Raw genomic sequence first — 230,686 nt, 5'->3', positions numbered from 1 at the left:
TAAAGCCAGTATTATCTATTGTTGATTCGCTCATTTTATTTCCTATTAAATTGAAAAAAAATGAGCGTCGTTTTGGTTACCAAGCCTGATTGAGAAGTATCCCAATGCAACGCTCCTTGGTAAGTTTGATATTATACAAAAAAATAATTAAAAAAGAAACTATTTTAGCAAATCTGCTCTATCAGTTTTCTCCCAGCTAATTGAGTCTTCAGTTCTGCCAAAATGACCATAGCTAGCAGTTTGTTGATATATAGGGCGCTTTAAATCCAACATTGCGATTAAGCCTTTAGGTCTTAGATCAAAGTGCTTTCTAATCAATGCCACTATTTCATGGTGAGGAATTTTTCCAGTTCCAAAAGTATCAACACTAATACTCGTTGGCTCTGCAACGCCAATTGCATAAGAAACTTGAATTTCACATCTTTCAGCAAGTCCAGCTGCCACAATATTTTTTGCAACATATCGAGTTGCGTAAGCTGCACTTCTATCAACTTTTGATGGATCTTTTCCAGAAAAAGCACCACCACCATGTCTAGCCATACCGCCGTAAGTATCTACAATAATTTTTCTTCCGGTAAGTCCAGCATCTCCAACAGGACCACCAATTACGAAGTTACCAGTTGGATTAATATGGTACTGAGTATCATTTGTTAGCCATTTTTCTGGCAAGATTGGCTTAATAATTTCTTCAAGTATCGTTTCTCTAAGCTCTTCTAATGAGATGTCACCGTCATGCTGCGTTGAAAGAACCACCGCATCAATTCCTACAATTTGATTACCTTCATAAATACAAGAAACTTGGGATTTTGCATCAGGGCGAAGCCAAGGTATGGAGCCATTTAGCATTAGCTCTGCTTGTTGTTTAACAAGTTGATGAGAAAGCATAATAGGTGCTGGCATTAATTCATCTGTTGAATTTTCAGCATAACCAAACATGAGCCCTTGATCACCAGCACCTTGCTCGTGATTTTCACTTTCTGTAACGCCCACAGAAATGTCTTGTGACTGTCTGCCTAAAAGGTTAGTTACTGAACAAGTGTTCCCATTAAAGCCATATTCTTCTTTGTCATAACCAATACCAAGAATAGTTTTTCGAGCCACTTCTTCATAATCAATTTGGGCGTTAGTAGTTATTTCTCCTGCCAAGACAACTTGATTATCTTTAACTAAAGTTTCAACAGCAACTCTTGAATTGATGTCTTGTATTAGTGCGGCGTCGAGAATAGCGTCAGAGATTTGATCACAAACTTTATCAGGGTGACCAGCAGAAACAGATTCAGAGGTAAATATCATAGTGTATTCCTATAAAAAATAAAAAAACCATTAAAGTGGGTTTCTCAGGAAAACACCAACTTTAGCTTATTTTAGTCATCTTAGTGACAACGCTAGCAATCGTAACAAATCAGCGTATGAGAATTATATAATCTTTTATGATCAAATGCAAAGATTATTCCAGGCTCACTCTCAAAGCCAATGCACTTATAAATGGAGCAGTTATAAGACTAATAATAAGAATTGAACCTAAAAAATAGAGCTGACCATTAATTGAAAGATTGAACTGGGATTGAGAGACTGCGCTCGTTGCAAAAATTAAAATAGGTATATAAAGAGGGAGTATTAGTAAAGATAATAACATCCCAGAATTTTTTATACTAACAACTAATGAAGCGCCTATGGATCCAATTAGGCTTAAACAAGGGGTGGCTATAAACAGCGTTAACATTAAAATATAGATGCTATTAGAATCTAAAAATAGGGCCATACCAAGTAACGGTGAAAGTAATATGATTGGGAGCCCACTAAGTATCCAATGCGCAGTAGTTTTAGCAAGGAGAATTAAGGGAAGTGGGTGATGAGAAATAACTATTTGCTCAAGAACGCCATTATCATAGTCGGAGTGAAACAAGGAGTTAAGTGATAAAAGTACTGAAAGCATTGTAATAACCCAAATAATACCAGGCGCTATATTCATTAATGTTTCAGAATCTGGGCTTATAGCAATTGGAAATAATGAAATAGAAATAACAAAAAACATTAGAGGATTAAGAAAGCTAGATGGATTTCTAAATGCCATTTTTAAATCTCTTGTTAGAGTTGTTAAAAAGATATTCAAAGAGAAATCTCCTTAAGGCTTTTAATATTGCAATCTTGATGGGTTGTTAATATACATAGACCACCATTTGCACAATGCTTTTCAATTTGATTTTCAATTATCTTGATTCCCTCTGAGTCTAGTGCGGTGAAAGGCTCATCAAGAAGCCAAACTTTCGACTGACTAATAAAAAGAAGTGATAATGCAACCCTCCTTTTCTGGCCTGCAGAAAGGTTTCCAGCAGACTCATGTTCATAATTTTCTAATCCAACTTCTTTTAAAGCGTCATGAAAATTTGGCGATAAAATTTCTGTATTTAGATTGGTTAAATATTCTAGATTTTCGATGCAGCTAAGCTCTGAGCTTAAAGCAGCATAGTGACCAAGATATAGAGTTTCTATTTGATATGTCTCGTTATTTGATTGATTTTGGTCGAATTCAATGTAGCCAAGCTCTGGAGTATTAAGTCCAGCAATTATCTTTAGAAGTGAGGTTTTTCCTGATCCATTTTGACCAGAGATTCTAAGGACTTCACCAGAATTTAATTCAAAAGATAAGTTTTCAAAGAGAAGGTTATAGCCTCTTTGGCAACTTAAGTTATTGACCGATAGCTTTGACATATCATTATTTTAGTTGATAAGCTCAATAAAGGCGATAGATTCGAAGGAGCTTAGGACTTAATTTAAAGACACATTCTTTTATTAATTAGAGTTTAATAATTCCTCTAAGCCACTCTTATCAATTTCAGATAACAGATTACCTGAAAATATAAGTCTTAAGCGGTATCTAATTTCTATCTCACCATCAATTGTTGAGTGATTAATGTAGTCCCATTGATATTGATGAAAAGGGTCAATAATGCTTGGCGAGCCAATCAAATTCATAACAGACTCCTTTGACATCCCTAATTGAAGCTGATTAACTTCTTTAATATCTAAAATTACTCCTTGCAGAATTGTTGGTTTATATACATCAATTGAGGGCATCTTAGGTTTAGCCCAGCTAGGCAGTGATAGCTTAGGCATTTTTGGTAAATCTGGCATAGTAAACTTTGGCAGTTTAGGAAGTTCAGGCGCCTTAGGAAGAGAATTAGAACACCCAGTCAAGATAAGACAGCCAAGTAGAATAAAAGTTAATCTGTTCATCATTAGTTAAAACATATAAAATATAAATAAGATTTTACCTTAAGGATTTTTAAATGGATGCAGAAGATTTAAAAAGTGCTGGTCTTAAAGTTACTCTTCCCAGGCTAAAGATTTTAGAAGTTTTGGAGAAATCACCAAACCATCATTTGAGTGCTGAGGACATCTATAGAGTTCTGATTGAACAAAATGAAGAGGTTGGTGTTGCAACAATTTACCGCGTTTTATCTCAATTTGAAGAATCTGGAATTGTTCAGAAATTAAATTTTGAAAATAACCAGGCTGTCTATGAGTTATGCGGCTTAGAACATCACGACCATCTAGTGTGTGTGAAGTGCAGTAAGATTATCGAATTTCAAGATGATGTTATTGAACAACATCAGCTTCAAATTGCAAAAAAACATGGCTTTGAGTTGACTGATCATTCACTATACCTTTATGGCTTATGCAAGGACTGTCATTAAGTTTTTTAGGGCTTTATAAATTATGGATGATTTTATTTATAGGGCGCTAATTGCGGCAATTGGCGTATCAATAATCGCAGGCTCTCTAGGTTGTTTTGTTATTTGGAAGCGCCTTTCATATTTTTCGGACTCTATTTCACATAGTGCGCTTTTAGGAGTTGCTCTTGGACTTGCAACTGGACTGGGTATTAATTTTGGTTTGGTTATTGTTGGGGGACTATTTGCAACTCTGATTGTTTTTTTGCAGCAAAAAGACTTCTGGTCGAGCGATGCTGTGCTAGGTATCTTCTCTCATATTTCTCTGTCGCTAGGTATTGTCGTTCTAGGCTTTATTGGGGATCAAAATATAGATTATTTTTCTTATCTTTTTGGAGATATATTATCCATAACCTCTAAAGATATCTATTGGATATTTTCTGTTATGGTTGTTGTTATTTTTCTATTATTTATTAATTGGAAAAAACTGTTATTACTCACACTTAATGAAGAATTAGCCAAAGCTGAAGGCGTTAATAAAACCTTTTATGAGCTGCTTTTTATGTTTTTAATAGCACTGGCTGTGTCTGTTTCAGTACAAATTGTAGGCGTTTTGTTGATTACCTCTTTACTAATTATTCCGCCTGCAATAGCTCGAGTTTTTTCAAACTCACCTATAGCAATGATTTTTAGCTCAATGATCATATCAATTGTTTCTGTTTTATTAGGGCTTTACACTTCAATTACATTTGATTTAGCAACTGGTCCTGCCATAGTTATTACTTTAGGAGTTTTCTTTTTTATTGCCCAATTCCTTCCAAATAGAGGCAGTTAAAGGGATTCATTAAGTGCGGTCAATTGGTTGGTTTGTTGCTCAATTACTAGTGGGTCTATAATTGCCTCTAATTCACCCTCCATTACTTCGCTTAATTTGTAGAGTGTTAAATTAATCCGATGGTCAGTAACCCTTCCTTGGGGGTAATTGTAAGTTCTGATTCTTTGAGAGCGGTCACCACTTCCAACAAGTTCTTTTCTTTGAGAGGCCTGTTCCTTCTGTTGTTCTTGTTGTTGAGCATCCAAAATTCTGGATGCTAGAACTGATAAAGCTTGAGCTTTATTTTTATGCTGAGAGCGGCCATCTTGGCATTCTACAACTGTTCCAGTAGGAATATGAGTTACGCGAACTGCAGAGTCAGTTTTGTTGACATGCTGACCTCCAGCTCCTGAAGCTCTAAAGGTATCAACCCTTACATCATTCATATTGATATTAACTTCTTCAATGCTAGAAACTTCTGGCATTACAGCAACGGTGCAAGCAGATGTATGAACTCTTCCTTGAGACTCAGTTTCAGGAACCCTTTGAACGCGATGAGCGCCGGATTCAAATTTAAGTTTTGAGTAAACGTTGGTGCCACTTATTCGTGCAATAATTTCTTTGAAGCCACCATGCTCTCCTAAATTAGAGCTTAATATTTCTAGTTGCCATTTAGATTTTTCTACATATCGAGTGTACATTCTATAAAGATCACCTGAAAAAATACTTGCCTCATCTCCACCTGTTCCTGCTCGAATTTCAATAATAATATTACGTGAGTCGTTCGGATCTTTTGGAAGAAGTGATTTCTTAAGATCTAATTCTATTTGCTCTAAAATCTTTCGACCTGAAACAATTTCCTCCTCAGCCATTTCTTTAATGTCTTGGTCATCTTCCTGGAGAAGAACTTCTGCAGCATCAATATCAGCAGTGACTGATAAATATTCAATGTACTTGTCATTTATTGGGCTTAATTGAGAGTGCTCTATGGAAAGCTCTCTAAATTTATTTTGATCAGAGGCAATAGACTGATCTGAGAGCAATGCGTTGATTTCTTCAAGGCGCATGGATAATTGCTCTAATTTAGTAAGGATTGATTGATTCATTAGTTGTCGATCTTAGAAGGATTTGTTTTATCTTTTTCGACTATTTCATGAGAGTCAGTTTTAAGACTGCTAGGATTTTTTAAATTCTCTAAAGTTTTATGTAGTAATTTATTAGTAAGTTTGTCAGCAAGCTCCTCTACCACTAGGTCGGGATTTGAGCCTGATTTAAGTTTTCTTAAGGCAGTTTGTAATAGCTCATCTTTAAGTAAATTTGCTTGCCTTCTATGATTTTTAATTATCTCTTCATTAGGAATATTCTTTGCCCATTCAATAAAATCAATACTTTTTGCATTAATTATCTTCTTAGCAATAACTTTTTCTTTTAGTCTTTCTTCTAAATTGCTATTAGCAATTTGCTGTAAATCATCCACACTATATAGAAATACATCTTCTAGTTGATTCGCCTCTGGTTCAATATCTCTAGGAATGGCTAAATCAATAAGTAGCATTGGTTTATGTTTTCTTTGATGAAGAACTGTTTCAATTAAGCCTTTTCCAATAATTGGAATAGGCGCTGCTGTTGAGGAGATAACTATATCCGCCCTATGAAGATTTTCAGATAGGCTTTTTAATGAAATCGCCTCGGCATCATGCTTAATTGCAATTGGCTGGGCATTTTCTATAGTTCTATTTGCAAAAATCATTTTTCTTACACCTCTTTTACTAAGGTGCTGAGCACTTAGCTCAATCATCTCTCCAGCGCCTATAAGCAAAACAGTTTGACTTGATAGGTTTGTAAATATTTTTTCACTTAGCTTGACAGCGCAATAAGCAACTGAGACTGGTGAAGAACCTATATTTGTGTCAGTACGAACTTTTTTTGCGATTTTAAAGACATGTTGAAATAATTTTTCTAAAATTTTATCTAAAGCGCTTTCATTCTTAGAGAGCTGATAAGCATCTTTTAGTTGGCCAAAAATTTGAGGCTCACCTAAAACTAAAGATTCTAGTCCACAAGCAACATTACATATATGTTGTACGGCTTCATTTTCTTCATAATAAGAAACATACTCAATTAAAGAGTGATGATCAATACCGTGACTGGATGCTAAAAATTTTATTAAAACATCTCGAATATTCTTTGAGTCATGTGAGACATAAATTTCTGACCTGTTGCAGGTAGAAAAGATAACGCAGCCTTTAATTTCTTTGAGTGAAAGTAGAGAGGAAATAGCGGGCGCAAGCTCACCATGAGCAAAGGCTACTTTTTCCCTAATTGCTACTGGGGCTATCTGATGGTTTACACTCAGTATTGCAATATTCGACATTTAAAAAAACGAAAATAATTTAATCCATTAATTATACATTGTCTATTCAATTTCATCAAAAGATAAAGCAGTTTAAGATAAAGGGATAGTTTTGTATAATTAATAAATATAACTACCTATTGGTCTAAAATAAAGACCATAAATTTAAAATAAAATGATTAAAGATGATTGAAGAGGACAGTCTAGTTGGTGGAGAAAATCAAAATAATGAGGATCTAAAAGTTACCTCAGTTAGGCCAAATTCATTTGCAGATTATATTGGCCAAGAAGATGTCAAATCACAAATGTCTTTATTTATTCAGGCAGCAAAGTCACGTTCTGATGTTCTTGATCATTGCCTAATTTATGGGCCTCCAGGATTAGGTAAGACAACTCTTGCCAATGTTATTGCCAATCAAATGGGTGCAGGAATTAAACAAACGTCTGGCCCTGTTTTGGAGCGCTCTGGTGATTTGGCTGCAATACTTACTAAACTTGAACCATTCGACATTCTTTTTATAGATGAAATTCACAGGCTCAACCCAGTTGTTGAAGAAATTCTTTATCCCGCATTAGAGGATTTTAAACTCGATATTTTAGTAGGAGAGGGCGTTGCTGCTCATTCAGTCCAGCTAGAACTGCCTCCATTTACTCTAATTGGTGCAACTACCAGGGCAGGAATGCTTACTTCACCTCTGAGAGATAGGTTTGGAATAGTGCATCGTTTGACTTTTTATAATGTTAAAGAATTGCAAGAGATAGTAGAAAGGTCCGCTTCAATTTTAAATATTGAAATCGAAGGCCAAGGCTCCTTAGAAATTGCTAAGCGCTCAAGAGGAACTCCTAGAATAGCTAATCGCCTTTTAAGAAGAGTCCGTGATTTTGCAGATGTTAAAACAAATGGTGTAATAAATATACAAATTGCAAAAGAAGCTCTTGAAACGTTAAAAGTTGATGAGGCAGGCCTTGAACAGCTCGATCGAGATTACCTTAGCCTCATTATTACTAAGTTTTCAGCGGGACCGGTAGGACTTGATACTTTAGCTACTGCACTTGGTGAAGAACGATCAACCTTAGAGGATATGATAGAGCCTTACCTTCTTCAGCAGGGTTTTATAATGAGAACACCGCGAGGCAGGATTGCAACAGACCTTGCTTTCTCTCATATAGGAGAGGTTCGCCTTAGCCATACTCAAGACTTGTATGGTAAATGAGTAGTTTAACTGTAAGAGTCTATTATGAAGACACAGATGCTGGCGGCGTTGTTTATTATGCTAATTATTTAAAGTATATTGAAAGGGGTAGAACTGAACATCTTCGTGAACTTGGTTTTGAACTAGCCACTATTGCAGAAGAAATTGGGCTAGTCTTTGTTGTGAAGTCTGTGAAGGCAGATTATCTATTACCTGCTTTTCTTGATGACACTATTGAGGTTCAAACTAGTATTGAATTAGTTAAACATGCGAGCTTAATTTTTGCTCATAAAATAACGAATATAGAGAAAAATACGGTATTATTTAAGGCTGAAGTAAAGGTAGTTTCTGTATTAAAAAATAATTTAAAGCCTTGCGCTTTTCCGCAAGAAATCATGGAGAAACTAAATGGAAGAAAATAGCTTATCAATTGTTGGCTTAATATTTAGCGCTGGACTTGTTGTTCAGTTAGTTATGATTATATTGGTCTTGATGTCAATTTACTCTTGGACTGTAATTATGTCTAAGAAAAAGATTTTGATGGATGCATCCAATGATGTTGAAAATTTTCACCAAGAATTTGAAAGAGAAAGTGAGCTATCTGTTCTGTATAAAAATTTGCCTCCTTTAGCCTCTGACTGGACTGCAATGGAAGATATTTTTGGCTCTGGCTACAAAGAGTTTACTCATAGCAAGTCCACGTCTAGTCAATTACGAATTATGAATTCTGAAAGAGCTTATAGATCAATGAATACTTCTGCGAGTAATGAGATCGATCGGCTTGATTCTAGCCTTTCTATTCTTGCGATGATTGCATCATCGAGCCCTTATATTGGTCTTTTTGGCACAGTTTGGGGAATCATGCATTCATTTATTGGTCTTGCATCAGTTAAGCAGGCAACGATAGCAATTGTTGCTCCTGGTATTGCGGAAGCTCTTATTGCAACTGCTTTTGGACTTTTTGCGGCAATACCCGCTACTATTGCTTACAACAGATTAGTTTCGCATGTTGAGGAAATTGGTAATAAGTACACCGCATTTGTGGAAGAGATTTTTGTAATCCTACAGAGACAAAAATGATAGAACTGCCTAGGCGCTCAAGACCTGATATCCATGCAGATATCAATATCGTTCCGTATATTGATGTAATGCTAGTGCTTTTAGTTATCTTTATGATGACTACCCCAATTATTGAGCAAGGTGTTGAGGTTGACTTGCCAAGTGCTCCTGCTGGAGTTGTTGATTACCAAGACCAGCAGCCTTCAATTATTTCAGTTGATGTAGATGGAAACTACTTTATAAATCCAATGACCAGTCCTGGAATGGACGCGATTGAAGATCTTGAACCAGTTTCATTAAATGTGGCTATAAATCAAGTGCTTGCTCGAAAAGAGATTTATCCAGATATGCAAGTTTTTGTTAGGGGTGATAAAAAAGTAGCTTACGAAAAAGTTATTGAAATTATTGCTGTATTAAAACAGTATGGCAAGATTGATAAGGTTGGCTTTATGACCGAAAACCCAAATTAGTTGAATTCTAATTATGAACTTTTTTAAAAAAATTACTCAGTTTTTTAGTAACTTAATACCTAAAAAAGCAGAAGTAGACTCAGAAGAAAAAGATAAAGAAAGGTCTTTAGATTTGCAAGAAGCTAAAACCTCTGGGTTCAAAAATTTTATTATTAAGGCTTTAAGTGTTCTTTTTAAGTACCTAAAAAAATTCGTCTTATTTATATTAGGCCTCATCAATACAATGATGCAGCCAATGGTTAAGATATCTAAAAAACATCCAATCGCTTTTTGGGCCGCAGTAATCCTACATGCATCTCTTCTATTTGGTTTACTGTATGCAAATGTTGAGCGCTGGAGTCCTCCAGAGCAAAGCTCAAGTATCTTGCCTTCTGCGCCAGTTCAAGCAGTTATGATTGATATGGAGATAATTGAAGCAGAGCAAGAGCGCTTAAAAGACGTAGAGAAGCAAAAGCAACAAAAGATTAAAAGCGAAGAAAAGAGATCAGAAACTGCTCAAAAAGATCAGAAAGTTGCAGAGCAGGAGGCTTTAAAGGCAAAAGCTAAAAAAATTATGGCAGAACTTCAGCGTAAATCGGAAGAGGCCAAGACTAAAGAGGCTGAAATTCAAGCGAGCAAAGCTAATGAAATAATTGCTGATGCTGAAATAAAGACAAAAATTGAAGAAGCTAAGGCTAATGAAATAATTGCTGATGCTAAAACAAAGACAAAAATTGAACAGGACAAGGCGAAAAAAGCTGAAGTGAAACGTATAGCTGAAGAAGCAAAGACTAAAGAGGCTGAGATTCTTGTTGAGGCTGCGGCTAAAAAAATTGAGCTTGCTGAGGCAAAACGAAAGCAAGAAGAAGTTAAAACAAAACTTGCAGAAATAAAACGAAAAGCTGAAGAGGCTAAAACCCAAGAGGCAGAAATATTAGCAAAAGAGGCAACTGCATTAGTAAAAGAGGCTGAAGCAAAAACTAAAGCTGAAGAACTTAAAGCAAAAGAGGCTGTATTATTAGCCCAAGAAACAGCTAGGGACGCTGAAATACTTGCAAAAGAAGTTGATAAGCAAGTTAAGAAGGCAGAAGCAAAACGTATAGCTGAAGAGCTGAAATTAAAATTAGCAGAAGCAAAGCGTATCGCATTAGAAATTAAAATTAAAGCAGCTGAGGTTAAGCAAAGCACTATTGAAGCCAAAACTAAAGATGCTGAATTACTCGTTAAAGAGGCGTCCAAACAGTTAGAAGAAGATCAGCAGAATAAAGATCTATTGGAGTTAGAAATAGCAGCCCTTAAAGAGGCTGAAGCTGAAATTCAATATAGACAGCTCCTTGCTAAAGAAGTTCAAGATGAGCAAGATACAGCAAGATCATTAATCATTGAGGATCAACTTAATACTCTTCAGAATGCTTATATAAATAATATAGCGGCCAGAGTTAAAACCTTTTGGAGATACCAGTCAGCTGAAGATGATTGGACAGCTGAAGTTTATGTTGTTCAAGATAGAGATGGAAATGTTAAGGCGGTAGATGTTAAAAATGCTAATGTTGGTAATAGTTCTCTTGGAAAGTCATTCAAGGACTCAATTGAAAGAGCTGTAAATAAAGCCTCACCACTTCCTGGGGCTCCTGATGAAGCTGTATTTGACAAAGAGCTTTACTTTATATTTAGTGTAAATTAACCTAAATATTACCTATGAAAACACATGATTTTTTATTGGAATTAGGAACTGAAGAACTGCCTCCAAAGCTTTTATTGAAGCTTTCAGAATCCCTTAAGAACAATATTGCTGATGAACTTAAAAAGATTAATATTTCTTCATCTAGTATCGTGTCTTTCGCTACCCCAAGGCGTTTAGCTGTATCTATTACAGAGCTACAAAGCAAACAAAAAGACCAAGTTATAGAAAAAAAAGGCCCTTCAACAGAATCTCCAGAAATGGCGATTAATGGCTTTGCAAAATCTTGTGGAGTTGATTTAAGTCAGCTTGAAAAAAAGCAATTAGGCGGCAAAGAATACTACTTTTACTCAAAAGAAGAGGCTGGTCAAATTATTAGTAGTCTCTTACCAAGAATCATAGAAAGCTCAATTAAAAATATTCCAATTACAAGAGCAATGAAATGGGGCAGTGCAGACCATTCTTTTGTTAGGCCCGTCCACTGGCTTGTTGTAATGCTTGATAAAGAGATTGTTCCAGCACAAATAATGGGACTTGAAAGTGGAAGGGTTACGAGGGGTTTAAGATTTCAAAAAGATCTTACTATTGAACTTTCACACGCGAGTGAATATGAGTTGGTTATGTCAAAAAGTGCTCAAATCATTGTTGATTTTAAAAAGCGTAAAGAGATTATCCGTGAGCAGGTTTTATTAGTAGCAAAGCAAAATAATGCTGAAGTAGTTATAGATGAATCTTTGCTGGATGAAGTTTGTGCGCTAGTTGAGTACCCTAGAGCTTTTGCTGGAAAGTTTGATGAAAAATTCCTATCTGTTCCTCATGAAGCTCTGATATCGGCAATGAAGTCACACCAAAAATACTTTCATTTAGTAGACAGTAAGGGTGGTTTGTTACCATTATTTATTTCTGTCGCAAACATTGAATCGAGTAATTTAAAAGTAGTTATTGAGGGCAATGAGAGGGTTATTCATCCTAGGCTATCAGATTCTGAGTTTTTTTGGAATCAAGATAAGGCTGTCAGGCTTGATCAGAGAATAGATGGGCTGGATAATGTTTTGTTTATGAAGTCTCTTGGCTCCATGGCTCAAAAAGCGAAACGGATAGAGCGCCTAAGTTCTTATATTGCTGAGTTGGTTGGATTTGATACTAAAGAATCTTCTCGTGCTGGTCTTTTATGCAAATCTGATCTTTTAAGTGAAATGGTTGGTGAATTTGCTGATTTACAAGGAATTATGGGTGGCTATTATGCCCTTAATGATGGAGAGTCAAAGGCTGTTTCAATAGCTATTAGGGAGCACTATCTACCTCGATTTTCAGGTGATACATTGCCCTCTACAAGTGAAGGTCTTGTAGTTGCAATCGCGGATAAGCTAGATACTATTACTGGTATTTATGGAATTGGACAGGCTCCAACAGGCTCTAAAGACCCCTATGCACTTAGAAGGCTAGCTCTTGGATTGCTACGAATACTGCTTGAGGCCAAAATAGAATTAAACCTTAAGTCATTAATTAAATTCTCTCTAGATTTACACTTAAAGGGAGTAGATAGAGGTACCTCTGACTCAATCTATAAATTTATGATGGAGCGGCTAAAAGCCTACTACAAAGATGCTAATATTGATAGCAACGTTTATGAAGCTGTTTTGGCAGTTAGTCCAGACTCGCCGTTTGATTTTCATTTGAGAGTTGAAGCGCTTAATGAGTTTACTCAAAGTGCTGACGCCAAGAGCTTGATTGAGTCAAATAAAAGAATTGCAAATATTCTTAAAGATTCAACCGAACATCTTAATGACCTTAATTCAAAGGCGTTAATTGAAGACTCGGAAAAAAATCTTTATAAAGCTACAGAGTTACTATCTAAACAATTATCAGATAAGAAAGATTACAAGACGACCATGCGCTCGTTGCTTGAATTAAAAGAGGCGATCGATATATTCTTTGATAATGTTATGGTTAATACAGAGGATGTAAAAGTACGTGAGGCTCGACTTGCTCTGATTAGTCGAGTTAGAGGTCTGTTTTTATCTGTTGCTGATATTTCTCACCTCTCATCATAACTAAATGAAAGCTTTGCTTCAGAGAGTAAGCTCTTCAAAGGTTGAAGTTGAAGGAAAAGTAGTGGGTCAAATTAGTAAAGGTCTGCTAGTTTTTATTGGTATTGAGAAGCAAGACGACATGATGTCTTCAGATAAGATGGTAAAAAAAATACTCTCATATCGAGTTTTTCCAGATCCAGATGAGAAGATGAATTTAAGTATTCGTGATATAAATGGAGAGCTTTTAATCGTATCTCAATTTACTCTTGCAGCAGACACTAAGGATGGAACAAGGGCAAGTTTTTCAACAGCAATGCTTCCAACTGAAGCAGAAAAACTATACAATAATTTTCTTGAAAAAACTCAATCTATGGGCACCATTATTGAAAGTGGTATTTTTGGAGTGGACATGCAGGTTTCACTTGTTAATGATGGACCAGTAACCTTTCTTTTAGAAACTTAAGTAATTTATGCTTTTATCTGTCTTCAATATATTTTCCAATATTTATTATGAGTAGTACTAATAAAATTTATGGTATCAAGAACTGTGATACCGTCAAAAAAGCTCTTAAGTATTTATCTGCTAATGATATAGCTTATGAATTTATAGACTTTAGAGTCGATCCAATTTCAAAAAATGAGTTTCAAAAAATGATTGAAAAAGTTGGATTGGAGATTCTTATAAATAAACGCTCAACCACCTATCGAACATTAACTGAAAGTGACAAAGATAATATTGATTATGAGTTAATTTTGAAATATCCAACTTTAATTAAGAGGCCAGTTATGATCAGAGATGACAAAATAATGGTGGGCTTTAGTGAGCAGAAATATTTAGATTTTTTTAGCTAGGTTTGCTTTTGATCTTCAAGCTCTTTTCTTACTTCATCCATGTCAATTGATTTAGCTTTTTCTAATAAGTCTTCTAAGTCTTTCCCAGACATAGAACCTGGCTGTGAAAAAATTCCAATTCCATCTCTAAAAATCATTAAAGTTGGGATTGATCTAATTTGAAATTGAGCGCCAAGTTCTTGTTCATCTTCAGTGTTGACTTTAGCAAAGGTCACTCCATCAACCTTCTCAGAGATTTCTTTAAAGGTTGGAGCAAACTGAATACATGGACCACACCAAGGAGCCCAGAAATCAATAATAACAATTTCATTATTGTTAATAGTCTCATCTAAATTTGCTTGTGAAAGCTCAATTACTGACATAAATTTTCCTTTTAAAATTTTTTAAAAAGCATTATAACTTTTTTACTAAAATACTGGTTAGTTTTTACATAGCTGATAAAATATCCCAATGAAAATACTTGGTATAGATCCTGGCTCTAGAATTACTGGTTTTGGTTTAATTGAGGCAAATAAACTAAAATTTACTTATCTTAATAGTGGTTGTATTAGAACTCAGGGTGATTTAAATGAGCGAATTATTACGATATATGAGGGCGTTAAAGAGGTTATTGCTAAGCATGAAATTGATATAGTCGTCATTGAAAGGGTATTCATGAGGCCTGATAGGCCAAATCCTGATGCTGCAATTAAGCTTGGACATGCTCGCGGTGCTATTATTTCTGCTACTGGGGGCCAAGGTATTCCAATTGTAGATTACACAGCTAATCAAATTAAAAAGGCAGTTGTTGGAAGAGGTCACGCATCGAAAGAGCAGGTTTCTTTTATGGTGCAGCAGCTCCTCAAATTAAATAAAGCCCCACAAGAAGATGCTGGAGACGCTCTAGCAGGAGCAATTTGTCATGCTTACCATGCCCTGTAAAAATTAACTAAAGTAAACCTTTACTTCACCAAATCCTGGAAGTTTTTTTATAATTTCGCTGAGATTAAAATTGATCGTACTAATTTCATTATTATCTAAATAATCAACCGAAAGATAAAAGTCCACTAGTATTTCACCCTCTAGGTAGTGCAGTTGAGTTCTTTCAATTTCATAAGAGCAATTCTCAAGTTTGAGCGACTGACTAATAATCTTTAATGCTTGAGCTCTCTCTGGAAGGTCCTTATAAGGCGCATCTTCTTTTTCTTCATCATTTTCAGGATCAATGTGAACAGTTACGTCATCAAGCTCCTCTATACATTCTTTTGCAACTCTCTCAACGCTAACACTTATTATATGACCCTCACTAACGGATAAAAATGGATTGACCTGGACATGAACGTCAGCCGATTTTTTATGACCAACTTTTCTGGTTCTTAAGGTATGAACGCTATTTACTCCTTTAATATCAGCAAGTGCTTTATGAAGATTTTTTATGTCTTCTGGGTCAATTGAAGTATCTACTAATTCTTTAGTCGCCTCAAATCCAAGTTGCCAGCCAATATAAATAATCATTAAGCCAACTATAATTGCAGCAACGCTATCTAGGAAAAAGTAACCATTGGCAGCACCTATAATTCCAATAACAACGACTATAGAGGAAAATGCATCAGTTCTATGATGCCAAGCATTTGCTTTAAGTAAGTCAGACTTAATATTTTTAGCAACTTTAACTGTATACCAATACAAAGCTTCTTTACTAAGAATTGATAATGCAGCAGCCGCAATTAACCAGTTTTCATGCTTTAGAGGAGTGGCATTGCTGAAACGACCAAATCCATCAAAAATAATAATAGTACCAACTATTGCTAAAAAGATACTTAATCCTAAAGTTGCAACCGTTTCAAATCTTTCATGTCCATATGGATGGTCGGCATCTGGCGCTTCTCCAGAAAGTTTTGCGGCATACCATGTAACCCAGTCTGTGAGGAGATCTGAGAAAGAATGAATTCCATCTGCAATAAGAGCTCCTGATTGACCTATGATTCCGAGAGAAACTTTTATAATAGAAAGTAAAAAATCAATAATTGCTCCTATAACGGTAGCTTTTTGACTTTCTTTAGTGCGATTTATAGAGTGCATTGCTAACTTAATAGTTCAAGTATGTAACGACCTATTTTAAGTTAAATGCCTTTATTTTTTATTGAAATCATTTAATTTAAATATTTTTTTTAAATATAGCTTGCAATTGTTAATGATAATGAGTATCATTATCATTTAATAAATAATTAAGCAAAGGTTCGAAATTGATTACTAATAAATTCAGCTTCCTAATGCAATCTCCTAAGATCGTACGCTGCTCTATATTGGTAATTGTTTCAACAGCTTCAAAATAGCCCTCCGAACTATGATGAAGCAAATATCAAAGGAGTTTTAACTAAGTGATAAATTGATTACATTCATATTTTTTTACTTCCTTTAAATGTGTATGTCTGTGATTAATTGGCCCTATGTCTTCCTCCTTGCATAGGGCTTTTTTTAATAGAATATAAAAATAAAAATAAAAATGAAATATTGGTATAGATACAAACTCTTTATTTTAAAAAAAACTAATCGACTAGATTTTATATCGATGAGGAGATTAGGTATTCCAAAAAAAATTATTGGAAAAGTGATTTTAGATGAGGTTAAAAATGACCTTAGACTTAAGGGAGATATCTCCAAATATCACTACAAATATAACTAATTAAATGTAATAAATTATATTTGCATCAACTACAGAATTAAAAAAAACATTAGCCATTACCATAAGGACAAAACTATGAGCGTTTTAGTTACACAGCAAGCACCAGACTTTATATCCACAGCAGTTCTTGCAGATGGGCAAATTGTAGAGGATTTTCAACTATCAAGTTTTAAAGGTAAAAAAATTGTATTGTTCTTTTATCCCTTAGATTTTACTTTTGTATGCCCGACAGAGATTCTTGCACATCACCATAGAGTTGCTGCTTTCGATAAGCTTGATACTCAGTTAATTGGAGTTTCTATTGACTCAAGACATACTCATAATGCTTGGCGAAATACTAAAATAAATGATGGTGGTATTGGATTTATTGATTTTCCATTAGTTTCTGATATGGATCATAAAATTATGGAAAAGTATGGCATTGTCCACCCAGAGGGAACAGCTTTAAGGGCATCTTTTTTAATTGATGAGAATTTTGTTGTTCGTCATCAAGTTGTTAATGATCATCCTCTAGGTAGAAATGTGGATGAAATGCTAAGAATGGTTGATGCACTTGATTTTCATACTGAAAATGGAGAGGTATGCCCTGCAGGATGGAATAAGGGTGATGAAGGAATGAAGGAATCAGCTGAAAGCGTTGAAGAGTATTTATCAAAAAATTCTGCCAACCTTTAATTTGATAAAAATATAATATTTAAAATTAGCCTTTTTCTACAATAATATTAAAATTTGGAAGTGCTTTAATAAGATGTTTTCCATAAAACTTTGTTACTAGCCTATTATCAAAAATAGTAATTTTACCCGAATCTGTTTCAGTTCTTATGAGCCTCCCACAAGCTTGTATTAATCTTAATGAAGCGTCTGGTAGAGAAATTTCCATAAATGAATTTCGATTTAACGACTCAAGATATGATTGAGTCGTTTTTTCAATTGGCGATGTTGGAACGCTAAATCTTAACTTAGCAATAATTACGTGGTTTAAATTATCACCTTTAAGGTCAACGCCTTCAGCAAAGCTATCAAGACCAAAGATTATACTGCCTAAACCATTTTTTCTATTTTCAATATGTCTTTCTAGAATATTTTTCTTGCTATATTCGCCTTGAATAAATAGATCACAATCTAATGATTTTTCTATTAAGTCGGCTACACTCTGCATTTGATTGTTTGATGCAAAAAGCACGAGTGTGGCTGCTGATGTATCAATACGTTTTTTTAACTCTAGCGCAATTTCTTGAGTATGATCAAAAGACTGTGTTGGGCTTGCTTTAATTTTAGCGATTATAAAGTCAACTGACTCATGATTAAACGGAGATGCCAGGCGAAGATACTGATTTTCTAAAAACTTTAATCCAAGTTGTTGATTTAATCTATCAAAGCTTCCTAGAGCAGTCAATGTAGCTGATGTAAAAACAACTCCTGCTGCTTTAGACCATATTAATTTGTCTAAATAGCTAGAGACATCAATTTTTGCAGTGTTTAGTTGATAGTTATTTTTTTTATTAGCAAGCTTTGATTGACTTATCCAGTTACTTGTTGGAGCTTGTTCATTATTTAGGTTCTGATTAAATGTATTTAAAAGCGATAAGATTGAAGATAGATTTTGATTATTTTGACCAATTATATTATTTAAGTTATCAGTTATAGCCTGGTCAATATTATTACTTTTATAGTGCTCTTCCCAAATATCTTTATGTTCTGAAAAATCTTTATACGCTGAATTAAATAAGATTAATATTTGTTTGGTTAAATTCAGTATTTCACTAGGCACACCAGTTATGGGAAATAGATGAATATCATCTTGGTATTCAAGATTTGAGATGACTTCAGTTAGATCACTTATAGCTTCGTCAGTCTTTTCAATATAACTAGCAGGGGATGTAATTTTTATAATTTTTATAATTTGATCTATGGCGCCCTGATACTGACGGATAGATGTTTTCATAAACTCAGTACTGCCACCCAGTGAAAAATGAGAAAGTGCTTTTTGAGATAGATGATGAGCCTCATCAAAAACAAAAATACAATCTTCAACTTCAGGAAGAACATTATTACCATTTATAATATCGGCCAAAACTAGATCATGATTTGCAATAATTACGTCAGCATGTGAAGCTTTTTTTCTAGCTTTAAAGAAAGCGCAATCATTATAAAATTCACAATTTTTAGAGTTGCATGTAAATCGATTGCAGGCAATTTTTTGCCATAATTTATTTTCAGGTGGGTTCTCAAGGTCATCAATTTCCCCACTCCACCTTGTGGCAGTATAGCTTTCAGTCATTTCACTTAAAACATCTAAGTCATTTTTACTTGGCTTTTCATCCCAAAGAAGAGCATCATCTATAAGAGAAGGAGAGCTTGAATTGTCTTCTGTCAGGTTAATTAAGTTTCGAATACAAACATATCTTGACCTTCCTTTAGCTAAAGCATATTCAAAATCAACTGAAGAATATTTCTCTGCCTCAACAATATCTTTATTTAGAATTTGTTCTTGAAGTGCTACATTTGCAGAAGCTATAACTAGCTTCTTTTTTGACTCTTTTGCAATTGGTAAGCAGCTCACTAGGTAAGCCATAGTTTTCCCAGTTCCAGTTGGAGCTTCAACACATATGATTGGGTTTGAATTGGCATACTCACCTGCCAATGTTTTTGAAATCTCAGCAATCATTTTATTTTGAGATGAGCGGTTACTAAAATTTGGTAATTGTTTTTTCGCATCTTCAAAGGAAGAGCGTATTTGCTGTTTAAGTTTTGTTGTAAGCATTAAGTGGTTTAAGAGTTTCTATCTATTGAAAGCTCACATAATAGTTGAAGTGCAGAGCGGTATTCGGAGTTAGGAATAACTTCCAGAAACTTCAGTGCTTTAGTGGATTCATTTTTTGCTACTTTGCGGCTATATTCAAATGCATTAACACTAAGAAGAATATTTACAATATTATCTATGTTTGAAGAGTCAGCATTGGTTATGGCATTGGAAAGAGTTGCTTTTTCAGCCCCTTTCGTATTTTCAAGGGCATAAATCATTGGAAGTGTAACTTTTCCTTCAGACAAGTCATCGCCAACTTCTTTTCCAATAACAGAAGAATTTGATTCATAATCAAGGGTGTCATCTATAATCTGAAAGGCATTACCTAAATGCTTTCCAAAGCTACCAAGCCCATTAATTACGTTTTTATTGGATTCAGCTAATATTCCAGCTATTTGGCATGCAGCCTTAAAGAGACACGCTGTTTTTCTTTCAATTACTTCAAAATATTCTGTCTGAGAAACGTTAGCATTTTTAATGCTTAATAATTGAAGCACCTCTCCTTCTGAAATTTGATTGGTTGCTTTAGATAGGATTTTCATTATTTCCATCGAGTTGGGTTCAACCATAATTTCAAATGCCCTTGAGTATAAAAAGTCACCAACTAGAACACTTGGGGCATTACCCCATAATTCGTTTGCAGTTTCATGGCCTCGACGGATGGATGAGCTATCTACAACATCATCATGCAGAAGAGTTGCAGTATGAATGAGTTCAATTACAACTGCCATTGAGTGATGATAATCACCTTTATAGTTAGTTGCTCTGGCGCATAATAATAGAAGAAGTGGCCTAATTCGCTTTCCACCTGAGTTAATAATGTACTGGCTCATTTGACTAATGAGGTCAACATTTGAATCTAGTCGATTAACTAGAATTTCATCCATCATCACTAGGTCACTCTTCATAAGAGCATGAATTTCACTAAAATTTTGCATAAAGATTTATTTTAACTGACTTGCTAATAAATAAACTTCTTTAGATCTTGGACGAGATGCTTTTGGTTTGATGACAGAAACTTTTTTAAAAATATTTCTAGCATTTTTAACATAAACATCAAAACCATCACCCTGAAAGACTTTGACAATAAAGTTGCCATTTTTTGACAAGGTTTTAACGGCCATATCTAGTGCTAGTTCAGCTAAATACATCGACTTAGGCTGATCAACAGATAGTTGGCCGCTCATGTTTGGTGCCATATCAGACAAAACAGTATCAACCTTTTTGCCATTAGTCATTAATATCAAATCATCATATACGGACTGCTCTGTAAAGTCTCCTTGAAGAAAACTAACTCCGCTTATTTCTTCAATTGGCAAAATATCGCTCGCAATTACCTGCCCAGATTTACCAGTAAACTTTACTGCAACTTGTGACCACCCTCCAGGTGCAGCGCCTAAATCTAAAACTTTATCGCCACTTTTAATAAGTTGACCCTTTTCAATAATTTCAAGTAGCTTATAGACTGCTCTGCATCGATAGCCTTCTTTTTGTGCTTTTTTTACGTATTCATCGCTTAAATGTTCCTGCATCCAGCGACGAGAGCTTCCTTTTTTTGCCACAGCTTCAAAAATAAATAGAATATTAGATGCATTTTATAAGAGAAGAGTATCCAGCAATATTAAATTGATTTTTGATTTAGCTTGGGCATTGTTAGGTTTTTACGGGATAATACGACATCGATTTTCTATGAGTACATTATTAAATGGCAAACAATTTAAGAAATATAGCAATTATCGCTCACGTTGACCACGGAAAGACTACGTTAGTAGATAAATTACTTTCTCAATCGCAAACATTTGATGATCGTTTTAAGGCGACTGACAGGATGATGGATTCTAACGATCTTGAAAAAGAAAGAGGAATCACGATTAGCTCAAAAAATACAGCTATTAAATGGGGTGATTATAGAATTAATATTGTTGATACCCCAGGCCACGCTGACTTTGGTGGTGAGGTTGAAAGAGTGCTTTCTATGGTCGATAGTGTATTGCTTTTAGTTGATGCTAGTGATGGCCCAATGCCTCAAACTCGTTTTGTTACAAAGAAAGCTTTTGAGCAGGGCCTTAACCCAATTGTAGTGATTAACAAGATTGATCGTGATAGCTCTAGACCTGACTGGGTAATTGATCAGGTTTTTGAGCTATTTGATCAGTTAGGCGCTACTGAAGAGCAGTTAGATTTTCCAGTTATATATGCCTCAGCACTCGGTGGCTATGCATCTGAAGATGATACTGCTAGAGAGGGTAATATGACCCCAATGTTTGAATTAATTGTTGAAAAAGCACCCGCTCCTAAGGTGGATATTGATGGTCCATTTCAAATGCAGATAACGTCATTAGACTACTCTTCATTTGTAGGGGCAATTGGAATTGGAAGAATTGAAAGAGGTGTTGCTAAGAAAAATTCGCAGAACGTCTTAATTTCACCTGATGGAACTGAGCGTAAAGTTAAAATTGTTCAGCTCTTAGGTTTTAATGGTCTAGAGAGGCATGATGTTAGCTCAGCTAATGCTGGCGATATAGTTGGGGTAGTTGGTATTGAAAATATATCAATTTCAGATACGATTTGTGATGTAACTAAAGTTGAGGCATTACCTCCTTTAAGTGTTGATGAGCCTACAGTTAGTATGGCATTCAGAGTTAACGATTCTCCATTTGCAGGACTAGATGGAAAATATATTACATCCAGAAATATAAGAGAAAGGCTTGATAAAGAGCTTATTTATAATGTAGCTTTAAGAGTTGAAAATACTACAGATTCTTCTGAGTTTGTGGTTTCAGGTAGGGGTGAGTTACACCTTTCAATTTTGATTGAAACGATGCGAAGAGAGGGCTTTGAACTATCGGTAGGAAGGCCTCAAGTTATTCTTAGAGAAATTGACGGCGTTACCTGTGAACCTTTTGAAGATTTAACGGTGGATGTTGAATCTGTTCATCAGGGTTCGGTGATGGAAAAATTAGGCGAAAGAAAGGCGGAGCTATCAAATATGACTCCAGATGGAAAAGGGCGAGTAAAGCTTGATTTTATAATTCCAGCTAGAGGTTTAATTGGATTTCGAACTGAGTTTTTAACGGCAACAACTGGAACTGGGCTTATGTACTCAACATTTGACTCTTATAAGCCTCAAAAGGATGGAAAGATTGGCCAAAGAACGAATGGATCTTTAATTTCAATGAATCAAGGTAAATCTGTTGCTTATGCGATATTTAATTTGCAGAAAAGTGGTAAGTTTTTTGTGGGCCATGGAGAGGATATTTATGAAGGAATGGTCGTAGGAATTAATACAAGGGATAAAGATCTTGTAATTAATGTTATGAAAGGGAAGCAGTTAACTAACGTAAGAGCATCAGGTACTGATGAGGCAGTTGCATTAACGCCAAAAATTACTTTAGATTTAGAGCAAGCACTGGAGTTTATCGATGACGACGAGTTAGTGGAAGTTACTCCTCATAACATCAGAATTCGTAAAAGACTGCTTACTGAAAACCTGAGAAAAAGGTCAAAGAGTTCATAAACTCTTCACTGTTTCTTCATTGTTCGCCTATATAATCATTCGATTTGAGCTATATTAAAAGTAAATTATGGATTCTTTTTTAAATTTTTTAGTTAGGCAAAAAAAGTTTGCCTTAGTTTTTTCCCTTGCCTTTATAGCGATTGGTACGCTAGCTGTTGTTGGAATGCAAAGAGATCAGTTTCCTGCAGTTGATTTTGAAATTCTTAGTGTTACGACCGCTTATCCTGGAGCGTCTCCTGAAGACGTTGAAAAAGCAGTTACAAATGTAATCGAAAAAGAATTATCAAGCGTTGGTGGTATTAAAGAAATATCCTCAACCTCTCGTGAAGGGCTCTCATCTATTATTGTTACCTTAGAGGCAGACTTAAAGGATGTTCAGACAGTAAAAAATGATGTACGAAATGCTGTAAATCAAGTCAAAAGTTTTCCTGAAGAGGTAACAGATCTGCCTCAGGTGGTTGATTTTAATGTTTCTGAATTCCCAATTATTACTATCAACATTGACGGCTCCTTGATAGGTTATGACCAATCAAGACAAATTACAGATGATTTAGAAACAGCTCTTCTTAAAGTCAAAGGTGTCTCTGCGATCGACAAAAGTGGCTATCTAGATAGTGAAATCCAAATTAAAGTTAACCCAGACAAGCTTGATAAATATAACATGTCAATTAATGAAGTTATCTCTGCAATTTCTTCTAGAAATGCTCGTTTTACGGTTGGAGATAATAATCAACAAGACTTAGAAAAAAATATTGTCATATTGTCTGAATTTGAAAGTGTTGATGACATTAAAAACGTTGTTATTAAATCTAGCTTTGATGGACCTGTTATAAGGCTTATTGATATTGCTGAAGTTTTTAGAGGTGAAGAAGAAGAAAAATCTATAACTCGAGTAAATGGAACTAAGGGCTTTATTCTTGAGATTAAAAAAACTAGTCAAGCAGATATTATTAGAACTGCAAAAAGAGTTAAAGAGCGAGTATCAGAGCTGCAAGAATATTATCCAGATGAGATTAACATTTTTTTTACTGATGACTCTTCATTGGCAGTTGCAAACAGAATTGATATAATTCTTAAAAATGGCTATATTGGTCTCGCACTAGTTCTTGTTGTGTTAGGCGTCTTCCTTTCCATAAAAACTGCCTTTTGGGTTGCTGTTAGTATTCCAGTAACTTTGTTAGGAACTGTCGCCTTTATGGGACTAACAGGTAATACAATAAACTTAATATCTCTTTCTGGTTTCATCATTGTGCTGGGAATTGTGGTGGATGATAGTATTGTTATTGCTGAAAGTATTCATCACTATAAGGCAAAGGGTGGAGATCTCTATAAAAATGTTGTTACTGGTCTAAAGCGGGTTATTCTTCCTGTTATAACGACCATAATATCGACCATGCTTGTGATGTCATCATTCTTTTTAATGTCTGGAACTTTAGGAAAGTTTATTTATGTGCTTCCAGTAGTTGTAATATTTGCCTTAGGAATTTCTTTTTTAGAGATTACCTTTGCGCTTCCAGCTCACCTTGCAACTCAAAAAGTGGAAAAACAAAAGACTTGGTTTATCCCATTTGAGAACCTCTACAACAGGATGATGCACCATGCTTTAAGATGGCGTTATTTAATTGTTCCACTATTTATTGCTTTACTAATATATTCGGCAATTTTTGCTGTCAAAAATATTCCATTTAATTTATTTCCTTCAAGAGGTGCAACGGTAATCTTTTCAAACATTGAAACTCCTAATGGAAGCTCTGCTGCCTATACTGAAAATATTGTTATACAGGTTGAAAATATAATTGCTAATGAGATAGGAGACGACCTTGACTCTTTCACAAGCAAGATTGGAAGTTATTTTACAAATATCGCAAACATTAAAATTACTCTTACTCCAACAAGTGATAGAGAAAGAACTGCAGAAGACATGGCAGATAAGCTTGAAGCACTAGTGGCAGATATTGAGGGTGCTGACAAAATTGATATAACCTTAATAGCTCCTGGACCTCCAAGAGGCTCTGATATTGAGGTTACGCTTGTTTCTGAAAATGATGCTCAGAGAAGTTTAGCTGCCAATAGATTCGAAGAAATTCTCAGCTCTATTGAAGGCGTTGATGATATAGATCGTAATGATGAGATTGGTAAACCTAGAATCGAAACAGTACTTGATTTTGATGAGATGGCTCGTCTAGGTGTTGATTATCAGTCAGTTTATAGGCATCTTAGAACAGCATTTTCAGGCTCTTATGTGACTGATATTACTATTGCTGGAAACGAGGAGGATGTAAGAGTCTATATAGGAGAAAATGATTACACTGAGAATTTCATTAAGAATACTTCTGTCAAAAATCGTCAAGGCAAGCTAATACCAATGAGTCAATTCTCTACGCTTCGTGAAATTGAGGGAGAGCCTGATTACAATCATTTTGATGGTGATAGGTCCATTAAGCTTTCAGCAAGTATTGATGAGCGGGTAACAAATAAAACCAAAACTTTGAAAACCTCATTAGAGGAATTAAATCTTGCGATTGATTTTCCTCAAGTATCGATCATTACGGGTGGTGGAGCGCAAGAGCAAATTGACTCATTACGAGATTTTCTTTACGCTTTTGTTGTAGCAATTGTTGGTATTTTTCTTATCCTTGCTATACTATTTAACTCATACTCTCAACCCCTTCTTGTTCTAGCAAGCTTTCCATTTGCGCTAATTGGGGTTGTTTGGGCATTTCATTTCCATGGTTATTCCTTAAGTTTCTTCGCTCTAACAGGCGCTCTAGGTTTGATGGGAGTTATTGTTAACGACTCCTTAGTTATGGTTAGCCACTTAAATTATATTAAGCATAAAAGTGCCAAACTAGAAGACAAAATTGTTTGGATTGCAAAAGGCTCAAGGGATCGTTTAAGAGCGGTAGTTTTGACTACTCTAACAACAATGGCAGGAGTATTGCCACTTGCGTATGGGGTTGGCGGCAAAGACGAGTTTTTACAACCAATGGTTCTCGCACTCGGCTATGGACTAATGTTTGGAACACTTCTAACTTTAGTTCTTCTACCTTGCATGTATCTGATGAACTACGATTTTATTAATATGCTTGGTAGAGTTAAAACAAAGTTTTCTAGAAAGAAAGTAGTCGTCTAATTACTTGTTTTGAAGTGCTAAGCGAATAAGCTGCTCAGTAGAAAGGTTTTGGTCAGAAATTTTTGAAACCATTTTATTGGCTTCTTTCGTTTTAAAACCTAGAGATTGAAGCGCCTCAATGGCTTGAATACTATTCGGATTTCCACTCTGTTTAAATTCATGGGCGCTGCCACCAGGACTTCCAACTAGTTCAAGCTTACTCAGCCTATCTTGAAGTTCTACAATTAGTTTAAGGGCAGTTTTCTTTCCAATCCCTGGAGTTTTTGCTAAAAGCTCTGCGTCCTCATTTGAAATACATTCAATAAGAGCATTTACAGAAAGGTGTGACAAAATTGCAAGAGCAACTTTAGGGCCAACACCATTAACCCTTATTAACTCTCTAAAAATACTTTTTTCATCCTTAGTAATAAATCCAAATAACGTGTGTGCATCTTCTTTAATGCTTAAATGAGTGAATAATAATGTATCTTCTGAGGTTTTATCAAGCTGATAAAACGTGGACATAGGGCACAGTATTTCATAGCCAATACCACCAACTTCTAGAAGTACTTCGGGTGGATTCTTGCTAATAATTTTACCTTTTAGATGACCAATCATAACCAGGGGTGCTTTTTAAAGTGTTCTGTTTCAAATAAACGTATTTGATCTTCATATTGCAATGTTAAACCAATATCATCAAGCCCATTGATGAGTCTGCGTTTTCTTTCGGGGTCAACATTAAATTCAAAAGAATGAGTATCTGTCGTTACACTTTGGTCATGAAGATCGATGACTATGTTTCCGGTATATTCAAACAGACCATCCACAATTTCGCTACTTAAAACAACTGGAAGAATGCCATTTTTAAAGCAGTTGTTATAGAAAATATCAGCAAAGCTAGGTGCAATAATTACTCTAAATCCAAAGTCTTCTAATGCCCATGGAGCATGCTCTCGAGAGGAGCCACAACCAAAGTTTCTTCTGGTCAGTAGAATTTGAGCTTTTGAATATTTAGGATTATTTAATACAAAGTCAGGATTGATTGGTCGTTTTGAATTATCCATCCCAGGCTCACCATGATCTAAATAACGCCATTCATCAAATAAGTTAGGGCCAAATCCACTTTTTTTAATAGACTTTAAGAACTGTTTTGGAATGATTGCGTCAGTATCAATATTTGCCCGATCTAAAGGCGTAGCAATAGAACTTAAAGAGGTGAATTTTTTCATGTCTCTACCCCTGAAAAATGTCCTGCAATAGCACTCGCTGCAGCAATTGCTGGGCTTACAAGATGAGTAAAGGATCCCTGCCCTTGTCTGCCTTCAAAGTTTCTATTTGATGTGCTCGCACACCTCTCTCCAACTTCTAATTTATCTGCATTCATTGCAAGGCACATTGAGCATCCTGGCTCTCTCCACTCAAAACCTGCATCTTTAAAAATTTTATCAAGTCCTTCATCTTCAGCTTGCTTTTTCACAAGTCCAGAGCCTGGAACTACAAGAGCAAGCTTTATGTTATGAGCAATTTTTTTACCCTTTGCAACAGAAGCTGCTATTCTTAAATCTTCAATTCTTGAGTTAGTGCAAGAGCCAATAAATACTTTATCTATTGCTACCGAACTCATTGAGGTATTAGGTTTTAAATGAATGTACTTTAAAGCATTGCGAATACTTTCAGCTTTAACTTCATCTTTCTCTAATTTTGGATCAGGTGTCGAGCCATTAATATCAACGACCATCTCTGGAGATGTCCCCCAAGTGACTTGAGGCTTAATAAGACTTGCATCAATTAAGATTGATTCATCAAAGTTCGAATCAGCATCACTATGAAGGGTCTTCCAATATTTTACGGCTGCGTCCCAATTCTCACCTACCGGTGAAAAAGGCCTACCTTTAACATAGTTAATAGTTTTATCATCAACTGCTACAATACCAACCTTTGCCCCCGCCTCTATCGACATATTACAAAGCGTCATTCGACCTTCTATGCTCATATCTCGAATTGTTGAGCCACAAAATTCAATTGCAAATCCAGTTCCACCTGCCGTACCAATTTTTCCAATCACATACAATGCGACATCTTTAGCACTTACATCATTTGCTAATTGGCCTTTAACTTCAATCTTCATGTTTTTAGCTTTGTTCTGCCATAAGCAGCCAGTTGCAAGTACATGCTCAACTTCAGAAGTTCCAATTCCAAAGGCCAGTGCTCCAAGAGCGCCATGAGTTGTTGTATGTGAATCGCCACAAACGATACTCATTCCAGGAAGTGTTGCTCCCTGTTCAGGCCCAATAACGTGAACAATCCCTTGTCGGATATCATTCATTTGAATTTCATTTATTTCAAATGTTTCACAGTTCTTGTCTAGCGTTTCAACCTGAAGCCTTGAGATTGGATCGGTTATGCTACTAACCCCACTTGATCTTTCTGTAGTTGGAACGTTATGATCAGGAACCGCAAGGTTAGATTTGTTGCGCCAAATCTTTCTACCAGCTAAAGTAAGTCCTTCAAATGCTTGTGGAGAAGTGACTTCATGAATAAGCTGACGATCTATATAAATAAGCGATGCTCCATCCTGGTCATGGACCATATGAGTGCTCATTAATTTATCGTAAAGAGTTTGAGACATTATTAGTTAGTAATACTTGATAAAATGACTATTTTACATTTCTAAGTTAGCCTCAATTATAGAAATATATAACAAGTGATTATATTTCTAGGTGACTCTGAGGTGTTAATTTTAAAGTTTAAAGGTTAAATTTATGTGCGGTATTTGTGGCCAATTACGATTTGATGGGGAGATTGTTTCTACAAAATCTCTAGATGATATGATGAGTAAACTTGCCAAAAGAGGGCCTGATTCAAAAGGAAAGTGGTTTGAAGGAAAGGTTGGGTTTGGGCATCAGCGCTTAAGTATTATTGACTTGTCGAATTTAGGGTCTCAACCAATGGTAGATGATCTTCTTAAATTAACATTAGTATTTAACGGAACGATATACAACTATAAGGCACTTCGAGCTCTATTAATAGGCAAAGGGTATGATTTTTTCTCAAACTCTGATACAGAAGTAATAATAAAGGCATATCATTTTTGGGGCGAAGATTGCGTGAAACATCTTGATGGAATGTTTGCTTTTGCTATTTGGGATCAATCTTCTCAGCAACTTTTTGTTGCAAGAGATAGGATGGGCATTAAACCTCTATACTTTAATATCACTCCTAAAGCATTTACTTTTGCATCAAATTCACAGGCTTTACTTACTCAAGAACTTGATAAAAGTATTAATCCTGTTGCTTTGCATCAACAGTTATCTCTTCATGGGGTTGTGCCAGCTCCAAATACAATTATTAATGGAATTCAGAAATTAAAGCCAGGTACTTTTTTTACGTTAAGTCCTAATGGTAAATTACGCGAAAAAACATATTGGCATCCAAGCGCAAAAAGGCTTGAGGAAAATATTTCAGATCAGGACTATATTGAAAGAACGCATGAGCTATTAACTGCAGCAGTTATGAAGAGGATGTCTGCATCTGACGTGTCAATAGGAGTTTTACTTTCGGGAGGATTAGACTCATCGCTTATTGTTGCTCTTTTAAAGGAAGCAGGCCATGAAGATATTCGCACTTTTTCAATAGGATTTGAAGACATCGATGATGAAGTTGGAAGTGAGTTTGAGTATTCAGATCAAATTGTCTCAAAATTTGAAACTCAGCATAAAAAATATCAAGTGAGTAATAAAGAAGTACTTCCACGATTATCAGAAGCAGTTATGAATATGTCTGAGCCAATGGTTGGCCAAGATGCCGTAGCTTTTTATTTGCTCTCTGAGCAAGTTTCAAAGCATACTAAAGTTGTCTTATCTGGACAAGGGGCTGATGAAGCGTTCGCTGGGTATTTTTGGTATCCAAGAATGGCGAATGAACAAGGTAATGAAGTAGAACGTTTCTCAAAGCATTATGTTGATAGGCCGCATGATGAGTTTTTACAAACAGTATCATCGATATATCAAGGTGAGAATCATACTCATAATTGGTTAAACAAGGAGTTTTTAAAGCCAGGCGCTGATTCTTTTATTGATAAAGTATTTCGCACTGATATGACAAGATTAATTGTTGATGACCCAGTTAAACGAGTCGACAATATGACTATGGCATGGGGCCTTGAGGCTAGAGTGCCATTTATGGATACTGACCTAGTTGAATGGGCGCTAAGCATACCACCTTCATTAAAAATGAGGGATGAGGGAAAGTACCCTCTTAAAGAGATTTCAAGAGGACTCCTGCCAAATTCTGTAATAGATCGGAAAAAAGGTTATTTTCCAATGCCAGCTCTAAAGTATATTCAGGGTGATTTTTTGGAATTTATGTCTGATATACTTTTGTCCAGTGCTTGTCGTAATAGAGGTATTTTTAATCAACAATATATTGATAAAGTGATTAATTCTCCTAAAGACTATATGACAGCTTTGAATGGATCAAGACTGTGGCACTTAGCTTTGCTTGAGTATTGGCTTCAACTTAATGTAGATAACTAGTCCATGGAAAAAATTGTAATTTATACAGATGGTGGTTGCCGAGGAAATCCTGGAATTGGTGGATGGGGCGCATGGTTGAGATACAAAGATCATGACAAGAAATTAAAAGGCTCAGAGTTAAATACTACAAACAATAAGATGGAGCTAACAGCATCAATTAAAGCACTACAAGCGCTTAAATCAAGTGATATTACTGTTGATTTATATACAGATTCCAAGTACGTTATACAGGGCATAAATGATTGGATTGAAGGCTGGAAGGCAAAAGGATGGAAGACTGCTAATAAGAAGCCGGTTAAAAATGTAGAGCTCTGGAAGCAATTAGACGTCCTAAATAAGGAATTTTCTGTAAATTGGCACTGGGTTAAAGGCCATAGTGACGATCCAGGTAATGACATGGCGGATCTGTTGGCAAATCAAGCCATGGATGAAATTAGTTAGTTTCTAGTAATTCAGGGTGCTCGAGATAATCTAATTCATTTCGACTAAAATTTGATAAAAGCCTTGCTTCAATATTAAATGGCCCACGCAAGTTAGACCCAATGTGTTTTTTTATTAACAAATCAAAAGTCTTAATTGGGTCAAGATCTCTTTTATGACATAGGTATTGATACCAATAGTTCCCAATTTTTACGTGCCCAATTTCATCTTTAAAAATAATATCTAAAATTTCAACCATCTTATGAAGGTTTGCATCTTTAAATTTTTTTCTAATTCTTGGGGTTACATCTAAACCTCTCGCTTCTAAAACTCTAGGAACCAAAGCCATCCTCGATAAAACATCATAATCTGTGTCAACTGTCATTTGCCACAAGCCGTTATGAGCATCAAAATCACCATAACTATATCCAATAGACCCAAGGTAATTTTTGAGAAGTGAGAAGTGCGTTGTCTCCTCGCTGGCCACTTGAATCCAGTCTGCATAATACTGATGGGGCATTTCTTGAAATCTATAGATTGCATCTAAGGCTAAATTTATTGAATTAAATTCAATATGACAAATCGCATGGATATTTTTTATCATGCCTAAATCTGAGCGATCTCTTTTTGGGGTTCCTTTGAAGTCAACTAAGCTTGGTTTCAAAGGCCTCCCTGGGGAAGGAATTTTAATGACCTTGACTTTTAATTCATTGATATCAAGTGGAATATGGTATTTTTTTAAATCATTAATTAGTAAAATTTTTCTCTCTACATCGTTGCAAATTAGGGCTTCATAAGCAAGTTTAAAGAGTGACATAAGATCCTGAGGGTATATCCTTTAAGTCCCACTTATCAATTCTTGTTCTAATTAGCCTGAGCGTTGGAAATCCTACGCTTGCAGTCATTCTGCGTACTTGACGATTTCTTCCTTCGCTAATTGAAATTTCAATCCAAGAAGTTGGAATATTTTTCCTTACTCTTATTGGAGGTGTTCTTGCCCAAAGCCAGTTAGGTTCTTCAATTATTTTGACGGCTGCAGGCTTAGTATTTCCATCCTTAAGTTTAATGCCTTTCTCTAGGGCAGAAGCTGCAGTAGAACTTAGCTCTCCTTCTACTTGCACGACATAGGTTTTGGTTTTATTATATTTTGGGTTGGATATTAAGTTTTGTAACTTGCCATCATCTGTAAGAATCACCAGTCCCTCTGAGTCTTTATCAAGCCTACCAGCTGGATAGACATTCGGTATGTCGACGAAGTCTGATAATGTATTATTATCACCACTGAACTGGCAGATAACTCCAAACGGTTTATTCAAAGCAATAAGTTTAGCCATAAATATATTTTGCTCTTGCAACAAATGAATCTAATTGAGAATTGGCTATATTTTTAAAAACAGGCGACAAAGCCATATCAATTAGCATTGATTTAAATTTAAATTGAAGATCTAAATGAATTTTTGCGGCATTTTCACCAAGTGGCTCAAAGCGCCATTCACCTGAAAGCTCATCAAATGGACCATCAACTAGCTCCATCGCAATTGATTGATAGGGTGTCATAGTGTTTAGTGTCGAAAACGTTTGTTTAATGCCGCCTTTATTAATCTCGACTGACGCAGTGATTTGGTCGTCAGATTGATTTAAAATAGAGGAGGAATCACACCAGTTTAAAAATTGAGAGTAGTCATCAATATTGTTAACTAACTCAAACATTTGTTGGGGTGTATATGGAACAATTGCGCTTTTTGAAATACGATGCATGGCAAAAAATAAAAAAGATAATTCAAATACTATTGCTTTAAATAAAAAAGCAAGGCATGACTATTTTATCGAACAAAGCCTTGAAGCAGGTTTAAGTTTGCTTGGCTGGGAAGTTAAAAGCCTTAGAGATAGCAAAGTTCAAATTACTGAAAGCTATGTGATTTACAAAAATAATGAGCTGTTCCTTTTTGGTGCTCATATATCTCCACTAAATTCAGCTTCCAGTCATGTTGAATGTGATCCAACAAGAACTCGAAAATTACTATTAAACAGACTTGAAATTAATAGACTTCGAGAAAAAATTACTCAAAAAGGAGCTACAGTTGTTCCATTAAAACTCTATTGGGCAAGAGGTAGGGTCAAGTTAGAAATTGGTGTAGCTAAAGGAAAAAAAGGCCATGATAAGCGTCAGGATATTAAAGAAAGAGACTGGAAAATGGATAAAGCAAGAGCGCTTAAAGAAGGGAATCGCTAGAATAAAATATTTTTTTTACATTATTTTTCAAATAACTTTATTTTGATAGTACAATAACTTCTAGATACAGCGTTGGAGGCAGATGGTTTCTTTTGATTCTTTCCTCCTGAAATAGGTTTAAAGTTACCTCTTTCGCTTTGTCTTTTTTTATAACAAACTTTTATTGGAGAGAATTAAAATGAATAAATCAGAATTAATTGATGCAATTGCTTCAGGTGCTAATTTATCTAAAGCTGATGCTGCAAGAGCCCTAAACGCAACAACTGGTGCTATTACTTCAGCAATGGCAAGTGGTGATGGAGTTCAGCTTACTGGCTTTGGTAGCTTTGTAGTTAGAGCCCGTGCTGCTCGCAGTGGTCGTAATCCTCAAACAGGCGCTACGATTCAAATTAAAGCTTCAAATGTAGCTGCATTCAAAGCTGGTAAGGCATTGAAAGACGCATGTAACTAGTAATTAAATTAGTTATCTAAAAAAGGCGCCCTTGGGCGCCTTTTTTTATTTAAAAAAACATTATGCAAAAATTGTATTTTAAAGTTGGATATACACTTACTGGACTGATTTTATTTATCGCTCTAGTTTATATGGGTATTGGATACTTTATATATTCAACACTTGCAAAAGCTGATCCTGGGTGTTCTGTGGATTGTGAAAATACGCCTGGTAGCTATCAAGATAATTCAAAAGAAAGTGATTTTCCTTTTGAAAAATATATCGTTGATTATTGGGAGTCTCATCAATATTCTGCTGGTGATGAAGATATCCAAATCGACGCATGGTGGATTCCTATAGATAGGAATGGGCCAGGTGAAGCTCCTGTTGTTATCCTAGTGCATGGCTTAAGGTCAAGTAAGTATGACTCTGATATATTATTAGTTGCAGCTATATTAAATCAAGCTGGCTTCAATACACTTTTGTTTGATCAGCGAGATCATGGCATGTCTACTATTGAGGATGGAAAAATTAGCATTGGAACTAAAGAATACCGTGATGTTATTGCAAGTGTAGATTGGCTAGTAAATACTCAATCTATTAACCCTAAAAGTATTGGAATCTATGGATTATCGATGGGTGCAGGAACTGCTGCAATTGCTTTTGGATTAGATAATAGGATTCAAGCTGCTATTTTAGATTCTGGATTCTCCAATCTTTACACTATAGTTGAAGAGGAGCTTCAAAGAGAAGGGTATCCACCATGGCTTGCTAAGGGGGCAATTTGGTCAGCATTTATATTTGGTAATGAAACATTACTTGAGCCTTCGCCAAAGCTTGCTTTTAAAAATCATGACGACCGTCCAATATTTGCAATACATGGAACTTCTGATACAAGAGTTTTGCCTCATAATACGTCTGATATGGAAAGTCTGGCTACAAAATATGGGGCAAACTTAACAATCTGGTTGGCTGAAAATGCTATACATTCTGGAGTTAAATTTATGTACTTGGGAGACTTTTCTAATAGAGTAGTAGAATTTTTTGGAAGTAGTCTTGAGGGCATACTCAAAGATAATAAAGAGTAATTTTTAATATTATAAATCCAATAACTTAGACTCGTAATATGTATTTTTGAATCCAATTGGTTGATATACTATTTTGAAGACTTTTAATTAGTACCCTGAAATGACAAAATTTACTCCCTTCTGGTGGGACGGCCAGCCACAATTCAAAAATACTGAAGCACTTCCATTGAATGCAGATATTGTCATTATTGGCGCTGGTTATACAGGATTAAGCGCAGCTTTAACATTGTCAAAATTTGGCAAAAATGTTATTGTTCTAGATTCAGAGATGATTGGATTTGGAGCAAGTACTAGGAATGGTGGAATGCTAGGTTCTGGTCATAAGGTTTCAACAGACCAGGCAAAGAAAAAATATGGCGAAGTTATTGCAGCAGAAATTCATAAAGAAGCTAATGCTTCACTAGCATTTACATCTAACTTGATTGAAGAAAATAATATTGATTGTGAGTTTAATGTTTGTGGAAGATTAAGAACTTCATGGCTTCCTATAGATCAAGTTAGTATGGCAGATAACTTACAAAAATTAAAAGCTATTGATGACTTTAATTCTAAAATGATTGGTCCTGATATGATGTCTAAGTCAATAAAAACAGAGTTATATTTTGGAGGTCAGTTTTATCAAGATCATGGCTCAGTTCAGCCGCGTAAATTTCATTATGGCTTATTAAAGCTTGCATTAGAAGCAGGGGCAATGGTCTTTGGCAATAGGCATGTAGTTAAAGTTAATAAATTAAAAAAAAATGGATTTGATGTTTTAACTTCAAATTCAAAAATTCACTGTAAGCAAGTTCTTATGGCCACTAATGGATATACAAGGCCAAGTCTTTCTAAGTATTTAGCAAGGCGCGTATTACCAGTACCAAGTTTTGTAATAACAACAGTGGATATTGGTAAAGATAAAGTTCAGACTCTTTTGCCTGGCGGTCATTGCATGGTTGAAACCCGAAAGCGCTATTGTTACTATAGGCCAACTCCTTGCGGAACAAGAATAATGCTAGGAACGCGTGCAGCTATGCATTCGATTTCTGCTGAAGATGCATTACCAACTCTGCGTAAAATGCTTATAGAAATTTTTCCTTCTTTAGAAGGTGTTGAAATTAGTCATTGTTGGACTGGATTTACAGGCTTTACTTTCAGTCAATTACCAAATCTTAGTGTTAATAAAGGGGTTTATTCTGCACTAGGCTACTGTGGAAATGGAGTTGCAATGGCGCCATACTTGGGTCATATGGCTGCATTGAAAATGTTAAATCCTGATCAAAAAGTAACTGTTTTTGAAGAAACACCTCTGCAAACTAGACCTTACTATTATGGAAAGCCGTGGTTTCTTCCAATTGCGAGCGCTTATTTTAGGGCTTTTGATTTATTAGATTACCATCGTCGAACAAAATTAATTAAGAAGATTTAACCTAATAAAGAAGTTTTTTAATTGATAAGCATATCTTCTTTTTTTATCTCTGAGCATAAGAAATATACAACTGCATGGTAAAATACCGGCTTTTTAATTAACTGGGAATTGTCCATGGAACAAACTTTATCAATAATTAAGCCAGATGCTGTGGCTAAAAACGTAATTGGTCAAATTTACTCTCGTTTTGAAGATGCTGGTTTTAAAATTGTTGCATCAAAAATGATTCACTTAGATGAAGCAATGGCAGGTGGATTTTATGCTGTTCATCAAGACAGACCTTTTTATAAAGATCTTGTAAGCTTTATGACATCTGGGCCAGTTATGGTTCAAGTTCTTGAAGGCGAAAATGCAGTTGCAAAGCATCGTGAAATTATGGGTGCGACTAATCCAAAAGAAGCAGATACTGGGACTATTAGAGCAGATTTTGCAGAGTCTTTAGACGAAAATGCTGTCCACGGTTCAGACTCTCAAGAAAACGCTGCAATAGAAATTGCATATTTTTTTGGTGATGATGGTGTTTGTCCAAGAACTAGATAAATAACTTAAAAAGAGACTTAGTAATGTTAGAAAAACAAAACTTGTTAGGACTTACTCAAGTTAAGCTTAAGAAGTTTTTTTCTGATTTAAACGAAAAACCATTTCGTACAAAACAAATTATGCAGTGGATCTACCACCAAGGTGCTTTAGACTTTGGTGATATGCATAACTTCTCAAAAGACTTAAGACAAAAACTTCAGGCAATTGCTTCTATTGAATTGCCTGAAGTAACCTCCATCAATAACTCAAAAGATGGGGTTATTAAGTGGGTAATCAAGTTGGGTGAAGAAAATCATATTGAAACAGTTTATATACCTCAAAAAGATAGAGGAACACTTTGTATATCTTCTCAAGTTGGCTGTTCATTGGCTTGTACTTTTTGCTCGACAGGCTATCAAGGATTTAATCGTAACCTTCAAAACCATGAAATTATTGCACAGGTATTAATTGCTCAAAACCATTTAAAGGACAAAAATAAGAGAATTTCTAATGTAGTTTTTATGGGAATGGGCGAGCCATTACTTAATGAATCCCCTGTTTATGATGCATGTGACATCCTTTTGGATGACTGGGCATTTGGACTTTCTAGGAGACGGGTTACTGTTTCTTCATCAGGGATTGTTCCGGCACTAAAGAGAATGTCAGACACAGTTCCGGTAAGTTTGGCCATCTCATTGCACGCTCCTAATGATGAATTAAGAGATATACTTGTCCCAATTAATAAAAAATATCCTATTAAAGAGCTAATGAAGGCTTGTCATTACTACTTGAATGCAGGAACTCAAGAGCGACATGTAATGTTCGAGTACGTTATGCTTAAGGGTGTTAATGATTCTATTGAGCAAGCTCAGGAGCTCTCAAAACTAATAAATTTTTGGTTTCAGGGTGAGTCAGCTAAGGTCAACCTAATACCTTTCAACCCTTTCCCTGAAACGAAATATACAACTTCAAATGACATTGCTATTGATAAATTTCAAGATATCTTGTATCGCTCAGGAATTCGAACTACTACGAGAAGAACGCGAGGTGATGATGTTGATGCAGCATGTGGCCAACTAGCTGGAAAAGTTGTAGATAAGAGTAGAAGAAGTGCTGGACGGGATTAATTATTATCCTAAAAAGAAAAAACCTTTAAAGAGGAGGCTGCTTTGGCTTTCTTTGTTTTTTTTAATTTTTGGTGCTATATGGTATTATTTTCAGGGAGAAGATAGAACTGAAAGTAAATCAAATTCAATCATAATTAGTCAGCCAAGTCTTGATGATGTGAGTGAGAATATAGTTGTTGAAAATAGTAATAATTTAAGTTCTCCAAAAGAAATTAAGGAAGTAACTGAAAATCTTGATGAAGTAATAAGCACTTATGAAGCAAGCACACAAAATTAAAAGAAGGGTTTCTAAGAAAATTTTTGTCGGCAATGTTGCCATTGGCGGAGATGCTCCAATTACTGTGCAGAGTATGACTAATACTGATACATGTGATGTCGACTCAACAGTTTCACAAATCTTATCTCTTGAAAAAGCTGGAGCTGATCTTGTTAGAGTTTCAATTCCGACTATGGACGCAGCTGAAGCGTTTAAAAAAATAAAGACACGTGTTAATATCCCTCTAATTACTGATATTCATTTTGATTATAAAATTGCTTTAAAAGTTGCAGGATATGGTGCGGACTGTTTACGAATTAATCCTGGGAATATTGGTAAAGAGGATCGAATAAAGGAGGTTGTTGCCGCTGCAAAAGATAATGGGATTCCAATTCGTATTGGTGTTAATGCTGGATCCCTTGAAAAAGATTTACAAAAAAAATACACTGAGCCGACTCCAGAGGCGATGGTTGAATCTGCATTTAGACATATTGATATTTTAGATAGACTAAACTTTGATAACTTTAAGGTTTCACTTAAAGCTTCTGAGGTTTTTATGACTATATTTGCTTATCGTCAATTAGCTTCTCAAATTGATAATCCGCTGCACCTAGGTATTACAGAAGCTGGATCTTTTCGCTCTGGAACTGTTAAATCTTCAATTGGAATGGGCTTGCTTTTAAGCGAAGGTATTGGTGATACTATTAGAGTCTCTCTTGCATCAGATCCTGTGGATGAGATAAAAGTTGGTTTTGATATTTTAAAGTCACTTCATTTAAGAAAGAAGGGCGTTAATTTGATTGCATGCCCATCATGCTCAAGACAAAAATTTGACGTAATTTCGGTTGTTAATGAACTTGAAGCCCGATTAGAAGATATCACTGAGCCAATTGATGTTGCTGTAATTGGTTGCGTTGTTAATGGACCAGGTGAGGCGAAGGAGGTCAGTGTTGGCCTTACTGGTGGCTCTCCAAATCTACTGTATATAGACGGAAAAACTCACAGTAAGGTTGAGAATGAATCACTAGTTGACACTTTAGAAGCCAGCATTAGAAGGCGCATTCCTATTTCAAACGTTTAACTCTTTTCAGTGCTTTGTACCTGTATATTGAAATAATTGAAAAATACCCTAATGTTGATGCCACAATTGAGGTAATTATGCCTCCAACCCATAGAGCTAGTGTCGCCGACCAAAAGTTATTCATCAAATAGCCAAATGAAAATTCAAACTCAGGATCGATTTCAACTCCAATAATGGAGGCACCTAATTTATAAGTAAAGTAGAAAATTGGCACAATAGTAAGTGGGTTATTTACCCAAACAACAAGTAATGAAAGCAAAATATTCGCAGAAAAAGCAACCGCAAGGATTCCAGCTAGTAGCATATGAACTGGTATTGGAAGAAATGCGCAAAAAAGACCAACAGCAAATCCTTTAGCGATAGATCTCTTATTCCATTTCCATAGCTCCGGATCAGTTAGGTATTTATTAAGCCATCCTAAATTAACATTTTCACGTTTTGGACTATATTTTTTTAGCGTTGCCTTCATTAATTTTTTGCCACATTAATGATGTTTTCTTCATGCAATCCATAAAGCAAATAAAGCTCGTCTTGAGATCCATGTTCGGTTACTAAGTCAGGCACGCCAAGGATATGGAGCGGCGTTTTAATGTTTATCGATTGAAGTAATTCATTAATGGCACTTCCAGCGCCACCGCTTGCAGTATTGTCTTCAATTGAGATTAGTTTTTTATAACTGTTGGCAGTATCGATAATTAAATTTTCATCTAGCGGCTTAACAAAACGCATGTCAATAACTGTTGCATTAATCTTTTCAGATGCGCTAAGAGCTGGTTCAAGCATATTACCAAATGCAAAAATAGCAATATCTTTACCAGTCCTGACGATTTTTCCTTTTCCAATTTCTAGTGATTGATCTGTTACAAACTCTTCAATAGCTGACTTACCTCTTGGAAACCTTACACATACTGGCCCATCAAACTCAAGAGAAAAATTAAGGGCCTTGTACATTTCAATTGAGGAGCTTGGCGCCATAATAACAATATTTGGAATACACCTCAAAAAGCTTAAGTCAAAAATACCGGCATGCGTTGCGCCATCGGCCCCAACAAGTCCAGCACGATCAATAGCAAAAATAACATTTAAATTTTGTAACGCGATATCATGAATAAACTGGTCATAACCACGCTGTAAGAATGTTGAATAGATTGCCACAACTGGCTTTAATCCTTTAGTTGCCATTCCTCCAGCTAGCGTGACAGCATGTTGCTCTGCAATTGCGACATCAATAAAGCGTTCAGGAAAGTTTTTTTCAAAATTCACCATGCCAGATCCTTCAGACATTGCCGGAGTTATTCCAATTACTCTTTCATCATTCTTGGCTCTATTACATAGCCACTCGCCAAAAACTTTACTGTAGCTTGGAAAGTTGTTTGATGAACTTGATGGTGGAGAAATTCCATGAAACTTTAATGGATTTTGCTCTGCAGCCTCTAGTCCATGACCTTTTTTAGTAATGATATGGAGAATTCGAGGGTTTTCGATATTTTTTAAATTTTGTAAAGCTTTAATTAATACGGGGATATCATGGCCATCAATTGGTCCAAAATACTCTATCCCAAGCTCTTCAAATAACGTTCCTGGAAGAAACATTCCTTTTAGATGCTCTTCTGAGCGTTTAGCAAATTTTTGGACACGTGGTAATCTTTCCAAAAATTCAAGAGACTTTGACTTCATAGTTGAGTATATTTTTCCAGAAATAAGTCTAGTTAGATATTTACTCAAAGCCCCAACGTTCTGAGAAATCGACATGTCATTGTCATTAAGAATGATTAGCAGATTGGCATCAGTATCACCTGCATGATTCATGGCCTCAAATGACATGCCCCCACTTAATGCTCCATCTCCAATAACTGCTATTGAAGTGTCAGATTTTTGTTGTAATTTGTTAGCAATTGCAATACCAAGTGCTGCACTTATTGAGGTCGATGAATGACCAGCGCCAAAAGCATCATGTTCACTTTCACTTCTTTTCGTAAAGCCAGATAAGCCATCTTTTTGACGCAGAGTTGACATCAAATCTCTTCTACCAGTTAGGATCTTGTGAGTATATGCTTGATGACCAACATCCCAAACAAAGGTATCGTTTGGAGTGTCAAACACATAATGCATTGCAAGGGTTAATTCAATAGTTCCAAGATTTGAGCTTAGATGCCCGCCAGTTTGTTCAATACTCTCTATTAAGAATAATTTAATCTCCAAAGCAAGATCATTTAATTCTTCAATGTTTAGTTTTTTTATGTCACTTGGCTTATGAATATTATTTAGCATTATTGAGTTAAACTGATTTATCGATGCTCATCGAGCAAAAGAAAAATATTATACACTTGTCAGTATTAAGAATAGTGGAGCCCTAATGTAGTTTTAATCTTTATTTAAAAGGTTAAATAGTAAAAAAATAATACAACTGGCTAGTAAAATTAACATACTACTTTTTCATTTGTGAAATATGCTCACTATTTGCGCTTTATATAAGTTTACTCGTCTAGATGATTTTGAAGAAATTCAAGACCCTCTTAAAATATTTTTAGAATCACTCAATATTAGGGGCACTTTATTATTAGCTAAAGAGGGAGTCAATGGAACGATTGCTGGTGATAATGAAAGCATTATGAAATCCCTTGATTACCTTCAAAAAGATGAGAGACTAGTTGGCCTTGAGTATAAATTTTCTTATAGCGAGAAACCTCCATTTAAAAGACTTAAGGTTAAGTTAAAAAAAGAAATAGTGACGCTAGGGGTGTCAGATATTGATCCTATATTTTCTTCTGGTACTTATGTTAAGCCAGCTGATTGGAATGAGCTTGTTAATGACCCTGACGTTGTTTTAATTGATACTCGAAATAATTATGAATTTGAAATAGGAAGTTTCAAGGGCTCTATTAATCCGAATACTGAGACTTTTCGAGAGTTCCCAGACTATACTAAAAATAATTTAGAAAAATATCGCGATAAAAAAATTGCCATGTTTTGTACTGGTGGTATACGCTGTGAAAAATCTACAGCTTATTTAAAATCAAAAGGCTTTGAAAATGTTTTTCATCTTCAGGGTGGAATTTTAAAATATCTTGAAGAAATTAAAGAAGATGAAAGTTTATGGGAAGGTGAATGCTTTGTTTTTGATGATAGGGTTGCTGTTAAACATAATCTTGAGCTTGGAAAATATGATCAGTGCCATGCCTGTAGATTTCCAATTACTGATGAAGATAAAGAGCATCCTCATTATGAAAAAGGAGCCTCTTGCCCAAGGTGTTATGGAACAAAAAACTCGTCACAAGTAAGTCGCTACCGTGAAAGAGAAAAACAGGTGCAGCTTGCAAAGAGTCGCGGAGAGTCACACATAGGTGATGATGCTAAAAAAGTAATAGCAAAAAAACAAAAAATACAATTAAATTAATGCTAATATTAGCATTACATCGATTTTTTATAGTTCTATATAATTATCACTTCTAAGTAAGGTTGACAAATGTTTGAGCGCAAAGACATTGCTAAATTAAAAAAAGATATAGTTCTTGATGTAGAGCTATTTGATTCAAATCTAAAACTGCATACTCGATGGGGTACTTTTAGCCCTCGAGCCCTAGATGATGGTACTAAGCTTTTGATGAAGCACTTTAGTGCTGATATTGATGATGTTTGTTTAGATTTAGGGTGTGGTTATGGCCCTATTGGCCTAGCGCTGGCAAAACACTGTACTATGGGTGAAGTCCATATGGTTGATAAAGACTTTGTTGCAGTGGATCTTGCAAACTATAATGCAAAACTTAATAACATTGTTAATGCAAAAGCGTACCTCTCAGATGCTTTTTTGCAAATCCCTAACGACATCAAATTTAATCAAATTGTTTCAAATATTCCTGCTAAAGTTGGACGTGAGCAGCTATCAATAATTCTTTATGATGCTTTGGACGCTCTAAAACCTGATGGCGTAATTACTGTCGTTACAATCAATGGGCTAAAAGACTTTATAAAAAATAACTTTAAATCGGTTTTTGGTAATTATAAAAAAATTAAACAAGGTCAAAAGTATGTAATCTCTCAGGCAATTAAGCAATAATTGTTTTTACAAATCTTTGTAGTCTTGTAAATACTATACTAAAATAGTAAAAAAAATTGGGAGTATTAAATTGGACGTATTAGAAAAAATTCAAAAACAAGTTGATAGTGCAGCGATAGTTATTTACATGAAAGGAACGCCTCAGTTTCCTCAGTGTGGTTTCTCAGCTCGCGCATCTCAAACGTTAGCTTCAACGGGCGTTGAATTTGCATTTGTTAACATCTTTGAAGACCAGGAGGTTTTTCAAAGCCTTCCTGACTTTGCTGACTGGCCAACATTTCCCCAAATCTATTTCAATTCTGAATTAGTTGGTGGTGGTGATATTATTCTTGAAATGGCAGAGCAAGATACATTGAAAGAGGCTATGGAAGAGGCTGTAGAAAAGTATAACGGCTAAAAAAATAATTAGCTATAAGGCTCTTAACCTGTAGCCATTTTCTTTAAGCCAATGCTTAGCTTCTTTATAGTTAGGCATAATCTCTTCAACTGCGCTCCAAAAATTTGCTGAATGGTTTTTATGAATGGTGTGAACTAATTCATGAATAATGACATAGTCAATTACTTTTAATGGCGCCATAATGAGAAGAAAATTTAGGTTGATATTGTTTCTGGAAGAGCAAGATCCCCAGAGCGTTCTCTGCTCTTTAATCCTCACTTGATTGACCTGTAAATTATGTTTTTCGGCAAAATAAAATAGTCGTGGAACTGCAACTTCTTTAAACTTATTTTTGTACCAAGTTTTTAAAGATTTATTGGTTTTTTCCTTATTTTGCAGATCAGCTAAAAATTCTTTGCCATTAAAAGAAATCTTTTTAGCGTTATTATCAGTTTTTAATGGAAAAAGTGCTCCAAGATATAGAAGCATATTTTTATCTTTTCCTGCCTCTTCCACGCGGGCCTTCATTGCTGATTGATTTCTTGTAATCCAATTCTCTTTTTCATTAATAAAATTTTGAATTTTTTGATCAGATATTCGATTTGGTGCGCGCACTATTAATTCAGCACTTTCATTAATAGAAATGCTTAAAGTTTTTCTATTGCTTCTAATAACTTGGTCAGGCAGCATAGAGGTAATTATTATTCATATCTATCAATCAACCCACTTTCTGGCATTTTCAAACATCCTCATCCATGGCGACCTTTCTTGCCAATCATCAGGATGCCATGAGTTTTGAATTGATCTAAAAACTCTTTCAGGGTGGGGCATCATAATTGTAATTCTTCCTGAGTCATCACACATACTTGCAATACTGTCTTCTGATCCATTTGGGTTGTGTGGATAAGTTTGGGTTTTATTGCCTGAGTAATCGACGTATTGCATAGCAATATTACTTTTACTTTGCTGAGTGGTAAATTTTGCCCTTCCTTCTCCATGGGCAATTGCTATTGGCATAATAGAGCCCTCCATTCCATTAAAAAGTATGGAGTTAGTTTGTTCAATTTTAACACTTGTAAAGCGAGCTTCAAATTGCTCTGAAGTGTTTTTTTCAAATGAAGGCCAATTCTGAGAGCCAGGAATAATTTCTTTTAAATTTGAAACCATTTGGCAGCCATTACAAACACCAAGAGTAAAGCTATCAGTTCTTGAAAAATATTCTGAAAATTCATCTTTTGCCTTACTATTTAGAAGGATAGAGTTTGCCCAGCCTCTACCTGCACCTAGAACATCACCATATGAAAAACCGCCACATGCTGCTAGACCTTGAAAATGTTTCAATGATTTATTTCCAGAAAGAACTTCACTCATGTGGACATCATAAGCATCAAAGCCAGCCTGCGTAAAAGCAGCAGCCATCTCAACATGGCCATTGATACCTTGCTCCCTTAAAATAGCAATTTTTGGCTTTATTCCGATATTTATATAAGGTGCACTTATAGATTCATTAATATCATAAGTCGTTTTAACTTTTAAACCATCAGATGTTTCTAGTAGCTCCTTATTTTCTGACTCTGAGCATATTGGATTATCTCGAAGCTTAGAAATTTCAAAAGAGGTTGATGACCACTCTTTATGAAGATTCTTTCTCTGTTCGCGAAATGCTAACCTCTTTTCTTGGTAGATTAAAATTTCATCAGTATTATTTACCTTAGCAATAGGCCTTATGAATTTTTTAAGGCCAATGTCTTCAAGTTCTTTGAGAACTATAGATTTATTTATAATTGGGATTTGAATAATACAGCCCAACTCCTCATTAAAGAGTTCATTTATAGTATTAGTGCCAATGATCTCCATACCACAATGAGATGCAAATGCCATTTCAAATAAAGTTGTAATAACACCTCCATCAGAGCGATCATGATAAGCGCTAATTAACTTTTCTTTATTGAACTTATTTATTAATGAAAAGAACTTAGCAAATAAAATTGGATCATCAAGATCTGGAGAAGTTTTTCCAACTTGGTTGTAAACTTGTGCTAAACAAGACCCTCCCATTCTATTTCTTCCTAGTCCTAGATCAATTAAAAAGAGCTCTGAATCAATTTTGGTATCAAGTAAGGGTGTGATTTGTAGTCTTGCATCAGGTATTTTTGAGAATGCACTAATTATTAAGGATAGAGGCGCTGTAACTGATTTTTCATCTCCATTTTCATTCCATGTGCTTTTCATAGACATTGAATCTTTGCCAACGGGTATTGTTAGTCCTAATTTGGGACAAAGCTCGATACCAATTGCTTTAACAGCCTCATAAAGCTTTGCATCTTCTCCTGGAAATCCACTTGCGCACATCCAGTTAGCCGAGAGATTGATGTGAGTTATGTCTTCAATATAGGCGCTGAGTAGGTTAGTCAATGCTTCTCCAATACTCATTCTTGCCGCTGCCGCTGCATTAATGAGGGACAAAGGCGTTTTTTCACCAATTGACATGGCTTCACCTTGGTATCCAGAATAGTCTGCTAATGAAATAGCACAATCTGCAACAGGTACTTGCCATGGTCCAATCATTTGATCTCTGGCAATGAGCCCAGTAACTGAGCGATCAGCAATAGTTATTAGGAAATTTTTGCTTGCAACTGTAGGAAGTTTTAAAAGGCGATTAATAGCTTCATTAAGCTTTATTGTGCTGTAATTAATTTCCTTCTCATTATTTGGAAGTGATGATACATCTTTGAGAGTTTTTGGAGTTGATCCAAAGAGTAAAGACATTTCAAGGTCAATTGGTTTATTCTTAAAATGAGAGTCTTCAAGAGTTAAATGCTGATTATCGGTTGCATTTCCTAAGACAGCAAAAGGTGCTCTTTCTTTGATACATATTTGACGAAACAAATCAACGCTCTCTTCTTTAATCGCAAGAACATATCTTTCTTGAGACTCATTGCACCATATCTCAAGTGGAGACATTTTTGTTTCGTCATTTGGTATTGATCTTAGTTGAAGATTAGCACCTTTTTGAGAGTCATTGACTAGTTCAGGGATTCCATTTGAAAGCCCACCTGCACCAATGTCATGGATTGAAACAATTGGATTTTTGTTACCTAAATGAATGCAAGAATTAATAACTTCTTGGGCACGTCTTTGCATCTCTGGGTTTGCTCTTTGAACTGAAGCAAAGTCAAGCTCTTGGCTCTGATCTCCACTACCCACACTTGATGCAGCGCCACCACCTAAGCCAATTAACATAGCAGGACCACCAAGAACTATGAGAACATCTCCTTCAGAAATTAAGCCTTTTTCGACATGGTCTTCTCTTATATTTCCAAGGCCGCCAGCGAGCATAATTGGTTTGTGATAGCCTCTAATTTCATTATTTTCAGTTTTTTGCTCATATGTCCTAAAATATCCACAAGTATTTGGCCTGCCAAATTCATTATTAAATGAAGCAGCGCCAAGAGGCCCATCAATCATAATTTCAAGAGCAGATGCAATTTGACTTGGCTTACCATAATCTTTTTCCCAGGGGTTGATTGAATTTGGTATTTTTAAGTTTGAAACTGAAAATCCACTAAGACCTACTTTTGGTTTTGATCCTCTTCCCGTTGCGCCTTCATCCCTAATTTCTCCTCCCGATCCGGTTGCAGCTCCAGGTTCAGGAGCAATTGCCGTAGGGTGGTTGTGAGTTTCTACTTTAATTAACACCGCTTTTTCTGCAATTGATGTTGTATAAACACCTTCATGGTTGGGCTCAAAAAAACTTGATTTATAGCCACTCATAACAGCTGAATTATCACTATAGACTGATAGAAGTCCTTTTGGACTTTTATGATAAGTATTCTTAATCATGTCAAATAGTGAGATTGCTTGTTTTTCTGAATCGATGGTCCAGTCTGCATTAAAAATTTTATGTCTACAATGCTCTGAATTAGCTTGAGCAAACATCATTAACTCAATGTCTCTGGGATTTCTTCTTAGTTTATAAAAGTTATCGTACAAATAATTCATTTCACCATCGCTAAGGGCAAGGCCTAATTCAACATTTGCACTAATGATTGCAGATTTTCCATCTTTAAGGATGTCTATACTTTTGTATGAATTTGGCTTTAATTCGTCAAATAATAAGCTTGAATCATCAATATTTTTAAGATGAGATTCAGTCATCCTATCCATTACAAAGTTAAGAATATCCTCTAATTCTTCAGATTTAATTTTTTGGCTAAAATGATAAATAATTCCTCGTTCAATTCTTTTGATTTCATTAAGGCTACAAAGCTGACAAATATCAGTTGCCTTTGAAGACCATGGTGATATGGTTCCAATCCGAGGAATTATTATAATTTTTTGAAGTGAGTTCGAAGCGTCTAACTGAGCAGAATAATTTAATAGTTTATCAAGAATTAATTGACTTTTATTGCTAAGCTTAGAGCCTGTTTCAATAAAATGAATATATTCCGAAGATAATAGTTTTATATGTGGAAAAGCGGAATTTATTTTTTCATTGAGATCCCTGACTTTAAAATTTCGAAGTGCTTGAATTCCCGAATGAAATGAAATCATAGTTCAGACATTAATTCGTCTGAAATTTCAGCGTTATGATAGACCTCCTGGGTGTCATCAAGGTCTTCAAGCCAGTCTATGAGTTTAATAAATTTCTCAGCATCCTCCATATTAAGCTCAATACGGCTTGCTGGCTCCATAGTAATTTGAGAGTGATCAGGAGTTAAGTTACTCGCAATGAGTGCATCTTTAACAGGAAAAAAACTATCTGGACTAGTTACTACGTCAATAGAGCCATCATCATTGACAATAATATCTTCAGCTCCAGATTCTAAAGCAACCTCCATGATTTCATCCTCATCTCCTGAGGCAAAGCTTATAAAACCTTGTTTTGTGAACATATATGCGACTGACCCATCTGTTCCTAAATTTCCTCCATGCTTTGAAAAAGCATGTCTAACATCTGAGACAGTGCGATTTTTATTATCAGTGAGGCAATCGACCATGATGGCAGTTCCTCCTAATCCATAGCCCTCATAACGTATTTCTTCATAATTATCACCCTCTAAATCACCTGAGCCTCTCTTTACAGCATTTTCTATCGTGTCACGCTTCATATTTGCTGCTAGAGACTTATCAATAATAGCGCGTAGAGAAGGATTATTTTCTAGAACACCACCACCTTTTTTTGCCGCAATAACAATCTCTTTAATTAGCTTAGTGAATACTTTTCCACGCTTAGCATCCTGCGCTCCTTTCCTGTGCTGAATGTTGTGCCATTTACTATGTCCTGCCATATCTGTTTAATTTCTCCAAAAAATTACTTAGTAAATTCTAGTAAGCGATGAATTGAGTGTTGTGCTTTTTCTATGATTTGAGTACTAATTTTAATTTCATTTTTACCTGTAATTAAAGTATCAAGGCATTTTTCAAGTGTATTCATTGCCATCCAATTGCAATGAGCACATGATTCGCAGTCTGCACTTTCGCCCATAGTTGGAGCTTCAATAAATTTTTTATTTGGCGCTATTTCCTTCATTTTATGAAAAATACCATTATCAGTAGCAACGATAAACATATTTTCAGGCCTTGAAGCTGCAGCATTAATTAGTTGGGTTGTAGAACCAACAACATCTGCAAGTGCGATAACATCCTTTGGCGATTCAGGATGAACCAGAACTCCAGCCTCTGGATGGAGCTGCATTAACCTTTTAAGGCCTTCAGCTTTAAACTCTTCGTGGACAATACATGCCCCATCCCACATGAGCATTTCAATTCCAGTTTTGGACTGCACATAATGTCCTAGGTGTTTATCTGGAGCCCATAGAACTTTTTTTCCTTCACTATGAAGTTTCTCAACAACTTTAAGTGCACTTCCCGAAGTGACAACCCAGTCAGCTCGAGCTTTAACCTCAGCTGAAGTGTTTGCATAAACAACAACAACATGATCAGGGTTCTGGTCACAAAATTCTGAAAATTCATTAATTGGGCACGATAAGTCAAGAGAGCATGTGGCTTGGTCATCTAGAACAAGCACTCTTTTTTCGGGAGATAATATTTTGGCAGTTTCACCCATAAATTTAACACCAGCTACGATAATTGTCTCAGCATCACTATTTTGTCCAAATCTAGCCATTTCTAGAGAGTCTGAAACTATGCCGCCTGATTCTTCAGCTAATATTTGTAAGTCTGAGCTGACATAATAATGAGCAACAAGTGTTGCATTATTTTGCTTTAAGGCTTCCTTAATTAAATTTTCTATCGGTCGATCAATTACTATATCTTGCATTTTTAAGACTTAGCTGGAAGGCTAACTTTAATATTTAATTCTTTAAGTTGAGATTTAGAAACACTTGAAGGGGCATCAGTTAAAAGACATGCCGCAGTTTGAGTTTTAGGAAAAGCTATCACGTCTCTTATAGAGTCTGTCTTACTAAGAGTCATAACTAATCTGTCAAGACCAAAAGCAATTCCGCCATGAGGAGGGCAGCCATAATCTAGTGCATCGAGTAGAAATCCAAACTTTTCTCTTGCTTCTTCATCCTCTATTCCAAGAAGTTTTAAGACAGTTTTTTGCATCTCACTTTTATGAATTCGAATTGAGCCGCCACCTACTTCAGAGCCGTTAATTACTAAATCATATGCACGTGAAAGTGACTTCTCAGGACTCTCTAAAAGTGTTTTTTTATCAACGCTAGGAGCTGTAAATGGATGATGAATTGCATTTAGTGATCCATCATCTGATACATCAAACATTGGAAAGTCAATCACCCAGATTGGAGCCCACTCTTTATCGAAAAGATTTAAATCCTTTGCTAGCTTTTCTCTAAGGCTTCCAAGGGCTTCATTTACAATTTTGGATTTATCTGCACCAAAGAAGATAATGTCTCCTCTCTTAGCCTCTGTTAAATCAATAACTTGTTGCGTTACATAATCACCAAGAAATTTAATAATTGGTGAGGAAGGCCCATCATCATTTATCTTTATGTAAGCCAATCCTTTTGCGCCATAAATGCTGACAAATTTTGTATAGTCGTCAATTTGCTTACGACTAATTGTTGCTCCTCCTGGAACTTTGAGGGCTGCTACTCTGCCTTTTTCACTATTAGCTGGACCAGAAAAGACTTTAAATTCAACATCTTTCATGATTTCATTAACATCAACTAATTTTAGAGGGATCCTTAAGTCAGGTCTATCAACACCATAAAGACTAATAGCATCGTCGTAAGTAATAGTTGGAAATTTTTTTGGCAAATCAATACTCCCTACTTCTTTAAATAGGCCCCTTACCATTTCTTCCATTAGTGATGTTATTTCCTCTTCATTCATAAAAGAAGTTTCAACATCCAGCTGCGTAAACTCTGGCTGACGGTCAGCTCTTAAGTCTTCATCTCTGAAGCATTTAACTATCTGATAATACCTTTCAAAGCCTGACATCATTAGAAGCTGTTTAAAGAGCTGAGGGGATTGAGGTAATGCAAAAAAACTACCTTCATGAGTTCTTGATGGAACAAGATAATCCCTAGCACCTTCTGGAGTTGCTTTTGTTAAAAAAGGGGTTTCAATGTCTAAGAAATCATTCTTATCCATAAAATCTCGCATGAAATGTGTGACTTTAGATCTTAGCCTTAATCTTTGCTGCATTTCATCTCTTCGAAGATCCAAATAGCGATATTTAAGTTTAACTTCTTCAGAAGTTTCCATCGAGTCAAGCTGAAATGGAATAGGCTTAGATGCATTTAAAATTTCAATTTTATCTGCAAGCACCTCAATTTCACCAGTTGGAATCTTTTTATTGATCATTTCACTATCTCTTGCAATAACCTTTCCAGTGACTTTAATAACAAACTCATTACGAATTGTTTCAGCCAGCTTAAATGTATCTGCAGTTTCAGGATTGATCACTATTTGTGCAAGTCCCTTCTTATCTCTTAAGTCTAAAAAAATAACGCCACCATGATCACGCCTTCTATTGACCCAGCCGCAGAGAATAACCTCTTCATTGAGATTAGTTTTATTCAGTTCACCACAGAAGTTTGATCTCATTTATTTTCCTTAATTTTTAAAGTTTCTGGCGTTACTACGCCAGCAGATATAACTAGTTTAAAAGCCTCTTCAACAGACATTTTTAATTCTATTGCGTCTTTTTTTGGGATTATTACAAAAAATCCTGAAGTTGGATTAGGCGTTGTCGGCACAAATAGATTAATAACATCCTCTCCAATAATTTCCTCAATCTCTCCTTTGTAATCTCCAGATTGAAATGCAACTACCCAAATGCCCTTACTAGGATATTGGATTAAAAACGCTTTTCTAAAGCTTTCACTTGATGTGTTTAGTACTGTTGAAGATATTTTTTTAAGCGCATTATAAATATTCCTAAAGCCTGGAATTTTGTTAAGAGCTCTTTCCCATAAATCTAGAAGTTTCCGACCTAAAATATTTGTGACTAAGGCTCCCGTTATAAGAAGAATTAGGACAACAAAAACAAAGCCTGAGCCAGGAATAGAGGTATCTAAGTTAAGAAGAGCTTCTGGTAAGAATCTTTCAGGGACAAGGTTATTAACAACCTCTAAAAAGAATTTGATAACTAAAACAGTTAATGCTAGCGGTATCCAAAATAAAAGTCCGGATATTAGATAGTTTGTTAAGCGCTTCACAGGCCCAATAAGTAAGTCAAAAAAAAGGATATTTTAACACAAGCTTAATTAACAGTTTGAGCCTAGAAGTCTTAATCTAGTTAAGTTATGAATTTTTTTCTTCTTCTCGCAGCGTTAAAATCTCATACCCATTTTCAGTAACTAATATTGTATGCTCCCATTGAGCCGAGAGAGAGCGATCTTTGGTTGTCACCGTCCATCCATCAAGTCTTGAGGTAATAACTTCAAAGCCACCGAGATTAATCATAGGCTCAATAGTAAAAGTCATCCCAGGTTCCAATATAGGACTTCGATCAATTTTCCCATCATTGTAGTGAATAACCTGAGGAAGTTCATGAAATACCTCACCAATACCATGGCCACAGTAATCCTTAACAACAGAGCAGTTTTTACTGAGCGCATAAGCCCCAATTACTCTCCCAATTTCGCCTAAATGAATTCCAGGCTTAACTTGTTTAATTCCAAGCATCATGCAATCTTGAGCTACTTGGCAAATCTTTGTTGCTTTTATGCTAGGCTTGCCAACAATAAACATTTTAGATGTGTCACCATGAAATCCATCTCTAATGACTGTCACATCAATATTGATTATGTCGCCTTTTTTTAGTTTCTTATTGCCCGGTATCCCGTGGCAAACAACACTGTTGACAGAAGTACAAATAGATTTAGGAAAGCCGTTATAGTTAAGTGGGGCTGGGATACAGTCTAGGTCATTGACTATGAAGTTATGACAAATTTGATCAAGCTCTTCAGTAGTTACGCCAGCCTTTACATGCTCACCAATCATCTCTAATACACTGGACGCAAGCTTCCCAGCAACGCGCATTTTATTAATTTGCTGAGGGCTTTTTATAGATATTGACATTTAAACCTTATTAAGATGTTTTAGCTCTTTTTTCTAACGCTTTTATTCTATCTTCTAAAGGGGGGTGAGAAGACCAAAGCTCGCGCCATCCAGTTTTAGGTTTTTCACCAATACCAAAAGCAGCCAGCTGCTCAGGAAGTGCTTCAGGTTCTTTTTGACCAAGACGCTTCAAGGCGTTTATCATATTTTGATGGCCCGCAAGATCAGCACCTCCTGTGTCAGCAACATACTCTCTTTTTCTAGAAAAATACATAACAATTACACTCGCTAAAATAGAGAGTACTATTTGTGCAAAAATTGTAGTAACAAAGTAACCAATACCATGACCTCGTTGGTTTTTTAGAATAACTCTGTCTACAACATGACCAATGACCCTTGAAAAGAAAATAACAAACGTATTAACTACTCCTTGGATCAGCGTAAGGGTAACCATGTCACCATTAGCAACATGACTCATTTCATGACCAACAACAGCCTCAATTTCGCCTTGACTCATACTGTCAAGTAGTCCTTGAGAAACTGCAATAAGGGCTTTATTTTTACTTGCTCCCGTTGCAAATGCATTCATTTGAGGGGAAGGGAAGATGGCAACTTCAGGCATCTTAATACCAACAATTTTAGACTGTTTTTTAACTGTATCTAGAAGCCACTTTTCTACATTATTAGAAGGGCTATCAATAACTATCGCTCCAGTCATTCTTTTGGCCATCCATTTGGAAATTGCCAATGAAATAAAGGCGCCTCCAAATCCAAAAATTCCAGAAAAAATAACTAAAGCATTTAAATTAAGATCACTTCCATTTTGAGCTAGCAGGCTTTCAACACCAAGTATTCTAAGAGTGATGCTTAATATTACCATGATGGCAATATTCGTTAACAAAAAGAGAAATATTCTTTGCATTGTTTAATCCTTAGATTATTAAGTTTTAAGGGTTATATTATAGAAAGAAAACCTTAAGATTAATGAGATATTCTTAAGGTTTATTTTAACGCCAAGAATTTTAAACTAAATTTGATAAAGAGAGGATTATCTGCCTGGCCAGAGCATTCGAGTTTCTGTCATGGTGCAGCCAGTTTCACCTTGCGAAGTTAGAATTATTTGATAGGTATTATCTTTAGGAGTAATAATAGTGAAGTCACCATCAGCATAGCTAGAAGTCTGTAGGTCTGGATCTACCTCAAGTTTAAGCTGAGATATTTCACTACAAGTTTGATTATTTACAGATGTAACTAAAACTGTTGAAATATAGCAATATTCTTCATCAGGAGTAAGGGTTGCTGAAAAGGTTGAAGAGCCATTATTATATTGTTGTGAAGATATATGAAGTGATGGAAGTAAAGCAGTACTCTCAGGGTGCGCAAATGTAATATTTAAACCATTTAAGTTATAAGATTTTTCAATTTGACCTAAGTATGTTGAGCAAGTTTCGTTAATCCCACGCTCAATTGCATCATTAGTCAGGTTTAATGCATAAGAGTTAATTGAAAATAATAGAAAACCTGCTAATATGACTTTATATGTATATTTTCCCATAAGATTTTTTTTTTATTTAAGTTGACAATATACCCTTTCTTGAATTGATAGAGTTTATTTATAGATTTCAAAAAAAAACATAGAATTTGATTAAACAATCAATTTAAAGTACTTTATAATGAAATTTCAATTAATTTGGGAGTTCTAAAAATGAAGTTAAGATTCTTATTTATTGCTATGATGGCATTATTAGTTAGTGGTTGTATGGACACTATGATGGCTGTTCCAGCAGCAGCAGTTAGCGGTGTAGGTTCAGTTATAGGCGGAATATGGAGCGCTGTAACAAGTATTTTTTAAAAAAACTGCACTATACTAAAATTTCCCACAAGTTAGCATGCGCTGATTTAGTGGGATTTTTTTTAATTAAAGCTTAATCTTCCTGATTGATTTCATTTAATCTTATTCCTAGGTTTTAGAGCTAGTTACAAATGTTAGAGCCTCTTTTTTGTTATTAGCCTCAATTGAACAATCAAAAATATAACCTTTTTTCTGTAAATTTGTTGCAGTCCACTCATTGCCTTTGAAGCCAGGAGAGGCAAATATAACAATTTGTATAATTAATAAGATCCATTGCAAGTTATTAGCATTTGAAATATCAATAAAATCAACAAGTCCATATATCTGAGCATCAATACTAGCTAAAACAAGAATGAAAAATATATAAGTTATGAATAGTGCCCATAACCCTCTAAATAAAGGCCAAATAGGATTAAAAGGGGCGAGCCAAGCAAAGCCAGATTTAACAGCTTCAAAGCCTTTTTCAGGATGCTTAAATACTTTGTAAGAACTCATAGCTTTATATTAATTTATATCATTTACAACTTAGTATACCCATTTGAAAAGTTGGATTAATGTCGGATGTTAAAATCTAACTAGTAAATATACACAGACATCAGTCATTAAAATTTAGGCTCTTGAACTTCATGGTTTAGCTTAAGTGAGTTTGTAGCTTTTGCCTCACGGTGGCTTATGTATATTGTTGACATGAATATTATAGAGCCACCAATCCAAGTCCAGGTACCAGGGATTTCTGAAAAAATCATCCATCCAAAAAGAGCCATAATTGGCAGTTTTATAAATTCAATTGACTCTAAGCTGGTAATTTCGGCCATTGTGTAGGATTTAGTCCATGAAAAATGCGCGAGCGTGCCTACAATTGCAATTCCCCAAAGGTAAAGCCAGGTTTCAAAACTTGGCCACTGCCAAACTGTAATGGCTGGAATAAAAGTAATTGGAATAAGAATTATTACCATCCAGGTAACAATTGCTTGAGGACTGTCAGTAAGAGTAAGTTTTTTTACAATTAATGCATTAACTGAGTGAGCTAATGCCGCAATAATTGCAAGCATTATTCCAAATGAAAGACTATTGACACCAGGCTGAACAATTATGAGCATTCCAATAATACCAATAATGATTGCAGCAATTCTTCGAGCCTTAATTATTTCACCTAAAAAAATAGTGGCGCCGATTGTTATAAATATTGGTTTTGAGAAGCTAATTGCTGTCGCTTGAGCAAGTGGGATGAGGGTTAAGCAGGTAAATCCAGCGAGCATTCCAATAGCACCAAAAAAACCTCTCATAAAAAATAACTTAGTATTATTCATTTTTATTGCAGCTAGGCCAGTAGATGTTAATAATGGCAGCATTACAATAAAAGCTAATAGGTTTCGGAAAAAAACAACTTCAAGAATATGTAAATTTTCTGATGCTTTTCTAATAAAAATAACCATTATTGAAAAAAACACTATAGATAAGATGTTTAAAATTATTGCTTTAGTTTGAAAGCTTTGCAATTTAAAAAATCGAATTATCCAAAGGTCATTAAGTAGTTTTTTTATCAATTTAATGTGATTCCTTATTTATTAAATATTAGGCTAAAAACCTAATAAAAGAGGAGCAATATCCTTAGTTTTAATCTAGGTTGAAGTAATTAAAAACTTATTATAGTGTTTATACATTCAGTTAATTGTTATTCTCTACAGTTTACAATAGTGATCATAAATAGATCTATTACACGCTATTTTAGGCTTATTAAAATGAATCCAAATGAAACATAAACTATACAATATCAAAGGTAAGAGGTGCTCTAAGTTAGGCGAATTAGAAGCTGCAATTAGTTTCTATGAGAAAGCGATCTCTATAAAGCAAGAGTATGTTGATGCGCATTACAATCTTGGCTCTGCAAATCATAAACTTGGTCGGTTAGATGCAGCAGTAACGAGTTATAAAAAAGTTGTGGCTATAAGTCCTGACTATGCTTCAACACATAATAATAAAATTCTTACTGTAATATATTTTTTTTCTAAGCAGCTTATTCCAGATGCAATTGATGTCCTTGAAGAGCTAATAAAAGACAGCCCTAATGATGCGTTATTGTTTAATATGACTGGAGGTTGTTATGCTAGTCAGGGAAAAACTGATCTAGCAATTAAGTTCTATGAAAAGGCGCTTGATTTAAAACCAGACTATGCTATTCCTCAACACATGCTTAATTCATTGCAAGGCAATACAAGTAAGAGGCCTCCAAAAGAATATGTTAAAAACTTATTTGATGATTATGCAGAAAGATTTGACGAATCTTTATTAAACCAACTTCAATATAAGCTGCCACTTCTTATTAAAGAAATAATCCTAAAGATTGACCCTGCAAGAACTAAATTCGATAAAGTAATTGATTTGGGATGTGGAACGGGTTTATCAGGAGCAGATTTGCAAGGCATTAGCAATTATCTTACTGGAATTGATATCTCAGAAAACATGATATCCAAGGCAAAAGAGCTAGGTGTTTATGATAGTTTAATTGCTGGAGACATTGTTGAGAAACTTGACTTATCAAAAGAAAAATATGACTTATTTATTGCCCTTGATGTATTCATATATATCGGTGAGATAACATCAATCTTTAACGCAGTGAAAAAGTGTTCTAATAAAAATTCTTTTTTTATCTTTTCAATTGAAACTCATCAAGGTGAAGACTATTCCCTTTTAAAAAGTTCACGTTATGCTCACTCAGATAGTTATATTTTAGAAGTTGCTTCTTATGGGTTTGAGCTGGTTGATTCTCAAAATGTGAAATTAAGGAAAGAAGGAAGTAACTGGATTGATGGAAAGATTTATATCCTGAAAGTCTCTTAAAACATGGAGTGAGGTTACTCAATCCAAGATTAATGATAGTGTTTTTAAATTTAACCAAAGTTCAATTTTGTTTGTGAACTGAGGTAGATTTATTAATAAATTAAATTAATATAATAATTTAATTTAATATAGTTCATAATGACCTTATTATTTGCAAATTATTCGGTTTAAATTAAATGCTATTTCATCCTCAAAAAGATTTATTTCATAATGATGCTCATCAAGCGATAAGAGCTCTATTTATTGAAAAAAGAAAAAGATTAGAAATGACTGCAGAAGCTCTTGCAACAAAGATGAAGTGCAAAACTTCATTTATTATTGAAATTGAATCTGGTTCTGGACCGATAGCTTTTTCAGATATAGAGCTTTTCTGTGATTCTTTAGCTATTTCATTAACCGAGATGGAATCTATATTTAAACCAAGTTCTTTTTTTCGTTAAAAAAACACTCAAGGGCACACAAAAGGACTTTTTGACTTCTTTTTTAGTTGAATATTAGGCTGAAACCCTAATAGGAAGTGGGGCGAGAAACGGGGCTCGAACCCGCGACAACCGGAATCACAATCCGGGGCTCTACCAACTGAGCTATTCCCGCCATAATATTTAAAAAGTGGTGCGCCCAATACGATTCGAACGTATGACCTACGGCTTAGAAGGCCGTTGCTCTATCCAGCTGAGCTATGGGCGCAATAACTTTGCTTTAATAAAGTCTAGGCTTGCACTTTAATTATAAATTTTGGTCGGAGTGAGAGGATTCGAACCTCTGACCACCTGGTCCCAAACCAGATACGCTACCAGACTGCGCCACACTCCGAAGGTGAGTAATTATACTGTGATAGGATTGTTAGTCAATGCCTATTTTGAGCCATATTTAATCTATTTTATTTGCACTATTTACTTGCTATTTAAAGTAGTTATCGTGAAGGTCAGTTTCCTTTTTATTTGCATAGATAACTTTGATATTGTCTTTATTGGCAATATTATTTTTGATAATTGCTGGATCACTTATCTGGGATTCAATGTTTGAGCTTTCTTGAAACAATATTGATTGCCCACCAGTCATCGCAAGATAGACTTGAGCGAGAATTTGTGCATCTAGTAAAGCTCCATGCCTTGTTCTAGCACTTGTATCAACTCCGAAACGTCTACATAATGCATCTAGATTGTGCATAGTGCCTGGACGCTGCTCTTTAGATAGTTCTAGGGTATCTATGACTTGACAAATATCTTCTATCTTTTTGTCAATACCATTTATTTTTAATTCATTATTTAAAAATCCTAGATCAAATGGCGCGTTATGAATAATTAAAGTTGCCCCTTTAATAAAAGATAGTAAGTCATTAGAAATTTTATCAAATTGCGGTTTATTTATTAAGAATTTATCTGTAATGCCATGGATATTGACTGAGTCCCCAACTGGCTTATTAGGTTGAACATATTTGTGAAATTCAGTGTTTGTTATTTCTCTATTTAATATTTGTACTGCTCCAACTTCAATAATGCGATGCCCCTCCTCTGGCCGAATTCCAGTTGTCTCAGTATCAAGTACAATAAGTCTTTCCATGTTAGGCATATTAAAGTAAAATTGCTTTATTTTATCATCTGACCAAAATAGGTTAACTAAGATTATGGCAAGAGTAACAGTAGAGGAATGTTTAGATAAGGTAGAGAATAGATTTGAATTAGTTTTAGTTGCTGCAAAGCGAGCGCACCAGTTAAACTCTGGCGGGTTTAGATCGACTTTAGAAGTTGGTAAAGATAAGCCTACAGTAGTGGCTCTTAGAGAAATTGAAGCTGGTTTGATTGATGCCTCAATTTTGACTGAAGAGTATGCAATGGAAGAAGAGCTTAATGCTCATGATAGACTTGCTCAAGAAGTCAAGGCAAACGAAGTTGCAGCAGAGCTTTCAGATGTTAAGTTAGACTCAGAAGCTGAATCTGATGATCTAGCAGTTAAAGAGGTTGATGAATAAATAAGACTTCTAAGAGTTAATAAAAAATGACGCACTGCGTCATTTTTTTTTGCCCAATTCAATATATTTAACTATTTTTATAATCATTGACTTTGGTAACATGTTTTTAACAAATTGAACATTGAGGAAATTAAATGCAATATCCTATTATGCAAAGCAATAGAAAGCCATTAATCAATGCTGAGAGTTATCAGTCTATGTATGATTATTCTATTTCAAATCCAGATAAGTTTTGGGCTGAACAGGCTGAAAAATTTATTGACTGGGAAAAGAAATGGGATAGAGTTTCAGAAGTTGATTTTTCTAAGGGCAAGATTGCTTGGTTCGAGGGTGCAACTTTGAATGTTTCATATAACTGTTTAGATCGTCATCTGCCTGAACGTGCTGATCAGGTTGCAATTATTTGGGAGGGAGATGATCCTAATTCAAGTGAATCAATAACCTATAAAGAGCTTCATGAAAAAGTGTGTAAATTTGCCAATGGAATGAAGGATTTAGGTGTTGTAAAAGGGGATCGTATTTGTTTGTATATGCCTATGATCGTTGAAGCTACAGTTGCCATGCTTGCATGTGCAAGGCTTGGTGCGATTCATTCAGTAGTTTTTGGAGGATTTTCACCAGATGCTTTGAGAGATCGAATTCTTGATAGTGAGTGCAAGCTAGTAATTACTTCTGATGAGGGGGTTCGTGGTGGTAAATCAATTCCTTTAAAAGCTAATGTTGATATTGCAACGAAAGAGTGTGGCTGTGTTGAGCATGTTGTTGTTGTAAAGAGAACAGATGGACAAGTTACTTGGGGCGATAGAGATGTTTGGTATCACGAGCTAGTCGAAAATGCTTCACCAGAATTTCCTTGCGAGATGTTTGACGCTGAAACCCCTTTATTCATTCTTTATACTTCTGGCTCAACTGGAAAACCAAAGGGCGTTCTTCATACTTCAGGAGGATATTTGTTATATGCTGCAATGACTCATAAATATACTTTTGATTATCAAGAGGGAGATATTTACTGGTGTACTGCTGATGTTGGATGGGTTACTGGCCACTCATATATAGTCTATGGGCCGCTGGCTAATGGAGCAACTTCTTTAATGTTTGAGGGCGTTCCTAATTACCCAGATGCCTCAAGATTTTGGCAGGTGATTGATAAACATAAAGTAAATATTTTCTACACAGCACCAACTGCTATTAGGGCTCTGATGGGTGCTGGAAATGAGCATGTTAAAAAAACCTCTAGGGCTAGTTTAAAAATTTTAGGAACTGTTGGGGAGCCAATTAATCCTGAAGCTTGGGAATGGTATTACAGTATTGTTGGTGAGGAGAGATGTCCAGTTGTGGATACTTGGTGGCAAACAGAAACTGGTGGTCATATGATTACACCTATGCCGTTTGCAACAGCTTTAAAACCAGGCTCTGCAACTATGCCATTTTTTGGCGTAGAGCCACAAGTTCTTAGTGAGAGTGGAGAGCTTTTAGAGGGCGAGGCTTCAGGTGTACTTGTTATAGCAAGATCTTGGCCAGGTCAAATGAGGACTTTATATAACAACCATGAGCGATTTATGGAGGCTTACTTTACGACTTACCCGGGTAAATATTTTGCAGGAGATGGAGTAAAGCGAGACGCTGATGGTTATTATTGGATTACTGGAAGAGTCGATGATGTTTTAAATATATCTGGGCACCGACTAGGTACAGCTGAAATTGAATCTGCCTTAGTTCTTCATAGCGATGTAAGTGAGTCTGCAGTTGTTGGTATGCCCCATGATATAAAAGGCCAAGGCATTTATGCTTATGTTTCTTTAATGACTGGCGTTATAGGTACTGAGGAGCTTAAAAAAGATCTAGTAGCTTTAGTTAGAAAAGAAATAGGCCCAATCGCAACGGTAGATAAAATTCAATTTGCACAGGGTCTTCCAAAAACAAGATCAGGAAAAATTATGAGACGTATCCTGAGGAAAATTGCAGAAGATGACTATGCAGAACTTGGAGATACATCAACATTATCTGAACCTGGCGTTGTGGATGACTTGATTAAAAATAGAGTTTAATAGAAATTTTCTGCCAATTTATTAATCAATAAATAATGAATGCATTCCTGTACATTATTGTTCTCCTTGCATGGGGCTCATCTTGGTTTGGTATAAGTTTTCAGTTGGACTATGATGTGGCTCCTCAAGTTTCAATAGTATGGCGTTTTCTTCTCGCATCGTTAATGCTTTTTATCTGGTGCTTTGCTCGAGGGCTTAAACTTTCTTTTCCATGGAGGGAACACATAAACTGGCTTTTGCTAGGGTTTTTTCTATTTTGTATTAATTATATATGCGCCTACTTTGGCACTATTTATTTGGTATCAGGGCTGGTTTGCCTTATCTTCTCAACACTTACTTTGTTTACCGTGCTTAATGGTTTTGTTTTTTTCAAAAAGCCCGTTAGATTGCCCATATTATTTGGAGCAATAGTTGGTATTGCAGGGTTATCAATTATATTTTCAAATGAGATAAGTAGCGCTGAGTGGTCATTAGATTCAGGAATTATAAAGGGCTTTCTTTGGATGCTGCTGGCAACTTTTTTTGCATCAATAGGTATGCTTCTTTCTGGGCAAATGCAAGCTAAAAAAATCCCCGTAATTCAAAGTAATGCTTTCAGTATGTTATATGGATCGCTTATCCTTGTTACTTATATATCTTTTAGTGATCTTAGTTTTAGTTTTGATACCAGCTATAACTATGTTGTTTCTCTAATATATCTATCACTAGTAGCTTCAGTTATTGGATTTGGTGTCTATCTTAAACTTGTAGGAAATATTGGCGCTGATAAAGCTTCATACGTTAATATTTTTACTCCAACGATTGCTTTGCTTCTATCAACTTTATTTGAAGATTATGTTTGGAGCTGGACGGGATTAATTGGAGTTATATTAATAATTTTTGGAAATATAATAGTTCTTTATGCCAAGCCTAGAAGTATTTAGGGTAAATTTATTTAAATTTTTGGATTTGATAATCATATCTCACATAATGGAATGAATGATGGATGTAAAAACCGCTTTAGCTGAAAGAAAATCAACAAGAGCATTTTTAGATAAAGATGTTTCTATCAGTGTTATTAATGAAATTATTAATCAAGCAAAAACAGCTCCTTCTGGAGTAAATACCCAGCCATGGCAGGTTGCTGTTGTAACTGGAGAAAGTAAGGATGGCTTATGTAGTAAGCTTGAGAAAGCTTTTCGAGATGGTAAGAAAGGGGCTATGGATTATAAATACTATCCAGTTGAATGGTTGGGTGAGTTTAAGCAAAGACGAAAAGAGTGCGGTTTATTAATGTATTCAACATTAGGTATTAAGAGAGAGGATGAGCAAAGACAGATTGATCAATGGGCGTTAAATTATCAAGCATTCAACGCGCCTGTTATCCTACTTTTTTTTATCGATAAGTCAATGGAGAAGGGCTCTTATATGGATTATGGTATGTTTATCCAGTCTATTATGCTTTCAGCGGTCGAGCATGGATTAGCAACTTGTCCGCAAGCAGCTCTTGGGGAGTATCCTGAGATTGTTAGAGAGGAGTTTCCACACTATAAAGATAAAATTGTTCTTTGCGGAATGGCGCTTGGCTATGAAGATAAAACTCAGGTAATTAACAGCTATAGAACACCTCGTGAAGATCTATCTCAAATAGCTAAATATTACTCTTAAAAATATAAATTAATTTCTTAGTTAGCTCGAAGATTGGCTTCCGCAATTTCAAGATCAAATTTAATTAGTTCAATATCCAGCTCGGCATCTGATAATGCTTTTTCTACCTCTTTTAAAGTTTTTTCATTTTCTAAAAGCTTAGCGTTACTCTTTTTAAGTAATGAATCACTAAGATTGAATGCATTTTGAATTTTAATTAACTCTTCTTCAAGAACCTGGATTTGACTGGCAGAAAGGTTGAGTTTTTGAGAGGTGAATTTGAGTTCGTCAAGTGCAAGTATAAGTTGATCATTAAGTTCTTCTAGTTGCTGCTGTAGGCCTAATTTATCTGATTTGTATTCTTCAATCTCGTCATTATTATTGATAGTAATAATTTCTGGCTTTACTGGCTCTATATTGAACTGTGAATAGTTATAACCAATAAAAAATATTGCAATGATCGAAAGCAAGTAAAAGGCTATTTTTTGGTTCATTTGTATCTTCTATTTCATTAAGCTTGAGAATCTATAAAGTTTTTATAATAAATAGTGATTACTAATCTTGCATCCATTTAGCCGCATCTTTGGCATAGTAGGTTAGAACAGCATCTGCTCCGGCTCTTTTAAAGCACAAAAGCGTTTCAAGTACTGTTGATTTCTCGTCAATCCATTTATTTTGACTAGCCGCTTTAAGCATTGCATACTCGCCACTAACATGATAAGCGAAAGTTGGTACGCCAAAGGTCTGTTTTACTTTAGAGACTATATCAAGATAAGGTAAGCCTGGCTTAATCATAACCATGTCAGCACCTTCTGAAATATCAAGCTCTACCTCACGAATTGCTTCATCAGAATTTCCAGGATCCATCTGGAAAGTTTTTTTATCAGACTTACCTAAGCTTTTTGATGAGCCTACAGCATCTCTAAATGGACCATAAAAAGAAGAGGCATATTTGGCAGAGTACGCAAGTATATTTGTATGAATATGACCTTGCTCTTCTAATGCATAACGAATTGCTCCAATTCTGCCATCCATCATGTCAGAAGGGGCAACAATATCTGCTCCAGCTTGAGCATGGGACAACGCTTGTTTAACTAAAATATTAACAGTTTCATCATTAAGAACGTATCCATTACTATCAATAACCCCATCTAGGCCATGACTCGTAAAAGGATCTAGCGCCACATCTGTAATAACTGCAAGATCTGGAAAGTTTCTTTTAAGTGCCCTGACTGCCTTTTGAATAAGTCCATCAGGGTTATAAGATTCTTCAGCTTCGAGCGTCTTTTTATCAGGAGAAATTACTGGAAACAAAGCAATCGCTTGAATTTTTAAATCAACAATTTCCTTGACCTCAATTAATAATTGATCAATACTAAGTCGTTCAATTCCAGGCATTGAATCAATTTTTTCTTTTTTCTTTTCACCCTCAATAATGAATAAAGGATATATGAGATCGCTTACACTTAGAGAGTTCTCGCGAATTAATGAACGATTAAATTCGTGTTTCCTCATTCTTCTTGGTCGATGAGTTAAAATGGACATTTTCTTTTCTCAAGTTACATTAACCAAATTATACAATAATGAAGCAATCATCCGAAACACTTACTAGTCTATCAAGTATTAACGAGGCATTTATTAAGCCTTTTCCTAACTCAACCAAGGTTTATGTCAAGGGTTCACGTGACGATATTAGAGTCCCAATGAGGCAAATCAAACTCACCGATACCATTGGTGATCTTGCAGAAAAAAATGATCCAGTTCACGTTTATGATACTTCTGGACCTTATACAGACCCTAGTAAAACGATCAGTTATCGAGAGGGGCTTGAGTCACTCCGTTCGAAATGGATAGAAGAGCGTGATGACACCGAGATTCTTGATGGTGTTAGCTCGAAATTTGCAAACGAGAGACTTGGCAATAAAAAACTTGATGAGCTTCGATTTGAACATTTAAAAGCCCCAAGAAAGGCAAAGAAAGGCAAAAATGTTACTCAGATGCACTATGCTAGGAAAGGCATTATTACCCCAGAAATGGAATATATTGCTATTCGAGAAAATTGTCTTTGGCAGGAGTATAAAGATCAAGTTGGGCAACACAAAGGCGAAAGCTTTGGGGCTGCAACTCCTAAAATAATTACCCCTGAATTTGTAAGAGATGAGGTTGCTAGGGGCCGTGCAATTATTCCTAATAATATTAATCATCCAGAAACGGAGCCCATGATTGTTGGTAGAAACTTTCTAGTTAAGATTAATGGAAACATTGGTAATTCAGCTCTAGGCTCTTCAATTGATGAAGAGGTAGGAAAGATGGTTTGGGGAGTTCGATGGGGCTCTGATACTATTATGGATCTTTCTACTGGAAAAAATATTCATGAAACTCGCGAGTGGATTATTCGCAATTCCCCTGTTCCTGTTGGAACTGTTCCTATCTATCAGGCTCTTGAAAAAGTGAAAGGAGTTGCTGAAGACTTAACTTGGGAAGTGTTTAGAGATACCTTAATTGAGCAAGCAGAGCAAGGGGTTGACTACTTTACTATCCATGCTGGCGTGCGTCTTAAGTATGTCCCTCTAACTATGAATAGAGTTACGGGGATTGTATCAAGAGGTGGATCAATTATGGCGAAGTGGTGTCTTGCGCATCATACTGAGAGTTTTCTTTATACGCATTTTGAAGATATCTGTGAAATCATGAAGGCATATGACGTGACCTTTTCTTTAGGCGATGGCCTAAGGCCTGGCTCGATTGCAGATGCTAATGATGCTGCCCAGTTTGGTGAGCTTGAGACCTTAGGTGAATTAACAAAAATAGCTTGGAAGCATGATGTTCAAACTTTTATTGAGGGTCCTGGTCATGTGCCAATGCATATGATTAAAGACAATATGGAAAAGCAGTTGGAAGAGTGCGGAGAAGCGCCTTTCTACACACTTGGCCCACTCACAACTGATATAGCTCCTGGCTATGATCATATTACTTCAGCTATTGGAGCTGCTCAAATTGGCTGGTATGGCTGTGCAATGCTTTGTTATGTAACTCCTAAAGAGCACTTAGGGCTACCAAATCAGGATGATGTTAAAACAGGAATTATTACTTATAAAATTGCAGCGCATGCTGCTGATTTAGCCAAGGGGCATCCTGGGGCTCAAATCAGAGATAATGCTCTTTCAAAAGCTCGTTTTGAATTTAGGTGGGAAGATCAGTTTAATCTTGGTTTAGATCCTGATACTGCTCGAAGTTTTCATGATGAAACCCTTCCAAAACAAGCTGCAAAAACTGCGCACTTTTGTTCGATGTGTGGACCTAAGTTTTGTTCTATGAAGATTTCTCAAGACATTAAAGGTTTAGATGCCAAAGAAGTTAAAAAAATTCAGGAAATTCAAATCGAAATGGATAAAAAGTCTGAAGAATTCTTAGATAATGATAGTGAAATCTACTTAAAAGAGGGTGCTTAAGAGTCTTCTTTAAGTATCTTTAATATACGGTGCAATTGCTTTAAATATTTTAGTCGTTGCGCCGCGATTATTTTCAAAAGTAGTTTTAGCACTTTCTCCAATTAGTTTTCTCTTTTCATCATCTAAAAGCAGTTCAGAAATAGTTTTCATTAACTCTTCAGCGTTACTTACTTGTATAGCAGATCCATCATCTAAAAGCCTCTTCGAGATTTCTTCAAAGTTAAATACGCTTGGACCAAAAATAATAGGTTTTGAAAGTGATGCAGCTTCAAGCATATTTTGACCACCATTATTTGTCAGGCTTCCACCAATAAATGCTATGTCACTTATGTTTAAATAAGACATCATTTCACCCATACTATCTCCAATTAGTATGTCTGTATCTTGCTCACAATGACCAGCTAATGATCTTCTTTTAACATTAAGACCGGTTTCATTAACCATATTAAAAACTTCATTAAATCTTTCTGGGTGCCTTGGTACCATTAAAAGAAGTGCATTGAATTTGCTTTTAAGGGCGAGATAGCTTTTGATTATTTGTAACTCTTCACCTTTTCTTGTGCTGGCAAAAACAACAATTCTTCGATCTCCAGTTATATTTTTTAATGTTTGAATAGTTTTTGAATTACTAGGTTCGTTGGAATCAAACTTTAAGCTTCCGGTAGTAATAATATTATTATTAGCACCAAGTGAGATGAAGCGTTTTGATGAGCTTTCATTCTGAGAACATATTATGCTCAAGCTATTTAGAGTCGAACTAACTAACTTAGGGGAGAATTTGTTATATTTTTTAAAAGACTTTTTTGATAATCTTGCATTAACAAGCATTACTGGAATATTTTTATGTTTAAGTTTAGTAATTAAATTTGGCCATATTTCTGTTTCTAAAAGAATACAAGCAACAGGCTTGATTTTTTTTAGGAATGAACTAACTATAAAAGGGATATCAAAAGGAAAAAAACAATGAATGACTTGGCTTTTATAGTGCTTTTCAACAGCCTCAGATCCTGTAATGGTTGTGGTTGAGATAACAATTTTATGAAGAGGAAATTTAATAAATATCTTGTTAATTAGAGGTTTGGCTGCATTAAACTCTCCAACAGATACGCAATGTAACCATATAACCTTGCCTGAAATTTTAGGCACAAAACCTAATTGATTTTTTAGTTTACGGATCCAATTAGAGTTTTTAGCATCTCTTAATAGGGTCCTTAAAAGAGCAAATGGCAAACTTAGAATAATTAAAACTGTATATATAAATCTATTCATTTGACTATTTCATTATATTTTTTTAATTGAGCTTTTATTTTCATAAATAACACTAAGCCAAAGTCTATGATTAAATAATTCAAATGGAATACTTTTGCTTATCTTGAAGAGGGCTTTAGATAAGAAAAAAGGTATAATAATTGACTGATATTATAGCTTTATCACCTAACTTCTATTGCATCTATTTTGTTTTAGATTGATTCATTTTTTGGTGCAAGCTATTAATTAAATTATTAATCGTATAAATTATGAGATTTGTTGACTCTGCAAGTGTGATGGTTGAAGCTGGTAAAGGTGGCAGAGGTTGCCTCAGCTTTCGCCGTGAAAAATATATTCCAGATGGCGGTCCAGATGGCGGTGATGGCGGTGATGGTGGTAGTATTTTTTTCCGTGGTCAAGAGGGACTTAATACATTAAGCGAATTTCGTTATAACCGGTTATATAGAGCTAAAAATGGCCTACCTGGAGAAGGAAGTGATCGAAGAGGAAAGTCAGCTATTGATATGTATGTTGAAGTACCACTTGGAACTAAAATAATTGACCTCTCAACGGATGAAGTAATCGGCGAAATTACACTTCATAAGCAAGATCTTTTGGTTGCAAAAGGTGGCTTTCATGGGTTAGGTAATGCTCGTTTTAAATCTTCAATTAATCGTGCACCAAGGCAAACTTCACCAGGAACGCCTGGAGAGGTGAGAGAGATTGGATTAGAACTTAATGTAATGGCAGATGTTGGACTTTTGGGTATGCCAAATGCTGGAAAATCGAGCTTAATCAGGCAAATTTCTGGAGCACGACCAAAGGTAGCTGATTATCCTTTTACAACTCTCCACCCAAATCTTGGAGTTGTAAAGGCTGGAAATAATCACTTTGTTATGGCTGATATACCTGGTTTACTTGAAAAAGCAAGCGAAGGTGTAGGTCTTGGGTTTGAATTTCTAAAGCATCTTTCAAGAGCAAAAGCGCTTCTTCACGTGATTGACATCTTGCCAGCGGATGGCTCGGATCCTGCCAGTAACTACTTAACTATTGAGGCTGAGTTAAAAAAATTCGATGACGAGCTTTTTGAAAAACCAAGGTTATTAGCTATTAATAAAATTGACCTTATTCAAGAAGATAAAAGAGATAAGATAATTAAAGATTTTCTTAAAAAAGTCAAATATAAAGGTAATGCGTTTAACATATCTGCTTTAAATGGTATGGGCTGCAAGTCCTTAGTTTTTGGTTTGTATGACCTTATTGAAGAGAAAGATGAAGAAGAATAAATGCTGGGTCGTAAAGATTGGATCTGCCCTCTTAACTAATAATGGAAAAGGGATTGATAAAGACCTAATCTCTGAATGGGTTGAGCAAATTGTTGAACTGCAATCTCATAACATTGATGTTGTTTTGGTTTCTAGTGGCTCAATTGTTGAAGGTATGAAACGACTTGGCTGGAAAGACAAACCAACTGATATTCATAAACTTCAGGCAGCTGCTGCTGTTGGTCAAATGGGGTTAGTCCAGGCTTATGAATATCTATTTGCAAAACATAAAGTACAGACAGCTCAGGTGCTCTTGACTCAAGATAACCTAATTAATACCAAACATTTTGAAAATATCTCTGCAACTCTAGAGAATTTGCTTGAGTTTGGCGCAGTGCCAGTAATCAATGAAAACGATACAGTTGCAACCGAAGAAATAAAATTTGGTGATAATGATACTTTGGCGGCCCTTGTAGCAAATCTTTTAAATGCCGAAAGATTAATTATATTGACAGATCAGCATGGTGTTTTCGATGATGATCCTCGAGTAAATAAGAATGCCAGCTTAATAAAAGAGATTCATTTTGATGATGAAAAATTAGAGCGAGTTGCTGGAAAAACTGGTGGTATTTTAGGTTCTGGAGGAATGTATTCAAAAGTTATGGCTGCAAAGCAAGCCGCAAAATCTAAAACATTTTCTAATATAGCTTGGGGAAGAGAAGAGAGCGTTTTGACAAGAATATACCAAGGAGAAAATATAGGGACACTAATTCATTGTTAGCTTATATCGGCTTAGGTTCAAATTTAAAGGATCCAAAAGTTCAAATAAAAAGAGCCCTTGATTCTCTGAATGATAATAATAAGACTGAACTTATTAATGCATCAAGTTTTTATGAGTCCAAGCCTCTTTTAGATATTCCTGGTCCAAACTATATCAATGCAGTATGTAAGATTGAAACAAAACTGAGTGCTATTAATTTATTAAATCTTTGCCAAGAAATTGAAGATAATCAGCAAAGAGTAAGAGAGTTAAAATGGGGATCAAGAACGATTGATTTAGATATACTTCTTTATGGAGAGCAGGTTATTTCAAACAAACGGTTGTCTATACCCCATCCAGAAGCAATACATAGGGCCTTTGTTTTAGTGCCTTTATTTGAAATAGAGCCTAAAATAAAAGTTCCTTTATTAGGGCCAATAGTAAGTCTACTCGATAGAATTAATAAGTTGGATGTGAAAAAACTATGAAACATTCTGAGTTAAGTGTATTCAAAGACAATGGTCAAAAAATTACATGCCTAACAGCATACGATGCTTCCATGGCTAAGCTTATTGATAGTGCAGGCGTTGATATTATTTTAATTGGTGACTCTCTTGGAATGGTTATTCAGGGCTCTGAAAATACGCGCTCAGTTTCTATGAATGACATGCTTTACCATTCTGCAATTGTTGCAAAAGCTTGTAATCAATCTTTAGTTATTGCAGATATGCCTTTTCATAGTTATGATAATCCTAAAACTGCCTTAGTCAACGCAAAAGAATTGATTGATAGTGGTGCACATATGGTCAAGTTAGAGGGTGGAGTTGAAAATACAGATGTCATTAATGCCCTAGTTTCCAATAATATTAGAGTCTGTGGCCATCTCGGCCTTCAGCCACAATTAGTTGTTGACTCAAGCGGGTATAAAGTTCAAGGTCGAGATGAGGCTGATGCTAAATCAATTCTAGATAATGCAAAGTTGCTCGAATCTATAGGCGTAAGTATTTTAGTGCTTGAGTGTATTCCAAGTAATTTAGCAAAGTTGATAACTAAAAAGCTAAAAATACCTACAATTGGAATTGGAGCTGGAAGGGATTGCGACGGCCAAGTTTTGGTTAGTTATGATATGTTAGGCATAACACTTGGTAGGCAGCCAAGATTTGTTCGTAATTTTTTAAGCTCAGAAAGCAGTATCTCTTCAGCGATTAAAGCCTTTGTTTCGGAGGTAAAAGAAGGAAGTTTTCCTAATAAAAGTGAGAGTTATTAATGAAAATTTTTGAAAGGTCAGGTGATCTTCAGGTTTTTTTAGATACCCACAGAAGTAGTAATAAAAAAGTTGCCCTAGTCCCAACCATGGGAGGTCTTCATGATGGACACTTGAGGCTTGTAGAAAAAGCCCAATCTTTGGCAGATACTGTTGTTGTAAGTGTTTTTGTCAATCCTACCCAGTTTGCTAAAGATGAAGATTTTGACTCATATCCCAAGACTTTTTCTGATGACAAGCTTCTTTTAGAGGGTCAGAGTGTAGACGCCTTATTTATTCCCTCAAAAAAAGAAATATATCCAAATGGAGTCTTGTCAAATTATGATGTGGGTGAAATGGGAGGACTGCTCTGCGGCGCTTCTAGACCAGCACATTTCAATGGAGTGGCGCAAGTCGTAAATTGCTTATTTGATATTGTAAATCCTGATTATTCGGTTTTTGGCGAAAAAGATTATCAACAGCTCTTAATTATTAAATCTCTTGTTGAAAATAATAATTTAAACGTGATGATAGATTCAGTTTCTACTCAAAGAGAGATTGATGGCCTGGCAATGAGCACAAGAAATAAATATCTGGGTAATAAGGACCGACATAAGGCGCCCCTTTTTTATCAGCAACTTAGTAATGCAAAAATGGCTATAGAGCAGGGAGATTCTGTTGAATTCGTTATGGAAAAAACTCTATCTGAGTTAAGAGTTAACTTTGAAGTAGAATATCTTGAAATTCTAAATGCGAATAACCTTACACAAATCGCGACTAACACTTCAGAAATTATTATAATATCCGCTATAAGGTTAGGCGAAACTCGACTAATCGATAATATTGTCTTTAGGAGGCCAAATGTTTAGTATTACTGAAGAAGCAGAAATTTATGTTGCAGACCTTTTTGAGCAGCAAGATGAAAAAGATCTTGGCTTAAAAGTTGACGTTGAAAAAGCCGGCACTCCGGTTGCAACGGTAACATTTAACTTCTGTATCAAGAGCGATCTCCCTGATACTTATAATGAATTTCCTTTTGTGGGTTTTAGTGCTTTTATTGATGAATCTAATAATCAATTTTTAAGTGATTCTCATGTTGCGTTGAAGTTAGATGGCACTAATAAAAAACTTACTATCACTGCTCCTAATGCCAAAGGTGAAGCGCCTAAAGATGATGCTCCTCTTGAGGAAAAGGTCCTGTTTACTATCGTGACTGAAGTAAATCCAAGCTTAGCATCACATGGAGGCTTTGTTGACCTTGTCGAAATCACTAAGAAAAAAGAAGTGATTTTGAATTTTGGAGGGGGCTGTCAAGGATGTAGTTCAGTAAACATGACTCTTAAAGATGGGGTTGAAAAACAACTTAAGGGCTTATATCCAGAAATATCTGCTGTTCTTGATGCAACGGATCACTCCCATAAAGAAAATGCATATATGTAATTCTTGAATGGAAGATATAACTGTTTTCTCGCATTTAGATTGTATAGCAAAAGATAATGGTAAAAACCATCCTGAGAGAAAAGAACGCTTAGAAGTAATACTTGATTCAATTAAAGGTATTAGTCAACTTAATATATCTTTTAAAGACTCTCCATTGGCAGACTTAAAAACTATAAATCTTGTTCACCCCCAATCTTATATTGACGACTTGCTTTCAATGATTCCAATCTCTGGGCTTGTTGGTGTAGAAAAAGAGCCTTATGCTGATACTATTCTTTGTCCTCAAAGTAAAGAGGCAATATTAAGAGCTTGTGGAGCAGGCATTGAGTCAGCTAATGAATTGATGAGTGGATTAACAAAAAGACTCTTTTGTGCAGTACGTCCGCCTGGTCATCACGCAGAAACATCAAGAGCAAATGGATTCTGCTTTATAAACAACGCTGCTGTTACTGCTAGGTATTTACAGAGTAAATTTAATATCAATAAAATAGCGATTATTGATTTTGATGTGCACCATGGCAACGGTACACAGGAAATTTTTTATAATGATAAAAGTGTTTTTTATGGCTCAATTCATCAGCATCCTTTATTTCCTGGAACAGGGGTAGAGGCTGATACCGGAGTAGGTAATATATTTAATGCGCCAATATCTTCAGATACTACTAGAGATAAGTTTATGGAAATATTTGAAACGAAAATTTTAAAAAATGTTGATTTATTTGAGCCAGAAGTAATACTCATTTCTGCTGGCTTTGATGCCCACAAAAGAGATCCTTTAGCGAGCATCAATCTAGAGTCTGAAGATTATTACACTTTGACGCAAAATATTGTAGAAATTGCCAAACGACATAGTAATGGAAGAGTCATTTCTTTTCTTGAAGGTGGTTATGATCTTCAGGCGCTTTCAGAGTGCATTGAAGCCCACTTAGAGGCTCTAAGTAATTAAAGATATGAATGAGTTTGAATTAATACAAAATTACTTTAATTGGCCATTATCTGACTCTACTATTGAATTAGGCATTGGTGATGATGCTGCTATTTTTGATCTTGATTCAGGCTATCAATTAGTTACCTCAACAGATACATTTTCAGAAGGTGTGCACTTTTTTAAAGACACATCTCCTGAAGACATAGCTTATAAATCGTTAGCAGTTAATTTAAGTGATATTGCAGCAATGGGCGCGACAGCAAAATACTTCACACTTGCAATAACTCTTCCTAAATTAGATGAGAATTGGTTGGAGCATTTTTCTAAGTCTCTCAAAGAGGCATCTAAAAAATATAATGTGAGCTTAATTGGAGGTGATACCACTAGAGGTGCTCTTAATATAACTATTACTATGATGGGGGTTGTTGAAAAATCAAAAGCGATTAAGAGATCAGGTGCTATGAGTGGTGACAACATATATCTCTCAGGTGAGATTGGTGATGCTGCTCTCTGTCTAAAAAAAATTAATGAGGGTGAAAAGCCCCATAAAGCAGAAATGATAAGGCTTAATAAACCAATACCAAGACTTGAACTTGGTATCGCTATAAAGGGAATAGCAAGCTCATGTATCGATATATCTGATGGGCTTGAGCAAGATTTATCTCATATCATAAAAGCCTCAAAAGTAGGGGCAATGATTGATATTCAAAAACTCCCCTTAAGCCAATCAATGGCTAATTATATCGCAGATAATGATGATTGGTCATTAGCAGTTTGTGGAGGTGATGACTATGAATTATGCTTTACAGCGCCAGAAAGTTTAAATTCAGAAATAATGAAAATAGCTGAAATTTGTAAAATAAGAGTTACAAAGATAGGGGTTATTAATGACTCAAAGAAACTAAAAATTAAAGGCTATGATGGCCAGGGCAAATCATATCAGCACTTCTAAAGATTTACTAAATTTCTTTTCTTTCTTCTACCGTCTTACAGTCAATACATTGATCAGCAGTTGGTCGAGCCTCTAAGCGATTGAGGGCAATTTCGATACCACAAGTTTTGCAATATCCATAGTCACCAGTATCTATCAAATGAAGTGTCTTATCAATTTTATTGATAAGTTTTCTTTCACGATCCCTAGTTCTTAACTCAAGCGCAAACTCTTCTTCAATAGTAGCTCTGTCATTAATATCAGCAACTGGAGTGGAGTCTTCTTGGATGTGATTAATAGTCGTTTCGGCCTCGAAAACTAATTGCTCTCTCCAGACATTAAGCTTATGGATAAAGTGCTTAAGCTGACCGGCTGACATAAAGTCTTCACTCTTTTTTGGAATGTAAGCTGGGATTTCATCAAAGTTTGGTTCAGAAGTCATTTGAGTTAGTTGTGTAAAAAAAGATAGTTTTTACCAAAAATTGCTTAAAATAGCAATGATTTTTTTTCAAATTGGCCTATTTAATTATATTTATTATGACTCTTAAAGCAATAATATTTGATGTGGATGGAACGATTGCTAATACAGAGCATGATGGTCACCTTAAAGCATTTAATGAGGCTTTTGATTTTTATGAGCTAGATTGGTATTGGGATAGCGCTTTGTACGGGGCACTGTTATCAGTAAGTGGAGGTAAAGAAAGATTGTCTTTCTATATTAATAACTATAATCCAAAACTAAAATGGTCGTTAAGCGAGAGTGATATCGTTAATATCCATAATAAAAAAACTGAGATTTTTATTAACAAAATATCTGCAGGTTTTATTTCACTGCGTATTGGCGTTGAAAGGCTTATTAATGATGCTCTTAACCATAACTTGAAGTTAGCAATAGCAACTACAACCTCATTTAATAATGTTAAGGCGATTCTTGAGTCAACTCTTGGAAAGGGTGCGTTAGAAAATTTTGAAGTTGTAGTGGCTGGCGATATTGTTGATAAAAAAAAGCCAGCTTCTGATATTTATGATTATGTTCTTGATAAAATGAATTTTGAATGCAGCGAATGTGTTGTTATTGAGGACTCAGAAATTGGTTTTCAGTCAGCAACTTCTGCAGGTCTAAAGACAGTTATTACTCTTAGCGAGTATACTAATACGAAAAACTTTAAGGGTGCTTTAGTTGTTCTTGACCATTTAGGTGAAGACGATCAACCTTTTCAGATAGTAAATGGAACGCCAACCACTCATACACTGGTAAGCGTAGATTATATAAAGGAGCTCTATGAGTGCAATCGTTAAGTTGGCTGACAACAGTTCTGTATATGAAGTTGCTAAAGTGTCGCCTCTGTCAATTGCAACGCAATTGAGTAAAAAATTTGCTAACCAAGTTTACTTAAAACGCGAAGATGATCAGATTATTCACTCATTTAAACTTCGTGGTGCTTATCAAAAAATGAGCTCAATGAGCGATGAGCAGAAAGCCAAAGGCGTAATCGCCTCATCTGCTGGAAATCATGCGCAAGGAGTTGCTCTTGGTGCGAGCAAATTAAGCATAAAGGCAACAATCGTTATGCCTACTAGCACACCACAGATTAAAGTTCGAGCAGTTCAAGAATTAGGAGCAGAAGTTATTCTTTTTGGAGATGTCTATGATGATGCATTTGTCCATGCTAAAAAGCTAGTATCTGAGAAAGATTTATGTTTTATAAGTCCTTATGATGATTTTGAGGTTATTGCAGGACAGGCAACTGTTGCAAAAGAAATCTTAGCTCAGCTTGATCAAATAGACTATGTCTTCTCTCCTGTTGGTGGTGGTGGACTTATCTCGGGAATGGCAAGCTATATTAAGCATTATGCTCCACACATTAAAGTAATCGGAGTTGAGCCAGTTGACTCACCGACCCTTTTTAAAGCATTAGAGGCTAATGAAAGAGTTGTGCTTGACGATGTTGGGCGTTTTGCTGATGGCGTTGCTGTCAAACAAATTGGTGAACTTCCATTTGAGATTGCAAAAGAATGTGTTGATGATGTCATTTTGGTTAGCAACGATGAAATGTGCGCCGCTATTAAAGATATCTATGAGGACGTTCGTTCAATCTCAGAGCCCGCAGGAGCTCTTGCAACAGCAGGTGTTAAAAAATATATCCTAGAGCATGGCCTTAAAAATAAAAATATTGTTTCAATTGTATCTGGCTCTAATGTCAACTTTGATAGACTTAGGTATATTGCCGAAAGAGCTGACTTAGGTGAAGTTAATGAGGCTATAGTTGCTGTTACTATTCCCGAAGAGCCAGGTAGCTTTTTAAGGTTTTGTGAGTTATTAGATAACAATGCAGTTACTGAGTTTAATTATCGATATTCTGCAAAGAAAGATGCGCATATTTTTGTAGGCGTCAAGCTAACTAAAGGTGAATCTGAAAAACAAGCACTTATTGCAAGACTAAGTAACTCTTTTGAAGTATTTGATATGAGTGATAACTCAATGGCAATAACTCACATTAGATACATGGTTGGTGGTCATGCTAATGCAGAAAATGAGGTTATCTACAGATTTGAATTTCCAGAGCGACCAGGTGCACTTTTAAGTTTTCTTAAAAAAGTTAAGACAGAATGGAATATCTCTCTTTTTCATTATCGCAATCATGGCGCGGACTATGGAAGGGTTTTAATTGGACTTCAGGTCGAGGATATCAAAGAGCTAGAGTCAAAGTTTGATGAGCTTGGGTATTACTATAAAAACGAAACCGATAATAAAGCCTATCAGTATTTCCTTTAACAGACTTAGTCGTGATGATATCGACTCTATAGTATTAATAGAGCAACAAAATTCTCATAATCCTTGGTCTAAAAATCAGCTTATTGAGAGTATTCTAAATCCAGTTAATTTATGCTACTCAATTAGTATTAAAAATCAAATTATTGGTTTTTTGATGGCTATGCCCGCACTCGATACTGCTGATATCTTAAATATTAGTATCAATAAAGCTTGTCAAGGAAAAGGCTATGGTAATAAACTACTTCATTATCTTATTAAAGAGCTTAAAGATAGAATGATTAGTCAGATTATGTTAGAGGTAAGAGTGAGTAATCAGACCGCCATCGCTTTTTACTTGAGACATGGATTTGAGGAGATTTCACTAAGAAAAAATTACTATATGAATAACTCAAAACACCCAAATCAGAAAGAAGACGGTATAATAATGCGTCTTAAATTCTAAACAAAAAAATCTTAATGACCTATAAAAATATCACAGTTCCAACTACTGGAGAGGCAATCTCAATAAAGGATAACGTGCTCGTTGTTCCTAATAAACCAATCGTTACCTATATAGAGGGTGATGGAATTGGTGTTGATATTACTCCTGTAATGCTCGATGTTGTTAATGCTGTTGTCAAAAAAGCATATAACGGCGAAAGAGAGATTCAGTGGATGGAGATTTTTGCAGGTGAAAAAGCAGACAGCATCTATGGTGAGTACTTGCCAGAGGAGACAGTGGATGCAATCAAAGAATTTGTAGTTAATATAAAAGGGCCATTAACGACACCAGTTGGCGGCGGCATGAGGTCACTTAATGTTGCGATAAGGCAGATTTTAGATCTCTATATTTGTCTTCGCCCTGTCCAGTATTTTGATGGAACTCCATCACCAGTTAAGACGCCTGAAAAGATTGATATGGTGATCTTTAGAGAGAACTCTGAGGATATCTATGCGGGCATTGAATTTCCGCAAGGTTCAAAGGAAGTAAAGAAAGTCATTGAGTTTCTTCAAAAAGAGATGGGTGCAACTAAAATTCGTTTTCCTGAAACATCTGGTATCGGTATTAAGCCTGTATCAATAGAGGGAACTTCAAGGCTCGTAAGAGCTGCTATTCAGTACGCGATTGATAATGATAAGCCATCTGTGACAATTGTCCATAAAGGCAATATTATGAAGTTTACAGAGGGGTTATTTAGAGATTGTGCTTATCAGCTTGCTAAAGATGAGTTTGGTGCAAAAGAAATTGATGGTGGCCCTTGGTGTAGCTTTACTAATCCAAATACGGGTAAAGAAATCATTATTAAAGACTCAATTGCTGATGCGTTTCTACAGCAAATACTTTTAAGGCCTGATGAGTATTCAGTTATCGCAACTTTAAATCTTAATGGTGACTATATATCTGATGCTCTAGCAGCCCAGGTAGGTGGTATTGGTATTGCTCCTGGAGCGAACCTTTCTGATGATATTTCAGTGTTTGAGGCTACTCATGGTACTGCTCCTAAATACGCGGGTCAAAACAAGGTAAATCCTGGGTCTATGATTTTATCTGCAGAGATGATGCTTAGACATATGGGGTGGACAGAGGCTGCTGATTTGATACTTCATGCAATGGCTAAAACAATTCAAAAAAGAACGGTTACATATGACTTAGAGAGGCTTATAGATGGAGCTACTTTACTATCTTGTTCTGAGTTTGGAGAGGCTCTAAAGGATTCAATAAAATAAGTTCAAAAATAAATCGACAAGTTGAGGCTATAAAAGCAAAGATTTGATTGACTCAAAATTCATAGCTCGTTATAATCTCACGCTATTCCCTGATAGCTCAGTTGGTAGAGCAACGGACTGTTAATCCGTGTGTCCCTGTTCTAGTTTGAGCCATTAGCCAGCTTACGTAAGGACTTCCTAAGGGTAGTCCTTTTTTTTCGACTAATAATCTTCGTATTTCGTGCAATTTTCGTGCACTTAACTGGAGAATTGACAATGTCGAGCATACAAAAGATTACCAACTTAAAAGGTATTTCATACCGAGTCTATATTCGTAGAAAAGGGCTTAAATCAATTACCAAAACTTTTCCTTCTAAGAGTCTAGCTTCGCAGTTTGTTTCAAAGATGGAAGTTGATCGACAATTACAGTCTATTTTTAGAGGTAATAATAGTAAGATTACTTTTAGTGAGCTATTAGTTGATTATTTAAAACATGGTTTCAAAGGTAAGAGTTTAGCCGATCAAAAAAGCAAGCTAAATTATTGGGAAAACCTCATTGGAAGTGAGCAGCTAATGTATATCAGTAAACATGATATTACTAATGGTTTACATAACCTACCAAGCAAGCTTGCAAATGCTACTATTAATCGATACAAAGCAGCTATATCCGTGGTATTTTCTTATGCTTGTAGAGAGCATGACTTACCAGAAAACCCTGTCCGCAAAATCCCCTCTCTGCCAGAGAATAATGAGCGAATAAGGTTCTTATCCGAAGCTGAAAGAACGCGTCTATTTAGCTCTTCTAGAGCCTCTCAGTGGGATAAATTGTACCTATTAGTACTACTTGCTATAACGACTGGAGCACGCAAGGGAGAACTTACTAAACTGAGGTGGAATAACATCGATTTTGACAGAAGAACGGCTTATGTCTCTACCACTAAAAATGGTCAGCCTAAGGTTCTGCCTTTGACTAATTCGGTTATTAAAGAGCTACGCCTATTTGATACCAAAGATAGTAGTCTCATCTTTGCCTCTAAGATTAAAGAAGAGGTTGCTTATTGCTTTACAAAGCCTTGGAAGAAGGCTCTCGAGGATGCCGAAATTAAGGACTTTAGATTCCACGACCTTCGTCATTCCTGTGCTTCCTATTTAGCTCAATCTGGGGCATCTCTCTTGGAGATAGCAGATGTCTTGGGGCATAAACAAATCAGTGTTACTAAGCGTTATGCTCATCTATGTATTGAGCATAAGTCCAGTCTTATTAATCGAGTGATGGGTGGTATTTAAATACATAATGAACTACAATAAGTTAATGTCGAAATTAATATTATCATTATCATTAATACTATCTCTCGGATTTACGAGTACTAGTGTTGCAGATGGTCAACTATCAGAGCATCTCCACGATATTGATTATTCTGGGCTAAGTGATGCATCAGTTTGCAGCTGGTTTGATGTTGTGCCTGTTCCAGAGGATTATATTAATGAAGCTAAGAAGAGGGGATTAACTTGTAATGGTAAGAAATATTCCACAAATAACGAGACAAATAAATCTGCAAGTAATCAAGAAGCTGAACAAAATATTAAAATTCCAAATGGGGCTATAGCAGCTGGAGGTACTCGTTGGTATTGTAAAGATGACTTCTACAGAAACAAAAGTAAAACCGCTTGCATTAAAGTTCCAAAAAATGCTAGAAAAATATCTGTTTCAAACTTTAAATGTAATTCTGGTTATGAGACAAGTTCGGCATTTCCTCCAACATGTATAGAATCAAATGCAGATTCAGATTCAGGCTCAGGTGGAACGGCTGTAACTAAACTTCCTTTGAACAAGAGTTATCTTCATAACGGATATGCTTGTTTAAAAACTTACAGAAGAAGTGGCTCAAAATGTATTTATAAAACAGTAGTCCCTGCTAATGCCTATGCATCTAGTGCTTCTATTGGTTGGAGTTGTATTAATGGATATCAACAAATTGGCAATAAATGCGTTGATACAAATATACCTCAACATGCTTATATATCAAGTGCTCCAAATGGCTGGAGTTGTTTTAGTGGTTACTATGAAAAAAATCAAGATTGTTTAAAACTTCCTAGGAACGCGATGACTAAATCATGGGGTGAGGGGTTTACTTGTATTTCAGGATTCAAAATAAGTGGTGATAGTTGTGTTAAAGAGATTTCAATACCTCCAAATGCTTATGCTTCAGGCTCAGGCTGGAACTGTAATCCAGGCTTTGAAAAAAGTGGCAATTCTTGCATAGAAGCAAAAGACGATACAATATATAGGGCAGGATCTGGAACAGGTTTTGCAACGACTTTTGATGGGCATATCTTAACTAATCATCATGTCATTGATGGATGCTCTGAAGTAACGGTTCATAACAAAGGTAGATCATATATAACAACAGTTATCTCTCAAGATCCCAAAAATGATTTAGCAATTCTTATCAGTGATTTTAAGCCATCGAAAATTTACACTCTAAGTACAGAGGTTTACTTATCAGATGATATTTATGCAGCTGGCTTTCCTTTTGGCAAAAGAATTAGTTCGTCTATAACTGTTAATAGAGGGATTATTAGTGCTTTGATGGGTCCTGGTGATGACATATCTAAATTTCAAATAGATGCAGATATAAACAGTGGCAATAGTGGAGGTCCAATAGTTGATACAAAAGGAAATGCAATAGGTATTGCTGTTAGTAAGCTTAATAGAGAAAAAGCACTCGAAGAATTGGGCTCAGTCCCAGAAGGTTTTAATTTTGCTGTTAATTCCATGATGGCGATTGGTTTATTCAGAAGCCAAGGTATAGATCTTCAAGTACAGAATAATAGCGAGCTTTCTGTTAAAGATAGGAATGATTTATTTAATCAAGGAACTTTTTACCTTGCTTGTGGAATGACAACAGCGCAGTATGAAAAAATGGCTAAAACAGATAAGGTGATGTTTACAAGAGAAGTTTTTTTTAGTGATTTCCAGGGTAATTAATTTCAGAATAGACTGCACTATTTAAAATTATGAATTTATTTAAAATAATTATTAATTTTGTCCCTAATATTCTATCTATTCCTTTTTTAATAGGATCTTTTTTATATTTTATTTTAATGCCAGATATAACCTATTACGCATTAGGCATCTATCTTGATATTTGGCTTCCAATATTACGAACCTTCTGGGGCTATCCTATTTTATTTATTTTATTATGTATTCCAATTGTTAACTTAGCCTTAATATGGCTACTAATACTCCAATCCTTTTGGGTTCTTCTTAAGTTTCTTGTAGGTGTTTATTATCCAAGAGATGAGCTTCTAGGCTTTGTTACTATGTATCCAGCAACTGTAATAATCATTACATATACCGTTTCATTTTTTCTTTCGAGAAGAGAGAGATAGAAATAATAGTAGTAAGAGTTTTTGCATATGTTTTAAGAGTTAAATATATAGCGAACAATCAAAGTCAAGAGGAGAGTTACTTTGATGTGAGAGTGCTCGCTACCTGTCAATAAACTAACCTCACTTTAGCCTTAGGAGAATGCTTTAATAGCTTCAATTCTAGGCTTGCAAAATAACTGCTTTATGTCTTCTTGATGAATTTATGGTGTAGATTGAGCTGTATTGGTAGGTAGTGAGTAGTATTTAATTAAAAAATAAACTACAATAAGTTTGTGAAGAAACTACTCCTACTTTTAGTTCTATCTTTTGTCTTAATTGGCTCAGCTTACTCAAAATCTAATATCCCACTACCAACTAACCAAGATTTTATAGCTGGAATATCTCAGTTGACATCAGCTCTAAAGAAGACACCCTATTATTTAGAACTAAAACATGCAGAACTAGAAGCAGAACAAAAATTAGAATTGCTACTTGAGCAATATGACATAACGATTGATGAAGAAGAAAAATATGCAATAGATGTATTAATAAATAAAGAGTTGGAAAATTTAGCCAACATATATGTGAATCTTTATTGGGGTTTAGAGCTTTCTCCTAGAGATTACGGATTGTTTAAAAATCATCTAATTTTTACAGTAACTAGTTATTCCTTAGAACTAGAATGGATGCTATTGCCGGGTCCTGCGACTGGTGGTCTTTTCTATACTGACGGTAAATCAATAAACTACCTTTATGGTAAATCAAGAGCAAGTAGTTTGGAGCGTTTATTAAGGCATGAGAAGTTTCAATTTGAAACCGCTAATCCTTCAAATTTAGCATATTTTGTATCAGCTGTATTGCTGAGAAATGGCAATAGTGGTGCCGGAGTAATAGATGATATAAGAGATATTTTTAGGTCCAATGGATACGAAGTTAGGATTGAAAATCCAAAACTGAATCAAAAAGGTTCTAATGCTGAGAGAGTGGAAGATGTTTATGCTGCTCATGCTGCTGTAACTCAATTAAATGATACAAAAGCTACTGCTGGGTTAACAGCTGCTGAACTTGCCGCCCAAAAAATGACGGCTGAAATTATAAAAACAAGGGCAATTGAGGCGGTTTTTTCGGACTATAGATATGGTGGATTTACTTCTGAAGAGGTTGAAACCTTGTCACATGATGAATTGGTAAAGATAGCAAAAGAAAAAGGACATGAGTCCCTGTCAGGGATTATTAAGCCTACTTTAACGAAATTGGGTAGTAATTGGATTCTAGAGTTTACAACTCTGGATGGATGGATGCATGATACAAGCAGACTTTCGCTTAATCAAATTACATTCACGCCTGATAATCAAATTACATTGTTACCTAGTTATAAAATATCAACAGTAAGGAAAACTTTGAACAGCGAAGTATATGATGTCATACCACTGATACATTACTAATGAAAAAACTGATTAGTAGTTAACTATTAAGGAGATTTATTAAAAGTGAAATCTATAGAATTTAATGGACAATTTTATAATGATGACAGAATGTTTGTTTTGTATCTTGCACCATGTACTGCATCGGAAGATAGCGAAAGTTTTTCATATGAAATTTTTCATGAAACACCTCCATTGCAACATTTATGGGGCGTTGTTACTTATAGAAATACACAACGATATCCAGCTGTTAAGGTTAATGCCTTTAATTCAAAAAAGGAAGCGGAGCAGTTTAAAGCAAGAATTGAACCAGACTGTCCCTTAACAAGCTTAAATGGCAACGCCAAACAATTTAAAGATTATGAAATGTTTCAAAGCTGGAAAAGAGAGCAAGACTTTCAAGAATATGATTACCAAAAAATGTATTCATCAGGAGGAAGCAACCCATCAGAAACGATGATAATGCCTAAATAATATGACGAAACTAATTACAGCTCTATCCATATTGATTTTCATTGTAGGTGGTTACTTACTGAGCCAACACATTTTTTCGATATTTGTTGGGGGAGAGGGCTTGTTTATTTGGCTAACAATGGTATGCGGCTCTATTTGGCTTGGTCGTCAGAATAAAGATGGCATATATAGGTTATTAAAAGACATTCATCAAAGCAACCTAGATGATATTGAAAGACAAGAATTAGAAGATCAACAACAAGAAAACTATTAAATGAAAAAACTAGGGGATTTAGAACTTTAATTTCTTAATTAACTTCATCTAATCTTTCTCTAATCAACTCCTAATCTTCATTTAGGCTTCATATTTGAAGCCTAGAATGAACCACATGATCATTAGAAAACCATCACACTGGGAGAAACTACTTGCCGTAGTTGTTGGTCTCTCACTCGGAATTCTTATCTCAACTGCTGCCAATGCCGACCTAGATGAAGCTGTTGCTTATGCTGAAGCTGGTGATGTAAAAAAAGGACAGATGGAGCTTGTCAATATTGCCCAAAGAGCAATGGATGGAAACCCTAAGGCTATGTGTGAGTTTGGCACTATGTACAAAAAAGAAGGTTACTGGATTGTTCAGAGTGATGAAGATGCTGCTAAGTGGTGGCTTAAGTCTGCTGAATTAGGATATGCTCCTTGTCAGTTTGGTATAGGCTCTGCTTATCTTGTTGGCTCAGGCATAGAGAAAGATTTAACAAAAGCAAAGTACTGGCTAGAAAAAGCTATTGATAGCACTAATGAAAGGTATGCGCAGGCATCATACTTTCTTTATCACACTCACGAACTGGCTAAATATTAATGGATAAGATTACTCTAACTAAAGAATGGATTAAAGTTATTTTCTACGCAGAATTAGTAATTTTATTTGCTTACTTTGTAAAGGAAATCCTCACATCAGGATGGTAAATTGCAGAGTCATAACTAGTGGCTACTAAAGACATAATTCTATGGAAATGCTAAGTTCACTTTTCGAATCGCTTGTGTCTATAGCAGATGCAATTGTTTACGGAGTTCTTTACTTTTTTGCCATAATAATAATTACACTTGCTTTCGCTTCTGCTGGACCAGATGACTATTGGGCAGAAGGTGGTATGCCACTATCAACAGAATCTTCAGTTGATTAACTTTTTCACTTCAATTCCACTTTACCCAGGATGGTTATTTCCCTTCTTTTTTGGACTATTTTTCATAAAGATTACAAAACATCCTAAGCTCGAAAAAGTAATCATAATCATATTTTTTATCCCTGCTTTGTATATTCTTATAGGCTGTATTCTATTTTTACTTCTTGTATCGCCTGAGAGTCACCCTGGTGGAATTGCTTACACACCTTGATTAACTTTCTCAATTCAATTCCGCTATATCCAGGATGGTTATTTCTCTTCTTTTTTGGACTATTTTTCATAAAGCTTACAAAGTATCGTAAGCTAGGAAAAGCAATCATAATAATATTTTCTATCCCTATTTTGTTTATTGTCGCGTCAATGTTTTTTGGAATATGGTTAATGGAGACTAACCCAGGAGTTTTTCCAGGTGGGGAGGCTTTCACACCTTGAATATGAAAACAAAGGAAAACATAGTAATAGGTAAAAGATACTGGTTTACTTGGGGATTAAGCTCAATAATAGGAACTTGGTTGCTCTTAGGCTCTCTAGCAGGACCTCATCTATGCTCCCCTGTAGTAGGTTGTATTGTGGAAACCATAATGTTTATTGCCATTATTATTTCAATAATATTATTAGTTATTCGCTCATTTAAAAATAATAAGCTAAAGCTTGTAACACCTTTAATACTTATAGTCTTCTTTACTCCAAGTACCTTTCTTTATTTGTTCTGGACAGTATGAAAAAAGCGCTAAAAATTATATTTATTGTTCTCTTGGGACTTTTCGCTCTTCAGTGGATAGTAATGGATATGATGGCAAATGGAGAGTTAGATGAATTAATAAGGCAGGGTTACTTAGATGAGGATTACACTAAACAAGATGTAGTAAAGCTCTGCAATCCTCAGACCGACACTGAAAGAGAGTTTAGCAAAGGAGCGGATGCTATGTTTAGCTGCGTAACGAAGGGTAACTGGTAGTATTTTGAATAAATCTTGGACTGAAGAACAAACAAAGGAATCTGTAAAGAGGCAAATAAAAGCCCTTTACATAGCAATTCCAATTATTACAGCTGTATTTTTTTTATTAATCTACATAACAAACAACTACATCTATGGTGATGTCTATCAAATGCAATACAAAGAGCTAATTGAAGGAGGCTACCTTAGTGCCGACCATACTCAATATGAATTTTTTGATTTTTGTGCGCGTATTTATGGAAGAGGCTTGGAAGAGAAATTTTCTCATATTTGTTTTTGGGTTGACTAATGTTGTTTAATCTTATGAAAAAACTACTCCAATAAATGCTATTATTTTTCTTTTTAGCCCTTTGGGCATTCAGCTTCTTCTATGGTATCAGCTTAATACGTACTGACCGACGCAAGCTAGGTATTAGGTACTTAATCATATTTTCAGTACCATTAGGTATATTTACTTTAGCATTTTGGTTAATGGATTATGAATACCTTAACTGTATGCTAAATGGCTCATCAGAAACAATGAAATACTGCAGTAATTTATAAATAGATTAATTTGTTTATAAAATTAATCTGTAAGCTGGTTGTATATAATTCATTAATAAACCTTTTATAAAAACTCCTCAATTGACATGAAATCTGTTTTTTACAATAGAACAATTTTTTAAGGATAAATATTGAAACTTAGCGAACACGAAATTAGAGATATTACCAAATACTTAGAGGCTGGTAAATCGTTGCCTGAAAAGTATAGATTTTTACTGTTTAAAGATAAGAAAGAAGTTGAGCTTGTTTGGAATGGAAAAACAGGTGATGTGACTAATGTAGTTCTGCCATTTCAGGTTATTGAGCAAGTTGATGAACCAAGGAGTGAGGAAAAGCGTGAGATGCAAGGTAGCTTGTTTGATACTGAAACAGGCAGACAAGTCAAAGGTTGGAATAACAAACTTATTTGGGGTGATAACAAGTTAATTCTTTCAAGTTTAAAGAATGGACCACTTAGAGAAGAGATTGAAGCCCAAGGCGGCATTAAACTAATTTATATTGACCCACCGTTCGATGTTGGTGCAGACTTTTCAATGGATATTGAAATTGGTGATGAAACATTAACTAAAAAGCCGAGTGTGATTGAAGAGCTTGCTTACAGAGATACTTGGGGTAAAGGTGCTGATAGTTTTATTAGCATGATTTATGAACGTTTGGTGCTGATGCGTGATTTGCTTGCAGATGATGGCAGTGTTTATGTGCATTGTGATTGGCGTGTTAGTAGTTACATGCGTTTAATCTTGGATGAAGTTTTTGGTAAAGATAATTTTGTTAATGAAATTATTTGGCAAAAAACAATTTCAACAAAAGCACAAACTAATGGTTTTGGTGGCGTTCATGACACTATTTTCTTTTATAGAAAATCAGACAAAGGAGCATACACAACTCAATTCGACAAAAGAAGTGTGGAGGAAGCTAAGGCAAGATTTCCTGAAGTTGAAGTTGAAACAAATAAAAGATATGTTTGGGATAATTTTACTCAAGCAGGAGCAGGACCATCTAGAGTTTTTGGGGGTACTGAAATTTCACCACCTGTTGGAAAACATTGGATTTGGTCTCAAGAAAGAATTAACAAAGGCTGGTTAGATGGCTTTGTTGAGATCAGAGGAAACATGCCTAGAGTAAAAAGATACGAAACTATAGGAGTTCCAGCAACTGATATTTGGAGTGGAAAACAATATATTATGCATGCCCAAAGTAAAGAAACTGTTGGATATCCCACACAAAAGCCTGAAAGTTTAATAGAGCGTATTATTAAGGCATCATCAAGCGAGAATGATATTGTGGCTGATTTTTTTGTTGGCTCAGGAACTACACCTGCAGTTGCAGAAAAACTAGGACGTAAGTGGATTGGTAGTGATTTAGGTAAATTTTCAGTGCATACAACTCGTAAACGCATGATTGACGTTCAAAGGCAACTCAAAAAAGATGATAAAGATTGGCGAGCATTTGAGATACTTAATTTAGGTAAATATGAGAGAGCACACTACATTGGAGTTAATACTAACCTGCGCGAAGCAGAGCAACAAAAACAACTTGAGCAAAAAGAGACTAAGTTTTTAGAATTAATATTGCATGCATACAAAGCAGATAAAGTTGAGCAATTTATAACTTTTCAGGGCAGAAGAGCAGATCGATTAGTTGCGGTTGGACCAATTAATTTACCGGTTACGAGGCTATTTGTTGAAGAGATTATTTTAGAGTGTAGGCAAAAACGTATTACTAAAGTTGATATCTTGGGTTTTGAATTTGAGATGGGTTTGTTTCCAAACATACAAGAAGAAGCAAAGAGTAAAGGCATTGATTTAGCAATGAAATACATACCGAGAGATATATTTGATAAGCGCGCAATTGAGAAAAATCAAGTTGCATTTCATGATGTTTCCTACATTGAGGTTAAAGCACACTTTAAAAAAGGCGCAATTGCTATTGAGTTAATAGATTTTTCGGTATTTTATTCACAAGATGCTAACGCGAGTGAATCACTAGGAAAGAAAAAATCAAAAGTGATCATTGACAAAGGACAGGTGGTTAAAGTAAGTAATGATAAAGATGGCATTTCTAAGCGTGAAGTATTAACAAAAGAGTGGACTGATTGGATTGACTACTGGAGTGTTGATTTTGATTTTGAATCTAAGCGAGAAATTATGCGTGTTAAAGATGAAGACACAGGCGAAATTACAGAAGCTTGGAGTGGTGAGTACGTATTTGAAAACGAGTGGCAGTCTTTTAGAACAAAGCAAGACCGAACTATTGAACTAACTAGTAGTTACATAGAGTGTATGGCAGGTAAGCGAAAGGTTGCAGTGAAAGTTGTTGATATTTTTGGTAATGATACAATGAAAATAATTGAAGTTACTATTTAGAATAATAAAATGGCTATACACCCAGACTTTCCTTCTTCTCCCCATCAAATACTGGATCCAAGTGTTCGGTGGTTTCCTGCGGACGAAGCGTTAAGAGAATCTTCATTTGAAAAACTAATGCCGCCATTAGTATCAGGTGTTCGCAAAAAGGTAAAAGAATGGCGTGATAACAACTACGAAGGAGCAAGCGAAACAAGTAAAAATTTACTGAACTGGTGGTTTAATTCAGAACATTTGATTCCACAGTTAGATGGAAATAGCGTGAGATTTGAGTACTATTTTGCACAGCGTGAAGCAGTTGAATCAGTGATCTACTTGTATGATGTGGTCAAGTTTAAAGATAAGTATGACTTAATTCGTTTTGATGAATTGGGCGTAGTTTCACCAAATATGTTTGATGAAGCATGGCGAAGACTAGTTATTAAAGCAGGAACGGGCACAGGTAAAACTAAAGTACTGAGTTTATTACTTGCATGGTGTTATTTCCACAAGCTCTACGAAGAAAATTCTGAACTAGCTAGAAACTTTTTAATGGTCACGCCAAATATTATTGTACTTGATCGTATTCGTGCCGACTTTGATGGACTAAAAATCTTTTTTGAAGATCCAGTTGTTCCCGATAATGGCTATAAAGATAGTAATTGGCGAGATGATTTTCAATTAACCCTTCACATACAAGATGATGTAAATGTAATAAGCAAAACAGGCAACATATTTTTAACAAATATTCATCGAGTTTATTCGGGTAAAGATGTTGAAGCGTCGTTTGATGATGAAGACACAATGGATTATTTTTTAGGTGAAAAAGGTGTTGGTAAAACAACAGACTCAAAAGTTAATGTTGGTGACATTGTTCGAGATATTGATGAAATTGTAGTTTTTAATGATGAAGCACACCATATTCACGATAAAAAACTAGCATGGTTTAAATCGATTGAGGATATACATCATCACTTACAGCAGAAAGGACACTTTCTATCTCTGCAGATAGATGTCACAGCAACACCAAAACACGACAATGGTTCAATTTTCGTACAAACAGTTTCTGATTATCCACTCGTTGAAGCAATTACACAAAATGTTGTCAAACACCCAGTGCTACCCGATAGTGCAAGTAGAGCAAAACTTTCTGAAAGACAGAGTTCACGCTATACAGAGAAGTACGCAGACTATTTAAATCTTGGTGTTGAAGAGTGGCGAAAAACTTATAAGGAGCATGAGAAGCTAGGCAAGAAAGCACTATTGTTTGTAATGACTGATGATACAAAAAATTGTGATGATGTTGCTGAATATTTGGAAGGCAACTTCCCTGAACTAAAAGATGCAGTATTGACAATTCACACTAACACAAGTGGCGAAATTAGCGAGTCTGCTTCAGGTAAAAAACAAGAGGAGTTAGTCGAGTTACGAAAACAGTCAAACGAAATTGATAGTTGGGACAGTCCATTTAAGGCAGTCATTTCAGTATTAATGTTAAAAGAGGGTTGGGATGTTAAAAACGTAACAACAATTGTTGGATTGAGAGCTTATTCTTCAAAGAGTAATATCTTGCCAGAGCAGACACTAGGTCGTGGACTTAGAAAAATGTACCCGGGTAACGAGGCAGAAGAGTATGTAAGTGTTGTAGGTACAGATGCATTTATGGATTTTGTTGAAAGCATACAGTCGGAAGGTGTTGAGTTAGAACGCAAAGCAATGGGCAAAGACTCAAAACCAATCGTACCAACAATTATCGAAGTTGATAACGAAAATGTTGAAAAAGATATTGATAAATTAGATATTAAAATTCCTGTACTAACTTCACGCATCTATCGAGAGTATAAAAACTTGGAAGATCTTGATTCTAATAACTTTGCACATACAAAAATCGATTACAAATTATTTACTGATGATGAGCAACGCGAAATTGTTTTTAAAGATATTACAACTGGTGAAATCTCTCATACCACTATGCTTGACTCTACCTCTGTTTCAGACTATCGAGCTGTCATAGGCTACTTTACGCAATTTATTATGAAAGAGTTGCGCTTGGTTAGTGGTTATGATGTTTTATATGGCAAAGTTAAAAGCTTTATTCGTGATAACTTATTCAAGACGGTAGTTGATTTGGATGATTTAAATACTCTCCGTAATTTATCAGAATTGGTGGCAACTAAAACTTTAATTGAAAGTTTCAAGAAAGAGATTAATGCTTTAACAATTCAGGATCGTGGAGATGCTGAAATTAAAAACTACATTAAATTGAGAAATACACGACCGTTTACTGTTAAACAACAAGATAGCATTGATGGACCTAAGAAGAGCGTATTTAATAAAATTATTGGTGATAGTCACTTAGAGCTCAGGTTTGCTTCTTTTTTGGAAGATTGTGAAGATGTTGTCTCCTATGCAAAAAACTATTTTGCAATCCAGTATCGTGTTGATTACGTAAATACAGATGGTAATATTTCATATTACTATCCAGACTTTATTGTTAAGCGTGATGACAATTCGATTGTGATTGTTGAGACTAAAGGGCTCGAAGACTTAGATGTTCCCTTAAAGATGGCAAGACTTAGAGAATGGTGTGTTGATGTCAACAAAGTGCAAAACGAAGTTAGATATGATTTTGTGTTTGTTGATCAAAGTAGTTTTGACAAATACCGTCCAAAAACATTTGATGCATTGATGTCAAGCTTTTCAGAGTATAAAAACTAGTATTAATAACTTAAAGTAAAACGTATATTTGAAACAACGCAAGCCACCATCAACTGACTTATTCCCATCCTCACTTCTCTATGAGTCCCAACAGGTACTAGGGGAGCAATTCACTAAACTTCCTCATAAAATACAAACAGGCTATACGCTTGTGTTCTGGAATCATAACGGTCTCATTCGTCATAATACTCATAATCGCAGAGCCGATAGCTTTCCAATGGATAACGTAGAAGTCAGTCGCTACTTTACCGATCCAAGAGATTTTCGAGCGGTTAATGATAATGGCTACTTCTTAAGACCAAAATACACCTTGCATGGCGCTATTGAAGGGCGATATGTTCTATCTCGCAAAGCAGAAGAAGAAAGCGCTCATCACGAGCCAACAAAGTGGATTATTAAGACGATTATGGCTTTCGAAGGTCGCTCTAAGCTTGGAGTCACAGGATCTAAAAATGGCTTCATTCTGGACTCTAGCATTAAAAGCTTTATTGACACTTGGTTTACTAAAGAAGAGTCAGAGATTTCAGAGCACAGAGGAATGATTAATAGTCGCGGAGACTCAGCCAAAGAAATAGCTAATCAGTTAGGCGGGGCTATTCATAGAAACTTAAGTAGAGTTACAAAACGAGTCAATATTAGTGCTCTCATTGAGATCAATACCGAGTCTTTATTAGTACACCAAGAACAACTTAATTACAGCCAAAAGTTACTCAACCGAACAAATGCAGAAGCACTTGTCAAAGGGAGTCAGGAATGGGAAGAGTTAGTCGATCAATTGGCACTTATAGAGGGTGCAGAGGAGATAGTAGAGGTCGGTGAGGACAACTTCATGACTCTAGGTGGGGTAAAAGTAAAAAATAATGTCTCAAAATCTCTGGAATCCCTTGTAAATAAAGGGTTTAATGCAATTAGTATAAATGAGAGGTTAGTGGAAATCAATAAGCTATTAGCAACCGTTCGTGAGGAAGTAAGTAATACAATTCCTATCTTCTATGAAGAGGTGAGAACTGGACGTTACACGGCAAAAAATGCAACATTACAAGGCTATCATAAGAGTGTTCGCTATGCTGCGCTTAAAGGCTGTTATGAGTATGATATTAATGCTGCTCATCAAAACATACTCATACAACTACTAGAGCAGCGAAACCTTGACTTTCCTGAGCTTAAAGTTATAAGGGACTATGTCAAAGATAAACAACAGATACGAAATGATCTCTCTGCAGAGCTTCAAACACCTATTGAAACTGTTAAAGAGATTATTAATGCTTTAACTTATGGCGCCATACTCAGTAGTAATAAGAAGTACTCGCTCTATGATATTTGTGAGGGAGATAAAGATTTGATTGGCAGAGTTATCACTAAGCCTTGGCTGATTAAATTAACCAAAGCATTGGAAATTGCACACAATCGCCTTATTGGAGATGACAAATCTATAAAGAATGCAGTAGGTATTCAAAGTGAACTATTGGAAAGACGATCACAAGTCATGGCGCATTTACTGCAAGGCTATGAAAGATTAGTATTAGACGCCTTAATCAAACATTCAAAACCAACAAATGTGGCATTATTAATCCACGATTGTATCGTCTATTACACGCCTAAAAATACGAGTGACTTATCCAGAATAGTTTTTGAAGAAACAGGGTTTAATTTATCCTTTTCTGAAGAACTATATTAGCGCTTAAAACACCTTTGGAATAGGTTCTTTAAGGGATTATCATCAAACTAAAATAAGGTACTTTATATGGGTGAATATGGAGCTCTGAGAGGTGCTCTGGAGGTATAAATAGACTAAAAGGGTAGGGGTATGAAAATTAAACGGGCGTACCCTATTATTAATGTGTTTTAAACACGATTAATCTAACAATTATTTTGCACCTCTAAAAATATATTCTTTAAACTTATCCACAAGCTCATCAGAGCATCCATCAGCTCTCAAATTCGTCCATACATCTAGCAGCTCATTCTCTTTATATTCTCGCTCATGAATCCTCTTACCGTCTTTATCGAAGAAAGTCCATAGACCATTTCCTCTATATCCTTTAAAAAAACCAGAACAGGCTAATTGACCATTACTATGCCAAAACTTCCATTCACCATCATGTCCATCTTCGCCTTTATAGCAGCCTTCAGATTTCTTATTGCCATTCTCGAACCATTGAGTCCATTGACCTATCTCTAAGTAATGAGTTGGAGACCTTGATCCCTTAGACTCCATTTGACCATTCTCATACCAACTAGTAGCCATCTCTATGGAATCATCAACTTCAACCAGTTCATACTCTTTGTTGCCATTGTCATGCCATGTAAAGTGATTACCAACAGGCACGCCATCATCCCAGTTGCCTTCTGACTTTTTTTGTCCATTAGGGTGGTATGCAGTTAAAAATTTAATGCTCATATTAAAATTGTATTAAGAGTAGCTAATAATTCCAGAGCTTGTTCTTATTCCAAAAATCTTCAGCTTTTTTGTTTATGATGGCATCAGAACTCTCATAAGCTTTATTGATCCAATATTTAGATTCGGTATAGTCTTTAACACTATTTTCTTCATAATATATGACGCCTAATTCGAACTTAGCCTTAGCATCCATAAGGTCTCGCTGATCTTCCTTTATGTTACTATGCTCAATAGCTTTTTTATAATATTTAATTGCTTTTATTGGATCTTTGAGTATGCCATCACCATTAATAAAGCGCCTTCCTATTGATATAAATGCACTGCCTCCAAATATTCCGGTTAATGAGCTTTCTTCAGACTTGTTATCAATGCTAATTATATTTTTTATTTTTTCGTCATCAGTAGGCTCATTGTTTGGACCTATATGATCTTCATATTTCCAGAGCTCATGCTTATTCCAAAAATCATCAGCTTTTTTTATTACACCTTTATCAGAGTTTTCATAAGCTTTTTTTATCCAGTATTTTGATATGGACCATTTAGTTGCTTCTGAAATCTCTCTAAGAGGTCCACCTGCTATGTGCCCCCTAATAATTTCTGTCTCGGTATAAATAGTTCCCAATAGATATTGTGATTTGGCATACCCTTTACGAACTGCTTTTTTATAAAACTCAATATCATTGAGATCGAAATGCTTAGATTGGTCCATAAAACCAAAAGCAGGACTAAATATGTCTGCACCTGCTGACATCTCAAGGTATGAAAACATTCGTGTGTCATCCCCCCAATAATCTTCACCACTATCAATAATGTGCAACATATATGCTGAATGCACATCACCCATCTGATAAGACTTTAAAAAATAATTTTCTGCCTTTTCGTAGTCTTTTAGTACGCCTTCGCCAAGGTAATACTTCATGCCTAAATTGTGAAAAGTTGAAGCCAATGTGTCGAAAACATGTCCACTTGGAAACAGATGGTCTTCTGGCTCAAATGTTATGCGCCACTCTGAAGCATCTTCCCAGAAATCAGGGTCTTTGAAAAGATATTCATCATATTCATATTCAGCTTTTACATCATATTCATATTCAGCTTTTATATACCAATTTTCAATCGTCTCACCATCAAGCAACTCTGAAGCTTTTTTATACCACTTAACAGCCTCTTTATGGTCCTTAAGTACTCCTTTACCATTTTCATACATCAAGCCTAAATGATATTGTGCTTTGTGTATGTTTATATCATACATCTCTGATCGAAACCCTATCTTGTAAAACAACTCATACTCTGAAACTATAGAATGACTCTGTTCTGCAGCTTTTCTGTACCATTTGGCAGCCTCTTTATAGTTCTTAGGAACTCCTACACCATTATCATACATCCAGCCTAAATAAAATTGAGCACAAGTGTTATCTTTTTCAGCAGCTTTACTGAAGCACTTTAAAGCCTTTTTATAGTCTGACCCCATGTAAGTATAACCCTTAGCGTAAATCCAGCCTAAGAGATTTTGGGAGTTAGCATCACCCTGTTTAGAAGCTAATTTAGTCAATCTATATGATTCTCTGTTATCGTGGTAATAGTATATTTCTGAAAGATAAATTTGTGCCTCTAATGATCCAAAACGAGCAGCTCTATCAATCCATATTAATGCTATAAATTCTGCACTTTCTTCATCTAGCTCCTTATATCCTTCAAAATGTTTATAAACATCCAATCCATACCGATTTAATGTTACATAATCACTCTCCACAAACGCCTCTGGATCAAAATTTTCGTAATAATACTTAAGTGAAATGTTATGTTCTGCAAGCTTAATTCTTTTTTCTTTTACAAGCAGGTCTCCAATTGCAATATTAGCTTCAGTATGATTTTTATTTGCTGCTTTTTCGAACCACTTCAAAGCCTCACTCAGATCTTTTGAGACGCCCGTACCAGATTTATACATAGATGCCAATTCGTATTGAGAATCTATATCTCCTTTTCCAGCTTCAGCTAAAATCTTTTCAAATGTTAAATTCATCATTAATTATTCATCACTCTAATCTAAGTCTTTAATTGTACCAAAAAGATAAATATATTGAGGTATTGTAAATTACAATATCTTTACTAATAATTATTAAATATGACAACACAAGTTAACGAACAAATACTAATTGATGGAGAAAAATATCCTTTAATAAATGTTCCCTCATTGCCTGAGGATAGTTCAATAATACAACACAAAAAAGGGCTTATCTCGAAATGGTCTAATAACAGACGAGGGTTTCAGGGAATTTGGGAAATTAAAGATGATAGGCTTTATCTTATTGAGTTTAGTAGTGATAGTTTTGAGCTTCTTTGCAAGCTCCCAATACTAGCCGTTTGGATTAAAGGTGAAATAAAAATTGCAACTGGTGACATAAAAGAAACAACTAGTTGGGCAATTGAAACGTACGAAACTGAAATGCATTTAACTATTGAAAATGGATTAGTAGTAAATACTATAAATATAATAAATGATTAAGAAAATGCTAATCCTACTTCTAGTAAAAATTTGATATGTCCATGGAATTTGAAAAATTACTCTATCCTAGCTTTGATGATGTAAGAAGCCTTCAAGATCTTTATTTTGGATCGAGCAAAAGCCATAATCTAACAAAAGAAGAGGAAGATAAATTATATGATTCTCAGAAAAACAAAGAGGTAAGAGGAGAGGGTGAATACAAAAATGACCTTCAAGAAGGCATATGGACAGAATGGTATGAATGCAAGTTTCGTGATGAAAAGGACTTGGAAATGCTTCGATATAAGGCTCTGTTTGCTGATGTAGATAAAATGATTGATGAGGCTCCAGAATACTTAAAAGATGAGGAGGAGGAAGAGTATGTTTCAGAGATTAATTGGGAATTTACATCTGATGATGTTTTAAATTTTCTGCTAATTAATAAAAGACTAAGGGAATTTAATGGGTGTCTTAAACTAGTCTCAAATTACATTGCTGGATATAAAGAATATCTGAGCATTGGTTATGGAGAGAATGATGAGGTTAGATTCAAATGTCATTATAAGAATGAGCAATTTGATGGACTCTTTTCTGAATGGTATGAAAATGGACAAATCAAATTAAAATGTAATTATTTAGATGGTCAATTAGACGGGCATTTAACAAGATGGTGGGAAGATGGCGAAAGAATGCTAGATTCAGACTACATAGATGGCGCTTTAGATGGCGATGAAATCCTTCATAATGAATCAAGAATGATGGTGAGGAAGGTTATAAGACCGAGTGGAGGTCCTCTGAGCACGTTTTAAAGATGTAAAGTTGTGCGCATTTAACAATATAGCTAGGTAACGGCGAATACTTTTTTGACCCCTTTACTACGACAGTAATTACTCAAGAATGGGGATGTATATTTCGTGCAAATTTCGTGCACTTTTCTCAAGCTTCACATGAAAAACACGTGGATTTTGGTATAATAAATTTACTGCAAGAATAACGAAGATTATTCTTACGTAAAGATTAGGCTATAAAAGCAAAGATTTGATTGACTCAAAATTCATAGCTCGTTATAATCTCACGCTATTCCCTGATAGCTCAGTTGGTAGAGCAACGGACTGTTAATCCGTGTGTCCCTGGTTCGAGCCCAGGTCGGGGAGCCAATTTATATAACTAAGGCATCTTCGGATGTCTTTTTGTTTTTATAACTTAATAGAATGATTACGTATAAAAAAATTGCAGAACTAGCCGCAAGATTTATTAGTAAGCCAAAAGTATTGAAACTTGGGTTTAATTTATCTCCAATGTATAGAAGAACCTCTGCAAAGGTTATATATATTTCTGAAGACTTTCTTAAAATACAAATCAAACTTCCTTTTAGCTATAAAAATGCAAACTATGTAAATACTATTTTTGGTGGGAGCATGTTTTCCGCTGTTGATCCATTTCCAATGACTCAGTTAATGAATCTTATTGGAGATGATTATGTGGTTTGGGATAAGGCTGCTGAAATTTTCTTTAGAAGGCCTGCAAAAGAGGATCTTTATGCTGACTTTATTTATAGCTTAGAGGAACTTGAAGAAATTAAGAAAAAAGCGAAAGAGCTAAATGAATTTGAAATAGTTAAAATAACAAAATTAACAAACAAGGATAAGTCCATTGTTTACTGTGAAGTTCATAAAAAGGTGTACATTGCAAATAAAGCCTTTTTTAAAGAAAAACAGAAGGCAAGAATAAATAAAAAAGCAAAGTAGTTAATTTTTATTAAGCTTTATAATTATTAGAAGTTTTTTAGGAAAGGTAATTAATATGAATCATGAAATTGTTATCGTTGCAGCTACAAGAACTGCTCTAGGATCATTTGGCGGCTCTCTTTCTTCAATTCCAGCACATAAGTTAGGCGCTGAAGTGATAGCTTCAATATTAAAAAAAACTGGTGTAAACAAAGATCAAATTGATGAAGTTATTTTGGGACAAGTTCTGACAGCTGGAAGTGGCCAAAATCCAGCCAGACAGGCTGCAATAGAGGCAGGACTTCCTTATCAAACTCCCTCTATGACAATTAACAAAGTTTGTGGTAGTGGATTAAAAGCAGTACAGTTAGCATTTCAAGCAATTGCTTGCGGTGATGCTGAAATAGTTATTGCTGGCGGTCAAGAAAGTATGAGTCTTTCAAGTCATGTTCTTCCAAAATCAAGAGAAGGTAAAAAAATGGGCCCGTGGGCGATGGTTGACACTATGGTTGTAGACGGTTTATGGTGTGCATTTAATGATTGCCATATGGGCGTTACTGCAGAAAATATTGCAACCAAGTTTGACTATTCAAGACAATCTCAAGATGAGTTTGCTCTAGAGTCACAACAAAAAACAGAGGCTGCTCAAAAATCTGACTTGTTTCGAGATGAGATAACCCCAATATCTATTCCACAGCGAAGAGGTGACGACATTATTTTTGATAGTGATGAATTTCCAAGGCATACTACAAGTATGGATTCTTTAGCTAATCTCCGTCCAGCATTTGCAAAAGATGGGACTGTAACAGCTGGGAATGCATCAGGTATTAATGATGGTGCAGCAGCAGTTATGGTCATGAGTGCATCTAAGGCGCAAGAGCTGAAACTTAAGCCTATGGCAAGAATTGTTTCATACTCTAGTGCTGGAGTTGACCCATCTATCATGGGAACGGGTCCAATTCCGGCAAGCACTAAATGTCTTGAAAAAGCTGGATGGAAGGCTTCTGAGCTTGATCGAATTGAGGCTAATGAGGCGTTTGCATCACAAGCAATGTCTGTAAATGACTCACTAGGTTGGGACAAGTCTAAAGTGAATGTAACGGGTGGGTCAATTTCTTTAGGCCATCCAATTGGTGCATCTGGTGCAAGAATTTTGGTGACTTTACTTCATGGCATGGAGCGTGATAACGTAAATAAAGGCCTTGCTACTATGTGCATTGGTGGTGGTATGGGTGTTGCAATAGCAGTTGAAAGGGTACATTAGTATTATTAATTTCTTGAACTAGGAGTATTAATGAAAAAATTTCTAGTTATCTTAACGCTTGTATTTGGGAATTTTTTAATTGTAGGCACAAGTTATTCATACTCAGCAGTTGGCTATATGAAGTGCGAAACTGTAAATAAGCTGGTAGAAGAAGAAAATGCTGACGTTAAAAACATGATTATGTTTTGGTTTAGTGGCTACTATACTGGAAGAAATTATGAAACGTCGAGCTATCCTGGGATACCTGACCCTCAGCTAATATATTTAGCAACCATAAACTACTGCACTAAAAACCCACTAAAAGATACTGTTGATTTGGCTGATTACCTCTACTCTAGTTTGCTTTAGATTTTAGTTATGCTAACTTTTTAATAGTATTTATTAGCTCTAAATTGACTGCTCTTGGGCCAATATTTTTTCTATTTTCATGTCTTCTCAATCCAGGCAAGCGAGTCCCATCGATATCATTATATTTTTTTAAAAACTCCTCAGTCTGTGCTGAAGTATCTTTGCCAGATATAATTTCTGGTGACATAGCAAGAATAAACTGACCTCCTTGGGCTGGACCTCCATCCCCATTATCACGCTCCTTGGTTTCATAAGAGAAGGTTTCTCCAACTAATGGACCAGATAAGAGTTCAACCATAAGGGCAATGACCGAACCTTTATGACCGCCAAATGGAAGTAAAACACCTTTATTAATTTCTGAAGCATCAGTTGTTAATTCTCCTGATGAAGACAGGCCAGTACCAAGGGGCACAGAGTGACCGTCCCTTGCAGCAATTTGAATTTCTCCTTTTGCCATAGATGCAGTTGCCATATCAAAAACAATTGGATTTTTACCAGGGCGCGGCCATGAAAATGCAATTGGGTTAGTGCCAAATAATGCTGTAGCTCCTCCAGAAGGAGCAACACCTGGCATATATGAAACAGACGTCAATCCAACAAGTCCGTGCTCACTGATTGCCTCAACTTCGGGCCAAAGGGCTGCAAAGTGATGGCAGCGTTGAATTGATAATCCCGCAATTCCAAATTTTTGAGCAGCTTCGATCAGTTTTTTGATACCATATTGATGCGCCAATGGAGCAAATCCATTCTTTGCATCACACTTTAAAATTACAGGCGTAACTTCAGTTATTTCTGGCTTCGCAGAGCCATCTACTTTTTTACTTTGAAGGGCCTTGATATACCCAGGAATACGAAATAGACCATGAGAAATTGAACCATCACGCTCAGCATTAGTTACTGTATTTGCAACTGCATCTGCATTTTCTTCGTTAGCTCCATGATTAATAAGTGCCGCCTTAGCTAAACTAAAAATTTCATCAAGGCCTATATCGATTGTTTTAGAAGTCATAGAATTTTATCCTTAAATTTGTAAGAATTGGATTGCCTTTTCAGTTCAACGAGCTCAAAAGTAAATCAAAAAAAATGATAACATATTAGTAACTTAATATTTCTTAACCTAATGAAAAGTTGTAAATTCATTCATATAGCTTCTCTTTCTATAAAAATCAATAGGTTAAAGGTTAATATTTCAATTTGAACTTAGCTCAAGTTCAAACTTGTTTAATAGAGCTTTCAAGTTAATTTTAAGTTAGTCTGTTTATTAATAGTTGACAACTATATAAAAATTATATAGCCTGTCTATTCAGTCAAGAAGTATTTAGTTATTTTATTAATTAAATTAGTATGAAGTTAATTAATAAATAAATTGAAGTGTGCTTTAATCCAAATAAGGAGTAGAGGTTTTGTCCAATTTTAGGTTTGATCTCAATAGCTCCAATGGTATTTGGGAGGTAGACCTGAGAACTGGAAAAAATTTCATTCTAAGCATCTAATTGAACTAAACATCCAAATTTTCCAATGCAAGCTTAACTAGAAAAAGCCTTGGAAGCAAGAAATTATTGAGTCCTTGATTCATATTATTTGGCTCAATAAGTGGAGTAATGCTATGACATTGAGTGGCGATTAAAATCAATGTAGGCGTTACATTTTATAAAAAATATAGGAGTAATTTATGAAAATAGGAAGATTTAGTAATCTATTGATTATTACATTATGTAGCTTTCTTTTGTCTGGACAAGTACTGGCAGCTAAAATAAAAGTAGCGGGAATATATACTCAACCACTACAACAAAAATGGGATGCCAGATTGCATTTAGCTTTGCAAGCCCAAGCGGATGCAGGTGAAATTGATTATGTGTATTCTGAAAAAGTTTCTAATACAGATTATGTTCGAGTTTTACGTGAATATTCTGAAAGTGGAGTGCACCTTATTGTAGGTGAGGCTTTTGGTATTAGTGCTGAGGCTAGAAAAGTATCAGATGATTATCCAGAAATAGCATATCTAATGGGTGATCCTGGAAGTGGGTATGGCGGCGAATATGGCAATAATTTTTCAGTTTTTGATAATTATATTCATGAGCCTTGCTATTTGATGGGTGTTATTGCTGGTGGTATGACTAAGTCTAATAAGATTGGTATGGTTGGTGGTTACCCAATTGGTGAAGTAAACCGTTTGTTCCATGCCTTTATGGCTGGCGCAAGGTCAGTTAACCCTGATGTTGAGTTTAAAGTTAGTTTTCTTGGCTCATGGTATGATCCTCCGAAGGCAAAAGAAGCAGCATTTGCTCAAATTGAAGCAGGTGTAGATGTCTTATATGCAGAGCGTGCTGGTGTAGTGGATGCTGCAAGAGAAAGAAATATTATTGCATTTGGTAATGTTAATGATATGAATAAAGAGGAAAACGGCACAGGTGTTGTAGTCACATCTGCTTTATGGCATATGGAGAATGCAATTAATCATGCAATCTCTGGTGTTAAAGCTGGTACATACGTAGCAGAGGATTATAAAGAATGGACTATGATGCAAAAAGGTGGAGCTTCTTTAGCACCTTATTATGAGTTTGATGATCAGATTGCAGCTGATGTTAAAGCTAAAGTTGCAGCAATTTCTTCGGATATCATGAGTGGTAACTTTACAGTTGTAGTTAATGACGATGAGCCAAAATCAACTTACTAAGATTATCAGATGAAGAAACTACAATTTTCCAAAATTTGTAAAAATTTTGGTGCTGTTGTAGCTAACGACAATATTTCACTCTCACTAGGTGAGGGTGAAATATTATCTTTGTTAGGTGAAAATGGTGCAGGAAAGACAACATTAATGAATATACTTTTTGGACACTATATTAGTGACAAAGGGTTTATTGAAGTTGAGGGTAAGAGATTAACACCAGGCTCAACAAAGGCTGCATTAGATGCTGGAATTGGAATGGTTCATCAGCATTTTACTTTAGCGGAAAATCTTACAGTATTAGAAAATATTATTCTTGGTACAGAGCCTTTAAGTAGACTTTGGAGTAAAAAAAAACTAGCGTATAAAAAACTTGAAGCATTATCAAAGCGCTTCGGCTTATTAATTAATCCAGATGCTAAAGTGGCCGATTTAACGGTTGGAGAAAAACAGCGAGTTGAAATAATAAAAGCACTTTATCGTGATGCAAGTATTTTAATATTAGATGAGCCAACTGCAGTTCTTACTCCACAAGAAACTATTCAGCTTTTCAAAGTACTTAAGGAAATGGTAAATGCAGGTTTATCAATAATGTTTATATCGCATAAATTAAATGAAATATTAGAAATTAGTGATCGTATTGTGGTTCTTCGTCATGGCAAATTAGTGGGAGAGGTAGCAACTAAAAAGGCAAATAAGGAGTTGCTTGCAGAAATGATGGTTGGCCACAAAGTTACTCGACCGGCTTATGAGAAATTGGAAATTGGTAAAGTAGTTGTAGAGCTAAATAATGTCTGTCTTAATGCGAGTGATGGCACGGTTGGACTTAGCAATATAAATCTCAAGATACATGAAAAAGAAATTATTGGTCTGGCAGGAGTTTCAGGTAATGGTCAATTTGGAGTAGCTTCAATTCTTCAGGGATTAACTCATCCGAGCTCAGGCGAATTTAAGCTATTTGGACAGAGTTTAATTAAATATGATCCTCGTTATCTTACAAAATCTGGCGTAGCACGGATTCCAGAGGACCGCTCAAAAGAGGGTGTTATTGGGGAAATGGCGCTATGGGAAAATTTCCTTGGAGAGGAGTTACGCTCTAAAGCTAAATCAGGTTTTATTATTGACAAAAAGAAGGCAGTTAATAATGCTGAAAAATTAATACAAGAATATGATATTCGTTGCGAAGGAGCTTTTGCATCTACAAGATTATTATCTGGTGGTAATATTCAGAAGTTAATCCTTGCAAGAAGTTTATCGAACAACCCTCGTTTTATAATAGCAAATAAACCAGCAAGAGGCCTAGATGAAGGTGCTATTAGTTTTGTTCAACATCAAATAATAAATGCTAAAACAAAAGGTGCTGGAGTATTGCTGATTAGTGAAGATTTAGATGAAATTTTTGAACTATCTGACCGTATTGCAGTTATATTTGATGGGAAATTACAAGGACCTTTTGATGCTAGTTCACTGACTATAAATCAAGTCGGCCTTATGATGAGTGGTGAAATGAAAGAGGGTAGTTTTAATGAGGCTTAAAACAAGAAGAAATACACCTGTATGGTTAATTGCAGTATTACCTATTCTTTCTATTTTAGTTGCTTTTATTTTTGGCGCTTTTTTTATAATTTGGGCGGGTGAATCTCCAATCACTGCCTATATTGCTTTAATTAAAGGATCTTTAGGTTCAAGTTTTGCAATTACTGAATCCCTAACAAGGGCAATCCCATTAATTTTTACAGGTCTAGCTGCAGCTGTTGCATTTCGAGCAAAATTTTGGAATATTGGTGCAGAGGGGCAATTATATTGTGGTGCTATGGCGGCAACATTAGTTGGGACAGGAATGATTGATCTACCTTCTATAATAATGATTCCAGTGTTGTTTATTGCAGGTGCTTTAGCAGGCTGTTTAATTTTGTTGTTACCAGTCTTTCTTAAAACCCATATGAAGGTGGATGAAGTAGTAACAACCCTGTTGCTGAATTTTATAATTTTACTTTTTGTGAATATGTTGCTTGAAGGGCCTTGGAAAGACCCTATGGCTATGGGATGGCCTCAGGCTGCAAGAATTATCGATAATGGAGTTCTGCCTACTATAGTTGCTAAGAGTAGATTGCATTTTGGAATAATTATTGCACTAGTGATGTCAATTATAATGTGGGCTATACTTCGTTTTACAGTTTGGGGGTATGAAATACGAGCGGTTGGGTACAATCAGCAAGCCTCAACTTTTTATGGAATATCGATCAATAAATCAGTGCTAATGGTTGCTCTTTTTAGTGGTGGATTAGCAGGTATGGCTGGAGTTAGTGAGGTTACTGGTCTGAAAGGCTACTTAACTTTAACTTTATCACCTGGCTTTGGTTATACGGGAATAGCAGTTGCAATGCTTGCACAGCTTCATCCTATTGGGGTAATTGTTTCAGCTATATTTCTAGCGTCAATTTATGTGGGTGCTGATGCGATGAGTCGAACAGTAGATATACCTAATTATATTGCAGATATTTTAGTTGCTATATCTTTATTGTCGGTTTTAGTTGGATCAATGCTGGCACGATTCCGAATTGTTTGGGGTAAATAATTATGTTGGAATTACTTGAATTAATATTAACAACGAGTTTATGGGCAGCTGTAGTAAGAATTGCAACCCCATTAATTTTTGCTACATTGGGTGAATTAATTTGTGAGCGAGCAGGAGTATTAAATCTTGGAATTGAAGGCATAATGACAATTGGCGCAATGGCAGGTTGGTTATGGGTTTATCAAGGTGGAGACCTCTGGGGTGGAGTAGTATTTGCTGCTATAGTGGGCATGCTATTTGGTTTTCTGCATAGCATATTGGTTGTTTATCTTGGTTTGTCACAACATGTTAGTGGAATTGGAATCACTATGCTTGCCTCATCTATTAGTTATTATGCATATACAATGATAATACCATTTAGCACTACTCCACCCAAAATTGTAGCATTCAGTGCATTTGAAGTGCCATTACTATCATCAATTCCAATTATTGGAGGAGCTTTTTTTAACCAAACTGCATTAACATATTTAGCATATATATTAGTAATAGTGACTTTCTACGTACTTTATAAAATGCCACTTGGTTTAACAATTAGAATGGCAGGAGAAAATCCAGTTGCTAATGAGGCCCAAGGTATTAATGTATTATTAATTCGTACTGGGGCAGTAATGGTAGGAAGTGCTTTGATGGCAATTGGAGGCGCATTTTTAACTATGTCTGCATTTGATGCATTTTATTTTGGTATGATTAATGGTAGAGGGTGGATCTGTGTTGCGCTGGTTATTTTTGCCTCTTGGAAGCCAGGCAAAGCTTTTTTAGGGGCAATTTTATTTGCATTATTTGAAGCATTACAGGTTAGGGCACAATTAATAGGTGCAGATGTTATTCCATATCAAATTTTTTCTATGATGCCATACTTTCTCAGCATAGTTGCGATGATGCTTGTTGCACGAAGAGCAGCCTATCCTAAGGCATTATTAGTACCATTTAGACAAGGAGATCGTATCTAATGTTCGACATACTTATTAAACACGCTAATCTTCCAGATGACCGTAATAATTTTGATATTGCTATTCAAAACAAAAAAATAGTAGCTATTGATAGAAATATTATTGGCGAAGCAGTTAATACTATTGATGCGACTGATAAATTAGTTTCTCCAAGCCACGTCGATAGCCATTTTCACTTAGATGCTACTTTAACTCTTGGTCAGCCACGCTTTAATGAGAGTGGTACTTTACTTGAAGGTATTCAGCTATGGGATGAGCTAAAACCCCATTTAACTATTGAGCTTATAAAAAAACGTGCTCGAAAATTATGTCATTGGGCAATAGCAAATGGATGTTTGGCAATTCGGAGCCATGTAGATATAAGTGATGATCGATTGCTGGCAGTTGAGGCGTTATTAGAGTTGCGAAAAGAAATGCGGGATTGGATCGACATCCAGCTAGTTGCATTTCCGCAAAATGGATATTTACGCTATAAAAACTCTATTAAAAATCTTGATAGAGCATTAAAAAAAGGTGTGGATGTTATAGGCGGTATTCCGCACTTTGAACGCACTATGAATGAAGGCTCTTTATCTATTAAATTGTTATGTGAACTAGCCGCAGAAAAAGATTTACTAGTAGATATGCATTGCGATGAATCGGATGATCCAATGTCTAGACACGTTGAAACACTTGCTTTTGAAGCTCATCGTTTGGGTCTTGAGGGAAGAGTAACGGGTTCTCACTTAACATCAATGCATTCAATGGATAATTATTACGTAAGTAAATTAATACCATTGTTACAAGAGGCTGAATTACAAGTAGTTGCTAATCCATTAATAAATATTACCCTTCAAGGTCGCCATGATCTCTATCCTAAACGCAGAGGAATGACGCGTGTTAAAGAGCTGTTAAATAGTAATATTAACGTTGCTTTTGGCCATGACTGTGTAATGGATCCATGGTATAGCCTAGGCAAACATGATATGTTAGAAGTTGCTAATATGGGATTACATGTTGGACAAATGACAGGTGTTAAAGAAATGCATCAAATATTTCAAGCTATTACAAATAATGGAGCCAGAGTAATGCAACTAGATAATTATGGCATTGAGGTTGGTTGCAATGCTAATTTGGTGATTCATCAGGCTAATAATCCAATTGAAGCGATACGCTTATGCAATGCACGTTTATTTGTAATTCGTAATGGCCAGATTATTGCAAAGGCTAATCCAACAGAAAGCCAACTATTATTAAATGGAGAGAAAGATAAGAGAGTTATAGATTGGACCCTCTAAGAATAATAATAAAAAGAAATGCTGCTTAAGGTAAAAAGATAATTATTTTTAAGGGTTAAGTCAAATACCTTAGATGATAGGAGAATAAAAAATGTTAAAAAATAATCCTAAATATTATGATGCTCACTGGATGCCTTATAGTGGGAATAGAGAGTTTAAAGCAAATCCACGTATAATGGTTTCTGCTAAAGACAGTTATTACATAGACGATAAAGGCAGGAAAATATTTGATGGCCTTTCAGGTCTTTGGACTTGTGGAGCAGGTCACTCTCGCCCTGAAATTATTGAAGCAGTCAGTAAACAAATTGAGACTTTGGATTATTCTCCTGCATTTCAATTTGGACACGAAAAATCGTTTGAGTTGGCAAATAGAATTATTGAATTTACTCCAAAAGATCTGGATCGTGTCTTTTTTACTTGTTCTGGTTCAGAGGCAGTAGATAGTTCCCTAAAAATTGCTCGAGCTTATTGGAGACTTAAGGGAAAGGTCGGTAAGACTCGTTTGATTGGAAGGATAAAAGGCTATCATGGAGTTAATTTTGGAGGGATTAGTGTTGGTGGTATTGGTCCTAATAGAGAAATGTTTGGACAAGGAATTGAAGCAGATCATTTATCGTCTACCCTTCTCCCAGAAAATATATTTAGCAAAGGGCAGCCCCAGGTTGGAGATCATTTAGCAGATGACTTATTAAATAAAATATTATTGCATGGCGCCTCTAATATTGCAGCAGTAATTGTAGAGCCAATGGCGGGTTCCGCTGGCGTATTTCCACCCCCCATAGGATATCTAAAAAGGTTACGTAAAATCTGTGACTCTAATGATATTTTATTAATCTTTGATGAAGTGATAACCGCTTTTGGCCGTATGGGCGCGAAAACAGGTGGCGAAGCTTTTGGCGTTACTCCAGATATAATGACTTTTGCAAAACAGGTTAGTAATGGCAGCCAACCACTGGGTGGTGTAGTAGTTAAAAAAAATATTTATGAAACTTTTATGGATACAAAAGCACCAAATTATTTAGTTGAATTATTCCATGGTTATACATATTCAGCTCATCCTGTCGGATGCGCTGCATCAATTGCAAGTTTAGATATATTACAGAATGATAATTTGATAGAGCGAGTTAAAAAAATGAGCCCAATATTTGAAAAAGAACTTCATAGTCTTAAGGGTTTGCAATATGTTTCAGATATTCGTAATTATGGACTGGCTGGTGGAATTACTATTGAGTCTGCTAAAAATGAACCTGCATTAAGACCCTATCAAATTGCAATGAAGTGCTGGGATAAAGGCTTTTATGTTCGATATGGTGGTGATACTATTCAATTAGGTTTGCCATTTATCGTATCTGAACAAGAAATAAAGGATGTCGTTGGAGCAATATCTGACTCAATTAAAGAATTACAATAAAGGAGAAAGAAGAAATGAAATTAGTAGAACACCTTATTAATGGTGAGCTTGTATCAATGGGTGACCCTACTCAAGATGTATTTAATCCATCGACAGGAGAGGTTGGGAAGCAAGTAGAAATTGCTTCAAAAAATACTGTTGAAAAAGCTATAAATGCGGCTCACGAAGCTTTTCCAGCATGGCGAGCAACGCCACCACTTAAACGAGCTAGAATTATGTTTCGTTTTAAAGAATTATTAGAAAAAAATATTAATAAAATAGCGCAATTAATTGGAGAGGAGCATGGAAAAATCGCACATGATGCGCTTGGTGAAATTACTCGAGGTATAGAGAATGTTGAATATGCTTGCTATGCACCTCAACTTCTAAAAGGAGAGCATAGTAAAAATATTTCAACCAATATTGATTCATGGAGTGAGTTTCAACCCTTAGGAGTTGTTACAGGAATCACCCCTTTTAATTTTCCTGCTATGGTTCCATTATGGATGTATCCCATGGCAATAGTTTGTGGTAATTGTTTTGTATTAAAGCCCTCAGAAAGAGACCCTTCGTCAGCATTATTTATTGCTCAATTATTAAATGAAGCAGGCTTACCAAAAGGGGTTTTAAATGTAGTTAATGGAGGTAAAGAGGCAGTAGATACTTTGCTCAAAGATGAAAGAGTGCAAGCTGTAAGTTTTGTTGGATCAACTCCTATTGCAAAATATATTTATAGAACTGCTTCTGAAAATGATAAGAGGTGCCAAGCTCTTGGAGGTGCTAAAAACCATGCTATTGTTATGCAAGATGCAGAAATGGAGAATACAGTGAATGCTCTTATAGGTGCTGCATTTGGCTCAAGTGGTGAAAGGTGTATGGCAATTTCCGTAGCAGTAGCAGTCGGCTCAGTCACAGCAGATAATTTAATAGCTGGCTTGAAATCTAAGATGCATGACCTTAAGGTGGGTAATTTTGATAATAGTAAAAATGATTTTGGACCACTTATAACTAAAGATCATATGGAAAAAGTTAAAGAATATATCACCAGTGCAGAAGATCAAGGCGCCGACATTGTTGTTGATGGACGGAGTGTTGAGGTGAAAGGTTGTGAAAATGGCTTTTATGTTGGTGGAACGCTTATTGATAGCGTGCAATCTTCAATGAAGTCTTATAAGGAAGAAATATTTGGACCAGTATTGCAGGTAGTGAGAGTAGAAACTATGCAACAAGCAATTGACTTAATAGATGAGCATGAATATGGAAATGGCACGTGTATTTTCACCCGAGATGGTGAAGCAGCAAGATATTTTAGTGATCAAATAAAAGTTGGTATGGTTGGTATCAATGTACCATTGCCCGTCCCTGCTGCTCAGCATAGTTTTGGTGGTTGGAAGCAATCAATGTTTGGTGATTTGGCTGCATATGGGCCAGATAGCGTAAGATTTTATACACGTAGAAAAACCATAACTCAGCGCTGGCCATCATCCAGTGTAAGGGAAGGCGTAAACTTTTCTTTCCCTTCATAACTGGTTTTTATGTTTTTTTAAGTGACCTCCTTTAGGAGGTCATTTTTTTTGTCCCCTAGATTATATTTAATGCCACTTTGAGAACTATTTAAAGTCAACCAATTAATTATAGTTGACAAGTATAAAAAAAATATGTAGCCTGTCTATTTAGTCAAGAAGTGTAAAGTTTTTTTATTTACCAAATCGGAAAAGGAGGAATTGAATGAGTAAATTAAAGTGTGGTCTGATCCAAATGGGATTGAAAGGCGATGGCACGATGTCGCCAGAAAAAATACGTGATTTAATGATTGAGGCTCATATCCCTATGATAGAGGATGCTGCAAAACAAGGAGTAAAAGTGCTTTGTTTTCAAGAAGTATTTACTCAGCCATACTTTTGTCCAAGTCAGGATAAAAAATGGTATGCAGCAGCTGAATCAATTCCTGATGGACCAACAGTTAAGCTAATGCAAGAATATGCTAAAAAATACCAAATGGTAATTGTTGTTCCTATCTATGAAGAAGAAATGCCAGGTATTTATTACAATACTGCAGCAGTAATTGACGCTGATGGAAGCTTTCTAGGGAAATATCGTAAAACTCATATTCCTCAAGTTGCCCCTGGTTTTTATGAAAAATTTTTCTTTAAACCCGGTAATCTTGGTTATCCAGTATTTGAAACTGCATATGTTAAGTTGGGAGTATATATTTGTTACGACAGACACTTCCCTGAGGGTTGGCGTGCATTAGCCTTAAATGGAGCTGAATATATTGTTAATCCTTCAGCTACAGTGGCAGGATTAAGTAAATATTTATGGGAATTAGAGCAACCTGCTTCGGCTGCTGCAAATGGAGTTTTTATTGGTGCGATAAATCGAGTTGGAAGAGAGGAGCCATGGGCAGAGCAAATGGGAGAATTCTATGGATCAAGTTATATTGTAAATCCTCGTGGTCAAATTGAAGCACAAGCAAGTTATGGTGATGATGAGTTGCTGGTTCATGAAATTGATTTAGATATGGTTCGAGAAGTGCGAGATACTTGGCAATTTTTTAGAGACAGGCGCAGTGACCTTTATGGAGGGCTAACTGAAAAATAGCATCATGAATGAGTCTTCATCTATAAAGTCTGCTGAGTCTTCAATCATAGATATTAGTAATTTGTGTCTTACCTTTGAAACACAGACAGAGCCAGTGCATGCACTTTCTGATATTAATATGAAAGTTAATTCAGGTGATTTTGTTTCACTAATTGGCCCAAGTGGGTGTGGTAAAACTACTTTATTGAGGGTAATAGCTGATCTAGAAAAACCAACAAGTGGCACAATCAATGTAGAAGGTAAATCGCCAAATCAAGCACGCTTAGATCGTGCTTATGGGTATGTTTTTCAAACTCCAGCTCTTTTGCCTTGGCGCAATATAGAAGCAAATATCCACTTACCATTAGAGATATCAGGTTATTCAAAAGATGAGCAAAAAAGTCTTTCAAATCAATATTTGTCTTTAGTAGGCTTGTCAGGATTTGAAAAAAAATATCCATGGCAATTGTCCGGTGGTATGCAGCAGCGTGTCTCGATTGCGAGAGCCTTGAGTTTTGATCCTGATATGTTACTGATGGATGAGCCGTTTGGAGCGCTAGATGAAATTACTCGAGATCGTTTAAATGAGGAGTTATTGCGTTTATGGGAAAAAACTCAGAAAACAGTTGTATTTGTTACCCACTCAATACCTGAGGCAGTATTCTTATCTAATAAGATTGTTGTAATGTCAGCTCGTCCAGGAAAAATTATTGATGTAATTGATACCAATTTTCCAAAAGATAGAAATCTTGATATTCGTGAATCAAAAGAGTTCTTAAAAATTTCGCAACTTGTGAGAGAGGGGCTTAAAGAGGGGCATAGTGATGGAAGCTAATAGGCTTTTCAGTATGATTATAGGAGGAAGTATTGGTCCTGTCGTGATTCTGGTAACGGCTATTATTATGATATGGTATGCGGGAGCAGTTTATTTAAATAGCTCCTTTTTAATTGACAGATATGAAAAAAATAATATTGAGTGGTCTTTTTCACAACTAGCCTCAGACTCTTGGTCTATGGAGCGACCTGTTTTGCCATCTCCCCATCAAATTGCAAAGGAGTTAAAGAAAACAATTTGGGATCAGAAGATAACTTCACCACGGAGTTTGGTTTTCCACTCTAGAGTGACTTTATCTTCTGCAATGGTTGGCTTTATAATGGGCACCTTTCTTGGTATTGTCTTGTCAGTGGGTATTGTTTATGTGCCAGCACTGGATCGAACCTTAATGCCTTGGATAATTACATCTCAAACTATTCCAATTCTGGCAATTGCTCCGATGATTGTCGTTGTGTTAGGTTCAATGGGTATTATTGGCTTAGTTCCAAAAGCAATGATCTCAACCTATCTTTGTTTTTTTCCTGTTGTTGTTGGGATGGTTAAAGGTTTAAGGTCACCAAGTATTCTCTTGGTAGACCTAATGAATAGTTATTCAGCATCAAAGGTTGAGGTTTTTTGGAAATTACGTCTTCCAGCGTCTCTTCCTTATTTATTTGCCAGTTTAAAAGTAGCCATTGCTCTGAGCGTAGTTGGGGCAATTGTAGCAGAGCTTCCTGCTGGTGCTCAAGGTGGCCTTGGTGCACGCCTATTATCTGGCTCATATTACGGACAAACCAGTCTTATTTGGGCTGCCCTGATAACTGCTTCAGTGATTTCTGCAACCCTAGTTACCATAGTTGGAAGAATGGAGCGCGCAGTTAATAATCGTATGGGGCTGCAAATATGAATTTCCTGGCAATAATAAGGTCGTATCCCTTAAGAGGATTGCTATGTCTTATTTTTTCAATCGCCTCTTTTATTTCGTTACAGCTTAACGTAATTAATGATTATGCACTTAATCCTTTTATTGTGATCATTATTGCCGTTGTCAGTTTGATATTTTTTGTTATTCGTCAACAGGGATTATTTCTTTTATCTATTTGTTTTGTAGCTTTATTTTCTGGAGCTTGGTCTGTATTAAATTTAATACATTCATTCGATAAAGGAGTGGTTATGGGTTTAGATGCCTGGTTCTTGGTAAGTGCATTGTGGTTTCTAACATGGAATAACTTAGTTCAACTATCAGCTTTGAAAACAAAGAATAAATTAATAGAATTATCTCTAACTATAATCATTCCAGTTTTATTTGGTGCGTGGATATTTTTTCTATGGGAGGTTATTACTATAGGTATGTCCGTTCCGCAGGTTTTGTTACCTGCACCAAGTCTTATTTGGCAAGTATTTGATGGGTTTGGTGCTACTTTATTTGCAGATTTCTATCAAACTTTTGTCCGATCAGCAATTCCTGGCTTTATTATGGGAAGTGGTACAGGATTTCTCGTTGCAATTGCAGCTGATAAAATACCATTTTTAAGGCGTGGATTAATTCCAATTGGAAACTTCTTTAGCGCAATACCAATTATTGGTATGGCGCCAATTATGATAATGTGGTTTGGATTTGATTGGCAGTCCAAAGCAGCTGTTGTTGCCATAATGACTTTTTTTCCAATGATGGTAAATACCTTAAGTGGTCTTAATGAGACTGATAGGATTGATCGGGATTTATTACACACTTATGCTTCAAGTTACTGGCGAGAACTTTTTAGTTTGCGTCTACCAAATGCAATGCCATTTATTCTTAATGCATTGAAAATTAACTCAACTTTTGCTATGATTGGAGCTATAGTTGCAGAATTTTTTGGAACACCCATTGTTGGAATGGGATTTAGAATTTCGGCTGAGGTTGGCCGAATGAATATCGATATTGTATGGGCAACAATTGCGGTTGCTGCTGTTACAGGTTCGATGTTTTATGGAGTATTTGCTCTTTTAGAAAGAAAATTAACTTTCTGGCATCCATCGATGCGAAAAAGCTAGTTCTGGGTAAGTACTATTTTTTTAAAATAAAGGGAGAAATGATGAAAATATTTAAAAGTAAAACGATATTAGCTGCAATTTGCTCTACTATGCTTATAGCTTTGAGCTTTAATACTCAAGCAGGTGATAAATTTACCCTTCAGACGAAGTGGGTAACTCAGGCTCAATTTGCAGGCTATTATGTTGCACTAGAAAATGGTTACTACGATGATGAGGGTTTAGATGTAACAATTAAGTCAGGTGGTCCAGATATTGCACCTCCACAAGTTATGGCAGGCGGTGGTGCTGATATTCTAATTGAGTGGATGCCAGCAGCATTAGCATCTAGAGAAAAAGGGCTTAACCTTGTCAACATAGCACAGCCATTTAAAAGCACTGGAATGATGCTTACATGCCGTAAAGATTCGGGCATAAGTTCGCCTTCTGACTTCGCAGATAAGACTCTAGGAGTTTGGTTCTACGGTAACGAGTATCCATTCCTGAGCTGGATGAGTAAGCTTGATATGGCAACTGATGGAAGTGCTGGTGGAGTGACAGTATTGAAGCAAGGCTGGGGGATAGAGCCTATTCTTCAAAAGCAAGCAGATTGCGTGTCAACGATGACTTACAATGAATACTGGCAAGTTATTGATGGTGGACTTTCAGCCGATGAGCTAGTAGTTTTTCCATATGATGAGCAAGGTGTTTCAACACTTGAAGATGGATTGTATGTCTTGGAAGAAAACCTAAGTGATCCTGCTTTTGTTGATAAAGCTGCGCGTTTCCTTCGTGCTAGCATGAAAGGTTGGGAGTGGGCTTCAAATAATTCCGATGCTGCTGCCGATATTGTGCTTGAAAATGACATGAGTGGTGCTCAAACTGAAAAGCATCAGCGTCGTATGATGGGTGAGGTTAATAAACTTACTGCAAATGGCGGTAAATTAAATGTTGACGATTACCAGCGTACTGTCGATACTTTACTTGGTAGTGATTCTGATCCAGTAATTAATGCCGAGCCAGTCGGTGCTTGGACTCATAAAGTCTGGGATGCTGCATTTGGATCATAATATAAAATCTAATTTCTTGTAGGAGAATACTATGTCTGTACTAATTAAAAATGGAACAATTGTTAATGCTGATCAATCTTTTCAAGCCGATGTGCTATGTGCAGATGGCAAAATACAGGAAATTGGCAGTAATATCTCAGCGCCGAGTGGCGCTGAGGTAATAGATGCTGCCGGGCAATATGTTATGCCCGGTGGTATCGACCCTCATACCCATATGCAATTACCGTTTATGGGAACTGTTGCTAGTGAAGATTTCTATACTGGGACAGCTGCTGGACTTGCTGGTGGAACAACAATGATTATTGATTTTGTTATTCCTTCTCCTGGAACGAGTATTCTTGAGGCTTATCATCAATGGCGAGAGTGGGCGGAGAAATCAGTAGCTGACTATAGCTTTCATGTTGCCATTACTTGGTGGGATGAAACTGTCCATGCTGATATGAAAACACTAGTTGAAAAACATGGTGTTAACAGCTTTAAGCACTTTATGGCTTATAAGGGCGCAATAATGGCCACTGATGAAATACTTGTCAATAGCTTCAATAGGTCATTAGAATTAGGTGCAATGCCAACAGTTCATGCTGAAAATGGTGAAATGGTTGCACAATTACAAAGTAAGATTTTTGATATGGGCATAACTGGACCAGAGGGTCACCCATTATCTCGTCCACCTGAGGTTGAGGGTGAGGCTGCTAGTCGAGCTATAAGTATTGCTAATGTATATGGAGTCCCTTTGTATATCGTTCATGTTTCTACTAAGCAGTCTTTAGAGGCAATTACTAGAGCACGAAATGCTGGGCAAAAAGTATTTGGTGAAGTTTTAGCTGGACATTTGCTTGTAGATGAGTCAGTTTACTTAAATAAAGATTTTGAGAGTGCTGCTGCTCATGTAATGAGTCCTCCTTTTAGAGCAAAAGAACATCAAGATGCATTATGGAAAGGAGTTATATCTGGTAATTTGCAAACTACCGCTACTGATCACTGTTGTTTTTGTGCTGATCAAAAAGCAGCTGGTAAGGATGATTTTCGTATAACGCCAAATGGAACTGCAGGCGTGGAAAATAGAATGGAAGTGCTATGGCATCATGGCGTAAATACTGGACTTTTTAGTATGAATGAGTTTGTTAAATTAACTTCTACTAATGCTGCACAAATATTTAATATTTATCCTCGAAAAGGGAGTATTTCAGTTGGTGCAGATGCAGATATTGTTGTCTGGGATCCAGAAGCAACTAAGACAATTTCTGCTAAAACACACCACCAAAATATTGATTTCAATATTTTTGAGGGTATGGAAGTCAAAGGCTGTGCTTCACATACTATAAGTGCTGCAAAAGTTGTCTATGCTAATGGAAAGTTGAAAGTTGAAAGGGGAGCTGGAAGATATATTGACCGCCCAGCATACTCTTCATTCTATCAAGGGCTAGATGTCCAAGCTGAGAAAAAGATACCAAAAGCTGTGAAACGTTAAAAAGGAAATTTATTTTGTATTGAGGTTCTGTTAATATAACCTGACCAAATGGTCAAATATTTTTTTTCGGAGGAAAATATGAGTGACAATAATTTAACAAATAAGGTAATGAACATTAAATCACATCGCCTTAGTAAAAAAGAGATTGATGATAATTTTTCAGACCTCCATGCACCATTGTCTGCAATAGAGGCATTAATTGAGGCTGATCGATGTTATTTTTGTTATGACGCTCCTTGCACAAAGGCCTGTCCATCAGATATTGATGTCCCAGGCTTTATTCAAAGTATTAGGAGTGATAATTTAACAGGTGCTGCAGAGAAAATTTTAAGTGAAAATATTTTTGGTGGTATGTGTGCCCGTGACTGCCCAACTGAGGAGTTGTGCCAACTGGCATGTGTTCGAAATGATCATGAACAAAAACCTGTCGAAATTGGTTTACTACAACGTTATGCAACTGACTCAGTATTAAACAATGGAGTGCAATTATTTTCTAGGCAAGAAAATACAGGAAAGTCTATTGCAGTAGTTGGGGCTGGGCCAGCTGGAATATCATGCGCACATCGTTTAGCAGTTTTGGGGCACAAAATAACAGTTTATGATGCCAAGGATAAGCTAGGAGGTTTAAATGAGTATGGCATTGCAGCTTATAAAACTCCTGATGATTTTGCACAGCAAGAACTTGATTACATACTAGATATTGGTGGCATTACTATCGAAACAGGAATGCAGCTTGGTAAGCAAATTAATCTTGAAGGTCTTCAGGAGAAATATGACGCAGTATTTTTAGGGTGTGGTCTTGGTTCAGTAAATAAACTTAATCTTGATAATGAAGACATTTCTGGTGTTATTGATGCCGTTGAATATATTGCAAATTTACGTCAAACCAATAATAAAGATGAACTAATGGTTGGAAAAAATATTGTTGTGATTGGTGGTGGTATGACAGCAATAGATATTGCTGTTCAAAGCAAATTGTTAGGTGCAGAGCAAGTAACGATTGCTTACAGACGTAGTAAAAAAATAATGGCTGCTAGTGAATATGAGCAGGCTCTGGCAAAAAAGCATGACGTACAAATTCAATATAACATGTCACCAAAACGTCTGATAGCTGATGATAGTCATGTCACTGCAATGGAGTTTGATGTGATGAAGTCACAAAATGATGGAAGCCTCAAGGCAAGTGGGGAAAATATTACATTAAAAGCTGATGTTGTTTTCAAAGCTATTGGGCAAAAATTAGTGACTGAAGGCTTGACAGATAATAACAGTTTGGAAATAGAAAAAGGAAGGATTGTTGTAGATGAACAACGTAAAACTTCATTGTCTAAAGTATGGGCAGGAGGAGACTGTGTTCTTGATGGTGACAATTTAACAGTGTCAGCAGTACAAGATGGCAAACTTGCTGCAATTTCAATAAACGAAACACTAACACAAGGAGCATAGTATGGCAGATTTAACTAGTAATTTTTTAGGAATTAAGTCACCTAATCCTTTTTGGTTAGCCTCGGCACCACCGACAGATAAGGCTTATAACGTAAATCGTGCCTTTGAAGCTGGCTGGGGTGGGGTTTCATGGAAAACTCTGGGTGAGGATCCTCATATTGTGAATGTTAATGGTCCAAGGTACACAACAATGATGAGTAATGACCGACGAGTTATTGGTTTCAATAATATCGAATTAATAACTGATCGTCCATTTCAAGTTAATCTTAAGGAAATGCGTCAAGTAAAGAGAGACTGGCCAGATAGGGCTGTGATTGCATCTGTAATGTTTCCAATGAGTGAGGCATCTTGGGCAAAGCATATCCCTATTATTGAAGATACAGGTATAGATGGTTTTGAGCTTAATTTTGGTTGTCCTCATGGTATGTCAGAGCGAGGAATGGGTGCTGCAGTTGGGCAAGTTCCAGAATATATAAAACAAGCCACTGAGTGGTGCAAAAAGTATGCCACAGTCCCTGTAATTGTTAAGCTTACGCCAAATATAACTGATGTAATTTATCCAGCTGAAGCAGTCCTTGAGGGTGGTGGTGATGCAGTGTCATTAATTAATACCATAAACTCAATTATGAGAGTTGATTATGACAGTTTGACTATGTTTCCAACTACGGGCGGCATGGGAACTCATGGGGGTTATTGTGGTGAGGCGGTAAAACCAATTGCTTTGAATATGGTGGCAGAGATAGCGCGTAATGAAAAAACTAGAAACTTACCAATTTCAGGTATTGGGGGAGTATCGACTTGGAAAGATGCAGTAGATTTTATTGCATTAGGTGCCAGTAATGTTCAGGTTTGTACAGCCGCAATGGTCTATGGTTTTAAAATTGTTGAAGACATGAAAACTGGATTGAGTAACTTTTTAGATGAAAAAGGTATGAATTCAGTAGACGAGCTAATTGGCAAAGCAGTTCCATCAGTTACTGATTGGAAGTTCTTGAACTTAAACCACGTTGATAAAGCTGTCATTGACCAAGATAAGTGTATAAAGTGTGGTCGTTGTCACATTGTATGTGAAGATACTTCTCATCAAGCAATTGAATATTCAACTGATAGTGGTGATAGAGTATTTACAGTTAAGGATGATGAATGTGTTGGATGTAATCTTTGTGTAAGCGTTTGCCCTGTAATAGATTGTATCTCAATGGTCGCTATGACATCAGGAACTGACCCTAGAACTGGAAAGGCAATTTCACCACAAGCATCTGATTGGACAACTCATCCAAATAATCCATTAAAGGTTTCATGAAAAAATAATGGAGAATTGAATGGGTAATAAAAAAGTTCTAGTACAAGCCAGAGGTATTACTCGTAGTAAAGAGAGAATTCGTGAAGAAAATGAACTTATTATTTTAATTGCTGCAGAAAAAGTATTTGCAAAGCATGGTCTTAAAGGCTCTACTACAAAACAAATTGCAGATATGGCTAAACTCCCAAAATCCAATATCCATTATTATTTTCATACTAAATTAAATTTGTATAGATGTGTCTTAGAAAGCATACTAGTTGATTGGATGAGGGCTGCTGATACATTTAATAAATTTGATGAACCTCGAGAAGCCTTGAAATATTATGTTGGCGCAAAAATGAATTTGTCACGCACTAGACCATTCGGCTCAAAAGTGTGGGCAAATGAAATTATTAGTGGTGCCCCTGAAATGGAAGAAGTATTATCATCGAGGTTAAAACAATGGGTTGATACTTGTGTTAGTTCGATAAATAGGTGGGTTGAACTAAAAAAAATTGTTAATGTGGGTGATGCTCATACCTTGTTATATATGATTTGGGCTACCACTCAACATTATGCTGATTTTGATTATCAAGTGATGATTTTAAATAATGGAAAGAAACTTACAGATAGTGAATTTGAAGAAAAAAAACAACAAGTTATTGATTTAGTTTTAAGAAGCGTTGGTTTAAATCCTTAGTCAATATGAGATTAAAAAAGTTTACAAAATAATTCTTAACATCAAGATAAATACCAGATGACATTTACCTAAAATAGAGAATTTATAGAAAATATATGCATAATAGTTTTTACTAAAGATAGTTATTATGTAGTTGATTTAGGTTAGACAAGGAGTATTCAAATTGGACAGCAGTGGAAAGAAATTTAGAAAGTTAGTTAATGAAAATAAGCCACTTCAAATTGTAGGCGCTGTTAACGCCTATAGCGCTCTTATGGCTGAGAAAGTTGGGCATCAATCAATCTACTTGTCAGGTGGTGGAGTTGCAGCTTCTTCTCTTGGAGTTCCTGATCTTGGTATTACTTCCCTAGCAGATGTTCTCGAAGATGCCAAAAGAATTACTCAAGTAACTTCCCTACCATTATTAGTAGATGCAGATACTGGTTGGGGTGGGGCACTTAACATTGCTCGTTGCGTTCGAGAAATGATAAATAGTGGCGTAGCTGCTATCCACATTGAAGATCAAGTTTCTCAAAAACGTTGCGGACATAGACCAAATAAGGCCATAGTTAGTACAAATGAAATGGTTGACAGAATTAAAGCTGCAGTTGACGCCAAAACCGATCCTAACTTTGTAATTATGGCAAGAACAGACTCATTGGCTATAGAGGGTATGCATTCTGCTATTGATAAAGCGACAGCTTTTGTAGAAGCTGGTGCTGATATGATATTTCCTGAGGCACTCAATACCATTGAGCAATATAGAGAGTTTTCTGATTCAATTAATGTCCCTATTCTAGCAAATATAACTGAATTTGGTCAAACACCATTATTTACCAAAGAGGAGCTTTCTGATGCTGGTGTGGATATGATTCTTTATCCACTAAGTGCCTTTAGAGCAATGAGTAAAGCAGCTCTTAATGTCTATCAACATATCATACAAGATGGTCACCAAAATAATGTCATAGAAAGTATGCAAACAAGAGAAGAGTTATATGATTTTTTAAATTATCATCAATATGAAAAGCAATTAGATGATGAAATGAATAAGGAGAGTAAGTAGTGAGTGGAAAAAAAATAGGTGGAGCTGGTCTTAGAGGTCAGAGTGCAGGTGAGACATCAATATGTACAGTTGGAGTTAGCGGTTCTGGCCTCACATATCGTGGCTTTGATATCGTAGATTTAGCAGAAAATACAACTTTCGAAGAGGTTGCCTATCTTTTATTGAAGGGAAAACTACCTAACTCACAGGAATTAAAAGCATATATAGAAAAACTCAAAACATTAAGAGGACTTCAACCTGAACTAAGAAGTGCTTTGGAGGGTATCCCTAAAACTGCTCATCCTATGGACGTTTTAAGGACAGGCTGTTCGGTTCTTGGTAATTTAGAGCAAGAGGAAGGCTTTATAAACCAAACTGACCATGCAGATCGTATGCTGAGTGCATTTCCATCGATACTTAGCTACTGGTATCAGTATTCCCACTATGGAAAAAGAATTGATACGGAGACAAGTGATGATACTATTGGTGGTCATTTTTTACATCTCTTGCATGGTAAAAAACCTAGCCAACTGCATGATCAAGTAATGAGTATTTCTTTGATTCTGTATGCTGAACATGAATTTAATGCCTCCACTTTTGCTGCAAGAGTTTGTGCCTCAACGCTTTCAGATATTCATTCTGCTGTTACAAGTGCTATTGGGACATTACGAGGACCATTACATGGAGGCGCAAATGAAGCCGCTAGTGCTATGCTATCGCAATGGAATGACCCTGATATTGCAGAGGCTGAATTACTTAAAATGCTTGCACAAAAGCAACTTGTGATGGGTTTTGGACACGCAGTTTATACTCAATCTGACCCTCGTAATGAGGTTATCAAGCAATGGTCAAAAAAATTATCTATGGAGGTTAACGATAAGCATCTATATGATGTATCAGAAAGAGTTGAAATGGTTATGAGAAGAGAGAAAAATCTATTCGCAAATGCTGACTTTTATCACGCTTCTACCTATGAATTTATGGGAATACCAACTAAACTATTTACCCCAATATTTGTTCTTTCAAGAGTAACTGGATGGTGTGCTCACATTTTTGAACAGAGACAAAATAATCGAATCATTAGACCTAATGCAGATTATATAGGTCCAGGTCCACAAAAAGTCAGCCCCATAGAAACAAGGAGTTAGTATAGTGAAAGCAGATAGAATGTCAGCAGATCAAGCTCTGCAAGATATCGCTGATTATGTGATTGATTTTAAAGTAGAGTCTGAGGAGGCCTTAAATACTGCTAGAAATTGTTTAATAGATACTATCGGCTGTGGTCTTTTGGCTTTGAAATATCCAAATTGTACTAGACATTTAGGCCCATTGGTGCCTGGGACCACAGTAGAAAATGGTGCTAGGGTTTTTGGAAAGTCATTTGAGCTTGACCCAGTAAAAGCAGCTTGGGATATTGGCGCCTTAGTTCGATGGTTAGATTTTAATGACACTTGGTTAGCTGAAGAGTGGGGGCATCCTTCTGATAATTTAGGCGCAATTATGGCTCTTAGTGATTATGTTTCAAGAGTAAATATTGCGAATCATAAATCACCATTAAGTATAAGAGATGTGCTCGAGTACATGATAAAAGCTCATGAAATACAAGGTATTCTTGCACTTGAAAATAGTTTTAATAAAGTAGGCCTAGACCATGTTTTACTCGTAAGAGTTGCAAGCACAGCTGTTGCTACGCATATGCTAGGAGGGACAAGAGAACAAATTATTGATGCTTTATCACAAGCTTGGGCTGATGGTTCTTCTCTTCGAGCCTATAGGCATGCACCTAACGCTGGCTCAAGAAAATCTTGGGCTGCTGGCGATGCAACATCTCGCGCAGTTCGCCTGGCAATGATAACTATGGCTGGTGAGATGGGTATGCCTTCCATTTTGAGTTCACCAGAGTGGGGCTTTTATGATGTAAGTTTTAAGGGAAGAGAGTTTAGCTTCTCTAAGAGCTATGGAACTTATGTTATGGAGAATATTCTTTTTAAGATATCTTTCCCAGCTGAATTTCATGCTCAAACTGCAGTAGAATGCGCAGTATTGCTTTATCCAGAGATTAAAGAAAAGTTAAATGAAATTGAAAGGATTGAAGTTACAACTCATGAGTCAGCACTTAGAATTATTGATAAAACAGGCGCCCTAGATAATCCAGCTGATCGAGATCATTGTATGCAATATATGCTTGCAGTTGCAATGATTAAAGGTGATTTGGTGGCTGAGTTTTATGAAGATTCCTTTCATCAACAAAACTTATTAATTGATAAGCTTCGAAATAAAATGATTTTAAAGGAAGATAAAAGATACTCAAAAGACTACCTAGCAGATGACAAGAGATCTATTGCCAATGCGTTACAGATTTTCTTTAAGGATGGGAGTCAAACTGATAAAGTGGAAGTTGAATATCCAATAGGACACCGTAATCGTCGTCAGGAAGGTATCCCATTACTTGAGAGAAAATTTTTTAATAGTCTCAAAAGTATTTATTCTAAAGAGCACAGTGACAGGATCTACTCATTGTGTCTTGATAAAGAGAAAACTGAACAAACACCTGTCAACGAGTTTATGGACATGTTTGTTCTTAAAGATTAAGGAGCTATTAAAGTTTTTTAGTTTTCATCTATTTAATTAGAAATAAAGAAGGAGTTGTAATGTCAAAAATTCATTGGTTAGGTGCTGGTTTGTCAGCAATACCAGGGCTAAAAATGCTTATTGAAAATGACCATTCAGTTATTGTTTATAATCGAACAGTCAAAAAAGCAAGTGATGCTTTATTAGGTGTTAAGGGTAATTATCAGATTGTAGAATTTTCTCTTGAGGCCATTAAGAAAAATGCTACAGCTGGAGACGTTATAGTTTCAATGCTTCCTGGTAATTTCCATGTTCCTGTTGCAGAACTGAGTCTATCACTTGGAGCTCATTTTGTCTCAAGCTCCTATATTTCAGATGAGATGAGGATGCTTCATGAAGAATCGCTAAAAAAGAATTTATGCCTTGTTAATGAGGTTGGTCTTGATCCAGGAATAGACCATAGTATGTCTCATGCACTCGTTGAAGATTATAAGAATTCAAAGGTTTTTTCTACTGAAAATTCACATTCTTTTTTAAGTTATTGTGGTGGCTTAAGTGACGTTCCTAATGATTTTTGTTACAAATTTAGTTGGTCTCCACTGGGAGTTTTAAAGGCCTTAATGTCAACTTCAGTTAGCATTCGTGATAGCCAAGTTTATACAGTTCATAAGCCATGGGAGGCTGTTGAGCTTTACCCTCTTCCGATGCCTTGGGGAGAAGATGAGTTTGAGGTTTATCCTAATCGCGATTCCATTCCATTTATTGAGCAGTATCAAATGAACGAGGGATTGAAGATAGATCAGTTTGTTCGAGGAACTCTAAGGTATAGAGGCTGGAAAGATGCTTGGTCTGATATTTTTTCTGAGGTAGATACCCTTGACCCTGAAATTGCAGAGGATCGTCTAAAGGCTATCAGTGATGATTTATGGAATAAATACTCCTATAGAAATGAAGAAGTTGATCGTGTGATTTTAACTGTTGAATTAAAGGTTAAAAATGACTCAGAGGTTGTTTGGCATAAGCAGTTTTTACTTGATACGCTTGGAAATAACAAAGGAAGCGCAATGGCCCAATTAGTCTCTTGCTCAGTTGCTTTGGCTGTTGAAGCCGTTCTTAATAAAGAGATACCCTCAGGCGTAACAGCGGCTCCTCACCAAAGTAATTTAGTAAAAAGGTGGCTAAATCAAGCTTCTGAAATAAGTGATCACTTTATTTTATTTGATCATTTAAGTTAGTAGTAAAGTTAGATTATTTCTATGGCTCAAGCTAATCCTATTTTTGATAATGAAACAAAAGGTTGGGTAGATTTAGTTCCTGCTAGGCAATCTCAGCCTAAATTAACTTCTAACCTTGAAGCTAAATGGCTTGTCATAGGTGCTGGCTTTACAGGTCTTTCTTGTGCAAGAAGGCTAGCAGAGATTAACCCTAAAGATCAAATTATCTTGCTTGATGCAAGAGAGCTGGGCCAGAATGCTTCTGGTAGAAATTCTGGTTATGCTGTTGCGCATAGCCATTTTTCAGGTCCCTATCAAGAATCACAACTTGAAAAATACCAAAGAGTAGATCGAATTAATCAAGTAGGTCTTAATTCTCTTCGTACATTAGTAAAAGATAACAGCATCAATTGTGACTGGATAGAATCAGGTATTTATCATACTGCAGCAGATAACAACTCTGAAATTGAGTGTGATCATTTTATTAACTATCTTAAAAAACGTGACATTAGACACACTTCTCTTTCTAAACAGGAAATTCATAATCGTCTAGGAACGAGTTGGTATAAGAAGGGCGTTAAAGTTGAAAATGGTGCATTAATGCAGCCCGCTAAATTAGTTTTTGGATTGGCTAAAAATCTTCCAAGTAATGTTGAGCTTTATGAAAATACACCAGTGTTAAAGATGACATTGGGTAAGGCTGTTAAGGTCATAGTTCCAGATGCAATAATTACCGCTGAACAAGTCATAATGGCTTGTAATTATGAAACCTTTGAGGGTGCAAAGCCTAAACAAAGGGCAGTTGGAGTAACGCTTTCTGGAAGTATTACTCGTGCATTAGCCAAGGATGAGATTAATACCCTGGGAAGTGAATCATCATGGGGAATACTGTCGCTTCATAGTGGCGGGGCTACTATCAGATTAACGGATGATGGCCGAATTGCAATAAGAAACACAGCTGAATATAACAATCACCACCTATTAACTGATAAGCAATTAATTAACCGACAACAGATTCATCGACAAGCATTTAATAATAGGTTTCCACAGTTAAGTCATGTTCCATTTGAGTTCTTATATTCAGGCGTTGAAGGTGTGAGCGCTAATAAAACTAATATCTTTGAGAGATTTTCAGATAACCTCTACTATGCAGGCTGTTTCAATGGTTCTGGAATTACTAAAGGAACCGCATTTGGTATTGGAATAGCTGAGTATGCATGCGGAAAAAAATCTGCTATTGTTAATGATTGTCTTGCTCTTGAGAAAGCTAAATGGCTTCCACCAAAACCATTTTTAGATCTTGGCGCATGGTTTACAACTAAGCAGCGCTTTAAAGGGGTTGGAAGAGATAGATAGAAGATAATCTAAATGCTAATCAAAGTAAATGACTTGCAGTAGCGCCAAACTCAATAAAGCCTGCCTTGATTTTAGAAAAAGGTTCTTGATAATAATCCAAAGGATCAACTGGCAAAGAGGTTTCATCACCACTAATAAGGCATTCACTTACTGCCTTACCAAAATAAGTTCCAGGTCCAATTCCTCTGCCTGAATAGCCAAAAACTGAGTAAGCATTACTACCTAGCCTTAGAATTTTAGGAATATGATCACCTGTCATGGCAATGCGTCCATGCCAGCAAAATTCAATATCAATATTTTTAAGATGTGGAAAGAGACTCTCAATTTTTCTCCTTGCCCAATTAGTGTGAATCTTGGAGGCGCTATGACCAAGGTTTCCGATCCCACCAATAATAAGTCTACTGTCAGCATCGAGTCGAAAAGAAGACATTACACTAGCAGTATCCCAGCAACCTTCACCATTGGGTAAAACTGACTTTACTAGATCTGAAGGTAGAGATTTAGTTGCGACTTGAAAATACTGTACAGAAGTATATTTGGATGGATTTAGGCCTTCAATTGGTTTTTGATAGGCATTTGTAGCAATTAAAAGCATTTTTGCCTTAATGGTGCCCTCAGCTGTCTTGATTAGCCAATCATTATTGACTGATTGAATGTTAGTTGCTATAGTTGACTCATAGATATTTACGCCATAAGATTTAGCAGCTCTTGCCAGGCCAAGACAATAATCTAGAGGGTTAATAATTCCAGCTTTTTTATTAAAAAGAGAGCCAAAAAACTTTGAAGAGCCTATTCTTTGCTGAGTCTGCTGTCTATCAAAAAGCTCTAACTCAGCACCACGTTCAGATAGCTGTTTAAACCTCAGTTGAATATCTTTTAATCCTTTTTCAGAGTGGGCGCAGTGAAGCGTTCCTGAGCGATTAGCGCTGCAATTAATTTCATAGTTATCAATAAGACTAAATACTAAATCAGGTGCTGTTGCTAAAGCCTTATTAAGCTTAACTCCTGCTTCTAATCCAAGGATACTTTCGACCTTTTCAGGAGGCATCCATAAGCCTGCATTAACTAAGCCAACATTCCTTCCCGAGCCGCCATAGCCAATCTTTTGATCAATAAGGGTAACTGATAGCCCATTCTTTGCTGCAAATAGGGCCGCTGAACAGCCAGTAAAGCCGCCACCAATAATCACTAAATCCGTTGTAATTGATTTTTTAAGATTACTGAAAGTAATTTTTTCTTTAGAATTGTCTTGCCAAAGATTTTTTTGATGCATTTTTAAAATAATTCTTAACTATTGAGCAACATATTAAACAAAAAAGACGCCCAAAGGCGCCTTTAATTTGAGATTAATTATGCTTATGGAAGAAGTGTTGCACCAGTTTCCATACGTATGACTTGACCATCCTTTATTTGCATAAAGGCTAGAACTGATTCTTTAGTTCCGTCAGGGAAGCTCATTACGCCATGGGTAACCATAGCCTCATCATTTTCATAAAGGCAGCGTGAGTCATGAGTTACAAAATCATCACTATTCATCATAAATGTAAACATTTCCATGGTTTTTTCTTTATCCATAGTTGAGTTGTCTAGGTGCATGATAAATTGAAAATCTTCATGCATAGTTGCTGCATAAGCCTCCATATCTTTTGCTTCTTGTGCAGCTTCTTGTGTTTTAAATATTGACATATTGCCTCCTAAATTTAAATTATTTCTTATTATAAATAATAATCATTATCATTATCATTATCGTATGTTACCTGCTTTATTTAATAAGCAACTATTTTTTATACCCAGAAGTAAATAATGATTACTATTAAAGGAATTAAAGGCCTAATAGCATTCTTAATATGATGATCAGCACCATCAAACGTTGGCCAAACTTTTAAAAATAGACCCATATTCCAAATAAATGCAAAGGTACAGAAAAACCCCATTGCAACTAATAATGTTGGTGTATCAGTTCTTTCAAAAATACCAATTTGGAAAAACGTTACAATAAGCATTGCAACCGTTCCGCCCATTAGAAATCCTGCTGGCTTAAGTGCATACGTTACTTGTGGCGAGTCCAGACGAAGATCTATTGCAAACTTTTTTGAGTTAAAAGTTAGTTGAAAGGCAAAAAAACCACCAAACAATATTAAAAAAATGTGACAAATAGTTTGAATATCCATATAAATTCCCCTTAAAGTTAATTGAACGCTTGAGTAATTTCAAGCCTCATAATAAGTATACTTATTTTTTTTATTATTTTAATTACTAATCAATCGAGTGAAAAATATGGATATATCTAAAATACAAAACCAGCTTAAAAAATTTGCAATTGAAAGGGATTGGGAGCAGTTTCATACCCCCAAAAATTTATCTATGGCTCTTAGTGTTGAGGCTTCAGAGCTTGTTGAGATTTTTCAATGGCTAAAGCCAGAAGAATCTAATTCTCCTAATCAAAAACAGATTCAAGAAATTAATAGTGAGGTGGCAGATATTGCGATGTATCTTCTGCGTTTTTGCAGCATCTTAGAAATTGATATTGAAGAAGCAATTAAGAATAAATTAAAGAAAAATGCTGAAAAATATCCAGTTAATTTATCAAAGGGCAATGCTCAGAAATACAATCAACGAGAAGATTAGTTATATTTCAACCTTATAACATTCGTATGGCTTGCCAGTTGAAGGCTGAAGATTAATATAATCATTAGACAGGACAATAATCTCTTCAGATCTTTTATCGTTAAGAGTAAATTGTTCTTCCATATTAAAATACTCATCAAGCCATGGATGGTTCCTATTAACAACTTTAATAGAATCAATCATACTGACTAAGCTTTGATCATTAATTTCCCATACTCCAGTTCCAAGGGCACTATAATTCACTTTAACTGTATTCTCTTCGATTGGAAAGTCAACAATTAGTTGACCAAAACTATTCCAGGTACCATCTTTCTTGTATCTTATAAATTCTAAAGCGGTATACCCAGGCCAAGTATCTTTACAAATCCAATTACCAAGAATTTCAGTTTCATAAAAACGAGGAGACATTGCTGCTGAAGCAGAGGTGTTTAAAACTAGAGCTGCAAGAATGGTCAGTAAGTATTTCATTATGCGCAGTTTAGATTAGTTTTTGACAAGCCTATGTGAATTATTGATGAATTTTAGAAGAATTTATCATTTTATTTTTATGTTCATCAGCCATCTTTACAATTTTATTACTAACAGTTTCTTGAAAAATAAATGGCAAAATAGAGTGAATGAGCGCAATAATTAAAAGCCCTAAAAGTGTAAGACAATATTTCCATGCCCCCCAGAGATGTTGAAAGTAGTTATATCCAAACTCATTGGGGTGTTTAGTAAAAATATTATTCATATAAGTATTATCGAAGTTTATTTAATTTATTAAGTATAAAGAATTGGAGTAACAAGGTTAAATTTTTTAAATATTTGTAATAAAATAAAATTTTTTGAATAAATTACTATCCACATATAGGATAAGAATAATGCCTAAAGTTTTAACAAAAAAACAGATTGAGCAGTATCATGATGAAGGTTTTATATCTCCAATAAGAGTTATTTCTGAAAAAGATGCCTTATCTATTAAAATTCAACTTGAAGAAGTAGAGGCGCAATACCCTGAAGAAATTAATTCAGAGAGTCGCAATAATTTACATCTCTCATTTGCTTTTTTAGATGCGCTCGCCCATAACACAACCATAGTAGACGCAATAGAAGATCTTATTGGCCCTGATATTGCTCTTTGGGCGTCGGTTATGTTTATTAAAGAGCCCTCCTCTAAACAGTATGTTAGTTGGCATCAAGATGCAACTTATATGGGCCTTGATAGCTTTGATTTTCCAACACCATGGATTGCGCTAAGTCCTAGCAACATAGAGACAGGCTGTATGTCGATGATCTCAGGTAGCCATAAATCAGCAATACAAAAACATGAGGATACTTATGCAGATAACAATATTCTAACAAGGGGCCAAGCTATTAAAAATGTGGATCAAAGTAAGACCGTTGATCTAATATTGAAGCCTGGTGAAATGTCGATTCACCATGGAGCTATCATCCATGGATCACAGCCTAATAATAGCAATCAAAGAAGGATTGGTTTTTCACTTCAATCGTATGTACCACCATCAATAAAGCAGGTAGTTGGAAGGAATATATGGACTCATATTAGAGGACAAAAGAGGCAAGATATGAATAGTATTGAGCTAGATCGCCCAAGATACAATATGGATCCTTTAACAGTCAATCAGCGAAGAGTTGCTGAAGAAAACTTATCTGAAATACTTTATAAGGGCGCGAAGATTAAGCGTAGCTACTAAATATAGTTTTCTAGCCAGCTAAGAATTTTTTTAACTCCACTATTCGTCTGAGACGAGCTCAAAATATCTCCAAGAACGCCATGCTGTGATGAGTCATCAGTATTTGTAAGTATTGGATTGTGAATAGAGACATTATTACCCATTTTAGAAATTATTTTACGTGTGGCTTTAGCTGATACGACTTGATCATCATCTGAAAAATAAAATAATACTGGTTGTTTAATCTTAATATGCTTAACTTTATAGGCTGCAACAACTGAGTCCTTTACTGCAAATAATGCTTTTATAGGATAGCTTGTCGTCCAACATCTTGCATGATCTGCATTTCTTGGGACGAAGGAGTATTCTTTTCCAAAAATGAAGGGAATAAACCACTCAGCTCCAGGAATTCTAAGAAGTTGTCCAAAAAAAGATTTTGGTCCAAAATTAGGGGATACATAAATAATTGCTAAAGCATTTTCTGAATATTGAAGATTGGCATGGATTAATGAACAGCCTGTAGAACAACCAATTAAGATAAGGCTATCCCCAATTGCATTACCAATATCAATAGCTTCTTTCGTATCTATCATCCAATCATCAAAGGTAGCCTCAGCTAAGGCTTCACCATCTAGACCATGCCCTCTAAGCCTTGTAAAAAAAATATTCGCATTGAGCTCTTTGCCAAGCATTTCAATAACTGGATCAAGCTCTGCTCTGGTTGCTGAAAAGCCATGAATAAATATAAGACTAATTTTTGTCTTTACTTTATTTTGATTTGCCCAAATAATCTTTTTTTCAGTATCTGGACGGATATTTAGAATCTCATTTTCACTATCTTCGATGAGCTTATCTAAAGAATTAATATTGATCATTTACTTAACTTATTTTTTTAGATGGATGAATTATATCTCGAAATATATAAAAATCTTGCAATTAATTTTGTATACATAAAGATTACTTTAATTAATACATAAAGTATACAAAAAGTGTATACTTCATATTAGTTAGTAAATTAATAAATCTTTAGATGGGTAAATACGTTACAAAAAATCAAAAAGAGGATGAAAAGAGAGTGGTTAGCGTAAGAATTCGTAGACCTATTTTTGAGGCGTTTAAAGGAGCTGCAACTGCTGCAGAACAGTTTGGATATAGCATGACTCTTTCAGGCGTATTTGAAACAGCTATGGAAGATGCAATTTCTGAGTTTAAAGATATTAGTGGTGTTGATTATCAAGATCTCACTTCATCAAAGCTAAGTAAGAAATGGGATAGCAAGTTCAAGGCTTCCTTAAAAAATTCTAAAGGAAAGCTCAAAAAGCGCGATAAGTAAATTAACTTTAATTAGGAGTGATAGTCAATGTCAGAAAGTAGTGTGATTAATAAATTAAAAGATTTAAGAAAAGATTTAGATAAAGAATCTAAATTTCTTCAAGAACAAATGGAGCTTCCATTAAATGGAGATGAGGTGAAAAATTCTCGACCAGATAATAATTCTATGCAACTTAACAAGGGAGTTATGTTCTCTAAATGGGTCAGAAAATTAACAACACAATTTGAGTCAGTTGATCCATTTTATAAATAAATTATAGTTACAAGTTAATTTGTTTCCTTGGCCAGTTCCAACTAATAAGTGTGCTGGCAACCCCAGACATAATTAACAAACCTCCCAGTATCATTGAGGAAGTTAATTTTTCATCAAGAAGAACTATTCCCGCAATAATTGAGGTAATTGGAAGTAGCATTAAAAAAGGCGATACTTTACTTACATCCACACTGCTTAATAAGTGATACCAAACGCTATAACCTAATATAGTCATAATCAATGCTAAGTATAGAATAATTGACCAGTCAATGAAGCTAGCAGTTGTTATTGCAAGCCACTGTCCATCTTCAATTAGTAAAGATGCTACAAACATTTGTGGGGTAGCCATGACTGCAACCCAGGCTAATATGGTAATTCCTGAGAGGTCTTTAAGTCGGCTAATCATTATCTGTGCAACCGCCCATACAGCAGAGCCTGCAATTAATAATATAACGCTGTCAAGGTGACCATCTAGTCTGGGCTCTCCTGTAATTATCAGGACGCCAATAAAAGCAAGCCCCATTCCTAATGCCCTAGTAATACCAAGCTTTTCCTTTAATAGAAATGCCCCCATAATTGCTAAAATTGGACCTTCAAGCTGAACTAGGATTGCTGCAGTAGAGGCATCAATACCTTTGAGACCATTGTAGGTAAGACCATATTGAATGGTTGAGCCAATAAGTGCAACAACAAAAATTTCACGCATATGACCCCATGGTGGCTTTGTAAACCAAACAAGAATTAAACCTGCAATACCAAAGCGAATTGTCATGATAAGGAGAGCTGGAAACTGCTCCATTCCAATTTTGGCTAGAGTAAACCCTAAGCCCCAGGTAATAGGAACAATAAGAGCTAATAAGATTTGCTTAGAGTTCAAGTATTATTGTTAGATATTAAAAAAGGAGGTCAATTATGACCTCCTTTTGAGCATTATGATAGAACAAATTAATATTTAGGCACGAGATTTCCAATAGAAAAGGATAATAATTAAACTACTTAAACCAATTCCAAAGTACTGCATACCTCCAGCAGGGATAACGCCAGATGTGATATGAAAAACTTGAAGTGAAATAGCTAGTAGTTGCAGAATTATAACGGTCGGAGTCGCTTTTTTTAGTTGCTCTGATGATGTCCAGTTTGGAAGCATTATAAAAATTACCGCAGTGAATAGGAATGACATCCCTAAATATTGTGCCATTGTAACCATTGGAAAGGTTACTTCCCAGTTATAAGACGCTGCCATCATATCAGTCCCAAACCAAAAAGATGCAGCCCAAAGTAGGCCAATTAAACCGTTAATTCTATAAACTGTAGCTAAAGTCATAATATACCCCCCTTTATAAATTTTTTTTAAATCTTAACATAAGTAGTAGTAATAAAAAAGAGGCCAAAAAGAGCTCTTTATATTTTTGAGTACTTAAAGAATTTGTTTACTAACTCGAAGTAAAATTAAAGAATGAAAATTTCAAATCCTCTCAATAATAATTATTTTCCTCAATCAGAGTCAAATAATGGCTGGCGATTCCTCAAAGATTCGAATGAAATAAAAAATCTTACTAATATGAATTTGGGCAAGTTAGACGCTATTATTGAGGGTTATAAATTCTTTTTTGATACGTACGCATCTGGAATAGCAGTAATCAAAAATGGCTACCTAATTAAAGAGCACTATAGCTTTATGACTCTTCCTGGAAGTCGCTTTGATGTTTGGTCTTGCACAAAATCATTTACTGGAATAGCATGGGGTCTTTTGTTGGAGGAAAGTCGACAAGGTACGCTTCCAAATAATGTCCAAGTGGGCCTAGAAAGTTCTGCTTACTCTTTTTTGCCAAATAATACTAAGCTAACTGATCAGCTTAAAGAAAAAATAACTATTGGGCACTTGCTTAGTATGACCTCTGGCATCGCTGGAGAAGCTAAACTAGCATTTGGGATACCCACAAAAATTGATAGTGGTCCTTTTGAGCATGCACTTGGTTTTAGCGAAAATCGATATGGTAAAAAAACAGATGCTCTAGTCGGTGAGCCTGGAACAATTTGGGATTATAGTGATCCTGCAATGGCTCATTTATCAATATTGTTTAAATCCATTATGAAACAAGAAATCCATGACTATATGCAGGAAAAAGTATTCAGTCAAATAGGTATTGAAAATGCTAGTTGGGATATTCTTGGAGGTGGTCAATTTATTGGTCCCCACACTAGTGCTCATATTGGCCTTCATATCTCTGCCAGAGAGCTGGCAAGATTTGGTTACTTATTGATGCGGAAAGGATTATGGAATGGTAAAGAAGTTGTACCGAGTTGGTGGATTGATAAAGCAACAAAATCTTCACAAAATTTAAATCCTGACTATGGATATACTTTTTGGACTAACTCAAATGGAACAAGATGGCCAGGGCTTCCAAAAGATATGTTTGCGTTAGAAGGATATAATTCAAATAGGTGTTATGTTATTCCTTCAAAGGATATGGTTGTTGTAAGAGTTGGCGCAGGACCAAATCAGTGGAATGAGCAGTTACTTATTAGCAGTATTATGGGTGCAATTAACGAATAATTGATTTGCCATTACTTGCCTCAGGAGTAAAGTCATAAAAGTCCTGAAATGGATAGATCTTTCTATTTCTTTGCTTATTGGAAATTGAGCTTAATTCTTGATTTACAGCGCCATCAGACAAAACCATAAATGAAGGCACTGAAAGATTTTCAAGGTCTGGTGAAAGATATCCAGATTTAACAATGAGTAACTGGAAGCTACGTAGATTTATTTTTAAATCAGTAAAATCTTTAAGCTTATGAAATGGCCTTCTCAGCTTGGTTACCACAATTGTTGTTTTATTTACTTTAACTATTGCGCATTGATTTTGAAAATAGACGCTATCAGCAGTTAGTATTAATGAAGGTCCACCCCCACCAAATGTACCACCAATAGTAAATTGATTTCCTTTTTTTAGTTCATCATAGGCTGATTTTGATGCAATACCTGCAATCAAAGTTTCTTTTAAATCAGCTTCTAAGATTGCTTTTAGAATATCAGCTCTATCTCCAACTCCTCCTGCAGTAGGATTATCACCACTATCTGCAATTATTGAAAAATCATCCTTACAAAACTCAAGAGCGCTATGAATATCTCCTGATTTCATGCCATATTTTAGTTTTTTTCGATTATCCCAGTAGAGATTAGCAATACTTTTACAGATGATAGCGCCAGATTTTTCATCAGTGCAAGTCACAATAGAAGAAGCTGTGGCTCTTTTAGTATCTGCCCAAACGTAACCAATCATTAGATTACAGTCGAGGATATTAGATTCTAGATTATAAAGATCAAGACTTTCATAGATTGATTGGCAAGGCTCTACAAATGTCGAAGACATTTCTCCTGAGACTAAAACTGGTATTGCTGACCAGAGAACATAGGGCCTATAGTTTTCATTAAGGGCCTTACAAAGCATCATTGATGACCGCTGATAAGTTTCTTTGACATCAATATGAGGTGCAGTTTTAAAAGCTGCAAAAGCATCTATATTACTAATAATTTGATTGGTCATCTGACCATGCAAATCAAAGCTTACTGAAATTATGCATTTTGGCCCAACTTCTTTGCGAACTGACGCAATCCACTCTCCTTCTGGGTCCTCAATACCATCAACATACATTGCACCATGCATTAATAGAAGAACCCCATCTAGATCTCCTAGAGAGAGAATATCCTCAATGAATTGATATTTTATTTGAGTAAAGTATTCTCTATCAATAGGGCCGCCAGGAACTGACTTGTTAAAGAATAGTGGATAAGGCTTTATGTCAAATTCACTAAAGGGAAAATCAATAAGGTCAAGCAATGCTTGACCTTGGATACTTTGAAAGTCGTCTTTCTTTTGATATAGGGGTGAATAACTACTGCACTCTGTGCTAATTCCACCAATGGCAATTTTTTTTAAAGCCATTCAATATCAAGCTATCTAATTAACTCCAGCCAGTAACTACTTTGACTTCAATGAACTCTTTAAGACCGAGAGAGCCACCTTCACGCCCAATACCTGAGTGCTTATAGCCACCAAATGGGGCGCCACTTGCAGAGCTTTTTCCATTAACTTCTACAATCCCAGACAGCAATTTTTTAGACACTCTTTTTGCTTTTTCTTGATCTTGAGTTTGAACGTAATTGGTAAGGCCATATGGCGTGTCATTTGCAATTTTAATTGCCTCTTCTTCGGTATCAAATGGAATCATGGAGAGGACGGGTCCAAAAATTTCAGTTCTTGCAACCGTCATTTGGTTATTAACATCAGCAAAGATAGTTGGCTTTACAAAATAACCTGTCTCTAGTCCTTCGGGCTTTCCAGTCCCTCCAGCGACCAAGGTTGCATTTTCATCAATGCCTGCCTGAATTAACACTTGAATTTTATCAAATTGAAGTTGGGATACAACGGGACCTAGATGCTTTCCAGACTTTGAAGCAATATCAGTATTTGTAGAGATTGCAGTTTCTTTAGCAATCGCAACTGCCTGATCATAAACTGAGCGCTCAACGAGCATTCTAGTAGGAGCATTACAAGATTGACCCGTGTTATTGAAGCAGTGTCTTACGCCTCTAATAACAGCTTTTTCGTCTGCATCTGCAAAAATAATATTGGCTCCTTTACCTCCAAGCTCTAATCCAACTCTCTTAAAGTCGTCAGCAGCGTTATGAGAAATTAGTGCGCCAGCTCTTGTTGAGCCTGTGAAAGAAACCATATCAACATCAGGGTGAGAAGTCAGCTGACTTCCAACACCAATACCATCTCCATTAACAAGGTTAAATACTCCTGCTGGACAACCAGCCTCTTCAAGCATTTCAGCAAAAATCATTGAGTCTAAAGGAGCAAGCTCTGAAGGCTTTAAAACCATAGTGCATCCAGCAGCAATTGCGGGTATAACTTTTAGAGCTACTTGGCTTATTGGCCAGTTCCATGGGGTAATTAGTGCGCAAACACCTTTTGGTTCATAAATTAATTGATTGTCTGAGTCATCAAGTTGTTCTTCAAACTCAAACTTTCTAAGTTGGTTAAGAAAATCTTCAATAGCACTTGTTCCTGAAGGCGCCTGTGATGCTTTAGAAAAGTCAATAGGTGCTCCCATTTCAATCGAAATGACTTCAGCCATGTCATCCATTCTTCTTTCATAGATTGCATAAAGTCTTTCAAGTAGTGCTATTCTGTCTGCTTTTGTTGAGGCAGACCACATTGGTAATGCTGCTCTTGCAGCTGCAATTGCTGCATCGGTATCACTTTGTGAGCCGAGAGAAATCACTGCACAAACTGTTTCATCAGAAGGATTGATGACGTCAAAGTCATTTTTAGTTGATGGTTCAACCCATTGACCATTGATATAGAATTTTCTTTTATCTAGCATAATTTATCTCCAATTAAGATTAGTAGAGGTTATCTTAAGAAATTTTTGATGTCAAGCAAAAATATATAAGCAATTATATGTTTAGATGCTTGCTAATTTCTCAACCGATAATTTAATGTTATCCATGCTGGTTGCAAAAGATAGCCTAACGTAACCTGGCGCTCCAAAGGCAGAACCTGGAACAACAGCCAAACTAAGCTTTTCAAGACAATAAGTTGAAAACTCAACGTCATCTTTAAGACCAATTCTTTCAATTAATCCTTGAACTTTAGGAAAAGAATAGAAGGCTCCACCAGATCTTGGGCACTCAATTCCATCTATAGCATTCAAACTATCAACTAGAAACTCATGGCGACGCTCAAAAGCCTCAACCATCATTGATATAAATGACTGCTCGCCTGAAATCGCTTCAAGAGCAGCAGCTTGAGAAATTGAGCTTGGATTAGAGGTTGACTGTCCTTGAATTTTTTTCATTGCCTTAATTACTGTTTCAGGTCCAGCAGCATAACCAATTCTCCACCCAGTCATTGCATATGCTTTAGACACACCATTAAGAATTACAACCCTATCTTTAAGCTCTGGACACGCCATTGCAATATTTACGAAATCATCATCACCCCATCTTATATGCTCATATATATCATCGCTTATAGTAAGAACTTGAGGGTATTTTTTCAAAACTTCACCAAGGGCTTTAATTTCTGATTCACTATAAACTGAGCCTGTTGGGTTAGAGGGGCTATTAAGAACAAAAAGTTTGGATTTATCCGTAATGCTAGCTTCTAATTGGTCTGGAGTTATTTTAAAGTCTTGCTCTAATCCAGCCTCAATAAAGACAGGAGTTGCATCAGCGAGAATAGCCATGTCAGGATATGAAACCCAGTAAGGAGTTGGTATGATGACTTCATCACCCTCGTTAAGGATTGCTTGACAGAGGTTATAAAAAACCTGTTTACCACCGCAAGAAACCATTACTTCATTTAAGGAATAATCTAATCCATTCTCTCTTTTAAATTTTTCACAGACTACTTTTTTTAGCTCTGCAGTTCCGTCAGCTGGGGTATATCTTGTATCTCCAGAGCCAATTGCAGTAATAGCCGCTTTTTGAATATTTACAGGAGTATCAAAGTCTGGCTCACCCGATCCCATTGAAATTATTTGTATTCCTTGTGATTTTAATTCTTTAGCTTTATCACTGACAGCCATAGTCGCAGAAGGTTTAACTTTTTGTACACGATTTGATAGGATAGTTGACATTTACTGTGCTCTTTAAATGGTTTAAAATTAAGGGTTTTATTTTAATCAAAAACTGCCGATAATGGCCAGAAAATTTCAACTGAAATCGAATTTTTCACCTAAGGGTGATCAGCCAAAAGCTATTCAAACGTTACTAGACGGAATTGAGGCTGGAGAGAAGTATCAAACGCTCGTTGGTGTCACGGGCTCAGGCAAAACATTTACTCTTGCAAATGTTATAGAGAAGAGTCAAAAACCTAGTCTGATTATGGCCCCAAATAAAACTTTAGCTGCTCAGCTTTATAGTGAAATGAAAGAATTCTTTCCTAACAATGCCGTTGAATACTTTGTGTCTTATTATGATTATTACCAGCCAGAGGCCTATGTTCCTGCCTCAGACACATTTATTGAGAAAGATGCTTCAATAAATGAACAGATAGAGCAGATGAGACTTTCTGCTACCAAATCACTTCTTGAGCGCAAAGACGTAATAATCATTGCAAGTGTTTCTGCTATCTATGGTCTTGGAGATCCTGAAAGCTATATGAAAATGCTGCTTCATTTAACTGTTGGGGAGGTTGCAAAGCAAAGAGAAATTCTTGCGACATTATCAAAGATGCAATATTCAAGAAATGACATTACATTAATCCGAGGGCATTTTAGAGTTAAGGGCGAGGTAATTGATATATTTCCAGCAGACTCTGAAGAGCGAGCAATTCGAATAGAGATGTTTGATGATGAGGTGGAAAGTCTTTCATGGTTTGATCCACTAACAGGAGAAAAACTAAAGTCTCTTCAAAGGGTTACTATTTATCCAAAGACCCATTACGTTACCCCTAAATCAACCATATTAAATATCCTTGATGATATCAAGGTAGAACTTGGCTTAAGGAAAAAAGAACTACTTTCTCAAAATAAATTAGTTGAAGATCAAAGACTTTCTCAAAGAGTAGCGCAGGATATGGAGATGATGAGAGAGCTAGGCTATTGCTCAGGTATTGAGAATTACTCCCGCTATTTATCTGGAAGAAAACCAGGAGAACCACCACCTACCCTGTTTGATTATATGCCCGAAGATTCTTTAATTATTTTAGATGAGTCGCACGTTACAGTTAGCCAAATAGGGGCAATGTACAATGGTGATAGGGCTAGAAAAACAACGCTCGTAGATTTTGGTTTTCGCCTGCCATCAGCTCTAGACAATAGACCACTTAGATTTGAAGAATTTTCTGAAAGATTAAACCAGTGTATTTTGGTTTCAGCAACTCCAGCAAAATTTGAATTAGAGATGTCAACTGTTATTGCTGAGCAAGTTGTCAGGCCAACTGGATTATTAGATCCAGGCATTGTTATTAAGCCCGTTGAAACTCAGGTTGATGATTTACTATCTGAAATTCATAAAAGGGTTGCTGTAAAAGAAAGGGTCTTAGTGACAACACTGACTAAGAAGATGTCAGAGCAGCTCAGTGACTACTTAAATGATCATAATGTAAAGGTAAGATATCTTCATTCTGATATTGATACCGTTGAGAGGGTAGAAATCATTCGAGACTTACGTCTTGGTGTTTTTGATGTTTTAGTTGGGATAAATCTTTTAAGAGAAGGTTTAGATATTCCAGAGGTATCTCTAGTTGCAATTTTAGATGCAGATAAAGAAGGCTTTCTTCGCTCAGAGCGATCTTTAATACAAACGATGGGAAGGGCTGCTCGAAATATTAATGGAAGCGTTATCTTATATGCTGACAGGATTACTAACTCAATACAAAGAGCAATGGATGTTACATCTGCAAGAAGAGACAAGCAGGAAGCCTATAACAAAAAACATGGAATAATACCAATGGGCGTTGTGAAGCCGATTGTTGATATTTTAGATACAGACCTTTCAGCATCTGATATTGATGATTTAATATCTGAAACTATTCAAGTAAAATTATCTCCTGTTCAGCTCTCCAAAGAACTAAAGCGACTTGAAAAAGAGATGTATAAGTTTGCTGAGGATTTAAAATTTGAGCAGGCAGCAGACACTAGAAATCAAATAAAACGATTAAGAGATGGGCAATTTAAATAATATGACATTAAATATTACAGAGATCTTCTACTCGCTTCAAGGAGAGGCAAGAGAGGTTGGAATTCCAACTGTGTTTGTTCGCCTGACAGGCTGCCCATTAAGATGTAATTATTGTGACACTGCGTATGCATTTAAAGGCAATAATCCTTTATCAATTGAGCAAATATTAGCTGAGATCTCAAAATATAAAACACACTATATATGTGTTACGGGTGGAGAGCCAATGGCGCAAAGTAATTGTCTTGGTTTGTTGGACACTTTGATAGAAAAGGGATACAAGGTGTCAATGGAAACAAGTGGCAGTATTGATATTTCGAAGGTAAATAAAAATGTATCTATTGTAATGGACCTGAAAACACCTTCATCAACAGAACAACACCAAAATAGATATGAAAATATTGCGCTTTTAGAAAACAAAGATCAGCTCAAGTTTGTAATAGCTTCAAGGTCAGATTTTGAATGGTGTTGTAGTATTTTAAAAGACCATGAGATTTTATCAGATGTGCTGTTTTCACCAGTTTATGAAAGTTTAAAGCCAGCACAATTAGCAGATTGGATTTTAGAGAAACAACTTAATGTTCGACTTCAGGTACAACTTCATAAGATTCTTTGGGGCGACGAAAAAGGAAAATAGTTATCCTTTAGAGTCTCTAGTAAAGAAGTAAATATTAGTAAACTTCTAAGTAGTGATGGTTCCTTCAATTCTAGCCTTTGCCTTATCAATTGCGACATGATAGTGAGGGTCTTCAAGGACGTTGACTTCGACTAAATGTTTTGCTGTTTTTAGAAGCAATCTGCACTCTTCACTAAGATGAACTAAATGTAGGGTTTTTCCTGCTTTTTGGTAACGATCAGCAAGCTTATCAATTGCTTCAATTGCAGAGTGATCTATCACTCTTGAGTCCTCAAAATCTATGTAGACATTTTCAGGGTCTTCTTTCGGGCTAAAAATCGCATGAAAAGTATTGATTGATGCAAAAAATATTGCGCCATGCAGTCTGTATGTCTTTTTTCCATCTGACTCAACTTCTTCAACAGACTGTATTTTTCCAGCAGACTCCCAGGCATATGAAAGCGCTGACATAATAACGCCAGTTATGACTGCAAGTGCCAAGTTATCTGTTAGTACAGTTATTACTGCAACAGATATTCCAACAATAATGTCAGGCATTGGAACCTTACCAAATAATCGAAATGAACCCCACTCAAAGGTGCCAATTACGACCATCATCATGACGCCAATTAGAACCGCAACTGGAATCATTTCTATGTATTTAGAAAGATAGAGTATAAAAAATAGAAGTATTATAGATGCAACTATTCCAGAGAGTCTTCCCCTTCCTCCAGACTTAATATTAATCAGACTTTGCCCAACCATTGCGCAGCCACCCATTCCGCCAAAAAAACCTGTAACAGTATTAGCAACGCCTTGTCCAATACATTCACGATTTGGCTGACCTGTGGTTTCTGTTAAATCATCAATTAAGTTAAGTGTTAATAAGCTTTCAATAAGCCCAACTAAAGCCATAATCATTGCGTAAGGAAAAATAATTTTAAGCATCTCAAAATCAATTGGCACATCGGGTAAATTAAATGGAGGAAATACACCACCAATAGGGGCAATATCTCCAACTGTCCTAGTATCAAGTCCTAAAAATAATACTGCCACTGTTCCAATTACAATTGCAACTAGAGTTGATGGTACTGCGCGAGTTAATCTTGGTAAAAAATGAATAATAGCCATTGTAATTGCAATAATTACTAGCATTAACATTAGAGGGGTTCCAGTAATCCACTCACCGCCAACTTTAAATTGTTTAACCTGCGCTAGAAAAATGACAATTGCTAGGCCATTTACAAAGCCTAGAAAAACTGGGTGAGGAACAAGTCTTATAAATTTACCCATCTTAAATAGACCAAATACAATTTGAATGAGCCCAGTTAACACGACAGCTGCAAATAGGTACTCCACCCCATGAATGGCAACTAAGGTCCCAATGACAACTGCAATAGCACCTGTAGCGCCAGAGATCATTCCGGGCCTTCCACCTATGATTGATGTAATGAGCCCAATAGTAAAGGCGGCATAAAGCCCAACTAGTGGGTTTAATCCTGCCAAAAGGGCAAATGCAACAGCTTCAGGGACCAATGCCAATGCTACTGTCAGTCCCGACAAGATATCGTTTTTTGCGTTACTGGGAACGCGCTTATGAATGAGCTTAAACATTATTTCCTTTTAGATTGGGTTGAAACTATTGCTTTTCAGCAGGGACAGGCGGTGTAGTTGAAGATACATCAGCATTTTGAGCGCGATGTCTGAGTGCGTGATCCATTAATGTAATTGCTAGCATTGCCTCTGCAATTGGGGTTGCCCTAATACCGACGCAAGGGTCATGTCTGCCAGTCGTGCTAATTTCTGTTGCTTTACCCTTTTTATCAATACTATCTGCAGTAAGTCTTATGCTGGAAGTTGGCTTGAGGGCAATAGAAACTAGAAGGTCTTGACCAGAGCTGATACCACCAAGTATCCCTCCAGAGTTATTTGACGTAAATCCATCAGGAGTGATTGGATCTCTATGAAGCGAGCCTTTTTGATTAACAACACTAAATCCAGCACCAATTTCAATACCTTTTACAGCGTTAATGCTCATCATTGCGTGCGCAATATCAGCATCAAGTCTATCAAAAATCGGCTCGCCAAGTCCTGTAATCATTTTGCTAGCAACGATGTTGATTCTTGCGCCAATTGAATCACCTGACTTTCTAAGGTTATCCATATAGTCTTCTAGTTCATTTACTTTGCTGGCATCAGGACAAAAGAAAGGATTGTTATGAACCTCCTTCCAGTCAAAACTTTCAAAAGAAATTGGTCCTAGTTGGGCTAAGTACCCACGAATTTCAATACCATATTTTTCTTTTAGGTATTTTTTAGCAATGCCACCAGCTGCAACTCTTATTGCAGTTTCTCTAGCAGATGAGCGACCACCACCACGGTAATCTCTAATTCCGTATTTCTGTTGATAGGTGAAATCTGCATGACCAGGCCTAAAAGAGTTTGCAATTTTTGTATAATCCCTTGGTCTTTGATCAGTATTTTCAATCAAAAGGGCAATAGGGGTTCCAGTAGTTACACCTTCAAAAGTTCCAGATACTATTTTGATGGTATCCGACTCTCTTCTTTGAGTGGTGTGTCTTGAGCTTCCAGGCTTTCTAAGATCTAAATCACCTTGAAGATCCTCTTCCTTAAGCTTCATCCCTGGAGGGCAGCCATCTACAATGCCTACAAGAGCATCACCATGACTTTCGCCAGCGGTTGTTAATGTGAATAGTTTTCCAAATGAATTGCCAGACATTGCCTATTGATGTACGTTACTTAGATGGCGGATATTATACCAGTGACAGCTTATATTTCGAATAAGATTAATTCAGTGGATAGTTAAAGAGCTTCTTGTAAAAAGTATTGGTAACTTTTAAATAGAGTTATTTAAGAAAGTCATCAAAATAGAAGTAATTAATTCCAGGCTTACCATCAGCTTTTAAAACCATAGTCTTAGCAAGAGACTCTGCTTTAACGCTTCTGTATTTACTTGCAGTTCCAATTAAAAAAAGATCCATTATCTTTGCAAGATTTATTGCTATTTTTTCAGCTAGTCTTTTTTCAGAGCGCTCTCCAACTAAAAAACTAGGCCTAAATATATTTACTGTTAAAAAGCCAAGACTTTGAATGGACTCTTCAAGTTCACCCTTTGTCCTTAGATAGAAATTTTTTGAAGAACTGTTTGCACCTATGGAAGAAATAAGACTCAATGTTTCAGCGCCCGATTCTTTGGCTTTTCTAGCAATACTAAGGCAATAGTCTATATCAACTTTTCTAAAATTCTCTTTACTTCCAGCAGTTTTAATTGTTGTTCCAAGACAAATAAATACATTATTACAAGAGGGCAGAGAGCCATTTTTTTCAAAAGCATCAAAATCAATAATCATTTCTGTAATGTTGGGCGGAAGGTTGGGAATTGATCTTCGAGTTAGAGCAATAGCGCTCTGTTTTTTATTAGACAGAACTTTAATGACATTTCCACCTATTAGGCCTGTAGAACCAGCAATAATTGAAGTAATCACTGTCATAAGTATTTAAATACTAATTTGAATATTCTATGGTAAAGCTATTTCAATGCTGTCCATGTCTTTATCAACATCAATTTTCATCTTGTCGAACTTAGGAGCTCCCATTCCACTAAATTGATAAAAGCCTGCTGGCTCCTTAGGGATAAAGAAAAAGAAGTCCAACTTACCATTACTATTTTCATCTTCAAATGAAGCAAGTGCGTATGGACCCGAAGGAACTTCCATGCTCCAAGAAACATCACAAGTGCCACTTTTACTTGGCTCATAAATTTTTTCTTGACTATGATTCATGCCCTTCCATCCAGACTCTTCATAAATAAGAACATGGACCGCATTCTTAGTTGAACATCCAGTAACTGTTCCGCTAATAGTGTGCGTATGATCATCAGCCATAGCCTGCATTGCGAAAAAAGATAAAAATATAGTAAATAATTTAATATTCATAATTGAATGTTGGAAATAAGAAGATATTGGTAGTCTAGTCAGTACAGGAAAGATTTTAGTGAATTTTTCATGAGTTTTATATGAAAATTTATATTTAATTAAGATTAATTAGTTTGATTAATAACCATCTTCTTCAAAAAAATCAATCACAGAATCGAGACCACCATAGTTGATAATTACATCACAATTCTTTTGCAATATAGGTTTGGCATGGTAGGCAACAGACACGCCAGCAATTTTCATCATTTGTAAATCATTAGCGCCATCACCAATAGCAATGACTTGCTCTCTTTTTAGTTGATAAAGCGAACATAGCTCATTAATATAATTTGCTTTTTCATTGGCATCAATAACTTTTCCTAAGACTGCTCCAGTGAGGCAGCTATTAGTCACCTCTACATTATTGGCTCTAAAGGTATCCACTCCTAAACTTTTATGAAGGCGTTCAGCAAAGTAACTCAGGCCACCTGAGATAATGGCTGACTTTACACTAATTGATTTAAAAAAATTAATTAGCTCTTTGGCTCCAGGGCTTAATTTTAAAGAGTTGGTGTAAACAGACTCAAATGCTGAAGTGTTAACTCCTTTAAGTATTGATATCCTTTTTTTAAAGGACTCAGTAAAGTCCAGCCTACCCTGCATTGCTTGTTCAGTAATTAAAGAGACTTCATTGGACATTCCTGACTCCTTAGCAATTTCATCAATCGTCTCAATAGTTATTAAAGTTGAGTCCATATCACTAACAACTAACTTAATATCTGAAAAATTAAACTTCTTATGATGTAAATTTATGTCAACTGTGTTTTCTAGTCTTAGTTTTTCAATAGTAAAATTAAAGTCAGTATGGATTCTAAAGTGATTTTTTCGCTTTTCCAAGTCGCCTTTAAGGCTCCTTGTAAGCTTTTCAGCAATAATTAAATCTTGAGTATGGATTATGAGTGTTTCCATTAATAAATGAATGATTTGCTAAGGTTGTCAGCATCAATATTTTACAGGATCTGATTTTTTTGATTTCAAATTTAGTCACTTTATCTTAAATTCTGAATTAAAAAAATGTAACAAATTGACATAAAAGGTAAATTTAAGTTTATTTTGGCTTAGGTATAATCAAACACAATTTATAACCAACGAAGGTTATTTTTGCTAAAACATTGACGTTTGGATGGGCTTATCAAGATTGAGCACAGCTGAGCGTTTTTTTTTTAATTTTGAAAAAAAGGTTTAAAGCCTTTTATTTATTATGACACAAACATATAATTTTAGTGCTGGGCCAGCAATGCTACCTACTTTAGTACTTAAAAAAATTCAGCAAGAACTTATTGAGTATGGAAACTCTAAAGCTTCAGTAATGGAAATTTCGCATCGAGGAGTTGACTTTATGGAGGCCGCTCAAAAATCTGAAAAGGATTTGAGAGATCTTTTAAATATTCCAAATAATTACAAGGTTTTATTTCTTCAGGGTGGCGCCTCTGCTCAGTTTTCAATGGTTCCAATTAATCTGTTAAGAGGAAAGTCTAAAGCTTGCTATGCAAATACAGGGCACTGGTCAGTAAAAGCAATTGCTGAAGCGCAGCGTTATTGTAAAGTTAATGTTTGTACAGATAGCTCAGAGAATAATTTTACTGATATCGATGATTTTAAAAATTGGAATATTGATCAAGATTCTGCTTATCTTCATTACACCCCAAATGAAACAATTGCTGGACTAGAGTTTGATTATATTCCTGAAGTTGATATCCCATTAGTTGCTGATATGTCCTCAACGATTCTTTCTCGAGAGATTGATGTTTCTAAATATGGTGTTATTTATGCAGGAGCTCAAAAAAATATTGGACCTGCTGGCTTAACAATTATTATTGTAAGAGAAGACTTAATTGGTAACGTAGTTAAAGGACAACCAAAACTCTTTGACTATTCAACTCAAGCTAACAATGAGTCTATGTTTAACACTCCTGCCACTTTCCCATGGTATGCTGCTGGTCGCGTTTTTGAATGGCTTAAAGAGCAGGGAGGATTGAGTGTGATTCAAAAAATAAATCATACGAAAGCAAAAACACTTTATAAGGTAATTGATAACTCTGATTTTTATTCAAACCCAGTTTCAATTAAATATCGCTCTTGGATGAATGTTCCATTTTTATTAGCAGATGACAGTCTAAATGACTTATTTTTAGAACGCTCAAAAGAAGCAGGATTACTTGCACTTAAAGGTCATCGAAGTGTTGGAGGAATGAGGGCTAGCATTTATAATGCAATGCCTCAAGAGGGCGTTGATGCCTTAGTTAATTTTATGAGTGATTTTGAAAAGGATTATGGGTAATGCTTAAAGTACAAGTTTTAAATAACATTTCATCTCTAGGTTTAGATAAATTTTCTAGTGATATTTATGATGTAACAGTTAAAGATAATAATCCAGACGCAATACTTGTTCGAAGCGCCAAGATGCATGAATTAGAAACTGGGGAAAACCTTAAAGCTATTGGCCGTGCTGGCGCAGGAGTAAACAATATTCCACTTGAAAAAATGAGTGGCAAAGGAGTTGTAGTATTCAACACTCCAGGCGCAAATGCTAATGCAGTTAAGGAGCTTGTTATTTCTTCAATGCTTCTTGCTAGTCGTAATATTTGCCAGGCATGGAACTATGTAAAAAATTTACCGCTTGAGAACCTTAAGGCAACCGTAGAGGATGGAAAAAAACAATATTCAGGCTCGGAATTGCCAGGAAAGACATTAGGAATTGTTGGTCTTGGTGCTATTGGTGTTGAAATTGCAAATGCAGCTAGCATCCTTGGAATGGATGTTATTGGTTTTGACCCATCAATCACTAAGAAGAATGCTTGGAAAATTTCTTCTGAAGTTGAAGATGCGACTACTATAGAAGAATTATTTTCTAAGAGTGATTTTGTTTCTTTTCATGTTCCCTTAATTGATGAAACTAAAAACTTATTAAATGCAAAACGTATTGCCTTGTTACCTGAGGGCTCAGTAATAATTAACATGTCAAGAGATGGGATTGTTGATGAAGACGCATTAATGAAAGCTCTTGATTCTGGAAAAGTAAAGTATTACGTCACTGATTTCCCAATCAATGACAAAAAAAATCATGAAAGAGTCATTGCACTTCCCCATCTTGGCGCCTCTACATCTGAAGCTGAAGATAATTGCGCTGTCATGATTGCTAAACAGATTAAAGATTATCTTGAAAATGGAAATATTGTGAATTCTGTAAACTTTCCTGATGCAAGGATGCCTAGAGATGGCAAAGAGCGATTAGCTATTACCCATAGAAATATTCCGAATATGGTTCGTCAAATAACAAAGGCCATAGCTGAGGAAGAGGCTAATATTCTTGATATGATTAACAAGTCTAGAGGAGATTTTGCCTACACACTTATTGATCTTGAAAATGAAATTTCCACTAAGGCTATTGAAAACATTAAGCGAGTAGAGGGTATTTTGACAGTAAGAGCTCTTTAAGTTTGGTGCCCTGGTCAAGATTCGAACTTGAGACCCCTCGCTTAGGAGGCGAGCGCTCTATCCAGCTGAGCTACCAAGGCAAGCGGTATATTATTGCCACTTATGAGTAATTATTCAAGTGATTATTTGATTAATAATGTAATTAGAATTTAAATAGTCAATATTTATCCTTTCAAGATTGTTCTCTCTAACTAGAACTAATGATGGGAAGCCGTTTATTGGCATGGTTTTTGTGGTGTGAATCTGATTAAGAAGAAGATCATTAACTTCGCTCGATTTTAGATCCTCCTTAAATAAGTCTTCATTAAGCCCAATATCCTGAGCAATGTTAATTAATGTATTTTCATTTGAGGGGTTTAGGGTTTTTAGGTAGTATGCTTTTTGGATTTCTTCAGTCATTAAAACTTCAAAATCAGGGTGCTGTTTTTTTGCAGAAATAACTGCCCTACAGGAGAGATATGTTGAGCGCCTGGGTTCATTTAGAGTCCAAAAATCATAATTAAATTCTGTACCAGGGACAACTTTTTGAATTTTTATCCAATTGTCTTGAACATATTTTTGAGTTTCAAAAGGCATTGGTAAATCGCTATCAGGGGCCAGCCCACCTAATAGATAATTAACATTTATATGACTTGGTAATTCTTTTAAAACTTTATGCCATGTTGGCTTAAATGCCCAACACCAAGAACACATTGGGTCATGGATATAATATAAAGTATTATTAACTAATTCCAAAAATATTTCCAAAAAAGTATATAATTTACATTATAGGGGTTAAACATTACTGGAGCATACTTATGCAAGCGATCTTAAAAAATTCACTAATCACTTTGTTTATACTTACATCTCAATTGTCTTTTGCAGGTAGTTTTGTAGATTCTGCGACTGTTACTTCAGTTGAAAAGGTTTATAAACAATATAGGGTCGATGAGCCTTATCAAGAGTGCTATATCCAGGAAACTGTTCAAAGTGGGGATGGTAGTGCAACCAATGAATTATTTGGTGCCGTTCTTGGAGGCGCAATAGGAAACAAGCTTGGAAAGGGCGATGGAAAAGACGCTATGACTCTTTTTGGGGCCCTTATGGGCGCTTCAATTGCAAATGATGCTGAAAAGAAAGCCAATACAACTGGAAAGAAAGTAATTAGCCAAGAGGTCTGCGAAACAAAGGTTAGACAAGTTATTGAAAAAAGACTAAGTCATTATTTGGTTACAGTTGACTATGCTGGTCGTGATGTTAGCTTTAAAACTAACAGAAGGCCTTCTAAAGATGTTATAAAGATTGAGGTAACTGTTGACGGTCTTGGTAATTAATTTGTCCTAGCTGAGCTTTAAGTCTTAGTGCTTCTCTTTATCTTATATTTATCAATAGCAATTGTAATTTTAATTACAGTTGCTTTTTTCTATGTTTCCTCTATTGCAGCAACCCCTCCAAATGGAAGGGCTGATGATCTATCTAAGGTGCTACCTTTAAAATCTGGTCGAGTTATAGCCTGTATTGGAGACTCATTAACACATGGAAATATTGGTGAATGCTGGGTTGAAAGCCTCCGTAATGAGTATCCAGAAGATACAATCCTTAATGAAGGTATTAATGGTGACGTAGTATGGCAAGTAAATAACAGAATTCAGCCAATTATAAATTGCCATCCTGACATAGTCATCCTGATGATTGGGTCTAATGATGCAATGGCTTCTTTCAATAAAAAGTCAGGAGAGCGTTACAAGTCGAAAAATAAATTGCCCGAAATTCCAACTTATGAAAGTTATCAGAAATTATTACCCAAACTTCTTGATAGACTTAAAGATACATCGAAACTTGCCTTATGCTCACTCCCGCCTATTGGTGAGAATAAAGATTCTGCAATTAATGAGCATGTAAGAAAATTTAATGACTTCATAGAGTTAACAGCAAAAAATAAAAACATTAACCTTATTCCAGTCTCAAACCTATTATGGGATGAATTATCTAAAAGAACTTACCCAGTTAAAAGTGATTATGATCCAAACTCACTTCCAATTATTAGAAGAATTTATGGCGGAATGATGCACCACTATATTTTTAAGAAGTCATGGGATGAAATAGCAAAGTCAAAAGGGCAGTGGCTTCTATTTGATCAAATTCATTTGGGCGGGCGCGCTGCAAAAATTTTATTTAATGCGACTAAAAAATATATTTCTTCAGTCTAGTTATTGACCTTATCTATATAATTAAGCCTGTCATAAATTTACTGTAATAGCCTTATTTAAATTATTAAAAACTCATGAAAGATATTAAAATTGAAGATCGTTTAATCTTTGCATTAGATGTTCCTGAAGTCTCAGAAGCCAAAAAAATTGTTACAGAGCTAGATGACAGTGTTAATTTTTATAAAATTGGTATGGAACTTTTAATGACAGGCCAATACTTTGAATTACTAGATTGGCTAATTGCAAATGACAAAAAGGTCTTTGTGGATTTAAAATTTTTTGACGTACCAGAGACAGTTGGCAGAACGATTGCAAGGTTAAGTGATTATGGAGCAACTTTTGCAACTATCCATGGTAATCAAGCCCTAATGGAAAAAGCAGTTGAAAATAAAAATAGTTTAAAGATTCTTGCTGTTACTGCGTTAACGAGCCTAGATAGAGGTGACTTAGATGACTTAGGTTTTGATTGTAATGTTAAAGATTTGGTTATTTCAAGAGCTAAAAGAGCTTTTGAAGCTGGATGTGATGGCATTGTGTCTTCTGGTTTGGAAGTTCCATATATTCGTGAACATATTGATAATAAGCTTATTGCAGTAACTCCAGGTATCCGACCAGTAGCTAATGATGATGATCAGAAGCGAGTAGTCGATGTTGCAATGGCTTTTAAGAGTGGCTCTGACTATATTGTGGTTGGAAGGCCAATTAAAAATGCAGAAAATCGCTATGAAGCTGCAACTAACATTCAAAAAATTATTCGCTCTGCTTTCGAAGCAGTATAATTCCTATTTTTCAGTCGCGTAACTCAGCTGGTTAGAGTGCCACCATGACATGGTGGAAGTCGTCAGTTCAAATCTGACCGTGACTACCAACTTTAAATATTTTCTTTATTAAAAGAAAATATTTTTTTTAGGGTTAATTTAAATATAATATAAATATGAAAAAAATATTATTAGTCTTATTACTATCTTTTGGTTTAATTGGCTGTTCTTCAATTAATGTTCCCTCAATTAAACTTCCCTCACTTGAGCTTTCTTCAACAAGTCCTTCTGATATCCAGACAGAAAAGATTCTTGCCCTAGGCTTGTCTCATGATCAAAATCTAGTTGAAGCTCTTAAGATAGCAGATCCAAGTATTGCTTCAGCGGTCGTAAAAGAGCTTAATAACAGAGTACTCGAAGCTGAAAATAAGCGATTAGAGATAGAAAATGTTGTGAAATACGCTGAAATGGTTCAAGTTTCAGATAATAATTTAAAGTTTACTGGGCCAAAAATATCTGATACCAAGTCAAGAAATTTGGTCGGTAAGGCTGAAAATTTTGATTATTTTTTACTAGGATTTAAAGACAATAATAGTAATTTGATTAAGCATAAACTTAATTTCTCAATTGTTTACACGTCGGACGAAAGAAGAGATTATTCCTCAGCTAGTTATTGTGATAGATGGGATGGTTGTGATAATGAAAACCAAATGGATGTTACTTTAATTTCCCTAAAGGCCTATGACTGCTCTTCTTTTGACTGTGACTATAATGAAATAGTTGAATTGGATTTAAGTGATAGTTTTTTGCAAGAAAATATGGAAAAAGGTTTTTCAATAGGCTTTAATACTAAAGGTTCAATATCTAATAGGGTTTCTATTCCCTCAAGCTATATAAAGGGTTATTTAAAGGTTGCTAATTAATTTTTAATGAAACTAATGGTTTAAATATAGCTACTATATTTATTAATGAAGCTTTTATTCCTTCATTCAAATTTTGTGTAACTTTCAAAATTATTGCCTCTATATTAGTTCTTTATTCTTCACATATTAAACACTTTATATTCATTTTCCAGGTGTAGAATTTATTTTTTAATTTTTTAAATATAGGCAGGGGCTTGTGATTCTAGAAATTTTTTTTGCTGCAGGATGTTTTTGGGGTGTTGAAAAAAACTTTGAAAATATTGAGGGTGTTGTTGACGTTGTATCTGGCTACTCTGGTGGAAATTATGAGAATCCAACCTATCAGGATGTTCTCGATAATAGAAGAATCCAAAGCGAAAGTTTTCTTTCTGTTCTTAAAAATATTGGATTATCTGATAAAGAAAAATTAACCAATAAAAATACTTTAATTAACCACACAGAGACAGTTAAAGTTATTTATGACACCGACAGAGTTTCCACAGAACAATTACTGAAAAATTTTTGGGAGATTCATGATCCAACACAATTAAATAGACAAGGTAATGATGTTGGAAATAACTACCGTTCTGCAATTTATTGGACCAATGATGAACAAAAAGAAATTGCAAATCGAACAGGTCAACTATACCAAAAACTATTAACAGCAAAAGGGTATGGTGAAATTATGACTGAGATGGCAGCTTTAGAAAAATTTTGGCCAGCTGAAGATTACCATCAAGATTACTTGAAGAGAAATCCAAATGGTTACTGCCCTGATCATTCTACGGGCGTTACTTTTATTGAGCAAGTGCCAAAAGAATCATTGGTTGCAGATATATCACCTTTAGGTGGAAAAGAAATTGTTGTTATTGGTCCAGAAGTAGAGGGTACATGCTTATTTTGTCTTGAGTTCGAAAAACTAGTAACATCAAAATATAAGGGAACTATTCCATTAAGATCAGCGCCAGCATCGTCATTGAAGGGCTTTGAGCTAATTACAGAGACATGGGCTACACCTACTATTTTTCTAATAGAGGATGGAAAGGAAGTATGGGCACATCAAGGAATAATGTCTTCTGATGACTTTTATAAAGCATTGGGTGAATTTAAATTAGGTAAAAATTCTGAGGCTTTCAATGTTGCATTTAATGAAGGGACAGATAGAAGGTTCTGTGAACAGTATGAAATTTTTAAGAATACACCTGATGGTGTTTTTATAGATAAGCTCTCTGGAAGGCCTCTTTTTGATACCGCAGATCGATTTGATTCAAAGTCCGGCTGGCTGTCCTTTACAAGGCCTGTGCGTAACGAGGTTTATGAAGTTATTGATCTTAGTTATGGTATGACACGAACAGAAATAAGATCTTTAAGTTCTGATATTCATTTAGGCCATGTATTTAATGACGGTCCTGACGGAATGCCAAGGTACTGTATTAATGCAACTGTTTTAGAATTTGTTCCAAGAGGTGATGCTTAGAATCTAAAAAAAACTGTAAAATAATTATAATATTTTAAAAATAATATTATTTAAATCCAAAATGAACAATACAGCTAAATTATTCAACATCTCTCTAACTAAAGTCTTATTGCTGATATCTTTTTCTTTTTTATTGCTATCTCCAGTATGTGCTGAAGATAGTTTGTATGAAAGAGGAATTGTATTAGTAGAACAAAAAAATTATGAAAAGGCACTTAAAGCATTTGAATTAGGTGCTAAAACAGGTGACTTAAATGCAATGACTGCTCTTGGAATAATGTATATCACTGGTGTAGGTGTCGTTCAGAACGACATTAAAGGTTTTAAATATGTCCAGAATGCGGCAAACAAATCTCATCCAAAAGCGCAATATACTTTAGGGGCTATTTATTATCTTGGTGCCGGGGTAAATATTGACTTTAATAAAGCATTTAACTGGATTAGTTTGTCTGCTGACAATGGTTACTTAGATGCTCAGCATAATTTGGCACAAATGTATGAATCTGGAGAAGGAGTTTTACAGAATTTTGAGCAAGCCTATGAATACTATCTTAAAGCTGCAAGGAGTGGTAATTTAGACTCTCAAGTTAAAGTTGCCCAGATGTATCAAGAAGGAAGTGGTACTGAGAAAAATCTTGAAAAAAGTGCCTATTGGCTTAAAAAAATTGAAGAGTCAAAAGTAAAAAACTAATACGCTAAGTTTTTCACTCTTAAATACTATGAAAAATAATAACTCTAACAATGTTTATGATGTGGTAATTATTGGTGCAGGGCCAGCAGGGCTTAGTTTTGCTTGTTCATTAGCAAATCAGGATCAAAAGATACTTGTTGTTGAAAAATCGCCGCATATTTCGATTGCAGACCCTAAGCCAGATGGAAGGGAGACTGCTTTAACTCATAATTCATTAAAGATACTTCAAAAACTTGGTGTTTGGAGTCTCATTGATCAGGCCAAAGTCAGCCCACTTAGAGAGGCAAAAGTTTTTGATGGTGATTCAGAGTCATTATTAAATTTTGAAGCAAATAAAACGTCAATTGATGCTCTTGGATATCTTGTTCCAAATAATTTAATCAGGCTTGCTTTATATCAAAAAGCATCAAGCGCTGATAACATAACTATTATTAATGACTTAGCAGTTGACTCTCTTAATACAAGTTCTTCTAATGCTGAGATTACTCTTTCAAATGGTAAAACTATAAATTCAAAGCTGATAGTTGCTGCAGATAGTCGTTTTTCAGAAATACGCAGAAAGATGGGCATATCATCAACGATGAAAGACTTCTCTAAGGTAATGATAATTACAAGAGTCTCTCATGAAAAATCTCATAATCAAACTGCTCTTGAGTGCTTTAATTATGGCCATACCTTAGCGCTGTTACCCTTAAATGGCAATATATCCTCTGTTGTTCTTACAGTCCCAACTGACGAGGCAGACGAAATGTTAAGTATGGACGAGACGAAGTTTTGTGCAAAGGCTAGTGATGGCTTTAATGGGATTTTAGGTGAAATGAAACAAATTGGTAAAAGGCATTCTTATCCATTAGTTGGCGTTTATGCTCAAAAATTCAGAGCTACTCGTTTTGCTTTAATTGGTGATGCCGCAGTTGGAATGCATCCCGTTACAGCACATGGTTTTAATTTAGGGTTAAGAGGGCAAGACATTCTCTCTCTCGCAGTTATTAAAGCCTCTCAAAATGGTAATGATATTGGTTCAGACTCAGTTTTAAAGGAATTTGAAAATAAACAAATACATTTATCTAGATTGATGTACTTTGGTACAAATGGGGTTGTCTCTTTGTTTACTAATGATGATGCCATAGCTAAAAAAGTTAGAAAGTTAGTCTTAAAGTTTGCGGATCGCTTTCCTCCAGTTAAGTCTCTCATCACAAAGCATCTAACAGAATCAAAAAAAAGTAATTTAATCCCTTTTTGAAGGAAATTATATGACAGGTGATTTAAGTAATCTAAGAAAGGAGTATCTCAAAAGTGGTATCGTAAAAGATGACCTTAAAAGTAATCCAATCGAACAGTTTTCATTATGGTTTGACCAGGCTATTGAAGCTAATATAATAGAGCCTAGTGCAATGAGTCTTGCTACGTCAGATGACTATATAGGAATTAGAACCGTCCTTCTTAAATTTTTTGACGATAAGGGCTTTGTATTTTTCACAAACTACGAGTCTAAAAAATCAAAACAACTTCAAAACAATCCCCAGGCTGCTCTTTTATTTCCCTGGCTTGCCTTAGAAAGGCAAGTCAAAATTATTGGAAGTGTTGAGAAGATTACAAAGTTAGAATCTTTAAAATATTTCTCTTCAAGGCCAAAAGACTCTCAAATTGGTGCGTGGTCATCTCAACAATCATCAAAAATATCTTCCAGAGCAATTTTGGTTGATCAGTTTGCAGTAATGAAAAAAAAATTTGCTAATGGAGAGATTCCACTACCTGATTTTTGGGGTGGTTATAGAGTAGTTCCTCAAAGTATTGAGTTTTGGCAAGGAAGAGAAAGCAGGCTTCATGATCGCCTCATATACGAGCGTAAAGATAATGGGTGGGATATTAGTCGCCTTTCGCCCTGACTAATTCGATTACTGGTTTAGTCTGTGGGTTTTTCCCTAGCCAAAAAGAAAACGAGAGTGCTGCTTGCTCTACGAGCATTCCAAGTCCGTCACTAACTTTTCTAGCAGAGTTTTCATTTGCCCACTTCATGAAGGGGGTTTCTCTGCCATACATCAAGTCGTAACATAGGGCTCCCTCGACAACCCCTTTTGGAATATTAGGGATATTCCCATCAATAGATGCACTGGTCGCATTAATAACTATATCAACTGGTTTGGCTTTAATTTGGTCCAACCCAAAGCCACAAACTTTTCCATACTTTAGAAACTTGCTCGCAAGCTTTAAAGATTTTTCTTTGGTTCGGTTTGCTAATAATATTTTTTCGGGATTACAATCAAGTATTGGCTTAAGAATTCCTTGTGTTGCACCTCCTGCGCCAATAATTAGGATTTCCTTTCCTTTTAAGGATTGATTTAAATTATTTGTAAAATCATTCACTAATCCATTCCCATCAGTATTTTCACCAATCAAAGTGTTGTCTTTTATTTTTATAGCATTTACCGCCCCAGCAGCCTTTGCATTTGGAGTTAAATCTTTTGATAGATTGTGTGCCTGAATTTTAAATGGCAAGGTAATGTTAAAACCTTGACCATTAGAATCAATAAATTTCTTTACTGTGTCTTGAAATCCATTAATTGGTGAAAGTATTTTTTCATATGAAATTTCAAGCCCAAACTCCTTAGAGAATTGGGCATGAATCATTGGAGATATGCTGTGATGAACTGGATTACCAATTACTGCATATTTGTTCATAAACTTTTAAGAAGCTTTTTCATCAGAATTTTCTGACTTTTTTAAATCAGGCTTAATTGAAGCTTTTTCATCAGAATTTTCAGATTTTTTAATTGATGCTTTTGTAGGGGCCTTTTTGACTGGTTTACGGGTTGTTTTTTTAGTCGGCTTCGCTACAACATTCTCAGTCGGCTTCGCTACAACATTCTCAGTCGGCTTCGCTACAACATTCTCAGTCGGCTTCGCTACAACATTCTCAGTCGGCTTCGCTACAACATTCTCAGTCGACTTCGCTACAACATTCTCAGTCGGCTTCGCTACAACATTCTCAGTCGGCTTCGCTACAACATTCTCAGTCGACTTCGCTACAACATTCTCAGTCGGCTTCGCTACAACATTCTCAGTTGACTTTTGATTAGAATTTGTCGTATTTTTTTGGTTTCTATTTCTATTTTGATTTCTATTCCTATTTTGGTTTGGATTGTTCTGATTAGCCTTAATATTATTAGCTTCATTAGAGCTATTTTTTTGAGATTCACCAGTTCCACTTTTTTGATTTTCTTGTGTATTTTGATTTTGGTTTCTATTTCTATTTTGGTTTCTATTTCTATTCTGGTTTCTATTTCTATTTTGATTCCTGTTCTGTGGCCTACTAGTTTTTGACTCAGTAGCTGTTTTTTTATCTGAAGAGAATATTTCAGATAATTTACTCATAAATGAGACTTTCTTTTCAGGCATCTTTGTTGATGGGTGATTAGAAGAAACAGCAGGAATATCAGGCTTATCAATATAATTTATTATATTTGGATTTTCTTGAGGTTTAGAAACTCCTTGAAAGCTCTTGTGATGAGAGTTTTTATCACCCTTTTGTTTGTTCATCGTGAAGTGAGGAAAGTGCATGTATTGGTTTGGAAGAAGAGTGATCTTAATATTGTGTTTATCTTCCATTTCAATTATATTTTGCCTCTTCTCATTAAGTAAATAAGTTATCACTTCAACGCTGGATTGAATTGTTATGTCATCACCATTTTTATTTGAATTTAAGTTGTCTTCTAGTTGTCGAATAATTCTTAATGATAGTGAAGGAATAGTTGGATTTGTTCCACTACCATTACAAATTGAGCAGGTTTTTCCTGTCGATTCTGCAACAGAGTTCATTAGTCTTTGGCGTGATAGCTCTAAAAGGCCAAATCTTGATATTGAGCCTATTTGAACGCGCGCCCTATCATTTGCCGTAGCTTTTTCCATTAACTTCTCAATAGCTGTTCTATTGGATTCTGAGGCCATATCAATAAAGTCAATTACCACTAGTCCACCAATATCTCTTAATTGAAGTTGCAACGCAATTTCTGATGCAGCGTCTAAATTTGCCTTATAGGCAGTATCTTCAATACTTGTTCCCTTTGTTGCTCTGGCAGAGTTGATGTCTATTGCAGTTAATGCTTCTGTAGGGTCAAATACAATAGTTGCCCCAGATCTCAAGGCGACCTCTCTATTAAAGACGCTTTTAACTTGAGACTCTATACTCATGTGAGCAAAAAGAGAGTGCTCTGTAACATCAAAGAATTTAATCTTGTCTAAGTAATGCGGCATTACAAAGCTAATAAAGTCTCTTGCTTTTTGATAGGTCTCCAAGTCATCAATTATGACACTATCAGTATCTTCTCTTAAAAAGTCACGCAAAGCTCTAACAGTTATATCACTTTCTTGATAGATTAAAAAAGGATCCTCTTGCTTTTTAGTTGCAGTTTTAATAGATTTCCAGAGTTGAGTTAGGTGGTCTATTTCCCATTGAAGTTCACTAACGCCTCTTCCAGCACCCTCAGTACGAATTATAAGTCCAGAATGCTTAGGAACATTAAGGCTCGGCAATAAGTTTTTTAAATCTTGACGATCTGAAGCCCCAATTTGTCTTGAGATTCCTGAGCTTTTAGGGTTGTTTGGGGTGAGTATCATGTAAGCACCAGCTAAATTAATGTAGGTGCTAAGGGCAGCGCCTTTGTTACCGCGCTCCTCTTTTTCAACTTGTATGATAATATCTTGCCCTTCTTTAAGGACATCACTGATAGTTAATTTGTCGCCTTTAGGCTTAATACCATCAGAAAAGAAAGGAGAAATCTCCTTAAAGGGTAAAAAACCATGCTTATCTTTGCCATAGTTAACGAAAGCAGCTTCTAAAGATTGTTCTACTCGAGAAATCTTTGCTTTGTATATGTTGCCCTTAGTCTTTCTATTGAGGCTTGTCTCGATATCAAGGCCAGTAAGCTTTTGGTCCTTGACGATTGCAACTCGAATTTCTTCTTTGTGGGTTGCGTTGATTAAAATGTGATTCATTATGAAGTCCTATAATATCTGGACTATTGAGCACGTACAAAGCATCAATACTTACGTATTGAATGGGAATAAAGGTTTGATTAATAAAATTCATCAATTACTAAATAAGGTTTTGTATGTGACTTCAATTAGCCCATAAAAAAATTAGTTCGTTACAATAGTTCTATTTTTTAGTTTGAAACAATTGTAAAAAAATTCTTGTTAGTCGAAAAAAAATGATCGACAAACAAATTATACCACATTAAGACTAAGGGGATTTGTTTACTGATTGAGTGTACGACCACCATCAACATTAATTATTTGGCCCGTTAGGTAATTAGAGTTTGCTAAAAAAAGCACTGTATCTGCAATATCTTGAGGCGATCCTTGTCTTTTAAGAGCTATTCTTTCAAGCATAATGCTTTTGTCTAACTCAGAAATTTCTGCTCCTTCTTGTGGCCATAAGATCGAGCCAGGTGACACTCCATTTACCCTGATAGAGGGAGCAAGTTCTTTAGCAAGGGTTAGTGTAAGCATTTTTAGGCCTGCTTTTGAAATATTGTAGACCGAATGTTTTTTGAGTGGTCGGTCTGCATGAATGTCAATGATATTTATTATTGACCCCTCGCTAGAGTTGAGCTTTTGACTTAGTCCCTTTGATAGAAAGAAGGGCGCTTTAAGATTAACATCTAATATATTATCCCAATTTTCAGAGTCGCTCTCGTCTACTGACAAAGGATAAAAGACAGATGCATTGTTAACTAATAAGTCTATCGATTCTATCGATTCAACAATTGTGTTTATAGAGTCAATATTATTAAGATTGCCCACTACTACCTTGGCTGATTTTTCTTTTAAAAGGTTAAGCTCATCACAAAGTAATTGAGCTTTGTCTTTTGATTGATTGCAATGAATAATTATATTAAAGTCATTGTTGTGAAGTGTTTTTGCTATTTGAGCTCCAATTCGAGCCGCTCCACCAGTAATTAAGGCTGTTTTCATAGGTTTTTATTAGTTAATTAAATTGATTAAGTAAAATTTGTTTTTGAGGGAATAAGGTTGATTCACAGTATAAAATAATTTCTAATATGAACCTTCAAGATATTATATCTAAAACCATTAAAGATAATAACAAACCCATTGGTTTTGATGTGTTTATGAATCTTGCCCTATACCATTCTGAGTTTGGCTATTATCGATCAAATAAAACACTATTTGGTCGTTATGGTGACTTTATAACAGCTCCCGAGACTTCTGACTTATTTGGTTATACGCTTGCGAGGCAGTGCAAGCAGGTTCTTAATAGTGGTGATATTCTAGAGTTTGGAGCTGGAAGTGGAGTGCTTGCCACTCAAATTCTTTTTGAATTAGGCAGGCTAAGCTCACTTCCTGGTAAATATTATATTCTTGAATTAAGTGCTCAGCTTAAAAATAAACAGATGCAGAATATTAAAAAAGTTTTGCCTGAAATCTTTCATAGGGTTGAGTGGCTAACTAAGCTGCCAAAAGATTTTAAAGGCGTTGTTATTGCTAATGAAGTCCTTGATGCTATTCCTGCAAAAAGAATAACTTTCTCTGAAGGCTGTTTTGTAGAATTAGGAGTTGATTTTCAAAATGAGAATTTTCAATGGAAAAAGTTTACTCAACCTTATGTGAGCACTGGAACATCACTTCCTGATAATATAGAAGAGGGATACACTACTGAAATAAATGTTCAGTCCATCGCTTGGATTAAGTCGCTTTATGACTTTGTTTCTGAGGGAACAGTTCTATTAATTGATTATGGTATGGATAAATCTGAATATTTTCACTCTCAACGAAATGACGGAACTCTTAAGTGTTTTTTTAATCATGAGTCAAGTGATGATCCTTTTTGCAATATTGGTTATCAAGATATAACAACATCGGTTAATTTTTCAGATATTGCTGAAAGTGCAGTTGATGCTGGTTTTGAAATTTCTGGATATTGCACACAAGCAATGTTTTTAATTTCTTTAGGTATTGAAAAGTATCTACTGGATGAAAAGGATAATGAAATTAGAATCAAACTAGCTCAAGAGGTTAAGCAACTAGTTTTACCGGGGGCAATGGGTGAGGTTTTTAAAGTGATGGCTTTATCTAAAAAACAATCAGTAAAATTAGATGGTTTCAAAGAGCAAGATCTTACCAATAAGCTTTAAAATCAAGAGATGGATATTACTCAAACAATTACTTTAGCTTTAATACAAGGGTTTACTGAATTTCTGCCCGTATCTTCATCGGCGCATCTAGTAATACTTCCAAAATTCTTAGATTGGCCAGATCAAGGGCTAGCTTTTGATGTTGTTCTTCATTTTGCTACTTTATGTGCAATTATTTTTTACTATCGCTCTTCATTGGTGTCTTTGACAAAGGACTTTTATGACTCAATTGCAACCAGAAAAACGCAAGGAGAGTCAATGCTTGCTTGGGGTATTATTTTAGGAACAATACCAGTTGGCATTGTGGGTTTGTTATTTAGAGAGTCGATCGAGTTAAATTTAAGAAGTTACCAAGTAGTAGCCTTTGCAACTATGTTCTTCGCACTTCTGCTAGGTTTCTCAGACTGGCTACATCGAAAATTTCAAAAAAGTAGAGAGTATATTCGTGGCTCTGATATCCTAATTGTGGGCTGCTTTCAAGCCCTAGCTTTAATTCCTGGAACGTCTCGCGCAGGCATAACTATTACTGCGGCTTTGCTAATTGGCCTTTCAAGAAATCTATCAATAAAGTATGCATTTCTTTTATCTATTCCTGTTATTGCGCTTGCAACTTTATTAAAAACTTTTGACTTGGTAAAAGACACAAGTCAAGTCGATTGGAGCCTTCTTTTTATTGGATTTGTAGTTACTTTGATTACTTCATATTTCACAATTGTCTTTTTTATTAGACTGGTTGAAAGAATTGGTTTTTTACCATTCGTCATTTATAGAATTCTTTTAGGAGCATTATTATTTCTACTTTAACGCCACAGCCTATTTTCCGCAAAGATTATGAACCAAGCTCTCACCTCATAAGAACAACAGAGCTTGATTTTGACCTTGGTGATAATGAAACAATTGTTTCATCGCGCATTTCTTTTTATAAAAATCCTGATAGTAATAAAAAAATTGATAAACTTTTTTTAAATGGTGAGTCTCTCGAGTTAATATCAATAAAAATTGAAGGCTTAAGTCTTAACTATGAGCAAAAAGATGATGGCTTATTTCTAATAAATCCACCTAATAACTTTATTTTAGAAGTGAAAGTTCGAATTCATCCTGAAAGCAAAACTGATCTGAATGGCTTGTACCAATCCAGTGGAAATTTCTGCACACAATGTGAGGCTATGGGCTTTAGGCAGATAACATACTATCTTGATAGGCCAGATGTATTGAGCATTTTTACCACTAAGATAACTGCTAACAGAGACCATTATCCAGTACTTCTTAGTAATGGAAACTTGGTCAATGAGAGTAATTCACAAGTTATTTGGCATGATCCAACGCCAAAACCTTGTTATCTGTTTGCTTTAGTTGCAGGTAAATTAGATTTCCTTCAAGATAGCTTTGTAACTTCAGCAGGAAGGATGGTTGACTTAAGGCTATATGTTGAGCCTCATAATATGCATAAAACTTCTTTTGCAATGGAGTCCCTTAAAAAATCATTTAAATGGGAAGAGGAGAGGTTTAACCTTTCTTACGACCTGGATATCTACATGATTGTTGCAGTTGATGATTTTAATATGGGCGCTATGGAGAATAAGGGTCTTAATATTTTTAATTCAGACTGTGTTCTTGCCAATCAAGAAACTTCAACAGATTCTAGTTTTATAAGAATTGAGTCTATTATTGGCCACGAGTATTTTCATAATTGGACTGGAAATAGAGTAACTTGTAGAGACTGGTTTCAGCTAAGTCTAAAAGAAGGACTAACTGTTTTTAGAGATCAAGAGTTTTCTTCTGATCTTCGTTCTAGAGCAATTCAAAGAATTACTGACGTTAATGAGCTTAAAACAAGGCAATTTGCTGAAGACTCTGGACCAATGGCTCATCCAGTAAGGCCAGAGTCGTATATTGCAATGGATAATTTTTATACTGCAACGGTTTATGAGAAAGGTGCAGAAGTCATTCGAATGATTCATACAATTTTGGGAGAAGAGGGCTTTCAAAAAGGGATGACTCTCTATTTTAATCGTCATGATGGCGCCGCAGTTACGATAGATGATTTTGTTGCAAGTATGGCTGATGCTAATCATTTTAATTTTGATAATTTTATGTCTTGGTATAGTCAGTCAGGAACACCTGAAGTAAGTGTCGATGATGAGTACAACTCCGAGCTAAATATTTATAGTGCTACTTTTACTCAAAAAAATCAAACAACACCTTTTCTAATTCCAAATAAATTTGGATTATTAGCAGATGATGGTAAAGAGATTGAGACAGGAATGATTTTGATTGATGAGCTTGTAAAAACTATTTCATTTGAAAATATCAAGAGTAAGCCAACACCCTCTTGGTTTAGAGGTTTTTCAGCGCCCATTAAGTTTGATTCAAATCTTTCAGTCAGTGAGAAAATTTTTCTTTCATCAAATGATACTGATCCATTTAACCGCTGGGATAACGCTCAAAGCTTATGGCTGGAATATATCCTCAACCCAGAGATTGTTGAAGAAAAAGCATTGTTTACTATGATTAAAAATCTTTTCGATAAAGATTCTGACTATGCACTCCTTTCTGAAATAATAAGTTTACCTGCAGAGCAAATCATTCATCAACATGTTGGTCAAATTGACGTGCAAGAGGTAAGCCATAAACGTAAAAAATCTAGCCTCTCTATTGCTAACAACTTTAAAGCACTTTTTCTAGAAACATATAAAAAATTAAACTATATAAAAGTCTTTGATTTATCTTCTAAGTCGGTTGGTGAGAGGGCTTTGAAAAACAAATGTTTAAGTTATTTGTCTCAGCTAGGTGAGTATGATCTAGCATATGCACAATATAATAATGCAGATTGTATGACAGATCAATTTAGCGCTTTTCAGTGTTTATTAGACTCTTCAAACCCTTATCGCGATAAGGTTATTACTAGATTTTATAAGCAGCATAAGTCAGATGCACAGGTAATGGATAAGTGGTTTAGCGCTCAATGTGCCTCATCTATTACTTCTGTTGCAGATATTAGAAAACTTATGAAGCATGAATTATTTTCAATGACTAATCCAAATAGAGTGCGATCCGTAATTGGATCTTTTAGCCGAAATAGTATTCAGTTTCATTGTAAAGAAGGCTACCAGCTTTTAACTGAAATAATTATTAAGTTGGATGGTATGAACCCTCAAATTGCAGCAAGGTTTGTAAGTATATTTAATCACTGGAGGCGATTTACAAATAAGTATTCTGCACTTCAAAAGAATGAGCTTAACTCAATTATAAGCCAGAAAAAGTTGTCAGACGATGTCTATGAAATTGTTCATACTTCCTTAAAAGAGGGTAACTAATGTCTTACTTAAAGGCTAAACACTTATCTGATCTTCTTGTTTCAAAAGGATTGACCATTTCGGTTGCTGAGTCTTGTACTGGAGGCTCATTATCAAGCTCTTTGACTTCAATTTCAGGGGCATCCTCATATTTTAACTGTGGCTTTATTACTTATAGCAATCAATCAAAAATTGATATGCTTGGAGTTAGTCCTGAATCTATTGAGATGTATGGCGCTGTAAGTGAAAAAGTTGCTCATGAAATGGTTACAGGGGCTGGTCAAAGATCACATAGTAATTTAGCTGTCTCAATAACTGGCATTGCTGGTCCTTCAGGAGGCTCTGCATCAAAACCAGTTGGTATGGTTTGTCTTGGTTTTTTCTTTGATGGAAGCGTAACAACAACTACTCAATTTTTTTCAGGCTCTCGATCAGATATTGTTTCACAGAGTGTTACTTTTGCTTTGGTTGAACTGTCTTCAAAAATCTCATGAACTCTTCTTTAGTCTCTATAGCGCCAATGATGGACTGGACTGATAGACATTGCAGATATTTTTATCGATTGCTCAGTAAAAACACTCAGCTCTACACAGAAATGATAACTGCAAAAGCAATTTTGAATGGTGATAAAAACCGTTTGCTTGACTTTAATACAGAAGAAAATCCCCTGACACTTCAGCTTGGAGGAAGTGACCCTTCAGAAATGGCAAAGTGTGCTCTCATAGCTCAAGAGTGGGGTTATAGCGAAGTTAATATAAATGTTGGATGCCCATCAGATAGAGTCCTTTCAGGCAGTTTTGGTGCTTGCCTAATGAAGGAGCCAGATTTGGTTGCCTCATGCGTTGAAAGTATGATTGATAATTGTGATATTCCTGTGACAGTTAAAAGCCGAATTGGAATTGATGATATGGAGAGTTATGAGCAGCTTTCAGATTTTATAATACGCATTCATAACAAGGGCTGTCAGCACTTTATAATTCATGCCCGTAAGGCATGGCTTCAAGGTTTAAGTCCAAAAGAAAACCGAACTATACCGCCTTTAAATTATCCTTGGGTTTACCAGTTAAAGAAAGATTTCCCGCAACTAAAAATAACTATAAATGGTGGCATTGAAAATTGTAATGAAGTTAAAAATCACCTTGATTATGTAGATGGAGTAATGCTTGGTAGGTCTGTCTACCATAATCCATTTTTATTAAGAGAAATAGATGTATCGATTTTTGGCAACAAAAAAAACTCTTTTAGCCGTGAGCAAATTTTAAAAAAATACATGAATTACATAAAGCAGCAAATTAAAATTGGAGTCCCAATAAGATCAATGACTCGTCACATATTGGGCCTTTATCATGGCGAAAGTAATGCCAAGCTGTTTAGAAGATTATTGAGTGGTAAGACTGTAGAGCTAGAGCATTTAAATGATTGGTTAGCCTTTAAAAAAAATAGTTCAACTGAGGTTAAAAGTGTTTGATAGTTTGGTAAAATTTTTTTAATAAAAATTCTTTATATAATCTTATATGGCAGGAAATAATTTCGTAGCAAGCATAGATATTGGTACTGAGAAGATTGCTCTTCTTGCTGCTGATATAGAAGATGCAGGCCATCTTAGAATTGTTGCACATAATTTTTGCTCCTCTGATGGAGTTAAAAAAGGCTCATTATTTTCTATTGACTCTCTTGCAAGAGTGCTTACAAATTTAATTGAGCAAACTAAAAAAGATTTTGGTTACAAGGTTGAGTTAGCTCGCATTAATATTTCAGATACTCATTTAACATGTTCTGATGGGAAGGGGAAGGTTTCAATAAATGAATCTGTTACATTAAAAGATTTAGATTCTGTTCTTGAGTCTGCAATGGCAAAGTCAACCCCAACCAATAAAGAAAAATTACATATTATAAAAAAGAAATTTACAATTAATGAAAATTTGGTGGTTGATAATCCTATTGAGATGGAAGCAGAAGTGCTGGAGTCTACAGTCCACATTGTGACTGTTTCTAGTTCTAGTATAAGAGGTATTGAGCGTTGCTTAGAGCAGAGTGACCTTGCGGCTGAAAAAATTGTCCTTAATTCTATTGCTAAGTCTCATGCAGTTCTCTCACAAGAGGATAAAGATAGTGGTGTTTGTCTTGTTGATATTGGTGCTGGAGTTACAAGTTATTCGGTTTTTGGGGATGAGGGAATAATTCGAAGTGGAGTAGTAGCCTCAGGAGGAGACGAGATTACCCATGAAATTGCTTACGCATTTGACACTTCATTTGAAGAGGCAAAAAGACTTAAAGAGAATTATGGGTCTGCAAAGTCATCAACTCTGAAAGAAGATAAATTGATTCGTTTCACCCAAAATAAAGAAGAGCACCATCTCTCTAGTCTAGAGCTTTCAGAAGTTATTGAAGAGGCATATAGAGCAATTTTTACATTATTAAATAATGAATTAAAGCACCATAACTTAAATGGCATTATCAGGTCTGGTTTTGTTTTATGTGGTGGCGGGGCGCAAATTAATTCTATTTTGGAACTTGTACGTGATTTTTTTTCTAAAAGAGTTAAGATAGGTCAAATCCAGCGCTCAAAAGTTTCTGGCTTAGAAACAATTCTCACGGACTATAAATATACAGGCGCAATAGGTCTCTTATTGCACGAGGAAGATTTGAGTAATAATAAGCTTGCCTCGTCCAAAACCGACCATAGTGTTATTGATAAACTAACAAAAGTTTTTGTAGGAAAATTTTGATTTATGGTTAAGCAAAGAACAATTAAAAAAATAGTGAAAGCTCGTGGTGTTGGTATTCATAGTGGCAAGCTTGTTAACTTAACATTAATTCCAGCCGAGGTTGATCATGGAGTAGTTTTCAAAAGATTAGATGCTGGAGGGAGGCAAGTTCATGCCCATAGCGCTTTTGTTAATGAAGTTGTTTTATCTACTGGACTTGAAAGCCAGGGCGTTAAAGTTTCAACTATTGAACATTTAATGTCAGCACTTTCTGCCCTGGGTGTTGATAATCTATTAGTTGAGTTAGATTCTTTTGAGGTACCAATTATGGATGGGTCATCAGCACCATTTGTTTTTTTAGTTCAGTCAGCTGGTATAGAAGAGCAGGAAGCATACAAAAGGTTTATTGTCATTAAAGATACTATCCGAGTAGAGAACGGACAATCATGGGCTCAGGTTTCACCTCATCATGGCTTTAAAGTATCCCTAGAGATTGATTTTGAACATAAAAAAATAAAAGAAAGTGGGCAAAAATTAACAATAGATTTTGCTGAACAGTCTTATCTTAAAGAGATATCACGTGCAAGAACATTTGGCTATGAAAGAGATGTTGAGATGCTTCAAAAGCAAAATCTTGCACTAGGAGCTAGCATTGATAATGCAATAGCGCTCTCAGATAATGATATTCTAAATGAAGATGGTATGAGGTACCACAATGAGTTCGTTAAACATAAAATTTTGGATATAGTTGGAGATCTTTTTTTACTTGGTGGAAATGTTATTGGGCACTATGAGGGTTATAAGACTGGCCATATGCTTAATGATCAGTTGCTGTCTGCAATATTATCTCAACCTAATGCATTTAAAATTGAAACTTTTGAAGAGGGCAAATCTCCAATACATTACTACTCAGAAGATTGGCAAAACGATCTATAGATTGTAACTAGTATTGCTAATATTTTTTAGAATAATAAATCCCATTTTTCAGCGCCTTAAAAGCAAAAACTGCTAAAAACGAAGTCTTTTTGCTTTTGATTCTTTGGGTATAATCAAAAACTTTTAAATTACAGTTATTAGTAATGAAATTGAATGGTGCTGAAATTCTTATAGATTGTTTGCAGAAAGAAGAGGTGGAGTATGTTTTTGGCTACCCCGGCGGAGCTGTACTTCATATATATGATGCCTTAGAGGCGCAAAACAAGATTAGCCATATATTAGTGAGGCATGAGCAAGGCGCTGCTCATGGTGCTGATGGCTATGCAAGATCTAATGGTAAGCCTGGTGTTGTTCTGGTAACCTCAGGCCCGGGAATTACTAATGCTGTCACAGGAATTGCTACTGCTCATATGGATTCTATACCGATGGTTGTTATTTCTGGTCAAGTCCCTTCACCATTAATTGGAATGGATGCTTTCCAAGAAGTTGACGCAACTGGAATTACACGCTCATGTGTTAAACATAATTTTCTTATTAGAGACATTAGTGAAATTGCTTCTACTGTTAAGAAAGCTTTTCATATTGCCACTACAGGAAGACCTGGCCCTGTTGTAATTGATATCCCTAAAGACATAACCATTGCTAAGATGGAAGTTGAAGAATATCCTGCAACTATTGAGATGCGTTCATATAAGCCAACTGTTAAAGCTAGTGATCGCCAAATCAAAAAAGCCGCAGAAATGCTAACTAACTCGAAAAGGCCTATTCTTTACGCTGGTGGCGGGTGCATTATTGGAAATGCCTCTAAAGAACTTCGTGAATTTACGCGTATGGTTGGATTCCCAATTACTCAAACTCTTATGGGCTTAGGTACTTATCCAATGACTGATAAGCAGTCCCTTGGAATGCTAGGGATGCATGGCACTTATGAGGCTAATATGGCAATGCATGGCTCTGACTGCGTTGTTGCTATTGGCTCTCGTTTCGATGACAGAATTACAGGAAATTTAGAAAAATTTTGTCCTACTGCAAAATTTATTCATATTGATATTGATCCATCACAAATTTCAAAGAATGTTGTAGCTGATATCCCAATTGTGGGGCAAACGAAGCAAGTTCTTCAGGCTCTAATTGATCAGATGAAAGATAAAAAACTTGAGGATATTTCTAATTGGTGGTCTCAAATTGAAGAATGGAGAAAGGTTGACTCCTTAGCTTATAAAAAATCTCCTGGAGTAATTAAACCTCAGACAGTAATTGAAATGCTCTATGAGGTTACTAAAGGAAAAGCAATCGTTACTTCAGATGTTGGACAACATCAGATGTGGGCTGCACAGTATTATTTATTCGATGAGCCTAGGCAATGGATTAACTCGGGTGGTCTAGGAACAATGGGTTTTGGACTTCCAGCAGCTATGGGCGCTAAACTTGCAATGCCTGATAAAGACGTAGCATGCGTTACGGGTGATGGTAGTATTCAGATGATGCTTCAAGAGCTTTCAACAATGCTTCAATATTCGACGCCAGTAAAAATAATTAATCTTAATAATGGCTATCTCGGAATGGTGAGGCAGTGGCAAGAGTTTTTTTATGAAAAGCGTTATGCAATGTCTTATATGGATGCTTTACCTGACTTTGTAAAGCTTGCAGAAAGTTATGGCCATATGGGAATAAGGGTTGAAAAAGAAGAAGATTTGAAACCTGCGCTTATTGAGGCATTTAATCAAAAAGAACGAACAGTTTTTCTTGATATTGTGACGGATCCATCTGAGAATGTATTCCCAATGATTCCTGCTGGTGGTGGACATAGTGATATGTTGCTTGCAGGAAGAGATGAAATGGTTTCAAAAGATGAAACTGACTTTAACGCGGTATAGTTTATGAGACATATTATTTCAGTGATACTAGAAAATGAGGCTGGAGCGCTTTCAAGAGTTGCTGGTCTTTTTACTCAGCGAGGCTTTAATATTGAGTCTCTTACTGTGGCAATAACAAATGACCCAAGTTTGTCTAGAATGACCATTGTTTCTTCAGGAAGCGATAGAGTTTTAGAGCAAATTGTTAAACAACTTAATAAATTAATCGAAGTAGTTAAGGTTAGCGATTTAACTAGTCAGGATCATGTGGAGCGAGAATTATTATTGGCCAAGATTTCTTCAAGCTCAAAAGAGGGCGCTAATATAAAAGAATTGGTAGAAATTTTTGGCTGTAAGGTTGTTGACGTTACAGATAAAGTCTACACCATAGAGGTTTCAGGAAAGACAAAGAAAATTAATGCATTTTTGGATGCTTTTGATCCTTCAAGCATTATTGAAATTTCAAGGACTGGGGTCACCGGGATTTCCAGAGGAAAAAAATTAATTTAAATTTAAGGACAAAAAATGAATAGATATTACGATAAAGATGCAGACCTTTCAATCATTCAAAGTAAAAAAGTTGCAGTTATTGGTTATGGCTCACAAGGCCATGCTCAAGCAAATAATCTAAAGGATTCTGGTGTAGAAGTTGTTGTTGGCCTTAGAGAAGGTTCATCTTCGGCTACTAAAGCTAAAGAGGCGGGATTAGGCGTTATGTCTGTTGAAGAGGCGAGTGCTTGGGCAGATGTTATTATGTTATTGGCTCCGGATGAGTTTCAAGCTAGTATTTATTCAAAAAATATTGAGCCTAACTTGAGACAGGGGGTTGCTTTAGCTTTTTCACACGGCCTTAATATTCATTTTGATATGATTGTTCCAAGACAAGACTTAGATGTAATTATGATTGCTCCAAAAGCACCTGGACATACTGTTCGCTCTGAGTTTGTTAAAGGTGGAGGTATACCAGATCTAATAGCAATTGAGCAGGATGCAACAGGCAATGCTAAAGAAATTGCTCTTTCATATGCTTCAGCAATTGGTGGTGGAAGAACTGGAATACTCGAAACAAGTTTTAGAGAAGAAACTGAAACAGATTTATTTGGTGAGCAAGTCGTTTTATGTGGAGGAACTACTGCTCTTGTCCAAGCTGGATTTGAAACACTTGTAGAAGCTGGGTATGAGCCAGAAATGGCATATTTTGAGTGCCTTCATGAATTAAAACTTATTGTTGATTTATTGTATGAGGGTGGTATTGCAAATATGCGTTATTCAATTTCAAATACCGCTGAATATGGTGATGTTACTCGAGGACCAAGAATAGTAACTGATGAAACAAAAGCTGAAATGAAGAAAATTTTAAGTGAAATACAAAGTGGTGATTTTGCTAGAGAGTTTATTAAAAATGTTGGTGATTTGCCTGGTCGTCGTGATGTTCAGCGCAAACATCAAATTGAAACGGTTGGTGAGAGCTTGCGCTCAATGATGCCGTGGATTGCAAAAAATAAATTAGTAGACCAGACTAAAAACTAATTAATTTTTGATATTGTCAGCTTTATTTTAATTAGCAATGACAGAACAAAAACCAAGAAATAGAGGAATCTACATATTGCCAAGCGTATTAACAACGTTTGGCTTGTTTGCTGGGTTTTATTCTATCATTGCATCTATTAATGGTGACTTTACAATCGCAGCAATTTCAATAATGGTTGCCATGTTATGGGATACGTTAGATGGGCGAGTAGCTCGGCTAACAAATACTCAAAGTGCTTTTGGCGCGGAATATGATTCTTTAGCTGACCTTGTTTCTTTTGGCTTAGCTCCAGCTCTTCTGGTTTATTTGTGGGGTTTTTCTGGTTTAGGAAGATTTGGCTGGCTTGCAGCCTTTGTTTATTTAGCTTGCGCTGCTTTACGTCTAGCTAGGTTTAATACGCAAGTAGGTTCTGCCGATAAGCGCTATTTTCAAGGGCTTCCTTCACCAGCTGCTGCGGGCGTAATAGCTTCAATGATATGGCTTAAAATTTGGGCATTTGCCTTCTTTGATTCGGACGTAATTTCAATAGGTTACATAGGGTACTATCTTGGTGCTGTAATAACAATTATTTGCGGACTTCTTATGGTTAGTAATGTTCGGTATTACAGTTTTAAAGAATTGGATTCAAAGAAAGCTTCATTTCGTTTTCTTTTGGCTATTGTTCTTAGTATAATTGTGCTCCTTTATAAGCCTAATATTGTTTTATTTACTGGATTTTTTCTATACTTGCTCTCAGGTCCATTTATTACTATTATTGGCATTAATAAAAGGCGCATTGAGAAAAAAAAGATTAAGACAACTTAAGTTGCTTTATAATCTTCACTTATGATTAAGGACTTTAATTCAATCACATTACTTTCACTAAGCAAGCTCTTTGCTTTGTTGCGATTATTGCCGTAAGGCAATAATAATCATAATAGACGAAAGTCTATCACTAAAATTTAAGATAAAATTCGTAAAATAAAAAGGAGCAATTAATGTCCGAAAAACTAATAATATTTGATACAACACTAAGAGATGGAGAACAATCACCTGGTGCATCCATGACCAAGGATGAAAAAGTTCGTATCGCTAAAAGTTTAGAAAAAATGAGAGTTGATGTTATTGAAGCTGGTTTTGCAATTGCATCTCAAGGTGACTTTGAAGCTGTTCAAGCAGTTGCTAAAGCCGTGAAAGATTCAACAGTATGTTCATTAGCAAGAGCTCTTGATAAAGATATTGATCGCGCAGGAGAGTCAATTAAAGGTGCAAATTCTGCTCGAATTCATACTTTTATAGCAACCTCTGATATTCATATGAAGATGAAGCTAAGAATGACGCCTGATGAAGTTGTCACTCAAGCAATTCGCTCTGTTAAAAGAGCAACAAAGTTTACTGATAATATTGAGTTTAGTCCGGAGGATGCTGGTCGTTCAGATATTGATTTTCTCTGCCGAATAATTGAGTCAGCTATTAATGCTGGAGCAACAACAATTAATATTCCAGATACAGTTGGATACAATATACCTCATCAATTTGGTGAAACAATGAGAGAATTAATCGAGAGAATTCCAAATTCTGATAAGGCAATTTTCTCTGCACACTGTCATAATGATTTAGGTCTTGCAGTTTCTAACTCACTTTCTGCAGTTTTAAATGGCGCAAGACAAATTGAATGCACTATTAATGGGCTTGGAGAAAGAGCTGGGAATACCTCTCTTGAAGAGGTTGTAATGGCTGTTCGAACTCGGCAGGATGTATTTGGGCTAGATACAAATATTGATGCTACAGGTATTCTTGCTGCCTCTAGATTAGTATCTTCCATTACTGGGTTTGTTGTTCAACCAAACAAAGCTATTGTTGGAGCTAATGCTTTTGCACATGAAGCTGGAATTCATCAAGATGGAGTCCTTAAGCATAGAGAGACCTATGAAATCATGAGGGCAGAGGATGTTGGATGGAATCAGAATTCATTAGTACTTGGTAAACATTCTGGCAGGAATGCTTTTAAAGCTAGACTTACAGAATTAGGTATTGATTTTGATTCCGATGAAGCACTAAATGATGCTTTTTCTAGATTTAAAACCTTAGCCGATAAAAAGCATGATATTTTTGATGAAGATCTTCAGGCTTTGGTTTCAGATGCCCAAACTGAGTCATCCGAAACAATTCACTTGATTTCACTAAAAGTATCTGCTGAATCTGGGAAAGAGAATACTGCAGATGTAACACTGTTGATAAATGGTAATGAGCAAAGTGCTTCAGCTAAAACATCTGGCGCAGTTGATGCTACGTTTAACGCAATACTTTCATTAGTTGATATTGATCCAAAGCTTCAATTGTATTCTGTAACAAATGTAACTCAAGGAACTGACTCTCTTGGAGAGGTCAATGTTCGCTTAGAATATGAAGGGAAAATTGTAAATGGACAGGGGGTTGATACTGATATTATTACTTCATCCGCTAAAGCATATGTCAATGCTCTTAACAAAGTAATGACAAATGTTGAGAGAGCTCATCCGCAGATTTGACTATGCAGTTAAGAAATAAATATCTTGAAGCTTTAGGAATTCCAGATTTTCTCTATTCAAAAATTGAGTTAAACAAATCTCCTGAGCAGCCTATAAAGCTTTTAATTGTTGAAGTAGGGGCTCAAGACTCATTTTGCTCAAAAGGCGACAGTCAAAACCTGTTAATGAAAATGCTTGAATCTATCAGTTTCAGTATTAAGAATGCTCAGCTTGTGTCACTTGAAAAAAACCTTATTGATGAGTATATAAAAAATAATCCATCAGAGGTTGTAATGGTAATGGGCTCTTCTTATGAGTCAAATAAATCAGCTTTTTTTTTAATGCATCACCCAAGAGATATTTTAAAAAATCCAACTCTTAAGCGTGAATCTTGGGAGATTTTAAAAAAGGTTAAACAATGTCTCAAATAGACTATTCGCTTAACTCATATAAGAGACCCAAGCTAGAGACTCCTAATGGTGAAAAAAGACTATTAATGCACTCATGCTGCGCCCCCTGTGCTGGAGAGATTATGGAGGCTTTGGCCGCATCAGAAATTGAGACAACAATTTTTTTCTATAATCCAAATATTCATCCCTTTGAGGAGTATGAGCTTAGAAAAGAAGAAAATATTCGCTTTGCAAAAAAACTTAGGATGCCAATTATTGATGCAGATTATGATCGTGATGAGTGGTTTTCGAGAACAAAAGGCCAAGAGAATGAGCCAGAAAGAGGAGAGAGATGTTCTACTTGTTTTGATATGAGGTTTCAAAAAACAGCTAAATATGCCTCTGAAAATAATTTTGATATTATTTCTTCAACACTTGGAATTTCTCGCTGGAAAGACATGAGGCAAATTAATGACTCAGGTGCCAGATCTTCTGAGCCTCACAATGTTCCCTATTGGGATTTTAATTGGCGCAAACAAGGAGGATCTTCTAGGATGCTTGAGGTATCCAAAAAAGAAAACTTCTATCAGCAGGAGTATTGTGGATGCGTCTATTCACTTAGAGATACTAATAATTGGAGAATCTCAAAGGGTCGAGAAAAGATTGAAAGAGGTGTTAAGTTCTATCAGGAAGCTAAGTTAAAACTATCTCAACTAGATTAGTCTTTAATCAGATACAGTAATAGTGATTTCTGAACATGTAGTCGATTTTCAGCTTCACTAAATACAACACTCTGTTCTCCATCAATCACCTCTGCACTTACCTCTTTACCTCTATAGGCTGGAAGGCAGTGCATAAATATTGCATCATCTTTAGCCTGACTCATCAATTTTTGATCAACTTGAAAGCCCTTAAACGCTGCTTCTCTCTGTTTTATTTCTAATTCTTGTCCCATACTAGTCCAAACATCAGTAACAATAATGTCGGCGCCTATGCAAGCATCATTAGGATTTGCAAAATAACTGATATTTGTTTTATATTTTTCAATAAAATCATCAGATGGTCCATAACCAACTGGAGTTGCAATCGAAAGGTCAAAGTCAAATATTGCTGCAGCTTGCATATATGTCTGACAAACATTGCAGCCGTCACCAATCCATGCTATTTTTTTACCTTTGATTGAACCTTTATGTTCTTGATAAGTCATTAAGTCGGCAAGTATTTGGCAAGGATGAGATTCGTCTGAAAGAGCGTTAATAACTGGCTTACTTGAATGCTTTGAAAACTCAACTATATCTTCATGTGAGGACATTCTTAGCATTATTGCATCAACCATAGAGCTAATAACTATAGCGCTATCAGTAATTGGCTCACCTCTTCCTAGTTGTATATCTTTTTCAGAGAGAAAAAGTGACTGTCCACCAAGCTGCGTCATTCCTGCTTCAAATGAAACTCTAGTTCGGGTAGAGGATTTATCAAAAATCATTGCTAAAGTTTTGTTTTTAAGGGTTTCATTTATAAGTCCAGATTTATGCTCTTTTTTAAGCAAGATAGCTCGATCTATAATTCCTTGTAAATTATTTTGAGAGAATTGGTCAAAGTCGATGAAATGATTGGGCATAGTTATTCCTAAATAGTAATTAGTTTTATAATCTTATTGATCAAGATATCAATTTCTTTTTTAGATATTATTAGTGGCGGCAGCATTCTAATAGAATTACCAGTGATGTTTATTAATAGCTTGTCTTCTAAAGCCTTTTGAGTAAGTTTGCTGCAATCAATAATATTTTCATCAAGTCCAATACCAATCATCAGACCTTTGATCCTTAGCTCCTTTACCACACTATAACTCATTATTTTGGACTTAAATTCTGACTCAAAATATTGACTCATTTTCATTACGTTATCAAGAATTAAGTCATTCTCAAAGACGTCAAGAACACTTGAAGCTACGCCCGTTACTAGTGGGTTACCTCCAAAGGTTGAGCCATGAGTTCCTGGAGTTAGCATCTCAGCAGCTTTACCTTTGGCTAGGCAAGCTCCAATTGGAACGCCGTTACCTAAGCCTTTTGCAAGGCAGAGAATATCAGGAGTAATTTTGTTGTGCTGGTGAGCAAAAAGCCTTCCTGTTCTTCCCATTCCTGCCTGAACTTCATCAAGAATATAGAGCCATTCATTTTGTTCACAAAGTATTTGGACTTTATTTAAGTAATCTGATTGAGGAATTATAACTCCAGCCTCTCCTTGCACAGGTTCAAGCATGACAGCAACTACATCTTTATTTTTACTGTATTTATTAATAGCATCAATGTCATCAAAGTCAAAATGAACAAACTCACTCATTAGTGGAGTAAAACCCTCTTGAACTTTGCTTTGACCTGTTGCAGAAAGAGTTGCCATTGTTCTTCCATGAAAACCTTTATTTGCAGTTAAAACAATTGGATTATGAATATTTTTAGAGCGTGCATACAGCCTAGCAATTTTAATGGCAGCTTCATTCGCTTCAGCTCCAGAGTTTGAAAAGAAGGCTTTGTCCATATTAGCAAGTTGACATAGACGTGTTGCCAGTTTTTCTTGGTTTGCAATGCGGTAAACATTTGAGGTGTGAAGTAGTTTTTTTGACTGATTGACTATACTCTTTGTAATTGCTGGATGAGAGTGGCCAAGGTTCACTACGCCAATGCCTGAAAGTGCATCAAGGTATTCATATCCAGATGTATCAGTTAACCAACAGCCACTCCCTTTTACAAAGGTAACCTCGAGTGGGTAATAGTTAGACATTAAGTTTGACATAAAAAAATTCCAGTTAATAAATAAAAAAAGCCCCATAATGGGGCTTTTGAATCTAAGTTATTTGCCAGATTAAGGCAAATTAGCCACCATTAATAAATAAACTTGAAGACAAGATCTTCGAGAAATATAAGGTTTTATTCGGCGTGATTCAGATAACATTTCAATATTCAGTAAAACTCGAAAGATTTATTATATCCTAATTTCTTCACTCATACTTTCTGTAATTTGCTCAATAAAAAAGATAAAAAAGTCCAATAGTATGATCAATTTATGACACAATATGTTTGCAAGAAAAACAATTTTATTTCATTAATCTAAGGAGTAAAAATGCAACTTAACCTTTCTGGTCATCATCTTGATATTACATCTTCTATCAGGCAACATACGAGTGATAAACTCACAAAAATAAAGCATCACTTTGATAATGTTATGAATGTTAACATGATTTTAGAAGTGCAAAAAGATCTTCAAAAAGCCGAAGCAACTATTCATGTTAGTGGGGCTGATTTATTTGCAAAAGCTCAAAGTAGCGATATGTATGTTTCTATTGATCAACTAATTAATAAGCTTGATTCTCAAATAATCAAGCATAAAGAAAAACTACATAACCACAGAGCTTAGCTTATATAAATTATAATACGATGTAATAACTGCATAACAAGTTAAGCTTGTTATGCAGTCTAAACCATTGGATTATAAATATGGCTGAAGTTGAACTTACTAATTTCGAAGTAAGCCTTCAAAATTTAATGATTTCATTAGAAGCATCAAATCATGATGAGGCAAAATATCAAATCAAAGAACTTCATCCTGGAGAAATAGCAAGACTTTTAGAAGCCATTCAACCAAAAGATAGAGCAGTTATTTGGCCTGGGATTGAAATTTCAATTCAAGGCGAAGTTTTAAAAGAGGTTAATGAAGATGTCCAGTCCCAGTTAATTGGCGAAATGTCGGTAGACGATCTTGTTAAGGCTACTGAAAAATTAGATACGGATGACTTGGCAGATATTGTCCCAAACCTACCTGAGTCTGCTGTTCATAGCCTTTTATTGACACTCGATTTTAAACATCGAGAGCGCCTTAACAAAATTCTGAGCTACCCTGAAGACTCTGCTGGTGGATTAATGAATACTGACTTTATAACTGTCAGACCTGATGTCACAATAAGAGCTGTAATAAGATATTTAAGGCTATTGAAAGAGATGCCAGTAGACACTGACCAAATTTTTGTTGTTGATAGAGACTTTAATTATTTAGGCTCCTTACTTATTACTACCTTGTTAACTGAAGGGCCAGAGCAAATGGTCGATTCATTGACTAACAATGAAGCTTCAAAACCAATTAATGCTGATACTGATGAATCCGAAGTAGCTATACTATTTGAACAAAGAAATTTGATTTCAGCTCCCGTGATTGATGAGAATAATCAGTTAGTTGGGCGAATTACAATTGATGATGTGGTTGATGTAATTCGTGATCAGGCTGAACATTCTGTGATGTCCATGGTCGGCTTGGACGAGGATGAGGATGTCTTTGCCCCTATTTTCCAAAGCTCAAAGCGCCGAAGTGTCTGGCTAGGAGTTAATTTAATAACGGCATTTATTGCGGTCTACTTTATCGGTCTTTTTGAAGCCACCTTGCAGCAAAAAATTGCTTTAGCAATATTAATGCCAGTAGTTGCTAGTATGGGTGGTATTGCAGGTACTCAAACGCTGATAATAGTTACTCGAGGAATTGCAACGGGAAGGGTAACCTCAGCTAACATCAAAACTTTAATAAACAAAGAAGTTGCAGTAAGTGGCCTCAATGGCATAATTTGGTCTGTCGTTATTGGCCTAATTACTTACTACTGGTTTTCTGACTTACTGCTGAGCTTAGTCATAGCGCTTGCAATAATTACCAATTTACTTGTTGCTGCTTTTTCTGGTGCATTTTTACCTTTGGCACTTACTAAGTTAAAGATAGATCCTGCTTTGGCTGGAGGAGTTATTCTCACAACTATTACTGATGTCATTGGGTTTGTAGCCTTCCTTGGGTTAGCGGCTTTATTTATCTGATTTTTGCACTCAAATGAAACTCTTGTATACGAATGAAAATCGAATAATGGTGATGAATGTTAAAAACGTTTTAATTAATAACGGTTATGAGGTCGTTCTTAATAACGAGTTTGCATCGAGTGCATCTGGTGGTTTAGCTCCCTTCGATACTTGGCCGGAGGTCTGGCTTTTAAAAGATAGTGAGCTAGAAGAGGCTAAAAAAGTTATTGAGTCAATTGACACTGAAATAAGCTTAATTACTTGGAAGTGTGGGGATTGTAATGAGATCAATGATCAAACTTTTGATTTTTGCTGGAAGTGTGGCAGAGACGACTTTCAATAAACTATTCTTATGAAAAAACTTATCTTACTTTCATTAATTGTAATAATTGTTGGTTTTTTTTCTAAGGATATCTATTTAGTTATAAAACTAATTGGGTACTTTGCTTTTTTCTGGTCTATTATTAGACTTGGAAGGTTTCTATCTAGAGACTTCAATGATGGCAGAGACAATGATTATTTTGGTGAGTAATAACGCAGTATTTGGTGAAAACTGAAGCATGAAAACCCTCACAACTAAAGCTTTCTTGTCATTTTTATATGATCAATGCCAGCCTCTTCATACTTTTCACCAGTACAAGTAAAGCTAAGATCAATATAAAATCCATGAGCATGCCACTGAGACGAAAGCCATAAGCTTTTTAATTGATTTTCTTGAGCCCACTCAATGAGCATTTTCATAATTAATTTACCAACACCCTTGCCTCGAAATTGTTTTAAAACAGCTACCCTTCCTATATGCCCATCAGACAAAATTCTTCCTGTTCCTATTGCCTTGTCATCTAATAATATGAGTATATGAGTAGCGTCATCATCAAGCCCATCTATTTCAAGCTCTTCAGGGACATTTTGCTCATCAACGAAAACTTTAAATCTGACTTCACATATTTCTTTATGATTAGATTTATAGCTAGTTGTAATTGCAGAAATATTTTTCATAATGACCTATAAGTGAACAAAAAAAAGATTAACCGCTAGAGCAATATATATTAAAGATGCAACAAGGTTAAGATTTTTATTTATAGTTTTTGATTTTTTTAAAGTTCCTTCAAGGAAGCTAGATAAATAGGCAATTGATGTGAAAACAAAAAATGCACTAAAAATGAATAGAAATCCAAGGAGAAATATCTGAGATGAGACATTATTATTGGAATGTACAAACTGAGGCAAAAAGACCAAAAAAAAGATTGCTACTTTTGGGTTGGTTAAGTTCATAACAACACCCGTTAAATAGTATGATTTATTTGAACTATTTTGGGAGGCTTTCCCTAAGTTTAACTCTTTATTTTGAATCGAGAGCCATGCAAGATACACAAGGTAGAAAGCGCCAATAATTTTCAGTCCATTGAAGGCAATTGCACTTGTTTGAAAAACAACACTTACACCAATCGCAACTAAGATTGTGTGTCCTATAAGTCCTGTGCAAAGACCAAGTGTAGTATAGAGTCCAATTTTCCATCCCCTTAAAGCTGAATTACTCATAACAAATAGATTGTCAGGCCCAGGAACTAGGCTTAGAACTACAGATGCAGTAATAAAAGTTATTATTGTCTCAATACTCAATACTTCTAACATTTATAAACCTTTGGCGTAGTTATTTGCTAAATACTTCTGTTAAATTTTTGTAGGCTTTGAGTTCGATAGAGTTACCTGAATAGTCCTCAAAAAACATTGTTGCCTGCTCACCAGGTTGGCCTAAAAACCTCACATTAGGAGTAATAATAAATTTAACAGATTTTGATTGCAGTTTATGGGCTAAATTATAAAAGGTATCCCAATCTAGTACACAACCAAAGTGAGGCATAGGAACTGAAACACCTTCTACGCTTGAGCTAGAATTACTACTTTTTATTACCTCACCAACATGAAGCGAGAGTTGGTTTCCAAAAAAATTGAAATCTACCCAGGTTTCTGAGCTTCTTCCCTCAAGACACCCTAAAAGACTCCCATAGAATCTTCTTGTAGACTCTAGATCAGTCACTGTATATGCTAAATGAAAGACACTCATAAAAATCTAGTTAAGACGTACCCATTATTAAACCAATAAGAATTAATGTGGAACCAGTAACTCTATTTTGCCATAATATTTTTTTTGGGTCCGACAGAAATGATTTTGATATTTCAGCAAGCATGACGTAGCCAATCATTACAATTAAATCAACACTAATTAATGTTGCAGTTAAAATTAAACAAGTAGAAATTTTAAGGGCAGTTAAATCGACAAAAAGTGGTATTAATGCAAGAAAAAAAACGGTACCTTTGATGTTTGTTATGTTCACAAAAAAACCCTTTAGAAGAGAACTCAAAGGGTTAAAAGCTTTCTCTAGATAGGCTTTAGAAGTAGATATCTGTTCAATTTTTTTAAGCCATTGCATAATTCCTAACGCAATTAAGTAAAGCATTCCCAGCATTTTAATTATTGAAAAAATACTTGGAAACTGATCAATTAATACTCCTAGTCCTAGCAGCAGAAATATAATTTGACTCATTAATCCAAGTTGCAGGCCAATTACTGAAATTATAGATCTCTTAAAGCCATATTGAGTGCCCTGACTTATTGAAAAAATTGCTCCAGGGCCAGGGGATATACTAATAAAAAGTGCAGATGCTAATAGCCCAAGCCAGACAGTTAATTCCATAAGTTCATTTAGTTAAAGGGAATTGGTGAAACCTTCCCTAGTCTTTTGCCCCAAGGCGTTTCTACGTCTACTTCTGAGTCTATATCATTGAAGCCTTTGTCAAGAGTGGCCATAGCCATATTAATTTTTAGTCTTGGTGAATATGCAGCGCTAGTAACCTTTCCACATATTTTGTTGCCACTTTTAACTTGCCATGGGCTAGCACAGCCACCAATAAATGCATCACCCTCAACAACAAGGCCAACTAGTTTTTTAGTGACGCCTTCAGAGCGTATTTTAAGGAGTGCATTTCTACTTAAGTAATCAGCTTCTTTATCGAGCTGACAAAAATTAGCTAAAGGAAGCTCTAGGGGGTTGCTATTTATATCCATGTCATTACCCCATGAAAAAAGACCCGACTCAACCCTTTCAATATTGTTTGGAGTTCCAGGCTTAATGTCATATTTTTTACCGGCAGTAGCAACAATATCCCAGAGCTTTTGGCCTTTAGAGCCATCACGAAGATAGAGCTCAAAACCACCTTGCTTACTCCACCCTGATTTTTGGACAATGAGAGGAATGCCTTCTAACTCAATTTCTTTAAAAAAGAAATACTTGATATCTTTAACCCAGTCACCAAACAAATCAATCATTAATGGCAAGTGGTTAGGTCCTTGGATAGCAAGGGGAGATACATCTGGCTCACTAATCTGAACATCCCAGCCAAGTCCACAGACAAGTCCACGAGTCCATAGTAAAACATCACTATCAGCAATCGAAAGCCAAAAATGATTTTCAGCCAATTTTAATATTATTGGATCATTTATAATTCCACCATTTTCATCAGTAATAAGGGCATATTTTCCTTGACCAATTTGGAGTTTTGAGAGATCTCTAGAAGTAATATATTCAACAAACTTATACGCATCACCACCAATTATTTCAACTTGCCTCTCAGCAGCAACATCCCACATCGTGACGTTATTCATTAAATTCCAGTAGTCAGCCTCTGCACCTTCATAAGAAGTGGGCATAATCATATGATTGTATAACGTGAAAGTTTTAGCTCCTGCTTTAAGAGTAGCCTCGTAATATGGGGATTTTCTTAAGCGGTCTGAAAGGGTAAAGTTGACATGTCCATCCATTGGGGTTGCTCCAAGTTTTAAGTATTATTACTTTTTAAAAGAATGTTGTCTTGCAAAGATAAAAAAGTGTATTTTATACCTTATTTTTTAAATTTTTCAACTATAAAGAATCTGCAGAAATACCATTCGATTTAAGCCATTCAGCAAACTTTGTCTTTATTTCATTTAGCGATTTATTGTCATTAGCTTCAAAACGTAAAACTAAGCAAGGGGTTGTATTGGAAGCCCTGACTAACCCCCAACAATTTTCGTAGTCGACTCTAACGCCATCAATAGTAATAATAGTGGCATTGGGAAAATTAATGTCCGCTGATAATTTATTCATTGCTTCAAATTGCTGACCATGCTTCTCAAAGTTAATATTAATTTCAGGAGTACTTAGGTTTACTGGCATTTCATCAAAAATTTCAAAACATGACTTATTGCTCTTAGAGATAATTTCTAATAACCTTGCACCAGTATAAAGAGCATCATCAAATCCATACCAGCGCTCCTTAAAGAATATATGTCCTGACATTTCTCCAGCTAGCTCTGCTTTAGTTTCTGTAAGTTTTTGTTTAATAAAACTGTGCCCGGTTCTGGACATAATTGGTTCACCTCCATTTTCAGAAATAAATTTAGGCAGAAGTGAAGAGCACTTCACATCAAAAATAATTTTTGCACCTTTATTTCTACTTAATACATCCTTAGAGTAAAGCATCATTTGCTGATCAGCCCAAATGATTTGACCTTTGTTGTCAACCAATCCTAACCTATCTCCATCTCCATCAAAAGCAAGGCCTAAGTCAGAGTTAGTATCTTTAACTTCTTGGATTAAATTTTGTAAATTTTCGGGTTTAGAGGGATCTGGATGGTGGTTTGGAAACCTGCCATCAACTAAACAAAAGAGTTTGGTAACTTTAACGCCCAATGCTTCAAACAATTGAGGAGCAATGTTACCTGCTACGCCATTGCCACAATCAATTACAATTTTGAGATCTTTCTCAATTTTGATATCTGACTTAATCGTATCTATATAGTTTTGATCGATATTTATAGAAGTTGAAGTTCCAGAACCAGAAGAAAAATTATTCTCATTAATTCTTTTAAGTAGGTCTTGAATTCTTTCAGCTGAAAGAGTTTCGCCTGCGACCATAATTTTTAATCCATTATATTCTGCAGGGTTGTGCGACCCAGTAATCATAACGCCTGATGTTGCTCCTTTGGTGTAAGTTGCAAAATACACAACTGGAGATGGGACCATACCTATATTCACCACGTGACAGCCACTCTCAAGAAGGCCTGAAATCAATGCATCTGATAATTCTGGTCCCGTTAAGCGTCCATCTCTTCCTACAACAACACCTCTTTCACCTTTTTCAATAGATTCGCTACCAACAGCCTTGCCTATCAATTTGACAATTTCTGGTGTTAGTTCAGTTTCAACAATACCTCTTATATCGTAGGCTTTGAAGATTGAAGTTGGAATATTCATTAAAATATTTGTGAAGATTAAAGTTGCAGTCATTTTAACAAATTTTTATTTTAGAAATCGATAGAAGACTTCTAAAGGAACAAAATAAAAAGATTTATTGATAATGCTAGCTAATCGCTTTTTTCTCAATATCTATAAAGACTTTTCTTTAAGCTTAAACTGCACTTTATTAAGGTGATTTTGAGTTAACTTTTTAGGGATAATATCCACAAAAGTTGAATTTCAAACCTTTTCTGTTGAATTAAATTAAATCAAATTTTATGTCTCAAAAAGATATTGATCCGCAAGAAACTATTGAATGGCTAGAAGCTTTTAGATCTGTTGCCAGGGTTGAAGGGCAAGATAGAGCTAAGTATATCCTGCAAAAATTAATGGATATGGCCCATGAAGATGGGATGAATTTACCGCAAGGCGTTAATACAGCTTATTTAAATTCAATTCCAGTAGAAAAAGAAACTGAACTTGTTGTTAAGCATGATATTGAGCATCGAATTAAATCGATCATACGATGGAATGCAATGATCATGGTTGTTAAAGCAAATCAAGTCTCTTCTGAGCTTGGTGGCCATATTGCATCATTTGCATCTAGCGCCACACTGTATGAAGTTGGTTTCAATCATTTCTATAGAGGTGGGAATCTAGACCAGGGAGCAGACCTAATATTTTTCCAAGGCCATATTGCACCTGGTATATATTCAAGAGCCTTTCTAGAAGGTAGAATTACTGAAAAGCAAATGCTTAACTTTAGGCAGGAGGCTAATCAAGAAGGATTATCCTCCTATCCCCATCCATGGTTAATGCCAAATTTTTGGCAGTTTCCAACAGTATCTATGGGACTAGGGCCAATAATGGCGATATTTCAAGCGCGTTTTATGAAATATCTTCAGCATCGAGAAATTATTAAAACGGATAAAAGAACCGTTTGGGCCTACATAGGAGATGGTGAAACAGATGAGCCTGAGTCTCTTGGTGCCATATCTTTAGCAGGTAGAGAAAAGCTGGATAATCTTATTTTTGTTATTAATTGTAATCTTCAGCGTTTAGATGGACCTGTTCGAGGCAATGGTAAGATCATTCAAGAGCTTGAAGGAATGTTTCGAGGCGCTGGCTGGAATGTAATTAAAGTTATTTGGGGTAGGGGTTGGGATAAATTAATCGCCAATGATACTTCGGGCCTTTTGAGGCAAAGAATGGAAGAAGTTGTAGATGGGGAATATCAGGCCTATAAAGCAAAAGATGGCGCTTATGTTCGTAAGCATTTTTTTGGAAAGTATCCTGAAACTCTTAAACTTGTTGAGCATATGTCTGATGATGAAATTTTTGGGCTTACTCGAGGTGGCCACGATCCAAATAAGGTTTTTCAAGCTTACAAATCAGCTAAAGAGCATAAGGGGCAGCCTACAGTTATTTTGGCAAAAACAGTCAAAGGATACGGAATGGGAGAGGCTGGTGAAGGACAAAACACTACCCACAGCCAGAAGAAATTAGGTGTTGATGCACTAGTTCGTGTTGCTCAGAGATTTGATATCCCTGTTACTAAAAAAGATGCAGAAGAGCTCAATTTTTATAAGCCTGCTGAAGATAGTGAGGAACTAAAATATCTTAGAGAGAGGCGTGAAGCTTTGGGCGGATATCTACCTGTTAGAAGTTTTGAGCTGGAGACCTTTAAAATACCAGAATTAAACGTTTTTGATCCTCTACTAAAATCTACTGATGAAAAGGAAATATCAAGCACAATGGCATTTGTGCGCTTCCTATCACTATTAATACGAGATAAAGAGATTGGTCCAAGAGTTGTTCCCATTGTTCCTGATGAGGCGAGAACTTTTGGAATGGAGGGTCTTTTTAGGCAAATGGGCATTTATTCTTCCTCTGGTCAGCTCTATGAGCCAGAAGACTCTGATAAAGTTATGTGGTATAAAGAAGATATTAAAGGCCAGGTGCTTCAAGAAGGCATCAATGAAGCTGGAGCAATTTCTGACTGGATTGCTGCTGCAACATCTTATGCTTCTCATAATGTCACAATGATTCCTTTTTATATTTATTATTCAAAGTTTGGTTTTCAAAGGGTTGGTGATCTTGCTTGGGCTGCTGGAGATATGCAAGCCAAGGGTTTTTTGATGGGTGGTACTGCTGGAAGAACTACGCTTGCTGGTGAAGGTCTTCAGCATCAAGATGGGGATTCATTGATTGTTGCTAATACTATTCCAAATTGTGTTTCCTACGATCCAACTTATGCGTATGAATTAGCAGTTATTCTGCGTGAAGGCATGCGCCGTATGTATGAGAATATGGAAAGTGTTTTTTATTATATAACACTTATGAATGAGAACTATATTCATCCTGCTATTCCTAAAGGCGCTGAAGAAGGAATTATTAAGGGAATGTATCCATTAAAAGTAGTAGGAAAATCCAAAATTGAAGTTCAATTATTAGGAAGTGGCGCTATTCTTAGAGAAGTTGAAAAAGCAGCTGATATGCTCTCAAAAGACTGGGGTGTTATGTCGCATGTTTGGAGTGTTACTAGTTTTAATGAGATTACAAGAGAGGCTCAAAAAATTGATCGTGAAAATTTATTTAGTACAAGTAAAAATAAGAAGGTTCCATACATAACTCAGTGCTTAAGCAAATCTTCTGGCCCAGTAATTGCTGCTACAGACTATATGAGAAATTATGCAGAGCAGGTTCGTAAGCATATACCTCTTCATTATGAGGTATTAGGCACAGATGGATTTGGTAGGTCAGATTCTCGTAAAGAGCTTAGATATTTTTTTGAGGTGAATGCAAATTATATTGTTTTTGTAACATTAAAGGCGCTTGTTGATGATGGCTTGCTGGATTCAAAAATAATTAAAAGTGCCATTAAAAAACTTAATATTGATGTTAATAAGTCAAACCCAATGTATACATAAAAAACGATGAATACCAAAGAGTATCTCGAGCAACTTAGGTCAGGAGTTAAGATGAATTTTTCTGATTTTACTAATCTCATTGATCAAGAATATGAGTTTTTAAATGTCGCTTTTACAAATAGTGATCTTGTTAACTCGAAAGAAGAAAATCAAGGCTCTGCAAAGGTTTTCTGTTTTGCCTTGATGCATTCTCTTTCTGAATCAGAAACGTTAAGATGTTTTGGCGAACATTATCAATCTGTTATTGATGAGCCAGAAAATCATAATTCCCATTTAAACATTCGCAGATTCGTTAGTAATGGCTGGAAGGGAATTTTAATCAATCAAAGTACACTTAAGCCCAAGAAGGAATTTGAGCATTGATATGACTGAGAGTGCTAAATATAATAATGGTATTTATACTGTCTTTCTTAGCGCCTTCTTAGTACTCTTTCAGATTGGATTATATTTTGTTTATATTCCTTGGAACGCTGAAAGGCTTCAAATAACTGAGGCGGAAATTGGTATTGGCCTTCTGGTTTTCGGTATTGCAAATTTAATAGGTAACCAAACATCAGGGAGATTAATTGTTCCAAAAATTGGCACTAAAAATGCCATTATGATTGGGTTACTTGGTATTTCGTACCTTCCATTACTATTAATACTATCACCAAATTACTTCTGGTTTTTATTGGCTTTTGTACCATTTGGTTTTTTTGTAGGTTTTTTTAGTCCTTCTGCGCAGTCACAAATATCAATGATTGAAGAAAAGACTTCTAGAGTCATTACGCCTTTATACCACGCAGCATTTAGCTTTGGCTCATTAGTCGGAGCTATTACTGCATTCTTTACAATCAAGTACATTGAAAGTGTAAGTTTAATTTTTTCTATATCTGGATCAATGCTTGTTTTAGGAGCACTAATAGTATTTAAGTTTGGACTCTCAAAAACATTTGAAGATTTAAAGAAAACACCAAGATTTAAATTTCCAAAAAAATCAATACTAATTTTTGGCTTTTTAATGATGATGAATTATGCAACTATGGGCATAATTCTTGATTGGTCTGCTTTATGGTTAACAAAAGATTTATTAGTACCTCTTTTCTTAGGAGGAGCCGTTATAGTGGCCTTTAATGTTGGTGAGATTTCTGCAAGACTAATCGCCTCAAAAATGATTAATAAATATAGCGAAAAATTAGTTGGTGGTTATTTAAGTATTATTGCAGGAATAATACTTTTCCTATCAGTATTGACGTCAAATTTTTATGTCATTATTTTTGGAATGATACTATTCGGTTTTGGAACAGCCAACTTTATAGCAATTATTCTTAGGCAAGCTATCAGGCTGACAGATGAGCCTATATCTTTAACTGTTGCTAATCTTATAACTATGGGATTTGCTGGCTTTATTTTTGGACCAGCATTGGTTGGTTATTTAGCTGAATATATTGGATTGACCTTTAATATGTATCTCTTAAGCTTGGTATGGGGACTTAATGGTTTGGCCCTTATAATCATGATGAGGCGAAATCAGGCTATTGTTTAGTAGCTAGAAAACTCATTGCTTTCATATTCTCCCTTAATAAGCTCTAAAATTCTCTCTTTTAAGGCAATCTAATCTAAGTTAATAATGTGGTGGCTTATCATCAGTCACTTCAGATTGTTCAGGTTGTGATTCAGAGTGATTAATTATCTTTTCATTAGTTTCTTTAATTTGATTAGTGAGTTTTTCAATTTTTTCACCTTGACGGAAAATAACCATATTAAGTTCATCGAGCATATTTTGAAGATATGATATTTTTTCTTCTAGTTCTACGAGTCTATTATCTGACATAATTTATTATATTCAATAAATAAAGCCACCTTTCGGTGGCTTTATTTAATTACTTATCAATTAAAGCCTTTCTAGAAAGTTTAATTCTTCCTCGATCTATCCCAAGAACTTTAACTTCAATTTCTTGACCTTCCTTAAGGTGATCTTCAACTTTTTCAACTCTTTCATGTGCAATTTCAGATACATGAAGAAGCCCATCCTGATTAGGCATGATTGTAACAAAAGCGCCAAATTCGACTATTTTTGCTACCTTGCCCATATACACTTTGTTTAATTCAGGAACTGCAGTGACATCTTTAACCATCTGAACTGCTTTTTCAAAGCTTTCAGTATCATTTGCAAAAACATTAACATTTCCTTCGTCATCAACATCTACGCTAGCACCTGATTGAGCTACGATACCCCTGATAGTCTCACCACCCTTACCAATTACATCACGAATCTTGTCAGTAGGGATTTTAATAACTTTAGTCTTAGGAGCATTTTTTGATGCAGCATTAGGCTCAGAAATAACTTGGTTCATTTGACCAAGAATATTAAGTCTTGCTTCTTTGGCTTGCTTAAGTGCAATTGACATAATGTCTTCAGTGATACCATCAATCTTAATATCCATTTGAAGTGCATTTATTCCTTTTGCTGTTCCAGCAACTTTAAAGTCCATATCACCAAGGTGATCTTCATCACCAAGAATATCAGTTAATACTGTAAAGCGATCTTCATCTTTAACAAGACCCATCGCAATACCTGCAACTGGCGCTTTAATTGGAACACCTGCGTCCATAAGTGACAGAGAAGAGCCACAGACACTTGCCATTGAACTAGAGCCGTTAGACTCAGTTATTTCTGAAACGATACGGATAGTGTATGGAAACTCTTCAATACTTGGAAGGCAAGCTGCAATTCCTCTTCGAGCCAATCGACCATGACCGATTTCACGACGTTTAACGCCCATTACTCGACCTGTCTCACCTACACAGTATGGAGGGAAGTTGTAATGAAGCATGAAGTGATCTTCTATACGATCATTTGATTCAAGTTTTTCAATAAGCTGTCCATCTCTTTTAGAGCCAAGAGTTGTAACAACAAGGGCTTGAGTTTCACCACGCGTAAAAAGTGCGGAACCATGCGTATTCTCTAATACGCCTGTTTCGATTGCAAGTTCACGAACAGTCGAGCTATCTCTTCCATCGATTCTTGGCTCACCTTTTAAGATACGCTCTCTAACAGTTGATTTTTCAATTTTTTTAATATAGTTTTTAACGTCATCAGAGCTAGGTGAATCATCAGCATCAGTTATAAATTCTTCAAGGGCAGCGTCTTTAACTTCACCCATTTTTTCATAACGCTCCATCTTGTCAACAGTCTGATAAGCTTCAGAAATTTTACTTTCGAATTTAGATTTAATAGAAGACATTAGAGATTCATCCTCAGCTGGTGCTTCCCATTCGCGAGGAGAAACTCCTACCTCTTTTGCAAATTCAGCAACACTATTAATTACTACTTGAAATTGCTCATGTGCAAACATAACAGCTGCAAGCATTACGTCCTCTGAAAGTTCACTTGCTTCAGATTCAACCATTAATACAGCATCTTTGGTTCCAGCAACAACCATATCAAGTTCTGAAGTCTTAAGATCAGTATATGTTGGGTTAATAATGTAGCTTCCATCTTTGTAACCAACGCGTGCAGCACCAATAGGCCCTTTAAAAGGAACCCCAGCAATTGCCAATGCTGCAGAAGTTCCAAGCATTGCTAAAATATCAGGATCTACATTTTTATTTGCAGAAATAACCTGAATCATAACTTGAACTTCATTCATGTAGCCATTTGGAAATAATGGACGAATAGGGCGGTCGATTAGGCGAGAAGTTAATGTCTCTTTTTCACTTGGACGCCCTTCTCTTTTAAGAAAGCCACCAGGAATTTTTCCTGCTGCATAAGTCTTTTCAATATAATCTACGGATAATGGAAAAAAAGATTGGCCTGGTTTGGCTTCTTTTGCTCCCACAACGCTAACTAGTACTTGTGTATCATCCATGCTAGCTAAAACAGCCCCATGAGATTGTCGTGCGATTCTTCCTGTTTCAAATGTGATCTGACTATTGCCAAACGTAAAACTTTTTTGAACTATATTCATGTCCATTGCGTTACTCCAATAAAATAAAAAATGTTTTATGGTTTAACGTAATAAGCTTTATTTAAAACATACCCAATAGGTACGCTTGAGATAAAACTTACCAAAATCCATAAAACAGTTGAATTATCCCCTAATTTTTTTTCTCGAATGTACTAAATTTGCCTGTTCTCATTGAGTATTAATGCTTTATAAGTTCTAAATAATTAAAACTTAATTTAAAAATATTGATTAGTTTTATGTAGATTTTTCGATGAGTGATAATGACACTAATCGCTCTGCTAGAGTTCTATTTTTATTGCTTAATTGAAGTTTTCTGGTATTGGAAAAACTAACAACTAAGTCTTCATCTATACCGCTACAACTAAAGACTTCACCATTAATAAATACTCTCAACTCTTGATTGATAAATTGGTAAGCTATTCTGCATATTGGATGAAGTTGATAAAAACCTAGCTCTTCTATTTCTTCTTGAGTCTGGTAAGCTCTGATTTCATTAAATTTTTTTTCATCCTCAGGATCAAGTTTGGTTACAAAGCACCCAAAGTAGTCTTTAGGAAGCGTATTAATTTTTAAAAATCTTCTCGTTTGCTCAATTACTGATTGAGTAATTTCAGCTGGATTAATGTTCACTTCCCATTCTGGATCTTTAAGGTAGGCATCATTCTTATTATTAGGCAATTCAAGTGAACTCAGCATTTCATTATTTAAGTAGGATCTGTAGCCAATCGAGAGCGTTATACATTCATCATCAAGACTTACACCATGATGAGCGACTTTTGGAGGTATATAGACGATATCTCCAGGCTCAGCCACCCAAGTTGTTTCTTTAATAAAATTTTTCATTATTCGAAGTGGAGTATCTTTTAAGTAATTTTCAGGATTGCAATCAATTACACTTGTTGTCCATTGTCGCCTTCCAAGCCCTTGAAGTAAAAACACATCATAATGATCATAATGAGGTCCAACGCTTCCGCCTAATGCTGCAAAAGATATCATTACGTCATCAAAGCGCCACCTTGGAATAAAATCAAACTCACTAATAATCTGATGAACTTCACTTATGTATCTGTCGATTCCTTGAACTAAAAGAGTCCACTTATTGTTTGGAAGTTGCTCAAAGATTCTTTCATCAAACGGTCCTTCTTCTACATGCCATTTATTCATTGAAATTGATCCAGTCACAATTCTAGATTCAAATTCTTCTTCACAAGAAAGCCCTGCAATTTCATCTGGAGACAGAGGACTAATAAATTTTGGAAGGGCGTTTTTAATTAGAAGTGGTTTTTTTTGCCAATACTCTTCTAGAAACTGTTTTTTAGTAATTTGGCCGAAATGAATCATTATTCTCCTTTTAAATTATTGTTTAATTATCTATTACCATAAAGGTTGAATACAACAAATTATCTTTATTGGTTGTATATATAATTATTTTTATAATGAAAGTTAAATACTTAATTTGTAATGACAAATAAAAATAAATTATCAGCTATTATCGATATAGATAAGCATCCAATTAATAGCTCTATTTATAGGACTAAATGTAAAAGAAAATTAGATAATGAAGGGGTGCTTGTTCTTACAGATTTTCTTTTAAAGGATACAATCAAAAAAATTCTTAAAGAGGCTAATAAACAGGAGGATTTAGCTTATTACTGTGTCAATAAACATAATGTTTATTTAGAGCCTTTAGATCCTAGTTTTCAAGATAGTCATCCAAGAAATAAAACCGTGATATCTTCAAAAGGATGTATCACTGATAATCAAGTTCCAAGTGACTCTTATTTAAGGTTTCTTTATAATTCGAAAAGTTTTAAAGAGTTTCTTTGCGAGGTTTTAAGCGAAGAAGCATTATATAAATATGATGACGAATTATCTTCAATAAATATTCATTATGCTAAAGAAGGGCAGGAGCTAGGTTGGCACTTTGATAACTCTTCTTTTGCGATTACATTGTTAATACAAAAGCCTATATCTGGAGGGAGATTTGAGTACATTCGTGATTTTAGAAACTCTTTTAATAATGAAAATAATTATGATCAAGTTTCGCATTTATTAGATAACAGATGCTCACCTAACAAATTAAAAATGGAAAATGGTTCGCTTGTTTTATTTCGAGGTAAAAACGCTATACACAGAGTAACACCGACAGAAGGAGATTTGACAAGAGTGTTGTCGGTTTTAGCTTACAATTCTGAGCCTGATGTAAAGCTTTCAGAGTCAGCAAGAATGACTTTTTTTGGAAAATTATATTAAGCATTATGATTAATAATCAAAAAGGTTTACTGTGTTGTTAAAGTAACTTAACTACTATGCGTTTATTTAATTAAAATACACTCTTTTTAAACATTTCTAGTAATTCAATAATGAAAAAGACATTTGAATTGATTCATCCTAAAATTAAACCAGCTAGACTTATCGAGGCAGCTAGGCGTGACGTTAAAAAATATTTAAAGAGAGAGAGTAGAAAATTACTTCCTGATGATTTTGATTGTTGGAATTTTGATTGCAAGTTTGGCCCTTCAGAAGAAAAGGCCGAGGTTATTTTATCTTCTGAAATAAGTAAGTGCATCAGTGAGGCAGAAGCAGAGAGCTTGAAATCATTTTACTTAGAGATTCTTGCTAAACCAGGCTACAAGAAAAGTTTTGCTAAGCTTAAGGCCTTAGACAAAGAATAAAAACTTTTCTCTATTGATGGTAGTTTGGCGCTTCCTTTGTAATTGAAACATCATGAACATGAGATTCTGTCATACCAGCTGAAGTAACTTGAACGAATTGAACCTTTGTTCTCATGGCTTCAAGATTTTTACAGCCAGTATAACCCATAGATGATCTTATACCTCCGACCATCTGATGAATAATAGGCCGTATAGAGCCTTTGAAAGGGACTCTTCCTTCTATTCCTTCGGGAACTAGTTTTTCAGCTGCAAGTTCGGCTTGAAAGTATCGATCTGAAGAGCCATGAGCTTGACCCATTGCACCAATTGAGCCCATGCCCCTATATGCTTTATAAGACCTTCCTTGAAATAGTTCAACCTCTCCAGGTGACTCTTCGGTTCCTGCAAGCATAGAGCCAAGCATAACGCAGTGTGCTCCAGCTGCAAAGGCTTTAGCTGCATCACCAGAGAAACGAACACCTCCATCAGCAATTACTGTCACATTGGTTCCTTTAAGGGCATCAGCAATATCAGAAATTGCGCTAATTTGAGGTACCCCAACGCCTGCAACAATTCTAGTTGTGCATATACTTCCTGGCCCAATTCCAACTTTTACACTATCAGCCCCGGCTTTAACAAGATCTAAAGCAGCTTCTGCGGTTGCAATGTTTCCAGCAATAATTTCTAAATTAGGAAAGTCTTTTTTTGTTTTGATGACGCGATCGATTACGCCTTGTGAATGACCATGTGCAGTGTCAATAACTATGACATCAACGCCAGCCTTTACAAGTGCACTAATACGATCTCCTGTTCCTTTTCCAACACCAACCGCAGCTGCAACAATTAGTCTCTCTAAATCATCCTTTGCAGCTTTTGGAAAGTCACTGGTTTTCTTAATATCACTAACGGTAATCATTCCACCTAATTTAAATTTTTTATCTGTAACTAAAACTCTCTCAATGCGATGTTTTTGAAGAAGCTTACGGACGGTTTCCATAGAGGTGCCCTCTACAACAGTAATAAGTGATTTCTGAGGAGTCATTACATTTTCAACAATCTCATCAAGGCGAGTTTCAAATAAAACATCACGACTGGTAATGAGGCCAACTAAGATGTTATTTGAGACAACTGGTAATGCTGAAATACCATGTTGAGCTTGAAGAGCAAATACGTCTTTAATGCTTGCAGATGGATCAATACTAATAGGATCCCTGATGATTCCAGACTCGAAACGTTTTACTTTTCTTACTTCTCTAGCTTGCGCCTCAATAGACATATTTTTATGAATTACTCCCATGCCGCCTTCTTGAGCTATTGCAATAGCAAGCTTACCTTCAGTAACTGTATCCATTGCAGCAGAGATGATAGGTGTATTTAACGTGATTAGATTGGTAAGTTTTGATGTTAAGTCAACTTCTTTTGGGAGCACTTCAGAGTGAGCAGGGACTAGTAATATGTCATCAAAGGTAAGCGCTTTTTTTAATTCTTTCATTTAGTTCTCCTAATTTTTTAGTACCGTCTTCTATTAAGAAGGCCAGGTATGATAAAACCAATTATCATTCCAAAGAAAAGTACTATTGCACCAACTATGAACCAATTTCTAGAGCTGGTGTCTTTTTGAATTTGAGTATTATTTTCTGCCAATTGAAGCTCTGTTTTCAGTTGAAGTTTTTCTTGAATATGTTTTTCATTTTCATGTTCTAGTTTTAAGGCATCTTGATAAATTTGTTCAATATGCTCCTTTTCAGCCTTTGATTTTGAGCTCTGAATGACTAAATCTGTATTTTCTTGTTTTAAAGTTAAAAGTTCGGTCTCTAAGACTTCCTTTTCACTGGTAAGTTTGGATAATAATAGTTTGTTAGCATTATAAGTTCTTGTGATTTTTTTAAGCTCTTCACGCGCAGGAGGCTCATTTGATATATAAAAAGATTTAATCCATCCAATAGTGTCATCAAACTGAACTTGAGCCCATCCATCTTCAGTGCTTTGCAATAAAGAAAGTTCGGTCCCAGATGGAAGAAGACGAATTATATTTTCACCAAAGTTTTGATCCGCTCTTATTGGAATATCTAGTTGGTCAGTAATATAGACAAAAGATTCTGCACTAACTTTAAAAGTTAGAAGAATGAGGATCAATAATGTTGATATATACTTGTTCATATTAGATTTTATCAGTATTCTATCTTGCTAAGATTCTTAAAAATGTTTTTTCCATGATTTTTCAATGAATTACAGTGCATTTCAGAGTAAAGAGATTTTTTCAAGTTGCGACTCCATGTCTTGTAATGCCTTTTCAACAGCAGCAAGTTTATCTTGTTCTTTTTTAACTACAGCTTCCGGGGCGCCGCTTATAAATTTCTTGTTATTTAGTTTTCCTGAGAATTGAGCTTTAAGTTTTATTAATTTATCAATTTCTTTATTAAGTCTGTCTTTTTCAGCATCTTTGTCGATAAGACCTGCTAAAGGAATTAAAATTTTCATTTCTCCAACTAGTGCAATTGCTGACTCAGGCTCTTCTTTATTCGCCTCTATGAGTTCAATACTGTCTAATTTAGCAAGGGTAAAGATGATTGATTTATTATTTTCAATGTAATCTTTGTCTTTAGAATTAAAGCTCTTGATAAAGCATTGTAAAGGCTTTCCAGGAGAAATATTCATTTCGCCTCTGATTTTTCTAATACCTAAAATAAATTCTTTCAGCCATTCGACCTCAGATTCTGCATCATTATTAAAAAGAGCCTCCTCAGGCTCAGGAAAGGCCTGCGAAATAAGCTTTTCATCAGAGTTACTATGAAGCTTTTGAGATTGTTCAAAAATTTCTTCTGTGATAAAAGGAATAATTGGGTGTAATAAGACTAAAGTTTCTGACAAAACTTTTAAAAGAGTCGCTTCACAGCCTTGTTTTGTCTTATTATTTTCTAGCAGTGGTTTTGAGAGCTCTAAGTACCAGTCACAATAATCATGCCAAACAAATTCATATAGAGTTTGACTCATCAAATCTAATCGATAATCAGCCAAATATTTTTCAACTTCAATTTTTGTGTGTTGAAGCCTGGACAGTATCCATTTATCCTGGTTAGACAACACGGCATTAACATTAATTGATTTAGATTTAAGGTTTATCAGGACAAAGCGTGAAGCATTCCAAAGTTTATTACAAAAATTTCGATAGCCTTCAACCCTTTTTAGATCAAATTTAATATCTCGACCAAATGATGCTAGAGCAGCAAAGGTAAAACGTATTGCATCAGTTCCAAAGGCAGGAATCCCATCAGGAAACTCTTTTTTAGTTTGTTTTTGAATTTTTTCAGCTAATTTTGGCTGCATCATTCCTTGAGTTCTTTTCTCAAGAAGATCATTAAGCGAAATGCCATCAATCAAATCAATAGGATCTAATACATTGCCCTTAGATTTACTCATTTTTTGGCCATTGCCGTCCTTAATAAGACCGGTAATATAAATATCTTTAAAAGGAACATCTTTAGCAAATTTTAGCCCAAACATAATCATACGAGCTACCCAGAAAAATATGATATCAAAGCCAGTAACAAGAACGCTAGTTGGATAGAAGCGAGATAATTCAGGGGTTTTTTCTGGCCACCCTAAAGTAGAAAAAGGCCATAATGCAGAAGAGAACCAAGTATCTAAAACATCTTCATCTTGCTCTAAATCAACTCCAACTCCAGCCTGAGCTTGAGCTTCTTCAAGATTATTTGCTACATAGAATTTACCTTCTTTGTCATACCAAGCAGGTATCCGGTGTCCCCACCAAATTTGACGGGAGATACACCAATCTTCGATATTGTCCATCCAATTGAAATAAGTCTTACTCCAGTTTTCAGGAACAAATCGGATGTCACCATTTTTTACAGCATCTATAGCAGGACCTGCTAAAGGCTTAACTTTGACAAACCATTGGTCTGTCATGTAGGGCTCAATAATGCTATTAGTTCTGTCACCCCTTGGCACCATAAGAGTGTGCGGATCAATCTTTTCAATTAAATTTTGACTTTCAAGGTCTTTAACAACCTCTTTGCGTGCATCAAAACGGTCAAGCCCTTGATATTTATCAGGAGCGTTAATGTTTATGCTGGCATCATCAGTTAATATATTGATAATTTCAAGGCTATGTCTTTGTCCAATTTCATAGTCATTAAAATCATGGGCAGGAGTAATTTTTACGCACCCTGTTCCAAATTCCATATCCACATAGTCGTCAGCAATAATTGGAATTTTTCTGTCAGAAAGAGGAAGGCTTATAAATTTTCCAATAAGATGCTGGTAGCGAGTATCTTCGGGATGAATTGCAACAGCTGTATCTCCAAACATGGTCTCTGGTCTTGTTGTAGCAACAACTAGGACTTCATCTGATTCTGCAACTTGATATCTGATGTGCCATAAAAAACCTTGCTCCTCAGTACTGATGACTTCTAAGTCAGATACTGCAGTTAAAAGAACAGGATCCCAGTTAACTAGTCTTTTCCCGCGGTAGATTAAGCCTTCATGATAAAGGTCAATAAACACTTTTTGAACTGCCTTAGATAGAGGTTCGTCCATTGTAAAACGTTCTCGCTCCCAATCAACTGAAGCACCTAAACGCCTCATCTGGGACGTTATAGTGCCCCCAGATTTTGACTTCCAATCCCAGATTTTTTCTGTAAATTTCTCACGACCTAAGTCGTGCCTGGAAATATTTTCAAGTCCAAGCTGTCTTTCGACTACCATTTGAGTTGCAATGCCCGCATGATCTGTGCCAGGCTGCCACAAGGTTTGATTACCTTTACTTCGATTATATCGAGTGTATACATCCATGATTGTATGCTGAAAAGCATGGCCCATATGAAGGCTACCAGTTACATTTGGAGGGGGGAGGACGATGCTGTATGAATCTTTACTAGCTGAATTTACTTTTGAAGAGAAGAGGTCGCCTTGTTCCCATAAATCGCGATATTTTTGTTCGATTAGCTCTGGGTTGTATGTTTTTTCCATGAAGGCGAGGTGTCAGATATAACTGACATATTATACAATAGTTAATCGAGTCAAGATAAGGCTTTAAGGGCTACTTAATCATAATCTTTACGGCCTGAAAGGGCATGTGCAATTGTATTAATATCTGTGTATTCAAGCTCACCTCCAAGTGGTATTCCGTGAGCAATTCTAGTTGTCTTTACTTGATATTTTTTAGCTAAATTATGAATATAATGAGCAGTTACTTCACCTTCAATTGTTGCATTAGTTGCTAAAATTATTTCACTAACATCACTTTTACTAAGAAGTTCCTCTAATTCATTTAAACCTAGTTCAGCTGCACCAATGCCATCAATTGGAGAAAGATAGCCACTAAGCACAAAATACTTCCCAGTATAGACACCACTCTGCTCAATAACATGAATATCTGATGGGGTTTCAACAACACATAGCTGAGAATTATCTCGTGAAATATTAGAGCAGATTTCACAAATATTTTTTTCAGTCAAAGTTCGGCATTTTTCACAGTTTTTAACATTTTCCATTGCGTCTGTTAGGGCTTTGGCTATTTCTAAACCTCCTGGCCTATCTCTTTCTAAAAGATGGTATATAAATCTTTGAGCAGTCTTTGATCCAACACCTGGTAATTTACTGAAGGCTTTGTTAAGTTTTTCAATCATAGTTATTATTTAGTAGATAGCTAGAAGGGAAGATTTAAACCACCAGTCACATTTTTCATTTTATCTTTAGATGCGCTATTGACTTTTGAAGATGCGTCATTAAAGGCCATCATAATTAAATCTTCAAGCATTTCTTTATCTGTTAATAGCGAATTATCTATGTTAATGCTAGTAGTTTTATATTCTCCATTTAATTTAATTTTAATGGAGCCAGATGCTGAAATACCCTCACAAGTGATTAATTTAATTTCTTCTTGTGCAGCCTCCATGTCTTCTTGCATTTGCTTTGCTTTTTGCATCATTCCTGCCATTCCACCCTTAAACATTATCAGACTCCTTTATGGATTTAATAGACTTAACATCTACTTGAGAATTAAACACCTCTTGAAGATCTTTAAGCCCATCATCATTTAAGAATTGATTTTCTGTTTGTTTGCGTTTTTCTTCACTTTTTACAGATTCTTTTTGAGATAAGGAGCTTCCATTAGTTGAGCCTGGATTAATAACCAGTGTTATTTCAGGATAGTCTTCATTTAGTGTTTTTTCAATTGAGCTTTGTGTATTCTGTGTAAGTAAATTAATAAAGTCATCGCTTAATGTAAGAGTAAGAATTTGTTCTTTAAGAGAGTCAAATACTGTATTTTTAACAAGCATTTTTGCAGCACCAGCAAATCCTAACTCAGTAATAATTTTTTCCCAGTCATTTTGAGATTTTACGTTGAGTTGGTTTTCTATTGCTTGAATGCTTTCTTCCCCCACTTTGATTGGTAACTTGTCTTTAGTCAGTGGATTACCTTGGATTTTTTCTTTAGGAGGCTCTTTATTAATGGTATTGCTACTTTGAGATGATTTCAGAGTTTTTTTTTCGGCCTGACTATCGGGATGAAATGCAATCATTCTTAATAAAGTCATCTCAAGTCCAATTTGATCACTTGGAGAGTGACGCATATCTTTTTGGCCATTAATTGCAATCTGATAGTAAAGCTGTAAATCTTGTGCTGAAATAATCTTTGCAAGTTCATTTATTTCTGGAGATACTTGCTTAACATCATCAATCATTTGAGTTGTTGCAATTTTATGAAACAGCGAAGTCAAATCATTAAGAGTATTAGTTAGATTTTCTCCTTTATATGCAAGCTCTTTTATAAACAATAAAACCTCTTGAGCATTTCTATTGATAACCAATGTGGCAAGCTGAACAATTTCATTGTGACTAACGAGTCCAAGCATTGCTTTGAGATCATCCTCTTTAACAGAACCATTTCCATAGGATATTGATTGATCTAAAAGGCTAAGAGCATCTCGCATTGACCCATTTCCAAAATCAGCAATCTTAGATAGTGCTTCGTCTTCAAATTTAAGATTTTCTGCATCCATAATAAATTTAAGATGATTAAAAATTTCATCATGAGATAGCTTATTTAAATTAAATTGAAGGCAGCGAGATAGAATGGTAATTGGTAACTTTTTTGGATCAGTGGTTGCCAATAAAAATTTAATATGTTTTGGTGGCTCTTCTAAGGTTTTTAAAAGCGCATTAAAGCTACTTTTAGAAAGCATGTGAACCTCATCAATGAGGTAAATTTTATAAAGATTTTTAGTGGGAGTGTATTGAGCGTTTTCAAGAATTTCTCTCATATTATCAACGCCAGTATGAGATGCAGCGTCAAGTTCAATGAGGTCTACAGATTGTCCTTTATCAATTTCTATACAAGTTTCACATTTCCCACATGGTTTAGAGCTTACACCATTTTCACAGTTGACTGATTTCGCAAAAATTCTTGCAATAGTCGTTTTACCAACCCCGCGAGTACCAGTAAACAAAAATCCATGGTGAAGATTATTGTTGTCAAGGGCGTTTACAAGAGTTCTTACAGTATGGGTTTGACCGACAAGCTCTTTAAAGTTATGAGGTCTGTATTTTCTTGCTAAAACTTCGTAGTGTTCGCTCATTACTTTTTATTTAATTATATTTAAAGTGGCGCCGAAAATAGAGTCCAACACATAAAAGAATTATTACCGTTGCTCCCTTCCAGGCCTGGCGGGGTTCATAACTATTTATTGTCGGCATACCCTCGACACCACTTTTGATTTTACTTGAATTGGTTATTCTAATTATTTAATATTCGATCTTTAGAATAATTTAGTTGATTTTTGAGAGATTTATGATTATCTTATATTTAGGCTGTTTTTAAGAGCTGATATTGGTCATAAATTGATGACCATATTGGTCCAGAAAGACCAGAATTAATAATGTTATTATCAATTGAGGTGATGGGGAGAATTTCTCTTGTTGAGCTAGTAATCCAGACTTCATCAGCTTCCATTAATTGCTCTTTACTAAATGTAGTTTCGCTTACTTTAATATTAAGTTTTTTAGCAAGCGAAATAGTAATATCTCGAGTAATACCCGGAAGAATATTTCGTCCTTTTGGGTGCGTATAAATGCAGTTATCTTTTACAATGAAGACATTAGAGCTAGAAGCCTCGGTAACAACACCATCTCGCAGGAGAATTGCCTCTTCTGCATTGTTTTCTTTAGCCTCTTGAGCATAAAGGGTGTTTGCCAAAAGTGATGTTGCCTTAGTATTATTTTTTAGCCACCTTATGTCTTCTCTTGTGATAGCTGATTTGCCTTTAAAAAGAGAATTTTTCTCTCTAGGTCCAATCAAACTTGATTGAATGTATGTAGTTGGATTTAATTTATCATAGGTATGTTTTCTATTCTGATCACAGCCCCTTGATATTTGTAAATAAATTGCTTGATTAGCATTTTTTATATTAAAGGATATTATTTTTTTTATTAGGCTTTTCCAGTCATCGTTGCTATGGGGGTTTTTAATGTTTATGGCATCAAGTCCGTCTTGAAGTCTCGAAAGATGTGCTTCAAAACCAATGATTTTTTTGTTATAGACTGGAAATACCTCATAAACTCCATCTCCAAAGAGAAAGCCTCTGTCCATTACTGAAATATATGCCTTTTCTTTTGGAATAAAATTACCGTTTAGATATACCATTTATGTTATCTAAACATAAGCTTAATCGTGTCAATCATTTTAGTAAAGATACCACCTTCAGTTGCATCTTCAAGGGCTATAAGTGGGAGGGTTGCAATATCTTCATTACTAAAGCTTATTACGAGTGTTCCTACTTGATCTCCTTTATTAATTGGTGCAATTAAATCACTAGAAAGATTAATAGTTTGGGTGGTATATTTGAATTGGTTTCGCGGTAATGTTAAAAAGCTTGTATCGGAAACTCCTACCTTAATATTTGCCTGTTTTGATCTATACACAGGTACTTGATGAGAAATATCATTAACTGACTGCGTTTCAAAAAAACGAAAACCATAGTCTAAAAGTTTTTCTGTTTCAGTGGTGCGAATATCAGGGCTTTCTGAACCGAGCACAACCGAGATAAGCCTCATACCAACTCTATTCGCACTTGTTACTAGACAATATCCCGCTTTTTTAGTCCAGCCAGTTTTTAATCCATCAACAGTACTATCCCTTGATAAAAGTTTATTTCTGTTGGGCTGAGTGATGTTGTTGTAGGTAAATTCTTTCTCGCTATACCATTTGTAATAATCTGGAAAGTCTCTAATCATTGCACTTGAAAGAATAGCTATATCCTTTGCAGTCGAATATTGATTATCATGTGGTAGTCCTGAGGAATTCTCAAAGTTAGAATTTTTCATTCCAATTTGCTCTGCATAGTCATTCATAAAGAGAACAAACGTTCCTTCTGAACCAGCTACATGCTCAGCTAAAGCAACAGAGGCATCATTTCCAGATTGAATTATCATTCCTTTAAGCAAGTCTTCAAGTTTGATCATTTTTCCAACTTCAATAAAACTTCTTGATCCGCCAGTTCTCCATGCTTTTTCACTTATTTTTACTTCTTCATCGAGAGTAATAAATCCCTCTTTAAGTCTTTTAAAGATGACATATGAAGTCATCAGCTTTGTAAGACTTGCAGGGGGCCTCATTTCGTTTTCATTATGTGACGCAAGAATTTTGCCAGAATTGTGATCCATTACGACGAATGCTTCTGCAGCAATTGCAGGAGCATCAGGAATATAAAAACGAGGCTCCTCAGCATTTACGTTTGTTAAAAATAGTATTAAAAAGGCTGATTTAAGGAGCAGAGTAAAAGAATTGATTTTCATAAGGTTATTTTTTAATTAATTATTTAAAGTTTTAAATTGGAAAAATTATTGTTTAAGTTATGTATTTAATTATAACTAGTTACTGTAAATACCTTGGGCCTTTATGTTTATGAATTGACATAATAATACCAAAACTTGCCATAAGAGTTATAAGTGATGAGCCTCCATAACTTATTAGAGGGAGGGGGATTCCAACCACAGGAAGGAGGCCTGAAACCATACCAATATTAACAAAAATATATGTAAAAAATACAAACGTTAGGCTAGCACCCAATAATCTTGAAAAGTTGTCCTCACATCTTAGAGATAAGATAAGGCAGCGATAAATTATGAGTGAGTAGATTATTATTAATAATAAAACGCCAAGAAATCCAAGCTCTTCTGCTAAAACTGAAAAAATAAAATCAGTAGATTGCTCTGGAACAAAGTCAAGCTGTGATTGGGAACCTTTTGTAAGACCTTTACCAGTCAAGCCTCCCGATCCAATTGCAATTTTTGATTGAATGATGTGATAGCCAGAGCCTAATGGATCAGACTCTGGATTGAATAGAGTTAAAATTCTTCTTTTTTGATAGGCTATTAAAAAATAGTTCCATGCTAAAAATAAGGAGCCACCCAGCAGGCTTGAAAGAAGTAATAGGTTTAGCCATTTATTTTTTAATAACATCACTTTTACGCCAGAAAAAAATAAAACATAGACTCCAGATGCGCCAATTAACAAAGAGGTTCCCAGGTCGGGCTGCCTAGCAATGAGAAGAACAACTAGTCCAATAGCTAGCATTGAAATTGCGACTGGAAGAGGACGGGGAGGTAAGGTTTTTTCACTTAAGATTGCAGCAATTGTCATTGGCACAATAATCTTCATCAATTCTGAAGGTTGAAATCTAACTAATCCAAGGTCTAGCCATCTCTGAGCACCTCCTCCAGAACTACCAAAAAAAAGAACTGATATTAGTAGAAAAATACCTAGAATCATTAGTATGGGTGCTGATCGAAGCATAATAATCGGGGGAATTTGGGCGATTACTAGCATTACTGATGTTGCTAATCCAAGATGAACTAATTGACGATAAACTAGGTTTAAAGAGCCACCAGAGCTACTGTAAAGAATAAGTAGTCCAAGAGACGATAGCAAGATTATTAATATTAATAGAGGCGTATCAATTTTAAAAAACTTATAAAACTTGATTATTGTTTTGTATAAATAAGAAATCATAGAATTAATAAACCAACTTTCCTTAAGTCTCCAAGAAGTAAATTAAAACTGGAACATGCAGAGGTGTTATTCATACATTCGACCCCTAAATTAATTTCTGATAATGACATTTGTTGCTTTGGAGATAGAAAAACTGGGCTACTACCAGTTCCAATTATTAGAAGATCAATTGACTCTTTTGATAAAAGTGGAAATAGAAATTCTTTATCAACTTCAGTTATTTCTATAGCTGATAGTTCCCTTGACTCATTAGAAGAAATAAAGCAGGGTAATTTTAACTTTGAGTGGGAGAGCGTAATTGTTAAATCATCGAATGAAATAACGGTATTTTGATTAGCATTTTGCTGAGTGAATTCCATTAATATACTTCGCTATTTGGATGATGGGATAATATTATAACAGTGTAAAATTAGCTTATCATTTGTTTTGATTCGGCAGTTTAATAGCGTTAATTAATCTCTTAATAAATGAGCTATTAAGTAACTTAAAATTTAAATCTATAATTCTTAAATAATAAATGAAATCAAGATTTGCTCCTTCCCCAACTGGTTATTTGCATATTGGTGGTGCTAGAACAGCTCTTTTTGCATGGCTATGGGCAAAAAAAAATAATAGTAAGTTTGTGCTTAGAATTGAAGATACTGATAAGGAGCGTTCAACCCAGGCCTCTATTGATGCAATTTTGGAGGGAATGGACTGGCTTGCTTTGGACTATGATGAAGGCCCAATTTATCAGAGTGATAGAACTGTTCGCTATAATGAAGTTATCTCTGAATTGCTTATAAAAGGTAAAGCATATTATTGTGATTGCTCTATCGAGCGATTAGAGTTAATGAGAGTAGAGCAAATTGCAAAAAAAGAAAAGCCTAAGTATGATCGATGCTGTCGAGATAAGGGGTTAAAAAACGGTGTTATTAGATTTCTTAACCCTGTTGACGGCAATGTAAGCTTTAGTGATTATGTCAAAGGTGACATAAGCATTTCTAATTCTGAATTAGATGACTTAATTATCTCAAGGTCAGATGGATCTCCAACCTATAATTTGACGGTTGTAGTCGACGACCATGATATGGCAATAGAGTGCGTTATCAGGGGTGATGACCACATTAATAATACTCCTAAGCAAATTAACCTTTATGAGGCTATGGATTGGCCTTCCCCTAAATTTGCTCATGTACCAATGATCTTGGGCTCAGATGGATCACGCTTATCAAAAAGGCATGGAGCCCTTAATTTACTATCATACAGGGATGAAGGCTTGTTGCCTTTCGCCCTTCTTAATTATATTGTAAGGTTAGGCTGGTCTCATGGAGATCAAGAAATCTTTTCTGTAGATGAAATGATTAATCTTTTCGATCTGAGAAGTATCAATAATTCACCAGCTAGCTTTAATCAAGAAAAGCTTGAGTGGATTAATCACTCTCATATAAAGACAACTGAGGTCAATGAGCTTGCCTCTAATCTTAAATGGCACCTTGATCAATTAAACATTGAAGTAGGTGATGGACCTGTTCTTAATGAAGTTATTGATGCTCTTCGAGATCGCTCTAAGTCCCTAGTCGATATGGCGCAAAGCTGTGCCATGTTTTATAATGATTTTAAAGAGTTTGATGCAGTTCAGGCAGGTAAGGTTTTTACTCAAGAATCAAAATTAATATTAGTTGATTTATTTACTAACTTAAACAATATAAGCTCCTGGACGGCTGAGAATATTCATTCTACTATTAAAGGTATTTGTGAGGCTAGGGATGTTGGTTTTGGTAAGGTAGGCCAGCCATTTAGACTTGCTATTAGTGGTGATGGTAAGGCGGGGAGTGTTGACATAAGCGCGCAACTTGTTGGCAAAGCCAGAACCTTGCTTCGAATACAAATGGCTTTAGATTATATTGATAATATTAATTCTTAATCTTGCTCTTAGGCATATAAAAAAAGTATAAATGCTTTCAAATTTCTTTCAAATATTTTTACTTATTTCACCAGTATTTATTCTGATAATTCTAGGTAATGTACTAAGAAGACTTGGGGTTCCTGATGTATCTTTTTGGGACGTTAATGATAAGCTTGTTTATTGGGTTCTAATTCCATCTCTTTTATTTCACCACATATCTCAAATTCACTTATCTTCATCAATGATTTATAGTTATGGGGTAGTTATACTTTCTGGGTTATTTATTGTAACAATTGTGTCAGTTCTGATGGGTAAGCTGCTAGGGTATTCTCCTGAGTCTTGGTCATCAATTTTGCAGGGCGCTGCAAGGCATAACGCATTTATTGCACTAGCAATAGCAGGCAGCCTTTTTGGAGATGAGGGTTTAGCAATTGGAGCTGTGTTTATGCTTTTATATGTTCCTAGTATCAATATTGTTGTAATCTCTATCATGGTCTCTAACTTAACTCAGCCTGGACAAGCTGATACTACAAAAGGAATAGCCAATATATTTATAGAATTAATAAAAAACCCATTCATACTTGCAATGATTGCTGGTTTATTTGTATCATTAATTGAGTCAGACAAACTAATTATTGTTCATGAAACTTCTGGTCTTCTTGGCTCTGCAGCATTACCAATAATGCTTCTAACTATTGGCGCAAAGATTAAAGTAAGAGATCTTGCATTAAAAATGACCCCAATTATTATTTCTAATTCTCTCAAATTGATAGCATTTCCTGTAATCGCATATATTGTTGCATCATCAATGGGGCTTAGCCAGTTAGAGGTAGTTGTTGCGGTTATCTTTGCATCTGTCCCAACTGCCGCATCATCCCATGCATTAGCGAAACAATTTGGCGGAGATGAACAGTTGATGACAAGTATTGTTACTACTCAAGTTGCTTTATCATTCATTACCATACCAGTAATACTTGCCGTTATAACTTAACTATAACAAACTACTGAATATTTACTATTTTTCCTAGGTGATAATCTTTTTTAAAAAAATAGTTTTTATGTCAGGAAGTGTTATAATGACTGCAAATTAGCTCGATTCAATTTTTTTACTTTCCAATTTTTTAATACATGAACGACAAAATTAAAGTAGTCAGTGACGCTTCGTTTGAGGCTGTTGTAGTTAGCTCAACTCAACCTGTTTTAGTAGATTTTTGGGCCGAATGGTGTGGACCATGTAAGGCTTTAGCCCCTATTCTTGATGAAATTGCTGATGAATATGAAGGACGAATTACAATAGCAAAAGTCAATGTTGACGAAAATACTCAATTACCACCTAAGTATGGCATAAGAGGTATTCCAACGATGCTTCTATTTAAAGATGGTGCAGTTCACGCAACAAAGGTCGGTGCTCTTTCTAAGGCAAACTTAAATGCATTTTTGGATTCTAATATTTAATAACATCATTTAACTATATATAAAACATTCTCTAAATCACTCTTCCTTTATCAAATTCAAATAAAAATACTTACTTACATACTCCTGGGCAATATGCCAATCCCCTCTAATTACTTTAAAAAATCTATATGAAACTATCAGAACTTAAAATTAAGACTCCTGCCGAGCTTTTAGAGCTTGCTCAATCCCTTGGTATTGAGAATATTTCAAGAGCAAAAAAACAAACTTTAATTTTTGCAATTCTCAAACATAAAGCAGATAACGATGAAGAGGTTCTAGGAGATGGTGTTCTAGACATTTTACAAGAGGGCTATGGTTTTCTTAGATCTTCAAATGACTCATATGTGTCAGGCCCTGATGATATTTATGTTTCACCTAATCAAATTAGGCGTTTTAATTTATTAACTGGTGACGTTGTTACTGGAAAAATTAGGGCTCCAAAAAAAGGTGAAAAGTATTTTGCTTTAGTAAAAGTTTCTGAGGTAAATGAAGACTCTCCAGAGAGTGTTAGAAACCGCATACCTTTTTCTTCACTAACACCATTGCATCCTAATGAAAGATTAGGACTAGAATTAGGTAATGGTGGTACAGAGGATATAACTGCTAGAGTAATTGATTTAGTTGCCCCTATTGGAAAAGGACAAAGAGGATTATTAGTAGCCCCTCCAAAGGCTGGAAAAACTATGATTTTGCAAAATATTGCATCATCGATTGCTGTTAATCACCCTGAGTGCGAATTAATTGTTTTATTAATTGATGAGAGGCCAGAAGAGGTTACAGAAATGGAGCGAACTGTTAGAGGCGAGGTTATTTCTTCTACTTTTGATGAGCCTGCGAAAAGACACGTCCAAATTGCTGAAATTGTTATTGAAAAAGCTAAAAGAAGAGCAGAGCAAGGCAAAGATGTTATTATTTTGCTTGACTCTATAACTCGTTTAGCAAGGGCCTATAATACTGTAGCCCCTTCATCTGGGAAAGTCCTAACTGGTGGTGTTGATGCAAATGCTTTACAAAGGCCAAAACGTTTTTTTGGTGCAGCAAGAAATATTGAAAATGGGGGCAGCATTACTATAATTGCTACTGCGTTAGTGGAGACTGGCTCTAAGATGGACGAAGTCATCTATCAAGAATTTAAAGGCACAGGTAATATGGAGCTGCATCTTGAAAGAAGGTTATCCGAAAAACGAATATTCCCAGCAATTAATATAAATGCCTCAGGTACTCGTCGTGAAGAGCTTATGACAGATGAGCAAGAATTACAGAAAATGTGGATTTTGAGAAAAATTCTTCACCCTATGGATACTGTTGAGGCTGCTGAGTTTTTAATTGAGAGATTGAGATTTTCTAAAACAAATGATGAGTTTTTCGATTCAATGAAGCAAAAGAAGTAATGCTCAATTAGCTGTTGAGATTATTTTATAATTATCAGAATGCTACTTAAGTTTTTTAAATTCAAAAATACTATAATTTCCAGGTACTTACTGAGCAATTTATTTATATTTTTTATTGCGATAACTTTTATAATTGGACTTATAGTATTTGGTAATCAGTTTGTTCTAACTGTTCAAGAGAGCATGTCCTTTGGAATTCCTATTAAAGAGTTAATGCCATTAATCGGCTTTAACATGCTAAGAGATACCCCAATAATATTAATTTTATCCCTTTTTCTGTCGATTATTATTGCTATATCTCAACTCTACAAAAACTCAGAGGCGGTGGTAATGAATTCTATTGGACTTGGCGATAGGGAATTTATGAATCTAATCAAACCAATCATTTTTTTTACTTTTATTATTATTTTTTATTTAACTATATTCGCAGTTCCATGGGCTAAACAGCAGAAAAGTTACACTGAAGATGAAACGGTTAATGCATCAGAATTTTCATTTATTACAGAAGGAAAGTTTGAGAGCTTTAAAAATGGTGAGATTGTTTTTTATGCCTCTGAATCAAAAGTAAGTGACATCGTTGGTGAGCAAAATATGGAAGAAGTCTTTATTTATGCGCTAGATGATGAGAGTCCAGTAGTTGTTCTTGCTTCAGATGCAAAAAAATATACTGATGCAAAAAATGGCAGCATATATCTTCGACTTGAAAATGGTACGAGATATGAGGGGTTACCCGGTGATAAAAACATCAATATTCTTAATTTTGAGAAATATGACTTGGAGATAGTTTCAGGTGATATTCAAAAATCTATAGCGAGTTTTTCAGAAATAGAAGAGAGAAATACAATAGATCTGTTAAGAGAGGGCGGTGTTAATGCAAATGCAGAGATTCAATGGAGAATTTCCCAGCCTCTTTCAGTTTTAATCCTTTCTATATTTGGTGTTTTTCTAGGAAAGTCATCTCCAAGAACTGGAAAAGGAATTAATCTTATATTTGGAATAATTATTTTCATGCTATACAACAATGCCTTGTTAGTTGCGAAAAGTGCAATTGAGAGTGGCCAACTTAGCCCACTAATTGGAATGTGGGGTATTCATTTGCTATTATTATTAATTTTAATAATTTTTTATCAATTTAGAGAAGGAAAAGTTGCTTACTTTGTTGATAAAATAGCCTTTTTTAATATTAAAGAGAAAAGTCATGTCTAGCTCACCAAGTAAAATTTTAGAAGTTTTTGATAATCCTAATAGTGAAAGGGATTTTGTAATTCGTATTGATTCATCAGAATTTACATGCCTTTGCCCTTTGACTGGGCAGCCAGATTTTGCTGATATCCATATTGAATATATAGCTGATAATTTTTGTGTTGAACTTAAAGCACTAAAAAATTATTTTTGGTCCTACAGAAATGAGGGTGCTTTTCATGAAGCTGTTACTAATAAAATCCTTGATGATTTAGTTGAGGCTATGAATCCTCGCTTTATAAGATTAAAGGCTATTTTTAATGTTAGGGGTGGGGTTTATACAAATATCGAATGTGAGCATAGAAAAGATGGCTGGACGCCTAGAGAAGTTGTGAGCTTATGACCCCAGTTCGTCAGACTGTTAAATTTGACAAAAAGCTACTTGATAAAGATGCTATAAAGATAGTTCAGACTTTAATTAAAGCTGGATATGATGCTTATTTAGTTGGTGGCTGTATACGAGATTTATTGTTAGGCTATGAGCCTAAAGATTTTGATATTGCTACAGACGCAACCCCAGAGCAGGTTAACAAAACTTTTAAACGCTCAAGAATTATTGGAAGGCGCTTTAGATTAGTTCATATAATGTTTTCTGCAAGAAAATTTATTGAAGTAGCTACTTTTCGCGCTGGCAAGGTTAAAACTTCTAATAGTGGTGTGGTTGTTCGGGACAACTTTTATGGATCATTGGAAGATGATGTATTCAGAAGAGATTTTACTGTAAATGGTCTTTATTATGATCTTGTAAACTCCCAGGTTATTGATTATGTTGGAGGCCTAGACGATTTAAAAGCTGCCGAAATTAAAATGATAGGTAATCCAAAAGAGCGTTTTGAAGAAGATCCTGTTAGAATGATTCGGGCTGTTCGCTTTAAGGTTAAACTTGGCGCTCAATTAGAGCCAGAGCTTTCAAAAAGTATATCGAGTAATGCGCATTTATTAGCTAATATACCGCCTGCGAGACTCTATGAAGAAGTCATTAAACTGTTCCACAATGAAAACTCAATTGAAGTTTTTAATGAACTTTTAAATTTTGGATTATTAAAGCATTTATTCTCCCAAACTAAAGAAAGTTTATTTATTAATGCCGCTTTAGAAAATACTTCTAAAAGAATTAAGAGCGGTAATTCTGTTACTCCCGCGTTTATTTTTGCTGTCTTTCTTTGGGGTTCGTTTAATTTAAGAGTTGTTGTGACTAATAAAAAAAATAAACCTCGAGTAGAGACAATGATTAATGCTGCAGAGTATGTTATTAAAAATCAAACTCAGCAAGTTATGATGCCTCGATGGTTGTCAACTCGAGTTAAAGATATTTGGTTGATGCAATATCAACTTGAAAATTGTAATCCAAAAAAAGAAAGTGACTTAATCAGTAATCCACGTTTTCGTATGGCTTATGACTTTCTGGTATTGCGTTCACAAAGTATTGATTTAGAATTAAAAAATAAGGCAGAACATTGGACAGCTCTTCAAAACTAAAGTCAGTTCTTATTACTGGATGCTCCAGTGGAATAGGTCTTTGCCTTGCTCATGGATTTCGCTCTGAAGGTTACCGTGTTTTTGCAAGTGCTAGAAATAGTAATGACGTAGATAAACTCAAAGCTCTAGGTTTTGAGTCTTTGTTACTTGATTTGTCTTCCTCAGGCTCAATAAATGATGCTATTTCAGAACTTTATCAAAAGACTAATAACCTTTATGCTTTAATTAATAATGGCGCTTATGGACAAGCTGGCGCTCTAGAGGATATTTCCCGAGATGCTTTAGAGAAGCAATTTCAAGCGAATGTTTTTGGTTGGCATGAGTTGACTAATTTAGTATTACCTAAAATGAGAAAAGAAAACATAGGTCGAGTTATTTATATAAGCTCTGTTTTAGGGTTTGTTGCTATGCCATTTAGAGGCCCTTATATTGCATCTAAGTTCGCAATAGAGGGGCTAGTTAATACTTTAAGACTGGAACTAAGTGATACAAACATTAAATTTTCTTTAATTCAGCCTGGTCCAATAGAATCAAAATTTAGAGCCAATGCTTATTTAGCCTTTAAGGAAAATGTAGATAGTTCACAGAGTAATTATAAAGAACAATATAACACAATGATTCAAAGGCTTGAATCAGACAAGAATGCTCAATTTACTCTTCCACCAGAGGCTGTATTGAAGTGCGCACTTCATGCTCTAAAGTCAAGCTCACCAAAAATTCATTATCGTGTCACCTTTCCAACCAAATTATTTGCTTTTTTAGGTAGAATATTACCAAGCTCATGGATGGATAAAATTTTAAATAATTCATGAAATTAAGGTAATAAAAATGACAGATAAATTTAATTTTAATAAAGGCTTATTGCAGCTCGAGGAAATTATTAACAAGATGGAGTCGGGTGAACTCAGTTTAGAGGATTCACTTAAATACTTTGAAGAAGGCGTTAAAATTCATAGGCAATGTCATACTGCGCTTACTGATGCTGAACAGCGAATAAGTGTTTTAACCGACACTGATAACTATAATGAAGAGAAGCCCTTTGGAGATTCTTGAGGCTTATCGGGAGCGAGTTAACTCCTATCTAGAAAATTATTTGAGCTCTATTTCGCTTGATAATTCTTATCAGAGTGAGCTAAAAAATATTATGAAGTATAGCGTTTTGGCTGGTGGAAAACGCTTTAGACCAATCCTTACTTATACTGTGGCTAATTTGTTTAGTATCGATATCCAAAAAGTTGATTCGAGCGCTTGTGCTATTGAGTTAATTCATATCTACTCTCTTATTCACGATGATCTTCCTGCAATGGATGATGATGATATTAGGCATAATCAGCCGTCCTCTCATAAAGTTTATGGTGAGGCTCAGGCAATACTTGCAGGCGATGGCCTGCAGGCTTTAGCATTTGAGGTAATTTCTAGTGATGACTTAATTGATTCAGCTACAAAAGTAAAATTATTAAATTTGTTATCATTGTCAGCTTTTGAGATGGCTGAAGGGCAGTCAATTGACTTATCTGTTGTCTCTAAAGAGGTTGATATAGAGCTGCTAAATAATTTGCATAAAAAGAAAACAGGTTCACTTTTAAATTGTTCTGTAATGTTTGGGGCTATTTTGAATCCTAATATTAGTAAAAAAAACTTATCTATATTAGATTCTTTCTCAAATCACATAGGGCTTGCTTATCAGGTTCAGGATGATGTATTGGACGTAATCGCCTCAGATGAGATATTAGGTAAGCGACAAAATTCAGATTTTAAAAAAAATAAACCTTCATATCCATCTATTTTGGGATTAGATGAATCAGTTAAAAAGTATGAAAGTCTTTACCGAGAGGCTATTGATGAAATATCATTTCTTAGCGTTGATGAAAAACCTTTAAGGGACCTAACTATTAAGTTAATGAAGCGCTCTTTTTAGTATTCAAGAAGAACACTACCCCAGCTGAATCCGCCACCAATTCCTTCAAAAAGTAACACGTCACCTTTTTTAATTCTCCCATCTCGCACACCTGTATCAAGAGCCAAAGGAATAGAGGCAGCTGAAGTATTTCCATGCGTATCTAGAGTTTGAATTACTTTACTCATAGGCAAGTTAATTCGCTTTGCAACTGCTTTAATAATACGGATATTAGCTTGATGTGGCACCATCCAAGTAATATCGTCAGATGTCATATTACAATCTTGAAGTGTTTCTTCTGCCAAATCTGAAAGTCTATTAACTGCAATCTTAAAAACTTCATTGCCTAACATTTCAATCGTACCTAATTCATTAATGCGATTGTTGTTAACATGAAGAGATGACAAGAAACTACCATCGCTATAAAGCTTAGAGTGCTTTATACCAGTTGTAATATCAGAGTTAATTACTACGGCTCCAGCGCCATCAGCAAAAAGGATTGCAGTAGAGCGATCTTTCCAGTCAACAATCTTTGACATTGTTTCACTACCAACAACTAGTATATTTTTAAAACTACTGTTTTCAATATACTGCTGCGCGGTTGTAAGGGCAAAGACAAAGCCTGCGCAAACTGCTTGAAGGTCAAATGCTGGACATGAGGCTCCAAGACGGTCTTGAAGCATTGTTGCTGTTGCAGGAAAAATTTTATCAGGCGTAGTTGTAGCAAGAATAATAAGATCAATCTCTGAAGGGCTAATTTGAGCCATTTCAAGGGCATTTTTACTTGCTTCAAGAGCAAGATCACACGTACTTTCGTCTGTTACTATTCGCCTCTCTTTAATTCCAGTCCGAGCAGTTATCCATTCGTCAGTTGTATTTAGAGTTTTTTCAAGATCAAGATTAGTAACAATCTTACTTGGTAAGTAACTTCCAGTACCGATAATTCTTGCAAATTTTTTCATTATTGAGCTTCTATTATTCTTTTGATTGAACCTGTTTTCATTTACATTAAATCTCTTTGTACCATTATTTTACCACCAACCAAGCGACCTTCCATTTCCCACTATAATCATAACGCAAGTTAGTACGTGTAGTATGATCCAAAAAGTCCGGAAGACTAGGGCTTTTTTTACATCTGTTTGTGTGATAGGTAAGAATTCTGGCTTATCTTCATCTGAAATACCTACTGGCATTCCGACAGTTCTAGCCCATACTTTAAGCCAACGTCTTTGGCCACTCATAACTTAATCAAAAATTCCATATCACAAGAGCTAGTAATATATAAATTAAGTATTATAGTTTTTATTTCGAAGATTTCCATTTATAGTAACTTTAAGTTGGATGCGATTCAAATACTAATTTATTCACTAGTGGATAATTACTTATGTTCTTCTAATTCACGAGTCAATTGAACTGAAATCTTATCAGTAATTTTAGCATGTGCCTCAAGATAAGCTTCTTTAATTGCTTGAAAGAAAGAGTCAACATCTGCTTTGCCATGACTTTTAACTACAACACCTTTTAAGCCAAGTAAGCTTGCACCATTGTATTTTCCAGGATCAACTCTAGATTTAAAATCCCTCATAACTGAGCTTGCTATTAGAGCGGCTATTTTTGTAAAAATATTTTTGTTAAAAGATTTTTTGATGAAATGTGAAAACATATGGGCAACCCCTTCACTAGCTTTCAGCGCAATATTTCCTTCAAAACCATCACATACAATAACATCAACACTTCCTTTATAAATATCATCTCCCTCTACAAAGCCAATATAGTTAAGAGATGAGTTTTTTAATAATTCAGCCGTTTCTTGAATTTTCCAATGACCTTTTAGCTCTTCAGAGCCAACATTTAGTAACCCAACAGTAGGATTTTCGATATTTTCTGTATTTTGAACAGCTATTGAACCCATAATTGCAAATTGTAATAATGTTTCGGGTTTTGAGTCAACATTAGCACCTAAGTCAAGAATGTGAGTAGGCCGACCTGTTAATGTAGGTACGGCAGACATAATTGCTGGCCTATCTACCCCTTTAATAGTTTTAAGGACAAACTTTGCTATAGATAGAAGGGCGCCTGTATTTCCAGCACTTACACAAGCATGAGCGTCTCCATCTTTTACAAGATTAATGGCAACTCTCATAGAGGAGTCCTTTTTGTGCCTTAGAGCCGTAGAAGGAGAGTCGTCCATATTGATGACTTGAGATGCATGCTTTATCTCTATTCTTTCTAAAATTTTTTGAGGAATTGAGGTATTATTAATTTCATTCTTTATGGCTTTTTCATCACCCACAAAAGCAACCGCAAGATCACTAAAAGTTTTTAAAGCGATGATACCAGCATTAATGGTGATAGGAATTCCAAAGTCACCACCTGAGGCATCGATTGACACCTTTATTGACATGGATTAGATTTAAGCTTCTACTTCTTCGATATCATCAGCGGCTGACTTAATAACTTGCTTACCACGATAGTATCCGTCTGCAGTAATATGATGTCTTAGATGAGTTTCACCAGTTTCTTGATCTTCAGATAATGCAGGGTTTTTCAACGCATTATGTGAGCGACGCATCCCTCTTTTTGATGGTGTTTTTCTGCTTTTTTGTACTGCCATTTTGTTACTCCTTATCGAAATCAGTCATTTTAATATTTTTTAGAACATCAAAGGGATTTTTACGAATCTCTTCAACTATCTCTTCTTTGTCTATCTTTAAACTACAATCAAAATCATGAGAAGGGGCCATAGGAATTGATAACAGAATCTCATCTGTAATTAAATCTATTGAATCTAAATCTCCCTCTTCTCCGATAATATAGACTTCAAAACTAGAATCTAGTCCTTCAGCTTGATCTTCGTACCTTACAAATGCTAAATTAAAATTTACTTTTAACTCAACAGGGAATGCCTCTAAACAGCGCTGGCAATCTAAAATAATGTTTGCGTTAATTATCCCCTTTATACATGGCGTTTTATCATTTTCTAAATAGAACGATAAATCAACCTTTATACTGTCTTCAGTATTTCTAGCTATCTCAGAAATTCTAGGCATGGCGGCAATTTTATAGTCACCATGCAAGTTAGCCTCTTTTCTAGCAAACTTAAATAATTTAATCGTTTTAGGAAGCTGTTTAACTGTTTCCATAATCTGATTTCTAAAGCGTGAGTATTTTACCCGAAACTTCTGAGAGTGTTAACTACTTTCTCTTTGTCTTTTACTTTCGAATAGAGCAATACCGGTTGCCACCGAAACATTAAGACTTTCAATATTTCCTGACATCGGAATGGTAACAAGCTGATCACATGTTTTTTTAATTAACTGCCTAATTCCTTTTCCTTCAGTGCCCATAACAATAGCAGTTGAATCAGATAAATTAACATCATAGATTTTTGATGAAGAATCACCATCAAGACCAATCACCCATATGCCTTTTTCTTGGATTGATTTTATTGTCCTTGATAGATTTGTGACATGAAAAATCTGAAGACTATTGATTGCTCCTGCTGAGGTTTTGTGCACTAAGGCATTGATTGGAGCAGAGCCGTCTTTGTTGATAATGACATGACTAACTCCTGCAGCATTTGCACTTCTAAGACACGCTCCTAAATTTCTTGGGTCTTGAATGGAGTCTAATATTAGAATTAGAGGTTTTTCTGATAAATTCTCAATAGAGCTTAAAAGAGCATCTTCTGTTAAAAGAGGGGGAAGAATAACTTCAGAAATTACGCCTTGATGCACTTCACCTTTTGCAATGCGATCAAGATCATTTTTATCTACCCCTGAAAATGGTATTTTCAAATCAGACAGTGTTTCATTTAAATCATTAACTCTATTATCTTTCCTACCATTTTGAATAAAGACTTTTAAGACAGATTCAGGATTAGTATTTAAAAGGCTTTCAATGCTGTGAAAGCCAAATATGTAGATAGATTTAGACATATTTAATATTATAGTGCATCATGATAAATTTTTATAAATGCTTCTTCACGGAGCCCATTAACCCAATTAGAGTAAAATTTTTCAGCTTTCAGGTAGATTAATTTTTCTTTGCATTGTTTTAGATTACTACTAACAAAGCGCTCATCTAATTTAATTCCAATTGCGAAACCAAAGTCAGTCAAATATATTTGTGAGACTTCACTGTTTTTAAGTGAATCTAGCATTTTGACAGATGGGCTATTAACCTCAATCCAATTAGTTATGCCTCCGTTTACATAACTCGAGTGCTGTGAATGAAGCTTTGCAAAACTTTCAAAAGAGGCGCCTTTGCTAATATGCTTAGAAAGTTTATTTAAAAATACTTTAATGGCAGTATCTTTATCATTTTGGTTCTCAACTTCTATTTCAGAAATGATAATCTGAGCAATTTTGATTTGTTTAATGCTCTCAGAGGTTTGTTTTGAGCAAATATTAATAGCTTCATTTTCATCAATTGTGACGTGTTTTGTGACGTATCTTTGTAAGTTAAGAATTGAGATTTTTTCTGAAACTTCATCCTTTAAGGATAAAAATTCAGGATAAGCTTGAAGCCGCTCTAATGAGATATTGTTACTTTTTGAAATTTCCAGTAACGCTAAATTGACATCACTTAGAGACGCTTCTATATTTAAATCTTTTGTTTTTTGTAGCTGAAGAATGATATTTATTCTCTGATTAATAATGTCAACTTTGCTCTCTTTAGATTTTGAATTAAAGAGAAAGGGTTCAAGCAAGTTGGATGTGATTAAACTATTGTTAACAACAGCAAGAATAATATTTTCTCCAAAAACAGAGCCAGTGCTTAATATAAAAAGAAGAGCTAGAACTCTTTTCATTATCTAAGCTTGGCTGTGTACCCTGGAATATTTCCTTCTATTTTTCTCTTTAGCGGAGATGCAGTTGAACCAAGTCCTGTAAGGACTAATTCAAAACCAGTGCTGTAATCGTACCCAACATCACCATGATTTGTTTTAAAGTGAGCTACCCTAAACGCCCAACAACAGGATTCATAGGCTATGCCGGTCGTTTCTGAATTTGTAATTCCAGTAGACGTTGTTTTATCAAGACCGCCAAATAAGTGTATTGAATCTGTTAGTGGGTAGGCGCCATAAAGCTTATCTGTTTCTTTTGTTCCATCGTCACTGACACTTAAAGTAATAAATTTTCGTGAGTTAGAGGTGTACGTTAAGCTATTTTCTTTTTTGACAAGTTTAGAGGTGTCGGGATTAAATTGAGCTGAGCTACTAATTACATACTTGCCTAGTGCAACATCAATAGAGGCAGCAATGTCTGAATAAGATTTTCTAGTTTCGTAGTTGGTGCTAGCTGTGTCACTTACGACCTCATCATCAGTATAAAAACTTTGCGCAATTCTCATATTTAAAAGATCTTTGTCATCATCTATTGCATCTATGGCTCTGTAACTTGACTCAAGGCTTAGAGTAATGTCATTAGCATTGGTAATTCTGTCAAGTCCAGTGTATCTTTCACCAGATGTAAGAGCAGCAAAAGTAATAATATCATCGAATTTATCTTCAGTATCAAAAATAGGAATGTTTCCTTGGACTTTTTTTGCTCGATAGTTGTAAGATATTAAAGGAGTGATTCGGTGATTAGCTTCATAGCCAAAAATGCTGGTAGGAAGATTAATAGTAAAATCAACATCTAGGCCAGAGCCTAAAATTGTTCGATTTATGTTGTTACTATTTTTTAGGCTGTAATTAGTGATGTTGACATTTGCTTTTGGAGTGATTTTAGGAAACTTTACTGCAAAAGGTCTTGAAATTTCAAAATTTCCATTCGTCCTTACCCCAGATTCTTTAGTGACATCATCATGGTTAAATTTAGTGCTTGAAAGATTGACTGATAAAGATGTGCTTGGGTATTTCCAACTTTCAATTTTTACTTTATTATATATTTTTTCAGCAGCTATCTCTCCACTGGTTCCTTTGGCCTGTTCATAGAATTGTCTTTCTATTTCTGCATCTATTTCTGCATTATTTTTTTTCTTCTGATTAGTATCTATAATAAAAGTTTTAGACAGACTTGCTTCAAGCGCTCTAGTATAGACTGGAACGCCAGCATTAATGACTTGCTCATCTTCAGTTAATAAGGCTGCAGATAGATTGTTTTCTTCATCGTCATAAGAAAGTTTTATATTAGATTTGAGAGTCTTTTCATCAGTGTTTGTTCTAGAAATCTCTTTAAAGTAGTCTGAATCAGACACCCTAGAGTATTTAGCACTGAAGTGTATTTTTTCGCTAATATCCATTTCCTGTGAAAAATTGACAAGCCATCTTTTTAAGTTAGTGATTTTATCTTCTGGGAGGTATTTTGCTTCAATCGACCACATTGAGTCTTCATGATCAGGTGAGATTTTAGGAGCAATCAACTGACGATACTTGCCTTCATAGATAAAACCTCTACTAGACATGGCAGTCAAGGCAACCAGTAAGTCACGATCAGGCGCTAAATTAAAATAGAAAGGAACTCTGAGGCTAGAAGAATAGTCATCTGCTCCGGGCTCAGCATAGGATGAGTAATTAGGAGTTAAGAAGCCTGACCCTCTTCCAGAAAGTACCCAGCTGTATTTTGGCATGTAAAAAATAGGAACCCCATAAAATTTAATTAACGCGTTGTCTGCAACGCCTCGATTTTTGGCTAAGTTAAGCTCAATTTGGTCTGCTTCAATTAACCAGTCGTTTTCATTAACAGGACAGAGACTGTATGTTGAGTTGGTGAGTAGAACGCTAGTTGAAGCTTTTGAAATGTATTCAGTATAGCCATTTGCACCACCTAGGCCAGCTCCAAAATCTTGGTAGTTTGCATTTGTAGCTGTTGCTATTAGATTATCATTTTCATCTCTGGTTGCAGTTAATAAATCACCAGTGATTAAGTAAGATTCGTCTTGAAACCTAACATCACCAGTTGCCAACAAAGATTTATTTACTGTAGATACTTCGACATCATCAGCTGCAAGAAATAATTTATCAGAATTAACTTCAACATTTCCATTTAAAAGGTATTTATCACTGAGTATTTCACTATTATCTGCTTCAATATCAAGACTCCCAGTGTTTGACGAGAGCTCCTCAAGAGGGAAAAGGGTTTGATGTTCTGCACAATTAAGACAAAATGGCTCATTAGGGATGCAGCTTAGTTTTACTCCTTCGGCATTAACAGAAAAATGGCTTAAAATTAAAAAAAGAAAAATTAAGTATTTTTTCATGAAGCAAAAGAAATAATTAAAAAAACATATTTTATCATTATATGTAATTATAAACTCAGCCAGATTTTCAAACTTTAACAAACTCAAATTTAACTTTAGTTATTATTTATTGGGTAAAATAATCCCTGAATTCGAAAAAAATTATATTTTTCTGTATCGAAATAAATTACAAAGTACTTGTTTTTTTGTACTTTGACCATATCTTTAATTTAACTTTTATTTATAAGGAAATTACGTGAGTAAAAAACAAAATGGAGCCTCAATGGCCTGGAATGATGATAACAATCAAACTCCTCCTGAGCTTGATGAGGTTATTAAGGATTTTAAAAATAAATTTAACTCTACATTTGGTGGCAAGTCATCAGGAAACTCAGGTGCAAGTAAGGCTGCAAAAGGTAGTTTTAAATACATATTTATTCTAGCTTTTATTGTATGGATGGCAACTGGTATTTATATCATTGATCCAGCTGAAAGAGGCGTTGTTTTAAGATTTGGCGCTTTTCAAACTTCAACTACCCAGGGCCCTCACTGGCATATTCCTTACCCAGTAGAGTCGGTTTATAAAGTTAATGTGGAACAAGTTCGTTCTGCAGAAATTGGTTTTAGAAACGCTCAAAATTCATATAGTGGCGGAGTAAGTTCAGAGTCATTAATGCTTACTCGTGATGAGAACATGGTTGATGTTAAGCTTGCAGTTCAATATAAAATTGCAAACGCTCAAGATTACTTATTTAATGTTTCGAATCCAGAGCTGACTTTAAGTCATGTCGTTCAAAGTATTATTAGGCAAGTTGTTGGTGATAATACAATGGACTTCGTTTTAACTACTGGTCGTGATCAAGTTGCTCAAGAGGTTAAAACAGCCTCTCAGGCACTCATTAATGATTATGGACTTGGTATACAGATTACAGCTGTAACTATGCAGGATGCTCAGCCACCAGTTCAACTTAAAGCTGCCTTTGATGATGTTGTAAAGGCGAGGGAAGATGAGCAGAGATATATTAATGAAGCTCGGGCTTATGCAAATGATATTGTTCCTAAGGCTCGTGGTGCAAGTCAGAGGCTTCTCGCAGAAGCTGAAGCCTATAAATCAGAAGTGGTTTCTAAGTCAGAGGGTGAGGCTTATCGATTTAGTCAGATCTTAACTGAGTATACAAAGGCTCCAGGTGTTACTAAGGAGAGGCTATATAGAGAGACTTTAGAGGATGTTCTAGGTAATACGAACAAAGTTATTGTAGATTCAAACTCTAATTCTCTTATGTATCTGCCAATTGATCAGTTAATTAACTCCAACAGGGTTACAAGATCTGGTTCAAATACAAGTACTTATAATCAAACTCCATCGGGTCAAAGTGATGAAAGTGTATTACGCTCAAGGGAGAACAGATAATGAATAGAATTATTATAGTAGTAGCTGTATTGGTAGCAATCTTAATAAGTTCAAGCTTGTATACTGTTAATGAAACGCAAGTAGCAATTAAACTAAGGCTGGGAGAAATTGTTTCAGTTGAAAATAAACCAGGTCTAAAGTTTAAAACTCCTTTTGTGAATAATGTGGTTACATTTGATCAGCGTATTCAGACATTAGATGCTCAAGCAGAATCATTTTTGACTGTTGAAAAGAAAAATTTAACAGTTGACTCTTATGTTAAGTGGCGAATTGTTGATACAGAAAAGTTTTATATATCAACGGGTGGTGCGATGTCATCGGCAAACTTAAGGCTTGCTCAAAATAATCAGGATGCTCTTAGAAGTGAATTTTCTAAGCGAACTATTATTGAAGTTGTCTCCTCTCAGCGTGATGCAATTATGGCAAGTGTGAAAAGCAAGCTTAAGGCAATTGCTGAAGATGAGTTTGGTATTGAGGTTATAGACGTTCGTATTAAACGAATTGAGCTTGCTCAGGAAGTTAGAAATTCAGTCTATAGTCGAATGGAGACAGAAAGAAAAAGTATCGCCAATAAATTCCGCTCAGAAGGTGCTGAAGAAGCTGAAAAAATCCAGGCTTTTGCAGATAAAGAAAGAACAATTATCCTGGCAAATGCCTACAGAGATTCTGAAAAGATTCGAGGAAATGGAGATGCAATCTCAGCAAGTAATTATGCTGAAGCTTACAGTCAAGATGTTGATTTTTATTCTTTTTATCGCTCTTTGGAGTCATATAAAAAGTCTTTTAATCAGCAGGGTGATATCTTAATACTTAGTCCTGATTCAGAGTTTTTCCGCTACTTTAACCCTTCAAACTAAACAAGGGTTGTGAGTAATTGGCAATTACCTGAGGGCATAGATGAGCTCACTGGTGATCAGGCAATCACTTTTGAACAAAGTAGAAGAGATTTATTAGATCTATATCAAAGTTGGGGGTACGAAGTAGTTGTGCCCCCAATGATAGAGTTTGCAGAGACGTTAGTTTTAAATTCCAAGTCAATTGATGAGAAAACGTTTAAATTTCTTGATTCGATTTCTGGAAAAATGCTGGGTGTTCACTCTGACATAACTCCTCAAATAGCAAGGATAGACTCTAAGCGAGTTAAATCTGAGCGTGTAGACCGGTATTGCTATATAAATGCAATATTACAAACTAAGGCGGATGACTTTTACGCCTCTAGGTCTCCAATTCAGGCTGGCGCAGAGCTTTATGGGTTTAAAGGAATAGATGCTGACATAGAAATTATTACCCTTATGATTGAGTCATTAGTGCTTTTAGGACTTAATGGGGTGACTCTTAGTTTGGGCAATACTTCAATATTTAATGCCCTTTGTGACACTGCAAATCTTAATCCTAAAGAGTCAGCAAAACTAAGAGATATTTTTAGGCGAAAGTCAATTCCAGATTTAAATAACTTTCTTAAAAATAATCAAATTCAAGATGGCGATAAGTTTAAAGCATTAATTTCTTTGGATGGATCTGAAGCTGTTCTAGATAATGCAAATTCAGTATTTAAAGGCATTCCATCGGCTTTAAGTGCGATTGATGACCTTAGAAAACTTCATGATTTTTTTAAAGACCGTAATATTAACTTAATGTTTGACCTTGGTGAAGTTAAGGCTTATGAATATCATGATGGAGTTGTATTTGCAGCATACCATAATAGCTTCTCTAAGGCTTTAGCCCAAGGAGGAAGATACAGCGGCTTAACAAAGTCTTTTGGCTCTTCAAGAGATGCAACAGGATTTTCTTTTGATCTTAAGTTTCTAGTTCAGCAGCAATTAAAAACAGTAAAAAAACAAAAAATATTGGTTGCGCCCAACACTAATGATTCAAAATTAACACTCTTAATTAATGAGCTTCGATCAAGTGGGCACATTATTAAAGTAGATTTGACAGGATCAGATGATGTTGATTTTGTAAATAAAAACAATGAATGGAAGCTAAAGGAATAATATGGGTAAGAATGTAGTAATCATTGGGACTCAATGGGGTGATGAGGGTAAAGGAAAAATAGTTGATCTTATTACAGATAAAGTAAGCTCTGTTGTTCGTTTCCAGGGAGGCCATAATGCTGGCCATACTTTAGTCATAGATGGTAAGAAGACTGTATTGCATCTAATCCCTTCTGGAATACTTAGAAGCAGTGTTAATTGTTTTATAGGTCATGGGGTTGTTCTTTCAATGACTGCGCTTTTAAAAGAAATGAATGAGCTCGAAGAGTCAGGAGTTGAGGTTAAATCTCGACTAAAAATAAGTCCAGGATGCCCATTAATTCTCCCATACCATATTGAGCTTGATAATGCGCGTGAGGCTCACAGAGGAAAAGCGGCAATTGGAACTACTGGAAATGGAATTGGACCGGCTTATGAAGACAAGGTCGCCAGAAGAGGTCTTAGAGTTGGTGATCTTTTAGATGAGGAGCTTTTTGCAGTAAAACTTAAAGAAGTGGTTGATTATCACAACTTTAGTTTGCAAAATTATTACAAGCAGCCAGCTGTAGATTATAAAAAAACTTTAGAGCAAGCATTAAGCCAAGCTAAGATCGTTAAATCAATGATAATCGACGTTGCTGACGAACTGCATAAACAAATGGCAAATGATGAAAATATCCTATTTGAGGGCGCTCAAGGAGCACTTCTAGATATTGATCAAGGAACCTATCCATTTGTAACCTCTTCAAATACTACTTCTGGTGGTGCTGTCACTGGTTCTGGTGTTGGCGTTCGTGATATTGATTATGTTTTAGGCATTGTAAAAGCCTATACCACTCGAGTTGGAGGTGGTCCCTTCCCAACCGAGCTTGATTATGATGTGAATACCGATGAGGGCGATCCAATTGGAAGAGAGCTTTGTTCGAGAGGGCATGAATTTGGCGCCACTACCGGTCGTCAAAGGCGATGTGGCTGGCTTGATTTAGTTATATTAAATCGATCCTTTAAACTAAATGCTGTAAGCGGAATATGCCTAACAAAGCTAGACGTTATGGATGAATTAGATTTAATTAAGATATGTATTGCTTATGAGATTGATGGCCAAACAACCACTATCCCTCCATTTTCAGCTGAAGGCTATAGTGCGGCAACTCCTGTATACATAGAGATGCCAGGATGGAAGTGCTCTACAATTGGAACTCATTCGTTTGATGACTTGCCTCAAGAGGCGAAAAACTATATACGAAAAATAGAAGAGCTAAGCCAGATTCCAGTTCATATCTTGTCAACAGGACCTGATAGGGAGGAAACTCTAATTCTAAAGAATCCTTTTGATTAATTCTAAAGAATCCTTTTGATTAGTTCTAAACGTTTCTAAGCTTACTTTATACTAAGCACATTATGTCAGACCCTCACTATGATCGTGAAGCGGAAAAATATGAGAGCCCGATTCCATCTCGCGAGCATATTTTAAGTTTTATTCAGCAAAAACCCAAAACCAAGAGCCAGCTTTTTGAGCTTCTTGCATTAGAAGATGAGCAAAAAAAGGCTTTTGAAAGGCGTTTAAGGGCAATGGTTCGAGACAAACAACTCAGCTGCAATAAGAATGGAGTGTATCGACCATACTCTAATAGAGGCCTAATCACTGGAACAGTCATTGCTAATCCTAAGGGATTTGGCTTCGTTGCTTTAGATAAGGGCGGAAAAGATCTTAGACTTTCAAATCAACAAATGAAGTTGGTTTTTCATGGTGATAAGATTAAAGTTAGACTTCTGAATCGGAGACTAGATGCTGAAGTTGTTGAAATCATCGAAACAGCAAAAAACCTTGTTGGAAGGCTTCATCTTGATGATGGTGATTACTATGTAGTTGTTGATGATAGACGAATTAAGCATAACATTGATATTGTGGAACTAATCGAGGGCTGCTCTGATAATCAAGTAGTAGTGGTTGAAATACTCTCTTCTCCGACACTAGATAGTAATGCAACTGGAAAAATTACCTCAATCCTTGGAAATTATTTAGACGAGGGCGTAGAAGTAGATTCTGCAATTTACCGCCATCAAATACCCTCTGTCTTTGGAGAAATAGCGCTTGAAGAGGCATCTAAATTACCAACTAAAGTCCTCCCAAAAGATAAGAAAGACAGGGCGGATATAACAAAGTTAGAGCTCATAACAATTGATGGAGACGACTCTAGAGATTTTGATGATGCTGTTTATGCCAAACCATCCAAAAACGGTTGGAAACTAATTGTTGCTATTGCTGATGTCTCTCACTACGTTAAGGAAGAGTCTGATTTAGATATTGAGTCTTTAGAGCGAGGGAATTCAGTTTATTTCCCTCATAGAGTTGTGCCGATGCTTCCTGAAGCCATATCAAATGGCCTTTGCTCGCTTAATCCGAAAGTTGAAAGGCTTTGTGTGGTGTGTGAGATGGAAATTGATTCATTGGGAGAGTTCTTAGACTATAAATTTTATCCAGCTGTTATGCTATCTCATGCTCGCCTTACCTATGGGCAGGTCAATGAAATGCTTGAGGATAAAAAGAGTCTTTTAAGAAAAGAGTATAGCAATGTAGTTGAAAATGTAGACTATCTATATAGCCTTTATAAAACGCTTCGAATTTCTAGGCAAAAAAGAGGCGTAATGGATTTCGATCGAATTGAAAGTCAAATATTATTTGATGGCAAAGGCAAGATTAAAGACATTGTCGCTAGAAAAAGAAATGATGCACATAAGTTAATTGAAGAATGTATGTTGATGGCAAATCAGGCGACTGCAAAATTCCTACAGAAAAAAAATGAAGACTTCTTATTCAGAGTTCATCCTAAGCCTACAGCTGAAAAAGTTGAGGTCACTAAAAAGTTTTTATCTGCAGTTGGACTTACCTTAGAGGGCGGACATCAACCAGAATCCAAAGATTTTGCCAAGGTATTAAAAAATGCGTACGGAAGGGATGATGAGAACATTATCAAAACTGTTGTGCTTCGAACAATGAAACAGGCAACCTATACTCCGAATAATGAGGGCCACTTTGGTTTAGCTTTTGAGGATTACACTCACTTTACCTCTCCAATTCGCAGGTATCCAGACCTTCTAGTTCATCGCGCTATAAAGCGCGCTTTATCAGGCAAAGTTAGGGATCCATCAGCTAGAATGTTAGAGCTAGGGGCTCACCTATCAATGACCGAAAGGAGGGCTGATGATGCATCAAGAGATGTTGAGCAGTGGCTCAAATGTGAATATATGAGTGACAAGGTGGGCGATAACTTTAATGGCGTTATTTCTGGTGTTGCAGGTTTTGGCCTTTTTGTAGAGCTTTCTGACGTATTTGTTGAAGGCTTAATTTCAGTTCGTGACTTAAGGGATGACTACTTTATTTTTGATGATGTTCATCACCAATTAAAGGGCGAAAGGAATGGAAAAATTTATCGCTTAGGCGACATGATTAAAGTAAAGATTGCTTCAGTAAACCTTGATGATAGAAAAATTGACTTTATTCCAGTCAATTAAACCTTAACTATTCAGTTATTGCGCCTCGTGAGGCCGACTGAGCAAGTTTTGCATACTTCGCTAATACACCCTTGGTGTATTTTGGAGCTGGCTTTATCCACTTTGAGAGTCTGTCTTCAATGACTGAGTCGTCAACAAGAAGTTCGAGGCGATTATTTTCAGCATCAATCAATATTTCATCGCCATCTTCAATAATTGCAAGAGCTCCTCCAACAAAAGCCTCAGGAGTTATATGACCCACTACAAAACCATGAGTTCCACCTGAAAATCTTCCGTCAGTTATTAGAGCAACTTTTCCGCCCAATCCTTTGCCCATAACAGCTGAGGTAGGCGCTAACATCTCACGCATTCCCGGGCCACCTTTTGGGCCTTCATAACGAATTACAATGACGTCACCTTCTACAATCTTATCTTTTAAAACTGCCTGAAGAGCGTCTTCTTCACAAGCAAAAGTTTTGGCGCTTCCTTGAAACTTCAGGCCTTCTTTACCAGTAATTTTAGCAACTGCACCGTCAAGAGCAAGATTGCCTCTTAAAATTCTTAAGTGGGAATCTTTTTTGATTGGATTCTCTAATGACATAATGATTTCTTGACCATCAGCATAAGGCTTAACATCTTTCAAGTTTTCAGCTAAGGTCTTG

At 35.6% G+C, this 230,686-nt stretch carries 231 protein-coding genes, 6 tRNA genes, 1 other RNA gene and 1 riboswitch (2 of these 239 cut by a window edge); of the genes, 143 read left to right on the top strand and 95 right to left on the bottom strand.

Annotated elements, in window-relative coordinates:
* From ahcY to AC5YGD_RS06630, 5 genes are all read right to left on the bottom strand, one after another.
* Window positions 1–34: the start of an adenosylhomocysteinase gene (gene ahcY, locus AC5YGD_RS06650; RefSeq protein WP_496141192.1), read on the bottom strand. It extends 1,379 nt beyond the left edge of the window; 34 of the gene's 1,413 nt are visible here — the first part of the coding sequence; its start codon is at window positions 32–34; the stop codon falls past the left edge of the window.
* A 21-nt stretch (window positions 35–55) separates the two neighbouring features.
* Window positions 56–124, bottom strand: a riboswitch (S-adenosyl-L-homocysteine riboswitch).
* 35 nt (window positions 125–159) lie between these two features.
* Window positions 160–1,293 (bottom strand): methionine adenosyltransferase, encoded by a 1,134-nt coding sequence (gene metK, locus AC5YGD_RS06645; RefSeq protein WP_496141191.1) that lies wholly within the window; start codon window positions 1,291–1,293, stop codon window positions 160–162.
* 154 nt (window positions 1,294–1,447) lie between these two features.
* The gene (gene ccmB, locus AC5YGD_RS06640; RefSeq protein ID WP_496141190.1) at window positions 1,448–2,113 is read right to left on the bottom strand and encodes a heme exporter protein CcmB; all 666 of its coding nucleotides are present in this window, start codon (window positions 2,111–2,113) and stop codon (window positions 1,448–1,450) included.
* Window positions 2,110–2,712, bottom strand: a complete 603-nt coding sequence (gene ccmA, locus AC5YGD_RS06635; protein ID WP_496141189.1) for a cytochrome c biogenesis heme-transporting ATPase CcmA — start codon at window positions 2,710–2,712, stop codon at window positions 2,110–2,112. The genes ccmB and ccmA overlap by 4 nt, the downstream gene beginning before the upstream one ends.
* 81 nt (window positions 2,713–2,793) lie before the next feature.
* Window positions 2,794–3,240: an outer membrane protein assembly factor BamE domain-containing protein gene (locus tag AC5YGD_RS06630; protein WP_496141188.1), complete on the bottom strand. Its 447-nt coding sequence runs from the start codon at window positions 3,238–3,240 to the stop codon at window positions 2,794–2,796.
* A gap of 50 nt (window positions 3,241–3,290) precedes the next feature.
* Between AC5YGD_RS06630 and fur the strand changes: the two genes are divergently transcribed.
* Together fur and AC5YGD_RS06620 are read left to right on the top strand one after the other, a co-directional pair.
* On the top strand, window positions 3,291–3,698 hold the full coding sequence (gene fur, locus AC5YGD_RS06625; RefSeq protein WP_416677406.1) for a ferric iron uptake transcriptional regulator: 408 nt from the start codon (window positions 3,291–3,293) through the stop codon (window positions 3,696–3,698).
* A 22-nt stretch (window positions 3,699–3,720) separates the two neighbouring features.
* A complete protein-coding gene (locus AC5YGD_RS06620) occupies window positions 3,721–4,509 on the top strand; it encodes an iron chelate uptake ABC transporter family permease subunit (RefSeq protein ID WP_496141187.1) in 789 nt (262 codons plus the stop codon).
* Here AC5YGD_RS06620 and prfA read toward each other — a convergent pair.
* Together prfA and hemA are read right to left on the bottom strand one after the other, a co-directional pair.
* The gene (prfA, locus tag AC5YGD_RS06615) at window positions 4,506–5,594 is read right to left on the bottom strand and encodes a peptide chain release factor 1 (RefSeq protein WP_496141186.1); all 1,089 of its coding nucleotides are present in this window, start codon (window positions 5,592–5,594) and stop codon (window positions 4,506–4,508) included. The two genes, AC5YGD_RS06620 and prfA, sit on opposite strands and share 4 nt — an antisense overlap.
* Complete coding sequence (gene hemA / locus AC5YGD_RS06610; protein WP_496141185.1) at window positions 5,594–6,862, bottom strand: glutamyl-tRNA reductase; 1,269 nt, start codon at window positions 6,860–6,862, stop codon at window positions 5,594–5,596. The genes prfA and hemA overlap by 1 nt, the downstream gene beginning before the upstream one ends.
* Window positions 6,863–7,026: 164 nt before the next feature.
* Between hemA and ruvB the strand changes: the two genes are divergently transcribed.
* Genes ruvB through AC5YGD_RS06570 form a run of 8 tightly spaced genes read left to right on the top strand, consistent with a single transcriptional unit; the run spans window position 7,027 to window position 14,108 of the window.
* On the top strand, window positions 7,027–8,055 hold the full coding sequence (gene ruvB, locus AC5YGD_RS06605) for a Holliday junction branch migration DNA helicase RuvB (RefSeq protein ID WP_416651212.1): 1,029 nt from the start codon (window positions 7,027–7,029) through the stop codon (window positions 8,053–8,055).
* Complete coding sequence (ybgC, locus tag AC5YGD_RS06600) at window positions 8,052–8,456, top strand: tol-pal system-associated acyl-CoA thioesterase (protein WP_496141184.1); 405 nt, start codon at window positions 8,052–8,054, stop codon at window positions 8,454–8,456. Before ruvB ends, ybgC begins: the two co-directional genes overlap by 4 nt.
* A complete protein-coding gene (gene tolQ / locus AC5YGD_RS06595; RefSeq protein ID WP_416651210.1) occupies window positions 8,443–9,114 on the top strand; it encodes a protein TolQ in 672 nt (223 codons plus the stop codon). Before ybgC ends, tolQ begins: the two co-directional genes overlap by 14 nt.
* The gene (locus tag AC5YGD_RS06590; RefSeq protein ID WP_416651209.1) at window positions 9,111–9,563 is read left to right on the top strand and encodes an ExbD/TolR family protein; all 453 of its coding nucleotides are present in this window, start codon (window positions 9,111–9,113) and stop codon (window positions 9,561–9,563) included. The genes tolQ and AC5YGD_RS06590 overlap by 4 nt, the downstream gene beginning before the upstream one ends.
* 13 nt (window positions 9,564–9,576) lie before the next feature.
* Complete coding sequence (locus tag AC5YGD_RS06585) at window positions 9,577–11,226, top strand: TonB C-terminal domain-containing protein (RefSeq protein WP_496141183.1); 1,650 nt, start codon at window positions 9,577–9,579, stop codon at window positions 11,224–11,226.
* 14 nt (window positions 11,227–11,240) lie between these two features.
* Window positions 11,241–13,277 carry a glycine--tRNA ligase subunit beta gene (gene glyS / locus AC5YGD_RS06580; RefSeq protein WP_496141182.1) on the top strand — a complete coding sequence of 679 codons (2,037 nt, stop codon included), beginning with the start codon at window positions 11,241–11,243 and terminating at the stop codon, window positions 13,275–13,277.
* A gap of 4 nt (window positions 13,278–13,281) precedes the next feature.
* A complete protein-coding gene (dtd, locus tag AC5YGD_RS06575) occupies window positions 13,282–13,719 on the top strand; it encodes a D-aminoacyl-tRNA deacylase (protein WP_496141181.1) in 438 nt (145 codons plus the stop codon).
* Between the two features lie 47 nt (window positions 13,720–13,766).
* Window positions 13,767–14,108, top strand: coding sequence for a Spx/MgsR family RNA polymerase-binding regulatory protein (locus AC5YGD_RS06570; RefSeq protein WP_496141180.1), 342 nt, complete (start codon window positions 13,767–13,769; stop codon window positions 14,106–14,108).
* Here the strand turns inward: AC5YGD_RS06570 and trxA (AC5YGD_RS06565) are convergent.
* Window positions 14,105–14,470 carry a thioredoxin gene (gene trxA, locus AC5YGD_RS06565; protein ID WP_416694569.1) on the bottom strand — a complete coding sequence of 122 codons (366 nt, stop codon included), beginning with the start codon at window positions 14,468–14,470 and terminating at the stop codon, window positions 14,105–14,107. The genes AC5YGD_RS06570 and trxA (AC5YGD_RS06565) overlap by 4 nt on opposite strands.
* An 88-nt stretch (window positions 14,471–14,558) precedes the next feature.
* Between trxA (AC5YGD_RS06565) and ruvC the strand changes: the two genes are divergently transcribed.
* Window positions 14,559–15,029 carry a crossover junction endodeoxyribonuclease RuvC gene (gene ruvC / locus AC5YGD_RS06560; protein ID WP_496141179.1) on the top strand — a complete coding sequence of 157 codons (471 nt, stop codon included), beginning with the start codon at window positions 14,559–14,561 and terminating at the stop codon, window positions 15,027–15,029.
* 3 nt (window positions 15,030–15,032) lie between these two features.
* Here ruvC and AC5YGD_RS06555 read toward each other — a convergent pair whose 3' ends face one another.
* Entirely contained in the window at window positions 15,033–16,169 is a 1,137-nt protein-coding gene (locus tag AC5YGD_RS06555) for a cation diffusion facilitator family transporter (RefSeq protein WP_496141178.1), read from the bottom strand.
* A gap of 679 nt (window positions 16,170–16,848) precedes the next feature.
* Between AC5YGD_RS06555 and AC5YGD_RS06550 the strand changes: the two genes are divergently transcribed.
* The gene (locus AC5YGD_RS06550; protein WP_271537690.1) at window positions 16,849–17,448 is read left to right on the top strand and encodes a peroxiredoxin; all 600 of its coding nucleotides are present in this window, start codon (window positions 16,849–16,851) and stop codon (window positions 17,446–17,448) included.
* A 25-nt stretch (window positions 17,449–17,473) separates the two neighbouring features.
* Here AC5YGD_RS06550 and dinG read toward each other — a convergent pair whose 3' ends face one another.
* From dinG to rlmE, 3 genes are read right to left on the bottom strand one after another with little or no spacing between them, the layout of a single operon-like run.
* A complete protein-coding gene (gene dinG, locus AC5YGD_RS06545; RefSeq protein ID WP_496141177.1) occupies window positions 17,474–19,537 on the bottom strand; it encodes an ATP-dependent DNA helicase DinG in 2,064 nt (687 codons plus the stop codon).
* An 8-nt stretch (window positions 19,538–19,545) separates the two neighbouring features.
* Complete coding sequence (locus AC5YGD_RS06540) at window positions 19,546–20,517, bottom strand: polyprenyl synthetase family protein (protein ID WP_496141176.1); 972 nt, start codon at window positions 20,515–20,517, stop codon at window positions 19,546–19,548.
* Between the two features lie 6 nt (window positions 20,518–20,523).
* Window positions 20,524–21,141 (bottom strand): 23S rRNA (uridine(2552)-2'-O)-methyltransferase RlmE, encoded by a 618-nt coding sequence (gene rlmE, locus AC5YGD_RS06535; RefSeq protein ID WP_496141175.1) that lies wholly within the window; start codon window positions 21,139–21,141, stop codon window positions 20,524–20,526.
* 143 nt (window positions 21,142–21,284) lie between these two features.
* Between rlmE and typA the strand changes: the two genes are divergently transcribed.
* On the top strand, window positions 21,285–23,096 hold the full coding sequence (typA, locus tag AC5YGD_RS06530) for a translational GTPase TypA (RefSeq protein WP_416686355.1): 1,812 nt from the start codon (window positions 21,285–21,287) through the stop codon (window positions 23,094–23,096).
* 67 nt (window positions 23,097–23,163) lie between these two features.
* Complete coding sequence (locus tag AC5YGD_RS06525; protein WP_416694556.1) at window positions 23,164–26,229, top strand: efflux RND transporter permease subunit; 3,066 nt, start codon at window positions 23,164–23,166, stop codon at window positions 26,227–26,229.
* Here AC5YGD_RS06525 and ruvA read toward each other — a convergent pair whose 3' ends face one another.
* The 3 genes from ruvA to leuC are packed head-to-tail and all read right to left on the bottom strand — an operon-like array spanning window position 26,230 to window position 28,837.
* The gene (ruvA, locus tag AC5YGD_RS06520) at window positions 26,230–26,826 is read right to left on the bottom strand and encodes a Holliday junction branch migration protein RuvA (protein WP_416686353.1); all 597 of its coding nucleotides are present in this window, start codon (window positions 26,824–26,826) and stop codon (window positions 26,230–26,232) included.
* On the bottom strand, window positions 26,823–27,437 hold the full coding sequence (leuD, locus tag AC5YGD_RS06515) for a 3-isopropylmalate dehydratase small subunit (protein ID WP_496141174.1): 615 nt from the start codon (window positions 27,435–27,437) through the stop codon (window positions 26,823–26,825). The genes ruvA and leuD overlap by 4 nt, the downstream gene beginning before the upstream one ends.
* The gene (gene leuC / locus AC5YGD_RS06510; protein ID WP_416686352.1) at window positions 27,434–28,837 is read right to left on the bottom strand and encodes a 3-isopropylmalate dehydratase large subunit; all 1,404 of its coding nucleotides are present in this window, start codon (window positions 28,835–28,837) and stop codon (window positions 27,434–27,436) included. The genes leuD and leuC overlap by 4 nt, the downstream gene beginning before the upstream one ends.
* Window positions 28,838–28,970: 133 nt before the next feature.
* Between leuC and AC5YGD_RS06505 the strand changes: the two genes are divergently transcribed.
* Both AC5YGD_RS06505 and rnhA read left to right on the top strand, forming a co-directional pair.
* Entirely contained in the window at window positions 28,971–30,743 is a 1,773-nt protein-coding gene (locus AC5YGD_RS06505) for an N-acetylglutaminylglutamine amidotransferase (RefSeq protein ID WP_496141173.1), read from the top strand.
* A 3-nt stretch (window positions 30,744–30,746) separates the two neighbouring features.
* Window positions 30,747–31,184: a ribonuclease HI gene (gene rnhA / locus AC5YGD_RS06500; protein WP_416677369.1), complete on the top strand. Its 438-nt coding sequence runs from the start codon at window positions 30,747–30,749 to the stop codon at window positions 31,182–31,184.
* On the opposite strand, the gene AC5YGD_RS06495 is transcribed toward rnhA, so the two are convergent.
* The 3 genes from AC5YGD_RS06495 to AC5YGD_RS06485 are packed head-to-tail and all read right to left on the bottom strand — an operon-like array spanning window position 31,177 to window position 32,921.
* Window positions 31,177–31,980 (bottom strand): DUF455 family protein, encoded by an 804-nt coding sequence (locus AC5YGD_RS06495; protein ID WP_496141172.1) that lies wholly within the window; start codon window positions 31,978–31,980, stop codon window positions 31,177–31,179. The genes rnhA and AC5YGD_RS06495 overlap by 8 nt on opposite strands.
* The gene (locus tag AC5YGD_RS06490) at window positions 31,967–32,497 is read right to left on the bottom strand and encodes a pseudouridine synthase (RefSeq protein WP_416677366.1); all 531 of its coding nucleotides are present in this window, start codon (window positions 32,495–32,497) and stop codon (window positions 31,967–31,969) included. The genes AC5YGD_RS06495 and AC5YGD_RS06490 overlap by 14 nt, the downstream gene beginning before the upstream one ends.
* Window positions 32,490–32,921, bottom strand: coding sequence for an SRPBCC family protein (locus AC5YGD_RS06485; protein ID WP_496141171.1), 432 nt, complete (start codon window positions 32,919–32,921; stop codon window positions 32,490–32,492). Before AC5YGD_RS06485 ends, AC5YGD_RS06490 begins: the two co-directional genes overlap by 8 nt.
* Between AC5YGD_RS06485 and smpB the strand changes: the two genes are divergently transcribed.
* From smpB to ispG, 8 genes are all read left to right on the top strand, one after another.
* Entirely contained in the window at window positions 32,920–33,396 is a 477-nt protein-coding gene (smpB, locus tag AC5YGD_RS06480) for an SsrA-binding protein SmpB (RefSeq protein ID WP_271540940.1), read from the top strand. The genes AC5YGD_RS06485 and smpB overlap by 2 nt on opposite strands.
* A 178-nt stretch (window positions 33,397–33,574) precedes the next feature.
* Window positions 33,575–33,847 carry an HU family DNA-binding protein gene (locus tag AC5YGD_RS06475; RefSeq protein WP_271540941.1) on the top strand — a complete coding sequence of 91 codons (273 nt, stop codon included), beginning with the start codon at window positions 33,575–33,577 and terminating at the stop codon, window positions 33,845–33,847.
* Between the two features lie 62 nt (window positions 33,848–33,909).
* Entirely contained in the window at window positions 33,910–34,914 is a 1,005-nt protein-coding gene (locus AC5YGD_RS06470; RefSeq protein ID WP_496141170.1) for an alpha/beta fold hydrolase, read from the top strand.
* Between the two features lie 100 nt (window positions 34,915–35,014).
* Entirely contained in the window at window positions 35,015–36,322 is a 1,308-nt protein-coding gene (locus AC5YGD_RS06465; protein ID WP_496141169.1) for an FAD-dependent oxidoreductase, read from the top strand.
* 114 nt (window positions 36,323–36,436) lie between these two features.
* Window positions 36,437–36,862, top strand: a complete 426-nt coding sequence (gene ndk / locus AC5YGD_RS06460; RefSeq protein WP_496141168.1) for a nucleoside-diphosphate kinase — start codon at window positions 36,437–36,439, stop codon at window positions 36,860–36,862.
* Between the two features lie 23 nt (window positions 36,863–36,885).
* The gene (rlmN, locus tag AC5YGD_RS06455) at window positions 36,886–37,968 is read left to right on the top strand and encodes a dual-specificity RNA methyltransferase RlmN (RefSeq protein ID WP_416694540.1); all 1,083 of its coding nucleotides are present in this window, start codon (window positions 36,886–36,888) and stop codon (window positions 37,966–37,968) included.
* Window positions 37,952–38,245, top strand: a complete 294-nt coding sequence (locus AC5YGD_RS06450; protein ID WP_496141167.1) for a hypothetical protein — start codon at window positions 37,952–37,954, stop codon at window positions 38,243–38,245. The genes rlmN and AC5YGD_RS06450 overlap by 17 nt, the downstream gene beginning before the upstream one ends.
* Complete coding sequence (gene ispG, locus AC5YGD_RS06445) at window positions 38,223–39,305, top strand: flavodoxin-dependent (E)-4-hydroxy-3-methylbut-2-enyl-diphosphate synthase (protein WP_416694535.1); 1,083 nt, start codon at window positions 38,223–38,225, stop codon at window positions 39,303–39,305. The genes AC5YGD_RS06450 and ispG overlap by 23 nt, the downstream gene beginning before the upstream one ends.
* On the opposite strand, the gene AC5YGD_RS06440 is transcribed toward ispG, so the two are convergent.
* A complete protein-coding gene (locus AC5YGD_RS06440) occupies window positions 39,289–39,774 on the bottom strand; it encodes a DUF2062 domain-containing protein (protein WP_496141166.1) in 486 nt (161 codons plus the stop codon). The two genes, ispG and AC5YGD_RS06440, sit on opposite strands and share 17 nt — an antisense overlap.
* Window positions 39,774–41,576: a 1-deoxy-D-xylulose-5-phosphate synthase gene (gene dxs, locus AC5YGD_RS06435; RefSeq protein WP_496141165.1), complete on the bottom strand. Its 1,803-nt coding sequence runs from the start codon at window positions 41,574–41,576 to the stop codon at window positions 39,774–39,776. The genes AC5YGD_RS06440 and dxs overlap by 1 nt, the downstream gene beginning before the upstream one ends.
* Before the next feature lie 178 nt (window positions 41,577–41,754).
* On the opposite strand from dxs, the gene trhO reads away from it, so the two are divergent.
* The 3 genes from trhO (at window position 41,755) to grxD (ending at window position 43,759) form a co-directional block, all read left to right on the top strand.
* Entirely contained in the window at window positions 41,755–42,702 is a 948-nt protein-coding gene (gene trhO, locus AC5YGD_RS06430; RefSeq protein ID WP_496141164.1) for an oxygen-dependent tRNA uridine(34) hydroxylase TrhO, read from the top strand.
* Between the two features lie 69 nt (window positions 42,703–42,771).
* Window positions 42,772–43,362 (top strand): methyltransferase, encoded by a 591-nt coding sequence (locus AC5YGD_RS06425; RefSeq protein ID WP_496141163.1) that lies wholly within the window; start codon window positions 42,772–42,774, stop codon window positions 43,360–43,362.
* Between the two features lie 70 nt (window positions 43,363–43,432).
* Entirely contained in the window at window positions 43,433–43,759 is a 327-nt protein-coding gene (grxD, locus tag AC5YGD_RS06420; RefSeq protein WP_271540954.1) for a Grx4 family monothiol glutaredoxin, read from the top strand.
* A 12-nt stretch (window positions 43,760–43,771) separates the two neighbouring features.
* On the opposite strand, the gene AC5YGD_RS06415 is transcribed toward grxD, so the two are convergent.
* From AC5YGD_RS06415 to AC5YGD_RS06375, 9 genes are all read right to left on the bottom strand, one after another.
* Window positions 43,772–44,428, bottom strand: coding sequence for a YgjP-like metallopeptidase domain-containing protein (locus AC5YGD_RS06415; protein WP_496141162.1), 657 nt, complete (start codon window positions 44,426–44,428; stop codon window positions 43,772–43,774).
* Window positions 44,429–44,452: 24 nt separating this feature from the next.
* Complete coding sequence (gene purL / locus AC5YGD_RS06410; protein WP_496141161.1) at window positions 44,453–48,292, bottom strand: phosphoribosylformylglycinamidine synthase; 3,840 nt, start codon at window positions 48,290–48,292, stop codon at window positions 44,453–44,455.
* On the bottom strand, window positions 48,289–49,029 hold the full coding sequence (locus AC5YGD_RS06405; RefSeq protein ID WP_271540958.1) for a YebC/PmpR family DNA-binding transcriptional regulator: 741 nt from the start codon (window positions 49,027–49,029) through the stop codon (window positions 48,289–48,291). The genes purL and AC5YGD_RS06405 overlap by 4 nt, the downstream gene beginning before the upstream one ends.
* Before the next feature lie 23 nt (window positions 49,030–49,052).
* The gene (nadA, locus tag AC5YGD_RS06400) at window positions 49,053–50,021 is read right to left on the bottom strand and encodes a quinolinate synthase NadA (RefSeq protein ID WP_496141160.1); all 969 of its coding nucleotides are present in this window, start codon (window positions 50,019–50,021) and stop codon (window positions 49,053–49,055) included.
* A gap of 2 nt (window positions 50,022–50,023) precedes the next feature.
* Window positions 50,024–51,778 carry an aspartate--tRNA ligase gene (gene aspS, locus AC5YGD_RS06395; protein WP_496141159.1) on the bottom strand — a complete coding sequence of 585 codons (1,755 nt, stop codon included), beginning with the start codon at window positions 51,776–51,778 and terminating at the stop codon, window positions 50,024–50,026.
* The gene (locus AC5YGD_RS06390; RefSeq protein ID WP_496141158.1) at window positions 51,775–52,392 is read right to left on the bottom strand and encodes a DUF502 domain-containing protein; all 618 of its coding nucleotides are present in this window, start codon (window positions 52,390–52,392) and stop codon (window positions 51,775–51,777) included. The genes aspS and AC5YGD_RS06390 overlap by 4 nt, the downstream gene beginning before the upstream one ends.
* Before the next feature lie 85 nt (window positions 52,393–52,477).
* Entirely contained in the window at window positions 52,478–53,257 is a 780-nt protein-coding gene (map, locus tag AC5YGD_RS06385) for a type I methionyl aminopeptidase (protein WP_496141157.1), read from the bottom strand.
* A 10-nt stretch (window positions 53,258–53,267) separates the two neighbouring features.
* Window positions 53,268–54,158 (bottom strand): protease HtpX, encoded by an 891-nt coding sequence (htpX, locus tag AC5YGD_RS06380; RefSeq protein ID WP_496141156.1) that lies wholly within the window; start codon window positions 54,156–54,158, stop codon window positions 53,268–53,270.
* Window positions 54,159–54,284: 126 nt separating this feature from the next.
* Window positions 54,285–54,791 (bottom strand): hypothetical protein, encoded by a 507-nt coding sequence (locus AC5YGD_RS06375; protein WP_496141155.1) that lies wholly within the window; start codon window positions 54,789–54,791, stop codon window positions 54,285–54,287.
* Between the two features lie 150 nt (window positions 54,792–54,941).
* Between AC5YGD_RS06375 and AC5YGD_RS06370 the strand changes: the two genes are divergently transcribed.
* Window positions 54,942–55,088, top strand: coding sequence for a hypothetical protein (locus AC5YGD_RS06370; RefSeq protein WP_496141154.1), 147 nt, complete (start codon window positions 54,942–54,944; stop codon window positions 55,086–55,088).
* 108 nt (window positions 55,089–55,196) lie between these two features.
* Here the strand turns inward: AC5YGD_RS06370 and AC5YGD_RS06365 are convergent, their stop codons facing one another.
* On the bottom strand, window positions 55,197–55,583 hold the full coding sequence (locus AC5YGD_RS06365; protein ID WP_496141153.1) for a hypothetical protein: 387 nt from the start codon (window positions 55,581–55,583) through the stop codon (window positions 55,197–55,199).
* Between the two features lie 107 nt (window positions 55,584–55,690).
* On the bottom strand, window positions 55,691–56,587 hold the full coding sequence (locus tag AC5YGD_RS06360; RefSeq protein WP_496141152.1) for an EamA family transporter: 897 nt from the start codon (window positions 56,585–56,587) through the stop codon (window positions 55,691–55,693).
* A 253-nt stretch (window positions 56,588–56,840) separates the two neighbouring features.
* On the opposite strand from AC5YGD_RS06360, the gene AC5YGD_RS06355 reads away from it, so the two are divergent.
* Together AC5YGD_RS06355 and AC5YGD_RS06350 are read left to right on the top strand one after the other, a co-directional pair.
* Entirely contained in the window at window positions 56,841–57,929 is a 1,089-nt protein-coding gene (locus AC5YGD_RS06355; RefSeq protein WP_496141151.1) for a tetratricopeptide repeat protein, read from the top strand.
* 176 nt (window positions 57,930–58,105) lie between these two features.
* The gene (locus tag AC5YGD_RS06350; RefSeq protein ID WP_496141150.1) at window positions 58,106–58,369 is read left to right on the top strand and encodes a helix-turn-helix domain-containing protein; all 264 of its coding nucleotides are present in this window, start codon (window positions 58,106–58,108) and stop codon (window positions 58,367–58,369) included.
* Window positions 58,370–58,447: 78 nt separating this feature from the next.
* Here AC5YGD_RS06350 and AC5YGD_RS06345 read toward each other — a convergent pair.
* From AC5YGD_RS06345 to dnaQ, 4 genes are all read right to left on the bottom strand, one after another.
* Window positions 58,448–58,523: transfer RNA gene (locus AC5YGD_RS06345), tRNA-His, on the bottom strand.
* A gap of 16 nt (window positions 58,524–58,539) precedes the next feature.
* Window positions 58,540–58,616: transfer RNA gene (locus tag AC5YGD_RS06340), tRNA-Arg, on the bottom strand.
* A gap of 49 nt (window positions 58,617–58,665) precedes the next feature.
* Window positions 58,666–58,742 (bottom strand) — tRNA-Pro (locus AC5YGD_RS06335).
* 87 nt (window positions 58,743–58,829) lie between these two features.
* Complete coding sequence (gene dnaQ / locus AC5YGD_RS06330; protein ID WP_496141149.1) at window positions 58,830–59,501, bottom strand: DNA polymerase III subunit epsilon; 672 nt, start codon at window positions 59,499–59,501, stop codon at window positions 58,830–58,832.
* Between the two features lie 55 nt (window positions 59,502–59,556).
* Here dnaQ and rpoZ point away from each other — a divergent pair, with 55 nt between their 5' ends.
* The 4 genes from rpoZ (at window position 59,557) to AC5YGD_RS06310 (ending at window position 63,596) form a co-directional block, all read left to right on the top strand.
* On the top strand, window positions 59,557–59,901 hold the full coding sequence (rpoZ, locus tag AC5YGD_RS06325) for a DNA-directed RNA polymerase subunit omega (protein ID WP_496141148.1): 345 nt from the start codon (window positions 59,557–59,559) through the stop codon (window positions 59,899–59,901).
* Between the two features lie 134 nt (window positions 59,902–60,035).
* Entirely contained in the window at window positions 60,036–61,949 is a 1,914-nt protein-coding gene (gene acs, locus AC5YGD_RS06320; protein WP_496141147.1) for an acetate--CoA ligase, read from the top strand.
* A gap of 35 nt (window positions 61,950–61,984) precedes the next feature.
* Window positions 61,985–62,872, top strand: coding sequence for an EamA family transporter (locus AC5YGD_RS06315; protein ID WP_496141146.1), 888 nt, complete (start codon window positions 61,985–61,987; stop codon window positions 62,870–62,872).
* A gap of 58 nt (window positions 62,873–62,930) precedes the next feature.
* Window positions 62,931–63,596, top strand: coding sequence for a nitroreductase family protein (locus AC5YGD_RS06310; RefSeq protein WP_496141145.1), 666 nt, complete (start codon window positions 62,931–62,933; stop codon window positions 63,594–63,596).
* Window positions 63,597–63,613: 17 nt separating this feature from the next.
* Here the strand turns inward: AC5YGD_RS06310 and AC5YGD_RS06305 are convergent, their stop codons facing one another.
* On the bottom strand, window positions 63,614–64,069 hold the full coding sequence (locus AC5YGD_RS06305; RefSeq protein WP_496141144.1) for a hypothetical protein: 456 nt from the start codon (window positions 64,067–64,069) through the stop codon (window positions 63,614–63,616).
* A gap of 61 nt (window positions 64,070–64,130) precedes the next feature.
* A complete protein-coding gene (hemB, locus tag AC5YGD_RS06300) occupies window positions 64,131–65,120 on the bottom strand; it encodes a porphobilinogen synthase (RefSeq protein ID WP_496141143.1) in 990 nt (329 codons plus the stop codon).
* A gap of 38 nt (window positions 65,121–65,158) precedes the next feature.
* On the opposite strand from hemB, the gene thiC reads away from it, so the two are divergent.
* Window positions 65,159–67,027: a phosphomethylpyrimidine synthase ThiC gene (gene thiC / locus AC5YGD_RS06295; RefSeq protein ID WP_271540988.1), complete on the top strand. Its 1,869-nt coding sequence runs from the start codon at window positions 65,159–65,161 to the stop codon at window positions 67,025–67,027.
* Window positions 67,028–67,036: 9 nt separating this feature from the next.
* On the opposite strand, the gene AC5YGD_RS06290 is transcribed toward thiC, so the two are convergent.
* Complete coding sequence (locus AC5YGD_RS06290; RefSeq protein WP_496141142.1) at window positions 67,037–68,296, bottom strand: glycosyltransferase N-terminal domain-containing protein; 1,260 nt, start codon at window positions 68,294–68,296, stop codon at window positions 67,037–67,039.
* A 248-nt stretch (window positions 68,297–68,544) separates the two neighbouring features.
* On the opposite strand from AC5YGD_RS06290, the gene cgtA reads away from it, so the two are divergent.
* The 8 genes from cgtA to thiL are packed head-to-tail and all read left to right on the top strand — an operon-like array spanning window position 68,545 to window position 74,863.
* Window positions 68,545–69,561, top strand: coding sequence for an Obg family GTPase CgtA (cgtA, locus tag AC5YGD_RS06285; protein WP_496141141.1), 1,017 nt, complete (start codon window positions 68,545–68,547; stop codon window positions 69,559–69,561).
* On the top strand, window positions 69,548–70,321 hold the full coding sequence (gene proB / locus AC5YGD_RS06280; RefSeq protein WP_496141140.1) for a glutamate 5-kinase: 774 nt from the start codon (window positions 69,548–69,550) through the stop codon (window positions 70,319–70,321). The genes cgtA and proB overlap by 14 nt, the downstream gene beginning before the upstream one ends.
* A complete protein-coding gene (folK, locus tag AC5YGD_RS06275; protein WP_496141139.1) occupies window positions 70,315–70,788 on the top strand; it encodes a 2-amino-4-hydroxy-6-hydroxymethyldihydropteridine diphosphokinase in 474 nt (157 codons plus the stop codon). Before proB ends, folK begins: the two co-directional genes overlap by 7 nt.
* The gene (gene panB / locus AC5YGD_RS06270) at window positions 70,785–71,567 is read left to right on the top strand and encodes a 3-methyl-2-oxobutanoate hydroxymethyltransferase (protein WP_496141138.1); all 783 of its coding nucleotides are present in this window, start codon (window positions 70,785–70,787) and stop codon (window positions 71,565–71,567) included. Before folK ends, panB begins: the two co-directional genes overlap by 4 nt.
* On the top strand, window positions 71,567–72,412 hold the full coding sequence (gene panC / locus AC5YGD_RS06265; protein WP_496141137.1) for a pantoate--beta-alanine ligase: 846 nt from the start codon (window positions 71,567–71,569) through the stop codon (window positions 72,410–72,412). The genes panB and panC overlap by 1 nt, the downstream gene beginning before the upstream one ends.
* The gene (locus AC5YGD_RS06260; RefSeq protein WP_271558583.1) at window positions 72,405–72,983 is read left to right on the top strand and encodes an NfuA family Fe-S biogenesis protein; all 579 of its coding nucleotides are present in this window, start codon (window positions 72,405–72,407) and stop codon (window positions 72,981–72,983) included. The genes panC and AC5YGD_RS06260 overlap by 8 nt, the downstream gene beginning before the upstream one ends.
* Window positions 72,984–72,990: 7 nt before the next feature.
* Entirely contained in the window at window positions 72,991–73,929 is a 939-nt protein-coding gene (locus AC5YGD_RS06255) for a histone deacetylase family protein (RefSeq protein WP_496141136.1), read from the top strand.
* Between the two features lie 4 nt (window positions 73,930–73,933).
* Window positions 73,934–74,863 (top strand): thiamine-phosphate kinase, encoded by a 930-nt coding sequence (thiL, locus tag AC5YGD_RS06250; protein ID WP_496141135.1) that lies wholly within the window; start codon window positions 73,934–73,936, stop codon window positions 74,861–74,863.
* 7 nt (window positions 74,864–74,870) lie between these two features.
* Here thiL and dksA read toward each other — a convergent pair whose 3' ends face one another.
* Window positions 74,871–75,284: an RNA polymerase-binding protein DksA gene (dksA, locus tag AC5YGD_RS06245; protein ID WP_271558586.1), complete on the bottom strand. Its 414-nt coding sequence runs from the start codon at window positions 75,282–75,284 to the stop codon at window positions 74,871–74,873.
* A 95-nt stretch (window positions 75,285–75,379) separates the two neighbouring features.
* Between dksA and AC5YGD_RS06240 the strand changes: the two genes are divergently transcribed.
* From AC5YGD_RS06240 to AC5YGD_RS06185, 12 genes are all read left to right on the top strand, one after another.
* Window positions 75,380–76,141, top strand: coding sequence for an HAD-IA family hydrolase (locus AC5YGD_RS06240; RefSeq protein WP_496141134.1), 762 nt, complete (start codon window positions 75,380–75,382; stop codon window positions 76,139–76,141).
* On the top strand, window positions 76,125–77,618 hold the full coding sequence (ilvA, locus tag AC5YGD_RS06235; RefSeq protein ID WP_496141133.1) for a threonine ammonia-lyase, biosynthetic: 1,494 nt from the start codon (window positions 76,125–76,127) through the stop codon (window positions 77,616–77,618). The genes AC5YGD_RS06240 and ilvA overlap by 17 nt, the downstream gene beginning before the upstream one ends.
* On the top strand, window positions 77,557–78,060 hold the full coding sequence (gene rimI / locus AC5YGD_RS06230) for a ribosomal protein S18-alanine N-acetyltransferase (protein WP_496141132.1): 504 nt from the start codon (window positions 77,557–77,559) through the stop codon (window positions 78,058–78,060). Before ilvA ends, rimI begins: the two co-directional genes overlap by 62 nt.
* Window positions 78,061–78,074: 14 nt before the next feature.
* Window positions 78,075–79,325 (top strand): NADP-dependent isocitrate dehydrogenase, encoded by a 1,251-nt coding sequence (gene icd, locus AC5YGD_RS06225; protein ID WP_271558590.1) that lies wholly within the window; start codon window positions 78,075–78,077, stop codon window positions 79,323–79,325.
* A 255-nt stretch (window positions 79,326–79,580) separates the two neighbouring features.
* On the top strand, window positions 79,581–80,591 hold the full coding sequence (locus AC5YGD_RS06220) for a tyrosine-type recombinase/integrase (protein WP_496141131.1): 1,011 nt from the start codon (window positions 79,581–79,583) through the stop codon (window positions 80,589–80,591).
* 25 nt (window positions 80,592–80,616) lie between these two features.
* Window positions 80,617–82,293 carry a trypsin-like peptidase domain-containing protein gene (locus AC5YGD_RS06215; protein ID WP_496141130.1) on the top strand — a complete coding sequence of 559 codons (1,677 nt, stop codon included), beginning with the start codon at window positions 80,617–80,619 and terminating at the stop codon, window positions 82,291–82,293.
* Window positions 82,294–82,322: 29 nt separating this feature from the next.
* Window positions 82,323–82,697, top strand: coding sequence for a hypothetical protein (locus AC5YGD_RS06210; protein ID WP_496141129.1), 375 nt, complete (start codon window positions 82,323–82,325; stop codon window positions 82,695–82,697).
* Between the two features lie 272 nt (window positions 82,698–82,969).
* A complete protein-coding gene (locus tag AC5YGD_RS06205; protein ID WP_496141128.1) occupies window positions 82,970–84,121 on the top strand; it encodes a hypothetical protein in 1,152 nt (383 codons plus the stop codon).
* Window positions 84,122–84,166: 45 nt separating this feature from the next.
* Window positions 84,167–84,574, top strand: a complete 408-nt coding sequence (locus tag AC5YGD_RS06200; protein WP_496141127.1) for a hypothetical protein — start codon at window positions 84,167–84,169, stop codon at window positions 84,572–84,574.
* Between the two features lies 1 nt (window position 84,575).
* On the top strand, window positions 84,576–84,827 hold the full coding sequence (locus AC5YGD_RS06195; RefSeq protein ID WP_496141126.1) for a hypothetical protein: 252 nt from the start codon (window positions 84,576–84,578) through the stop codon (window positions 84,825–84,827).
* Between the two features lie 115 nt (window positions 84,828–84,942).
* Entirely contained in the window at window positions 84,943–85,410 is a 468-nt protein-coding gene (locus AC5YGD_RS06190) for a tetratricopeptide repeat protein (protein ID WP_502319131.1), read from the top strand.
* A 148-nt stretch (window positions 85,411–85,558) separates the two neighbouring features.
* Window positions 85,559–85,735 carry a hypothetical protein gene (locus tag AC5YGD_RS06185; RefSeq protein WP_496141124.1) on the top strand — a complete coding sequence of 59 codons (177 nt, stop codon included), beginning with the start codon at window positions 85,559–85,561 and terminating at the stop codon, window positions 85,733–85,735.
* Window positions 85,736–85,872: 137 nt separating this feature from the next.
* Here the strand turns inward: AC5YGD_RS06185 and AC5YGD_RS06180 are convergent, their stop codons facing one another.
* Entirely contained in the window at window positions 85,873–86,160 is a 288-nt protein-coding gene (locus AC5YGD_RS06180; RefSeq protein WP_496141123.1) for a hypothetical protein, read from the bottom strand.
* Window positions 86,161–86,453: 293 nt separating this feature from the next.
* Here AC5YGD_RS06180 and AC5YGD_RS06175 point away from each other — a divergent pair, with 293 nt between their 5' ends.
* The 5 genes from AC5YGD_RS06175 (at window position 86,454) to AC5YGD_RS06155 (ending at window position 93,977) form a co-directional block, all read left to right on the top strand.
* A complete protein-coding gene (locus AC5YGD_RS06175) occupies window positions 86,454–86,693 on the top strand; it encodes a hypothetical protein (RefSeq protein ID WP_496141122.1) in 240 nt (79 codons plus the stop codon).
* A 4-nt stretch (window positions 86,694–86,697) separates the two neighbouring features.
* Complete coding sequence (locus AC5YGD_RS06170) at window positions 86,698–86,982, top strand: hypothetical protein (protein WP_496141121.1); 285 nt, start codon at window positions 86,698–86,700, stop codon at window positions 86,980–86,982.
* Window positions 86,983–87,364: 382 nt separating this feature from the next.
* A complete protein-coding gene (locus tag AC5YGD_RS06165) occupies window positions 87,365–89,602 on the top strand; it encodes a DNA methyltransferase (protein ID WP_496142363.1) in 2,238 nt (745 codons plus the stop codon).
* Window positions 89,603–89,611: 9 nt separating this feature from the next.
* Window positions 89,612–92,299, top strand: a complete 2,688-nt coding sequence (locus tag AC5YGD_RS06160) for a DEAD/DEAH box helicase family protein (RefSeq protein WP_496141120.1) — start codon at window positions 89,612–89,614, stop codon at window positions 92,297–92,299.
* A gap of 28 nt (window positions 92,300–92,327) precedes the next feature.
* On the top strand, window positions 92,328–93,977 hold the full coding sequence (locus AC5YGD_RS06155) for a hypothetical protein (RefSeq protein WP_496141119.1): 1,650 nt from the start codon (window positions 92,328–92,330) through the stop codon (window positions 93,975–93,977).
* 189 nt (window positions 93,978–94,166) lie between these two features.
* Here the strand turns inward: AC5YGD_RS06155 and AC5YGD_RS06150 are convergent, their stop codons facing one another.
* A complete protein-coding gene (locus AC5YGD_RS06150; protein ID WP_496141118.1) occupies window positions 94,167–94,700 on the bottom strand; it encodes a toxin-antitoxin system YwqK family antitoxin in 534 nt (177 codons plus the stop codon).
* Between the two features lie 22 nt (window positions 94,701–94,722).
* On the bottom strand, window positions 94,723–96,723 hold the full coding sequence (locus AC5YGD_RS06145; protein WP_496141117.1) for a tetratricopeptide repeat protein: 2,001 nt from the start codon (window positions 96,721–96,723) through the stop codon (window positions 94,723–94,725).
* Between the two features lie 99 nt (window positions 96,724–96,822).
* On the opposite strand from AC5YGD_RS06145, the gene AC5YGD_RS06140 reads away from it, so the two are divergent.
* From AC5YGD_RS06140 to AC5YGD_RS06115, 6 genes are all read left to right on the top strand, one after another.
* Complete coding sequence (locus AC5YGD_RS06140; RefSeq protein ID WP_496141116.1) at window positions 96,823–97,203, top strand: hypothetical protein; 381 nt, start codon at window positions 96,823–96,825, stop codon at window positions 97,201–97,203.
* A 41-nt stretch (window positions 97,204–97,244) separates the two neighbouring features.
* On the top strand, window positions 97,245–97,991 hold the full coding sequence (locus tag AC5YGD_RS06135; RefSeq protein ID WP_496141115.1) for a toxin-antitoxin system YwqK family antitoxin: 747 nt from the start codon (window positions 97,245–97,247) through the stop codon (window positions 97,989–97,991).
* Between the two features lie 272 nt (window positions 97,992–98,263).
* Window positions 98,264–98,339 (top strand) — tRNA-Asn (locus AC5YGD_RS06130).
* Window positions 98,340–98,393: 54 nt separating this feature from the next.
* Entirely contained in the window at window positions 98,394–98,930 is a 537-nt protein-coding gene (locus tag AC5YGD_RS06125; protein ID WP_271558591.1) for a PaaI family thioesterase, read from the top strand.
* 55 nt (window positions 98,931–98,985) lie between these two features.
* Window positions 98,986–100,173: an acetyl-CoA C-acetyltransferase gene (locus AC5YGD_RS06120; RefSeq protein ID WP_416694444.1), complete on the top strand. Its 1,188-nt coding sequence runs from the start codon at window positions 98,986–98,988 to the stop codon at window positions 100,171–100,173.
* A gap of 30 nt (window positions 100,174–100,203) precedes the next feature.
* On the top strand, window positions 100,204–100,521 hold the full coding sequence (locus AC5YGD_RS06115) for a hypothetical protein (protein WP_416694442.1): 318 nt from the start codon (window positions 100,204–100,206) through the stop codon (window positions 100,519–100,521).
* A gap of 7 nt (window positions 100,522–100,528) precedes the next feature.
* On the opposite strand, the gene AC5YGD_RS06110 is transcribed toward AC5YGD_RS06115, so the two are convergent.
* Window positions 100,529–101,530, bottom strand: coding sequence for an Ldh family oxidoreductase (locus AC5YGD_RS06110; RefSeq protein ID WP_496141114.1), 1,002 nt, complete (start codon window positions 101,528–101,530; stop codon window positions 100,529–100,531).
* A 663-nt stretch (window positions 101,531–102,193) separates the two neighbouring features.
* On the opposite strand from AC5YGD_RS06110, the gene AC5YGD_RS06105 reads away from it, so the two are divergent.
* The 21 genes from AC5YGD_RS06105 (at window position 102,194) to AC5YGD_RS06005 (ending at window position 126,925) form a co-directional block, all read left to right on the top strand.
* The gene (locus AC5YGD_RS06105) at window positions 102,194–103,198 is read left to right on the top strand and encodes a BMP family protein (RefSeq protein ID WP_271558595.1); all 1,005 of its coding nucleotides are present in this window, start codon (window positions 102,194–102,196) and stop codon (window positions 103,196–103,198) included.
* Window positions 103,199–103,207: 9 nt separating this feature from the next.
* Window positions 103,208–104,728 carry an ATP-binding cassette domain-containing protein gene (locus AC5YGD_RS06100; RefSeq protein WP_496141113.1) on the top strand — a complete coding sequence of 507 codons (1,521 nt, stop codon included), beginning with the start codon at window positions 103,208–103,210 and terminating at the stop codon, window positions 104,726–104,728.
* Entirely contained in the window at window positions 104,718–105,770 is a 1,053-nt protein-coding gene (locus AC5YGD_RS06095) for an ABC transporter permease (protein ID WP_271558597.1), read from the top strand. Before AC5YGD_RS06100 ends, AC5YGD_RS06095 begins: the two co-directional genes overlap by 11 nt.
* Window positions 105,771–105,772: 2 nt before the next feature.
* Window positions 105,773–106,720: an ABC transporter permease gene (locus tag AC5YGD_RS06090; protein ID WP_271558598.1), complete on the top strand. Its 948-nt coding sequence runs from the start codon at window positions 105,773–105,775 to the stop codon at window positions 106,718–106,720.
* Complete coding sequence (locus tag AC5YGD_RS06085; RefSeq protein WP_271558599.1) at window positions 106,720–107,997, top strand: cytosine deaminase; 1,278 nt, start codon at window positions 106,720–106,722, stop codon at window positions 107,995–107,997. Before AC5YGD_RS06090 ends, AC5YGD_RS06085 begins: the two co-directional genes overlap by 1 nt.
* Before the next feature lie 91 nt (window positions 107,998–108,088).
* Entirely contained in the window at window positions 108,089–109,408 is a 1,320-nt protein-coding gene (aptA, locus tag AC5YGD_RS06080) for an omega-aminotransferase AptA (RefSeq protein WP_496141112.1), read from the top strand.
* Between the two features lie 14 nt (window positions 109,409–109,422).
* A complete protein-coding gene (locus AC5YGD_RS06075) occupies window positions 109,423–110,913 on the top strand; it encodes a CoA-acylating methylmalonate-semialdehyde dehydrogenase (RefSeq protein WP_271558601.1) in 1,491 nt (496 codons plus the stop codon).
* 202 nt (window positions 110,914–111,115) lie between these two features.
* Window positions 111,116–111,988: a nitrilase-related carbon-nitrogen hydrolase gene (locus AC5YGD_RS06070; RefSeq protein ID WP_271558602.1), complete on the top strand. Its 873-nt coding sequence runs from the start codon at window positions 111,116–111,118 to the stop codon at window positions 111,986–111,988.
* Window positions 111,989–111,992: 4 nt separating this feature from the next.
* Window positions 111,993–112,802 (top strand): ATP-binding cassette domain-containing protein, encoded by an 810-nt coding sequence (locus AC5YGD_RS06065; protein ID WP_496141111.1) that lies wholly within the window; start codon window positions 111,993–111,995, stop codon window positions 112,800–112,802.
* Entirely contained in the window at window positions 112,792–113,688 is an 897-nt protein-coding gene (locus AC5YGD_RS06060) for an ABC transporter permease subunit (protein ID WP_496142362.1), read from the top strand. The genes AC5YGD_RS06065 and AC5YGD_RS06060 overlap by 11 nt, the downstream gene beginning before the upstream one ends.
* Window positions 113,685–114,818, top strand: a complete 1,134-nt coding sequence (locus tag AC5YGD_RS06055) for an ABC transporter permease (RefSeq protein WP_416694429.1) — start codon at window positions 113,685–113,687, stop codon at window positions 114,816–114,818. The genes AC5YGD_RS06060 and AC5YGD_RS06055 overlap by 4 nt, the downstream gene beginning before the upstream one ends.
* 41 nt (window positions 114,819–114,859) lie before the next feature.
* Window positions 114,860–115,864 (top strand): ABC transporter substrate-binding protein, encoded by a 1,005-nt coding sequence (locus tag AC5YGD_RS06050; protein WP_416694427.1) that lies wholly within the window; start codon window positions 114,860–114,862, stop codon window positions 115,862–115,864.
* A gap of 31 nt (window positions 115,865–115,895) precedes the next feature.
* Window positions 115,896–117,335 carry a dihydropyrimidinase gene (hydA, locus tag AC5YGD_RS06045; protein ID WP_496141110.1) on the top strand — a complete coding sequence of 480 codons (1,440 nt, stop codon included), beginning with the start codon at window positions 115,896–115,898 and terminating at the stop codon, window positions 117,333–117,335.
* A 78-nt stretch (window positions 117,336–117,413) separates the two neighbouring features.
* A complete protein-coding gene (locus AC5YGD_RS06040) occupies window positions 117,414–118,781 on the top strand; it encodes an FAD-dependent oxidoreductase (RefSeq protein WP_496141109.1) in 1,368 nt (455 codons plus the stop codon).
* Window position 118,782: 1 nt separating this feature from the next.
* Window positions 118,783–120,084: an NAD-dependent dihydropyrimidine dehydrogenase subunit PreA gene (preA, locus tag AC5YGD_RS06035; RefSeq protein ID WP_416686289.1), complete on the top strand. Its 1,302-nt coding sequence runs from the start codon at window positions 118,783–118,785 to the stop codon at window positions 120,082–120,084.
* A 19-nt stretch (window positions 120,085–120,103) separates the two neighbouring features.
* Entirely contained in the window at window positions 120,104–120,763 is a 660-nt protein-coding gene (locus AC5YGD_RS06030; protein WP_416694421.1) for a TetR family transcriptional regulator C-terminal domain-containing protein, read from the top strand.
* 163 nt (window positions 120,764–120,926) lie between these two features.
* The gene (prpB, locus tag AC5YGD_RS06025; protein WP_416694419.1) at window positions 120,927–121,805 is read left to right on the top strand and encodes a methylisocitrate lyase; all 879 of its coding nucleotides are present in this window, start codon (window positions 120,927–120,929) and stop codon (window positions 121,803–121,805) included.
* Window positions 121,805–122,932: a bifunctional 2-methylcitrate synthase/citrate synthase gene (gene prpC / locus AC5YGD_RS06020; protein WP_496141108.1), complete on the top strand. Its 1,128-nt coding sequence runs from the start codon at window positions 121,805–121,807 to the stop codon at window positions 122,930–122,932. The genes prpB and prpC overlap by 1 nt, the downstream gene beginning before the upstream one ends.
* 19 nt (window positions 122,933–122,951) lie before the next feature.
* On the top strand, window positions 122,952–124,376 hold the full coding sequence (locus tag AC5YGD_RS06015) for a bifunctional 2-methylcitrate dehydratase/aconitate hydratase (RefSeq protein WP_496142361.1): 1,425 nt from the start codon (window positions 122,952–122,954) through the stop codon (window positions 124,374–124,376).
* Window positions 124,377–124,435: 59 nt separating this feature from the next.
* Window positions 124,436–125,590, top strand: coding sequence for a saccharopine dehydrogenase C-terminal domain-containing protein (locus tag AC5YGD_RS06010; protein WP_496141107.1), 1,155 nt, complete (start codon window positions 124,436–124,438; stop codon window positions 125,588–125,590).
* A 21-nt stretch (window positions 125,591–125,611) separates the two neighbouring features.
* The gene (locus tag AC5YGD_RS06005) at window positions 125,612–126,925 is read left to right on the top strand and encodes an FAD-dependent oxidoreductase (protein WP_496141106.1); all 1,314 of its coding nucleotides are present in this window, start codon (window positions 125,612–125,614) and stop codon (window positions 126,923–126,925) included.
* Window positions 126,926–126,944: 19 nt separating this feature from the next.
* Here AC5YGD_RS06005 and AC5YGD_RS06000 read toward each other — a convergent pair whose 3' ends face one another.
* The 3 genes from AC5YGD_RS06000 to AC5YGD_RS05990 all read right to left on the bottom strand — a co-directional run bounded on the left by AC5YGD_RS06000 (window position 126,945) and on the right by AC5YGD_RS05990 (window position 129,096).
* Window positions 126,945–128,198 (bottom strand): FAD-dependent oxidoreductase, encoded by a 1,254-nt coding sequence (locus tag AC5YGD_RS06000; protein ID WP_496141105.1) that lies wholly within the window; start codon window positions 128,196–128,198, stop codon window positions 126,945–126,947.
* Window positions 128,199–128,281: 83 nt separating this feature from the next.
* The gene (locus tag AC5YGD_RS05995) at window positions 128,282–128,611 is read right to left on the bottom strand and encodes a nuclear transport factor 2 family protein (RefSeq protein WP_416694409.1); all 330 of its coding nucleotides are present in this window, start codon (window positions 128,609–128,611) and stop codon (window positions 128,282–128,284) included.
* 98 nt (window positions 128,612–128,709) lie between these two features.
* Window positions 128,710–129,096: a hypothetical protein gene (locus AC5YGD_RS05990; protein ID WP_496141104.1), complete on the bottom strand. Its 387-nt coding sequence runs from the start codon at window positions 129,094–129,096 to the stop codon at window positions 128,710–128,712.
* 106 nt (window positions 129,097–129,202) lie between these two features.
* On the opposite strand from AC5YGD_RS05990, the gene AC5YGD_RS05985 reads away from it, so the two are divergent.
* Window positions 129,203–129,553, top strand: coding sequence for a MazG-like family protein (locus AC5YGD_RS05985; protein ID WP_496141103.1), 351 nt, complete (start codon window positions 129,203–129,205; stop codon window positions 129,551–129,553).
* Here AC5YGD_RS05985 and AC5YGD_RS05980 read toward each other — a convergent pair whose 3' ends face one another.
* On the bottom strand, window positions 129,554–130,021 hold the full coding sequence (locus AC5YGD_RS05980) for a hypothetical protein (RefSeq protein ID WP_416651087.1): 468 nt from the start codon (window positions 130,019–130,021) through the stop codon (window positions 129,554–129,556). It abuts the gene before it with no gap.
* Between the two features lie 40 nt (window positions 130,022–130,061).
* The gene (locus AC5YGD_RS05975) at window positions 130,062–130,286 is read right to left on the bottom strand and encodes a DUF6356 family protein (RefSeq protein WP_416677273.1); all 225 of its coding nucleotides are present in this window, start codon (window positions 130,284–130,286) and stop codon (window positions 130,062–130,064) included.
* A 130-nt stretch (window positions 130,287–130,416) separates the two neighbouring features.
* Between AC5YGD_RS05975 and AC5YGD_RS05970 the strand changes: the two genes are divergently transcribed.
* Complete coding sequence (locus AC5YGD_RS05970; RefSeq protein WP_496141101.1) at window positions 130,417–131,250, top strand: phytanoyl-CoA dioxygenase family protein; 834 nt, start codon at window positions 130,417–130,419, stop codon at window positions 131,248–131,250.
* Here AC5YGD_RS05970 and AC5YGD_RS05965 read toward each other — a convergent pair.
* Window positions 131,247–132,104 (bottom strand): alpha/beta fold hydrolase, encoded by an 858-nt coding sequence (locus tag AC5YGD_RS05965; protein WP_496141100.1) that lies wholly within the window; start codon window positions 132,102–132,104, stop codon window positions 131,247–131,249. The genes AC5YGD_RS05970 and AC5YGD_RS05965 overlap by 4 nt on opposite strands.
* 155 nt (window positions 132,105–132,259) lie before the next feature.
* Here AC5YGD_RS05965 and AC5YGD_RS05960 point away from each other — a divergent pair, with 155 nt between their 5' ends.
* Both AC5YGD_RS05960 and AC5YGD_RS05955 read left to right on the top strand, forming a co-directional pair.
* Window positions 132,260–132,562 carry a hypothetical protein gene (locus AC5YGD_RS05960; RefSeq protein WP_496141099.1) on the top strand — a complete coding sequence of 101 codons (303 nt, stop codon included), beginning with the start codon at window positions 132,260–132,262 and terminating at the stop codon, window positions 132,560–132,562.
* Between the two features lie 27 nt (window positions 132,563–132,589).
* Window positions 132,590–132,814, top strand: coding sequence for a hypothetical protein (locus AC5YGD_RS05955; RefSeq protein ID WP_496141098.1), 225 nt, complete (start codon window positions 132,590–132,592; stop codon window positions 132,812–132,814).
* A 7-nt stretch (window positions 132,815–132,821) separates the two neighbouring features.
* On the opposite strand, the gene AC5YGD_RS05950 is transcribed toward AC5YGD_RS05955, so the two are convergent.
* Window positions 132,822–133,691: an EamA family transporter gene (locus tag AC5YGD_RS05950; RefSeq protein WP_496141097.1), complete on the bottom strand. Its 870-nt coding sequence runs from the start codon at window positions 133,689–133,691 to the stop codon at window positions 132,822–132,824.
* Window positions 133,692–133,766: 75 nt separating this feature from the next.
* On the bottom strand, window positions 133,767–134,138 hold the full coding sequence (locus AC5YGD_RS05945) for a hypothetical protein (protein WP_496141096.1): 372 nt from the start codon (window positions 134,136–134,138) through the stop codon (window positions 133,767–133,769).
* 132 nt (window positions 134,139–134,270) lie between these two features.
* Here AC5YGD_RS05945 and AC5YGD_RS05940 point away from each other — a divergent pair, with 132 nt between their 5' ends.
* Entirely contained in the window at window positions 134,271–135,371 is a 1,101-nt protein-coding gene (locus AC5YGD_RS05940; RefSeq protein ID WP_496141095.1) for a serine hydrolase, read from the top strand.
* On the opposite strand, the gene AC5YGD_RS05935 is transcribed toward AC5YGD_RS05940, so the two are convergent.
* The 3 genes from AC5YGD_RS05935 to AC5YGD_RS05925 all read right to left on the bottom strand — a co-directional run bounded on the left by AC5YGD_RS05935 (window position 135,361) and on the right by AC5YGD_RS05925 (window position 139,465).
* Window positions 135,361–136,761, bottom strand: a complete 1,401-nt coding sequence (locus AC5YGD_RS05935) for a M81 family metallopeptidase (protein ID WP_496141094.1) — start codon at window positions 136,759–136,761, stop codon at window positions 135,361–135,363. The genes AC5YGD_RS05940 and AC5YGD_RS05935 overlap by 11 nt on opposite strands.
* 19 nt (window positions 136,762–136,780) lie before the next feature.
* Window positions 136,781–138,208, bottom strand: a complete 1,428-nt coding sequence (locus tag AC5YGD_RS05930; RefSeq protein WP_496141093.1) for an aldehyde dehydrogenase family protein — start codon at window positions 138,206–138,208, stop codon at window positions 136,781–136,783.
* Window positions 138,209–138,289: 81 nt separating this feature from the next.
* Entirely contained in the window at window positions 138,290–139,465 is a 1,176-nt protein-coding gene (locus tag AC5YGD_RS05925; RefSeq protein WP_496141092.1) for an aminotransferase class I/II-fold pyridoxal phosphate-dependent enzyme, read from the bottom strand.
* A 61-nt stretch (window positions 139,466–139,526) separates the two neighbouring features.
* On the opposite strand from AC5YGD_RS05925, the gene uvrB reads away from it, so the two are divergent.
* Complete coding sequence (gene uvrB / locus AC5YGD_RS05920; protein WP_416651065.1) at window positions 139,527–141,512, top strand: excinuclease ABC subunit UvrB; 1,986 nt, start codon at window positions 139,527–139,529, stop codon at window positions 141,510–141,512.
* Window positions 141,496–142,146: a 7-carboxy-7-deazaguanine synthase QueE gene (gene queE, locus AC5YGD_RS05915; protein WP_496141091.1), complete on the top strand. Its 651-nt coding sequence runs from the start codon at window positions 141,496–141,498 to the stop codon at window positions 142,144–142,146. The genes uvrB and queE overlap by 17 nt, the downstream gene beginning before the upstream one ends.
* A gap of 45 nt (window positions 142,147–142,191) precedes the next feature.
* Here the strand turns inward: queE and AC5YGD_RS05910 are convergent, their stop codons facing one another.
* The 5 genes from AC5YGD_RS05910 to serB all read right to left on the bottom strand — a co-directional run bounded on the left by AC5YGD_RS05910 (window position 142,192) and on the right by serB (window position 147,029).
* Window positions 142,192–143,739 (bottom strand): SulP family inorganic anion transporter, encoded by a 1,548-nt coding sequence (locus AC5YGD_RS05910; RefSeq protein ID WP_496141090.1) that lies wholly within the window; start codon window positions 143,737–143,739, stop codon window positions 142,192–142,194.
* Between the two features lie 25 nt (window positions 143,740–143,764).
* Window positions 143,765–144,865, bottom strand: coding sequence for a chorismate synthase (gene aroC, locus AC5YGD_RS05905; protein ID WP_496141089.1), 1,101 nt, complete (start codon window positions 144,863–144,865; stop codon window positions 143,765–143,767).
* Between the two features lie 127 nt (window positions 144,866–144,992).
* On the bottom strand, window positions 144,993–145,637 hold the full coding sequence (locus tag AC5YGD_RS05900) for a Rossmann-fold NAD(P)-binding domain-containing protein (protein ID WP_496141088.1): 645 nt from the start codon (window positions 145,635–145,637) through the stop codon (window positions 144,993–144,995).
* Window positions 145,638–145,664: 27 nt separating this feature from the next.
* Window positions 145,665–146,081, bottom strand: a complete 417-nt coding sequence (locus AC5YGD_RS05895; protein ID WP_496141087.1) for a DUF2141 domain-containing protein — start codon at window positions 146,079–146,081, stop codon at window positions 145,665–145,667.
* Window positions 146,082–146,198: 117 nt separating this feature from the next.
* Window positions 146,199–147,029: a phosphoserine phosphatase SerB gene (serB, locus tag AC5YGD_RS05890; protein ID WP_496141086.1), complete on the bottom strand. Its 831-nt coding sequence runs from the start codon at window positions 147,027–147,029 to the stop codon at window positions 146,199–146,201.
* Between the two features lie 292 nt (window positions 147,030–147,321).
* Between serB and serC the strand changes: the two genes are divergently transcribed.
* The gene (serC, locus tag AC5YGD_RS05885; protein ID WP_496141085.1) at window positions 147,322–148,401 is read left to right on the top strand and encodes a 3-phosphoserine/phosphohydroxythreonine transaminase; all 1,080 of its coding nucleotides are present in this window, start codon (window positions 147,322–147,324) and stop codon (window positions 148,399–148,401) included.
* Window positions 148,401–149,558, top strand: a complete 1,158-nt coding sequence (locus AC5YGD_RS05880; protein WP_496141084.1) for an NAD(P)-dependent oxidoreductase — start codon at window positions 148,401–148,403, stop codon at window positions 149,556–149,558. The genes serC and AC5YGD_RS05880 overlap by 1 nt, the downstream gene beginning before the upstream one ends.
* Window positions 149,559–149,561: 3 nt before the next feature.
* Here AC5YGD_RS05880 and AC5YGD_RS05875 read toward each other — a convergent pair.
* A tRNA-Arg gene (locus AC5YGD_RS05875) sits at window positions 149,562–149,638 on the bottom strand.
* A 34-nt stretch (window positions 149,639–149,672) separates the two neighbouring features.
* On the bottom strand, window positions 149,673–150,293 hold the full coding sequence (locus AC5YGD_RS05870) for a DsbA family protein (RefSeq protein WP_496141083.1): 621 nt from the start codon (window positions 150,291–150,293) through the stop codon (window positions 149,673–149,675).
* Window positions 150,294–150,355: 62 nt separating this feature from the next.
* On the opposite strand from AC5YGD_RS05870, the gene AC5YGD_RS05865 reads away from it, so the two are divergent.
* The 9 genes from AC5YGD_RS05865 (at window position 150,356) to pdxH (ending at window position 157,464) form a co-directional block, all read left to right on the top strand.
* Window positions 150,356–150,871, top strand: a complete 516-nt coding sequence (locus AC5YGD_RS05865) for a glycine zipper 2TM domain-containing protein (protein WP_496141082.1) — start codon at window positions 150,356–150,358, stop codon at window positions 150,869–150,871.
* A 27-nt stretch (window positions 150,872–150,898) separates the two neighbouring features.
* Window positions 150,899–151,747, top strand: a complete 849-nt coding sequence (locus AC5YGD_RS05860) for a GDSL-type esterase/lipase family protein (RefSeq protein ID WP_496141081.1) — start codon at window positions 150,899–150,901, stop codon at window positions 151,745–151,747.
* Window positions 151,748–151,821: 74 nt separating this feature from the next.
* Complete coding sequence (gene pyrF / locus AC5YGD_RS05855; protein WP_496141080.1) at window positions 151,822–152,526, top strand: orotidine-5'-phosphate decarboxylase; 705 nt, start codon at window positions 151,822–151,824, stop codon at window positions 152,524–152,526.
* Between the two features lie 12 nt (window positions 152,527–152,538).
* Window positions 152,539–152,615 (top strand) — tRNA-Val (locus AC5YGD_RS05850).
* A 66-nt stretch (window positions 152,616–152,681) separates the two neighbouring features.
* Window positions 152,682–153,428, top strand: a complete 747-nt coding sequence (locus AC5YGD_RS05845) for a hypothetical protein (protein WP_496141079.1) — start codon at window positions 152,682–152,684, stop codon at window positions 153,426–153,428.
* 196 nt (window positions 153,429–153,624) lie between these two features.
* Window positions 153,625–154,884 (top strand): peptide-methionine (S)-S-oxide reductase MsrA, encoded by a 1,260-nt coding sequence (gene msrA, locus AC5YGD_RS05840; RefSeq protein WP_496141078.1) that lies wholly within the window; start codon window positions 153,625–153,627, stop codon window positions 154,882–154,884.
* A gap of 61 nt (window positions 154,885–154,945) precedes the next feature.
* Window positions 154,946–155,575, top strand: a complete 630-nt coding sequence (locus tag AC5YGD_RS05835) for a tetratricopeptide repeat protein (RefSeq protein ID WP_496141077.1) — start codon at window positions 154,946–154,948, stop codon at window positions 155,573–155,575.
* 28 nt (window positions 155,576–155,603) lie between these two features.
* Complete coding sequence (gene ubiM / locus AC5YGD_RS05830; RefSeq protein WP_496141076.1) at window positions 155,604–156,818, top strand: 5-demethoxyubiquinol-8 5-hydroxylase UbiM; 1,215 nt, start codon at window positions 155,604–155,606, stop codon at window positions 156,816–156,818.
* Window positions 156,819–156,828: 10 nt separating this feature from the next.
* Window positions 156,829–157,464, top strand: coding sequence for a pyridoxamine 5'-phosphate oxidase (gene pdxH, locus AC5YGD_RS05825; protein ID WP_416686255.1), 636 nt, complete (start codon window positions 156,829–156,831; stop codon window positions 157,462–157,464).
* Here pdxH and aroE read toward each other — a convergent pair.
* From aroE to AC5YGD_RS05810, 3 genes are all read right to left on the bottom strand, one after another.
* Window positions 157,445–158,257, bottom strand: coding sequence for a shikimate dehydrogenase (gene aroE, locus AC5YGD_RS05820; protein ID WP_496141075.1), 813 nt, complete (start codon window positions 158,255–158,257; stop codon window positions 157,445–157,447). The two genes, pdxH and aroE, sit on opposite strands and share 20 nt — an antisense overlap.
* Window positions 158,258–158,263: 6 nt before the next feature.
* Window positions 158,264–160,570 (bottom strand): Rne/Rng family ribonuclease, encoded by a 2,307-nt coding sequence (locus AC5YGD_RS05815; protein WP_496141074.1) that lies wholly within the window; start codon window positions 160,568–160,570, stop codon window positions 158,264–158,266.
* Between the two features lie 261 nt (window positions 160,571–160,831).
* Window positions 160,832–161,551: a pteridine reductase gene (locus tag AC5YGD_RS05810; protein WP_496141073.1), complete on the bottom strand. Its 720-nt coding sequence runs from the start codon at window positions 161,549–161,551 to the stop codon at window positions 160,832–160,834.
* Between the two features lie 86 nt (window positions 161,552–161,637).
* Between AC5YGD_RS05810 and AC5YGD_RS05805 the strand changes: the two genes are divergently transcribed.
* The 14 genes from AC5YGD_RS05805 (at window position 161,638) to AC5YGD_RS05740 (ending at window position 176,656) form a co-directional block, all read left to right on the top strand.
* Window positions 161,638–162,729, top strand: coding sequence for an SAM-dependent methyltransferase (locus AC5YGD_RS05805; RefSeq protein ID WP_496141072.1), 1,092 nt, complete (start codon window positions 161,638–161,640; stop codon window positions 162,727–162,729).
* Between the two features lie 9 nt (window positions 162,730–162,738).
* Window positions 162,739–163,533, top strand: a complete 795-nt coding sequence (locus tag AC5YGD_RS05800) for an undecaprenyl-diphosphate phosphatase (protein WP_496141071.1) — start codon at window positions 162,739–162,741, stop codon at window positions 163,531–163,533.
* Window positions 163,521–166,046 carry an aminopeptidase N gene (gene pepN, locus AC5YGD_RS05795; RefSeq protein ID WP_496142360.1) on the top strand — a complete coding sequence of 842 codons (2,526 nt, stop codon included), beginning with the start codon at window positions 163,521–163,523 and terminating at the stop codon, window positions 166,044–166,046. Before AC5YGD_RS05800 ends, pepN begins: the two co-directional genes overlap by 13 nt.
* On the top strand, window positions 166,046–166,519 hold the full coding sequence (locus AC5YGD_RS05790; protein ID WP_340188205.1) for a CinA family protein: 474 nt from the start codon (window positions 166,046–166,048) through the stop codon (window positions 166,517–166,519). Before pepN ends, AC5YGD_RS05790 begins: the two co-directional genes overlap by 1 nt.
* Complete coding sequence (dusA, locus tag AC5YGD_RS05785; RefSeq protein WP_496141070.1) at window positions 166,516–167,493, top strand: tRNA dihydrouridine(20/20a) synthase DusA; 978 nt, start codon at window positions 166,516–166,518, stop codon at window positions 167,491–167,493. The genes AC5YGD_RS05790 and dusA overlap by 4 nt, the downstream gene beginning before the upstream one ends.
* A 46-nt stretch (window positions 167,494–167,539) precedes the next feature.
* The gene (gene ftsA / locus AC5YGD_RS05780; RefSeq protein WP_496141069.1) at window positions 167,540–168,754 is read left to right on the top strand and encodes a cell division protein FtsA; all 1,215 of its coding nucleotides are present in this window, start codon (window positions 167,540–167,542) and stop codon (window positions 168,752–168,754) included.
* Window positions 168,755–168,757: 3 nt separating this feature from the next.
* A complete protein-coding gene (gene lpxC, locus AC5YGD_RS05775; protein WP_271558634.1) occupies window positions 168,758–169,669 on the top strand; it encodes a UDP-3-O-acyl-N-acetylglucosamine deacetylase in 912 nt (303 codons plus the stop codon).
* A 143-nt stretch (window positions 169,670–169,812) separates the two neighbouring features.
* Window positions 169,813–171,546: a biosynthetic-type acetolactate synthase large subunit gene (ilvB, locus tag AC5YGD_RS05770; protein WP_496141068.1), complete on the top strand. Its 1,734-nt coding sequence runs from the start codon at window positions 169,813–169,815 to the stop codon at window positions 171,544–171,546.
* A 3-nt stretch (window positions 171,547–171,549) separates the two neighbouring features.
* Window positions 171,550–172,035, top strand: a complete 486-nt coding sequence (gene ilvN / locus AC5YGD_RS05765; RefSeq protein WP_271558636.1) for an acetolactate synthase small subunit — start codon at window positions 171,550–171,552, stop codon at window positions 172,033–172,035.
* 15 nt (window positions 172,036–172,050) lie between these two features.
* Entirely contained in the window at window positions 172,051–173,055 is a 1,005-nt protein-coding gene (gene ilvC, locus AC5YGD_RS05760; protein WP_496141067.1) for a ketol-acid reductoisomerase, read from the top strand.
* 37 nt (window positions 173,056–173,092) lie between these two features.
* Window positions 173,093–173,860, top strand: coding sequence for a CDP-diacylglycerol--serine O-phosphatidyltransferase (pssA, locus tag AC5YGD_RS05755; protein WP_496141066.1), 768 nt, complete (start codon window positions 173,093–173,095; stop codon window positions 173,858–173,860).
* A 173-nt stretch (window positions 173,861–174,033) separates the two neighbouring features.
* Window positions 174,034–175,566, top strand: coding sequence for a 2-isopropylmalate synthase (locus tag AC5YGD_RS05750; protein ID WP_496141065.1), 1,533 nt, complete (start codon window positions 174,034–174,036; stop codon window positions 175,564–175,566).
* A 2-nt stretch (window positions 175,567–175,568) separates the two neighbouring features.
* Entirely contained in the window at window positions 175,569–175,976 is a 408-nt protein-coding gene (locus AC5YGD_RS05745; protein ID WP_496141064.1) for a hypothetical protein, read from the top strand.
* Window positions 175,964–176,656: an epoxyqueuosine reductase QueH gene (locus tag AC5YGD_RS05740; protein WP_496141063.1), complete on the top strand. Its 693-nt coding sequence runs from the start codon at window positions 175,964–175,966 to the stop codon at window positions 176,654–176,656. The genes AC5YGD_RS05745 and AC5YGD_RS05740 overlap by 13 nt, the downstream gene beginning before the upstream one ends.
* Here AC5YGD_RS05740 and argF read toward each other — a convergent pair.
* Window positions 176,653–177,555, bottom strand: coding sequence for an ornithine carbamoyltransferase (gene argF / locus AC5YGD_RS05735; protein ID WP_496141062.1), 903 nt, complete (start codon window positions 177,553–177,555; stop codon window positions 176,653–176,655). The genes AC5YGD_RS05740 and argF overlap by 4 nt on opposite strands.
* An 8-nt stretch (window positions 177,556–177,563) precedes the next feature.
* Window positions 177,564–178,727: an acetylornithine/succinylornithine family transaminase gene (locus AC5YGD_RS05730; protein WP_496141061.1), complete on the bottom strand. Its 1,164-nt coding sequence runs from the start codon at window positions 178,725–178,727 to the stop codon at window positions 177,564–177,566.
* A gap of 327 nt (window positions 178,728–179,054) precedes the next feature.
* Between AC5YGD_RS05730 and hpf the strand changes: the two genes are divergently transcribed.
* From hpf to AC5YGD_RS05710, 4 genes are all read left to right on the top strand, one after another.
* Entirely contained in the window at window positions 179,055–179,348 is a 294-nt protein-coding gene (gene hpf / locus AC5YGD_RS05725; RefSeq protein WP_271537573.1) for a ribosome hibernation-promoting factor, HPF/YfiA family, read from the top strand.
* Window positions 179,349–179,428: 80 nt separating this feature from the next.
* Window positions 179,429–180,784 carry a magnesium transporter gene (gene mgtE / locus AC5YGD_RS05720; protein ID WP_496141060.1) on the top strand — a complete coding sequence of 452 codons (1,356 nt, stop codon included), beginning with the start codon at window positions 179,429–179,431 and terminating at the stop codon, window positions 180,782–180,784.
* 13 nt (window positions 180,785–180,797) lie between these two features.
* Window positions 180,798–181,106: a putative signal transducing protein gene (locus AC5YGD_RS05715; protein ID WP_496141059.1), complete on the top strand. Its 309-nt coding sequence runs from the start codon at window positions 180,798–180,800 to the stop codon at window positions 181,104–181,106.
* A gap of 9 nt (window positions 181,107–181,115) precedes the next feature.
* A complete protein-coding gene (locus AC5YGD_RS05710; protein ID WP_271537578.1) occupies window positions 181,116–181,295 on the top strand; it encodes a hypothetical protein in 180 nt (59 codons plus the stop codon).
* 44 nt (window positions 181,296–181,339) lie between these two features.
* Here AC5YGD_RS05710 and AC5YGD_RS05705 read toward each other — a convergent pair whose 3' ends face one another.
* The 6 genes from AC5YGD_RS05705 to AC5YGD_RS05680 form a co-directional block, all read right to left on the bottom strand.
* Window positions 181,340–181,762 (bottom strand): GNAT family N-acetyltransferase, encoded by a 423-nt coding sequence (locus AC5YGD_RS05705; protein ID WP_496141058.1) that lies wholly within the window; start codon window positions 181,760–181,762, stop codon window positions 181,340–181,342.
* 6 nt (window positions 181,763–181,768) lie between these two features.
* Window positions 181,769–182,398, bottom strand: coding sequence for a LysE family transporter (locus tag AC5YGD_RS05700; protein WP_496141057.1), 630 nt, complete (start codon window positions 182,396–182,398; stop codon window positions 181,769–181,771).
* A 19-nt stretch (window positions 182,399–182,417) separates the two neighbouring features.
* A complete protein-coding gene (locus AC5YGD_RS05695) occupies window positions 182,418–182,831 on the bottom strand; it encodes a VOC family protein (protein ID WP_271558649.1) in 414 nt (137 codons plus the stop codon).
* Between the two features lie 10 nt (window positions 182,832–182,841).
* Window positions 182,842–183,462: a LysE family transporter gene (locus AC5YGD_RS05690; RefSeq protein WP_496141056.1), complete on the bottom strand. Its 621-nt coding sequence runs from the start codon at window positions 183,460–183,462 to the stop codon at window positions 182,842–182,844.
* An 8-nt stretch (window positions 183,463–183,470) separates the two neighbouring features.
* Window positions 183,471–184,586 (bottom strand): dimethylsulfoniopropionate demethylase, encoded by a 1,116-nt coding sequence (locus AC5YGD_RS05685; RefSeq protein WP_496141055.1) that lies wholly within the window; start codon window positions 184,584–184,586, stop codon window positions 183,471–183,473.
* Between the two features lie 100 nt (window positions 184,587–184,686).
* On the bottom strand, window positions 184,687–186,060 hold the full coding sequence (locus AC5YGD_RS05680; protein WP_496142359.1) for a phosphomannomutase/phosphoglucomutase: 1,374 nt from the start codon (window positions 186,058–186,060) through the stop codon (window positions 184,687–184,689).
* 260 nt (window positions 186,061–186,320) lie between these two features.
* Here AC5YGD_RS05680 and aceE point away from each other — a divergent pair, with 260 nt between their 5' ends.
* From aceE to AC5YGD_RS05665, 3 genes are read left to right on the top strand one after another with little or no spacing between them, the layout of a single operon-like run.
* Window positions 186,321–188,972: a pyruvate dehydrogenase (acetyl-transferring), homodimeric type gene (aceE, locus tag AC5YGD_RS05675; RefSeq protein ID WP_271537585.1), complete on the top strand. Its 2,652-nt coding sequence runs from the start codon at window positions 186,321–186,323 to the stop codon at window positions 188,970–188,972.
* Window positions 188,973–188,978: 6 nt separating this feature from the next.
* Window positions 188,979–189,335, top strand: coding sequence for a HopJ type III effector protein (locus AC5YGD_RS05670; RefSeq protein ID WP_271537586.1), 357 nt, complete (start codon window positions 188,979–188,981; stop codon window positions 189,333–189,335).
* Between the two features lies 1 nt (window position 189,336).
* The gene (locus AC5YGD_RS05665; protein ID WP_496141054.1) at window positions 189,337–190,497 is read left to right on the top strand and encodes an MFS transporter; all 1,161 of its coding nucleotides are present in this window, start codon (window positions 189,337–189,339) and stop codon (window positions 190,495–190,497) included.
* A 78-nt stretch (window positions 190,498–190,575) separates the two neighbouring features.
* Here AC5YGD_RS05665 and AC5YGD_RS05660 read toward each other — a convergent pair whose 3' ends face one another.
* The 3 genes from AC5YGD_RS05660 to AC5YGD_RS05650 all read right to left on the bottom strand — a co-directional run bounded on the left by AC5YGD_RS05660 (window position 190,576) and on the right by AC5YGD_RS05650 (window position 194,263).
* Window positions 190,576–190,785 carry a SlyX family protein gene (locus AC5YGD_RS05660; protein ID WP_496141053.1) on the bottom strand — a complete coding sequence of 70 codons (210 nt, stop codon included), beginning with the start codon at window positions 190,783–190,785 and terminating at the stop codon, window positions 190,576–190,578.
* Window positions 190,786–190,834: 49 nt separating this feature from the next.
* Complete coding sequence (pnp, locus tag AC5YGD_RS05655) at window positions 190,835–192,928, bottom strand: polyribonucleotide nucleotidyltransferase (protein WP_496141052.1); 2,094 nt, start codon at window positions 192,926–192,928, stop codon at window positions 190,835–190,837.
* A 228-nt stretch (window positions 192,929–193,156) separates the two neighbouring features.
* The gene (locus AC5YGD_RS05650; protein WP_496141051.1) at window positions 193,157–194,263 is read right to left on the bottom strand and encodes a JmjC domain-containing protein; all 1,107 of its coding nucleotides are present in this window, start codon (window positions 194,261–194,263) and stop codon (window positions 193,157–193,159) included.
* 120 nt (window positions 194,264–194,383) lie between these two features.
* Here AC5YGD_RS05650 and AC5YGD_RS05645 point away from each other — a divergent pair, with 120 nt between their 5' ends.
* Window positions 194,384–195,175 carry a HalD/BesD family halogenase gene (locus tag AC5YGD_RS05645; protein WP_496141050.1) on the top strand — a complete coding sequence of 264 codons (792 nt, stop codon included), beginning with the start codon at window positions 194,384–194,386 and terminating at the stop codon, window positions 195,173–195,175.
* A 110-nt stretch (window positions 195,176–195,285) separates the two neighbouring features.
* Window positions 195,286–195,597: a DUF6172 family protein gene (locus AC5YGD_RS05640; RefSeq protein WP_496141048.1), complete on the top strand. Its 312-nt coding sequence runs from the start codon at window positions 195,286–195,288 to the stop codon at window positions 195,595–195,597.
* A 10-nt stretch (window positions 195,598–195,607) separates the two neighbouring features.
* Here AC5YGD_RS05640 and guaB read toward each other — a convergent pair whose 3' ends face one another.
* From guaB to AC5YGD_RS05585, 11 genes are all read right to left on the bottom strand, one after another.
* Entirely contained in the window at window positions 195,608–197,068 is a 1,461-nt protein-coding gene (gene guaB / locus AC5YGD_RS05635) for an IMP dehydrogenase (RefSeq protein WP_496141046.1), read from the bottom strand.
* A gap of 17 nt (window positions 197,069–197,085) precedes the next feature.
* Window positions 197,086–197,736, bottom strand: a complete 651-nt coding sequence (locus AC5YGD_RS05630; RefSeq protein WP_496141045.1) for a TIGR04211 family SH3 domain-containing protein — start codon at window positions 197,734–197,736, stop codon at window positions 197,086–197,088.
* Window positions 197,737–197,817: 81 nt separating this feature from the next.
* Window positions 197,818–200,565, bottom strand: a complete 2,748-nt coding sequence (locus tag AC5YGD_RS05625) for a valine--tRNA ligase (protein WP_496141043.1) — start codon at window positions 200,563–200,565, stop codon at window positions 197,818–197,820.
* Between the two features lie 74 nt (window positions 200,566–200,639).
* Window positions 200,640–201,224: a recombination mediator RecR gene (recR, locus tag AC5YGD_RS05620; RefSeq protein ID WP_416694275.1), complete on the bottom strand. Its 585-nt coding sequence runs from the start codon at window positions 201,222–201,224 to the stop codon at window positions 200,640–200,642.
* Window positions 201,225–201,244: 20 nt separating this feature from the next.
* On the bottom strand, window positions 201,245–201,550 hold the full coding sequence (locus AC5YGD_RS05615) for a YbaB/EbfC family nucleoid-associated protein (protein WP_496141040.1): 306 nt from the start codon (window positions 201,548–201,550) through the stop codon (window positions 201,245–201,247).
* Window positions 201,543–203,177 carry a DNA polymerase III subunit gamma/tau gene (gene dnaX, locus AC5YGD_RS05610; RefSeq protein WP_496141038.1) on the bottom strand — a complete coding sequence of 545 codons (1,635 nt, stop codon included), beginning with the start codon at window positions 203,175–203,177 and terminating at the stop codon, window positions 201,543–201,545. Before dnaX ends, AC5YGD_RS05615 begins: the two co-directional genes overlap by 8 nt.
* A 29-nt stretch (window positions 203,178–203,206) precedes the next feature.
* Window positions 203,207–203,302: signal recognition particle sRNA small type (ffs, locus tag AC5YGD_RS05605), an RNA gene on the bottom strand.
* Window positions 203,303–203,404: 102 nt separating this feature from the next.
* Window positions 203,405–204,241, bottom strand: coding sequence for an aminotransferase class IV (locus AC5YGD_RS05600; protein WP_496141036.1), 837 nt, complete (start codon window positions 204,239–204,241; stop codon window positions 203,405–203,407).
* 5 nt (window positions 204,242–204,246) lie between these two features.
* Window positions 204,247–205,392, bottom strand: a complete 1,146-nt coding sequence (locus tag AC5YGD_RS05595; protein WP_496141035.1) for a serine hydrolase — start codon at window positions 205,390–205,392, stop codon at window positions 204,247–204,249.
* A 79-nt stretch (window positions 205,393–205,471) separates the two neighbouring features.
* Window positions 205,472–206,608, bottom strand: a complete 1,137-nt coding sequence (rodA, locus tag AC5YGD_RS05590; protein ID WP_496141033.1) for a rod shape-determining protein RodA — start codon at window positions 206,606–206,608, stop codon at window positions 205,472–205,474.
* Window positions 206,605–206,967: an MTH938/NDUFAF3 family protein gene (locus AC5YGD_RS05585; protein ID WP_496141031.1), complete on the bottom strand. Its 363-nt coding sequence runs from the start codon at window positions 206,965–206,967 to the stop codon at window positions 206,605–206,607. Before AC5YGD_RS05585 ends, rodA begins: the two co-directional genes overlap by 4 nt.
* Window positions 206,968–207,125: 158 nt before the next feature.
* Between AC5YGD_RS05585 and gltX the strand changes: the two genes are divergently transcribed.
* The 10 genes from gltX to AC5YGD_RS05535 all read left to right on the top strand — a co-directional run bounded on the left by gltX (window position 207,126) and on the right by AC5YGD_RS05535 (window position 215,981).
* On the top strand, window positions 207,126–208,514 hold the full coding sequence (gltX, locus tag AC5YGD_RS05580) for a glutamate--tRNA ligase (protein WP_496141029.1): 1,389 nt from the start codon (window positions 207,126–207,128) through the stop codon (window positions 208,512–208,514).
* A gap of 31 nt (window positions 208,515–208,545) precedes the next feature.
* Window positions 208,546–209,487 (top strand): AEC family transporter, encoded by a 942-nt coding sequence (locus tag AC5YGD_RS05575; RefSeq protein ID WP_416686215.1) that lies wholly within the window; start codon window positions 208,546–208,548, stop codon window positions 209,485–209,487.
* Between the two features lie 137 nt (window positions 209,488–209,624).
* Window positions 209,625–209,951, top strand: coding sequence for a thioredoxin TrxA (gene trxA / locus AC5YGD_RS05570; protein ID WP_496141027.1), 327 nt, complete (start codon window positions 209,625–209,627; stop codon window positions 209,949–209,951).
* Between the two features lie 128 nt (window positions 209,952–210,079).
* A complete protein-coding gene (gene rho, locus AC5YGD_RS05565; protein ID WP_416686213.1) occupies window positions 210,080–211,342 on the top strand; it encodes a transcription termination factor Rho in 1,263 nt (420 codons plus the stop codon).
* A gap of 39 nt (window positions 211,343–211,381) precedes the next feature.
* Window positions 211,382–212,548, top strand: a complete 1,167-nt coding sequence (lptF, locus tag AC5YGD_RS05560) for an LPS export ABC transporter permease LptF (protein ID WP_496141026.1) — start codon at window positions 211,382–211,384, stop codon at window positions 212,546–212,548.
* A complete protein-coding gene (queF, locus tag AC5YGD_RS05555) occupies window positions 212,541–212,927 on the top strand; it encodes a preQ(1) synthase (protein WP_496141025.1) in 387 nt (128 codons plus the stop codon). Before lptF ends, queF begins: the two co-directional genes overlap by 8 nt.
* On the top strand, window positions 212,924–214,063 hold the full coding sequence (pcnB, locus tag AC5YGD_RS05550; protein WP_496141024.1) for a polynucleotide adenylyltransferase PcnB: 1,140 nt from the start codon (window positions 212,924–212,926) through the stop codon (window positions 214,061–214,063). The genes queF and pcnB overlap by 4 nt, the downstream gene beginning before the upstream one ends.
* Window positions 214,042–214,875: an SDR family NAD(P)-dependent oxidoreductase gene (locus AC5YGD_RS05545; RefSeq protein WP_496141023.1), complete on the top strand. Its 834-nt coding sequence runs from the start codon at window positions 214,042–214,044 to the stop codon at window positions 214,873–214,875. The genes pcnB and AC5YGD_RS05545 overlap by 22 nt, the downstream gene beginning before the upstream one ends.
* A 16-nt stretch (window positions 214,876–214,891) precedes the next feature.
* Window positions 214,892–215,116, top strand: a complete 225-nt coding sequence (locus AC5YGD_RS05540) for an exodeoxyribonuclease VII small subunit (protein WP_496141021.1) — start codon at window positions 214,892–214,894, stop codon at window positions 215,114–215,116.
* The gene (locus AC5YGD_RS05535; RefSeq protein WP_496141019.1) at window positions 215,088–215,981 is read left to right on the top strand and encodes a farnesyl diphosphate synthase; all 894 of its coding nucleotides are present in this window, start codon (window positions 215,088–215,090) and stop codon (window positions 215,979–215,981) included. Before AC5YGD_RS05540 ends, AC5YGD_RS05535 begins: the two co-directional genes overlap by 29 nt.
* On the opposite strand, the gene AC5YGD_RS05530 is transcribed toward AC5YGD_RS05535, so the two are convergent.
* The 8 genes from AC5YGD_RS05530 to AC5YGD_RS05495 form a co-directional block, all read right to left on the bottom strand.
* Window positions 215,978–216,922, bottom strand: coding sequence for a beta-ketoacyl-ACP synthase 3 (locus tag AC5YGD_RS05530; protein ID WP_496141018.1), 945 nt, complete (start codon window positions 216,920–216,922; stop codon window positions 215,978–215,980). The two genes, AC5YGD_RS05535 and AC5YGD_RS05530, sit on opposite strands and share 4 nt — an antisense overlap.
* Window positions 216,923–216,991: 69 nt before the next feature.
* Window positions 216,992–217,201 carry a hypothetical protein gene (locus tag AC5YGD_RS05525; RefSeq protein WP_496141017.1) on the bottom strand — a complete coding sequence of 70 codons (210 nt, stop codon included), beginning with the start codon at window positions 217,199–217,201 and terminating at the stop codon, window positions 216,992–216,994.
* 137 nt (window positions 217,202–217,338) lie between these two features.
* Window positions 217,339–218,364 (bottom strand): phosphate acyltransferase PlsX, encoded by a 1,026-nt coding sequence (gene plsX, locus AC5YGD_RS05520; protein ID WP_496141016.1) that lies wholly within the window; start codon window positions 218,362–218,364, stop codon window positions 217,339–217,341.
* 9 nt (window positions 218,365–218,373) lie between these two features.
* Complete coding sequence (rpmF, locus tag AC5YGD_RS05515; protein WP_020024645.1) at window positions 218,374–218,574, bottom strand: 50S ribosomal protein L32; 201 nt, start codon at window positions 218,572–218,574, stop codon at window positions 218,374–218,376.
* A gap of 4 nt (window positions 218,575–218,578) precedes the next feature.
* Window positions 218,579–219,103, bottom strand: a complete 525-nt coding sequence (locus AC5YGD_RS05510) for a YceD family protein (protein ID WP_496141014.1) — start codon at window positions 219,101–219,103, stop codon at window positions 218,579–218,581.
* Between the two features lie 48 nt (window positions 219,104–219,151).
* Window positions 219,152–219,898, bottom strand: coding sequence for a 23S rRNA (guanosine(2251)-2'-O)-methyltransferase RlmB (gene rlmB / locus AC5YGD_RS05505; protein WP_496141012.1), 747 nt, complete (start codon window positions 219,896–219,898; stop codon window positions 219,152–219,154).
* Window positions 219,899–219,906: 8 nt separating this feature from the next.
* Window positions 219,907–220,773 carry a peptidylprolyl isomerase gene (locus AC5YGD_RS05500; protein WP_496141011.1) on the bottom strand — a complete coding sequence of 289 codons (867 nt, stop codon included), beginning with the start codon at window positions 220,771–220,773 and terminating at the stop codon, window positions 219,907–219,909.
* The gene (locus tag AC5YGD_RS05495; protein WP_496141010.1) at window positions 220,773–223,166 is read right to left on the bottom strand and encodes an LPS assembly protein LptD; all 2,394 of its coding nucleotides are present in this window, start codon (window positions 223,164–223,166) and stop codon (window positions 220,773–220,775) included. The genes AC5YGD_RS05500 and AC5YGD_RS05495 overlap by 1 nt, the downstream gene beginning before the upstream one ends.
* A gap of 262 nt (window positions 223,167–223,428) precedes the next feature.
* Between AC5YGD_RS05495 and hflK the strand changes: the two genes are divergently transcribed.
* The 5 genes from hflK (at window position 223,429) to rnr (ending at window position 230,045) form a co-directional block, all read left to right on the top strand.
* The gene (hflK, locus tag AC5YGD_RS05490; RefSeq protein WP_496142358.1) at window positions 223,429–224,556 is read left to right on the top strand and encodes an FtsH protease activity modulator HflK; all 1,128 of its coding nucleotides are present in this window, start codon (window positions 223,429–223,431) and stop codon (window positions 224,554–224,556) included.
* Window positions 224,556–225,413, top strand: coding sequence for a protease modulator HflC (gene hflC / locus AC5YGD_RS05485; RefSeq protein ID WP_271558671.1), 858 nt, complete (start codon window positions 224,556–224,558; stop codon window positions 225,411–225,413). Before hflK ends, hflC begins: the two co-directional genes overlap by 1 nt.
* A gap of 9 nt (window positions 225,414–225,422) precedes the next feature.
* Window positions 225,423–226,550, top strand: a complete 1,128-nt coding sequence (locus AC5YGD_RS05480) for an ATP phosphoribosyltransferase regulatory subunit (protein WP_496141008.1) — start codon at window positions 225,423–225,425, stop codon at window positions 226,548–226,550.
* 1 nt (window position 226,551) lies between these two features.
* Window positions 226,552–227,868: an adenylosuccinate synthase gene (locus AC5YGD_RS05475; RefSeq protein WP_496141007.1), complete on the top strand. Its 1,317-nt coding sequence runs from the start codon at window positions 226,552–226,554 to the stop codon at window positions 227,866–227,868.
* Window positions 227,869–227,930: 62 nt separating this feature from the next.
* Window positions 227,931–230,045, top strand: a complete 2,115-nt coding sequence (gene rnr / locus AC5YGD_RS05470) for a ribonuclease R (protein ID WP_496141006.1) — start codon at window positions 227,931–227,933, stop codon at window positions 230,043–230,045.
* Window positions 230,046–230,052: 7 nt separating this feature from the next.
* Here rnr and ilvD read toward each other — a convergent pair whose 3' ends face one another.
* Window positions 230,053–230,686, bottom strand: partial view of a dihydroxy-acid dehydratase gene (gene ilvD, locus AC5YGD_RS05465; RefSeq protein ID WP_496141005.1) — the 3' portion only. It continues 1,031 nt past the right edge of the window; 634 of the gene's 1,665 nt are visible here — the last part of the coding sequence; its start codon lies off the right edge, out of view; it ends in the stop codon at window positions 230,053–230,055.

This window comes from Candidatus Pseudothioglobus sp. uisw_070, assembly GCF_059512545.2.
The sequence above is the reverse complement of the archived record's forward strand: the minus strand, read 5'-3'. Positions and strand labels throughout refer to the sequence as shown.

Excerpts from the sequence above, each read along its gene's own strand:
- ruvC (WP_496141179.1), top strand. The coding sequence starts at position 14,559 with ATGAAAATACTTGGTATAGATCCTGGCTCTAGAATTACTGGTTTTGGT.
- panB (WP_496141138.1), top strand. The coding sequence starts at position 70,785 with ATGAAACATTCTGAGTTAAGTGTATTCAAAGACAATGGTCAAAAAATT.
- AC5YGD_RS06175 (WP_496141122.1), top strand. The coding sequence starts at position 86,454 with ATGAAAAAAGCGCTAAAAATTATATTTATTGTTCTCTTGGGACTTTTC.
- AC5YGD_RS06590 (WP_416651209.1), top strand. The coding sequence starts at position 9,111 with ATGATAGAACTGCCTAGGCGCTCAAGACCTGATATCCATGCAGATATC.
- AC5YGD_RS06195 (WP_496141126.1), top strand. The coding sequence starts at position 84,576 with ATGACGAAACTAATTACAGCTCTATCCATATTGATTTTCATTGTAGGT.
- rnr (WP_496141006.1), top strand. The coding sequence starts at position 227,931 with ATGTCAGACCCTCACTATGATCGTGAAGCGGAAAAATATGAGAGCCCG.
- AC5YGD_RS05585 (WP_496141031.1), bottom strand. The coding sequence starts at position 206,967 with ATGGAATTCACTCAGCAAAATGCTAATCAAAATACCGTTATTTCATTC.
- AC5YGD_RS06070 (WP_271558602.1), top strand. The coding sequence starts at position 111,116 with ATGAGTAAATTAAAGTGTGGTCTGATCCAAATGGGATTGAAAGGCGAT.
- lptF (WP_496141026.1), top strand. The coding sequence starts at position 211,382 with ATGCTACTTAAGTTTTTTAAATTCAAAAATACTATAATTTCCAGGTAC.
- tolQ (WP_416651210.1), top strand. The coding sequence starts at position 8,443 with ATGGAAGAAAATAGCTTATCAATTGTTGGCTTAATATTTAGCGCTGGA.
- AC5YGD_RS05535 (WP_496141019.1), top strand. The coding sequence starts at position 215,088 with ATGAAGAGAAGCCCTTTGGAGATTCTTGAGGCTTATCGGGAGCGAGTT.
- AC5YGD_RS05975 (WP_416677273.1), bottom strand. The coding sequence starts at position 130,286 with ATGAATAATATTTTTACTAAACACCCCAATGAGTTTGGATATAACTAC.
- aroC (WP_496141089.1), bottom strand. The coding sequence starts at position 144,865 with ATGTCTGGCAATTCATTTGGAAAACTATTCACATTAACAACCGCTGGC.
- AC5YGD_RS05910 (WP_496141090.1), bottom strand. The coding sequence starts at position 143,739 with ATGTTTAAGCTCATTCATAAGCGCGTTCCCAGTAACGCAAAAAACGAT.
- AC5YGD_RS05960 (WP_496141099.1), top strand. The coding sequence starts at position 132,260 with ATGGGTAAATACGTTACAAAAAATCAAAAAGAGGATGAAAAGAGAGTG.
- AC5YGD_RS05985 (WP_496141103.1), top strand. The coding sequence starts at position 129,203 with ATGGATATATCTAAAATACAAAACCAGCTTAAAAAATTTGCAATTGAA.
- AC5YGD_RS05510 (WP_496141014.1), bottom strand. The coding sequence starts at position 219,103 with ATGGAAACAGTTAAACAGCTTCCTAAAACGATTAAATTATTTAAGTTT.
- AC5YGD_RS05710 (WP_271537578.1), top strand. The coding sequence starts at position 181,116 with ATGAAAAAACTTATCTTACTTTCATTAATTGTAATAATTGTTGGTTTT.
- AC5YGD_RS05800 (WP_496141071.1), top strand. The coding sequence starts at position 162,739 with ATGGATATTACTCAAACAATTACTTTAGCTTTAATACAAGGGTTTACT.
- AC5YGD_RS05970 (WP_496141101.1), top strand. The coding sequence starts at position 130,417 with ATGCCTAAAGTTTTAACAAAAAAACAGATTGAGCAGTATCATGATGAA.
- rodA (WP_496141033.1), bottom strand. The coding sequence starts at position 206,608 with ATGATTTCTTATTTATACAAAACAATAATCAAGTTTTATAAGTTTTTT.
- hemA (WP_496141185.1), bottom strand. The coding sequence starts at position 6,862 with ATGTCGAATATTGCAATACTGAGTGTAAACCATCAGATAGCCCCAGTA.
- AC5YGD_RS06055 (WP_416694429.1), top strand. The coding sequence starts at position 113,685 with ATGAATTTCCTGGCAATAATAAGGTCGTATCCCTTAAGAGGATTGCTA.
- AC5YGD_RS05790 (WP_340188205.1), top strand. The coding sequence starts at position 166,046 with ATGTCTTACTTAAAGGCTAAACACTTATCTGATCTTCTTGTTTCAAAA.
- AC5YGD_RS06030 (WP_416694421.1), top strand. The coding sequence starts at position 120,104 with ATGGGTAATAAAAAAGTTCTAGTACAAGCCAGAGGTATTACTCGTAGT.
- AC5YGD_RS06050 (WP_416694427.1), top strand. The coding sequence starts at position 114,860 with ATGAAAATATTTAAAAGTAAAACGATATTAGCTGCAATTTGCTCTACT.
- aspS (WP_496141159.1), bottom strand. The coding sequence starts at position 51,778 with ATGAGATCAAACTTCTGTGGTGAACTGAATAAAACTAATCTCAATGAA.
- ftsA (WP_496141069.1), top strand. The coding sequence starts at position 167,540 with ATGGCAGGAAATAATTTCGTAGCAAGCATAGATATTGGTACTGAGAAG.
- AC5YGD_RS05865 (WP_496141082.1), top strand. The coding sequence starts at position 150,356 with ATGCAAGCGATCTTAAAAAATTCACTAATCACTTTGTTTATACTTACA.
- AC5YGD_RS05995 (WP_416694409.1), bottom strand. The coding sequence starts at position 128,611 with ATGTCAATATTTAAAACACAAGAAGCTGCACAAGAAGCAAAAGATATG.
- AC5YGD_RS06310 (WP_496141145.1), top strand. The coding sequence starts at position 62,931 with ATGGATGTAAAAACCGCTTTAGCTGAAAGAAAATCAACAAGAGCATTT.
- AC5YGD_RS06100 (WP_496141113.1), top strand. The coding sequence starts at position 103,208 with ATGAAGAAACTACAATTTTCCAAAATTTGTAAAAATTTTGGTGCTGTT.
- AC5YGD_RS06415 (WP_496141162.1), bottom strand. The coding sequence starts at position 44,428 with ATGCTGCCTGACCAAGTTATTAGAAGCAATAGAAAAACTTTAAGCATT.
- AC5YGD_RS06540 (WP_496141176.1), bottom strand. The coding sequence starts at position 20,517 with ATGCAAAATTTTAGTGAAATTCATGCTCTTATGAAGAGTGACCTAGTG.
- AC5YGD_RS05695 (WP_271558649.1), bottom strand. The coding sequence starts at position 182,831 with ATGAGTGTCTTTCATTTAGCATATACAGTGACTGATCTAGAGTCTACA.
- AC5YGD_RS05980 (WP_416651087.1), bottom strand. The coding sequence starts at position 130,021 with ATGAAATACTTACTGACCATTCTTGCAGCTCTAGTTTTAAACACCTCT.
- htpX (WP_496141156.1), bottom strand. The coding sequence starts at position 54,158 with ATGCAAAGAATATTTCTCTTTTTGTTAACGAATATTGCCATCATGGTA.
- acs (WP_496141147.1), top strand. The coding sequence starts at position 60,036 with ATGCAATATCCTATTATGCAAAGCAATAGAAAGCCATTAATCAATGCT.
- AC5YGD_RS05530 (WP_496141018.1), bottom strand. The coding sequence starts at position 216,922 with ATGAAAAAATTTGCAAGAATTATCGGTACTGGAAGTTACTTACCAAGT.
- AC5YGD_RS06290 (WP_496141142.1), bottom strand. The coding sequence starts at position 68,296 with ATGAATAGATTTATATATACAGTTTTAATTATTCTAAGTTTGCCATTT.
- rnhA (WP_416677369.1), top strand. The coding sequence starts at position 30,747 with ATGGAAAAAATTGTAATTTATACAGATGGTGGTTGCCGAGGAAATCCT.
- AC5YGD_RS06160 (WP_496141120.1), top strand. The coding sequence starts at position 89,612 with ATGGCTATACACCCAGACTTTCCTTCTTCTCCCCATCAAATACTGGAT.
- icd (WP_271558590.1), top strand. The coding sequence starts at position 78,075 with ATGACCTATAAAAATATCACAGTTCCAACTACTGGAGAGGCAATCTCA.
- AC5YGD_RS05810 (WP_496141073.1), bottom strand. The coding sequence starts at position 161,551 with ATGAAAACAGCCTTAATTACTGGTGGAGCGGCTCGAATTGGAGCTCAA.
- AC5YGD_RS06210 (WP_496141129.1), top strand. The coding sequence starts at position 82,323 with ATGAATTTATTTAAAATAATTATTAATTTTGTCCCTAATATTCTATCT.
- plsX (WP_496141016.1), bottom strand. The coding sequence starts at position 218,364 with ATGTCAATAAAGGTGTCAATCGATGCCTCAGGTGGTGACTTTGGAATT.
- AC5YGD_RS06555 (WP_496141178.1), bottom strand. The coding sequence starts at position 16,169 with ATGCACTCTATAAATCGCACTAAAGAAAGTCAAAAAGCTACCGTTATA.
- hydA (WP_496141110.1), top strand. The coding sequence starts at position 115,896 with ATGTCTGTACTAATTAAAAATGGAACAATTGTTAATGCTGATCAATCT.
- uvrB (WP_416651065.1), top strand. The coding sequence starts at position 139,527 with ATGGCCAGAAAATTTCAACTGAAATCGAATTTTTCACCTAAGGGTGAT.
- AC5YGD_RS06120 (WP_416694444.1), top strand. The coding sequence starts at position 98,986 with ATGAATCATGAAATTGTTATCGTTGCAGCTACAAGAACTGCTCTAGGA.
- prfA (WP_496141186.1), bottom strand. The coding sequence starts at position 5,594 with ATGAATCAATCAATCCTTACTAAATTAGAGCAATTATCCATGCGCCTT.
- dnaX (WP_496141038.1), bottom strand. The coding sequence starts at position 203,177 with ATGAGCGAACACTACGAAGTTTTAGCAAGAAAATACAGACCTCATAAC.
- AC5YGD_RS05935 (WP_496141094.1), bottom strand. The coding sequence starts at position 136,761 with ATGGCTTTAAAAAAAATTGCCATTGGTGGAATTAGCACAGAGTGCAGT.
- AC5YGD_RS06085 (WP_271558599.1), top strand. The coding sequence starts at position 106,720 with ATGTTCGACATACTTATTAAACACGCTAATCTTCCAGATGACCGTAAT.
- proB (WP_496141140.1), top strand. The coding sequence starts at position 69,548 with ATGAAGAAGAATAAATGCTGGGTCGTAAAGATTGGATCTGCCCTCTTA.
- ilvA (WP_496141133.1), top strand. The coding sequence starts at position 76,125 with ATGAGTGCAATCGTTAAGTTGGCTGACAACAGTTCTGTATATGAAGTT.
- AC5YGD_RS06240 (WP_496141134.1), top strand. The coding sequence starts at position 75,380 with ATGACTCTTAAAGCAATAATATTTGATGTGGATGGAACGATTGCTAAT.
- AC5YGD_RS05665 (WP_496141054.1), top strand. The coding sequence starts at position 189,337 with ATGACTGAGAGTGCTAAATATAATAATGGTATTTATACTGTCTTTCTT.
- AC5YGD_RS05965 (WP_496141100.1), bottom strand. The coding sequence starts at position 132,104 with ATGATCAATATTAATTCTTTAGATAAGCTCATCGAAGATAGTGAAAAT.
- ispG (WP_416694535.1), top strand. The coding sequence starts at position 38,223 with ATGAAGCAAGCACACAAAATTAAAAGAAGGGTTTCTAAGAAAATTTTT.
- AC5YGD_RS06525 (WP_416694556.1), top strand. The coding sequence starts at position 23,164 with ATGGATTCTTTTTTAAATTTTTTAGTTAGGCAAAAAAAGTTTGCCTTA.
- AC5YGD_RS05525 (WP_496141017.1), bottom strand. The coding sequence starts at position 217,201 with ATGAGTGGCCAAAGACGTTGGCTTAAAGTATGGGCTAGAACTGTCGGA.
- AC5YGD_RS06015 (WP_496142361.1), top strand. The coding sequence starts at position 122,952 with ATGTCAGCAGATCAAGCTCTGCAAGATATCGCTGATTATGTGATTGAT.
- lpxC (WP_271558634.1), top strand. The coding sequence starts at position 168,758 with ATGGTTAAGCAAAGAACAATTAAAAAAATAGTGAAAGCTCGTGGTGTT.
- leuC (WP_416686352.1), bottom strand. The coding sequence starts at position 28,837 with ATGTCTCAAACTCTTTACGATAAATTAATGAGCACTCATATGGTCCAT.
- rpmF (WP_020024645.1), bottom strand. The coding sequence starts at position 218,574 with ATGGCAGTACAAAAAAGCAGAAAAACACCATCAAAAAGAGGGATGCGT.
- AC5YGD_RS05640 (WP_496141048.1), top strand. The coding sequence starts at position 195,286 with ATGAAAAAGACATTTGAATTGATTCATCCTAAAATTAAACCAGCTAGA.
- AC5YGD_RS06185 (WP_496141124.1), top strand. The coding sequence starts at position 85,559 with ATGGAAATGCTAAGTTCACTTTTCGAATCGCTTGTGTCTATAGCAGAT.
- AC5YGD_RS06440 (WP_496141166.1), bottom strand. The coding sequence starts at position 39,774 with ATGAAGGCAACGCTAAAAAAATATAGTCCAAAACGTGAAAATGTTAAT.
- AC5YGD_RS05645 (WP_496141050.1), top strand. The coding sequence starts at position 194,384 with ATGACAAATAAAAATAAATTATCAGCTATTATCGATATAGATAAGCAT.
- AC5YGD_RS06220 (WP_496141131.1), top strand. The coding sequence starts at position 79,581 with ATGTCGAGCATACAAAAGATTACCAACTTAAAAGGTATTTCATACCGA.
- AC5YGD_RS05895 (WP_496141087.1), bottom strand. The coding sequence starts at position 146,081 with ATGAATATTAAATTATTTACTATATTTTTATCTTTTTTCGCAATGCAG.
- queE (WP_496141091.1), top strand. The coding sequence starts at position 141,496 with ATGGGCAATTTAAATAATATGACATTAAATATTACAGAGATCTTCTAC.
- queF (WP_496141025.1), top strand. The coding sequence starts at position 212,541 with ATGTCTAGCTCACCAAGTAAAATTTTAGAAGTTTTTGATAATCCTAAT.
- AC5YGD_RS06485 (WP_496141171.1), bottom strand. The coding sequence starts at position 32,921 with ATGCATCGTATTTCAAAAAGCGCAATTGTTCCATATACACCCCAACAA.
- AC5YGD_RS05625 (WP_496141043.1), bottom strand. The coding sequence starts at position 200,565 with ATGGAAAAAACATACAACCCAGAGCTAATCGAACAAAAATATCGCGAT.
- AC5YGD_RS06145 (WP_496141117.1), bottom strand. The coding sequence starts at position 96,723 with ATGATGAATTTAACATTTGAAAAGATTTTAGCTGAAGCTGGAAAAGGA.
- AC5YGD_RS06260 (WP_271558583.1), top strand. The coding sequence starts at position 72,405 with ATGTTTAGTATTACTGAAGAAGCAGAAATTTATGTTGCAGACCTTTTT.
- AC5YGD_RS06365 (WP_496141153.1), bottom strand. The coding sequence starts at position 55,583 with ATGAGTTCTTACAAAGTATTTAAGCATCCTGAAAAAGGCTTTGAAGCT.
- AC5YGD_RS06355 (WP_496141151.1), top strand. The coding sequence starts at position 56,841 with ATGAAACATAAACTATACAATATCAAAGGTAAGAGGTGCTCTAAGTTA.
- AC5YGD_RS05925 (WP_496141092.1), bottom strand. The coding sequence starts at position 139,465 with ATGTCAACTATCCTATCAAATCGTGTACAAAAAGTTAAACCTTCTGCG.
- ybgC (WP_496141184.1), top strand. The coding sequence starts at position 8,052 with ATGAGTAGTTTAACTGTAAGAGTCTATTATGAAGACACAGATGCTGGC.
- AC5YGD_RS06505 (WP_496141173.1), top strand. The coding sequence starts at position 28,971 with ATGTGCGGTATTTGTGGCCAATTACGATTTGATGGGGAGATTGTTTCT.
- pnp (WP_496141052.1), bottom strand. The coding sequence starts at position 192,928 with ATGGACATGAATATAGTTCAAAAAAGTTTTACGTTTGGCAATAGTCAG.
- trhO (WP_496141164.1), top strand. The coding sequence starts at position 41,755 with ATGCTCACTATTTGCGCTTTATATAAGTTTACTCGTCTAGATGATTTT.
- dnaQ (WP_496141149.1), bottom strand. The coding sequence starts at position 59,501 with ATGCCTAACATGGAAAGACTTATTGTACTTGATACTGAGACAACTGGA.
- AC5YGD_RS06000 (WP_496141105.1), bottom strand. The coding sequence starts at position 128,198 with ATGCATCAAAAAAATCTTTGGCAAGACAATTCTAAAGAAAAAATTACT.
- AC5YGD_RS05595 (WP_496141035.1), bottom strand. The coding sequence starts at position 205,392 with ATGAAAATCAATTCTTTTACTCTGCTCCTTAAATCAGCCTTTTTAATA.
- AC5YGD_RS06040 (WP_496141109.1), top strand. The coding sequence starts at position 117,414 with ATGAGTGACAATAATTTAACAAATAAGGTAATGAACATTAAATCACAT.
- AC5YGD_RS05940 (WP_496141095.1), top strand. The coding sequence starts at position 134,271 with ATGAAAATTTCAAATCCTCTCAATAATAATTATTTTCCTCAATCAGAG.
- preA (WP_416686289.1), top strand. The coding sequence starts at position 118,783 with ATGGCAGATTTAACTAGTAATTTTTTAGGAATTAAGTCACCTAATCCT.
- AC5YGD_RS06150 (WP_496141118.1), bottom strand. The coding sequence starts at position 94,700 with ATGAGCATTAAATTTTTAACTGCATACCACCCTAATGGACAAAAAAAG.
- AC5YGD_RS06370 (WP_496141154.1), top strand. The coding sequence starts at position 54,942 with ATGAAGTTAAGATTCTTATTTATTGCTATGATGGCATTATTAGTTAGT.
- AC5YGD_RS06620 (WP_496141187.1), top strand. The coding sequence starts at position 3,721 with ATGGATGATTTTATTTATAGGGCGCTAATTGCGGCAATTGGCGTATCA.
- AC5YGD_RS05615 (WP_496141040.1), bottom strand. The coding sequence starts at position 201,550 with ATGTTTAAGGGTGGAATGGCAGGAATGATGCAAAAAGCAAAGCAAATG.
- pdxH (WP_416686255.1), top strand. The coding sequence starts at position 156,829 with ATGACAGGTGATTTAAGTAATCTAAGAAAGGAGTATCTCAAAAGTGGT.
- AC5YGD_RS05945 (WP_496141096.1), bottom strand. The coding sequence starts at position 134,138 with ATGACTTTAGCTACAGTTTATAGAATTAACGGTTTAATTGGCCTACTT.
- AC5YGD_RS06090 (WP_271558598.1), top strand. The coding sequence starts at position 105,773 with ATGTTGGAATTACTTGAATTAATATTAACAACGAGTTTATGGGCAGCT.
- pcnB (WP_496141024.1), top strand. The coding sequence starts at position 212,924 with ATGACCCCAGTTCGTCAGACTGTTAAATTTGACAAAAAGCTACTTGAT.
- AC5YGD_RS05740 (WP_496141063.1), top strand. The coding sequence starts at position 175,964 with ATGTCTCAAATAGACTATTCGCTTAACTCATATAAGAGACCCAAGCTA.
- purL (WP_496141161.1), bottom strand. The coding sequence starts at position 48,292 with ATGATTTCATTTCATTCGGGAATTCAAGCACTTCGAAATTTTAAAGTC.
- rimI (WP_496141132.1), top strand. The coding sequence starts at position 77,557 with ATGAGCTTGGGTATTACTATAAAAACGAAACCGATAATAAAGCCTATC.
- AC5YGD_RS05955 (WP_496141098.1), top strand. The coding sequence starts at position 132,590 with ATGTCAGAAAGTAGTGTGATTAATAAATTAAAAGATTTAAGAAAAGAT.
- dinG (WP_496141177.1), bottom strand. The coding sequence starts at position 19,537 with ATGCTTACAACAAAACTTAAACAGCAAATACGCTCTTCCTTTGAAGAT.
- AC5YGD_RS06215 (WP_496141130.1), top strand. The coding sequence starts at position 80,617 with ATGTCGAAATTAATATTATCATTATCATTAATACTATCTCTCGGATTT.
- AC5YGD_RS05660 (WP_496141053.1), bottom strand. The coding sequence starts at position 190,785 with ATGTCAGATAATAGACTCGTAGAACTAGAAGAAAAAATATCATATCTT.
- argF (WP_496141062.1), bottom strand. The coding sequence starts at position 177,555 with ATGCCCAATCATTTCATCGACTTTGACCAATTCTCTCAAAATAATTTA.
- panC (WP_496141137.1), top strand. The coding sequence starts at position 71,567 with ATGAAAATTTTTGAAAGGTCAGGTGATCTTCAGGTTTTTTTAGATACC.
- AC5YGD_RS06375 (WP_496141155.1), bottom strand. The coding sequence starts at position 54,791 with ATGGGAAAATATACATATAAAGTCATATTAGCAGGTTTTCTATTATTT.
- pyrF (WP_496141080.1), top strand. The coding sequence starts at position 151,822 with ATGAAAGATATTAAAATTGAAGATCGTTTAATCTTTGCATTAGATGTT.
- aroE (WP_496141075.1), bottom strand. The coding sequence starts at position 158,257 with ATGAACAAATATGCAGTAATTGGTAATCCAGTTCATCACAGCATATCT.
- ccmA (WP_496141189.1), bottom strand. The coding sequence starts at position 2,712 with ATGTCAAAGCTATCGGTCAATAACTTAAGTTGCCAAAGAGGCTATAAC.
- AC5YGD_RS06470 (WP_496141170.1), top strand. The coding sequence starts at position 33,910 with ATGCAAAAATTGTATTTTAAAGTTGGATATACACTTACTGGACTGATT.
- gltX (WP_496141029.1), top strand. The coding sequence starts at position 207,126 with ATGAAATCAAGATTTGCTCCTTCCCCAACTGGTTATTTGCATATTGGT.
- thiC (WP_271540988.1), top strand. The coding sequence starts at position 65,159 with ATGAAGCAATCATCCGAAACACTTACTAGTCTATCAAGTATTAACGAG.
- glyS (WP_496141182.1), top strand. The coding sequence starts at position 11,241 with ATGAAAACACATGATTTTTTATTGGAATTAGGAACTGAAGAACTGCCT.
- AC5YGD_RS05670 (WP_271537586.1), top strand. The coding sequence starts at position 188,979 with ATGAATACCAAAGAGTATCTCGAGCAACTTAGGTCAGGAGTTAAGATG.
- AC5YGD_RS05990 (WP_496141104.1), bottom strand. The coding sequence starts at position 129,096 with ATGGATATTCAAACTATTTGTCACATTTTTTTAATATTGTTTGGTGGT.
- AC5YGD_RS05715 (WP_496141059.1), top strand. The coding sequence starts at position 180,798 with ATGAAACTCTTGTATACGAATGAAAATCGAATAATGGTGATGAATGTT.
- AC5YGD_RS06110 (WP_496141114.1), bottom strand. The coding sequence starts at position 101,530 with ATGACTTCTAAAACAATCGATATAGGCCTTGATGAAATTTTTAGTTTA.
- aptA (WP_496141112.1), top strand. The coding sequence starts at position 108,089 with ATGTTAAAAAATAATCCTAAATATTATGATGCTCACTGGATGCCTTAT.
- AC5YGD_RS05880 (WP_496141084.1), top strand. The coding sequence starts at position 148,401 with ATGCTTAAAGTACAAGTTTTAAATAACATTTCATCTCTAGGTTTAGAT.
- AC5YGD_RS05685 (WP_496141055.1), bottom strand. The coding sequence starts at position 184,586 with ATGGATGGACATGTCAACTTTACCCTTTCAGACCGCTTAAGAAAATCC.
- rlmN (WP_416694540.1), top strand. The coding sequence starts at position 36,886 with ATGTTAGAAAAACAAAACTTGTTAGGACTTACTCAAGTTAAGCTTAAG.
- AC5YGD_RS06075 (WP_271558601.1), top strand. The coding sequence starts at position 109,423 with ATGAAATTAGTAGAACACCTTATTAATGGTGAGCTTGTATCAATGGGT.
- AC5YGD_RS05630 (WP_496141045.1), bottom strand. The coding sequence starts at position 197,736 with ATGAACAAGTATATATCAACATTATTGATCCTCATTCTTCTAACTTTT.
- AC5YGD_RS05730 (WP_496141061.1), bottom strand. The coding sequence starts at position 178,727 with ATGTCAAACTTAATGTCTAACTATTACCCACTCGAGGTTACCTTTGTA.
- AC5YGD_RS06475 (WP_271540941.1), top strand. The coding sequence starts at position 33,575 with ATGAATAAATCAGAATTAATTGATGCAATTGCTTCAGGTGCTAATTTA.
- dtd (WP_496141181.1), top strand. The coding sequence starts at position 13,282 with ATGAAAGCTTTGCTTCAGAGAGTAAGCTCTTCAAAGGTTGAAGTTGAA.
- AC5YGD_RS05930 (WP_496141093.1), bottom strand. The coding sequence starts at position 138,208 with ATGCTAGATAAAAGAAAATTCTATATCAATGGTCAATGGGTTGAACCA.
- serB (WP_496141086.1), bottom strand. The coding sequence starts at position 147,029 with ATGGAAACACTCATAATCCATACTCAAGATTTAATTATTGCTGAAAAG.
- AC5YGD_RS06115 (WP_416694442.1), top strand. The coding sequence starts at position 100,204 with ATGAAAAAATTTCTAGTTATCTTAACGCTTGTATTTGGGAATTTTTTA.
- AC5YGD_RS06630 (WP_496141188.1), bottom strand. The coding sequence starts at position 3,240 with ATGATGAACAGATTAACTTTTATTCTACTTGGCTGTCTTATCTTGACT.
- AC5YGD_RS05690 (WP_496141056.1), bottom strand. The coding sequence starts at position 183,462 with ATGGAATTAACTGTCTGGCTTGGGCTATTAGCATCTGCACTTTTTATT.
- AC5YGD_RS06315 (WP_496141146.1), top strand. The coding sequence starts at position 61,985 with ATGAATGCATTCCTGTACATTATTGTTCTCCTTGCATGGGGCTCATCT.
- mgtE (WP_496141060.1), top strand. The coding sequence starts at position 179,429 with ATGGCTGAAGTTGAACTTACTAATTTCGAAGTAAGCCTTCAAAATTTA.
- AC5YGD_RS06425 (WP_496141163.1), top strand. The coding sequence starts at position 42,772 with ATGTTTGAGCGCAAAGACATTGCTAAATTAAAAAAAGATATAGTTCTT.
- ruvA (WP_416686353.1), bottom strand. The coding sequence starts at position 26,826 with ATGATTGGTCATCTAAAAGGTAAAATTATTAGCAAGAATCCACCCGAA.
- ilvC (WP_496141067.1), top strand. The coding sequence starts at position 172,051 with ATGAATAGATATTACGATAAAGATGCAGACCTTTCAATCATTCAAAGT.
- ilvN (WP_271558636.1), top strand. The coding sequence starts at position 171,550 with ATGAGACATATTATTTCAGTGATACTAGAAAATGAGGCTGGAGCGCTT.
- AC5YGD_RS06095 (WP_271558597.1), top strand. The coding sequence starts at position 104,718 with ATGAGGCTTAAAACAAGAAGAAATACACCTGTATGGTTAATTGCAGTA.
- AC5YGD_RS06190 (WP_502319131.1), top strand. The coding sequence starts at position 84,943 with ATGATCATTAGAAAACCATCACACTGGGAGAAACTACTTGCCGTAGTT.
- AC5YGD_RS05575 (WP_416686215.1), top strand. The coding sequence starts at position 208,546 with ATGCTTTCAAATTTCTTTCAAATATTTTTACTTATTTCACCAGTATTT.
- trxA (WP_496141027.1), top strand. The coding sequence starts at position 209,625 with ATGAACGACAAAATTAAAGTAGTCAGTGACGCTTCGTTTGAGGCTGTT.
- AC5YGD_RS06255 (WP_496141136.1), top strand. The coding sequence starts at position 72,991 with ATGGAAGATATAACTGTTTTCTCGCATTTAGATTGTATAGCAAAAGAT.
- AC5YGD_RS06550 (WP_271537690.1), top strand. The coding sequence starts at position 16,849 with ATGAGCGTTTTAGTTACACAGCAAGCACCAGACTTTATATCCACAGCA.
- thiL (WP_496141135.1), top strand. The coding sequence starts at position 73,934 with ATGAATGAGTTTGAATTAATACAAAATTACTTTAATTGGCCATTATCT.
- AC5YGD_RS06465 (WP_496141169.1), top strand. The coding sequence starts at position 35,015 with ATGACAAAATTTACTCCCTTCTGGTGGGACGGCCAGCCACAATTCAAA.
- AC5YGD_RS06010 (WP_496141107.1), top strand. The coding sequence starts at position 124,436 with ATGTCAAAAATTCATTGGTTAGGTGCTGGTTTGTCAGCAATACCAGGG.
- AC5YGD_RS05835 (WP_496141077.1), top strand. The coding sequence starts at position 154,946 with ATGAACAATACAGCTAAATTATTCAACATCTCTCTAACTAAAGTCTTA.
- AC5YGD_RS05815 (WP_496141074.1), bottom strand. The coding sequence starts at position 160,570 with ATGAATCACATTTTAATCAACGCAACCCACAAAGAAGAAATTCGAGTT.
- serC (WP_496141085.1), top strand. The coding sequence starts at position 147,322 with ATGACACAAACATATAATTTTAGTGCTGGGCCAGCAATGCTACCTACT.
- AC5YGD_RS05805 (WP_496141072.1), top strand. The coding sequence starts at position 161,638 with ATGAACCTTCAAGATATTATATCTAAAACCATTAAAGATAATAACAAA.
- AC5YGD_RS06490 (WP_416677366.1), bottom strand. The coding sequence starts at position 32,497 with ATGGCTAAACTTATTGCTTTGAATAAACCGTTTGGAGTTATCTGCCAG.
- rlmB (WP_496141012.1), bottom strand. The coding sequence starts at position 219,898 with ATGTCTAAATCTATCTACATATTTGGCTTTCACAGCATTGAAAGCCTT.
- smpB (WP_271540940.1), top strand. The coding sequence starts at position 32,920 with ATGGCAAAAAATAAAAAAGATAATTCAAATACTATTGCTTTAAATAAA.
- dksA (WP_271558586.1), bottom strand. The coding sequence starts at position 75,284 with ATGACTTCTGAACCAAACTTTGATGAAATCCCAGCTTACATTCCAAAA.
- AC5YGD_RS06135 (WP_496141115.1), top strand. The coding sequence starts at position 97,245 with ATGGAATTTGAAAAATTACTCTATCCTAGCTTTGATGATGTAAGAAGC.
- recR (WP_416694275.1), bottom strand. The coding sequence starts at position 201,224 with ATGATTGAAAAACTTAACAAAGCCTTCAGTAAATTACCAGGTGTTGGA.
- AC5YGD_RS05700 (WP_496141057.1), bottom strand. The coding sequence starts at position 182,398 with ATGTTAGAAGTATTGAGTATTGAGACAATAATAACTTTTATTACTGCA.
- ubiM (WP_496141076.1), top strand. The coding sequence starts at position 155,604 with ATGAAAAATAATAACTCTAACAATGTTTATGATGTGGTAATTATTGGT.
- AC5YGD_RS05500 (WP_496141011.1), bottom strand. The coding sequence starts at position 220,773 with ATGAAAAGAGTTCTAGCTCTTCTTTTTATATTAAGCACTGGCTCTGTT.
- hflC (WP_271558671.1), top strand. The coding sequence starts at position 224,556 with ATGAATAGAATTATTATAGTAGTAGCTGTATTGGTAGCAATCTTAATA.
- leuD (WP_496141174.1), bottom strand. The coding sequence starts at position 27,437 with ATGAAAAAATTCACCTCTTTAAGTTCTATTGCTACGCCTTTAGATCGG.
- AC5YGD_RS05650 (WP_496141051.1), bottom strand. The coding sequence starts at position 194,263 with ATGATTCATTTCGGCCAAATTACTAAAAAACAGTTTCTAGAAGAGTAT.
- AC5YGD_RS05705 (WP_496141058.1), bottom strand. The coding sequence starts at position 181,762 with ATGAAAAATATTTCTGCAATTACAACTAGCTATAAATCTAATCATAAA.
- AC5YGD_RS05475 (WP_496141007.1), top strand. The coding sequence starts at position 226,552 with ATGGGTAAGAATGTAGTAATCATTGGGACTCAATGGGGTGATGAGGGT.
- guaB (WP_496141046.1), bottom strand. The coding sequence starts at position 197,068 with ATGAAAGAATTAAAAAAAGCGCTTACCTTTGATGACATATTACTAGTC.
- AC5YGD_RS06350 (WP_496141150.1), top strand. The coding sequence starts at position 58,106 with ATGCTATTTCATCCTCAAAAAGATTTATTTCATAATGATGCTCATCAA.
- metK (WP_496141191.1), bottom strand. The coding sequence starts at position 1,293 with ATGATATTTACCTCTGAATCTGTTTCTGCTGGTCACCCTGATAAAGTT.
- trxA (WP_416694569.1), bottom strand. The coding sequence starts at position 14,470 with ATGTCAGTAATTGAGCTTTCACAAGCAAATTTAGATGAGACTATTAAC.
- cgtA (WP_496141141.1), top strand. The coding sequence starts at position 68,545 with ATGAGATTTGTTGACTCTGCAAGTGTGATGGTTGAAGCTGGTAAAGGT.
- dxs (WP_496141165.1), bottom strand. The coding sequence starts at position 41,576 with ATGCTAAATAATATTCATAAGCCAAGTGACATAAAAAAACTAAACATT.
- AC5YGD_RS05680 (WP_496142359.1), bottom strand. The coding sequence starts at position 186,060 with ATGAATATTCCAACTTCAATCTTCAAAGCCTACGATATAAGAGGTATT.
- AC5YGD_RS05600 (WP_496141036.1), bottom strand. The coding sequence starts at position 204,241 with ATGGTATATCTAAACGGTAATTTTATTCCAAAAGAAAAGGCATATATT.
- AC5YGD_RS06105 (WP_271558595.1), top strand. The coding sequence starts at position 102,194 with ATGAAAATAGGAAGATTTAGTAATCTATTGATTATTACATTATGTAGC.
- fur (WP_416677406.1), top strand. The coding sequence starts at position 3,291 with ATGGATGCAGAAGATTTAAAAAGTGCTGGTCTTAAAGTTACTCTTCCC.
- AC5YGD_RS06065 (WP_496141111.1), top strand. The coding sequence starts at position 111,993 with ATGAATGAGTCTTCATCTATAAAGTCTGCTGAGTCTTCAATCATAGAT.
- AC5YGD_RS05540 (WP_496141021.1), top strand. The coding sequence starts at position 214,892 with ATGACAGATAAATTTAATTTTAATAAAGGCTTATTGCAGCTCGAGGAA.
- typA (WP_416686355.1), top strand. The coding sequence starts at position 21,285 with ATGGCAAACAATTTAAGAAATATAGCAATTATCGCTCACGTTGACCAC.
- rho (WP_416686213.1), top strand. The coding sequence starts at position 210,080 with ATGAAACTATCAGAACTTAAAATTAAGACTCCTGCCGAGCTTTTAGAG.
- dusA (WP_496141070.1), top strand. The coding sequence starts at position 166,516 with ATGAACTCTTCTTTAGTCTCTATAGCGCCAATGATGGACTGGACTGAT.
- AC5YGD_RS06405 (WP_271540958.1), bottom strand. The coding sequence starts at position 49,029 with ATGGCAGGACATAGTAAATGGCACAACATTCAGCACAGGAAAGGAGCG.
- AC5YGD_RS06305 (WP_496141144.1), bottom strand. The coding sequence starts at position 64,069 with ATGAACCAAAAAATAGCCTTTTACTTGCTTTCGATCATTGCAATATTT.
- AC5YGD_RS06570 (WP_496141180.1), top strand. The coding sequence starts at position 13,767 with ATGAGTAGTACTAATAAAATTTATGGTATCAAGAACTGTGATACCGTC.
- map (WP_496141157.1), bottom strand. The coding sequence starts at position 53,257 with ATGTCAATATCTATAAAAAGCCCTCAGCAAATTAATAAAATGCGCGTT.
- nadA (WP_496141160.1), bottom strand. The coding sequence starts at position 50,021 with ATGCAAGATATAGTAATTGATCGACCGATAGAAAATTTAATTAAGGAA.
- ilvB (WP_496141068.1), top strand. The coding sequence starts at position 169,813 with ATGAAATTGAATGGTGCTGAAATTCTTATAGATTGTTTGCAGAAAGAA.
- hflK (WP_496142358.1), top strand. The coding sequence starts at position 223,429 with ATGGCCTGGAATGATGATAACAATCAAACTCCTCCTGAGCTTGATGAG.
- AC5YGD_RS06585 (WP_496141183.1), top strand. The coding sequence starts at position 9,577 with ATGAACTTTTTTAAAAAAATTACTCAGTTTTTTAGTAACTTAATACCT.
- AC5YGD_RS05750 (WP_496141065.1), top strand. The coding sequence starts at position 174,034 with ATGTCCGAAAAACTAATAATATTTGATACAACACTAAGAGATGGAGAA.
- rpoZ (WP_496141148.1), top strand. The coding sequence starts at position 59,557 with ATGGCAAGAGTAACAGTAGAGGAATGTTTAGATAAGGTAGAGAATAGA.
- AC5YGD_RS05495 (WP_496141010.1), bottom strand. The coding sequence starts at position 223,166 with ATGAAAAAATACTTAATTTTTCTTTTTTTAATTTTAAGCCATTTTTCT.
- AC5YGD_RS06005 (WP_496141106.1), top strand. The coding sequence starts at position 125,612 with ATGGCTCAAGCTAATCCTATTTTTGATAATGAAACAAAAGGTTGGGTA.
- AC5YGD_RS05845 (WP_496141079.1), top strand. The coding sequence starts at position 152,682 with ATGAAAAAAATATTATTAGTCTTATTACTATCTTTTGGTTTAATTGGC.
- pssA (WP_496141066.1), top strand. The coding sequence starts at position 173,093 with ATGACAGAACAAAAACCAAGAAATAGAGGAATCTACATATTGCCAAGC.
- hpf (WP_271537573.1), top strand. The coding sequence starts at position 179,055 with ATGCAACTTAACCTTTCTGGTCATCATCTTGATATTACATCTTCTATC.
- hemB (WP_496141143.1), bottom strand. The coding sequence starts at position 65,120 with ATGTCCATTTTAACTCATCGACCAAGAAGAATGAGGAAACACGAATTT.
- AC5YGD_RS06495 (WP_496141172.1), bottom strand. The coding sequence starts at position 31,980 with ATGTCACTCTTTAAACTTGCTTATGAAGCCCTAATTTGCAACGATGTA.
- ndk (WP_496141168.1), top strand. The coding sequence starts at position 36,437 with ATGGAACAAACTTTATCAATAATTAAGCCAGATGCTGTGGCTAAAAAC.
- AC5YGD_RS06060 (WP_496142362.1), top strand. The coding sequence starts at position 112,792 with ATGGAAGCTAATAGGCTTTTCAGTATGATTATAGGAGGAAGTATTGGT.
- AC5YGD_RS06125 (WP_271558591.1), top strand. The coding sequence starts at position 98,394 with ATGATTACGTATAAAAAAATTGCAGAACTAGCCGCAAGATTTATTAGT.
- AC5YGD_RS05900 (WP_496141088.1), bottom strand. The coding sequence starts at position 145,637 with ATGACAGTGATTACTTCAATTATTGCTGGTTCTACAGGCCTAATAGGT.
- AC5YGD_RS05745 (WP_496141064.1), top strand. The coding sequence starts at position 175,569 with ATGCAGTTAAGAAATAAATATCTTGAAGCTTTAGGAATTCCAGATTTT.
- AC5YGD_RS06140 (WP_496141116.1), top strand. The coding sequence starts at position 96,823 with ATGACAACACAAGTTAACGAACAAATACTAATTGATGGAGAAAAATAT.
- aceE (WP_271537585.1), top strand. The coding sequence starts at position 186,321 with ATGTCTCAAAAAGATATTGATCCGCAAGAAACTATTGAATGGCTAGAA.
- ruvB (WP_416651212.1), top strand. The coding sequence starts at position 7,027 with ATGATTGAAGAGGACAGTCTAGTTGGTGGAGAAAATCAAAATAATGAG.